This window comes from Enterococcus sp. DIV0806c (assembly GCF_051710905.1).
GTDB lineage: Bacteria > Bacillota > Bacilli > Lactobacillales > Enterococcaceae > Enterococcus_B > Enterococcus_B mundtii.
Map to the genome: position 1 here is coordinate 2,632,131 of NZ_JBIOLO010000001.1, position 230,686 is coordinate 2,862,816.

The following is a 230,686-nucleotide window of genomic DNA, read 5'->3' on the forward strand; positions in this document are numbered from 1 at the left end:
GCCACTACTCGTTCATTTACTAGAATCGAACTCTTAGTTGAGTTTAATTCTAGTGTCAATTCCGCATCCAATTCGGTCAAATATTTCCAGACCTTCGTCAATTCAAGCTCATTGATTTTGATCGTAGCAGACGAAACGAAGCCGATCATACTGAAAAAGAGAAAAAATACGAGAATGCTAACACCAACAAATAGGTAAAGGCTGACTTTACTACTGATCGAAGTTTTATTTCCAAGTAAAGAGAAATCAACTATTTTTTTCTGGTAGTCAAGCATGACTCTGCGAGGATCTTTGGTGTTTCTACGCAGAAAATGTCTGTTACTCCTTCGTTTATTTCGTGATTTCACGATCTCTTCAATGCCTACATCGTTTTTTTTCATGGCGATACATCCTGTCGTAATCTGTGGCGTTCGACAGGATCAGTGGTGATCAACTCATAAAGTTTTGTTGTTGGATCAACAGTGTTGGAAAAAGGAACGATGGCGTTGCCTGCGCGTATCAGCCCTGCCCCTTTGACAGGATTGAGCAATTGTTTTTGTTGCTGATACGAAAGATTGAACAAAGAAGACAGCTCATCTAGATCACTTTTCGCTTGTTTCAACATAATGATAAATTCCGTATTACTTAACATTCGGCGTGCTTTATCTGATAATAATAAGGTTTCGACATTTTGGGTAATACCAGTGGCAATCGCGCCCCATTTACGGATTCGGCTCCATAGTTCAAAAAAATAATTTTCACAGTAGGGATCATTTAACAGGAGCTGCATTTCATCAATATAGATCCAAGTAGTGATTCCTCTGTCTCGATTGCGAACGACCCGATTCCACACTTGTTCCAAAACAACCATCATCCCAAAAGTTTTCAATTGATTCCCTAGTTGTTTCGTATTGTAAATCACAAAACGTTTATTTAAAGAAACATTAGTTGGTTTAGAAAACATCGAAAGTGAACCATCGATGTATAACTCTAAATCTAACGCCAATGTCTGCGCCTCTTTTTCCGGTTGTTCTTTTAAAAGCGGAAACCAATCTTCCGCCAATGTCGGCGCTGATTTTTCTGAGCTTTTTTGAAAATTGAAATACGTCAATCGCGTGACACGATCAATGATCGATCGTTGTGCCGAATTTAAACCAGTTGGCCCACCGATCAAAGCTTCACAAGCAGTCAACAGAAAGTCAGATTTCAATTTTACTGGATCTGCCTCTCCTTTCAAATCTTCTGAAATATCGAGTAAGTTGATGAAGGTATTGGTATTAGGGGCGATATTGATGATTTGAGCATCAAAATCATTGCCGATGATCGTATCTTCATCTTCCGGATCAATCGAAATGACTTCATCTTCGGGATTTTTAAGTAACGTCGTGATTTCTTCATATTTTTTGGCTACACCTTTGCCTGAACCAGAGCTACCTAAAATCATGCCACTCGGCGTGTTTAGTTGCTTACGATCGATCCTTACACTATTTTTGGTCATTTCATTTTTCCCGTAATATTTGCCATCTATATGATCAAGATCTTGCGCTGAAAATGGAATAAAAATTGCTGTACTTTCTGTCGTCAACGTCCGTTGTTGTTCGATCCAATTTTTGCCTAAAGGTAAGACCGAGTTGAATCCTTCATCTTGTAGATAGTCTAATGCATTGAAATGACAACGATTTTTACGTCCAACATGTTGGACTTGTTCCGCAATATCAGCTAGTTTTTCTTTGGTCTGAGATCGGAAATAAACGAGGAAGGTAACAAAATATAATTTTTGGCCGGTTTTGACTAGATCGTCTAATAAAGCTTCGGCTTCCTTGATACTATTGGTCAATTCATACGGAATACTTGAATAAGGATCATAGCCTTTTTGTGTCGCTTTTCTTTCAGCAGTTGTTTTGTCTCCTTCCATATAAGCTTTTTTAATTTGAACCAACTGATTTGCTTTTTCAGAATCCACTGGTTCAATGTGGATCGATAAACACAACTCTTCGCCAATATCCATTAATTCTAAGATCAATTTATCTGAAAGTTTGGTGGGGTAATCTTTCAAATAAAGGACTTGGGCATAGTCTGAGCCAATTTCGATATAGTCTTTTGCTTTAAAGCTGAAACTTGCAGGGGTAACCACTGCTTTTGTCGACAAACGGCTATAAACTAAATCTGTATAATTGAACTGGAACCATTCATTAGGTTTGATCAACTCATGGAGCAGTTGCAACCGTTCTTTGCCAGAAAGTGTTTGACTACTTGATTCGATTTCCGAAAGACTATGACTAAGTTGTTGTTCGATACGTGTCAAGGAATGCTTGGCTTGGTCATAATCAGTAGCCTGCGTGCTGAAGGTCAATAGATTTTGTTTGCTAAAATTCGTTCCTCCTTCTGTCATGGTTCGCCGCAGCATTTCATTCAATTCTCGACGGTAGATGTCCTGTCTCTCACCTGTTTCTTTATAGAACAATTGCTTTTCAAGTTCCTTTTGTTCCATTCGCTTTTTTTTCAAGGTAATCGTTAGATGCGTTCGTTCATCACAACTATCTAGTAAGGTACAATACCCTTGAAAAATAGCTTGTTGATCTTCCACAGGTGCAATTTGATAATTGACATCTGAAAACTGGATACTTTTTGAATAATATCCGGAAGCAAGTTCACAAATTCCACTTTCATACATTTTTTCATAACGAATCTTCCTTTGTGCATGTTTGGCTGGTGCTGATTTTCGTTCTTTTTTTCCTCTTTTTTTCTTTTGCTTGTGTAATAGTTTGGTTAAGGAAGACTTTTTAATTCCCTTGTTCACTTCGATATTTCTCTGTTTTACTGATTTTCCTCGTTGAAATCCCTTCATGATCTTCCTCCAAACGAGCATTTTGATATGGATAGTGCTTCGTTGCGATAAGATGGCGCCAACGGATAAGGAGATATTTTTCTAAAGGTAACTGATTTTTTTTGATCCAACCCACCGATAAAATCGGACTAGTAAAAAACATCAATACAATTCCTAGATCATCAATTGAATATCCCCAAATAAAATGATTAACTAGACCGACCGGTAAAATCACGATTAAAGCTAATGCGATAACGATAACCTGTCTTAAAGAGAAGCCAAAAAAGATCTTCTCTTGATACTCTTTGATTTCTTTTCTGATCACGACTTCAATTGCCATTTTTCACACTCCTTTTCTCACTCAGGCCGCAACGATGATCGCTTTCGACCATTTCATGGTGTAAAACAAACACATGGATAGTGCCAAACAATTACCGACAATCGCACTGATCACTGCAATCATCCCCTGCGTCTCATCAAATGAAAAAACAGTACTCACTAATAATGGATAGATGTTCAAAACGATAAAAAGCAATACACCTTGTAAAGATGCCGCACCAAATAGTTTAAAAAAATTCTTTCCAACATGACCAAGTTCTGTATTCACTAAAGCGACAATCGGTAAAGGTGAGATACTCAAATAAAGATACATTTCTAAAAAACGTAAAAAGATCAGTACTTGAGCAAGGACGCTAACAATGATCGATAGAATCAAGGGAACGAGTAAAATCATCAACAACACCATTTTTTCAAAAAAACCTAGCTGATCGATCTGCTCCATCACGTTGAAGATATCCATTGTCTGATCCGTCACACCTCGAATCTCCAATTGATTGATTCCTTGACTAACAAAAATACCTACATCCATAATGGCATTGAGGAAAACCATCAAGTGGCGTAAAAGCAGTACGGTCAATCCGATTTTGATAAACAATGGTAAAAAAAGATCCAGTCCACCAAACTCTGACTGCTTGCCATATAGTCGATGTGCGAGTTGTTGAAATTCGATCAACAATAGAAAACCTAATAGGGAATAAGCAATAGGTTTGACGACACTTTCCATGATCGTCACACTGTAACGATAGATTTCCGGCAGATAATGTTCGAGGTTTTGTAAAAGACTATTTTTATGATTCGTCGATAAACTTAATTGTTCTGCAATCGTTTGTAGCAAAAATTCGATCGCACCGTCCATTCTTTTTCGCTCCTCACATTGAAATATTCGTGATCCACGCACCAGCAGCTAAAATCACTGCACCGCCAACGATTTGAAAAATGGCATGTTGCATCCCTGGCCCATTATGCTCTTTGATTGCAACGCCTAATTGGATAATGCCCCAAACGGTCAGTAAGCTTCCTGCAGTAATCACCCCGTTGGAAAATAAAGACATTGCTTGATTGAAATAATCCATTTTCATCTCCTTATTCGCTCAATTTCTCTGGCATTTCTGGATTGTTGTCTTGAATAATGACATGAAAAGATACTGTCGTTTCTGTAAATGTATCTTTGACCGTCAAATAAACAGGGTAGGTTCCAGGTGTATCCCAAGCGATTTCTTCTATGATCTCAACATCTTCTATTCCGATACTCTCTTCACGATCCGAAACGGAGATCCCTGCTAATAAATCTGGCTTTTCTTCGCCTACAATGATTCTCTTATCCTCTATCCCAGAAAATACAGGTGGTTCATTGATTACTTGGATGCTCCCAAAGGTTTTGGTGATCCCTCCATGTGTATCTTGGACTTGAAGAGGAAAACGATAGGTATTTAATCGGGAAGTGTCGATTTTCTCCCAAAAGGGCAGATCGATTGCCACTTGTAATTGATCAACCGGATCTTCACGATCTGCAAGAACTAGTTTTGCTAGATAGCTTTCTTTATTCAGTTCACTAAATACAGGAAGAGTCATATGCGTATTTGTAACAGTCGGCGCTTCATTTGTTAGGTGAACATAGATTGTACGCTCTGCCGCTCGTTTGCCATACCGATCAACGACATTCCCAATTCTTACGAAGTAGTTTCCTGGTACATAGGGGACAAGATCGGATGCTAAGATGTTTTCCGAAGTAAGATTGATGGCACCATCTTCTTGATCATTTACGGAGAAATAATCAAATAAAGAGAATGATTGATCAACAGGTAAAACGAGCTGGTTCGGCCCCGCGATTATTGGTGCTTCATTGGTGATCGTAATATTACTTATCAGGTTGGCACTTGCTCCAAATTGATCAGTCACAGAATAAATCACTTCATAACTGCCTTCTTTTTCTGTCTGGAGTGTGGTTTTCACTTGAATCTCTGCGGTCAATTCACCATCTTCTTCATCGTGAGCGGAAATGCCAGCCAATAAGTCAATACTTGAACCGATCGTGGCGTGATCACTTTGTCTTACTTGTTGAATGGTCGGGGAGTGATTAAACAGAAAGGTGACTGTCGCAACACTCACTTTCCCTTTTGAATCAGTTGCTGTGATCTGCATCACTTGATAGCCAGATTCGTTAGGATTGACGGGCGTATAGTGGATCACTGGAATGGGATCACTTCCTTGAACTATAGTAAAATAGGCAAAGGGATCAATCGCTGTTCCTCTTGGTAAGATCTGCAATGGGTCGTTTACATGCACGTAGGGACTTTGCCAGTGATTGTTGCTCTCTGGAATTGCTACAACCTCCGATAGCGTAACTTTTTGTTCGTCTTCTGCGAGGCGATGTGTGAGATTGCTTCTTGATACTGAATTTTCTAGACTTTGAGGTACTGTTGTTGCTTCAAGGTAAGCGATCCTCAGCTGATTGGTTTCATCCTTGATCGTTGCTTCAGCGGGGAGAGCCAATGGTTTTCGAAATTGAGAAGCAAACTCAAACAACTGAGAAGAGTTCTCTTCTTTTTTCAGATGGCTCTCCTCTGGTGTTTTCACTTTGATTGCCTGTTTCGTTTTGTTTGAAGCGGGCCCCACTGTTGGTGAGACTTCTGTTTGTTGTGGTTTACAACCAGTAACTAATAAAACAACTGAACAACTGAATATGAACAAGCCAAATCTCATGTATTTTTTCCTTTTAGTCATTCAACCCACCCCTTTTTTGTTGATAGATCAAAACACCACTCACTCCTAGAAATAAGCTACCTAGCCCTACTAGAGAGACAGAAGTACGACTATTCGTTTTAGGTAAATTCCGAGTATTATCCTGCTTTTTCGCTTCTTCTTTTTTCTCGTTTTTTGGTGTATTGAAATAAACAGTCTGCTCTTGATTAGTCAGATCATCTTCACGTGCAACCTCATTTTCTTGTTCAGATTCGTAGTACAAAATATGAGTGGCAATCAGCTGATCATTGGCTTTTAGCGTATTGGCTTTCATTTCCAGAAAAACTTCAAACTGATCTTCTTTACTCTTTGCTGTGTAGGTTGAGATTGCTTCGTTGATGACTTCTCCGGTGTCACCTTTTCGGTACTGCGTCACTACGGTATACGTATGACCGACTTCAATGGCTGCTCCTTTGATCCAGACTACGTCTTTCAATTGATTGTCTTTGGTTGGGTCAAGCTCCTTGCTTCCATCGAGAGATGTGAACAAACTCGTCAATGCTAATTTTTCTCGTTCGTTATAGGCTTCTAATACGATCAACTCACCATCTTTTTCAACAGTTACTGTAAAGTCTAAAGGTTCTTCTAATGGTAAATACCCTTCTAATGGTTTTCCTTCAATAAATTGATAGGTGCCATAGGGCAAATCGCCTACTTCGATTCTCCCCTCATCATCCGTGAGATATTCTTCAATAAATTGAAGATTTTCCTCGCCATTTTCTGATTTTTCTACTTGATATAGGCCAAATGGTACTTGCACCAAAGGTTGTTCATTCAAGCGATCTCGTTTGATCAACTCAATGGGTTGTCTTGCTAAACGGTTAGGGACTTCTAAGCGAATCAATGCACTATGATTTTCCACTGTTACACTGAAAATCAATGGTTCTTCTAACGGGAGATAGCCTTCTGGCGCTTTGACTTCATGAAGCTCATAGCGATCCACGCCCCAAGGTAAGCTCTCAGTTGTCACTAATTCCCCTTTTTGATTCGTTTCAAAAATCTCAGTTTTTTCTGTATCATTCGGACGCGTCATTGCTACAAATGCCCCTTGTCCATCATTCGCCCAAGTATCAAAAATCTTGAATTGTGCGCCAGCATAGGGAATTTGTTGTCCTGTTTCTTGATCGATCTTGATGAGATGTACGCGTGATTCGATGATTTCATCTTCTAATAAAAAGAAATGTGTATAACCTTCCTCACTGATCGTCACTTCAAATGGTTCAATGATCAAATAGCCATCCGTTCCTTTTGTTTCAGCGATCGTATACGTGTCATAGGGTAAATCTATAAATTTAAAGTAGCCGTTTTTTTCAGTGACTTGGACAAATTCTTTTCCTGTGGTATGAGCGGTGGCTGTTAGTTCGATTCCTTCGAGTGGTGGTTTATGATTCGTTTGATTGGTTGTTAATGCGTGTAAAATTTCGAAGATAGAAGTGGGGATAAGAGGTTTTGAACCAAATTTATACCCTTCGACATGACCCTTGATGACGCGATCAGTGACTGTTTTACTATGGATAGCCACTGTTTCATTTTGTCCTGCGTAGGTCAAATGTATAGGGTAGATCGTCGGATCTAAGTTATAGCCTTTCGGTGGAATGGTCTCTTGTAAATAATAGGTTCCTAGTCTTAACCCTTTTAGCTCAGCTGATGCACTTCCATTAACCTCTTCCATCGTCAATTCCGCAACTGTTTCTCCGTCTTTGTCCGTTAATTTATAGACAGCTCCGATCAATTGGGCACCTCCTTGAGGCTGATTGCCTGTTTCTGCATCTTCTTTGATGACCATCAAATTAGCTGTCTGTTCTTGATTAGCTAATGTGATACTCGTCAATTCATTCACTTTGACAGTGACAGTCTGGGGCGTTGGATTTAAAACGTAGCCTTCTGGCGCTTTGATTTCTTGAATCGTAACAACCGTATCAACGAGTAGATCATGCCAAATAGCAACACCATCAGAATCTGTCGTCAATTCTTTTATCTGTCCATCCGCAGTCGTGAAACGAAAAACGGCGCCTACTAATGGTTGTTTTGTTTGTTGATCGACTTTGCGGATACCTGCATGTCCATATTTTTGCACGCGTAACTGAAAGGAAGTTCTTGTCAGCTGCGGCACTCTACCGACTACCATATTTTGTGTATAAGGATGTTGGTACACGACGATTGCTCCTTGATAACTACTGGGGATATGATAATCAAATGCGATCTCACTTGTCGCCGGCGCCTCTTTCGATGCAGTGACAGTTACTTGATTCCCTTGCTTTTCAATGGTTACTCCATTGATTTGTTGAACAGGCGATGAGCTATAATTCGAAAATGCTCCTGTTGTGTCGGTCAATGTTTGGCTTTCGCCAGCTTTTATATCCAATATTTGTCCATCAAAACTTGGTTGGGTATAGAACCGTTCCACTTGTTCCATCACTGTTCGTTTGAATGTTTGGTAATCGTTCATTGTCAAAACACCAGAAATACTGGTGGGGGTGATTCCTTGTTGCTCCCAAGCAAGGAGTTGAGTCATCAATTCTTTTTCCATCGTGTAGTTTGTCGCAATTACCCCATAGTATTTGATCAAAGAAATTTTCTTCAATAATTCTGTATTTTGAATACTTGAATTATACCCGCTATTTTCTCCGATATTCAGCGCTACTCCTTGTTCCAGACAAAGCGCAATCTCTCCCTTCACTCGCTTGCCGTACCAACCAATTTCTCTGCCACCATTAGATAGATGGATATCGATATGAGGGATATGGATTGCTGGATCAACAACGACACTTTCATTTGCAAATGGATCAGCCAATCTTGGAGAATGTTCATGGATCGCCGCTTCAATATAATTCGTCGAGCCAATAGTAATCAATTTCCCATTGGCCCTTTGGACTAATTGATAGTTTTTTTTGAAACTTGTCCAGCTATTATCTGGTGGGATTGTTTGTTCAGCTGTAAGTAAAGTTTGATTGGGGTCTGATGCAGTGATTTGTTGATACGTGGGGAGGTCAGGCAATGTTTCTGCCGAGACTGGTCTTACTTTCATTTGAAAAAAAATCGTGATTAAAATAATGATCGGTAGCATCAAAAATAGTGATTCAGAGGATTTCTTCATTCTTTGACTCCTTTCCTTAGTGAGATAAATCAACTGAGAACGTGATGTCTTCTCCTCGCACCTCCTTCACTATATAATTACGATTTTGGCGAGATTCTCCCAAAAAAATAGAAAAAAAAACGACCAATCAATTGATTGGTCGTCGCGTATTTTACGTCAAAACTCCTCAGCTTGTTTTAAGATTTGTTGGATTTCCTCTACTGTTTGGGCATCGCTCAATGCCATCACTTGATCGACATCGGAACAAAAAAAGGCAAGTTCTTGTAAACTTGTTAATTGTTGGTTTTCTCGCATGATCACTGCAAATAAAATCGTTGCGACTTTCTTTTCTTCGTCGATACCAAAGTCAACGCCATCAGGTACTTGGAACAAAAAAATACCCTCTTCAACAATCTGTTCATCTTTTGCTTTTCCATGTGGAAGTGCCACAAAGTTGCCGATATAGACACTTGCTGCTTCTTGGCGAGCAACCATCGCATCGATATATTCCTTTTGGATGACTCCTTTTTCAAGTAGTTGTTCACCAATCTGCTGAATGGCTTCTTGCCAGCTACCAAACTGTTGGTTCAACCAAATATGTTCAGATGAAATCTCAAGCATCAATAGAGCCCCCTTTATTTTTTTATTTCATCGATCAAAATTTTAGATAACAACTGATAGATGATTGCCTCATTTCCTGATCGAAAAATCTCAGTATTCAAATCATTCATGATCAATGCACCACTTATTTTTCCAAGTAATTTTCCAGTAGCTTCGTCAATAGGGGAAGGTGCTAGCATCACTAACATTCTTGATAAATCAACTTTCGTTTTGTCCATTCCCTCGATCTCCAATACTTGCTTCAATTGAAAAATACAGAATAAAGGTTCCGTGATCTCAGAACTAGAGGTATGGAAAAGCCCCATGTTGGTATGAGGTAACCCGATCGGCGCTTGTTGATATCTTTTCATTAAACGCTGATAGACTTTTTCTTTATCTTGGACCACCCCTGTAGGTAAATAGTCGAAAATATCCTTCAACGTAGCTTCTACTGTCGTTGGATTGTCTAATTCTTGAATGAAGAAATACTGGAGTAGCTGATTGATTTTACTCATCATCAACACCGTTTCTTCATAAGTATCTTCGATAACAGAAGGTTGATCAGCTAACCGGATATGTGCCGTTCGATGTGCTGTCAAACGAGCAAATTCTGCTTTTAATTGTTTAATTTCTTCCTCAAGAAGTAATGGTGAAACTAATAGATATTTCCCCTCATAGCCACTTAAGATCGAGGTAGAAATGACGAGATCATACTCTTCTTCTAAATTGATTTTCTTTAAATCAGCAATTCGATAAAAATGGATATGTTGAACAAATGGGAAGTATCTCTTTAGTTTTAACTCAAGCATACTTGTCGAAGCTAAGCCACTAGGTGAAAAACCAGCGATTTTGATCGTGCTGTCCTTTGGTGTTTTTTCTAACGAGTTCGCAAAGTGAAGAACCATATAAGCAATTTCTTCTTCGGATAGTTTCTTTTCTTGAAAAATCTGCTCGATTCCTTGACGGATGGCTTGGGCGATCTCTTGATACTGGACCATGATTTTTTCCAAGATTGGATTAGTCAATTGTTCTTCTTGAAGTACCGCTCGAGAAAATACTCCTGATAAATGGGTCAACAACATTTTGTAGAGTGTTTCATCTTGGTAGAATGGATTATTTGTTGCTTCACTGACTACTTGGATCAATTGTTTCACAAGATAAGCGAGTTGCGTATCAAATGTTTCTTCAAAGAAATCCTGATCAAAGGAATTCGAGAAATCATTTAATAGACTAGCAAAAAAGACGATTTCATTGACTGGATAAAGTTGTTGCGTTTCCTTAGCGATTTTAGAAAATAAAGCTTTGGCGATACGTAATAACTCTTTATTCACTAGTCCAGTGTAGGTTTCATTCGTCAGCACTTGATTTTTTTTGACACGGTCGATCGTAATGCTGAGTATCAAAACTAAATGTTCCAGTTTCCGGTCACTTAATTCTTTCTTTTGTTGAACCAATTCTTCTCGTACCACTTGACGCGCCAGTAATAAACTATCTGTCGTGATAAATTGAAAAAAGAAATTCGTTGTCGTATCAAATTCCAGCAAGTGAAAGATTTCATACGCATTGATTTCCAACTCTAAGATATTTGCGATCAGCAATCTTCGGTATTTTTCCGGTCCAGTGATTTCATAACCACGGTTACGAGTGATAGATAGCGGTAGCTGTTTCATACTGGTTTCAAGTTGCTTGATATCAGCATAAAAAGTCGTGTTACTAATCAAATACTTTTCTAAAAAATAACTTAAAGACAATGGTTCTTTCGTGAGTAACAGTTCTAATAAAATCGCATGTTGCCTTTCGATTGTCGATAGTTCCATCTCTTTTTCGTTCAGTAGTTGGCGCAGTTGTGTCATTGTTTCAGGTGTTGCTTCAATCGTAAATGACCCACGGGCTATTTTTTTCAGCGAAGCATTTACTTCCTCGAGCGATCGTTCTAATTGCTCCAACTCGCGGTATACAGTCCGTTTGCTGACCCGTAAAACATTGACCATTTTTTGTATAGAAACAGGTGCTGGACTATTGATGAGTTCTGTCAATAATTCTTTTTCCCTTGGTGACAAATACATCTTAGTCCACTTCCTTTACTAAGGATAAATAAGTTTTGGTACTGACAAAATGATCAATGATCAACAAATGCTCCACTTGTTGTTGCAGTTGATACGCCTTTGCCATACTTTCATTCGCAAGATATACCACTTCTTTTTCAGGTACTAGGTCTTCGACGGCTGCTTTTTCTACAGATAGACCAACCTGATATTCCTTGGCTAGCTTCATTAAAATCGTCATCCCCATCGTTTGTGAACCTCGTCGATTTCCTTGGTATAAAAACACAACTCTGGTTCTAGGTTGTTCAACTTCTTGTTGTTTTTTGATCTGAGGTTCAATGTTTATTTCATGAAGTTGCTGCTTGATCAATGGTAGATACGACTCAACTTCTAAAAAATGATCGACAGCAATGATCTGACTTTCTTTGGCTTTTTCTTGCGCCAAAGATTGAAAGGCGCTTTGCACGATCACCAATTGTTTCTTGTGATTCGGCAGATCGTAAATAGATGTATAGCTTATAGGTATATCTATCCCTTGCGCATGCAGTTTTTTCTTCAAAATGGCTGCGCCCATTGCACTAGAACCCATCCCGGCATCGCAAGCAAAGATGATTTGGTTGACCGCTTCATGATTCATCAGTTGGCTCCTTTCTTGGAGGATCGATTCCACAGGTTTCGTTTTTTTCAATAACAGTATGGCACAAACAAATGTAGCAAGCGCACTGAGAATAATACCTAAAATGACACCTGCTAATTGTGAGGGTGGTGTATTCCCTAAAATAATCACCAATGAACCTGGTGAAACCGGAGCATTCAACCCACTAGCAAATAGTTGGAACACAAACGTTCCAGTCGCTCCCCCAACCATGACTGCAAAAAAAAGCGCAGGTTGCATCAAAACAAAAGGAAAATAGATCTCATGGATTCCTCCCACTGCTTGGATCATCAATGCTCCACCTGCTTTGACACTTTTTTCTCGATCGGCAGCAAACAAGAACGCACTTAAAATCCCTATTCCTGGCCCAGGATTGGCTTCCATCAAAAATAAGATCGAATGCCCCGCATGTTGTGCCATCTCCATTCCTAAAGGTGTCAAGATGCCGTGATTGATGACATTATTCAAAAATAAGACCTTTAACGGTTCCAGCACTAAACTGACTACTGGTAACAAATGTTGTTCAATGAGCCAATAAACAAAGCGTCCAACATAAGATAAACTACCTTCAACAAGTGGTTGGATGACCAGTATACCTAACAAACAGACAAAGCCACCGATTAGACCGATCATCAAATTATTCAGCAACATCTCATAGCCAGGCTTGATTTTCGGCGCCAACCAACGATCCGTCCAGTGAAAAAGACCACCTGTAATCAAACCGATAACCATCGCGCCAAATAGTTGTGGAAGATCAGAAACTACTATCATACCGATGACAGCAATCCCACCTGCTACAGCTGCTTTTTGATCAAAAATCTTTGCTCCAGAGTAACTGATCAAAATGGGCAATAACAGATAAATCAACCAGTCAGTAACATGGACAAGTGTTTGGTGCAAATCACCTGATACGATATTTGCTACAATCGATAACAAACCCCAAGCAATAAAAATACTTAGATTTGGCATGATCATTTGTTTGAAATAATGTAGTAATTGACGAAACCAGGTTAATTTCGCCACTGCATTAGCAGGAAGCGCATTCAAATTCTCCCCCACGTTGATCACCTGCCCTTTCTACTTCAGCAGACTGCGCTTATGCTTTTTTTCAGATAGCTCTATTCTAACAGTTTCCGTTATCTATTTTCCACAAAAAAAATTGGGCAAGTAACCGCAGTCACTTCCCAATTTTTTTTAAATAACACTTCTAACAAAATATCTTATATCAAAACAGTCATCGTTGCGGCTGCTAAGATAAGGACCAAGCCAATGATCGTGACAGTCATTTCTTTTTTCGTTTTCTTTTGTCCTAAGAACCAGATACCAGTCAAGGTTGCTAGAACAACAGAAGTTTGCGACAAGATGAAGCCCGTTGCCAAACCATTCATATTTGGTTGTGCAGAAATCAAATAGGTCAATGCAGCAAAGGCAAAAAAGAAGCCAGAAAAAATTTGTTTATAAGAAACAACTTCCGTAAATGCTGATTTTTCATGCCCTTTCATACTTAATACAGCGGTGTAGATGATCGCCACTAAGACCATCCCCATTGCTTGTGGCAAGAAAGCGTGCATTCCGTCGATGGTTGTTGCTTGAGGTGCTGCGGAATATGCCCAATACCCAATCTCTCCGACTGCTAATAATAAAACCGCTTTTTTCAGTAAACTGCTATTTTCTTTGGTTTTTTTCTCAGTCCAAACAGTCATCCATGCGCCTAAAATAATCAAGATCAATGCTAATCCACCAAGAATCTTCGCTGTCGTTCCTGGCCAGTTACCTAGCGCAAAAACGCCCCATAATGAAGCCCCAAGTAATTGAAAAGCTGTGGTGATAGGCATTGCACGTGACGAGCCAATCAGTGTGAAAGATTGAAAAGTAATGATTTGAGCAGTCGCCCAGCCCACACCGGAAAGAATAGAAAAGACAAGATCCATTCCAGATGGCAGTGCTATGCCATTGATCAGGGCAAAAATAAGTGCGAATATCAAAGTTCCTATTGTTGATCCTAAAATCTGGTTCACAGGACGTCCACCGATCTTCGAAGCAATCGTTGGATAAAGTCCCCAACCTAGTAATGGTCCTAATCCGATCAATAATGCTGTTGCATTCATTTATTACATCTCCTTTTTTAGAATACGACGCCACTTTCTAACAAGATATTCGCATAAGGAGTCATCTCACCTGTACGAATAAATGCGTGACAATTGTTTAACTCAGTTTTCATTTCACTATGCGGAATAAACGTGATCGGTGTCTCCGGCATTTCTTTTTGGATTTCTAAAAGAATGTCAGGATTCTCTTTTTTGATTTCCTCTGCTAGATAAATACGTTGCACCTCTAATTCTGACAACACATTGCGTAAAACTTCCATAAAGCTAGGAACCCCTTGCGTGACTGCTAAATCGATTTTTTCAGTGGTCATAGGTACAGGCATTCCTGCATCTCCAATACTCAATTTATCAAAATGTCCCATTTGTGCTATCACTCGTGAGATATCAGAATTGATTACTTTCGTTTTTTTCATTATTTGTTCATCCTTTCCTCAATCAGATTAATTCATGTTTATACGGAATAGAAGGCTGTGCACCAAAACGTTGAACAGTCACAGAAGAGGCTTTATTGCCATAACGGATCGCTTCTTTTAGGTTGCTGAAGTCTTTGGCTAATACACTGCTCATCGCACCAATAAAGGTATCGCCAGCAGCCGTTGTATCCACTGCATGCACTTTAAAAGCTGGTACGATCCCACTAGCGCCGTCAGCAATATCATAATAAGCGCCTTTACTTCCGATCGTGATGATCACGGCTTCAATACCTAATCCATGAAAGACTTGTGCCGCCTCTTTCAGACTTTTTTCGTCGGTAATAGTGATGCCTGTTAAGATCTCCGTTTCTGTTTCATTCGGAATGATCATGTCTGTCACTGCTAATAACTCATCCGGAACATTTTCTAGCGCAGGTGCCGGATTCAAGATCGTTTTCACGCCAGCTTCTCGAGCGATTTTGAATGCTTCGATCGTTGGTTCTATAGCGCTTTCAAACTGAGCAATAATAAAATCACTTTTTTGGATGATTGTTTTGTTTTCTTGCACTTGTGTTACGGTAAACGCATTGTTTGCACCAGCATGGATCATGATACTATTTTCACCTTGGTCATCAACAATGATATACGCTTGTCCAGTCGCTTGATTTTCTAATGTCGCTACACCAGATAAATCGATTTCTTCTTGTTCAAGTAATTCTGTCATCGTTTTTCCTGCTTCGTCTTTACCCACGCCACCAATAAAGTAAGTTTTTGCCTCCGAACGTCTAGCAGCAACCGCTTGGTTAGCTCCCTTCCCTCCACCAGCTGAAAAAGTTTCTTTCGTATGGATCGTTTCTCCAGGTTTTGGCATATAAGTCACACGGATGGTTCGATCTAAATTGATACTTCCGATAACTGTAACAGTATTCATCGTTTTCCCTCTCCTTTAACAAGAAAATCATTTTAACGTTCTATTAAAACGTTTTAACTCTACGAGAAGAATATAACATATTTTGTAAGTGATTTCAACAAGCAACTTTTCGACTATAAAACTAACTGTAATTTGTACCTTCTTTGTTCTTATATCACTAGATCAATGATAGCCAATCACTGATCTAAAAAAAAAGCACCAACCAAAAATAGCAAGTCCATTTTCGGTTGGTACGCTTTATTGTTGTCGCTGAACCTAGCAACGACAGTTTTATCTTATTATTTTTTTCCTGGCTCAGAAGCGATGATCGAAAGTTCTCCTTGAACTTTCCACTCCGTGATATCGCTTGGTAAGATCGCACTTGTTCCTTTTTCTAATGGGTATGTTTGGTTGTCTATCACCAATTCTCCCGCACCATCAATAACTGTCATCAATGTATACGGTGCTTGTTTTTTAAAGGATGTGATTCCTTTGATGTCCCATTCGTAAACGTTGAAAAATTCTGTTTCTACGTAAGTGACGATCGAAGAGTTCCCTTGACGGATCTCTTTGATCTGTAATTCAGGAGCTTTTGCTGGTACTGTTGTTACGTCGACCGATTGTTGGATGTGTAATTCCCGAGTGTTTCCTTGATCGTCTTTGCGATCATAATCATAAACACGATAAGTCGTGTCTGAACTTTGTTGTGTTTCTAAAATCATGATCCCTTTACCGATTGCATGGATCGTTCCACTTGGTACGTAGAAAAAATCACCTTTTTTGACAGGAACTTTTTTCAATAAGTCATCCCAGCGACTATCTTGGATCATTTCGGCTAATTCTTCACGTGTTTTTGCATGATGACCATAGATGATCTCTGCACCTGGTTCGGCATCAATGATGTACCAGCACTCTGTTTTTCCTAGCTCTCCTTCATGTGCCATGCCATAAGCATCATCTGGATGAACTTGGACAGATAGATCATCTTCTGCATCTAAGATTTTGATCAATAGCGGAAAAACTGGTTCTGTTGGATGGCCGAATAATTCCTTATGTTCTTTCCATAGATCATCTAGTTTCCAGCCTTTGAATGGGCCATTTTCAACGACACTAACGCCATGAGGATGCGCACTGATCGCCCAATCTTCCCCAATTTTATCATTTGGGATATCAAAGCCAAAAACACTACGTAAGCGACTGCCTCCCCAGATTTTTTCTTGAAAAACAGGTTTTAAAAATAATGGTTCTTGCATACGTCAAACTCCTCTCAATTTTCAATTGCTATTATAGCATTATTTTCAGTGTAACGCTTTCTCTTGTAAATAAATTTCAATGATTTCATCCCGACATTTTAGATATTCTTCACGATGATCGTTTGGATGCAGGCGATTGGATAGAAAGATGAACGCTTCTTGATCGATTGGGTCGATCAATAGAAATGTCCCTGTATAGCCTGTATGGAATAGTAATGGGTGCCCATCCTTTTTATCTTGTTTTAAATCCCATCCGAGTGAGCGACCACCTTTACCAGTTGGCGTATGATCAGCCAATAAGGAACGGATGGTTGCCTCTTCCAAAAAATGACCAGAATCTAACTTTCCGTATTGCAGATACATCCGGACAAACTTCTCACAATCCGCAAGATCAATAAATAGACCAGCATTACCTGCATGTTCTGCTAACACTCGTGCTTTTGGATCATGTGTCAAGCCATGGATCACCTCACCAGAAGGAAGTTGTTCAGTCGGAACGATCCGTTCTGAAGGACGTGGTAAGAATAAGCTATTCATCATTCCTAACGGTGCTAGTACTTGCTCTTCAAAAAGCTCGACCGCCTCTTCCTGGAAAATCTCCTCTAACATCAATCCTAAAAGAATCGTGCCTGCATCCGTATAGCGAACTTCGATTCCTAATTGATCGCCTGGTTGAAGTTTCAAATAAGCTTCAATCAATTCTGTTTGTGATAGATGATCTCGATCAGGAATAAATGTCTGGATGTCTGAGGTATGTGTCAATAAGTGGCGAATCGTGATCGTTTGATTCTCAAAAGTCGGCAAGTACGTATGCAAAGGTTCATCTAATTCAACTTTCCCGTCTTCGATCAATCGCAAGACAAGGCTTGTCGTTGCAATTACTTTTGTCAGGGAGGCTGCATCAAAGAGCAAATCTTCGGTCATTGGTCTGATTGTAGGAATGATCTGCGCATCACCTGCGATCACTTTTTCAATCTGATCCTCTTTCATAAAAGCAGCAACGACCCCTGGATAATATCCCTCATTCATTTTTTTTAGTATATATTCTTTCGTTTTAGCGTACATAGTTTCTCCTTATTCATCTATGGATATGCTTGTTTGCTCCCCAAGCATAATTCTTTCTTCCATAAGAATCAATTGTTTTTCTCATTTATCCCAGTATTTAGTGGCTGACATAAAAAAGCAGGAAACTTTCAGCATCAGCTGAACTTTTCCTGCTTTTTCCAACGGTCGAGCAATCGACTGATCCTAGCCACTGTTCATTGGATAACATTAGTTGCTTTTGTTTCGTCCACGAACCACCATTCGATGCCAATTGCATCATACAAAGTCAAAACTTTTTGTTTTTTGTCAATGTAAAAATCGATCGTTTCTGTGTTCAAATGTGCAATCAGACGTTGCATACTTTCTGGATCAACAACAAATTTCAAAAAGTCTAATCCTAAGATTTCATCAGTCGGTAAGGCAATCACTGGACTCTCAGCTTGAGTCAGTCCTACATGAAAATCACCTTTATTCAAGATAAATTCTTTCTCTTCCTCTTTATGCACAGTCAGACCTAAAAGCTCTGATAAAAATTCTCGTTCCTTTTCCATATCTAGTACATTTAGGTGGACTTTTTGGAAATAAGTACCAGCAGACAATTTCTTAAAGCGTTCATTTGATTGTCTTAATAGTGCTTCTTGGTCTAACTGTTCCGCCGCTTGTTGTTGTGAAGTGTGAGTCTCTTCATGATAGATCTCTAACATATTGCCTTCAGGATCTTTCATTAAAATACCGATTCTGCCATCACTTTCCAGTGCTTCTTCGATCGTTTGATTCGTTTGGCGAATGCGATACAGCATATCTGCCATTTCTTCTAATGTTGGAATGATCAAAGAAAAGCGATTGAGCTTTTTGATTTCCCCAAAGTGATCATTTGCTCGTGGACTTTCCTCTAATAATAACATCTCGCTGTCATTTTCTACTGTACCGAAAATCGCTAATTCATTTTCTTCTCTCTTTAAATCGAAACCGATCGTGTCTCTATAAAACTCGATCATTTTATCACGGTCTTTTACACGTATCGCAATACTTTTCAAATAAGTAGTAGACCCCAAATCAAAAACTTTCATAATTTCTTGCTCCCCTCTACGTTAAGCTTTATTTTAACGATGCTTCTCTTTTCTTTCAAGCAATATCTTATTTTTTGTTGAATTAATTCTTAGATTGTCTTATTTTTTAGCTAATTATCAGAATGGGAAGGGAAAATCATTCTATATGTAAGAAAAGCGGCGAATCTTTGATAAAACTTTTTTATTTTTTTAAACGCCGCTTTCCCATAATCCTATAAAGATTATTATAACTTATTTTATCTTATTATGAAGCTTCTTCTGTAAACTGACTATTATACAGATCAGCATAGAACCCATCTTTTTCCATGAGCGTATCATGGTTTCCTGTTTCAACGATCGATCCTTGGTTCATCACGATAATATTATCCGCATCACGAATCGTTGATAAGCGATGCGCAACTACAAAACTTGTACGATTTTTCAATAAACGGTTCATCGCTTTTTGAATCAAAATCTCCGTACGAGTATCGACACTTGAGGTTGCTTCATCCAAGATCAAGACATCTGGATTTGCTAAGAATGCTCGGGCAATTGTAATCAATTGACGTTGACCTTGTGAGATATTGCTTGCATCTTCATTTAAGATCGTATCATAACCGTCAGGTAATTTGCGGACAAATTCATCGACATGGGCAGCTTTCGCAGCTTCGATCACTTGTTCATCCGTTGCATCATCATTTCCATACTTGATATTGTCATAGATCGTTCCAGTAAATAACCATGTATCTTGGAGTACCATTGAAAATTGCGCACGTAATACATCACGAGAAACATCTCTCGTATCGACACCGTCATACCGAATGCTTCCGCCTGAAACATCATAAAAACGTTCCAATAGATTGATCAAAGTCGTTTTACCAGCCCCAGTCGGACCGACAATAGCGACCATTTCACCTGGCTTCACATCCAAATTGAAATCTTTCATCAATAAATGATTCGGCGTATAACCAAACTGCACATTTTCGAAACGAACTTTGTAAGGTGTATTTTCTTCGACTGGTAAACCAGATTTTTCATTGGTCATCTCTTCTTCGTCTAAGACTTCAAAGACACGTTCAGCCGAAGCGACTGTTGATTGGATCGTATTCATCAAGCTTGCCAATTGTGTGATCGGTTGAGAAAATTGCGTCGTATATTGTAAGAATGCTTGCACATCCCCTAATGCCATATTCCCATTGGCTACTTTGATCCCACCAAGTACAGCCACAAAGACGTACCCTAGATTTTTGACGAAGTTCATCAATGGCATGATGATTGCAGAAATAAACTGTGCTTTCCAACCAGAGGCATATAAATTTTGGTTTTCAATCTCAAAAACTGCTTGGTCTTTTGCTGTATGGTTGAACGTTTGGACGATCGTATGTCCAGCATAGGTTTCTTCGACTTGGTTGTTCAATAATCCTAAACTCTTTTGTTGATCCGCAAAGAAAACTTGTGATTTCGGTGCAATGATCATCACGATGATCAAGCTCAATGGAATCATCAACAACGCCACTAATGTCAGTTGCCAGCTGATGGATAGCATCATAACGATAACCCCAATCAGTGTGACCGCACTTGTGACAAATTGAGTCAAGTTTTGTTGTAACGTGCTGGCGATATTATCCATGTCGTTGATTGCTCGAGACATGATATCCCCATTCGTATGTGTATCATAATAAGAGATCGGCACACGATTCATTTTTGTCTCTAAATCATGTCTTAACTCATATACCGTACGTTGCGACACGCGAGTCATAATGAACTGTTGCAAGAAGTTGAACACGGCAGAAATCAAGTACATAACAATCACTGTCGCAATGATTTGACCAATTTTGTCAAAATCGATTGGGAATTTAGTGACTTGTTGCCCTTCTTGCATTTGTCTTGCGCCAAGCATCACACCGTTAAAAATTTCTGTGGTTGCTTTCCCTAATACTTTTGGTGTCTGGATTTGGAAGACGACAGCTGCAATCGCTAAGACAAATACAGCAATGATCGCTACTAAACGCTTAGACATATAGCCGAATAACCGACGAACAGTGCCCCAAAAGTTTTTTGGTTTTTCTCCTTTAGCACCAATGTTACGTCCTGGTCCCCCACCCATTGGTCCTTGAGGAGATCGATTGTTTCCTTTACTCATGCTAAATCCTCCTCTCTCAATTGTGAGTTGACGATTTCTTTGTATGTTTCATTTGTTGCTAGTAATTCTTTATGCGTTCCTTTTCCAACAAGTTTTCCTTCATCTAATACTAAGATCGTATCTGCATCCATGACGGTACTTACTCGTTGCGCCACTAAAACGGTGATACTTTCTGTCATATTTTCTTTTAGTGCTTGACGGAGTTTCGCATCTGTTTTAAAGTCTAGTGCTGAGAATGAATCATCAAAGACATAGATGTCGGCTTCTTTTACTAAGGCACGCGCAATGGCTAATCGTTGTCTTTGTCCACCAGAAAAATTTCCGCCGCCTTGTTCGACATGACTATCTAAACCATCTTCCATTTCAGAAACAAAGTCTTTTGCTTGGGCGATCTCTAATGCTTTCCAAATCATCTCATCTGTTGCGTCTTCTTTCCCATATTGCATATTCTCACGAATCGTTCCAGAAAAAAGGACAGCTTTTTGGGGAACAAATCCCATCAATTCACGCAAGTTATATTGCGTCATATCAATGATGCTCGTTCCATTGATCGCGATCTCACCTGATTCAATATCATACAAACGTGGGATCAGATTCACTAAAGTCGTTTTTCCTGAACCAGTACCACCAATGATAGCTACGATATCGCCGGATGAAGCTTCAAAGTTGATATCTTCCAACGCTAGTTTTTCTGCACCGTGGTAACGGTAATTCACCTGTTTGAATGACAAACTTGCGTCTTTTCCAGCTAAAGCAACCGTTTCTGGTTGTTCTGGGTCAACGATACCTGCGTCTTCTTCAAGTACTTCATTGATCCGATCAGCCGAAGCTTGGGCACGAGGAACCATGATAAAGATCGCTGATAACATCATGAAACTAATCAAAATTTGCATCGCATAAGTCATGAAAGCAATCAGATTTCCGACCTCTAAGGTCATATCCGCTATGTAGTGCCCACCAAACCATGTGATCGCTACGTTCGTCCCACTCATGATCAACGTCATCATTGGCATCATCAATGCAACGATCGTGTTGACTTTGATTGCCGTATTTGTATAATCCTTATTCGCTAAATCAAAACGATTTTCCTCAAAACGTGTTTTGTCAAATGCTCGAATGACACGTACACCGGTTAATCCTTCACGAAAAACAAGGTTTAAGCGGTCCGTTTTCTTTTGCATACTCTTGAATAGCGGAACAGCAAAATACATGATACCACCGATCAAAATGATCATGACAGGAATCACGACTAAGAAAATCCTTGTCAGTTGATGGTCCTTTTGATAAGCAAGGATACTTGCCCCAACAAGAGTGATCGGCGCATTGATCATCATCCGTAAAAACATTTGCATCACCAATTGGATCTGCGTCACATCATTCGTTGTACGAGTGATCAATGAAGCTGTTCCGTACTTGTCGAATTTGTCTTTCGTCAAATTTTCGGCTTTTTGATAGACTTCTGTTCGTAATTGTTTTCCTAACTTTTGAGATTCTCGTGTAGCAAAAAACGTATTGGCAATGGCGGCTAAAATACTGATCAAAGAAAATCCGATCATGACAAATCCCGTCTGCCAAATATAGTCGACGTCACCTTTTGCTACGCCTTTGTCAATAATATTAGATGTTAACGTTGGCAAATAAAGATCTGCTAACACTTGAATAATCATAAAAACCGTTGCAGCGATTGCTGAGGTCAATGAAATTCGTTTGACAATTTTTAGCATTCGTTCCCCTTCTTTCTATTTATAAGCGCCATTTTTTATCCATGACAGTTTTAGATTGAATTCTGCAATGGCTTGTTCAACAGAATACTCCTCAGAGGTTGAAAATGATTTATAGGCATGAGCAATCGTTGTAAATAGTGTACTCATGACTAACTGAAACAATAATTCCATTTCATGGTCATCTTTTACTCTAAGATTGGAACGATCAATCAAACCAATCAACTCTTTGGACGCTTTTTTATGATTTTTATGTGGTGATGGACGATGTCCTTGTGGATGCGGCACGACTTTTCGTGAGGCACGGTAATCCATGTGCATAAAAAGATGTTTGTAAAACGCAGCATTTTCACCTTCTAGAATATCTCGAATCATTTTCCCAAAATAAAGTTCAAAACCGATAAATAAGTCTCCGTTCGATTCTTTGATTAGTTGGATCATATTTTTTGTACTATCACTACGAACGGTTTCAAAATAATAAAAATAAAGATCTTCTTTATCTTCAAAATATTGATAAAAACTACCTCTAGAGATCCCCGCAAGTTTCACGATCTGAGCAATCGAAGCTTCATTCAATGGTACTCTTGAAAATTCGACCCTGGCAGCTTCTAATAGTCTTTGCTGTTTTTCTTCAGGTAGATGAAAAAAAGTCTGTGTCGGCATCGCTGATTCCTCCCCACATAAAAATGACACACTGTCATATGACACCTTGTCATTATAACACCATATGAATGTTTTGCAAGTCATTTACATTCTTTTTTCATAATTATTAAAAAAAGAATAAATCGAGTAAAAAGATTTGTTTCTACTATTCTATGCATCTAAAATAGGATCATTATATAAAAAGGAAGAATGCCATGAACAAATCAATCACCGTCCACGAACTCTATTTCGTCTATCAAAAAAAGGATATAGTGATTTTAGATGTCCGTAAAACGAACGAGTATATAAAAAAACATTTAAGTCATTCAATATCCATTCCTATTGCCAGTTTATCCGCTCAATTAAATAATCTGGATACAAAAAAACAGTATTATATTGTTGGGGCAGCGAATCATTTAGCACAAGAAGTTACTAGTTATCTAATAGAAAATGGTCTGCAAGCGACTTATGTCGTTGACAACATGAAACTATTTGAAAATCGTGAATTAACTAGTTCTCTTTGATCTTACTGGAAAATAACTTACTTTTTATCAGTAAAAATACTTGATAGCCTTTTCTGTTTCAAGTAAACTGGTATTGTTAGCAGTAAAGTTAACAATTACGACTAAAGGAGAGAGATTATGGCATCAGTATTAGTAATCAAAGGACATCCATTAACTGCACAAGAATCACGTTCAGTTAACGCATTAACTAGTTTTTTAACTAGCTACAAAGAAAATCATCCAAACGACGAGGTAACTGTTTTAGACCTTTATCGTGATGATATCCCAGAAATTGATGAAGAATTGCTTTCTGGATGGGAAGCGCTTCGTGCAGGTGCAGATTTCTCTAGTCTATCTGAAAACCAACAACAAAAAATTGCTCGTTTCAATGAATTGACAGAGCAATTCCTAGCAGCAGATAAAATCGTTATTGCCAATGCTTTATGGAATTTGAACATTCCTACAAAATTAAAAGCTTGGTTTGATACTGTCAATGTTGCTGGTAAAACTTTCAAGTATACTGAAAACGGTCCTGTTGGCTTAGTTACTGGTAAGAAAGCACTACACATCCAATCAAACGGCGGAATCTACAATGGTCAAGATTTTGCTTCTCAATATGTAAAAGCAATCTTGAATTTTGTCGGTATTGAACAAGTCGACCAATTATTTATCGAAGGGATCGACTATACACCTGATCGTGCAGAAGAATTGATGCAAGCTGCTTTAGATAAAGCAACTGCATTTGGTAAAGACTTCTAGTCACTATTAGATAAACATTTCTCTAAAAATATTGAGAAAAGAAAAAAGGATTTCACTAAACATTCATTGCGAATGTTCGTGAAATCCTTTTTTATTTGTTGTAAAGTGGCTGTTCGGCGACGCTTAAAGTAATTAATAACCATATCTAATACTAGAAATAGCCATCAGTTCATGTAGCTTTTCGGATTGATGCTCGTTGAGAGATACACCAGCTTTTTTCAATGCATCGGATATATCTAAATTCATACGGCTTAGAATGAACGGCACTGATGCTCCATCATTTTGTAATTTTTCTAGATAAGCTTGTAAAACCTCTCTAAGAGATTCATTTCCAAGGTCTAACGCTAAATCAGCTATCAATTCATTAATGATTGTTTCTGCTGTTTTGCGTCGATCGTTTCCACCAGAAAACCATCTTAGATGACTCATTTACTGTTGCTCCTTCTCTTAATTTCAAGGAATAATACTATAGTCTTACGCAAAATAAACTTTGGTTGAAATCAGATGTTAATAAAAGAAAGGAAGTAGGACATTAGTCCTCTTCCACCACCTAAAACCGAATAAACGGCGGGAGCAGAAGTAACCTCTTCGGAAATAAGGCGCCATCCACAAAAATTTGAAGAACAATTTTCGTGGATGACGCCTTATTTCTCGAGGCTAAACACTTCTGTCCCGACCTCTTTCTTGAACCAACTAAATAAGCAATGGAGAATCCTATGAACATACCTAAAGTAATCCACCATTTGAATGGACGATTTAATAGATAGGATAAGCCCCAGTTTAAAAGTAGCGACAAAAGAAACGCACTAAAAATCATTTTCAACTCTTTCATACGTCCCCCATTTTTATCCCACTAAACAGCTTTGGCATGCTAGCGTGTTGGTTCAAGATAAGATAGAAATCATTTTACTCTAGGCTATATTTCCTTCTTTAATTTTCAACATTACGAACATAGTCATCAAAATACTGGATCAAATCATTTTTGATCTTTTGGTATTCTTCTTCACTATACTCTTTGTCTTCGATTTTTCCTTGAAAAAACGGAATCTCTAATTCTTCACGTAAACGGTCTAACACTTCTTCTTTATTCATGTCACTACTCCTTAATCAAAGTAAACACAGACACACTCAGGTGCATAGATGTCTTTTTGGATCAATGTCAATTCTCCAGTTGTAGCATCACGTTTATACAAGGTAAGATTATCCGTATTCTGGTTGGCAGATACCACGTAATCATTTTCTGGATCTAAGGCGAAATCTCTTGGGAAATCTCCTTCAGTTGAAATTGTTTGTACGTGTTCTACATGTGAACCTTCTTCATTCACAGCAAATACAGCAATCGAATTATGTCCCCGATTTGATGCGTAGACAAAACGTCCATCGTTTGAAATACGGATGGCGGCACCACCATTTTCTTCGGTGAATCCTTCAGGCAATGTACTGATTTTTTGTACTTCTTTGAATTCGCCTGTTGTTTTATCATAGGAAAGAACACGAACTGTACTGTCTAACTCACCAAACAAATAGGCGAATTGATTATTAGGATGAAAAACTAAATGACGTGGGCCGGTTCCTGGCTCTACTTCTAATACAGCTTTTAAAGCTAACTTACCATTTTCATCTACATCATATGTGTACACACGATCAGTTCCTAAATCACAGACCGCTAATCGTTGGTCAGGTGTTAAGTCTGTGTAATGGACATGGGCATGATCTTGGTTTTTGTGTGGACCAGTCGGTTCTTGGTGAAAGACTGCGTCTGTCGCCTCTAAACTACCGTCTTCAGTGATACGGTAAACATTGACTTCCCCTTTATGATAATTTGCTCCATAAACCAGTTGGCGTTGCTCATCGACTGTCACGTAACACAAAGGTGCGCCTGCTTCTGTTACCGCATTCAAAAAATTGTAAGAATCATCATATGCAGCTACCCCACCTAAGCCATCAACACTGGTTACTGAATACAGATTGCCTGCCTGACTTTTTGCCACATACGTTGGGCTATTTTCTTTAGCAACTAATGTTAGATTCTCTAAAGTTCCTTTATCTGTATCTAATTCGATTTGATAAATCCCTTCACTTTTTCGTCTTGTATATGTTCCTAGAATGATTTTTTTTATCATTTTGATCCTCCTCAAATTAAGAATTCTAATTTATTCTATCATACATCCATTCATGACGTTAATCAAAGAGAATATGTTATACTGTTTTTGTAACCATAGAATCATTGATTTTTTAGGAGTAAAGGAGAGAAATGAGATGACTCAAGCAACGATATCAGAAATTGGCACCTCAGCAATCAATTCAGAGGAACCTATGCTGATTTTATTCGATCAGTCGGCAACATCCGCGTTGCGTGACTATACGATCATTCAAGAATTTAGTACAAAAGAGAATTTTTCACTTAATCAAGGTGATCAAATTTCTTTTGATCATCAAGAATATACTATCGAACATGTTGGTCCTTTGGCCAATGAAAACTTAACAACGGTTGGTCATGTGACTCTAGTTTTTGAAGAACCACCAGCAGGTGACAGAATCGTCAATGGAATCTATTTGTCCCCCTATCAACTACCAGAAATCACTGTTGGCACGACCATCGATTATAAGCAGGTGAACTAATGGAAGAGGATAAAAAGAGAAAAATCAAACCTGTTTCATGGTTTTGGCGTTGGTTTTTGAATAATCAAGTAGTCACGGCTTTATTAGTCGTTCTTTTGGTCTTACTGATCGTTTTCTTGTTTACGAAAGTTTCTTATCTTTTTGAACCAATTTGGCAGTTTCTAGCAATCGTTGGTTTACCGATCATTCTGTCGGGTATTCTATATTACCTGATGAATCCTGTCGTCGATTATTTTGAAAAGAAAAAGATTCCAAGGCTCTACAGCATCATCGGTTTATTTATACTTGTAGTCGCTTTGATCGTCTGGGGAAGTGTAGTGATCATTCCGAAAATCCAGGAACAAACCGTCAGCTTTGTCAGCAATTTTCCACAATACGTCGAGACCATCGATGACAAATTAACCGAGATTTTTCGTGATCCACTATTCAGCCAATTCAGAGAGCAACTGGAAAATACAGGCGACCAATTCATGAATTCTGCTGGTGATATTTTACAGAATCTATCAAAAAGCACGGTTCAAAGTTTAGGTAGTTTTGTTGGTGCTGTAGCTACGATCGTTGTTGCCGTATTGACGATGCCGTTTATTTTGTTTTATCTGTTGAAAGATGGGAAACAATTAGCGCCTTATTTGGTGAAATTCTTACCTACTCGGATGAGAGTCCCCACTTTGAAAGTCTTAGGTGAGATGAATGATCAGGTTTCTTCATATATTCGAGGACAGTTGACTGTCGCTTTTGCGGTTGCAATCATGTTTATGATCGGATTTGCGATCATTGGGTTAGATTATGCTGTCACTTTAGGTATCATTGCCGGTTTCTTGAACTTGATCCCTTACTTAGGCTCATTTTTAGCGATGATCCCTGCGGTATTTTTAGCCATCGTTGCAGGACCAATCATGTTGGTCAAAGTATTGATCGTTTTCGCCTTAGAGCAAACCATCGAAGGCCGTTTGATCTCGCCACTTGTACTTGGCAATCAGTTGTCGATCCATCCAGTGACGATTTTACTTGTCCTATTAACATCTGGAAAATTATTTGGTGTGGTCGGTGTGATTTTAGGGATACCTGTCTATGCCGCAGCGAAAGTATTGATTTCTCACATTTTTGAATGGTACACTACGATTTCTTCTCTTTATGAAGAAAAGCAACAAGAATAAATGAAAAGCCGAGATGATCGAGAATAGGAAACCTATTCTCAGTCGTCTCGGCTTTTTGATTATTTCATCAATAAGTTAGTCATTTTTTGGATCGCTGCGGAAATATCATCTGTCGCTTGGTCTTGTTTTGCTTCTGACGCATCAAATTGTTCAGCATCGATGCCTTTTTCTGGTTGGATGCTTTGAGTCATTTCTTCACAACCAGCTACATAATTTTTGTAGGCTTTTTCAAAGTTCTTATGGATACCCATTACTTTGGCTGGTGGACGCAACGTACTGATTTTCTTTAGCATATTACGATATTTTTCAGTACCTTGGTCAAATAACTCAACCGTCTCAGCTAGCTCAGCTTGCGTTAACTCAGCTGTTTTCTTTTGATCGATTGCTTCTCTGATTTTTTCATATTTTGGGTGCATCGTTTCGCCGATTGCTTCTGTTTCTTTCACGATTTTATCGACTGTCTGCACGTAATAACCGAGATTCGGTAACATAGGTTTTCCTACTTTCTTCTTTTTCTTTCTCTATTTTACCTGTTTATTCTAGTAGAAAACAAGTCATTACATCAATAAAATGTTATTTTTATCGTTTATTTTTCATAAAATCCTGCATCTAAACTATATTGTTCTCCTGAAACTAGATCATATTGGATCAAGCGATACGCTTCGTATACTTCCTCTTGCGCCTGATTCAACTGAGCTTCTTTTCCCCATTGGCCATTTTGAAAATACAGTTCTCGTTCAAACGCGGGAATAGCCGACTCCATTTCAAGCAGTAATTGATAAAAACCAGTGGTCTTTTGATTCGTTTGTTCTAAAAGATTCGCTGCAAAATAAAAAGGGCTAGTGACAGCATCATTGGTTTCACGTTTCTCTAACTCACCTGCTGTATCGAACATGAGAAACTCTGTCTGATGTAAGGCTTGTTTCTCATTTTTATTTTTGATCTCGTCCGAATAGATCCCCGGTAAATGATCTCCCCAAAAAACGACTAGCGTTCTTCTTGGAGTATCTTTCAGCGCTTCAGTGAATGCTTTCAATGCTTGACTACTATAAGCAATATCTTGCAAATAATTGTTGAGTGTGTCTGTTCCAGTATCATCTTCTGTTGTAGCCGAAAAATCTAATTGCGAATACTTGCCTGCATAAGGCATATGGGTCTGCATCGTGACCAGATGAACAAACTGAGGCGTTTCCTCATCTTTTAATAAGTCTAAAATTTCTTTATAGGCAGACTCATCTGAAATATATGGATTATTATCAATAGTATCGGTGTAAGTCATATTTCCCTCGCTGATAAACGTATCAAACCCTAGCGTCTGATAGACATCTTCACGTTTATACATCGATGTATTATAAGGATGGATCGCCGTTGTTCGATAGTTTTGTGCATTAAGCGTGGAAACAAGCGATGGTAATTGATCCAGCTTGGGAACGAGCATCGTATATGGTGTGGTCATTTGACCATTGAATAATGCCATGGATAGACCCGTTAAGGCTTCAAACTCAATATTTGCTGTTCCACCACCATAATTTTGCGAAAGCATTCGGCCACTATAGGTTTGATTTGCCACTTCACGATAGTCAGCTAAGGGATCACCGGTCACCGTGACACCATTTAGATGACTTGGATCAGAAAAGCTTTCACTCATCACATAAATGATATTTGGCTGCTCATCACTTGCCGTTTGATTTTTTTCGTCTGCGATTGCTTGATATTTTTCAGTGATTTCATTGATTTTTTCTTTTGAATAACCTTCTGGTCGTTCCATCGGTTCAACTTTTAGATTGTACAAAAAGCCACCAATGAATCCTGTATTATAATAATTCATTTTTTGACTATAAGGAATCCACAAAGCCGTTTGATTATAAGCTTTACGCAACAAATTATTGGGATTATTGAAGTTACTGAAATAACCCATCATTGCAACGGTCATGACTAAAGTCAAGATACGATAGATTTGGAATGTTCGATCTTTTTTGAAACTACGGACAATTGCCCAGACTACTCCCCCAAAGGCAAGTGCCGCTATTAGCATCAACCCAATAAAAATCGGTGTTCCGGTCATGTCTTTGAGTAAATTGAACTCTGTGATCATCTTTAAGTCATCTGGATAGATTGGTTCTTGTCGATAGCTCATTTTTAAGTAATTCGCAAAACCTAATATACCGATACTTACGAGATAAAAAAGCAGACCAAATAAGTAAGAACCCGCGAAAGCGACCATAAATAAGAAGACAGTAAGTAATACGAAACAAGCAAGTAAAAATTTTTCTGTGTGCCATGAAAAAGCAAATTTCAAGGCTAAATCAACTGAAAGATTATTCTGGCACCATTGTAAATACAAATTGCTTATAAGTATCACTAAGACTGTTACTACCCCCAGAGTAGTGATTCGTAAAATTTTTTGTTGTTTGGTTGAAAGCTTATCTAAATGTTTGTTCAAGAGAGCGCTCCTTCACTTTTTCTAAACTACTTTAACGCCTATTTTATTCTAGTCGCTTCACAAATGAAAGTAAAGTTCAAAAAACAAGTAGTCTGAACGACCAATTTTATAAAAAAATAAATAGAAAACAAAAGGAATGAAACTGTGTCTTAGTCTCTCCAACTCGCAAAGAATAAGCGGTAATAGCCACAATTTTGAACAACAAATTGTGGCTATTACCGCTTATTTCTTGAAGGGCTTTATGTCACTTTGATTGAAATGATGCTCAAATATCAGCCGAATACGCAACTGGTTCACCAAAAACTGGGAACCCCTCTGTGTCCCACGAAAATACTTGTGCGTTGGCATGACGATTGGGATTGTTCAGAGGATCGATTCCTTCATTTTTTTCTGGTCGTGCATGGTAAACTAATACATCTTCTTTGCCATCTTCTGAGCGAGTAAAGGAGTTATGTCCCGGTCCAAACTGCTTATTTTTCTCCGAAGAGACAAAGACAGGTTCAGGATTTTTATGCCAAGAATAACCGTCAAGTAGATCCGCTGACTCTTCTGCCCACAGCAAACCCATCGCATAATTTTCATCAGTGGCACTCCCTGAGTAAGTGATGAATATTTTCCCATTACGAACCAGTACGGCTGGTCCTTCATTGACTGCAAATCCTTGCTTTTCCCAAGGAAATTCTGGGATGGCTAATAATAGTTGTTTCCCGGTCAGTGTCCAAGGATTTGCCATTTCTGATAAATAGAGATTGGAGTTCCCCGGAATGCGTGGGTCTAATTGCGCCCAAACATAATACAACTTTCCTTGATGTGTAAAAGTCGTGCCGTCTAAACTAAACGTATCTGTAGCCGTGTTGATTTGCCCTTTTTCTTCCCACTCAGTATTCATTGGATCAATTGACGTGTTTTCAAGAACGAACATCCGATGGTGATGATCACGATCACGAATCTCTGCATGATCACTGGCTGCAAAATAGATATACCACTTTCCTTGGATATAATGGATTTCTGGTGCCCAGATCAACTGACTCATGGGTCCAGTTTTAGGTGCATGCCAAACCAGTAACGTTTCTGCATGCTTCAAGCCATCGATCGTTTTCGCACGTCTTAATTCGATGGACTGATAACCAGGTAGAGAACCCGTAAAATAATAGTAGCCGTCCGTATGTTTGTAGATCCAAGGATCGGCTCGTTCAAGGACGATTGGATTAGCATAAGTTGTTTTTTTCATAAAGGTTCCTCACATTTTTTTAGTCTGATGACATTCCAAGAATATGCTTCAAGCACCATATGGATCGTGTTCTTTTCATTTACATCGATTACTTGTTCTATCGGCTGGATCGTATTCGGTGCGTCTTTCGTATTTTTATCAAGTAAATGATCACTTTTTACTACTAGTTGGACTGCTTTAGTCTCCAGCTCAAAATCATGCGTTGTCGTAATGGACACTTTCTCTTCTGTGCGATTCACTAGAAACAGTACGATTTCTTGCTCATTTTCGACAACGACGCTATCAATGATCGGCACTTCTTTTCCAGTATCACAATCATAAGTGGGACAAAACGTTTGTTGATCTAATACAGTGCCTTTCGCATATTTTGCCAGATGTTGCATCACATAATAGGTCGGATTTACCCATGCGATCCCATTTTTCTCTGTTAAGATAAGCGGGATGGTATTGACTAAAAGCGATTGGCAAGCAATTTTGACACGATCTGCATGCCGTAAAATCGCAAGACCCAATGTGCCGAACAGTAATGTATCTTCCATAGTGAACTGGCACCAATCGATTGGTGGCCCCTCTTGGAATTTTTGATAGGTTTGTTCTGGTTGGCTATGAACATTCCATTCATCAAAAGCTAAGTACATCGTCTTGTCACTGCGTAGATAGCCTTTCACATAGTCACACGTCGCAATGATCTCTTCGATTTGTCGATCAAACCGTTCCGCTTTAGCTAAGTAAGTTTTGGTATCTGCTCGCTCATTTTTTGGAGGTTTAGTCAAATCTTCTTCGTCATATTTATCGATGTAATTATGCAAAGCAATATAATCTACGTTTTCATATGCTTCTTCTAAAGCGATTCGGTCCCATTCAGGATAAGACGCTAAGCGTGGCGTCGAACTACCGACTAAAATCGTTTCGATCGATTCATCGACTAATTTCATCGCTTTGGCAGATTCATTGGCTAAGCGACCATACTCATAGGCACTTTTTGCGCCAATTTGCCAGGGACCGTCTAACTCATTTCCTAAGCACCAAAGTTTCACGTTAAAAGGTTGCTCTTGTCCGTTTTGTTTGCGTAACTCACTCCAAGAGGTTCCTTGAGGAAAATTACAATACTCTACTAGATTACGCGCATCATCGATTCCTTTTGTGCCTAGATTTACCGTCATGATTGGCTCCGCTTCTACCATATCTAACCATTTGAAAAATTCATGTAGCCCGAATGTATTTGGTTCGATTCCTTGCCATGCAAGATCGATTTTTTTTGGACGCTCGGTGACTGGACCAATCGTATCTTGCCAGTCATATCCTGAGGTAAAATTCCCTCCAGGATAACGGATCACCCCTAAAGACAGTTCTTTTACATAAGAAAGTACGTCCTGTCGAAAGCCATTCTTATCCGCGGTCGGATGTCCTGGTTCAAATATTCCGTTATACACGACACTTCCCATATGTTCAACAAAAGAACCGAAGAGTCGTGGACTGATTGCTCCTTTAGAAAATCCTTGACGTACCTTTAGTTCAACTTTTTTCATTGCCACACTCCTTTCCTATTATTGTTTCCCACTAAATGATTGATCAACCACCAAACCCCACCTGCTAATACAAAAATAATCGGCGGAAACATAAACACAAGCACAAGAAAAACTAATAATATGCCACAACATACAAGATTCTTCAAAAAGTTGGTCAACACCCACCACGTACTTTCTTGAAAAAGTTCCTTTCCGGAAAGCACGTCATTTTGGGCAAGAGAGCTACACCAAGAAAGTAAAAACATCGTAAAAACCAACATTGTTACATACCCACAAATCACTAACCAAATAGCAGATTCTTGCAAAATAAGATTCATCGCAAAATAACTGATGATGGTCACGCAACTCATCACTAATTGAAGAAAAAACTTACGCTTAAAGCCTTGCAAAAAGGAATAGCAAACATGCCCTGATTCGCCATTCTTCCATTTATTCAATGCTGTAAAGACCCCTGTTGTGGCTGGTACTACTGTGACTAAAGGCAAAGAAACGACGACCCATAAAATACCTAATAAGATATGATCGGAAATTTGGATCAATTGACCATACCATTTTGTTTCGACTAATTTCATTTTCTCACTCTTTCATGCCAGACATTGCAGTTCCTTGTACAAAGTATTTTTGAGCAAAAATATAAATGATCAACAATGGCAACATCGAAATAACTGTTCCTGCCATCACCGGTCCATAAAATGAAATATTTTGTCCGGTGAATAAAGCTAATCCTGCAGGTAACGTCCGCATTTTCGAACTTGTTGTCAAAATCAGTGGATACAATAAATCATTCCAACTGTTCATCAACGTAAAGATTGCTAGTGATAGAAGTGTTGGCTTGCTCAAAGGCAACATGATCTTCAAGAAAATCTTGAACTCACCTAACCCGTCAATACGTGCAGCTTCTTCCAATGAATCTGGTAAAGTCACAAAAAACGACCGCATCATAAATATCCCAAAAGCAGTGGTCATCCGAGGAATGATCAATCCGGCATACGTATCTAACATACCTAAAAAGTTTGCTTGGATGAACAGTGGGATCATGAAGACTTGAAATGGGATCATCATCGTTAACAAAACAAAGTAAAACAACACAGATTTCCCTTTGAAGCGCATCCGAGCAAAAGCATATCCTGCAAGAGAATCAAAGAAAACAGAAGTGATCACTGTCCCACCTGCAAAGATTACTGTGTTTTTGATGTAATCTAACAACGGAATAGTCGTCCAAACCTTGATATAATTCTCAAAGGTATATTCATCTGCAAAAATTCTCGGGGGAAAAGAAATAATGTCTTTTTCATATTTGAACGAGGAAATGATCAACCATAGAAAAGGAAAAGCGATAATCAATAATACGAGTAACATTCCGACGACACGCAACCATTTCTTTCCATCAAACTTTTTCCGACGATTCGTTGAAACTGCTGTATAACTTTCCGAAAGCATATTATTACTCCCCCCTATTTCATTTGTTTTTCTTTTCTTGACATATATAAATTGGTCGAAATTGCCAGCACAGCTACAATGACAAACAGTACTGAAGATAATGCGGAAGCATAGCCTAACTCATATGGAGCGGTGAAGCCGCGACTATAAATGTATTGGACAGCTGTTTCCGTTTTGAATTGTGGTCCGCCGTTCGTTGCCACATATACTTGGTCAAACACTTGCATGGAACCAATCAAGTTGGTCAAGATACAAAAACCAAGAGATGGGACGATCTGCGGTAACGTGATATTAAAGAATTGTTGACGATTGGTTGCTCCATCCATTTGCGCTGATTCGTAAAGCGAAGGGGAGATTCCTTGAATAGCAGTGATCAGGATCGTCATTGTGACACCGAAATTTTTCCAAACCGTCATCAGCGCAACTGTTGGCATTGCTAATGTTGGATCACGGAAAAATTGTGGAATCGGCAAACCTACTTGTGAGAAAAGGTAAGGGATAGCCCCAACGTTTGGGTCAAGCAACATTGAAAAGATGATTGCAATGGATGTTAAGGAACAAATAACAGGTATATAAAAAGTTGAGCGACAAAAGCGATTGAAACGAGTATTCTTTGACAAGATCACCGCAGCTAATAAACCAACGATAATCTGTGTTGGTGTTTCAAGTAAGGTAAAATACAACGTATGGAAAAGTGAATTGACCGCACGTTCATCCCCAAAGATCCGCAAAAAGTTATCCATGCCTACGAACTCTCTTGAAGTAAAAAAGATGTTCAAATCAGTAAAACTGATCGCAAATGTACCAATCAGTGGCACCACTGTAAATAACAGTAGAATCAAAAAGGATGGCACTAAAAACAAATAAGCCGCTCGATCCGGTCGGTTCCAGTATCTGGTGAATGCTTTCATTTCGTCTATTCCCCCTCTTTCTTATTCGATGGATTCCTTGATGAAAAGTTCAAGCGATGAAAAATCAGACCAAGAAAGGAAAGAAGTTTTTCTCGAAAAAGGAAAGCGAAAGCGATAAATATGTTTTTGAAATTTATAGACTTTCGCCTTATCTTCTACGAGATTACTTCTGTTTCCTTTGTTGTTTTGATTTCATTGTGAACTGTTACTCGATTATTCCTTTAGTAGATCATTGATCTGATCATCTGCATCATTCATGAGTTGCTCTGGATCTTCACCAGCCAACAATTTTTCGATCAATGGATTGATGATGTCATTATTGATTGCTGCGATCTTCGTGAATCCTGGTAGATAAGGTTCAGCATATTCCATTTGTTTGGATAGTTCCGATACGATAGGATCATTCTTCACTTCTTCATCTTCTGCGACAGATGATAAATAGGCAGGGAAGCCATTTTCAATACTCCATTTTTTACCGATTTCACTTGTGTTCCAGTATTTTAGGAATTCATAGATTGCCTCTTTTTTGTCACTATCTGTACTTGCTGGGATGGCATAACCAACACCATCTAAAATCGCTGTTTTTTCACCGTCCGCACTTGCTTGCGGTAATGTCGTTACACCATAATCGATTTCGTTTGCTTTCAAGCCGTTATTCAACCACGGTCCGTTGATGATGATCGATAATTGTCCAGCGTTCATCAAGTTATCCATCTCTGCTCCCGAAATCGATTCTGGTCCTGCTTTATCGACATGGATCATTTTTTGGATGGCTGTTAATGTTTCAAGATTTTCTGGTGAAGCGAACTCAGATTTTGTATAGTCATCGCTGACAAGTTTTCCTCCATTTGCCTTCATCCAGTTATAAAGTGGTGCAGTACCGTCTTTATTGAAGACAAAACCTGAGACATTTTTACTACTATCGGTCAGTTGCGGAGCCATCTCTGTTAATTCTGTCCAAGTAGTTGGTGGTGTTGTTTCATCCAAGCCAGCTTGTTTGAATAATTCTTTGTTCCAATACATATACATTCCTTGTACTTGCATCGGAATAAAGTATTGCTGATCATCCACCATTCCTAGATCTACCGCAGTATCTTTGAAATCTCCTTTATCCACACCGTCATACTCCCAGAAATCATCTACAGGCTGCACAGCCCCATTCTCCACATATTGAGCAAAATCAGCGTAGTTCAGTGCAACAAAATCTGGCGCTTTTCTCGAAGAAATAGCCGTTGGTAATTTTTCATTCAAATTAGCCCATGTCATCACATCCATCTCAATCGTGATGTTTTTGTCATTATTCTTATTAAAATCATTGACGATCTCTTGTAAGATTTCCCCGTCAGAAGCTGTAAACCCATTCCAAAAAGAGAGTGTGACTTCTCCGTCATTTTTACTTTGAGAAGAAGCACCACCGCCACAAGCACCTAATATTCCAGTCGCAGCTAACAACAATGAACCAATAATCAATTTTTTTCCTCGCATCTCTATCTCCTCCTTATTTGTTCGGGGTCAAGCTTGTACGGATCACATTCCAAGATAACGGTTTCAATTTGCAATTCAACTGATTTTCTTTATGTTCGTAGGCTTTTGAAGACACAGGTTTGATTTGCTCATTTCCTGCTTGATTGACCGCTTTGATTTCATAGCCAGACATCTCTGAAAACTCGATGACTTCCTCAATCTTTAAGTCAGAAAATTGTAGATCTAAACTCATCTCTTCTTCTCCACGATTCACTGCAAAGATCACCAACTCATTTTTTTCTTCATTAAGCACTGCAATACTTTCTAAATATGGGACTGTATCAAACTCACTCGTTGCATACGTATCGACAGTGATTTCAGGTCGTAAAGCAATACCTTGTCCTAAAGTCGCGACTTGCATAAACGGATAATAGATTGTTTGACGCCCTGCTTCACCGTCTTCTTCTGTCATGATCGGAGCAATCACGTTGACTAGCTGCGCCAGACAAGCAATTTTTACTCGATCAGAATGTTTTAACAAAGTGATCAATAAACAGCCCAATACTAAAGCATCCTCAAAATTATAGTGATCTTCTAATAAAGGTGGGGCAACTTGCCATGGCTTGACTGTTTGATCATGTTCTGTCGAATGATACCAAATATTCCATTCATCAAAAGATAGATTGATTTGTTTCTTGCTGTGTTTTTTCGCCTTGATTGCATCACACATCGCAACAACACCAGAGATGAACTGATCCATATCGACTGAACGAGCTAAATAATTTTTCAAATCATTTGTTTGATTGCCATAATACTGATGCAATGAAAGATAATCGATTTGTTCATAGGCTTGATCCAATACAGTCAATTCCCACTCACCGAATGTCGGCATTTGACTATTCGAGCTACCACATAAAACGACTTCGATCGATTCATCGACAAGTTTCATTGCTTTCGCTGTTTCTTCTGCCAGCCGTCCATACTCCGCTGCTGTCTTATGACCGATTTGCCAAGGACCATCCATTTCATTGCCTAAACACCACGTCTTGATCGCAAAAGGTTCGGTTTGTCCATTTGCTATTCTTTGCTCACTCCAATAAGTACCACTAGGATAATTGCAATATTCTACTAGATTTCTTGCAGCATCTAAGCCACGTGTTCCAAGATTGACCGCCATATTGATCTCAGCGCCCACTTCTTGACACCACGCAGCAAATTCATGCACACCCACTTGATTTGTTTCTAAAGATCGCCAAGCAAGGTCTAATCTTTTCGGCCGCTCCGCTATAGGACCCACGCTATCTTCCCAATTGAACCCAGAAACAAAATTCCCACCCGGATACCGGATCAATGGTACCGATAGTTCTTTGACTAGCTCCATGACGTCTTGGCGAAATCCCATATCATTTGCAGTCGGATGATCCGGTTGATAGATCCCTCCATACACTGCACGTCCCATATGTTCAATAAACGAGCCATACAAACGACGATCGATTTCCCCTATCTTTTGCACACGACTAACTGACATTACAGCTTCCATGATTCCCCTCCTTTAATTTATACATGAATCATATCTTTCTTTGAAAGCGTTGTCAATAATAATATTATTAAATATAAAAATATTTTTACATTATAATTAACATAAATATTAATTATAAATATTAGTTTTATGATATTAACCTATAAATTAATATTTATGTTAATATATAGTTAAACAAAAACCTAAATAAGAGGTGAAAAATCATGCAACTCCAAATCAATGAAGAATCATTACCTGTTTATGAAGCTTTAGCTAGTAAAACAAGGATAAAAATCATCCAGTTACTTTCAAAAAACAAAATGAATATCAAAGAGCTTGCCCAAGCACTCGGTATCAGTAGTGCGATTACAACAATGCATGTAAAAAAACTTGAAGAAGCAAATATCATCAAATCTGAAAAAATAGGTCAAAAAAAAATTTCCAGCTTACGTGTCGATAAAATCAACATCACGTTTCCAGAAAAAATCTTTAATGCCTTTGATACGAAAGAAACATCGATCCCTATCGGTCATTATACCCGCTATTCGATCGAGCCGACATGCGGTCTGGCAACGATCCATGATTTTATCGGCAAAGTCGATGAACCACGTTACTTTGCCGATCCACGACGAATGGATGCACGGATTCTGTGGTTTACAAGCGGATTTGTTGAATATCAAACACCAAACTTCCTAAACGAAGAAGATACTTTGGAAATGTTGGAATTGTCCGTTGAGCTGTCTTCCGAGTTTCCCTTTTCGAACGACAATTGGCCATCGGATATCACTTTCAGCCTAAACGGCGTGGAATTAGGTAACTGGACAAGCCCAGGAGATTTCGCAGACATTCGTGGAAAACATACCCCAGACTGGTACCCAGATAATCTAAATCAATACGGACTATTGAAAACAATCCGTATCACTAAACATTTGACCAATATCAACGGCGAACCATTATCTGAAGTCACGATCAATGACATCCCAAGAAACGAAGACGTCTGGACCTTCCGCATCGAAGTCAAAGAAGACGCCAAAAACGTCGGTGGCTGCACCCTATTCGGCAAAGGCTTCGGCAACTACGATCAAGATATCAAGATGAAGGTGTATTATAGTTAAGGTTGTGAAAGAAGCGTTCAGCACTGAGTAATAAGACAGAACCATCGAAAATGGCTTTTTCATTTTTGATGGTTTTGGCTTATTATTGAAGTGTTGCTTCTTGAACACCGTTTATCTAGGTTGTGAAAGAAGCGGTTTGACCTGAGCAGTAAGCTGGAAAATCAGAAAATAGCTTTCCATATTTTTCAGCTTAATGTTGAAGGTCAGCTTTTTGAACACCGTTTAACTAGGTTGTGAGAAAGCCGTTTAGCTCCAAGTAGTAAGGCAGAACTTGAGAAAATAGCCCCTCATATTTTTTCAAGTTTTGACTTACTATTGAAGGAGCTGGCTTTCGAACACTGTTTATCTGGGTTGTGAAAGAAGCGTTCAGCACTGAGTAATAAGACAGAACCATCGAAAATGGCTTTTTCATTTTTGATGGTTTTGGCTTATTATTGATAGGACGACACTTATAAAACTGTATGGAGAAAATAAACCGGCAATGACAGTAGTAATAGTAGCCGGATTGATTGATCCAAGATTCAAAGTAGAAATAGATGCTATTGTCGCTATCAAATGATTTTTTTAAGGAACATTGATTTGTTTCAAACTGCCGAAGAGTGCCAATCAAGGATAGCCAATCCTATTTTGTTTCTTTCAATACTGACTCTTCTAATGTGGACAACTTGTTTTTTAAGCCTTCTTTTCTATGAGAATGAAGCAAAGCAATAAAAATTTCCATCTTGAAAATACACTGGAGAGCAAAAAACGAATACAAACAAAAACAAACCGTGAATCCCTTGATCAACAAAGGATTCACGGTTTATTTGATTATTTTTTCACTTCATTTATTTCCAAAAATCATCAAAGATCGAAATTGGCAAATGACGTTTATGCTGTGTTTTATTCCACCATTGCTCGATTTTTTGCTGTGCATCTGCAGGAATTTCTTTTCCTTCCAAATAGTCGTCGATTTCATCATATGTGACACCTAATGCGACTTCATCAGCAATCATCGGCTTGCCTTCTTCAAGGTCAGCTGTTGGCACTTTGGTATATAGATGTTCTGGCGCATCTAAAGCCTTCAACAATGCTTTTCCTTGGCGTTTATTCAAGCGGAACAATGGCAAAATATCTGCCCCACCGTCACCATATTTCGTAAAGAAGCCAGTAATATTTTCAGCTGCGTGGTCGGTACCGATCACAGCCCCTGCGCGTTGTCCTGCAACCGCATATTGCGTGATCATTCGTTGACGCGCTTTAATATTTCCTTTATTGAAATCACTGATTTCTACACCTGCTTCAATCAACGCTTGCGTTTGCGCATCTACTGCAGGTTTGATATTTACACGTAATTGGACGTCTGGTTGGATAAAATCTAACGCAGCTTTAGCATCTTCTTCATCTGCCTGTTCTCCATAAGGCAAACGTACACCGATGAACTGGTAACTGTCATCTTTCGTTTCTTCCCGCATTTCTTCCATTGCTAATTGAGCTAAGCGTCCAGCTAAAGTAGAATCTTGTCCTCCACTGATACCTAAAACCAAGGTTTTTAAGAAGGGATTCTTTTTCAAATATTCTTTCATGAAATCGATACTCACACGAATTTCATTTTGAGGATCGATGACTGATTTCACGCCTAATTCTTCGATGATTGCTTGTTGTAAATGATTCATCTTCCATTCCTCCTATAGTTCACTCGTTAATTGTGTGACGCTTTTTTTCATTCGTTCCATGATTGCCATCTTATGATTCCAGCAATCTGTTGATAGATCCACAGGATATTTTTGCGGATTCAAATCACGTTTGTATTCTTCCCAAAGAGAATCTAAGTTTCCTCTGGTATACTCTTTGATTTCTTCTAATGTCGGTAAGTCATAGACTCTCGTTCCTTCAACAAAAATATCTTGTAAAATTGGCCGAGCTGTAAAATCACGAACGGTTTTATTGATAAAGGTATGTGTCGGGTGGAACATGAAGATCTCTTCTTCTTGTCGAGGATCTTCATCCCATAGCGTCACATAATCGCCTTCTGATTTTCCATCAAAGTTACGAGTGATACGCCATACTTGTTTTTTACCTGGTGTAGTAACTTTTTCTGCATTGCTAGACAATTTGATCGTATCGATCATTTCACCTTGTTCATTTTCGATGGATACCAGTTTGAAGACTGCACCTAAAGCCGGTTGGTCATAGGCGGTAATCAACTTTGTTCCCACGCCCCAAACATCGATTTTTGCTTTTTGCATTTTTAAGTTTAAAATCGTCGCTTCATCTAAATCATTTGAGGCATAGATTTTCGCTTCTGTAAAACCAGCGGAATCTAATTGTTCTCTGACCCGTTTCGAAATATATGCCATATCGCCACTATCGATACGTACACCTTGGAAATTGATCTTGTTGCCAAGTTCTTTTGCCACACGGATCGCACTAGGAACACCCGATTTCAAGGTATCGTAAGTATCCACTAGAAAAACACAATCTTTATGTGTCTTTGCATACGCCATAAATGCTTCATAGTCATTCCCATAACTTTGAACAAGAGAATGAGCGTGGGTACCGCTTGCTGGAATCCCGAAAATTTTCCCTGCACGAACATTGCTCGTTGCATCTGCTCCACCAATGTAAGCAGCACGAGTACCCCAAACCGCAGCATCCAATTCTTGCGCACGACGTGTACCAAACTCCAATAATGGATCGTCACCGATCACTGATTTGATACGAGCCGCTTTCGTCGCGATCAACGTTTGAAAGTTCACCATATTCAATAAGGCTGTTTCTACTAATTGACAATGGGCTAATGGACCTTCCACTTGGATCAATGGCTCATTCGCAAAAACAAGTTCTCCTTCACGAGCGGAACGGACAGTCGCTTTGAATTTGAATTCACGTAAATACGTCAAAAAACCTTCCGGATAAACAGCCATCTCACGAAGATACGCAATATCTGTATCTGTAAATGTCAAATTTTCTAAATAATCTACTAATCGTTCTAACCCTGCAAAAACAGCATAACCATGATTGAATGGCATCTCGCGGAAGTAACATTCAAAAACTGCATGTTTATCTGCTCTATCTAGTTCCCAGTAAGTCTGCATCATGTTGATCTGGTAAAGATCCGTATGTAGCGTCAAACTGTCATCTGAGTAAGTTGTCGTCATCTTTTTTATTGCTCCTCTTAGCCAATTTTCATTTCTTATCCATTATAACAAAAAAATACCCTAGTAAAAGAAATCTTGTTTTATTTTGTACAAAGTAAAGAAATAAGAGACAGGTTGTGAGAAAGCCGGGCAGCTCCAAGTAGTAAGGCAGAACTTGAGAAAATAGCTTCTCATATTTTTTCAAGTTCTGCCTTACTATTGAAGGAGTTGGCTTTCGAACACCGTTTATCTAGGTTGTGAAAGAAGCGCTCAGCACTGAGTAATAAGACAGGAAAATCAAAAATGGCTTTTTCATTTTGGATTTTCTTGGCTTATTATTGAAGTGTTGCTTTTTGAACACCGTTTATCTAGGTTGTAAAAGAAGCGTTTTGACCTGAGCAGTAAGATGGAAAATCAGAAAATAGCTCCTCATATTTTTTGATTTTTCAGCTTCATGTTGAAGGTCAGCTTTTTGAACACCGTTTATCCAGGTTGTGAAAGAAGCGCTCAGCACTGAGTAATAAGACAGGAAAATCAAAAATGGCTTTTTCATTTTGGATTTTCTTGGCTTATTATTGAAGTGTTGCTTCTTGAACACCGTTTATCTAAGTTGTAAAAAAACGCCTAAATCCCAAAAATCAAACTATCTTGGAATTTAGGCGCTTTACTTCCTATCGCTTATTCAATTTAGGATCATCCATAACTTTCTTGCTGTATTGATCGAGCTATGCAATCGTTGCAATGGCTTGTTCTACAATGACGATGTCCTTATTCGGCCGTTTGAACTGAACACCCGCTTCTTCTAATTCTTGCTTGACACCTACATGGATATTGACCGCTGATCGTTCTGTTTTCAACACTTTTTTGATTGCATAATCAATTTCCTGTTTAGTGATTTTCTTTTTTGTATTGATCATCACTAATTGGACTTGATTATAGGTATCGATCAACAAAATCTGTGTACGATCTAAAGAAAATAGTTTATAAAATCGAATAGCAGAATTTCTAAAAAAGAAATCAACGATTTTTGGATAAAAAGTTTTGATATTCAAGTTGCTCGTAATCGGGGTTTCAATCAGTTTCATACTTTTCCTCTTTTCTTAATTTTTCTAATCAACAAAATAAATCGCTTTCATAAAGACGATAAAAAAACAATTTGATTTCCCTCTCTTCGTTTAATAGTATAACATATAATCAATTAGATAAAAAAGATGATTTTTCACTTGACCTTCTCGTTACGTCAAGGATTATGCTAGTTTTGTCAGGAGGGAAAACAATGGAATACACAATTAAGAAAATGGCACAGCTCTCAGGAGTAAGTAGTCGTACACTACGTTTTTACGATGAAATTGATTTACTCAAACCCAAACGGATCAATTCAGCTGGTTATCGTATCTATGGTTCTCAAGAAATCGATCGTCTACAACAAATTTTATTTTATCGATCCTTAGATTTTCCACTGAACCAAATTCGCGAATTATTAGATGATCCTACCTTTGATCATCAACATGCACTCATCGAACACCAGAGAAAACTACTAGAGAAACGAGCAGAAATTGATACTCTCCTGGCAACCGTCCAACAAACATTAGCACAATTCAAAGGAGGAAAAAAGATGACTGACCAAGAAAAATTTGAAGGATTTAAAAAACAAAAAATAACTGAAAATGAAGTAAACTACGGCACAGAGATCCGGGAAAAATACGGAGAAGAAACCATTGATAAAGCAAACGAACAATGGCAAAACCTTTCCCAAGAAAAATACCAAGAAATGCAAGAAGTTGAGCAACAATTACTAACGAACTTAACGTCTTATCTGTCTGACCAATCAAATCAGGCACTTGCAAAAGAAATTTTTGATGCACATAAAAAATGGCTATCATTTAGTTGGCCCACGTATCAAGCAGAAGCCCACAAAGGATTAGGTATGCTGTATATCTCAGATGAACGTTTTACTGAATACTATGATTCTCGCTGTGGTAAAGGCGCCGCTGTAGCATTGAATGAGATCATTCAAGCTCACGCATAAATAAAAAAAGACAAATCCTTTTTGTGGATTTGTCTTTTTTATTTCACGGACGTTGAATAAAAGTATACGGAATCTTTACTTGTTCGACTGTATCATTCAAAAACAAACGAAAAGCGGTTTCACCACATTGTTTCAGATGGTGATCAATTGTTGAAAAATTTAATAATTCACTAATCAGCATATTTTCCCTACCAACGATCGGTATTTTTTGGTTTTTATAACTTTGGAGAACTCCGGCTGCTACTGTGTCTGAATTCGTGAAAATGCCATCAATTCCTCGTTCCTTAAAAAATCCCCCTGCTTGTTTCCCATGTTCGGTATCAATACACTGCCAGTAGACATCAGCTTCGTTAAATTCAGGAAAAATCTCTTTACACAGTTTCAATGTGATTTTCGAATTGTAACTCATTCGACCGGTTCTTCCTAATGTGACACCTAAACGGTTGACACCTTGATCTTTTAAAAAGGATAAGCCATCAGTAATCGATTGTTTGCGATCAATATAGACGCTCGTTACTTCCAAGTCTTCGATCTTTTCGCAAAAGACGATAGGGCCATAGCGTTGATAATCAAGCAACAACTCTAAGGGATTTGCTCTTGATGTAATGATCAATCCGTCAAATGCTTTCGCCGCAAACTCTTCTAAATATTGTTGTTCCCGTTTTATTTGGTAGTTTGTTGGCAACAACGTCACTTTATAGCCCTCACTAAAAGCGACTTCAATGATTCCACTGAGCAACTGATCAAAATATGGGTGATTTGTGTAAGGTAAAATGACACCTATATTTTTAGTTTTTCCAGAACTTAGTTGTCTGGCATTGGCATTCGGTACATAATTTAATTCTTTGATCACTTTCAAGATCTCTGTTCGTTTCGCTTCATCGACATAAGGATGTTGATTGATGACACGGGATACCGTCGAAACAGAATATCCTGTTCGTTTGGCTATATCTCGGATGTTTGCCATGACTACTGTTCGCCACCTATACAAAAAGATTTTCTTGTAGATAGTCTACCACAGCAGGTCCACATTCGAAAAATTGATACAATGTTCCTTGGTCGTAGAAACTGATTCGTTGACCACCCCAATAATTATCCTTGGTCAAACCAGAAATATCTGCTAAATTGATTTTTTTGATCACCGATCGATTAAGGCCTTGAAAACTAGACAACACGAGCATAGAATCTTTAAACTCAACAAATGCGTAAAAACAATGATCCTTTGTGCCTTGCGTTGCTTTGATATAGGTATTCATAAGAAGCCCTCCTTTATTTATGCTTTGAGTATACGGTATGAAACGCGTCTCATAGCAAGGAGTTTGCTTCTTTTATTCTTCTGGTTCACCTAGATTAGGATCTAAACGGTTTGCAGCCAAGATAAATGGTGCCCAAATCAAAGCAGCGACTAAGAGATTGACGATCGTCAAGACGATGGCACGCCAGTCACCTGCGGTTGCTAAGAACCCACTGATAATCGTTGGCATGACCCAAATCACATTTACCACCACTGGGCGAACAAGGCCTGCCATTGTCGCGAAGTAAGCAATGGTTGCCGTTACAAGTGGTGCGACGATGAATGGAATCATCAACAATGGATTCAACACGACTGGTAGACCAAACATCACTGGTTCATTGATATTGAACAAACCAGGAGCAATCCCTAGCTTACCAACTGTTTTATAATCGGCACGTTTTGATAAAAATAAAATCATGACAATCAATACCAACGTTACGCCGGCACCACCAGGCCATACGAATGCTTCAAATGAACCTGCTACCCATTTGAAGGGGATTGGTTCATTATTTTGAAAAGCATTGGTATTTTCGACCATCGCTGTACCATAAAGTGTCTGTAACACTGGTGACATGATGTTTGTTCCATGTAATCCAAAGAACCAAAGCACATGAACAAGTAACACGATAATAAATACTGCACCATACCCTTGCGATAAATTCATCAAAGGTTTTTGAATCGCTTCAGAGATCCAGTCAATCAATGGTACTCCTGCTGTTTGTCGGAAGATATAATTGATCGTTCCCACAACATATAAAGAAACAACTGCAGGAATGATTGCAGCAAAAGCACGTGCAACTGCTGGTGGCACTGATTCTGGCATTCTGATAATAATTTTTTTACGCATCAATAGTGCAAAAATGATAACAGAAATAAAACCAAAGATCATAGCTGTAAAAAGACCAGAACCGCCCATGTATTTCCCGAAGTTGAAATAACCCCACGCGCCCATCGAAAGCGTCTGTCCACCATCAGTACCATCAGCAATTACGCCGCCTGCTGTAGTGATCATGTCCATCGCATCTTGTGACAATTTTTCTGGCAACGTCAAAACAGCTGTGGCAGCATCAGGTAATCCAATAATAAATGCAACTAAAGATACAATACTTCCTGATACAGGGTCCACTTCATATGCCTTTGCCAAATTTGCACCTAGTGACAATGCGAATACGACCGCCATAATCGCTAGCGTACCATTCCAAATCAGGCCATTGACACCAATTACTGGTGTAAAGAAAGTCGTAATGGCATTCCCTTCACCTAGATACGTGTTAGGAAAATCACGCATAAACGCATTCAATAGCACCGCAATTGCCCCAGCCATCGTTGCCGGCATGGTTCCAATAAACGCATCACGTAAAGCAACCAGATGCTTTTCCGAACCAATCTTCGTGGCAACTGGCAAAATATATCTCTCCATCCATTCCATCAATTTATTCATTTTCATCCTCCTACAATTCGATCTCCTATCACTATGAATGCGTATACATTATAATGATATCACAAATATAGCATAACTTTGTGAACTTCGCTAGCGAAAGAGTGAAAGAAATGTTAAGAGAAATGAAGTTTCCATCAAAGGTAATATTTACGAAATAAACATACAAAACGATGATGATTTGATTATCTATTCAGCGGTTTATATCGTTTCTATCTAAACAATATGAATGCACAATCTCATTACTATACACTCGTATTTTGCTCTATTTATGCTTTTTTTCTAAGAAGACAAAAAAAGAAGAACCTTGATTGAACAAGGTTCTTCTGGAGTTATTACATCATGCCGCCCATCATTGATGGATCCATAGCTGGTGCAGCAGGTGCTGCTGGTTCTGGTTTATCTGCAACAACTGCTTCAGTTGTTAATAGTAATGCAGATACAGATGCTGCATTTTGTAATGCTGAACGAGTTACTTTTGTTGGGTCAACGATTCCGGCTTCCACCATGTTTACCCATTCACCAGTTGCTGCATTGAATCCTGTTCCTAAATCAACATTTTTCAATTTATCAACAATAACTGATCCTTCATAACCAGCATTTTCAGCAATTTGGCGAATTGGTTCTTCTAATGCACGAGTAACGATCTTGATACCTGTTGCTACATCGCCCTCTGCTTCGATCATGGCTACTTTGTTGATCACGTTCACTAATGCTGTACCACCACCAGAGACCATACCTTCTTCAACAGCAGCACGAGTAGCGTTCAACGCATCTTCAATACGTAGTTTCAATTCTTTTAATTCTGTTTCAGTTGCTGCTCCGACTTTTACGACTGCTACTCCGCCGGCAAGTTTCGCTAAGCGTTCTTGTAATTTTTCACGGTCAAAGTCTGAAGTTGTTTCAGCGATTTGGTTTTTGATCAATTGAACACGTGCATCAATGGCTGTTTTATCGCCTGAACCTTCAACGATTGTTGTGTTGTCTTTATCCACAACTACTTTTGAAGCATTTCCTAAGTTTTCGATTGTTGCATCTTTCAATTCTAATCCTAGGTCATCTGTGATCACTGTACCACCAGTCAAGACAGCAATATCTTCTAACATTGCTTTACGACGGTCGCCGAAACCTGGTGCTTTTACAGCTACAACATTGAATGTACCACGGATTTTATTCAATACCAATGTTGGTAACGCTTCGCCATCCACGTCATCAGCAATGATCAATAAAGGACGTGATTGTTGTAAGATTTGTTCTAATAAAGGTAAGATATCTTGGATATTTGAAATTTTCTTGTCAGTGATCAACAAGTATGGATTTTCCAAAACAGCTTCCATTTTGTCGTTGTCTGTTACCATATATTGTGACAAGTAACCACGGTCAAATTGCATACCTTCTACGACATCTAATTCTGTTTCGATTCCTTTAGATTCTTCAATTGTGATAACACCATCATTGCCGACTTTTTCCATTGCATCTGCAATCAAACGGCCCACTTGTTCTGAACCAGAAGAAACAGCAGCAACTTGTGCAATAGCCTCTTTTGAGTCAACAACAGTTGAGATGTTGTGTAATTCTTCCACTGCTGTTTTAGTGGCTAATTCGATCCCACGACGAATACCTAATGGGTTAGCACCAGCTGTGACGTTTTTCAAACCTTCACGGACAATTGCTTGAGTCAATACAGTCGCAGTCGTTGTACCGTCTCCAGCGATATCATTTGTTTTAGATGCAACTTCTGAAACTAGTTTTGCACCCATGTTTTCGAAATGATCTTCTAATTCGATTTCTTTTGCAATCGTCACACCATCATTTGTGATCAATGGAGAACCATATGATTTTTCTAAAACAACATTACGGCCTTTTGGTCCTAATGTCACTTTTACTGTATCTGCTAATTTATCTACACCACGTAACATTGCTGCACGTGCATCTTCTGCAAATTTCAATTCTTTTGCCATTTTTTCGTCACCTCATCAATTATTTTTGTTTTGTACTTACTCAACAATCGCCATGATATCTTTTCCAGAGACGATCAAATATTCTGTTCCTTCAAATTTCACTTCTGTACCGGCATATTTTTCAAACATTACTTGGTCGCCTACTTTAATAGCTGCAGGAACTTTTTCGCCGTTTTCTAGCAAACGTCCCTCACCCACTGCTACAACTGTTCCAGTTTGAGGTTTCTCTTTCGCTGATGAAGCTAAAACGATTCCTCCAACAGTTTTTTCTTCTTCTTGCGCGACTTCAATGATGACGCGATCACCTAATGGTTTTAACACGATAAATCCCTCCGATAACTCTTTTTTTGAATCCATTAGCACTCTATCACATCGAGTGCTAACCTACATTTTTAATAATACTCATTCTCCTATTCTTTTGCAAGCTTTTTAAATCATAGAAAAAAAATTTTTAAAGAAGGTTGTGAAAGAAGCGCTCAGCACTGAGTAATAAGACAGAAAAATCAAAAATGGCTTTTACATTTTGGATTTTTTTGACTTATTGTTGAAGTGTTGCTTCTTGAACACCGTTTATCAGGTCGTGAAAAAGCCGATCAATACTAACTGATCAGAGAAACATCTTGATATGGTATAATGAATAATGGATAGTGTTTAGTAACACAGAAGTTGATTAAGCTACTAAGTTTCTTCACTTAAAGTTCAACGAAAGGTTGCTTTTCCTATATTATTAGAGCAAGAAAGAAAGTTATACTTGGCTTTTCACTTAGCTCAAGGAGGTTTCATATGTCATTAAAAAAATATAGCTTTTTTAGCATTTTTTGTTACGGACTAGTGTTTGTCTCGCCTTTACTTCTGACATCTGTCGGACTTGTAAATTCAACGTCAGGTTTGATCAATGCAACAACAGTTACGTATATCTTAGGTGCAATCATTCTGTGGTTCTTGTACCTCAAGCATAAAGAACCGATTGAAATCGAAGCAAACGTACCAGTTGCTTCTCGCTCAAAAATCATTTTATATGGAGTCATTGGTATCTTTATCGCTCTGATTTTACAAAGTATTGCGGTTATGATCGAGAGTTTCTTTTTTGGAGAAGTCTCTCCATCTGAAAATACGCAAAATATTATCCAACTGATTTTAGATACTCCTGCTTTTATTATTGCTACAACTATTGCCGGACCAATCATGGAAGAATTTGTATTTCGTCGGAGTATTCTTGGCATCGTTGGTCACTATACTAACTTTTGGGTAGGTGCAAGTGTTAGTTCCTTGCTCTTTGCATTAGCACACAATGATGGGCATTTACTCGTCTACTTCTTTTTAGGATTTTTCTTTAGTTTACTATATCGATCCACTGGGCGAATCTGGGCACCAATGATCACCCATATTGGTATGAATACTCTAGTTGTCATTGTACAATTGGCATTGCAACAAGGTTTACTGTAATATAATAAAAAAAGCCTGTGACTTTCATCATCAGGCACTCCCTATAATAAAATAAATAGCATTCAGGAGGTAACTCCTTATGAAATAAGCGGTAAAGCCCAAAAATCCCTTCAGATTTTCGGACTTTACCGCTTATTTCTATGAGCTGATCACTTCCGTCACAACTGATTGATCAAATTGAAAATAATTCTGTTGCAGCATCCGGGTCAGTGTCGTACACATTGAAATCATATCCCACACCTAGATCTTTTTCCTTAAGAATATTTTCCATAGTCAAATGGGCCAATTCTTTCATATTGTTTTCTTTACTTAAATGGCCTAAATAGATTCGTTTTGTACGATCGCCAATTACATCAGTCATCACTAACGCACCATCTTCATTCGATAAATGACCACGATCGCCTAAAATTCGTTGTTTCAAATTCCAAGGATAAGGTCCCATACGCAACATCTCTAGATCATGATTGCTTTCCATCAAGTACCCATCAGCATTTTCAATGATTCCTCGCATATGATCACTACAATAACCTGTATCCGTCAGCATGACAAACGAACGATTCTCTTTATGGAAACGATAAAATTGTGGTGAAGCTGCATCATGGGAAACACCAAAACTCTCGATATCTAAATCGCCAAATGTTTGGACTTTCCCCATCTGAAATAAATGTTTTTGTTCGATTGGGACATTTCCGATCATCGGAGCCATTGCTTCCCATGTTTTTTCATTTGCATAGATATCTAAATGGTACTTACGCGCCAAAACACCTACCCCATGAATGTGATCTCGATGTTCATGTGTCACAAGAATACCGTCTAATTGATCGGGCGTCCGACCGATTTGTGCCATTAAGAAAGTAATTTTTTTCCCACTCAGTCCTGCATCTACCAGAAGTCGCTTTTTGTCACTCTCGATATATAATGAGTTTCCTGAACTCCCACTTGCAAGGATACTGATTTTAAAAGCTGTATTTCCTTCAGCCATTTTACTACTACTTCCCTTCTTACTTTGTAAACTTTTTTCATTATACCTACTTTTTTAATGATCTTCCACCTTTGGGATCGAATTATTCGTAATAATCGTATTACTAAATGCATTGACCGTTTCGATCTGATAGGTCTTATCCGGCGTTTCAATTGCGACATACCACACCGGTACATACACATTTTTCTCTCGTACTTTCAAAATACGAGAGTAAGCCAGCTGACGCCAAAGGATATTCGATCCTCGAGAGATTTTATTATTTACATATAATGTATTAATGGCTTCTTCTTCCGTATGCAATTCTGTTTTTTCTCGCAACTGTTCAATATTCGTTAAATGGGTTTGAGTATACTTCAAAATGCGATACTCATCCCCCTTTTTTTCGAGGGAAAAAATAAGTTTAGCTGTATCATCATAGAATGGCAATCCTTCATACGTTTGGCTTGCTGTGATTTCAGGAGAATCACCTTCTAATACAGAGAAATTTTTCATATAGATATACTCATTACCAAATAAAACATCTTCCTCGTTATCTAAAAAGTCATTGAGTGAACTTGCTATGCGATTTGGATCAAGCACTTTGCTTTCAGATTCAGAGTCCGATAACGTTTTAGTCAATATATTATCATTGATCGAAACGCCACTCTCTAATAGACCACGTCGATTATTATCTTGGCGATACTTGAACAACGTTTGACTCAGTTCCGTTTCTTCCGCACTTAAATAGTATCCTTGCTTACTTTCTGAAGAAAAATCACCCGTATAAGTAATATCATCATTTGCTAACCGTTTTTTGATCGATTCTGTCTGATCTGAGCGTATTACCGTATGCTCTTGGTTGATCGATTCATGGTAACTACTAAACAAAAAAACATTCAATCCTAAAAAGGCGACGAAGAAAATCCATTCAATTTTTTTGAAATCCATAGTTACTCCGCCTCCTTCTCAGGTAGTTTGGTCAATAAGTCATTTGCAGAATACCATTCTCCTTGATATTTCACATACCACTCTGGGAATAGATCAACCACCCGATTCGTTTCTTCGATGTTTTGCCATGTATAGCCAACAATAATCAACTCGATTTTCGATTCTTCTGCCCCATTATCTACTAATTCCTGATATACATCGTCGGTGCTAGGCAACTCGACTTCTTCATCTGAAGGAATCGGGACTTGGATGGTATTTAAACTCGTTTGGATACTTACTTGATTATTCACTTGCTCATTACCGATTTCGATTCCAACTTTTCCTTTACTATCTGAACCAAATACGGGAAATCCTTCTACAAAAATACGATAATCGATTGTATTCTTATTACGATCAAAATATCGAACATTGCCTAACGCGCCACCTAGTTTGCTGACATAAGGAAAACTGTCCGTAAAAATATTATTTGGTTCATCAATCGTCGGTAAATCTCCTCTAAAATCGACGATCTGATTTTCTGAATGGATCGTCATTGTTTCATTGCCATCATAAAAAATCAATTCCGTACTTTCATCATTGTTTTTAACCGCGTCTGGCTGGGAAAAAAAAGCATTCCGAAAGACGGTGTATGGTTGCTGAGATAAGATATAACTGTATTTTTTTAGTTTCATTGGTTCTTTGATACTGTGCTGTGTCTCAATACTTTCTGGCGTTCTGAATACAGGTGTCCAGTTGACATCTGAAGAATTCAAATCATGTTCTATTTCTTTCCAATCCATCGATAGACTGGCTTCGTAAATCGTCCGCTGATCATAATCAATAAAACTAACTTTTTCGTCTTTTAGATCAAATTGGACACTCGTAAAATAGACATCTTCATTTTGGACTGAACCTAGATCAATATTCAAACCAAATGCTTTCACATAGCCACTGAGTAGATAAGGTGCGTTATAAGAGAATTCGATTCCTTCATTGAGAGACTTCTTTTGATTGAACTTCTCTTGGTCTGCTTCCACGACTTCTGTCAGCTTGCCAAAACGAGCACCTTCGATCAACCCATGTATTTGAGAAATCAGGTTCTCACTATTCGTTTCTTTCACTGTATCTGTTTGAAACCATGTGAGGTGTAAAGGCAAATAAATTTCTGATGCTTTACGATAGCTTTGTGATTCAATCACTTGTGAATTGCTCTCTTCTAAGTTGATTGAAGTTTTCCCTGCTGGACTCAACCAAATTGCATAAGAGAAGTACAGGCTTAATGCAACCATCAAGATCAAACCAATTCGTATAAATTTTTCAGAAATCTTCATTCCCACCATTCCTCCTCATACGGTTCATAAGGTAAAGAAATATAGAAGGTTGAACCTTGTCCCTCCTTACTTTCTGCCCAGATTGCGCCACGATGTGCTTTCACTACTTCGCGAGAGATTGCTAAGCCTAATCCTGTTCCACCTTGCGCTCTAGCTCTTGCTTTATCCACTCGATAGAAACGTTCAAATACACGATTCAAATCTTTTTTAGGGATACCTAGTCCTTGGTCTGTAATACTTAAAATCACATTGTTATGTGTTTCAAGCAACCGGCAAGTGATTGCTCCCCCATCGGGTGAATATTTGATCGCATTGTTCATGATATTGTCAATAACTTGGATGATTTTATCTGTGTCGATCTCGACCCACAGATCTCGTTGCGTAAATTCTCGACGGATCGTATAATTTTTTTCTTGATTACCAACCATCATATCAAAACGATCTAACACAAAATTAACGAGTTCATTAAAATTGACATATTCTAATTGTAATTGGGTATTCCCCGTATCCATGCGAGATAGATTCAGTAGATCATTGATCATGCGGATCATACGATCAGTCTCATCTAAGGTCACTTTTAAAAAGTTCGGTGCGACTTCTTCGTCCTTCCAAGCACCCTCACTCAGTGCTTCGATATAACTACGCATACTTGTTAAAGGCGTACGCAACTCATGGGAAACGTTCGATACGAACTCACGACGTTCCCGTTCTGTTTTCTCTTGTTCCGTTACATCATGTAAAACTGCAACCAACCCACTGATAAAGCCAGATTCTCGACGGATCATCGAAAAATCGACGCGTAAAATCATCTGGTCAGCTTCTCTCGCTCCAGTGGATCGATCTAAAATCATTTCATTCGGATCTTCTAACAGTTTTCGTAACGTGTATTCTTCTTCAATTGCTAAAAGGGTCAAGATTGACTGTCCGATTGCTTCTTCTTTTTTCAAGTCTAATAATGAGACAGCCATATCATTGATCGTAATGATCTTCCCTCGACGATCGGTTGCAATAACGCCATCTGTCATATGTGACAAGACGCTGTCTAACCGATTTCGTTCAGCTTCCATCGTATCTTGCGCTTCCTCGATCCGTTCTGCTAATTGGTTGAACGTTTCAGCCAACTGACCTAATTCATCTTGACCATGGACCTTTACTTTACGGCTATAATCACCACGAGCAATGCGGATCGCTTGCTCACGCATTTCACCGATTGGCTGCGTAATGGAACGTGCGACCAGAACAGACACAACCATTGAGATAAATGCAGCAATTAACGAAGCCGTAAAGAAAATCAGTGCTGTATTATTGATTTCTGAATATTTTTGTTCGATATCACTTTTGACGTAAAGAGCCCCGATGACGGCGTCGCCGGTCGGGGACAAAATCGGTTGAATATTGATATTTACTCGTTTTCCGTCATCATCTAATGCGACATAGCGTTTGGTTGTAAAATCATTCATATCGACGTAATCATTTTTTTTGCCGACTGAACCTTGTTCGCTTACCTCTGTCGTTGCTCGAATGATGCCTTTTTCATCCACGACACGGATCTCGATGATATCACTTGAAGCACTGGTCTCAATAAAACGCTTGATATTCCCATTGACATCATCGATAGTCGCACTTTCATTGCCTTTCCCATTCAGTTCTGGACTGATCGTTGTCGCTAATGTTTCGACTGTTTGGTTCATATCTTTGATAAAGGTATTGATCGTTGAACGTTCCAATCCTCTAATAAAGTAAGCACCTATAATTTCAATTGAGATCAGTAAAATCAAAATAAATGTAATAGCTATTTTGAAGTTTACTGATCGAAAAAAACGGACTTTTCCTTTCATCCAATTACTCCTGTTCTTGATTACGCAAGTAATACCCTACGCCTCGGCGTGTAACTAAATAGCTAGGATGACTTGGATTATCCTCGATTTTTTCACGCAAACGACGAACGGTCACGTCTACTGTACGAACATCACCAAAATAATCATAGCCCCAGACGGTTTGTAACAAATGTTCCCGTGTCATGACTTGACCAATGTGTTTTGCTAAATAAAAGAGCAGTTCAAACTCACGGTGAGTCAATTCAATCGTTTCGCCACGTTTCGTCACCATATACGCATCGGGATGGATCGTTAAGTCCCCAATGATCAGTTCAGAAGGTGTGACTTCTTCCACTTCTTTGGTAGCAGAAGCGCCACGTCGAAGATTTGCTTTCACACGTGCCACTAATTCACGATTAGAGAACGGTTTGGTCACATAATCATCTGCTCCCAGTTCCAAGCCTAACACTTTATCGATTTCAGAATCCTTAGCTGTCACCATGATGATCGGCATATCAAACGTTTTTCGTACTTCACGAGCCACTTCTAAGCCATCCATTTTTGGCAACATCAAATCTAGTAAAATCAAATCAGGTTCCACTTCGGCTACTTTTGCTAAAGCTTCTTCCCCATCATATGCTGTATAGACGTCATAACCTTCTTTTGCTAAGTTAAATTTGACGATATCCGAAATCGGTTTTTCGTCGTCGACAACTAGTATTTTTTTCATAAAGAGCCACCTCTTAGTTAGTATTGTCATTCTGTTCCATTATACCGCATTTCTTATCAGGTTTCATCTTTCTAAAAAAATAGGACGTTATTGATAAAATTTGCATGATTGAACAGGCGGATTCGGATTCCTACAAACCTCCACGAATCCCACTTGTAGCTTATTAAAGTATGCGATTAGATGATTATAAAAATAAACCGCTAACTCGGAAAAGTTACAGCGGTTTATTCTTGCTTCATCTATTAAAGATCCGTATAGTGTAGCTCAAATCAAATATTTCATATATAAAAAACTATTTCGATTATTGAGAGTCACCAGAAAACATACCAGTGATCGAATCCCATATGCCACTAAAGAATCCTTTGATATTTTCCCAAAGCCCTTTTGATTTTTCTTGAATTTGCTTGCTTGCCTCAGTCAAGTCTAATTCCTTCACGAAGTCTTCAAAAATATTTTTATCTTTCATTTCACTCATCAACGAAGTTATTTCTGTGACTTGATCGCTTGTCATTACATCTTCTAGTCCATTATCCTTCAGAGCTTTTTCTACTGTCGTTTGAATATCCGCTTGTGTCAGCTCTTTGCCATCAGCAGTCTTAGCTGCTAATTCTTCTTTCGCTTGCTCCTGTGCTTTATTTAATGCTTCATCGGAATAGCCATCTTTGTCTTTGTTTTCTTCTGTGATAGACGATAAAACATCCATCTCATTTTGAGCCACGCTGACACGGTCTTGATTAATAATGCCCCCTGACTCTTCTACGATTTTGTACACACCAGCTAAAGCACCTGAACCATCGATTGGTACTGCAGATGCGACCGTCAATTTTGCATCGGTGATCCCAGCTGTTAACGCTGCATTTTGATACTGAGCGGCTGTGATCCGTGTGATATTTTCTGGTGTCGCGATATCAACAGTGATCCCTTCGCCTTCAGCAAGCGTCTGCATACGTACAGAACTGTAAACCGCCCAGTCCTTGGTAAATCCACCGTCAGGAATATAGGACATCAAGTCTGTACCAGACGTTTTATAGATCGGAGTTTCTCCTTTGATCCCTAATTTATCTAATGTATAAGTTTCTTGTTCTTTCGTTAACGCATTACCGATTGCTACTGCATTGATCTGTAATCGTTCACTAGAGCTGGTTGTCGTTGTTGAATCGGAAGAATCCGTAGCAACTGTCGAGTCGACCGTTCCTGAAATTGGGACAATACTTTGCGTTGTTGCTGTCTCGTCTGCTAATACGATTGGTGTTGCTAGTAAAACTTGGCTTGAGACCAAGAGAGTGGCAATAAGTTTTGTTTTCTTCATACATAACCTCCATGTAGCTGTTTTCTGTTTTAAACATTGTACTATAAGGTCAATAAGATAACCTACGCCTCAAGGCTGATTTGAAAAGAATCTTATACTATCTTTTAAGATTACGGGTGTTTTCTTAGCTATTCCAAACTTTTTAGACTTTATCTTTCATCAAAAAGCCCAACCTCCGAATGTATCCGAGTGTTGAGCTTGGGCTATCTCCTTATTCTTCTAAGCTTCCTAGTTTCCCATTTGTATGAATCGATTTTTAATAGCGTAATTGCAACAGGATCGGCGATTGATTTTCTAATACTTCTGTTTCGGCAAAGATAACTTCTCCTCCGTAACGCATGACTTCATAAATGATTTCATTGACGATATCTTCGATGTAACCTTCGTCATTCGGTGAGATACCTACTAATTTGACTTGATGATCTCTAATCACTGCCTCTTGATAGTAAGCGTGATCCACAATCAATTTTTGCCCTTTTCCTTTAATTACTTGTCTGTAGATGTTGGCTACATCACGCTCTACACGCCCTTGGTTTTCCATCCCTACTATAGTGTGTAGTATCGTCTTTTTTTGATGACGAATGTATTCTTGAATCACCTGATTTGCTTGCTCTCCTATTGCCAACTCATCTTCGCCACTATCAACTGTAAAGTTCCCATAGATTTCTCCAACAATCAGTTCATCTTTATGTGAAATCTGTTTATATGTCGCAATATTTTCTGTTGTTCCAGCTAAAATGATTGGGCGTGGGTGACGATTCAAGTAAGGTTGTAACTCCGAATCAATCCATTTGAAGAACTCTTTTTTGTAATTCGTTTGAACACTTCCCATTGAATTCAATACGCGGTCTTTTGTCCAGTAGCCTTTATTCCTGATTGGGAAATGTGCGTCTTTCACTTCTTGTATCAGCGTATCATCTACATATTCTAGTAGACGTGAACAATCCATCCCAATCGTTAACACATAATAATGGTTCATTTTACTTTCACTTCGTAAGATTTCTTTTGTATGGAAATACGCATCAATAAAAAATTGACTCTCCAACACAAACGGTACTTCGATTTGTTCATTGACGCTTGGCGAAATAAAATAGACAATGCTTCCTCTTTTATGCGTAGGTTGAAAGCCTTTTAACACTTGATCGATTTTACGAATCATTGTTCTCGCCGCTGTTCCTTCCCTTTCTTCCAACTGTAAAATAATCTGTTTGACTAGATTTTTTAACACTAGTTTATATTTTTCAGCACTTTTCTCGTCATTTGGCATCCCTAACATGATCGTTACCGCTGGATTTTCTCTGTGGGCACTTAATTCTAAATAATTCATTTTTAAACTCCTTCTTTCTACCTAAAAATAAACTGGCATAGTGATCAATCGATATGATCCGCATTTCTATGCCTACTTTAATGATATTGGTTAGAGCGATTCTAAGGTCAACCTAATGTTTTATACAAAATCAAAAATGCCGGAATAGTGTTTTTTCTTCTCCAAAAACTCTTGAAGCATGTTTCATTAAATTCAAAAATTAAATTTCCCCATAAAAAATCCCGCCCTAGAGAAGTCAGATCAATATCTAACTTCTAAAGAGCGGGATTCTATTTACGATTCTTTTCCTGTCCACTATTTTTTTCTAATTATTTTAGATAAAAAATAAATCTGTTCTTTGATGATCACTTCGCTTTGATCATATTATGCTTCAAGTATTTGTACACCGATCCCTAATAAACCTGGGCCAGTATGGACAACCAATGCCGGTGAGATTTGTCCAAAATAAATCTCTTGGGCATTTGGGAATTCACGTTCAAAGCGAGCTTTCATTTCAATTGCTTCTTCTTCCGCTGCACCATGTGCGACTGCCAAGTTGAAGACTTTCGCATCCCCGACAGTTTCTTTCACATAGGACATTGTTTTGTCTAAACTTTTCTTTCTGCCTCGTGCTTTACCTACAGTATAATAGATGCCCTCTTCATTACAAGAGATAATGGGATTCAACTTTAAGGCATTTCCTAAAATTGAGGCAACTAGACCGATACGTCCGCCTTTTTGCAGGTATTCAAGTGTTGCTACATTGAAAAAGACTTTCGTCCGTTCTGCTAATGCAACTAATTCATCGATCAGCGTTTCCCATTCCATGCCTTCTTCGATCCATTTTGCGGCTTGGATTGCTGTAAAACCAGCACCGATCCCAATATTTTTAGTATCTAATACATGTGTTTGGATTCCTTCTTGTTCTTGCGCAACAAGACGAACCACATTATTCGTTCCGCTCAAACCACTTGAAATAGTGATTGCTAGAACTTTATCATAGCCATCATTTTTGATTTGATCAAAAATTTTAGTGATTGATTCTCCATCAGGTAACGAGGTACCCGGAATTTCCTCAGGTAAACGCTTATAAATCTCTTCAGGAGTGATATCGACCTTGTCTGTATATTCTCTATCTTTATAAATGATTTTCAAAGGAATCACATAAATATTGTACATATCGATGATTTCTTGTGGCACATCTGTTCCTGAGTCTACTAAAATCGCAATCTTATTCTTCATTTTCTTTCTCCTTTTTTGTCTCTTGTAAATATTCGCTTTCTAGGCTGATCGTTTTTTCCGCTAGTAGCTTCATTGCAAAAGAAATCGTCGCTGAACGTACAGCAACATATTCTAATGGAAGTTCTTGATTCAATAATTGTTCATGTTGTTTTCCTTGGGCTAATTGACTGACCATTCGTATCGCATTTTCTTGTTCATCACAAAAAAGATTGTATGCTTCACGGATGCCCACTGTTTTTCCTTGAAACAAAATTCCTTCTTTGATTTCAGGAATCGTCAACACTTGTTTAAGCGTTGTGATAGCAATCAGAAATGCCACATGTTGTTTGTTGTATCGCTTTTTGATTGGCGCCGGTACCAAACCTAGTTTCACATAATTATTAACCATTGAAGAAGTTAACAAAGGATGTTTTTCTCCTTGGATCACTGGTGATAAGTGACGATCCACCAGGGTCTTGACTTGATCCATGTATAGCTCCAAGTCTGGAAGTTCTTCCCAATGAGGTAAACGAAACGTTTCGATACTGACAGCCCAATCAATTAATTGCTGGCGCATTTTTTCCATTATGAAAGCTCCTTTAATGTTCTCATTAATATCTTATCAAAGTTTTCAAAAACATTCAATCTAGTTACTCAAACTAGATAAATTAATAACAAAATCAAACACCAATAACAAGTGTTTAAATGAGGTTTGTTCTAGATTCTTCTTGGAATAAAAAAAGACCCGCCATTTTCATGACGGGAAAGGAGTAAAAAAATGAAAAAGTGTTATGGGTTGTTCTTTTGCAAGAACTTTGTTGGTTGGGATACATTTATCATAATGGTCATTTATGAATAAACTATGAATGAATTTCTAGGAAGTAGTAAAGTTTTCGTAGATTTTTTATTGTACGTACCTTGCATTTTAAAATGCTTAGTGCTACTATAATAAAGTACTTTTTCATATGGGCCGTTAGCTCAGTTGGTAGAGCAGCTGACTCTTAATCAGCGGGTCGCGGGTTCGAGCCCCTCACGGCCCATTGGGTGCCAAACCCACGTCACCAGTACACTCTTGGCTACTTCGGTAGTTTGGAAAAGAGTGTACGTGGTGGCATTTTTTTGTTTTAAACATTTTTTTAACACCTTTAAAAAGGCGTACAAGGGTTTTATTCTCTCCTGTTGATTATTGGGATACTTACGTGATTATCATTATCTTCACCACTTATCTATTTACTCCCAAAACGCTTCGCCTCTAAGTAGATGATCTATGCTCTTTTCAAGAATCAAAATATTTCTGTCTAAATTCTTAGAAAGAATTTCCGCTTTTCGGGTATCTTTCAAAGATAGATTGCCACCATAGCTTTCAAAAAGATTAGGAACCTTTTTAATACAAAAAAACATCTTCCTTTCCCAGTTAACTTTAAACTAAATTAATTGCCTTCTTTCCCTCGCTAATCGTCTCATCCTCTTCATCGAGTACTTGTAATAGCGTTCCCAAACTAAACATTTTCTTCTTTTTGTACCCCAAAAACATACCAAAAAAGCGTTCCATTAACATTTGGTTAACGAAACGCTCTATACATTGTTCAATTATATCATTTAAAGATAGATCACTTTCTCTTATTCAGATTGATTCCCTATCTACTCCATAGAAAAATTATGTTTCAGACTCCCTCTGAGATCCATTAAAATTGTCTTTTTCTCTATCATCTTACCCTTTTTTTCTATCAGTACTCAAATTGGCGATAATAGCGTCGAATTTCCAGCGGGTGGCAATTCATTTGTTCGACATAGGCATCAATCCGCTGTGTCACGCAATGCATCAATAAGTGAGAGAGCACTCGGCCACGATATTTCTCACTTATTCCTGAAACAGGATAGTCCTTCGTATCGATCAATGTATAGTTTGCACAAATTCTTGGTAACAATTTAGCGACTCTTTCTGATAATGGGCGTTGTTCGTCTTCTCCTAAAAACACTGTGACAGGTGTAGTTTCATCAACGATTTCCAACGTTCCGTGAAGAAACTCAGCAGCATGGATCGATTTTGAACGTAACCAGCTTTGTTCCTCCCAGTAGCACATGGCGTAAGAATAGACTGCACCCCATTGATTTCCCGCACCGATGAAATAATGCATGGCATCATGACGATGTTTCTCCGCAAATCCTCGCCCAAATTCATCCGCCTGCTTCTCAGCTTCTACTAATCCTTTTGCTAAATATTGTTCCAATTCTTGATAGTAGGCTTCGTAATCAGGAAAATCTCCATGGTTTTTCATTAACCGATCTGCCACCATAAAGAATTTTATTTGTTCTGTTCCTGCTGCAGGATACGTAATGATATGGTCACATTGTTCCGCCAAAATACTGCCTTTTGTATCAATAAACCCTAATAAGGTTGCTCCTACTTTTTTGATTTCTTCAACTGATTTAACCACTTCTTGTGTCGTTCCAGTAACAGAGGACAAGATAACTAACGAGTCTTTAGTCAAACGACGGTTACCGGTTGTATAATATTCTGCCGCATGTTGGACGTAAACTGGTAGGTCGCTTTTTCCATTGATGTAGGTAACTGCTTGCATGGCAGAAGCATACGTACCACCAATTCCTAGATAATAAATCGCATCAAAGCCTTGTTCATCAAGGAAATCGACTATTTTTTCAATTTCAGGACGTAGCTCTAACATTCCTTGGATATCATCAATTTGTTGTTGTTCATTAAATTTAAGCATTTTTCCACCTCTAAATTTTACTTTTTAAAACTTGATCAAAGTCATCAAAAATACGGTTATTCAAATCGATCCCTTTAGCACCTGCCCCGAGATAGGAGAAAATTTGGAACGGAATAACTAAAAGCAAAGAAGAAAAAGTTTCTTCACATGCTACATCCAGCCCAAGTGTATCGGGATTCTTTGCTACTGCTGTGGTGATCGTATAAGCTTTTCCTACATGAGATTCTATATAATCATGCAATAGTTGGGCTCTTGATTGATTCGAGCTTGGTGCTTCTATAAAGAAGAGCACATGTTGATGATTGGCTTCAAGATAAGGTCCGTGCATATAAGCTTCCAATTCAAACCCTTGAGAAGGCACTCGAATGGTTTCGGTGAATTTCGTTTCAAATTCTTTAGCGGTTCCCCAGTTTGGTCCATAACCGACTGCCACAAACCGATTCGCTAGTTTAAAGATGCTTGCGTTTTTCTCAAAAAAATCAATCGTTTTAGCTATAACTTGCGGAATGGCCTCAATCATCTCCTCTAACTGGTTTTTGATCATCGACACTTGTTCATCGGATAGTATTCCTTTACTGTAACCAATAGATACCCCCATTAAATAGAGTTGCAATACCGTTGCTACATATCCTTTTGTCACGAATCCAACGGTTTCGATCCCAGTTCCTAGATCAATTCTTTCGTTTGCTTTTTGAGCCAGAAGACTTTGGGAATCACTACTTAAACTGATTGTGTAAAAACCTTGTTCGGACAAATGCGCCACTGCATCTATAGTAGAGGTACTTTTTCCGCTTTGAGAAACCGCCAAAACTGTCTCTATTTCTTTAGAAAGATGTCCGTAATGATTAAAGTGGTATGGCTCTTCAATAGTGACAGTGATCCCCGCTAATTTCTCCATCGCGTACTTTGCTGCTAAACAGGCATTTGAAGAAGAACCTGTTGCCAAAATCAATAGATGTTCGATCGCAGCTCTTTTTTCTTCTTTTTTAGGAACAAATTCCTGCAAGATCTTAACTAATGTTGCTTGCTCTTCCTGTATATAGTCCATCATTGTTGCCACAACAATTCCTCCTTAAAAGAGTCCAATCAAGGATCCCAAAATACCTAAGACTGCTAATCCAAGCAGGATAATCAACGGTTTGACTTCTTTTTTCAAAAGATAAAAGACAGCGCCAAATGCACCTAATGATAAAATTTTCGGTACGATATCATCAAAGATACTTTGTACCGTAACCGCATTCTCTCCTGAACCGATCTGCAACGGAATGTTGATATCAATCATCGTAGCGGTCATTCCTCCTACGACCATCAACCCAATAATCGCCGCGCCATAGGTTAAGCTTTCCATCAAACCGTTTTCCTGAATTTTCTTTAAAAATCCCGATCCAAGTTTATATCCCCAACCAGTCGCAAAATAACGAAATAGTAGATGTGGGACATTGAAAATCAATAGAAACAGAATCGGACCTAGTATATTCCCTTGTAATGCCAATGAAGTTCCTACCCCTGTGGCAATTAACCGTAACGTTCCCCAAAAGAAAGAATCGCCAATTCCTGCTAAAGGCCCCATCAAAGAAGTCTTGATGTTTTCGATTGCTGATGAATCAAAATTCGGATCATTGCTATTTTCTTCTTCCATCGCCGCGTTGATTCCTAAAATAAGCGTGACAATATGCGGGGTCGTGTTGAAAAATTCCAGATGTCGTTTCAACGCATCAGCCATAGATTCTTTTGTTTTGTAGAGTTTCTTCAAAACCGGAATCATAGCATAGACATAAGCTAAATTCATTTGTCGCTCATAGTTCCATGAGAACTCCATTTGAAATGAACGCCAAAAGACATGATTCAACTCTTTCTTGGTAATCTCGGGTTTCTGATTAGAAGTCTTCTTCATCATCAAGTACCTCCCCTGAAGTCATTTGAACAGATTGCCCTTGTTCACGAATGTTTCTTAAATTCACAACTACAACAGCAGTTATCGCTCCAAAGATCGCAATTCCCGTAACAGGAATCTCTAAATAAGCTGCTAATGCAAAACCTAAAAAGAAATAAGGAGCAACTTGTTTGTTGATCAGCAACCGAGCCAACATGGCAAACCCTAAGGCTGGAATCAAACCAGTTGCAACTGATAATCCATTCTGTACAAATACCGGAATCATCTCCAATAACTTACTAATCGTATTGCTGCCCACCATGAAGGAAATCGTAACTATAAGGGCTAACATCAAAGACAAGCCAAAACCGGCTAATAAGTGCATTCGTTCCACACCTTTGTAATTCCCATCAGTCGCGTATAAATCAGCTTTTTGGTTCATCATTGGAATAAGTAGGCCTAAGTATACATTTTTCAGGATTAGCGTTAATGTAGCGATTGGAAGTCCTAATAGTAAAGCTGTCTCAGTTCCCGCTCCTGCTGTAATTGCGAATGCTGTGCCAAGAATTCCTCCTGTTACAACATCTGGCGGGATAGAAGCACCTACAGAAAACGAACCAATAAAAGCTAATTCCAGTGTGGCACCCATAATAATTCCTGTGTTTACGTCCCCTAATACGATTCCTGTAAACAACCCAGTAACAATCGGACGCGACAGTAATGATGTTCCCAATGCGTATTCAGACTGCGCAATAAATGCAACAATTCCAAGTAATATTGCTTGCAGCATCTCTTTTGCCCCTTTCTTTATAAAACATCTTCGACAGCGACTTTTTTATCCGAAGGTACTTGACGGATATCGACAGCAATTCCTTTATCAATCATTTTTTTCAAAATTTCTTCCTCCGCAGGTAAAATATTAACTGCCTTTCCAATATTCTTAGTTCCTTCTTTGGCTTTGATCCCACCCAAATTGACTTTAGTGATTTCTGGATAGTGTTCTGCTAATCTATAGGCATCCTCGATGGAATCTACTACGATGAACAATTTGTATTTATCGGTCACGCCGCTTTGTAATGCTTGGATGGAATCCTCAATTGTTTTAATCACCAGTTTGACGCCTTGCGGTTTTGCTAGTTTGATCGCTGTCTTACGAATATCATTTGTCGGCACATCATCATTGGCAATCAAGATGCAATCTGCGCCTAAATTTTGCGTCCAGGAAAATGCGACTTGTCCGTGTAATAGTCGATGATCGACTCGTGTCAAAATAATCATGTTGACCCTCCTAAAATTCTTCTTCTTCGATTTCTTTTTCTACACTATCATTACAAAACTGGATCATCTCTTTCGAATTGGCTAGCGTTTGGTGGATCGTTTCTGAGATTGCACCTCCTCTTTGAAATTGTGTCGTCAATTCAATCAACAATGGCAAATTCAAGCCTGCAATCAAGTAAAAATTTGGTTGTTGGATATAACGCAAAAATTCATTGTTCACGCTACCGCCGAAAATATCTGTGATAACGATCACTTCATAATGTTTATATGTTTGCATCAGAGTATCCACCGTTGTCGTCAGATCAAATGTTTCTTCCACATAGCAGTCAATCGCAACGACTGATTGTTTTTTACCACAGATAAGTTCTAACGAATGTAAGATTCCTGATGCAAATCGTCCGTGTGATGCTAAAATAACGATTTGTTCCACTGCTTTCACCTCACTTTGCTCCAAGTTACACCTTACTAAACGCAAAAAGCGTGCCAAAAAAAGTGGCACGCTTTTCTTATTGATTAAAAATCCGCTTCACCCATTGAAGAATCAGTGTTTCCAAATAAAACATCATAAATGTAGCAAACTTCAGATTTCGGTATTGCGACACTGTAAACCTTCTCAATGACACTAAACGCTTTTTTGATTTCATTCAGCTGTTTTTCATGACACTGGAGTAATGTGTCGCTAGCATGATAATTATCAATGGCTTCGTTTCGAATAAGACGTTCAATCAAGCAACTCGTATGGACAAACAACGCAAGTTTGCGATCATTGGTGATCCGTTGCTGCCACATGCGTTCCAGATTTCCCGCAAAAAATTCCATTTGGGAAATTACTTTTTCTGTATCTAGAATCGTTACCGATTGAATCACTCGATCCAATGAAAAGTTTCTTACTAATTGATTGTTCACATAGGCGATCATCTCTTCATCCAATTCTTCCTTTATCCAACTTAATAACACTTCTGTCCCAGCGCCTGAAATCAGTTCTTCTAAAGAAATAAAAGGAGCCAGTTCTTGGCGAGGTTTAGTGGTTCCTATAATACCAACAACATCATAAGATGTTAATATCTGTTTCATATGTTCACTATTTTCCAACTGGTTGAATTCATAAGGAAGGATCAGAAGCTGTAAATGATCAGGAATACTTTTTTCTAATAAGGTGGAGATTTGAACAGCGGTTCCAATTCCAGTTGAACAAGTCGTAATGACAACTTTCTCTTTTTTCACTTTCGGAAGAATGATCTCCCATTCATTTTGGTGGTAAGCATTTACCCGCTCAGGAACCTCTCTCAACGAAACGTTCTGCTGAATACATTCTCCGACAGCGATGGCTACACTTGTCGTTACATTGTTCATCATGACAATCGGTACCGTCAATTCTGGAATATACTGATAGACTTCTTTCAAAGAACCCATGTCGAACAAGACAACGAGTCCATTAGATACATCGTTTTTCTGAATATATGCGGTGACCCTTTCCGCAATTTGCTTAGGAGTAACTTCTAATGGCATATCAAAAGATTGAAAAACCGATTCATTCAGTAAGCGGTTCGCAACATTTGCGATACTGCTGGCGGTTGCATAGCCATGGGCTACTATGATGCTTCGTGGAAGCAACGTTTCTTTGGAATATCCCATATCGTTGATATAAAGTGTAAAAATGATTCGGTCCATACTCGTTAGTTCAATATCCAATGCGTTTTGTACTAAACCTATCAGATTTTCGGTGTAGCGATCACTTGTAGAATAATGCTTCTTAACACTTTTCAACAGGTCTTCTGTCAATAAAAGTTTGTCTTGATCATCTGGCAGCCACTCCACATTTCTGCGTAGCCACAAATAATAACTGATCGTATAAACCATACTACCGTTAAAGCTGATTTGGAAAGAATGCTCGATTTGCTCCATCATTCGCTGAACATGCTCTGTCACAAAAATCATTGTCCGCTGTTTTTGTTCCTGCTTATGGTCAAATAATAAATTTTCAAACAGCCTTTCAATCACTTTAGAAATAGGCGGGACAGCTGTCGCAAAGTCCTGTCCCGCCTGGACATAATTGAACAAAATCTGTTCATACGTTTGAATGATTTTTTGCTGTTCTGGCTCACTTTCCGCAGTTAGCTGCTGAATTTGTGTTTGCCCATCAATAAGAATCGGTTGCATCATCACTAATTCATTGGGTTCCTTTGTCAACTGCAATAACTGTTCTGGTAAATGATACACAGTGACCGCTATTTTTTTCACCTCCCGTTTTAGACTGGCTGTATAGCTTTTAGCTGTAATAATCTTAATCATACTTTTCAATTCACCGACATTCCCAGAAAAATGACTAGTCGTTAATATTTCGATTACTTGGGGCGAGAGCTCCAAGGGCAGGCCAATACGCTTTTGCTCGTCAAAGAATGCTTGCAAGGTCAGCTGTTTCCGTTCGGAAATCGTCCGTTCTTCCAAAGCAGGCAGTGTTGCTTGAATTGGGATTCGTCGCAAAAAGGTTGTTAGAAATGTTTGTTTCAAATCTTCGGTCGTCGCAAACACCAGCCGACAATCCACCGGGATTGACCGGCTCGTATCCCCCATTCGATAGATAACTCCCTGATCCATAAAAGTGAATAATTTTTCCTGTCCTTCGGCATTCAGTCGATGAACTTCATCTAGGAATAGTACCCCGCCGGCTGCTGCTTCAAATGCACCTCTACGATCTTCTTCTGCTCCAGTGAAGGCTCCTTTCACATGTCCAAATAAATTACTCGTCAATAAATCTTGGTTGTTGGCATACTGCGCGCAATTGATCGTGATCAGCGGAGCATCGCTCTCTAATAATTCATTTTCCACACAATAATGATGGAACATTTTTACAAGAAAACTCTTCCCAGTACCACTTTCCCCCGTCAGCAAGAAGGGAAGCCCACCATTTGGATAGAAGGCTGCCATCTTGATCTGTTCAATCACTTCTGCCAGACTGCCTTTGCTGCCGATTACACTGGAAAAGAAATCTTCTTTTCGATCAAAAAAGGGCTTTTCTGCTGCAACAGCAGCTAGACTATCATATACGTTTTGGGTTAAGGGATAATTTTGGATTTCAAATGCCTGTTTATGAAAAAAATACACTGGCCGGGTAGTAATTTTTACTAGATGTCTTTCTTCCGTTAACTGATTTAAATAGTGACTGATCGTGTTTCTCTTGACTGAAAACTTCTCAGCAATATCCTTCGCGGTGAAAATATCGCTTACATTTTCGATAGAGAAAAAAGCTGTTTGATTTTGTAAGTAAGCAAGTAATTGTTCTTTCATCGTCGTTCTCCTTGTCCTCTTTATCTGATTATCATAACTTAAAAGGCTAAGACTTGCTATACAATGCATAATAGAGTAATTATTCTTTTAAACCACAAAAAGTAGCATACTGAATAACGATTGCTACTTTTTATTCTGTATATATAATACTTATGTGACAGTCAGTAAATAGTTCTATTACTATTTCCGATTCATTTATGTTCGCTTAACACTATTCACCACTTCTACTTCAACTCCATCTTTTACCATATTGGTGAGGATCAGTGGTCCCTTATTTTTTCTGATCCAAGCGCCAATTACCCTTATTTGAGTTCGATCCATTTTTTTCAGTTATTTTTGTGCTGAAGTCATGGGGACGTGACATAAGTTAACTAGTTACGCTTTCCAGGTTTGATTTTGCACAACTTATTAGTCCTTATTGAAAAAGAGCCAGCTTCTTGCTTGTTTCGCATTAGTAAACAAAAAGGGTCGTAAGTACTTTAATAAGACTTACGAACCTTTTTCGCTTTTCTGTCTCATAAGCGGACTCACTACTTCGTGTCACTTTTTCTCAGTAGCGATCATTCCACATACAATGTCACAAATTTTGCATGGTCAATCTTTTCAAGAGTGACGGCATTCTTTTCCACCAGAAGTGCTTCTTTCTTAGCTTCTTTTAGATTGACTGTTTCTACTACGTTCACTGGATGGTTGAATGTGATAGTCGCATGCCCCACTTCATCTAAAAGCCCGTTGTATAGACGCAAAATGTAACCTGAACGCTCTTCCGCCTTTTTCAATACACTCAAGGTTAAATTGCCATTGATCTCAAGAAGACTAAAGTTTGTCGGCAAAGTTGGTTCAACCGATCCTAAAGTAAAAATCAATCGGGAATTCAGGAATTCTGCGTATTGATAAAGAGTGATCGGTGTTACTGCTTGTTTGGCACGTTGTGCAACATTTGCTTGATCAAATCCCTGAGCAAAGTAAGCAATGGAGAAATCAAAATGCATCGTTTTGTGGCACTGTGCAGCTGGTGTCTCAATCACTGATTCTCCTGAAGCACGCCCTGGACGATACAGTAGATTCTCTTTTCCCATGAAGCCATAGGTCCGGAAAATCGTTAAGCGAATCGTATCAAACGCTTCTCCCACAATCTCATATTCACGTACCCCTTGGGGCATGACTGCTACGCCATGGGACGCATCGAATAAACCGACAAAGGATTGACAAGTTTCTATGGCAATCGGTTGCTCATTCCATTGCTCTTTATTGGCTTCCCAAAGGGCCATTTCTTTTTCAAATACAACTGGGCGCTCCAACGTACCAAACTGTTGGTCAGCAAGCGAAAATTTCGAGGCAATCCCAGTATTAAATAGCACACATACCCGATGGCTATCCACTTGTTGATTTTCAACCGTTAATTTGAAATCAATTTGTTGTGATTGTTTTTTCAACACCATCGTCAATTGGATCGGCAGTGAAGACGAGACTTTCTTTTCTGCACGTTCAGCTAAATTCTTCGGAACCTTCAACGTGAAAGCCACATGAATCTTTTGATAGATTTCTGATTGCTGAATGGTGATCGTTGGTTGCGCATCAATTGATGAAATCACAAAATCTTTCACAGGTGGTGAATAATTGAATGAATCACCATCGTCGCCATTTTCTTCAATGATCCCTTGGTTTTGGTAAAGCACTTGATTGGTTTTATCAAGAATATTCAAAGAACCATTGTTATTGACAGTGATCTGATAGTACTCATTTTCAACCGTATTGGTTTTAACCTCCTGCAATGGTGCGCTTGTATCACCTTTCAAATCAACCGTCAGCTGGGTATACCCCATACTCGGCACGTCCGTCGTTTCTAAGGCAATCTTCGCTTTATAGACTTTCTCCGGCAAATAGATTTCCTTGACTGGATTTAAAATATTTCCTTGATTCAAAACATACTCCGTTTGGTCGGTAAGCTCTAAAATCGTATAAGGCAACGCCTGACCAGCTTGATCAAGAATCGCAAACTCTTTTTGTGGCAAATAAACCTCTGCTTCAATAACCCCATTGCGCCTTGTATCATAGGTATTGAAGAGCGTGAAAGTAATTTCTTGTGCTTGTGGGTTATTGATTGCAGTAGAAATCTGTCGTAAAGTCAATTCGACAAGATTCATGGAAATATCTCGCGCCTGTTTATAGCGCATATAGATATCTTCATTGGTCGTATCAGAAACACAAGAACCAATCGAATCATGCGCCGCATTTTCAAACATTAACTTCCAAATCTCTATGACTGTTTCCACGGGGTACTCAAATCCTAATTGCATGGCCATCGTTAAGATAGGCTCCATGACATTGACTAAGTAATGTTGGATCTGAGTGTTCATCGCCTTCAAATCAGGACGTGAAGAAAAAATCGTTTTATGGATTCGCATCAATTTGCCATTGATCAGTTCACCGGCGATTTCTTCCAACTCAGGATGGCGTTCTTTGACTGCGGCAATGTATTTTTCAATCGTTGAAAATTGTAACTCATACTCATCCTCATAAAGTTGATTCATTCGATCAACCAATTCTGGAAGATTTTCTCTGACTGGTGCTTGGTCGAAACCATTTGGAAAATACACTTGATCCGTAGCACTGCGTCCCCAAGTCGTTTTAAACGGTTCTTGATGTAAGAACTCTGCTAATTCTGCTTCTCGTTCAGGAATGGCACCGCCAATGTAGTACCCACTTGGAATCTGATAGACATTGACCACCGAACCATCTTCTCCACGCCATTTGTACTCTGTATGTTTAACGTCGTCATCACTGACACCACGCCAAAACATCGTATCATTGATGCCAAACTCACGATAGATTTGTGGCATACTGGCTGCTTGGCCGAAAGAATCTGGGACGTACCCAACATTCATGTATGTCCCGAATTCTTCACAAATTTTCATGCCGTATAACATATTTCGAACAATGCTTTCTCCCGAGATCACTAATTGATCGGTTTGAGTGTACCATGGGCCAATGATCAACTTCCCTTGTTGAACAAGTTGTTGAATCCTTTCTTTGTCCTGCGGTCGCCACTTCAAGTAATCATCTAACAGCGAAGCCTGTCCATCTAAAATGAAACTCTCATAGGGATCATCCTTTTCTAGTTGTTCAATGACTTTTTTTAAATCGTGCATCAAATAGATTTTCGAGCGACTCGTAGTAAAATACCATTCGCGATCCCAATGACTGTGGGGTACGACATGTACTGTTTTTTTCATTCAATCATTCCTCTCCAGTAGTTAAAAAGGCACGTAACGATGGTTGTCGTTAGTGCCTATTAATTTTTCTCAATTTTTTTACCATCTGGTACGCATAACGTGATCCTTACATAAAATACTTCGAATTTTGAAAATCGTTTCTCTTTAAATACTCATGTTTTCTTACCCAAGTTTTGCCATTATCATACAAGCTAAAAGTGTTCTTAGAAAATCATCTGCTTGTGCCTTTTCTTTCGCTACTATTTAGTTAGCTAATCGGCTTTGTTACTCAATTTTCAAAGCTCAATTCAATATCATCGAGCGTAATGTCTTCTTTTTGTTCTTCTTGCTTATTGAAATTCACAAATAAAGGAGCGATAAAACCGATAAAAGCAGCTCCTGCAAATAGTCCAATCAAATACGCCCAACCGTTCCCAACAGTGAAGAAGCCATAAATCCCTCCAACTGGCGGCATTTTGTCATACATTCCTAACGCGATCCCCAAACCTGAAGCGATTGCTCCTCCCAACATGTTGATCGGTACAAGCCGTAATGGATTGACTAATGTAAAAGGAATTGCTCCTTCTGTGATTCCGATAAAGCCCATAATAAAGTTATTACGACCAGCATCCAATAGCTCTTTATTGAATCGATTTTTGTGGAATAAAGTTGCTAAGGCATATCCAAATGGCACCGCACAAATCGCAACATTCACGATAATTGCTGGTAAATACACTCCTTCAGCTAATAAAACATTTCCTGCCATCCAAGCAGCTTTGTTTACAGGTCCCCCTAAGTCAGAGCCAATCATTGCCCCCATGATGACTGCAAGCAAAATTTTGTTGACGTCATTTTCAATCATGGTTCGAATCCATTCAACCAAGCTAGTATTGATCCACGCCAATGGCTCAGAGAGTAATGCGCCCATGACGATCGCTACGGATAATGTTGCAATCAAGGGTAAAATGACTAACGGCATCACTCCAGCAAATGACTCCGGTAATTTGATATGTTCTTTAGCCCACTTCACTAAGTATCCTGCTAAGAACCCAGCAATAACTGCACCTAAAAAACCAGCATTTGTGCTAGAAGCGACCGCACCGCCGATAAAGCCGGCCCCTAAAGCAGCTTTATCTCCAACAGAATACGCTATAAACCCAGCTAAGACAGTATTGATCAAGCCGATTCCTGTCCACCCTACTTGTTCAATCAAATAAAGCGCATGTTTAAAGCCTTCAGTGCCAGCATAAGGATCTAAGCTTGTTATCCCCATACCAAGAGCAATCATTTTCGGAATGGCAACAACTAGTGAAGCGCCAATAATCAACGGCAGTACAAAACTAATTCCACTCATCAAGTGGCCTTTTACATCTGCTAGAACTCTTTTCATCATCCTTGCCTCTTTCCTTTAGTTTGCGTTTCTTTGTTCCACAGCTGCGACACATTTCTTTAGCACCGCTTCCGGTGCTTTGATACACGTATTAATATTTACCCGAATTTGCGGTTTTCCTTCAAACCGTTCCATCCCAACAACTTTTTGATCAGTCGCTAAAAGCAAGAAATCTGCTTCTTTTGCTTCTGCTGCAGTGATCTCGTTGACTTGCCCTAACGAACCTTGCTGTTCGATTTTGACCTCATAGCCCAGTTTCACACCAGCTTTTTCTAAAGCTTTAGCGGCCATCGGTGTATGTGCCAATCCTGCTGGACAGGCGGAAATCCCTACTATTTTCATATGATTTTCTCTCCCATCATTTCCTTTTTGATCAATTCTGCTAAATAAGCTTTATCTTTTGATTGTTGAATCTGCTGGATGAATGTATCTTCAAGCAACGCTGTTGCTAGGCGACTCAACATTTGCAAATGCACCGTTCCTTCATCTTTTTTAGGAACCATCAAAGCAAACACATTTTTGACTGCAGAATCATCGAAGGTTTCCCATTCGATGGCTTGTTCTAAGCGAATAAACAAAACGGTCGGTTTCAAAACCGGTTCAGCTTTTGCATGCGGAATAGCAAAGCCTTCTTGTAAGCCGGTTGAATATTGTGCTTCCCGTTCAATGAATGCCGCATATGTGTCTGTTGCATCGGTAACGATTCCGGATTCATAGGCATGATTTGCAATCAGGTGAAACAGTTCTTCTTTTGATCTAACAGCCACATTCAAGAGAATATTTTTTTCCTGAAAATCCATCTCATCTGCTCCTTTCCTTTATTCTAAAACCATCATAGTAATTCGTGTGGTTTATTTTCTGTACACGTTTAATTTACGGTTTCTGATACACGATGTAAACACACCAAATTTCCAATTCAAGTGGCAATCATTAGTAAAGCGTTTTCCAAAATGATTGCCAACTCTTCTGGAAATTTTCAGTACTAGTGAAGCATTTCATTCTTATTCTTTCTATTGTATGATGGGGAAGAGCACGGAGGTGAAACAATTGTCAAAACTTGCTTATCAACGATTAGATGATCTATTGGAAGTATTAACTAGACAAACGGTGCCGCTACCAATGAAGGAGTTAACGAAAAACTTCTCGATTTCTGAACGAACGGTTCGGACAGACATTGCGAATTTGAATGATTTATTAACAAACGTGGGGGCCTCCATCAAGTTGATTCGAGGGCAAGGCTATTTGTTGTCCATTGGTTCAAAAGAGCAATTTCATGACTGGTGGGCAGAAAGTATGTCGACCTCAGAGTCTTTTCTAACCACCAGTGAAGAACGACAAACCTACCTACTTTTCCTATTATTCAAGAATGAAAACCCTTTATCTTTGGATGATTTTCTCGATCGGTTATTTATTAGTAAAAACACATTTTACTCATACTTAAAAACGGCCCGAGACAATTTAGCCACCTATCACTTAAAAATAGTAAATCGTCCAAATATTGGCTTTGAAGTCTTGGGTAACGAATTCGCCAAGCGTCAGGCTATCAGTGATCTGTTGATTGAAAAAGATCTACAAGAGTACTTGATCGGTTTTACAGAAATGGAACTTGAGTTGTTTGATACGATCAATCTAGTCCACTTACAAGAATTGGCATTAAATCATCTGGCATCCTTAGACTTGTTAGACTCTGACTACTATCATAAAAACATTCTTTCTCATTTTGCTTTAGCAATCAGCCGCTTTATAGCTGGCCATGAGATCAACGAATTTCCCTTGCACGTGCCTGCGCTCAAAAAAGACGCCCAGAAAGTAGTTGGTCATTTCTTAGAAGAAATCGATCATGCATTTGATATCCAATTGACTGCAGGAGAAAAACAATACTTTATTTACTATCTTGCAATGAATGCACCACGTTTAGTTGAAACTGGCGATGCAAACGATTCTTCCACAGAAACTGCTAAAGCTATCGTTGAAGAATTACTAACTGCGATCAAACAGACGTCAAACTATGCATTAGAGACAGATAAGATGCTAATAGAAGATTTGACTTCTCATATAGAAGGTTTTATCAATATGAATCTAATGGATGCACGCCGCAGCAATCCATTACTGGCAACGATCAAAAAATCTTTTCCACAGGCTTATGATTTATGTTTGACCCATTTAGAAACGGTAAGCATGAAACATGGTTTTTATTTTTCTTCTGATGAGATCGGTTATATTGCTTTGCACATCGCAGGTGCTATGGAAAGGAGTTCCATCAGAAATCATCATAAACATCGCGTCATCCTTGTTTGTGGAACCGGTCGAGCCATGAGCCGTATTATTGAAGCGAAAATCATCAAGCACTATCAAGAAACGATCGAAGTCGTTGATCGCTTTTCTTATGTTGAACTACAACAATGTGATCTTTCTGCAATTGATTTTGTAATCACAACCGTTCCATTAGAGCAGTTTTCTGTTCCTTCAATTTATATCAACATGGCACAACTAGACAAGGAAATCAGCAAAATCGAATCGTTCATTGAAACACTAAGCGAAGCAAAAAACGGCATCTATTCATTGTTTCAAGAAGCATTTTTTCTTCATGAAAATCATGCAGATAAAGAGACCCTGTTAGAGAAAATGGCACAGCAATTGTACCAAAAAGATTTTGTGCCAAAAGATTTTTATGACAGTGTGAAGAAACGAGAAGCAATCAATCAGACGAATATCAACGAGTGGTTAGCTATCCCCCATCCCATGACATTGATGGCGAAACGCTCGGTTGTTTCAGTGGCAATCATTCCAGATGGCGTTGATTGGGGAAATGGTGACTTGGTTAGATTTGTCTTTCTCTTTGCGATTCAAAAAAACGAATATGAAGAGACAGAAGAAATCTATAGTCTTTTATTAGAGTTGATGGATCGTGAAGATGTTCAACAAGCAATCTTGCAAAAAAGTGATTATCACCACTTTTTGAGTTGTATGAAACAATTATAGAAAACTGGGATCACTGCTAGTAGCTTTACACGTCTAAATCAATCAGATGACTGGAACAGTGTAAAATTTGGCACAATGATTTTATTAGCTAAAGCGGTTAATGTAACACTGGATGAATTCGTTAAATATTTACAGACAAAAAAAGAGTCTTCTGCCAATTAAATGGTTGAAGGCTCTTTCTCTGAAATCAACTCACTGGGTTTTCATGCTTGTAAAGCAATCATTTTTTTGATGGTATGGAGCACCGCATCTTCATCGTTCGACTTTGTCACAAATTGTGCAACTTCTTTGATTTGCTCAAAGGCATTGCTCATCGCAAAGCTGTAAGCTGCACGTTCTAATAATTCGACATCATTTAGACCATCGCCAAATGCCATGGTTTCTTCTGGTGTGACGTGGAGGATTCTTTGCAATTCTGCCACTGTTGTTCCTTTATGGACATTATGATTTGAGATATCGATCCAAGCGGCTTCTGAAGCAACGATATAGGCTTGTTTTTTAAATTTTTCCAATTGTTTGACATGTTCAAAACAGTTTTTTGCGGATCAAACACGGTGATTTTAAAAAAAATGACTTTACCGAAACAGTTTTTGTTTCAGTAAAGTCGATTTTTTTTTATTTATTTAGTTTTTCCAACTAGCAACTTTTTCTTGGTTCTTATCGATCCATTCTCTTGCTGCTTGTTGTGGGTCTTTGCCGCTGTTGATTTCCAACATAACTTCTTCCATGTCTTTTTCTGTCCAATTGAATTTGTCCAACACAGCATATGCTTCTGGTTGATCTTCTTTTAAGCCTTGGCGAACGATGGTGTGGATTTCTTCCGCATCTCCCATCGCATTTTTTGGATCTTCTAGATATTTCAAGTCATACTTCGCAAACATCCAGTGTGGCGTCCAACCAGTAAAGACGATTGGTTCTTGGTTTTTGATTGCTTGTCCTAATGCAACCGTCATCGCACCAGAAGAAGAGGTTTCAACTGTCCAACCCTCCAGATTTGGATATTGGGCAATCGTATTTTCTGCAGCATTCACCACACCTGCACCAGGTTCGATACCGGTGATTTTTTTGCCTGCTTCATCGGTTAGATCCGCAATCGAGTTAACATCCATGTATGCTGGAACAGCTAATCCGACTTTGGCACCTTTCAAGTTTGCACCTAGATCATCGACTTGATCTTTGTATTGTTCATATTGAGAACCATGAGTCTTAGGTAACCAAGCAGCCACCATTCCATCTGATTCTCCTTTTGCAACAGATTCCCACATGATCGAATTATCAAGAGGCGTCACTTTCACATCATAGCCCATCTCTTTTAAGACTTCTGCTACGACATTCGTTGAAGCAACTTCTGTATCCCATTCCACATAAGAAAGATTGATCGTGTTTGTTTCTTTTGTTGAAGAACTAAAACTTCCAACACCGATCGCACCTAATAAAACGACGACTACTGCACCAATGATCACTCCTTGGCGCTTTTTATTTTTTTGTTTCGCAGTACCTGCTGCTTTTTGATCATTTGGTTGATTCAAGTGTTGCGTAAAACGGTCAATGATAATGGCTAAGATCACTAATGCTACCCCATTGACAAAACCGTTTCCGACTTGTGCACGTTGTAAAGCAGAAAGGACACCACGACCTAAACCAGGCGCTCCGATCATTGAGGCAATCACGACCATTGAAAGAGAAAGCATAGTTGTCTGATTGATCCCTGCCATGATCGTTCCTTTTGCTAGTGGTAATTCAAGTTTCACTAGTTTTTGCCAACTCGTACTACCAAATGAATCAGAAGCTTCTACTAACTCTTTCGGTACTTGGCGAATACCTAGGTTCGTAAATCGAACCGTTGGTGGTAAGGCAAAAATCACTGAGGCAAACACCCCTGGAACCATTCCGATTCCGAAAAAGGCAACCGCTGGAATCAAATAAACAAAACCAGGCATTGTTTGCATAAAGTCAAGGATCGGTTTAATGATTCCTTGCGCTTTATCATTTTTTGCCATGAGAATACCAAGAGGTACACCAATGATGATCGAGATCACACTAGATAGTAAAACCAATGTGACAGTATTCATCAAATCTGTCCATAACCCTTGATTATAAATGAACCATAAGCCAATCAACGTAAATAATGTCAATCCGGGACGTTTTTTTGAAATAAAGAACGCTGCAACTGCCATTAAAAGAATAAATAGTGGTGCTGGTATCACTAATAAAAGATTCGTGATAGCTGTCATCACTGCTTGACCAATCGTTTGAAGGAATGAGAACAGTCCTGCGAACGTTGTTGTCAACCAATCAGTGATCGTTTCGACCCAGTCAGCGACGGGTACTTGATAGTTCAATAGATTATTCATGTTCGCTCACCTCACTTGTTGCTGCTAATGCTTCGATTACGCTACCTCGGATAATAACACCTTTTAATTTCCCATTATCAACCACGGCTAATGGCGTCGGCGAATCATAAATAATATTGAAGATATCACTAACTAACATATCTTTACCGATCACTGTAACATTTTCATCAAGGAAATCGATCAATGGACGTTTTTGACGTCTTGCTTCTAATGCTTGATCTGCTGTGATGATCCCTTTTAAGTTACGTTTTCTATCAACAGCCATCAACATGCTGACTTCTTCATTACGCATACGTGTCAATGCAACGTTTGGACCATCTGATTCAATGTTTGTTGTTAGTGCAGGAACCATGATGTTTTGCGCCGTCAAGACTTTCGAGCGATCGACTTCTTCCACGAATTCTCTCACATAATCATTGGCTGGATTGGTCAATATTTCTTCCCCAGTACCGATTTGCATGATTTCTCCGTCTTTCATCAACGCAATGCGATCCCCGATACGCAAGGCCTCATTTAAATCATGTGTGATGAAGATGATCGTTTTTTGCACATTGGATTGTAGTTCCAATAATTCATCTTGCATTTCACGACGAATCAATGGATCAAGCGCTGAGAAAGCTTCATCCATCAATAGGATCTCTGGATCATTTGCCAATGCTCGGGCTAACCCTACACGTTGTTGCATCCCACCAGATAATTGACTAGGATATTGATCTTTAAAGGATAACAAGCTTGAGTTCTCTAACGCTTTTTCTGCTTTTGCTTGACGTTCTTCTTTAGGAACACCGCGAACTTCAAGTCCGTATTCTGTATTTTCTAAAATCGTACGATGTGGGAAGAGACCAAAGTTTTGGAACACCATGTTGATTTTGTGACGACGAACTTCACGAAGTTCTTCTTTGCTAAGTGTTGAGATGTCTTCTCCATCAATCAAGATATTGCCAGATGTTGGTTCAATCAAACGATTTAACAGACGGATCAAGGTTGATTTCCCACTCCCCGAAAGTCCCATGATCACGAAGATCTCACCTTCTTGTACATCAAAACTCGCTTCATATACACCGACAGTTGCGCCGGTTTTTTGTAAAATCTCTGTTTTCGATTGGTGCTTTTTCATCATTTCCAAAGCAGTTTGTGTTCGTTTACCAAATATTTTCGTTAAGTTTTTGACTTCTACTTTTACCAAACAAATTCTCCTTTGTATGTAAATTCATTTTTCTTTCTGAAAAAAGTGACCACACTACGATAACACCATGTAGTCACTTTGTCAAAATTCAAGTATCTGTATTCTTAGGGAAACTACACAAAAAATTGGCCAATCCCTTATCAGTATAGGGATTGACCAAAATTAGAATTAAATGAGATTTTTCTTATCCGCTCGTTCACTGCCCATCTGGATAAAAAAAGTTCGTCATTCGTTGCAGCGTATACTCGTTCCCAATGAAGTGGACGGTATCGCCCGCTGAGAATTTAGCATATGGGCCAGGAGAGACCAACAGCTCTTGATCGTGGGAAATAGCAATCACTGTTGCACCAGTTGCTTGCCAGATATTCAATTCGCTGATGGATTGGTTTAAGTGAGCCGCTTCCTCTGTCAAAGCAAGTTCAAAAGGCAGAAGTGGGTTCATCTTATGTATTCGTTTCGTTTGACTAACAAGTTGGTCCAATAGTTGCGAAAAATGATTCAACTCTTCTTGTTGTTTTTTCACGCTTTCCATGATTTCTGCTTTTGTTTCTTGGATCGATTGCACATCTTGGTATTGTAAAAGGAAATCCTTTGCTTTTTCTTTAGATGCTACAAACGCACCACTGCCATGACGGACTTCCATGATCCCCAGATCGACCAAAACATTGATTGCTTTACGAGTCGTCTCTGGAGAAGCGTTATATGTGCTTGCTAAAGTGGATCTTGCATGGATCTTCTCGCCGATTTGATAACGATTTTCTACGATTCGTTCAGCCAAGTCAACGGCGATCTGTTGATAGCGTGGGCGAACCAGTTTGGTTTTTTCACTCATTTTATTCTTCCTCTTTCATCTACTTGTCAGCTAACATCTTACTATGGACGCTTCAAAGAAGCAAAAGTAAACTGGTTTTATTTTTTTCTTCTATACAAGAAATCCGGTAGTTGTCAGTTGATTTTTCCAAACTAAACAGTTCGTATCACACACTTTGAGAATAAAGCGACAACCACGAAAATCAAAAAATTTTCGTGGTTGTCTTTTTGTTTCTTACGCTAAAAAACAAACTTCATTTAACTTGTAAATTTTTTCAAATAGTCAGTACTTACATCAAAATGACGGGCAGGAAATTCTGGGAAATACAGATCACTTGCCCACTGCCATGCTGCTGTATCTGTATGCAAAGGATTTTTATCAGAAGGATCATACGGCCACTGTGCAACCCAACAATTTTCTTTTCCTAGACGTGTCATATCTAGCTTGTTTTCGGTAAACCAAGAAGCACTCGAATAGTGGATGACGTTTTGATAGCCTCCCTGTTGGATCTCTTTTTGGAAAATCAACGCATTATCTGTCACTTTGTCCAAGTTCATCTTTGGATTTTCACTATCGTTGACAACCACAGTTGATGATGGCAGGTTCAACTCTTTCATATAATCCAATAAAAACTGGGCTTCCCCTTTTGTATCAGCTTCTTCATTGAACCACGCATAATGATAGACACTTACTTTTAGACCTGCTGCAACGGCTGAAGCAATCTGTTCAGGAGCAAGCGGATTTTTATACGAGTATCCTTCAGTCAATTTCACGACTACACCCTTAATGCCATAGTTTTTCATCGTTTGAAACTCTTCACTCAATATCTTGCCATTATTAGAAGATATGTCAATAAAATCTTTAGCTGGTCTTCCTGATTCGGCAGCGGAGATTCCTGAATCGTCTGTCAGACTTCGAGTGAGTGACTCTGAGAATTGGCTGCTGCTACCTAACTCATGTTGATTTTTTTCAGTAATCATAGGCTTGATTGGAATCGAAGTTGCCTGTGCTGTTCCTCCAACGTAAACTAGTAAAGTAAAACAAATAACACCTACCCATTTGATCATTGTACGCATCTTGGATCGCTTCCTTTTATTGAATTTTCAAAGCATCAACAAGACGTCCTGTTGGCTCCATTTAACCAAAAATCAAGAAATAAAAAAACAGATAACATGACAATTAACTAATTTTTAAACATAACATTGTTATTAAAAAATAAAAATATTGTTAGTTCAATTTTTACAATATTTATCATCTTACTACTATATATAGTAAGTACTCTTTTGACTTTTGCTATTTTGATTCGAGTTTCTCTTTTCGATGATCCCTAGACTCTTCATGATCATTTTTCATTTTGTGAAAAAATTTCTATCTCTAAAATGTATAAATACCTTTTTCTTCTGGTTTTGATCTACAATTATTTCTCTTCTTCTTTCCATCTTTTTGCATACCTTTTTCGTTTGTGATTTTTCGATCGAACATTCATTTATTGGCAAGCAAAGGTTAAAAAAATATTTTTTAACGGAGTTTTCCACAAGCATTTCTGTATTAATACAAGCGAATCTGCACGAGATACTTGTTTTCATTGTTTTTCAAAAACCACAAAACATAGTATTCCACAATTTCCACAACACAAGATGTAGTGTTTGTTGATTGACTTTTTTACTAATAGATTTATACTATTGATTATAGAGAAAACACATGGGCAAGGAGGCAAATAATAATGAACGTAAAAATCTTTTCAAAAAATAATTGTATGCAATGTAAAATGGTGAAACGCTTTTTAGCTGAAAATAAAATCGACTTTGAAGAAGTAAATATCGATGAACAACCTGAAGCAATCTCATGGTTAAAAGACCAAGGATTCCAAAGTGTTCCGGTCATCACTTCTGACGCAGCGACTGTCATTGGTTTTAGACCAGATCAACTACGTCACTTAGCTAGCTAAGAATCATTCAAACAGTTGTCAAATAGATCGAGGATTTACTTGATCCTCTGCCACCATGGATTTGATGGACTTACGGATATTCTCCGTAACCTCCCCAAATCCTTTTTTACAGCAATGAACACCACTATATCTTGTGGTCAAACATGTATCATCAAAATCAAAAAGAAGGTTGGGCGTATGTATGAGTCTTAAAAATCTAAAAGATGTCAGCTACTTTAAGCTGAATAATGAAATCAATCGACCAGTCAACGGGCAAATCCCTTTAAATAAAGATAAAGAAGCTTTAGCTGCTTTTTTTGAAGAAAATGTCAAACCAAATACGATGATGTTTCCAACAGTGATCGACAAAATCCAGTATTTGATCGATAACCAATATTTAGAAGCAGAGTTCATTCAATTATATAGTAGTGAATTTATTGAAAAACTTTATCAATTCCTATTCGAACAAAACTTTACATTTAAATCATTCATGGCAGCCTATAAGTTCTACTCTCAATATGCGTTAAAAACAAATGATGGTTCTGCCTACTTGGAATCTTATGAAGATCGTGTCGCATTCAATGCGTTGTACTTTGCGAATGGCGACGAAGAACTAGCCTTAGCTTTAGCTGATGAAATGATCCACCAACGTTATCAACCAGCAACCCCTTCATTTTTGAATGCTGGACGTAAACGTCGCGGTGAACTTGTTTCTTGTTTCTTGACTCAAGTAACGGATGATATGAATTCGATCGGTCGTTCGATCAACTCTGCCTTACAACTTTCACGAATCGGTGGCGGTGTTGGGATCACTCTTTCTAACCTACGTGAAGCCGGAGCGCCGATCAAAGGATACGAAGGTGCAGCTAGCGGTGTTGTTCCAGTCATGAAATTGTTTGAAGATAGCTTTAGTTATTCGAACCAATTAGGACAACGTCAAGGTGCGGGTGTCGTTTATTTAAACGTCTTCCACCCAGACATCATGATGTTCCTTTCAGCAAAAAAAGAAAATGCAGATGAAAAGATTCGCGTGAAGACTTTATCACTTGGTGTGATCGTCCCAGATAAATTCTATGAATTAGCACGTAAAAATCAAGAAATGTATCTATTCAGTCCTTATAGTGTGGAAAAAGAATATGGTGTGCCATTTTCTTACGTAGATATCACTGCGGAATATGACAACTTGGTAGCAAATCCAAATATCCGTAAACAAAAAATCAAAGCCCGTGATTTAGAAAACGAGATCTCTAAATTACAACAAGAGTCTGGTTATCCGTATATCATCAATATTGATACAGCAAATCGTGAAAATCCTGTAGACGGTAAAATCATCATGAGTAACTTATGTTCTGAGATTTTACAAGTACAGACACCTTCTGTCATCAATGGCAAGCAAGAATATGAAGAGTTAGGGACAGACATCTCATGTAACTTAGGTTCTACAAATATCGTCAATTTGATGGATAGCCCTGACTTTGGTCGCTCTGTCCGCACGATGACTCGTGCATTGACGTATATCACAGATGCTTCAGATATTGACGTGGTTCCACCGATCCAAAACGGGAACAAATTGAATCATACGATCGGACTTGGTGCTATGGGACTTCATACTTATTTTGCCAAAGAGCAAATGGAATATGGTTCCGAAGAATCAATTGATTTTACCAATGTTTATTTCATGTTGTTGAATTACTGGACACTTGTTGAAAGTAACAATATCGCACGTGAGAGAAAACAAGTCTTCCATAATTTTGAAAAATCAGCTTATGCAGATGGCACTTATTTTGATAAATATGTCACTGGCGAATTCCAACCAAAATCTGAACGAGTTGCTGCTTTGTTTGATGGTATCTTTATTCCGACTGCCCAAGACTGGGAAAACTTGAAGCAAGCAATCATGAAAGATGGTTTGTACCACCAAAATCGTTTAGCTGTAGCCCCTAATGGTTCTATTTCTTATATCAACGATACGAGTGCAAGTATCCATCCGATCACTCGTATGATCGAAGAACGCCAAGAAAAGAAAATTGGGAAAATCTATTACCCAGCGCCTTATTTATCAAATGAAACAATCCCGTATTACACTTCTGCTTATGATATGGATATGCGTAAAGTGATCGATATTTATGCCACAGCACAAAAACATGTGGATCAAGGAATGAGTATGACGTTGTTTATGCGTTCAGAAATCCCAGAAGGTTTGTACGAATGGAAAGAAACGACAAAACAATCCACACGTGATCTAAATATTCTAAGACACTATGCTTTCCACAAAGGAATCAAATCGATTTATTATGTACGTACGTTTACAGACGATGCAGAAGAAATCGGCAGCAACCAATGTGAAAGCTGTGTGATCTAATTTCACTTAGTGATAGAACCGTTACTGGATTTTAATAAAGGAGCATTCTCATGTCAGAAACTTATTATGCAGCGATAAACTGGAATGAAATTGAAGATATCATTGATAAATCGACTTGGGAGAAATTAACTGAGCAATTTTGGTTAGACACACGTATCCCTTTGTCAAATGATTTAGACGACTGGCGTACGCTTTCCCAATTAGAAAAAGATACAGTTGGTCACGTATTTGGTGGATTGACTTTACTTGATACCGTCCAATCAGAAAGCGGGATGGATCAATTACGTAAAGATGTCCGCACGCCCCATGAAGAAGCGGTATTGAACAATATCCAATTCATGGAGTCTGTCCATGCGAAAAGTTACTCTTCGATCTTCAGTACATTGAATACGAAAAAAGAAATCGAAGAAATCTTTGAATGGACGAATACCAATCCTTATTTACAGAAAAAAGCTGAGCGTATCAATGAGATCTACAAAAACGGTACGCCGTTAGAGAAAAAAATTGCGAGTGTCTTTTTAGAAACCTTCTTATTTTACTCAGGATTCTATACACCACTTTATTATTTAGGAAATAATAAATTAGCCAACGTGGCAGAGATCATCAAGTTGATCATTCGTGACGAATCTGTCCATGGCACGTATATTGGCTATAAATTCCAACTAGGTTACAACGAATTACCTGAAGAAGAACAAGAAACATTGAAAGACTGGATGTATAATTTGTTATATGAATTATACGAAAACGAAGAGCGCTACACAGAAGAATTATATGATCCAATCGGTTGGACGGAAGAAGTCAAAACATTCTTGCGCTACAATGCAAATAAAGCATTGATGAATCTAGGAATGGACCCACTATTCCCTGATACAGCAAACGATGTCAACCCAATCGTGATGAATGGGATCTCTACTGGTACAAGTAACCACGATTTCTTCTCTCAAGTCGGAAACGGCTACCTATTAGGTAACGTGGAAGCGATGAAAGATGAAGATTACTTGATTGGTTTAGACTAAACGAAAAAGAGCTTGGATATTGCATCCTCGCTCTTTTTTTGTTTCTCTTTAACCAACTGACAACCTTAGTTCTTCCTATTTTTTATCTAAATAAAGATGTGCTGGATACGTCATATATTCGACAGGTTGCAATTGATCGATCGTGACATAGCCTGCATTGGAATTGATCACTGTCGGTATCCGGTTGATCAACGTAGCGCACGTATGCTTTGGTGTATCTGGTTTGGTTACTTCAAATTGCATACTTGGCGTTCCTTCGATCGACCAAGTACATAGATCTCCTTCACCTGTCTGATAGACTTTTCCAGTACAACCGACTTCCACAACTGGTCCTTGTACCGTTTCGATCGTTGCAACGGCAGACATCCCAATTGCTTCGCCTGCCTTGATTGTCCGCCCCATGGTTTTTGACGGAATATCTTTATCTAAAATGATTGGAACGTTTTTTTGAGAAATGCGTTTGATCGACCAATCCATTTTGGCACAGATTGCTTCAGCGGTCATCCAAGAATAGGAAGGCAAATCGGTTGCATTGGCAATTTCTTTGTCAAATCTTTCTTGATCATAGCCCACACCATGCGCTTCCGCTAACGCTTTTCCATAGTGTTCGACATCATAACTAACTTCCCCACTGATTTTTTGTACATCATTCACGCCAGCAGCCAGCAGCGTTGGAAACAACACCCAGTAAATATCTTGCATTCCTGTTCCTGAAATCGTCACGTTGTTGGCTTTTGCGATTTTATCTAAACGATTGGTTTCTGCAACCGAAGTCGTCCAAGGATACAAAGCTTCTTCACCGATCGTTAAAACATTGACTCCATAGGTCAAGGGTATCTCTAAACTCGGCATGAAATCTTTGATATAACTAGCAATCGTGACTAAAGCGACATCTGCATCACAGTTTTGAAATACTTCATGAGGATCGCTGGAGATTTTAATACCTAAGGCTTGTTCATAGCCTAAATATAAGCCTAGATCTTGACCGATTGCCTCTGGACGATTGTCTACAGCTCCAACGATTTCAATATCTTTTGCCAAGGCATATTTGATAATCTCTTTCGACATTTTTCCACAGCCGACTTGGACCATACGAATTTTTTTAGTCATTTTATTCCCTCACTTTTTTTAAAGATTTTTAAACAAGCTCACGAACATCAACTACTGTTCGCTCAAACACCTCACCTACTTCAGGACAGGTCAGTCTTCCTTTATACGTACTGATACCTGGAATGATTTCTGGATAGGTTTGGATCACGTCAGTCAGTGATTGAGAGGCTAATCCTTTGATATATCTCATCGTGACATTCGTTAAAGCTAACGTAGACGTTTGAGGAACTAAACCTGGCATATTCGCAACCGAGTAGTGGATCACTCCATGTTTAACGAAAGTCGGTTCTTCATGGGTGGTTGGCTGGCTCGTTTCAAAACAGCCCCCTTGGTCAATCGCAATATCCACCAAGATCGTTCCTTCTTTCATCTGCTTCACTAATTCTTCTGTGATAAGATGTGGGGCTTTTTTACCTGGTAATAAGACTGAACCAATCACGATATCACTAGTCAATGCCATTTTCTCAATATTCGCTGGGCTTGAGTAGAGCGTTTTTACTTGTCCATTGAACATCTCTGACAATTCACGTAAGCGGTCGACATTGATATCTAAGATCGTCACATCTGCCCCTAATCCGTGCAAGTAATGCGCGGCACTCACTCCGGCGATCCCACCACCTAAAATAGTTGCCTGAACTGGTAAAACACCGGTTACACCTGAAATCAATTTTCCACTTTGCTTCGCTAAAATCTCCGCACCCAATAGACCGCCTAAACGGCCAGCGACTTCACTCATTGGCGCGAGTAATGGAAATGCTCCGTTTTTCGTAACCATTTCATAGGCAATTGCGGTTGTCCCAGACTTGATCAACGCTTCGGTCAATTCAAGATTTGCGGCTAGATGCAAGTACGTAAATAAAATCAAGTCTTTTCTAAAATATTGATATTCCGATGCTAGTGGTTCTTTGACTTTCACGACGATTTCTGCCGACCAGACTGTCTCTGGATCAGCTTTGATTTGAGCGCCAGCTTCACGGTATTGACTATCTGTAAAGCCTGACCCTTCCCCTGCACGTTCTTCCACATAAACGGTATGACCAGCTGTAACTAACTCTTTGACTCCTGCAGGTGTCACGCCTACACGTTTCTCTGAATTTTTGATTTCTTTTGGTACACCAATGATTGTCATATTATATCCTCCTTTGAATTATTGTTGCTTTTGCCACTCCTCAAAGCCCATATGAATCGCATCGAATAGTTGATCTGCGTTTTCCTTTGAAAAGGTCAACGATGGTGAAATGATAATCGTTTGTAATTCATCACGGAGCAAGACGCCTGCATTGATGGCATAATCAGCAACTGCTTGCACATTTTTTGCTGTTTGTTCCACATCATATTTCCCTGTATTCTCAAAATCGATAGCGATCATCAAGCCTTTTCCACGAACATCACTAATGCAGTCATATTTTCCTTCAATACCTTTTAGACGTTCCAATAAATATGCACCGACTTCACGAGCATTTTCAACTAAGTTTTCTTCTTCCACAATACGTAAAGCTTCTAATGCTGCCACACAGCCGAGCGGGTGTCCACCGTAAGTATGCCCATGGATAATGACATTAGCTCCATTGGTCGCTGATTCGATGCCTTCAACAATGCGTTTGTTAAAAACAGTTGCCCCTAGTGGAACATACCCAGAAGATAATCCTTTTGCTAGAACCATGGCATCTGGTTTGATGGCCCAGCCACGACTACCAAAAAGATATCCTGAACGGCCAAAACCTGTCACAACTTCATCTGCAATCAATAAAATATCATAAGTATCACAAACTTCCCTTAAAGCTGGCCAATAAGAAGTTGGTGGAACGATGATACCGCCAGCACCTTGGATCGGCTCAGCAATAAATGCAGCAATATGATCTGCGCCAATCTGTTCAATCGTTTCAACTAGTTCAGCGATACAGAGTTTTGTCAATTCTTCTGGATCTTGGCAATTCCATTTATTTTTCTTCAAATGTGGAGAAGAAACACGTACACAATCTTGTAAACCTGGACCAATAAATTCCCGATAGATGGGGTTACCACCTATCGACGTTCCACCATAATGCATCCCATGATAGGCTTTTTCCAATGACAGAAATACTTTCTTTGTCGGTTTACCTACTGCTTGCCAGTATTGTCTTGTTATTTTCAACGCAGTATCTACTGAATCACTTCCTCCAGAAGTAAAGAATACTTTCGCCATCTCTTCTTCTTGCGTCATTTGAATGATTTTTTCTGCCAAGTCATATGCCTTGGGATGGGCAATATTCGTAAACAATTGATAGTAAGATAATTTTTCCATTTGATCAGAAATTGCTCGGTTCATTTCAGGGCGATTATGACCAACGTTCATACACCATAATCCACCGACACCATCGAGTAATTTTCTCCCTGTATCATCATAGATAAAATTCCCATCTCCACGTTCGATAACGATTGTTTCTTCTTCACTTGCTCGGGTATCCGTCATCGGATGCCAAAAATACTTTTTCTTGCGATTATTCATATTATTCTCTCCTTTATCTGTTTTCCTGTTTACATGTTAAGACTAAAGGGTAGAACTACTCTAAGGTCAATCTTTTTTTATTATTTTAATAAAATCGCTTACATTGAAAAAAGTAAAAAATCACTTATATAGAAGAAAAAATACTTTTGTAATTTTATTTGTAAAGCATATTGACCTTAGAACGATTCTAACCTCTAGGATGTAATTGAGGAGGATTGGTAAACATGCACAGCTGATTCAAATAAACAAATTAAAACATTCACAAGAATTGAGGAGGAAAATTTAAATGTCACTATCAGAAACAATGAGCAATGTCATCAACATGGAAATTATCAGTGCGATCACTTCCACACTGTTTATTATATTATTAGGTTACTTTTTAAGAAAGCACGAGATTTTCTCATCAGATGTCGGAAAGACATTGTCTAAGGTCGTCTTAACTGTCGCAATTCCTGCATTAGCTTTTAATTCGTTTATGCAGGACTTGAATGATGAAGTATTGAATCAAGGAATCAACATTTTGATTCTTGGGATATTGGTCCACGTTTTCTTGATTTTTCTAAGTAAATTCTTCTTTTTTAGATATGCACCAAATAAAGAAGACACATTGCGTGTACTCTCTATTTTCGGGTCAACAACATTTTTCGGTATTCCTGTTGTCGGTGCAGTCTTTGGTGCAGAAGGGATTTTGTACGCATCGATATTTAATATCGGTTACCGTATCTTCTTATACTCTTATGCTTATTTAAAAATGAGTGGATTGAAAATGGCACGCAAGAATATTAGAGAAATGATCTTGAACCCAATCGTATTGGCAACTTTTATCGGATTATTTATTTGGCTCTTCCAAGATAGCTTACCTCAAATTGCTCAGTCTAGTTCTGAATCTGTTGCTTTTTTAAGAATCGATCAGACGTTGCCATGGCTATTTAAACCTTTGACGTTCCTCTCTAGTTTAGCCTCCCCACTCGCTTGGTTGGCAATCGGGATCACATTAGGCGATCTGCCATTCGGAAAAACCCTCAGCAGTCACACCTCTTGGTACTATTCATTCATCAAAGTCATTGTCTTCCCACTTGTGATTTTACTTTCAATTTTACTGTTGAACGCAATGAATATTTTACCAGTGAACGCAGTTGGTCTAAGTACGATAATCATTATGATGGCTACTCCGGCTGCAACAGTTGCGGTTGCTTATGCCATCAACTTTGAAAAAGAAGCAGTACTTGCCTCTAACGCCTCTTTGCTTTCTACACTCTTCTCGATCGTGTTGATCCCTATCTGGATCATCGTCTTAAACTTGCTTGGAAATTAACCCACATTATATAATTAATTAACGAAAGGAAACTATACTATGAAAAATTTAAATGTTGTATGTTATGGTGTTCGTCCTGCTGAAAGATCTCTCTTTCAGCAGTTGAATATCCACGGATTCAATTTGAATCTCGTAGAAGATTTATTGAATGAGACAAACTATACAGAAGCAAAAGGAATGGATGCCGTCATTCTTAGAGGTAACTGTTTAGCAAATCGCATAAATATCGAACGTTTTGCCCAATTTGGGATCAAGTTCCTACTCACACGTACAGTTGGGACAAATCATATTGATTTAATGGCAGCTCACGATCATGGAATGCAAGTCGCGTATGTACCATTTTATTCACCAAATGCAATCGCTGAATTATCTGTTACTTTAGCAATGATGCTTTTACGTAGAACAACTCATACAACGAATAAAACAGCTTCTTATAATTTTACGATTGATCGCTTTATGTTCAGTAAAGAAGTCCGAAACTGTACAGTTGGAATCGTTGGCGTGGGGAACATCGGACTAACAGAAGCAAAACTTTTCAAAGGATTAGGCGCAACGGTGATTGGGAATGATCTATATCCAAGTGAAGAAGCAAAAGCAGCCATCGAATTTAAGTCTCTTGATGACTTACTGGCAGAAAGTGATATCGTCAGTATCCATATTCCTTATATCCCCGGTAAAAATGAACGTTTCATTAATAAAGATTTTATCGAAAAAATGAAGGATGATGCGATTTTGATTAACACTGCTAGAGGAGAATTACAGGATAATCAAGCAATTCTTGATGCGTTGACGAGCAAAAAACTATCTGGATTTGGTACAGATGTCTTGCCTAATGAAGCGCTGATTTTCAACAAAAATTTTGATGAAGATCCGTTATTGATCGATGCAACAGCTAAGGCGCTGATCGATATGTATCCGCGAGTGATCGTTACACCACATATTGGTTCGAATACCGATGAAGCAGTATCAAATATGATCGAAACAAGTTTTGACAATCTCTATAAAATGTTCAATCAATTGGACTGTGCCAACATGCTTTCTAGTTAGGCTGGAGCATTGACAGCAAAGAACTAGCGATCCGATATTGGGACAGAAGTGTTTCCCCTCAACAAATAAGGCGACAACCATGAAAATTGCTCTTCCAATTTTTGTGGTAGTTGCCTTATTTTAAAAGAGACTACTTGATTCCCGCCGTTGACTCATTTCTATAATCACAGACAAAAGTGAATCTTACGTTTGTTTTAACTACTTTCCTTTCGATCATCACAAAAAATAGTAAGACAGAATCCCCAGAAAATCAAAGAATACTTTCTGGGGGTCCTGCCTTATTTTTCAAAGCTGAAAACTTCTGTCAAACCTCAATTATTTTTTTACTCGTGTATTTTTCCCTTTGCTGTTAATGCAATAGAGTCATACATATGAGTAGTTGGCTCGTTGATCAAAGTTGCTAGGTATTTCCCTACAGTTTGTCGGCTGATTTCACCAATGAGACTTTTTCCGTTTCTATTCTCGATACGAATATCCTCAATGATCTCTTTATCGGTTAACCAATTGGGGCGGATGATGGTAAAGTCTAGATGACTGTTCTCAATCAAATCTGCTGCAATACGCTGATCCCCTAAATAAGTATCAGGATCGCGATAGTCGCCCAACTCTGCAATTGCTTCTTCGTCATTGAAGTCAACTTCACCGTAGATCCCAAGTGTTGCCATCCAATATACGCGTTTGATCTTATTCTGGTTCATGGCCTCGATCACATGTTTAGCTAAAGGCACCATGTTGTAAGGACCTAAGCAAGAATAGACGATATCAATGCCTTTCATTGCATGAACCAAATCATCTAGATTCGTCGCATCACCAATGATACTTCGCTCCTTATCAAAGACTTTATCCGGATTTCTTAAAAATAAAGTTACATTCACCGTAGGATCATTTTTTAAAAATTCATAGCTATATCTAGCAATTGGTGCTGATGCACCAAGGATCAATACGTTCTTTTTCAATCTATTTCCACCTCTAATTTTGATTTTTTACTTGTACAACGCTCCTCCTTTGATAAGATGAGTAAAGTATAAGGCTTAGAACGACTCTAACCGCAAGTATTTATTCGCATCTTTTATTACAATTAGTATGATTCTCAAAAAAGCATCTATTCCAGAAAGGGTTTTAGTTATATGAAAAATACGCAAAAAATAAAAAAATTATTAACTGCCTCCATCATTGCAGGAACCGTTTATGGTCTTTTAGCGCTACTTACGGGATTGATGATCAATTACAATGTCCTCTTGCTTGATGGTGTCTATACGATGGTCGGTGCGCTGATGTCTCTGATCGCATTATATATTGCTAAGTTTATCCAGACACAAGATTTTGAACGTTTTCCATTTGGAAAGGAATCACTGATGCCCTTGGTTGTTTTTATCCAATACAGTGTCATCCTATTGATTTCTTCCTATGGCCTGATTGAGTCTTTTTTCAGTTTGCTTTATGCAGATACCTATGTTGATTTGGCGATTGGCTTGCCCTTTTCTTTGTTTGGGACACTCTTTTGTTTTGTCTTTTATCTTTATTTGAAAAAAAATCCGATCAATCATTCCTTTTATAAGGTGGAGCTGGAACAATGGCGCTTCGGTTTTCTATTCAGTTTAGGAGTCGTGGTCTCGATCATCGTCTCTGGTTTACTAGCAAGAACGCCATATCTTGCCATCGCACAACTGATTGACCCAGTGATTTCTATTGGAATTACCATTTTTTATATTTATCTATCGGTGACTGAAATCAAAAATGCCACATTAGAACTTACTTATGCACCCCCCAAATATGAATTACGTGAAAAAATATTGTTAGTAGTTGATAAGCTCTTGCAAAATGTCGCCATCGAAACCTATGTCTTACGAATCGCAAAAGTAGGGGATCAAGTCATTCTTGAACTAGATATCGTGATTTTACCCGATAGTGAACTAGATAGTATCCGCGCGCAAGATCATCTAAGAGATAAACTCAACCGCAAAGTAACTGAAGGTTTCTCTGACTATTCTTTATGGTTGAATATCAACTTTATTGGTGATCTCAAGTGGGCTTGAGGGCATAAATTATTTATAAAAACAGAAGCTCCTCCAATACGAAAACGATTGGGAAGCTTCTGTTTTTTTCAATTGATCTGTGTTTAATTATGACCTAGAAAGGTAGATCTATTTGACAACAATCTCTTTGCTTTCAAATTGACCGAAATCAATGGTAAACGTATTGGTTTGACTATCATAGACAATACCCTCACTCGTAGACGCCACGTCAGTAAAATCACTTGGTAAACTAAGTGTTACTGGTTCAGTTTGTTGCGTTGGATTGGCAATTGTATAAACTGTTTGTTCTGCCTTCGTTTGTTTTAGTAAAGAAATTGGTTTATTCGTTTTGATTCCTACCAGTTCTCCGCCTTGTTCTTGCCAAAAATTGATGCCTAAATAACCAGATATTTTCACTTCGACTGCTTGGATTTCTTTGGTATTTTGCAAAATCGCAACTGGCTGTTTTGCTGCATAATCTGCTAATTCCGATTGAGTCTTGCCGGGCAACATCACATAAGCATATTCTGCATCTTTTGGTTGCTGTCCATGATTGATTGAGAAGGTGCGGTAGTCACCTGTATATGGTGTATCACTAGGAAATGCTTCATTGATTTCTCGATAAGTCCCTGTGCGTGTCTCACTGATCACCTCGACTGTTTCCTTCTGTGGGAAATAATAACCGATTGACGCATGTTGATGATCTGATTCTAGCAATAACCAAGAGGTCTCCTTCGTTTGTTGTGACTGATCAATCATTCCTGTATCCGAAAGTACTTGATACGTATACGAATCATTTAATAAACGATTATCGACAATTGTTTCGATTGAGGCAGTTGTATCTCCTGTAATACCAGCACCTAAGGCAATGATTTGCCCATCCAATGTAAACCATGACTTCTTCCCTTGTACATTCATCGGTAAAGTCGTTCCATTATTCTTTGTTCCTTCTTTGTTAAGAGCCATCCCTACTACACCTTGATCTCCAGCAGCGGCACCGCCTACCCATGTTTCATTTGAAGTCACTGTAGTAAATGATGAAACTTCATCTGCTAAAGGAACTGTATCAATGGTCGTACCAGGTAAACGATAAGGATCGACTGTTGGCCAATAACTCGGACCAAATTGGACTTGGTCATCATTGTAAAGATAAATCATCCCATCAGACGTATGCCAGCCTCGTTGATTTTCCAGATTTCCTGCTTCAAATGAAGAGATTCGCTTCGAATACATGCTTAATCCTAAATGGTAATTCTCTGTTCGTTGGACAAATCGATCCATTGCATGATACATCTTTGTTCCGATGAATGGTAGTTGATCGCCCATGATCGTTGTATTAGCCAATAGCTCCGTTGTCATCATCAAATCATTGTAATCTCTCGTATTTGTCAAATAATAGTCAGGATTAGACAGCATCCAATATTTTACTGCTTCTTGCAAAGCTTTTTGCTGTGTTTCAGGTGCAAATTTCGCCACGATCATTAAATTGTACATCGTTGTTGATCCGTAACCCGTTTTTGTCGCAGCGGGCGTTCGAGAAATGGAGCGTCCATTGACTAAAGGCAACATTTCACCTTGATACACTAATGGGATAAATGCCGATTGTACGTTATCAACAAAGGACTTTATTTGATCAGCTGTCAACGTATAGCGAGACTCTTTGACGATCGATAAAATTTGGCCTACGCCTTTGACTAGTACATTCCCATAAGAGCCTGTATAAGGGATCGTTTCATGCTGGATAAATGAACCATCTTGATAAAATCCATCGCCATGGGTCACCAATTTAAAGACATCTGTGATACTCTCAACTGCTTGTGTCACTTTCGCTGGATCATTTTGTAAGAGCCCTAGTCCTAAGACAGTTTGCGCTAAATCTGTGCGATTCGCACCAGTCGTTGAAAAATTTGGTATAAAATCAAGCGCGACAAAAGTTCCTTGTGATTTTGTGTAGAGTTGTTTAAATGGATCGGGTACATATTTACTCAACACAGTCGTATACTCTTGAAGTTTCTCCTCTGGCACGTCTTCATCCAGTACCATCAAAATCGCCACAAATTTTTGAGCTACTCCGATTTGCCAATCCCACCAATTGCCATGATACTTTGTTCCATCATAGCCTTTTTTTGTGATCATAAAATCTAACCCACTTTGAATCGCTTGACTGATGACTTCATCTTGATAAAAACTTGTCCCATTCGTTCCGTATGCTAACGCTAGTTTTTGCAACTTTGTAAATTGCGTGGTTAAATCTGCCGAAGCGGTATTTCCAGATTCTAATGGCCATAGATAAGTGCGGTCAGGATCTTGATTCATTGTCTCGTAAAGTTTTTCTGCTTCGTTAGAAAGAGCGTTTACATAATTGGCAATCGCTGGATTAGCTAAATCGGTCGTTGTTGACACAAGTTGATCTTTCCAGTTTTCTTTCATTGTTTGAAATTCTTCTGTCGGTTCTTCCACTTGTAGACTATTGACCGCTCCACTACGCATGGAATAAATCGTTAATTTACTCTCATTCCCAAATAACCGAATCCCTGAATAACCTGACCAGTCCCCATTGATCGTTGTCCCATCAGAATAAAGAACTTCTTGATTTTCATACAACAAACGGTCGTTCAAATATGCTTGGAACGATGTTCCTTCATATCTTAGTAACAATTTATAGGTTTGTCCTGAAATCAGTGTAGGGCCTTTGATGGCTGTCAACCATTTCCCCCCAGGCTGCCCCAATTGCCATTCACCATCGCGCATATAGGCAAACGATTGCCAGTTCGATGTCATCTGATCGTTTCCTCGAAAAACTAGTCCAAAATTGGTCTGTCCCTCATATAGAAACGTGTATTCTAGATCACCTGAGCTGCGGACACCTGCATCTAATAATAACGACACAGACTCAAATTGTTGATTGACTTTCTGGTTTGCGATCTGTAACCCATTCTCGTTGGTATATTTATCTGCTTTTCCAACAATGTCTTGCCAAGTACCCAAATGCTGCGAAAAATCTGACTCATAGTTTCCTGATGTCGTATTTTTTTGCATGTCAGTCTGTGTTCCTTCTGCACCTACTTGTTGACTGTACCCTAACCCAATACCAACGAATAAACTACACCCTAATGTCACCACTAATTTTGTTGACCAACGCTTCATTTTGTTCTCCTTTTTGATTATAGATATTTTTTGAACTAAAAAAATCTGCAAGAAAGGCGCATTCTTATTTCGAACGATTCTTTCTTGCAGATCGGATCACGACCTTGCGATCACTTCATTCATTTTTTATGAATCATTTAAGCTAAGATCCCGGCAGCACTTAATGCAATCGAAAGAATCAAAATGATCCAGATCACGCGAGTTGAATTCAATTTCTTCTGACCTAACATCCAGTAAGTCAATAAGACTAATAAAACCGGTACTAATGAAGGTAAGATCGCATCTAATGTATCTTGAACAACTAACTCCACCCCATTTTGTTTGTAAACGAAAGGAACCGTTGCTTTGATAACTGACGGAATCAAGGCACCAATAACTGTGATCCCTAAAACAGTTGCTGCGTTGGTGAATGCTGTTAGTTTATTTTTCAGAGTCGTAACTAATTTAACTCCTTGCTTATAGCCAAGTGGTAATAATGCTGCTCGTCCAAAAAGTAAAGCGATATTGGCAATGATCCAGATCACACAGCCAACGACTGATCCGCTTTGTGCTAATGTACCCGCGATTGAACCAAAAATCGTTCCCCAGATGACATGGAATAATGAATCGCCTACCCCTGCCAATGAACCCATCAACGCTGTTTTCAACGCGACGATCGTATCTTTTGCTTTGTAACCATCTTCTTCTTCAATTGCCACATCGATCCCCATGATCAAGTTCCCAAAAATCGCATTCGTATTGAAAAATTGATTGTGGGTATTCATCATATCTTGTAATTGTGATTTGTCTTCCCCATAGAATTTTTTCAGTACAGGTAAAATACCATAGAGATAACCGGTACTCATCATACGCTCATAGTTCCAATTCAATTGGCTACCAAGGATATAGCGCCAACTGATGACATTCAATTCTTTTTTCGTTAACTTTTGATTACTCATCGCCATCAAAACCTCCTTCAAGTGTTCCAGTGGTTGTCACTGTTTGAGCAGTTGCTTCTTTTTCGTTATCTCGTTTGAATACTAACAATGCAGCAATAACACCAACGATTGAAATCCCAAGCATTGGTACTTGTAGATATGCTGATAAGAAGAAACCTAAAAGTAAGTAAGGAATATACTGTTTTGCTGGTAAATAATGTAAAAGGATGGCCACACCGACAACTGGTAGTACGCCACCTGCTGTACGTAATCCATTCATCAACCATTCAGGTGTATTTTCTGTGATTGTTGAGACTGCCGCATCTCCGACTAGTAACATCAATAAGATCGGGATTGCTCGAGAAAGCCCCCATAGGAATGAACCAGATAATACTAACCGTGGGATACTGTTGATACGCATATCTTCAATCGCACGATCTACACGGTGTAGCAAAAAGACATTACAGAAGCGAGCAACGACATCAAGCTGTAGCATCAGTAAGGATACTGGTACAGCTAGACCGATCCCATATTCCGCGCCTTTACCAGAAATGACAGCAAACGCCGTTCCTAATACAGCGCCAGTAAAGAAGTCGGGTACAGATGCGCCCCCAAAAGCCGCAATCCCTAAACGCATCAATTGAAGGGTTCCCCCTACCATCAAGCCAGTTTCTAAATCTCCCATGATCATCCCGGAGATCATTCCCGCAATGGCTGGTTGTGTCAACGTATTTGAAATAAGTGAATCATTGATTGCAATAAAAGCATAAACTGTAATAAGAATAATTTGATACATGGCTAAATGTTGCATGATTATTTCCTCCTAAATCACTTTCTTAGTTTTTCCATAAAATCGATGACTGGATCATTTGGTACCAGTTGAGCGGTCACTTTTATGTCTTTGGCTGCGATTGCTTCAAATACTGCTTCTTCTTCTTTCATGACCTTGATACTTTTCGTGATTTCTCTCGCACCTTCTTTGTGACTCATGTTTCCTACATTGATTGCAGCCAGCTCACCGCCCGCTTCTAAATACCGCAAGACATCTGTTGGATTTTTAAAAAGTAAAAAAATACGTTGCTTGCCATATTTGCCAGATTGAACATTTTTTGCCGCCGCAGCAACAGTTAAAACGGATAGCCGCATAGATGTAGGCGCTGCCATTCTTAATGAAGATTTTTGTAAAGAATCCATTGCCGCCTCATCATTGATCACGATGATCCGTTGTGTATTCAAACTTGTGGACCAAATTCCTGCCACTTGCCCATGAATCAAGCGTTCATCAATCCGTACATTGACAATATTCGCTTTGCCTTTAAATTCCTTATATTGTGCTAGATCTTCCTCTGCCACTTGCGTTTCTTCCGCTTCCGTTGCGATCATCTTGTTTTTGACATCTACGATACCCCCGCGTGCCAAATCGATCAATGCCTCGATTGTTGCTTGTGGATTAAGGGTCGCTTCCATGACTAAAGGTAAAGACATCCCCGCAATAATTGTAACTTCTTCATCTTCTAAGTAATTTTTTAGCGCTGTGTTGCATGGTGTCCCACCTAGCAGATCTGCAATAATCAAGGTCGAACCGTTAAGGGCTTTCATTTTCTCAGTTAATTCATGTTCAAATTGCAAATTATCGCCATCTGGTCTTAAAGAAAGTGTATGAACATGTTCTTGCACGCCAACAATCATCTCTAAACTGGCTTTGACTCCATCGGCCATGCTACCATGACTGACCAATAAGATATTTCTCATCTCTCTTCCCCCTTAAATAAACATCTAAGCTACTTAACATGTTAGCTATTGATTACGTACACTATATCACATATCAACTCAAACGTAAACCTAACATCTTAACATATTATATTTTTTTCTTGAAAAATTTAGATCCAAAATTAATCCATTGCCACAAACAAGTTAACATGTTATGGTAAGATTAATTGAATACCGCAAAAAAAGGAGGTCTCATGTGGTGATTCCCAAATATGAACAAATTAAGCAAGAATTATTAGCTGAAATCAAAAATCATTTATTTGTTCCTGGAGATAAGTTTTACTCAGAAGCAGATATCAAGAAAAAATATTCTGTCAGCTCGATCACAGCCGTTAAAGCATTGAATGAACTTACAACCGCTGGCTATCTCTATCGCGTCCAAGGAAAAGGGACCTTTGTTTCTAAATCAAAAGTCTCTCAATCAGTCAAATTCTCTGATATCGAATTACATTCATTAGATAAAGAAAAGGTCAAGGTCGTTTCGATAGAAGAAGCGCAAGAACCTGACATTTTAGAAGAACTTGGACTACCGAAAAATGGTTCTTATTATCGCATCAAACGAGTGCGGTATTTTGAGGATATCCCTTTCCTTGTGCATATCACTCATCTGCCAAAACGTTTGGTCAAGGAACCTATTAGTAAAGACTTATCTCAATACTCCAGTATCTACGAGAGAGTGAGAAAAGATTTTGGGATCGACCTCTTCTCTCTTTCATCTGTTGAGACGAATGAAATCGTCTTTCCCGATGATCCAGAATTATTGAACTTGTTAAAGTTAAGCTTTCGCGAACCAGTCGTCAAACAAGTCAAGCATTCTTTCCTAGCTGACCGTAGCGTAGCCGAATATATCATCAGTTACAAACACTGGAAATATTTCAAAACAAAAATCGAAGTAGAAGCAGAATAAGTATAACGGTAATAGCCGTAATTTCGCATCCATTGAATTAAATAAGCAAAACCAGAAGGAATCCATCAGACCGTTCTTTGAACGTTTTGTGGATTCCTTCTTAACTATATATATCTATCCATGATCAGAGTTACCTACTTAAAAAATAAATAAGGTTATTTATTTTCCGATTTTTCTGTTTTTTTATTTTGCCATTCGCTTTTTCTGATTATTTAGGTTATACTAGTTTAAAGTTAATATGTTAACAAATTAAGAGGAGTGGTATGATGGGATTACAACAAACAAAAGATTCCCTTATTTCCATAAGCAAGTCTGTCGATAGCGCCTGGCTAGCGAAACAAATTGATTGGTGTTGCCAAAAAATCGAACATAATATGACACGCTACGGTCTAGATTTTCCGTCGGCTTGCGCAACAAATGGGATCTATCGGATCAAACCTAATGATGACTGGACGAATGGCTTTTGGACTGGCATGTTATGGTTGGCTTATGAATGGACTGGCAAAGAGAAATTTCTCGTACGCGCCATGGAAAATATCCATAGTTTCAAAGAGCGTTTAACCACACATCACGTATTAGATCATCATGATATTGGTTTCTTATATAGTTTATCTGCTGGTGCAGGCTATCGTTTGACCGACAGCTTATTATGCAAAGAAGAATTGCTTCAAGCCGCAGATGTCTTACTTGCACGTTTTCAAGAAAAAGGACAATTTATCCAAGCCTGGGGCGCGTATGGCGATCCAAAAGAGTATCGCTTGATCATCGATTCATTGATCAACTTACCTTTATTGTTCCAAGCTTCTGAGATTTCAGGTAATGATCATTATCGAGAAGTAGCAAAGAAACATTACGAAACAGTGTTACGTACCGTTGTTAGAGAAAACGCAACAACTTTCCATACGTATTATTTTGATCCTTCAACCGGCACACCAACTCACGGTGCCACACATCAGGGAAATAGCGATGCGTCGATTTGGGCACGTGGACAAAGTTGGGCTGTTCTTGGGATTCCTTTAAATGAAAGTTATTTAAGATCTTCGTCTTTACCTAAAAATTATGAAGCAATCGTTGATGTCTTTTTGACACATTTACCAGAAGACCTTGTTCCTTATTGGGATTTTGATTTCACAGATGAATATCCTTCTGACAAAGATAGTTCCGCCTTAGCGATCACCGCCTGTGGATTATTAGAAGCCGCAAAAATGGAAGCGTATCCTCAGTCTGAAGAATTAGCGAAAGGAATGCTCTACCAATTAGGCGAACATTACACATCCTTGTCCGAACCTGATAATGAAGGTCTACTACTACATGGCGTATATGCCCATGCAGAAGGTAAAGGAATCGATGAACCTAATCTTTGGGGCGATTATTTCTACCTAGAAGCTCTGATGCGTTTAGCAAAACCCTCGTGGAAAAAATATTGGTAAGGAGAAACCAACATGCAAACTTTTGAAATAAAAGAAGACTTTCTTTTAGATGGGCAACCGATCAAATTGATCAGTGGCGCCATTCACTATTTTCGTCTTCCTCAATCACAATGGGAAGATAGCTTATATAACTTGAAAGCATTGGGCGCAAATACTGTCGAAACCTATATTCCTTGGAATATCCATGAACCCAAAGAAGGCGAATTCAACTTCGAAGGAATGAATGATTTCACTGCTTTTGTTGCACTTGCTCAACAACTCGGACTAATGGTGATCCTACGTCCTTCTGTATACATTTGTGCAGAATGGGAGTTTGGCGGTCTACCCGCTTGGTTATTAAAAGAACCAGGTATTCGTTTGCGTTCGACGGATGAACGATTTATGACAAAAGTCAAAAAATACTATGATGCCTTACTGCCTAAGATCCTACCTTTGCAGATTTCAAACGGTGGCCCTGTTATCATGATCCAAATCGAGAATGAATATGGTTCTTATGGAATGGAAAAAGCGTATCTACGTGAAACGAAGCAACTACTAGAGAATGCCGGAATCACTGTTCCTCTATTTACTTCTGATGGTGCTTGGAATGAAGTATTGGATGCTGGAACGCTGATTGAAGATGATGTATTCGTCACTGGTAATTTTGGTAGTCATTCTAAAGAGAATAGTGCGGTCTTGCAAGCCTTTTTTGAGAAGCATGGGAAAAAATGGCCCTTGATGTGTATGGAATATTGGGATGGTTGGTTCAATCGCTGGGGCGAGCCGATCATCAAACGAGATGCTCAAGACCTAGCGAATGAAGTCAAAGATATGTTAGAAGTTGGTTCTTTGAATCTGTACATGTTCCATGGAGGCACCAATTTTGGTTTTTATAATGGCTGTTCTGCTCGTGGAAATACCGACTTACCGCAATTGACAAGCTATGACTACGATGCGTTGCTCACTGAAGCTGGTGAACCTACAGAAAAATATTATGCTGTCCAACAAGCAATCAAAGAAGTTTGCCCCGACGTATGGCAAGCAGAACCACATACAAAACAATTAGACTCTCTTGGGAGTTACCCAATTGATACTAGCGTTTCTTTACTAAATACAAAAGAAACACTAGCAAAAGCGGTACCTACCGCATATCCTATGACGATGGAACAAGTCAGCAATGGATATGGCTATGTCTTATATTCCTTAGTGCTGAAAAACTATTACCATGAAAACAAAGTTCGGATCATCGAAGCAAGTGATCGAGTTTCCGTTTATGTGGACGAAACCTATCAATTGACGCAAGACCAAACAACGATCGGTGAAGAGTTCATGATCCAAGGAAAGACAGAAAGCGAAGAAATCCAATTAGATGTATTAGTAGAAAATCATGGAAGAGTCAATTATGGCTCAAAATTGAATAACCCGACCCAAACAAAAGGGATTCGTGGCGGAATCATGCAAGATATCCATTTCCATCAAGGCTATCTACATTATCCTTTGCCACTATCAGCCGAGCAACTTCAGCTGATCGACTATCAAGCTGGCAAAAATCCAGCTCACCCTTCGTTTTACCAGGTATCATTTGATGTAACAGAACCTGTAGATACGTATATTGATTGTTCCGCATATGGCAAAGGTGTTGTTTTTGTCAATGGGATCAACTTAGGGCGTTATTGGAATCGTGGCCCCATCTATTCACTTTATTGTCCAAAAGATTTCCTTAAAAAAGGGAAAAATGAAGTGGTGATCTTCGAAACAGAAGGCGTCGAGATCCACTCTTTAGATTTTCTCGCAGAACCGAAAGTTGAGCAAAGTGTTTGATAATGATAACTAAACAAAGACGAGGGTCATCATCTGATGACCCTCGTCTCTTTTCGTTGACAGTTATTCATGTTCTAATTCAATTTTCTTGGGTTGTTCTTCTGCTGGAACTTGTTCAAACTTCCGCAATAAATAAATCTTACGAATATTCAATACTAATGTTTTGATCACCGCATACACAGGGATACAGATTAACATTCCCATGATCCCAGCAACACTTCCTGCACCGATCAATACTAAAATGATCGTTAGTGGATGAATGTTCATTGTTTTTCCGAAGAGTAATGGCTTGATCACATTGCCATCCAATTGTTGGATAACAAGAATGGATAACGCCATGTAGAGTGCTTGAAATGGCGAAATAAACAGTCCGACAATAATCGCTGGTACTGCACCAATAAAAGGGCCAACGTACGGTATGATATTCGTCACTCCGCAAACGACTGCCAGCAACAAACTATATGGCTGCTTGAAAATCGTCATTGCAATAAAACTCATCACGCCAATGATCACTGCATCCACAATCGTGCTACTGATATAAGCAGATAACGTTTCATTCAACTCTCTGACCGTTTGGCGTAATTCTCCTCGGATTGCTTGAGGAAAGAAAGGCGATAACGCATCGATAAATTTATGTCCATCTTTGAACATAAATAATAAGATGAATGGGACAGTAAACAATAAAATAAAGAATTGCATCATAAAAGAAAGAATTCTTGAAACGCTCCCTGTCAGACTAACCAACAAGATATTGAACAAGTTGCTCAATGACAAATTGGCAGACGCAAACTGTTCTTCTAGATTCAATGAACGAAATTCTTCTCTTTGCATGATCTCAGTCAACCAACGACTTGTTTCGTCTGCATACGCAGGAATACTTCTAGTTAATTGCACTGCTTGATCAACCAATTGAGGCAAGATGTTCATGATGGTCAAAAAGACGATCACTAATAAGACAATCAATGTCAATAGATAGCCCAACACGCGTGGTACTCGATGTTTTTCTAAAAATAAGACAACTGGATTAAACATGTAATAGAAAAATCCAGCAATGATCAGTGGCATAATGATTGCAGATGCCATTCTCAAAATCGGGTGAAACACATTTGGCATACGTAAAATAAAGAAAACGCCAATAATCGTTAAGACTAATTCCACTGTCCAAAATAACAATTTTGACTCTTTGAACCTTGAATACATAGATATCCTCCAAATTTCATGCTTACAGATACTCTTATTTTATCATTTATTCATCGGTAAAGCGCTATTTTTTCTTTTATTTCTTGTTATTTAAAAAAAGTGTTTACTCAGGTAGACAAACTAACCAGATGTAAGTTAGTAATATTTTTATACGTGGATAATTCTTCGATCACTTCTGCATACGTCAATCCTTTTGGTAAATCGATCGTATACACGTTTTTATAAATACGGTAATCATCCACAAATTTTACATCAAAATTGACATCCTCGATCGTAATGTTTCTTTTTTCAAAATAATCATTCAAGAAATCCTTGGTTTCTTTTCGATGAATAAATTGGATCACTAATTTTTTTGTTGTTGGTACATGGATGATGCGCTTCACTACAGTCAATGCAAACACAATACCGACGAAACTAGTGAGTGCAATGGCATAAAAACCCATTCCGATTGCAATACCCAATCCTGCGATTGCCCAAAGTGATGCTGCGGTCGTTAACCCAGTCACTGATTGTTTCGTAACAATGATCGTACCTGCTCCTAAAAAGCCAACGCCACTGACAACTTGTGCAATCAAGCGAGCTTCATCTGAACGGAGGGTCCCAACTAATTCAGGATACTCTAATGCATTTCTCAACGCACCACTAGCAATTTCCACTTGGATCAAGGCAATAATACAAGCCCCCATACAAACCAAAATATGTGTACGCATCCCTGCTGGACGGTTTTTATATTGTCGCTCAAAACCAATTGCTCCGCCAAAAAGCAATGCGATACTCAATCGTATAATAATTTCTGGTATGGATAAAACCATATCCTCCATGAATATCCCCCCCTCTTATCAAATATAGCACGACTAAAAAAAACAAACAAAATATAACTATTTTTTATGACCTAAAAAAAAGCCACTGTGCCAGATCATCTGATAAAAACCAGATGATCTCCAGTGACTGAAATCTTTTCTATTATAATTTGCTTGCTGCTGCTTCATCAACAATGACTATCACATCATCATGATTTTGCAAAGCACTTGCTGGCATATCTGTGGTAACAGGTCCGTTGATCATTCCTTTGATTGCTTCTGCTTTACTTTCGCCATAAGCCATCAAGACGATTTTTTTGCCGTTTAGAATTGAGCCGATTCCCATAGAAACTGCTTTCGTTGGGACGTCTTCCACTTTATCAAAGAAACGTTTATTGGCATTGATTGTTGATTCAGTTAAATCGACAACACTTGTTTTTCCATCAAATGGAGCACCAGGCTCATTAAAACCGATGTGACCGTTTTGACCGATCCCTAAAATTTGGATATCGATTGGATGTTCTTCAATGATTTGGTCGTAGGATTGACAAGCTTGATCTAAATCAGCTGCTTTTCCATCAGGTACGAATGTTTCTTTAAATGGTTTCTTGTCGAATAATTCAACATTCATAAAATGGCGGTAGCTTTGATCATCTGAGCCACCTAGTCCAACATACTCATCCAAGTTAACAGAAGTCATGTTACTGAAATCCATGTCGCTTGAAGTCATTTCTTTATATAAAGTGATTGGCGTACTCCCTGTTGCTAAACCTAGAACTTTCGCACCATTTTCCATTCCATTTTTAATTATCTCAAAAGCTTTTTTTCCGCCTTCTTCAGCATTTTTCACACGAATGATTTCCATAACGATTACTCCTTTTGTTTTGGTATAGCCCAATTATAGCACCTTTATTTCAAAATGACAATATCTGTATAGACCAAATATAAAAAAATCATTTATTAAGGTTTAACTATCATTATTCCGTTTACCAAAACGATCACCTACAAATTTGAAAATAAATAATAGGTAAATAAAACATGTCACAAAATTTTGTTCTTATGAAAATGACTCTAGCCTCTCTTGAAATTCTGTTGAAAGGATATGGATTGAGGGTTTCTTTTTAATCTGTACAATGAGCTTTTTAGCGATCAAATATTGATTGATTTGTTTTAATTTAGGATAAGATATATTAAGGTGTTTTCTCAATTCAATGTCCGTAATATATTCATTTACCTCATTATATAAATGACCTTGAATCAATACAAATAATACTTCAACCATATCTTTGTCTTTCAGATCCAATTTTTTAAGATTATTAATTGCATTATCTAGTTTGGCTTTTGCTATCTGTAGCTCTTCAATCACCTTAGTTTGTCCATCAATAATCAATTGATACATATTTTGTACAAACAGAGTCAAATCCGCTTTATTTCTCGGATTTGAAACTTCTTCGAATAACTTTCCATAAGCTTTTTTGTCATGTGTGATTGCATTTGAAATTGTGATCCCAGTTAAAAAATCTAATTTTCTAGAAAGATAATTTGAAATTAAAAATCTCCCCATCCGACCATTTCCATCGTAAAAAGGATGGATATATTCAAAATAGTAATGGGTAATCACGCATTTTAATAAAAAAGGAATATCTTTTCTGTTCATAAATAAAACGAGATTATTTAAATCTCTTATGATTGTTTCCTCGTTAGGATTACCTTGCTGAACTCGTTTGTTCTCAGAACCTATATAGACTACTTCCTTTCTGAATAGCTGTCCATCTGGTTGATCCTCTTCTGGAATATCTTTACGAAATAATTCATCATATATATTTCGTATTTTCACAATATCGTGAATCTCCTCAAACTCAGACTCACCCAAGTTCATGTACATATTTACTATTCCTTTAAATCTAACTATTTCATCACTATTTCTTTTCTTTATTGCTGTTCCGATTTCTTTTCTTGTACTTTGTACACCTTCAATATCATTTGTTGATTTTATTTCATCAATGATTTGCGAATTAAAGATGTTTCTCTGGATAATCGGCGGAAGCATACTAATGTATCTTTCAATTTCTGATGAATTTTTTTGAATTCTTTCTTTTAAGTTTTCATGTTCTAATAATGGTATGTAAAATAGTTCATAACTTTCTGTTGTGATACGTTGCTCTCGATCAAAAGGATGAATTTTAAGTCCCGTCTTAAAAGTAGAAAAAAAGTTAAATCTAGAGTTATACTCTTCCTCAAATTCGTTTCTATTTTCATAAAAAGTAATTTTTAATGGTTTATAGCTCATTTTCACCACTTCTCCTTCACTCTATTTTAATAAAAATACCATTTATTAAAATATAATGCAATTTTTTCTTGATAACCAACATCTAAATCCATAATTATGCTATAACAAAATATACCAACTAAAAAGAACCTATCCTCTCCTTTAGTTGGTATACGAAATTTATATAGTTAATTAATTTATTCTATCTTATTTTCTTTTATCAGGATAAATAATTGCTTGAAAGAAAAACGCGCACAATTGGAAAATCAGTCCCGTAACAGTCACACCTACCCAACCATAATGCTGCCACATCATTGAGCCTAATAAAGATCCTGTTGCTCCACCGATAAAGTACATAAACATAAAAATCGTGTTGTTGCGATTACTTGTTGCTTCGCCAAGCCCTTGTACTCTGCTTTGATTCGCTACTTGCCCGAACTGGTTCCCAACATCTAATAAAATGATTGCAACTAATAGGACAGCAACATAGTCACCAGCAATGAATAAGGCTAGGAAACTGATTGTCTGCATCACTAAGCCCATGCCAACGATTCTTCTTTCTGAATAACTATCCGCCAAGCGACCCACGATTGGCGCAGCTACTGCTCCCGACAAACCAAAGATTGCCAAGATCCCTGCTTCAAAAGTTCCCCATCCATAAGCTGGACTACTGATATAAAAGATCAGCGTTGACCAAAAAAGCGAAAACGTTCCAAACATAAAAAAGCCATTGATTGCAGCTTCACGCAACAATCGTTGCTCTTTGACGAGTTTCGGTAAACTTTTTAGTGAGGCAAGATAAGAGACTGTTGACTCTTTTTCCAACGTTCCTTGTGTTCTCGGTAATTTTAAATAGAGTAGCACAGTGAGCGCTCCAACTAGGCAAAGGGCAAATAGGTAAACACTACGCCAAGAAAACCAACTAGCAAGAAGTCCTGAAACAGTTCGAGAGAGCAAGATTCCCATTAGTAAACCACTCAATAAGATCCCCATGGTTTTTCCTCGCGCTGCTGGTCCTGCAAGTACGGCGCCGTAAGGAATAATGATTTGCGGAACGATCGATAGTAGACCAATCAAGAAAGAAGCAACTGCAAATAAAGCAAAGTTTGGTGCGAAAAAGGCTACTAATAAGGATAGTGCAGATAATCCCGCCATGCGAATGATCAATTTAGGTCGATCGACAACATCCCCTAATGGAACTAAAAATAATAATCCTAATGCATAGCCTAACTGAGTCAGCATCGTCAACAAACCCACAGCACTCGTATTGACTGATAAATTTGCCGCTACTTTTGTGCCAATTGGTTGGATATAATACATATTTGCGACGACTACCCCACAGGTGATCGCTAATAATAAAATCAATGATTTCGAAAGCGGTGTTTGCTTATTCATTTCCATCGGATTCCCCCATTTCCTTTCTTAGTTTACAACTTCTTAGAATAATTGAAAACAGGGAGGCTCAAATAAAATAAATAAAGTTATTTAACTAAATGTTTTCTTCGATCTCGATAGATAATGACCACCAATACTGTTAAAACTAACACACTAGCGACCAAAACAAGTGCTTTTATATGTTCCCCATGAAACAATGCTTCTCCGCCACACGCATATAAAAGGGAAGATGGCACTACGCCGATAAGGATCGATAATAATAACTCACGAACCGAAAGATTTAAGGAGGTTGCGGCAAAGTTAACGACAGAAGACGGAATCACCGGTACCATATAGCCGATCATGACTCCTATTTTTGGATGCTTCATCCGACGTATTGCTTTGACCCAACGATTCTCTTTTTTACTATGATCCATAAAGGTTAAATGTTGCATCAAAACGATCGATAAGATATTTCCAAGTGCATTGCCTGTTACATTGATAACTGTTCCTAGAAATGGACCATAACTTAGGCCGACGACCACACCGATCACAGAAGTAGGAATACCTGGCACCGCACACATCAAACTGATCAACAATGTCAAAATAAACGCAGCAGATACTCCGTGTGAACGAATTTCTCGCATCCATTCTTTGCGACTTGCCTGTGGATCTAGTAATAAGTGGATATCTGGTCGATACTCTAAATAAAGTTGATAGCCAACAAACAAAATCAGCAGTAATCCTAAACCAATCAATGTATTACGTATATATTGCTTTTTCATAGCGACTTCTTCTCCTCCTCAGACTTACTCACTGTTAGTGTATCATTAGATGAGGAAACAGAACAAACGTGATACTTAAAATACCAGACTTTCTATCACCATTATTCTAAACATGCTGAAAGCAAAACAATTCGCTCAAAAAATACCGAAATCACTCATATCAAAGGCTTCGGTGCATAATAATGAATAGAAAAGATTTAATTACTTTTACTTTGCAATAATTCACTGCTTTTAGTTTACCTTGGTTGCTTTAATATCTGGCTTTCTAATTTTTCATTAATATTTCCTATTTGTTTCTACATCGTAAGAGGATTTTTTCGATTCACCAGACTTTACTATCAGAGGATTTATTGTATATAAAGTCTATAGCTACGTTTAAATTCAATATTTGCCATTTTCATCACTGCTTTTATTGCTTCATCTGAAGAGTCGAACTGATACTTACTCTTTTCGAATCCATCTTCAACTATTGTATATCGTTCTTGATCATAACTGATAAGTAAATAGCGATCTTTTTTAAACGTAAGAATTTTTAACTTAAAACAATCCTTCGATTTAAATTTTCTTTTCAAAAATTGCTTTAATTGCTTTTTACAAATCATGTTCATTTTACTATGCCTCTACTTTCTTCATAGACTTAGTAATTCTGTGTTTTTTATTGAATCGATGAACAAATCTGTTTACTTCTTTATCAAATAATTCTTTTTTTAACGTTCGACTAATATAAAAAACTTGTACCTCCTTATCCTCTATTATAAAAGCAATTCGAAAATTTTCTTTTCCTAAACGGATTTTCATTTCATAAATCGATGGTTTTACAGGTGTATCAACAAGTTTGATTCGATAAAAGTTGTGTGTCAAATACTCATTCACTTTATATAAGATTATTTCTTGATACCTTTTTGATTGATTCTCAGAAAATATATTCAGAATTTCTTTACTGACTTTAACTTCATATGTCATGCCTATCCCTTCTTACATATATTTTTAAAGTCTATCTATCCACACTTTCTCACTGATAAGCTTTATGAAATTAAGCACGTGTTGTCCTTCTATTGCTTTGCCTGGTTAAAGTTTCAATCATTTTCACTTTTCTATGATAGTGACATTTGCTTTTCCACAAGTTAGTTCTTGTTCTAATATTGACTTTATTTGCAATGCACATTCTTTTGAAAATGGTTCAGCCTCTTCCCATGATCCTAATAATGGATAATTATGGCGTACCGTTTTAACATACTGTTTATTTTTTACTCCTCGCGTTTGGACTTCTACATAATACATAACTATACCTTCTTTGTTAAATTATTTATGTAAAGGCTACTCTTTCAAGTAGCTGAGAAAAAAATGGCAGAAAACACAGAAGATCTGGCGAGATTAATTGAAGGTTGCAACGACAAGCCTTTTGTCCTAAAAGTTGGATAGAAGATCATGCACCACAACATAATTATAGTCTATAAAAACAAGGCTTTTTATTCGTTTTAATTATATCTGCTATAAAAAATACCACCCGAAGGTGGATGGGAATGGCATTTAGTTGGGAGTTGGTTTGCGCGGTGATTTTAGTATAAAAAATTATTCAGAACATTAATTGAAAAACGGAAAATATCTCACAAGTGTCATTGAGGGAGATTTTACTTTTATCTACTCTTCATAAAACCAACTTCTATTTCTTTCAGTAATCTTTTAAACGTCATCACCCCAGTTTCCTCAGAAGAGCTTAAAACAAACATGGTGGCTTTACCATTACCTATCTTTTGTAGCATCTCCTTTTCAACTAAGTTATTTACATTTTTTCTAACAGTGTGATCTTTATAGCTTGTAGAATTTACTATATCTTTAATTTTAAAAGCAGGTTTTTCCATGGCATATTTAATTATGCTAGTTTCTACTTCGTTCAGACCACTTAAACTTTCTAACATATTTATTTTCCATATCCTGACTTCAGTAGAATCAAAATTGGTATCAACTTCTGGAGTACGCAAGCTGTTCTTTGTAGCTACCTCAAAAATTCTAGGTCCTCCTGATCCTCCTTTTTCAGCAATTCCTACTCTTCTAAATAACGTTGAGATAATCGAATTTCTTGTTACAGAAAAACTTCCATTTATAAATTCCTCTTTAGAAACTTTCATTTCTCCCGGGTTGTAGAAACTTACGTAATCATCACAATTGATTATTTTAATTACTTTATCAGAGTCATAATAAGCATGCATTAATGTATTTACTAATGCTTCTTTTAATGCAAGTAATAAGTCTGTTCTATAGGACCCTCTCGTCATATTTTCTTCTTGTCTATAGGAATCAGGCACACTAAGTTCTAATTTTTGAATAACTAAATTGTAGAACGAAAACAAGTTCATCTCAGGATAATTCATATCTCCACTTGATACCCTATCTCGCCAGTCAGTATCTAAAAAGCTTTGTTTTTTAAAATAATCTAATTGAAATTTTTTAAATCTATCAGTTATAGAATTATATTTGCCAAAAAATAATAATCCGCCTATTGTTAGTCTATATGGCGACTTAGAAGCTTGTCTATCTTTTTTTAATACTCCAATATTCTTTAATAATTCTTCATGACTAAGCTCTAAATATTTATAATTATTCGTATTTTTATAAAGTAGATTTTTATATTCGTTCACTGTTTCAAGATTTAAATCGTCTATGTCATAGTTTTGCAACAGCTCACTATCAATATCATTCTGCGAGTCTACGATTAGATATTTAAATTGTGCATCATCTGCAATACGATCACCATCGTCTGTTCTAATATATGTTTTACTTTTGTTGTTGTTTATATAAACTGGTCTTCTTTCATACGGTGCTTTGGGTACATTTATTTCTATAATAGATTTACCTGATACTTTGAATGTTTGAACATCTTCATTAGTAAGTAAATTAACACTAACTTTTTGTTTATCATGGATACAATTCCAAAATTCCGTAATAACTTTTTCTGGGTTGTCGACTCCAACTACTTGGTATTCTTTTTTAGATACTAGCTCTTCTATACCTAAAATTATAATTCCGCCATTAGTATTTGCAAACGCACTATAAGTTGACCATACATCATTCGATAGTTTAGTTTGAGACTTTTTAAACTCAAGTTGGAAATTTTCTTTTGGTTCTGTGAAGATTTCATCTTTCAATTCAATAAACTTAATTTTTTACACCCCCTGATCTTAATTCAAAAGCATTTCAAAAGTATTTCAAAAGTATTCTTCTTTAAAAAATGTTGCTATTTCAACCTTTCCAATATAATTATGCTCAATAGTCTAGATAAATCAAAAGTATTTCAAAAGAATTGACAATATAAAAATTCGAGATATAATTTAGGTTTAATATATTTTAATCTGAATATTATGCCCATCATTAGATAGAGAATAACTCTAATGAGAGGTTTTTTTGTATACTCTAGAACTCGAACCTACACACCTTCTATTATGAGCTAAATACTCTATCTAACTGAGCTAAAGGTACAGGTTGTTACCACTAATTTATTTTTGAGTATGTAAATGAGAAATCGCGGCAACAAACTTGTTATCATAATAAAAGTACGTGTATGGACGGTTATGAAATTGATTATTTTGTATATGATGACAAAAATATTTTGTTGAATGATTTTTAACTTCGTCAATAAGCATTAGTTCATACAAGCTGTTCACATATAGTATGATATACTTTTATTATGTTCTTCTCTATTATGCAAATAAGCATATATAAGGGTTTTATTTGGAAGAATTTATGGCAACGTCCTATACTTAAATTATCAAATAAAAAGGACGTGAAGATAAATGTCAGATTTAGAACACAAAGAAGAAAAAGCTTTAGACAAAATTGTTGCTACAGTCAATAAACTGGATAAAGAATTAAATGAACTTGATACGTTATCTGAAAATCCAGAAAAAAAACACAACCTAAAAAAATGGTTAGTTGAACGTAAGGCGATTCATGAAATCAAAAAAATTCTTCATGAAGCTGATAAATACGAAAAATATGATGAAAAAGAACTTGATAAAGAATTTAAAGAAATTAATGATCTATTACAATAATCTGTTAAAACGACTCATTTTGAGTCGTTTTTTTATACAAAAACACTACCAGAACGCTTCTGGATAATAGTTGAGTTACAAGAAGATTATACACGTACCCAAATTCCTTTTAGCTACTATCATCTATCGCCAACTATATCTAATCACGAATAAGTTTTAGCAATAGACTTGATGAACATCTTTCTTTCCTGCTACTACTCATGATCAAATGGTTTTTACGTTTTTACTTATGTTGCCACGAGTTATACTAGAAACACAGCGCATTTCAAGAAACAAAAAAAGGCTAAAAACCTTAATCAATAAGGTTTTTAGCCGATCAAAAATCAATAAAATTATTTAACTGTTACAGAAGCGCCAACTTCTTCAAGTTTAGCTTTTAATTCTTCAGCTTCTTCTTTAGAAACGCCTTCTTTAACTGGTGCAGGAGCGCCATCAACTACAGCTTTAGCTTCTTTCAAGCCTAAGCCAGTTGCTTCACGAACTGCTTTGATAACTTTAACTTTTTGGTCTCCAGCTGCAGTTAATTCTACAGTGAATTCAGTTTGTTCTTCAGCAGCAGCACCGCCACCAGCAGCAACTGCAGCTACAGGAGCAGCAGCAGATACGCCAAATTCTTCTTCAATAGCTTTAACTAGGTCGTTAAGTTCTAGGATAGTTGCTTCTTTTAACTCAGCAACGATGTTTTCAATGTTCAATGCCATTTTTGTTTCCTCCATTTTAAATGTTCTTTTTTTATTTATTGTTTATGCTATGCGGCGATTAAGCTGCATCTCCATCTTCTTTGTCTGCGACTGCTTTGACAGCGTAAGCCACGTTGCGGACTGGCGCTTGTAGTACAGATAGCAACATAGATAGAAGTCCTTCGCGGTTTGGCAATTTTGCCAATGCTGTGATTTCTTCCAATGTAGATACTTTACCTTCGATGATACCGCCTTTGATTTCTAATGCTTTTGCATCTTTAGCAAATTCGTCCATGATTTTCGCTGGTGCTACTACGTCTTCGTTACTGAATGCAACGGCTGTAGGGCCAGTGAAAACTTCGTCCATGCCGTCTAGGCCGGCTTTTTTAGCTGCACGTGAAAGGATTGAGTTTTTGATAACTTTCATTTCAACGTTAGCTTCACGAAGTTGTTTACGTAAGCGTGTTACTTCATCAACAGTTAATCCACGGTAGTCAACTACGACTACAGAAGCTGCTTCTGTAAATTTTGCACTTACTTCGTCAACGATTGCTGCTTTTTTTGCGATAATTGCTTCACTCATTTTTGAGTTTCACCTCCTGAATTTTGATGGAAGAGTTTTTTACGACTGAATCGTTTGTGCCTCATCTAATCACTGCGTTCTTAGTGATTCTACTCGCTTGCGCTCGAAAGGAAACTCCTTTCGCTCAACTCAACGAGTATTGTTCATCATCTAATCACTTCGTTCTTAGTGATTCACAACAAAAAACTCTATGCCACCGTAGACATAGAGGGACTATTGAATATATTCAATAAACGTCCTCGGTAGGAAATTAAGGCTAAGCCACCTACTGTCTTCGGTACAAGTTAATTATTAACCTCAACTAGCTTAGCACGCTAAACTAGTTGAGTCAAGAATTATTTTTCAGTTGGATCAATCAACGTCCTAATCGTTGGATTAGAAAGAAGCTTGGTCTACATGGATACCAGGTCCAAATGTTGTTGTTACAGTAATGTTTTTCATGTATTGACCTTTAGCTGCAGATGGTTTAGCTTTCACTAATACATCATGGATCGCAGCAAAGTTTTCAACTAATTTTTCGTTGTCGAAAGAAACTTTACCGATTGGTACGTGGATGTTTCCAGCTTTGTCAACGCGGTAAGTTACTTTACCAGCTTTTACTTCGTTGATTGCTTTTGTTACGTCCATTGTTACAGTACCAGTTTTAGGGTTTGGCATTAAGCCTTTAGGTCCTAATACACGTCCTAGACGACCAACAGTAGCCATCATGTCAGGTGTTGCAACAACTACGTCAAAGTCAAACCATCCGTTTTGGATTTTTTGAACCATGTCGTCGTCACCAACGAAGTCTGCACCAGCTGCTTCAGCTTCTTTTGCTTTGTCTCCTTTAGCAAATACTAAAACAGTTTGTGTTTTACCAGTTCCGTTTGGTAATACAACAGCTCCACGAATTTGTTGGTCTGCTTTTTTAGGGTCTACGTTTAGACGGTATGCAACTTCAACTGTTGCATCAAATTTTGCAATGTTTGTTTCTTTCGCTAATGCTACTGCTTCAGCGACAGAATAAACTTTACTTGAATCCACTTTTTTCAATGCTTCTTGCATTTTTTTGCTCTTTTTAGCCATTTTGGTTCCTCCTTGATTGTGGTTATAACGGTTGTACCTCCCACGTGTCCTATACCTTTCAATACAGGGCCAACTGAGAAGCTACTTTCTTAGGGTGCAGATTATTCTACAGTGATCCCCATGCTTCGTGCAGTTCCTTCAACCATGCGCATTGCTGCTTCAACGTTAGCTGCGTTTAGGTCTTCCATTTTTAATTCAGCGATTTCTTTTACTTGATCGCTAGAAACTTTAGCAACTTTATTTTTGTTTGGTTCGCCTGAACCTTTTTCGATTTTAGCTGCTTTTTTCAATAATACTGCAGCTGGTGGTGTTTTTGTAACGAATGTGAATGAACGGTCTTCGTATACAGAAATCACAACTGGAATGATCAAACCTGCTTGATCAGCTGTACGAGCATTGAATTCTTTTGTGAATCCCATGATATTGATACCCGCTTGACCTAGTGCAGGACCTACTGGGGGAGCTGGAGTTGCTTTACCTGCAGGAATTTGCAATTTAACGATTTTTTCTACTTTCTTTGCCACGAGACATACCTCCTTAAGTCCGTGATGTGGTTAATTGGAGATGCATATTTCTCCTCCCACGTATTGTCAGTTGATCTTAAAATCAATTGACATATCATGTACATAACGAATGCACACTGATACAGTATAGCAAATTATTCTTTTTTTTCAACAATTTTTTCTGATTATTTTCACCTTTATCCAAAAAAAAGCTAAATATCTGGTTAAAACGTGAAGAAATCTCTTTATAAATCGCTTATTTATGCTAAACTTACGCCTGTATGAACCTAATACATAATATATATAATAAATAAGTTCTTCTATTCTAATGAGGTGAAATAATGAAAGATCTAAAATACAGAAGTGTATTTGATATTATTGGTCCTGTCATGATTGGACCGAGCAGTTCGCATACCGCTGGAGCAGCAAGAATCGGAAAGATCGTCCGTAGTATTTTTGGCGATCAACCAGATTCTGTTGACATCTACCTATATGAGTCTTTTGCCAAAACCTATCGTGGACATGGTACTGATATTGCCTTAGTTGGTGGATTATTAGGCATGGAACCTGATGATTCTCGTTTAGCAGATTCGTTAAGGTTGGCTCATGAAGCAGGTATGGAAGTATTATTCGTACCTAAAAGTGAAAAAGCCGATCATCCTAATTCCGTCAAAATGTTGTTGAAAAAAGGCAGTCGAAAGCTTTCGGTTACAGGTATCTCAATTGGTGGGGGCAACATCCAGATTTCTGAATTGAACGGCTTCAAGATTTCATTAAGCATGGGAACACCGACCTTGATCATCGTCCACCAAGACGTTCCTGGCATGATTGCTAAAGTCACCAATATTCTTTCAGAAACCAACACCAATATCGGTACAATGACAGTTACTCGTGAGTCAAAAGGCGAAAATGCCATTATGATCATGGAAGTGGACGATCCTCAAGTAGAAGATACCGTAAAAAAACTAAAACAGTTACCAAATATTGACAGTGTCAATTATTTCGAGTAAAGGAGCAGACGAGGTATGTTTTTATCAATTGAAGAATTAGTCCAACAAGCACAAGACTACCCTAGCGTTGCCGAATTGATGATCGCAGTTGAGATGGAGATGAGCGGTCGTTCTCGTGAGCAGATCATCAAGATCATGGAAAAGAATCTACTCGTGATGGAACAATCTATCGCAGAAGGAAATGCCGGCGTAACTTCTGTCACAGGAATTACTGGCGGCGATGCCAAAAAGATGGACAACTATCTTTCTCACGCTGATTTCCTTAGTGGCGAAACAATCTTGACCGCGGTTCGTAATGCGATTGCTGTGAACGAAGTCAATGCCAAAATGGGATTGATCTGCGCAACGCCTACTGCGGGCAGCGCAGGAGTTGTCCCTGGTGTCTTGATGGCCGTACGTGATCGTTTGCAATTAACCCATGAACAACAACTCGACTTCTTATTTACAGCTGGCGCTTTTGGCTTGGTCATTGCAAACAACGCATCGATCAGCGGGGCTGAAGGTGGTTGTCAAGCAGAAATCGGATCGGCGAGTGCGATGGCTTCCGCTGCCTTGGTTTGTGCGAAAAACGGCACACCTCACCAAGCCGCCCAAGCTGTGGCAATCACGCTTAAAAATATGATGGGTTTGATCTGCGATCCTGTAGCTGGTCTCGTCGAAGTTCCTTGCGTTAAAAGAAATGCTTTAGGTTCGTCACAAGCATTCATCTCAGCTGATATGGCTTTAGCTGGCATCGAAAGCGTGATCCCACCTGATGAAGTAGTCGCTGCCATGTACCAAGTGGGTAGACAAATGCCTTCGATTTTCAAAGAAACCGCAGAAGGCGGACTTGCAGTGACACCTACCGCGAAACGATTAACGAAAGAAATCTTAGAAAAACAAACATAGTTACTTCTTATATCAAAAGCTGAATCAGACAATGCACAAAAATTCGTTATCGCCAAAGATATGCCGAATAACCATGGCAGCAAATTTGCTGCCATGGTTATTCGGTTTGTTTCTTACATCCTTCGCTTTGCTTCAAACACAAATTGCCCCATTTGTTCATAGAGATCCGCTTTGATTTGTTTTAAGTCATGATGGACTAACTGATGATCACGTACGAGCTGTCTGCCATCCACCCACACATGAGCCACATTGGAAGCATTCGCTGAATAGACTAAGGCAGAATAAGGATCAAAAATCGGAAACATATTCACAGACTGCGTCTCAACGATAATAAAATCTGCCTTGTTCCCTACAACAAGCTGACCAGTTTCTTTAAAATCTAACAATTCCGCCCCACCTCTAGTGGCTAAACGGACAATTTCCTTCGCTGGGAAAAGCGCACGATCTTTTTCAAAGGTTTTATGAAAATTGGCAAATAGCTTCATTTGTGCAAAGAGGTCTAAAGTGTTGCCACTACTTGGACCGTCTGTACCTAAACCGACAGTTAAACCCGCAGAAAGCATCGCTTTAACTGGCGCTACACCTTTCGCTGATTTTGTGTTCGCACCGATACAGTGCGCAATTCCGACTTGCTCTCCTGCTGTAGCGACTAAAGCAATATCTGCTTCTGTCATATGGATACAATGGGCCATGATCAACGGTCTGTTCATAAAACCTAAGTCTTTCAACAACTCGAATGGGGTTTGTTGATACTGCTTCGCTAATTCCTGCATTTCATAGTCCATTTCTGCCACATGCAAGGTGATCGGCACATCGAATCGTTCACTCAATTCGACTGTCCGCTTCAACCCTTCATAGGTATTGGTATTCGGCGCATGAGGAGCCAACGCAGGCGTAATCAATGGATGATCTTTCCACTTTGGCAAGAATGTCTCACAATAAGTCAAACCACCAGAAGGCTCTACATTATCACACACAGGCATATCAATGATCGTTTCACCAAGAATCGCACGAATCTTAAACTGATCACATACTTGCGCGACTTGATCTTCAAAATAATACATGTCACAAAAACCTGTCACACCACTAAGCAACATCTCACTGATTGCATAGGCTGTACTAGCTGCCACTAGCTCTGGGGTCATGAACGCTTCTAATGGAAATAAGAACCGACGTAATCGATCTGGTACATCGTCTCCTAAAGATCGAAAAGGAATCATCCCAGCATGGGTATGTGTATTCACAAAACCCGGCAACAAGATACCCCCTGCTCCATCGATGACTTCCTCCGCAGACGCTATCCCTTTCCGCCATTCTCCTATCTCAATGATGCGATTTTCTTCAATCCGTACATACCCGTTTTTGTATTCAGTCAGTTGATCATCCATCGTTAGAACGTGGACATTTTTTATCAATGTACTCATAACAAAACACCATCACTTGGAAAAACCAACGGATAAAATTCCTGTGTTTTCGTATTCATCATTCCTTTATCTGTCATTTTGATTGCAGGTGAAACTGGTAATGACAACGTAGAAAATGACATGATCTCATTCATATTTTTGTAGCCAAGATTTTGCATTTCTCTACGCACAGTTTTTAAATCTTGGCCTAACTCTTCAATTGGCGCTTGTGAAACGATCCCGCCAATCGGTAGCGGGCAAGTTGCTGTTAATTTGCCCTCGTTAACTACCACATAGCCACCTTGTAATTCCAACAATTTTTGCTGAGCCAGCAGAATGTCTTGGCAGTTATTCCCCATCACCATCACGTTATGATGATCATGCGCCCAAGTCGTCGCAATACTTCCTGGTTTTGAAATGGGTTCTTCCATCAAAGCATACGCCACATTGCCATTCTTTCCATAACGTTCCATCACGAGCAATAAGGCGCAATCTGAATTTTCCCAATCGAGGTATCCATCTTTCACCGGAATTTCCTTCGTGATCCGTTCTGTAAACGTACCAACCTCATGTTTACGAATAACATTACAACGAACACTTGCCAAATCCGTTTTGACTGGCAACCTTAGATCATCTAAAGAAAGCTTTTTACAATGGACCGTTTGACTGTATGAAGCAGGAAATTGTTCGATTTTTTCTGGATAAGTGATCGCCTCACCTTGCCTGTAGACTTCTTTGCCCGATTTAAAGACCGCAGAAATAGCGAATGTAGATAAATCATCTAACAAAATAAAATCAGCCATTCGTCCAGGTCCAATCAATCCACGATCATTCAAACCCATTCTACGTGCAGGCGTATAAGTCGTCATATAGATTGCTTGTTCGACTGGTAACCCCGCCTCTACTGCCTTTTTCAAATTTTCATTTAAGTGACCAGTGAGTAAATCATCTGCCATCACATCATCAGTGATGAGACAAGCATAGTCATAATATTCATTTTCTGTGATCACCGCCATATTTTCCGGTGTGATCGACTTGTTTTGAAATTGGATAAACATGCCGTTCTCAATTTTTTCTGCTAAGGATTCCGGAAACTGATGCGTATGATCAGAAGAAATCCCGCTATACATAAATGCTGCCAATTCTTCTTCGTAAATTTTAGGACAATGTCCTTCTAACGGCATCGTCGGACGTTTTTCTTTACATAGGTCAATAATTTGGCGAATCAGCGAATTTGGTTCATGGGCAATGCCGTGAAAATTCATGGCTTCGCCTAAACAAATCACTTTTGGATTGTCTAACAACTTTTCTGTTTCAGCTAACCCAATGATGCCACCGGTAGTTTCTAGTTCAGGTGTAGTGGAAGGAACGGACGATGGGATAGCATGGAAAATATCTAATTCCGTTTCTGCAGCCATAAATTCAGTCAACCCTTCAAGCCCAAAAACATTTGCCATCTCATGCGCATCCGCAATCACTGTAGTCACACCAAATGGTAAAACGGCCTTTGAAAAAATACTTGGCGTAGTCATTGAACTCTCAATGTGCATGTGGCTGTCAATCAAGCCAGGAATCATGTATTTCCCTCGGCCATCAATTTCATGAAGGATCTCCAAGTGACTCAGATCCTTTGTTGTGATGTAATAAAATTTTTCACCGCTGACTGTGACATGTTTCTTCTCAAAACATTGTTTGGCTGTGTTATACACTTGAGCATCTCTAATCAATAAGTCAATCTTCACATTTTTCCCTCACTTTTATTGTCCTTAGACACGAATAGGGGGCTGTGCGTTTCCGACACAACCACCCCAATGTTTATTTTTTCAATGATTTCCGTTGATAGGAAAATGTTTATTGGTTGATCAAACGATTCCAACGATCGATCCAGTCAGTCATTTGACTATTCACGAAATCAAAGTCAATATTTTTTGCGCGATCAGCAACTGCCCCATACGTCATATTACCAGCTTCTTCTTCACTCAACTCCACTTTATCATTCGTCGGTGCTTCATTTAATGAAAGTGCCTTTGTTTTTTGTGATTCTTCGCTAATTCTATAGTTGATGAATGAGTAAGCCAATTCTTTATTCGCTGCTTCTTTTGGAATATTGATCGTATTGTAGTTCGCATATGTGCCACTCTCAGGGACCACGTATTCGATCGTGTCAGAATCCCCTTTGACGATATCATAAGCAAAATCCATCACGATCGCTGCTTCGATTTCTCCTGCTTGGAACATGTTTGCTAAGTCAGAAGATCTTGCATAGGTCTTAACGATATTTGGTTTCAATTCTTCTAAGGCTTCAAATGCTGCCTCGCCATTGTCATCTTCAATCGCTACACCCGCATGATCACTTGCAATATACATCATCAATGGTCCGGCAGTCGTTGTAATTTCCGGGATCGAGATTTTTCCTTCTAATGCTGAATCCCAAAGATCTGACCAGCTAGTAATTTCTTTTCCAACTTTTTCTCTGTCATAAACGATACCTACACTGTTTACGGCAATTGGAACACCTGCACCACTATCAAAGACTTCCTTCGCTCCTTCAGTTAAGTCCGCTAAATTCGGGATTTTTGATTCATCTAGTTTTTCAAATAATTCTTGAGAAGCGCCATCCGCTGAGTTCGCTTGCGCTAACTCAATCACGTCGATTCCTCTAGGATTACTGATTAATTTGTTGAAGCGGTCGCCACTGTTTCCTAGATCCATTGTGATCTTCGCATCGAATTCTTTTTCAAAAGGATCCATCACATCGCTTTTCACGATATCTTCGCTTAAACCAAATGTTGATACAACTAGATCTTTTGACTCTTTCGCTTCGGAAGAATTAGTTTCAGATCCTCCACCGCAAGCTGTCAATACAAACATACTTGCTAAAACTACTGAACTTACTAGAAAGCCTTTTTTCACTGATTTTTCCCCTTTTCTCTACTTATTTATCTTCCAAAAGAACGATTTTATCTTTTGGGAAATGCAGGTTGATTTGATCCCCTGCTTGGTAAATTTGTTTATCCGTACCGTTTACTAAGAACTTACCTAAAGCCGTTGTCACTTCATACTGGTAACTTTTCCCTAAAAATGTTCTGACTTTCACTTCACCTTTTACAAGATTATGTGTCGCCTCAGAGGCAATCTCAATATCTTCGGGACGGATCGTCGCTACTAATCGCTCTGCTATCGGTTGCTCATAAGGTGTCTCAATGACATTCCCTGCAGCTTGATAGCGGATGCCTTCGATTTGTTCAACTGGAAAGAAATTTTCAAAACCGATAAAATGTGCAACAAAACGAGTTTTTGGATGTCGATAGATTGTTTCCGGTGTATCATATTGCTCGATAACGCCATTATTCATGACCGCGACTTTATCCGAGATCGAAAAGCATTCTTCTTGATCGTGGGTCACAAAAACTGTTGTAATACCAAGTTGTTGTTGGATACGTTTGATCTCGATCCGCATTTGGACACGTAGTTTCGCATCTAAATTACTTAATGGTTCGTCTAGCAATAGTAACTTAGGTTCAATAACCAATGCTCGAGCCAAAGCCACTCGTTGACGTTGCCCACCTGACAGTTGTTTCGGGTAACGATCACCCAACTGTTCCAAGCCACAGATTGCTAACATATCAGCTACTTTCTTGGCGATATCCGCTTTATTTTCTTTACGCAATTTCAAACCGAAAGCGACATTCTCAGCAATCGTTAGATGAGGAAACAACGCATAGCTCTGGAATACCATACCAAAATTACGTTTATGCACAGGAACTTTCACTAATTCTTGATCTTCCAGAACAAAAGAGCCCTCATTCGGCGAAATCAATCCAGCAATCACACGTAGCGTCGTTGTTTTACCGCAACCACTAGGGCCTAATAAAGAAACTAGCTCTCCTTTTTCCATTGAAATAGACAAATCTTCTAATATATTTTGTTTTCCGTCATAACTCACACGGATATTGTTCAAATTTACAAAACTCACGGTTCTCCCCCTCATAGTTTCCAGTCATTCTCAAGTACGTTCGATTTCTTCACTCAACAGTTAAGCGATTGAAGCCAATCCTAACGTTTTCTCAATAATAAACATCAAGAAAACGGTTAATACCATGATCATTACTGAAATCGCCGACACAGTCGGATCATACGTATATTCAATGTAGCTCAACAATGAAGTGGGCAACATTGTTACTCCTGGTCCAGATAAAAACATAGAAACTGGTACATTATTGAATGAGTTGACAAAAGCCAGCATAAACGCCGCAAATATCCCAGAAGAAACATTTGGTAAGACGACTTGCATAAAAGCACGGGTTTTGGTACAACCCAATGTCCAAGCAACTTCTTCGATCGAAAAATCTAATTGCTCCATGCTTGAACCTACGACGCGAATGATATACGGTAGGCTGATCAAAAAATGACCAATCAATAAAGCTTGGATCACCGGCAAGTTAAACTTGATCACAATGTATTGGAACAAGGAATAGCCGACAACGATACCCGGAATCATCGTTGGTGACAAAAAGAAATTTTTAAAAAGCTGTTTACTCTTCATGTGGTAACGAGAAAGTGCGTAAGAAGTCGGCACGCCTACTAATAAAGCTAACAGAGTAGCCCCTACGCCAATACTTAAACTCAATTTAAAGCTATTCATAAATGTTTCAGAACTTAGTGCTTTCTTGTACCATTCTAATGAGAATCCATCAATCGGAAATTGTATCGTCGATGATTGTCCAAAAGACGTTACAACAATAATCACTAATGGTAAAAACAAAAACGCAAAAACTAATACTGCGATGATCGTCATCCCTTTTTGCTTACGCATGATTCATTTCCCTCCGATCTAAACGTGCAGCAATCATATTCAATCCTTTATTCACGATCAGAGTCGTGACGATCATGATCAATGCAATGACACTTGCTGAAGTCCAATCACCTAAAGTCGATGCTTTTTGGTATAAGAAAGTCGCCATCATCATATTTTGGTTCCCACCTAAAAGTTGTGGTGTCGTATAAGCCGTCAACGTGCCTGTAAAGACTAAAATACTGCCAACGATCACTCCAGGTATACAAAGTGGCATGACGATTTTATAGAACGTTTTAAACGGACTCGCACCTAACGTTTCGGCAGCTTCCAGTGTTTCTTTCTCAATATTTTCCATCACGCCGACAAGTGTCATGACCATGGTAGGTAAGAACAAATAGACAGACCCAATAATAATTGCAAACTCCGTATATAGTAAGGCGATGGGTTGTTCGATCAGTCCTATACGAATCAAGAAATTATTGATCACTCCTGTCCTTCCTAAAATGTTGATCCAGGCAAAACTACGGATGACTGAATTGGTCAATAATGGAAACATCGTCATTGCCATCAATAAACTTTTCCACTTTTTACCCACACCTGCAATAAAATAAGCTGTTGGAATACCTAAAACGGCAGAAATCAATGTCACAATGACAGAAACGCGAATTGTTCGAAGAAAAATCTTCAAATTGAAATCATCTGTCAAAAAACTGGTGTAAGCACTTAGACTAGCACCTGTTTCAGTAAAAATAGTTGGCCATATAATATTGACCAATGGCAAAATCATAAAAAATAGTAATAAGATCGTTCCCGGCGCAATGATCAAATACGGAACATTCTTCCTCATTGTTCTCCCCCTCATTCGTGTTCTGTCTCATTATAAGAAAAAATACGAACATTTTCAAGAAAACTTTGTAATATATTCAGAAAAAAACATGAGTTATATGAAAAACATTGTAAAAAACCTGCGTTTATCCGTTTTATACAAAAAAATTGTATTTATTTTAGTTATCTATGTTTATTTTCCAAACGATTATTCGTAATTAATGCGAGTTAATTATCAAAAGTGTTGAGTAATACATCTCAGTTGAAAGAGAAAATCAGTTTTCTGGAAAACAAAAAAGAGCAATTACCGAACATTCATCCAAAAACGTTCGTTAATTACTCTTTTTATTAGACTCAACTCTTCCATAAAAACTGACTAACTTCTCGATCCACTTCTGTCCCGACCTCGCGAGGCATCTACATGTCGTTAATCATTTGAGGTATTCATTATTCCAGAACGTTAAATCCATTTATAAAACAACAATTAGATTTACCAATAGCGTTTCTCTAAAACTAATATATCAATAACAAATACATGTTAAAAAGATTAAAAAAAACAAAAAAACACAATGGAAAGGTTTGCATTTTTATATTGATATGATATATTTTTTTTGGATATATCCTAAAATTAACTGGAGGTCAAGCACATAATTCTATCAAAGAAAAACTAACTATTACTAGTCACAATGACAAGTATTTTAGGAATTTTGCTTTTAAATTTTACAAAACGAGTTGAAGCTGAATCTTTTGGAGGAACAACTGCATATACGTATACAGCAGTATCTGCAAATGTAACCAAAACTTCATCAAGTGCTACTACATACGTTAATTGGAATAGTTCCAACCAAAAAAGTCACAAACAATGGTTTGCTCTTTATCAGAATGGGTCAAGAAAAGGACAAGGATTATTTAATTATCTTACAAATTCTGCATTTCCTGGGAATGGTTCAGCAGGTTCAACTGTCCATTTAGCTTCACAAAGAGAAAACATCATTGACCCTACAACTTACATTTCAGGAACATGGACCCCTTAAAGATGATGGTCAAGAATCCGTGCCAAAATAACTTCGCTATTTTTTCTCTTAAGATCAAATAAATAGCGAGAAAGGAGATGCCTTCTTTAAATAAGGCGTAATCTCAAACATTCAAAGAGAAATTTTTGGAGATTACGTCCTATTTATAGAGGCTGAACACTTTTACACCGTCTTCTTGTCACATACCGATTGAAAAAAGGAGATGTATGTTTGAATAATTTTTGGAGATTAAATAAATACCACATTTCACTTAGTTTAGTCATATTTTTCATAATGGTATTCTCTATTTTAAATGAATATATTTCAAATGCCTTTCTTTATGTAACAAACTTAGGATTTAGACAAGAAATGAATCAAGGTCAAACCTTTAATAATGTTTTTGATTTCTTTTGGAGAAGTTTAACAGAGTCTGTTTGGTCTTTTGATTATAGCCTGATTTTTGGAACGAATTTATTTCAAATGTTCATCCCTTTAGTAGCTTCTATTGGAACGGCAATATTTGCTCAAAAATGGCAAACCATTTATAAATTTGAAATTTATCATGTTTTAAATTTTAGAAATTTTGTTTATAAGAAAATATTATCAACGGCTACAAAAATAGCATTGGCAACATTTTTTGGCTTCTTTATCTATTACTTATTTTGCTTTATTCCATTACATGATTCTATTAACGATACTGTGATACGTCCAATGTTTGAAGATATTTTCGGATCCAATTTTTATGTCAATCATAGGTTTTTGCAGTCTTTTCTAGAAGGAGTTGTTCGTTTTTTCTGGATACCATTTATATATACTATCTTCGGTACTTCTATCTCATTGATCGTTTCCGAAGCGAAAATATATTTATTAGCCGCACCTTTATATTACTATAGCATGTCGGCTATCGGTACAGGGATGACAGCTTTTTCTGAAGATATTTCGTTGTATTTTAATCCTACAGTGATTATGGCGTCTGGTGATTATTATACATTTAACACATATCTTCTGTTACTTGCAAACTCTATCCCATTATTTATTGGTATAGTATTGATTTACGGAAGGAGTCAGAATGTTGAATTATAAGTTTTTGATTTATCCGACTATTTCTTCTTTAATAATAATTTTATTTGTCAGTTTTATGCCTAAAACCATTATCACTACAGGATGGATTTTTTCTAATTTCCTATCAATGTCAGTAATACTTACGATATCCTTTTTTTATTTATTTGAAAAACATAGTTTTATTCAAATGGAAGTAGTGAAATGCGAGAGTATTTTTCGTTTTTTCCGGTATAAATTGGCTATATTATTTAATCGGAATGTCATTTACACAGCGATACTTTCCATCACATTTACAACATTAAGTTACATTAAAATTGGCAATGCGGACTTCAAAATAATTTCAATCTATTCTCTTGCGTTGATCTTATTATTATCCTTATCAGGGTATCTCATGTTAGTAACGTCCTTTTCCTTCAAAAATATTTGGGCACCGTACATTACTATTATTATGATATATAGTTTTTATTTTTATGCGTTTGTAAATATAAATTTATCACCCTTCTTTAACCCTTTTATTTCGTACATAACAAGTTTCAGCGAATTTCAAGGATACGGAACTGAAACTACCTATTTTAGTCATTTTGGAATATTTGGTTTTCTATTCTCAAATTTACTTTTTTGGGGACTTGGACATCTTGTTTTTCATATCAAAGCTCGGAAGATCGATCTATGACAAAAAAAATAGTATGTTACACAATTGTCTATTCATTAGAAGTGATTTATGTTATCTATATTTTTTCTAACAATATCACTTTACAGGAAGTATTCAGCATTATTACTTTTAATTCGTCTGTCTATCAGAAGTTCTTGATCGAATTAGTAAATCCTAAACTCATTGTTTTTTATCTTTTAGTGAATATATTTACCTTGCTGTTCACTATAGATAATTTAACATCTTCAGCTTCGATGTATTCCATGATTTTATATAGAAATAAAAAATCAGAATTTTTTTTACTAAGGATAAAACACATTTTTTCTGTACTTTTATTAAATAGCGCAATTCAATTTATAAGCTTTTTTAGTACTTTATTTTTTGGGGGATATATATATGGCCTAGCTTCAGACGTCAATATTATAACTTTTACTATCCTATTTTTTAAATATTTCACCATACTATTTATATTCCTAATTTACTATGATTACTTTAAGCTAAAATCAAATAATATAGTTATTCTTCCAGTATCAACTTTTTTATTATTATCAGTTTTGATAGTAGATCTACTTTTAAATTTTGGATTGATTCGTATCTCAGATAGTACAATAGAAAATTTATTGTACTTGCTTTGTGATTTAACGATACTAGGTATTTCTATGACGATTTTGAATCTTAGATTTAAGAAAAGAGATGAATTTTATTGATTGAATTAATTAATCTGGGAAAACAATATAAGCAAAAAATTTTATTTCAAGATGTGAATGTTATCTTCAATGAAGGAAAAAAATCTTTTATTAAAGGAATAAATGGTTCAGGAAAAAGTGTACTTATGAAGCTCATTGTAGGATACTCTACCCCAACAAACGGGATGGTCAAAGTTGCTGGAAAAATAATAGGCCTAGATCAAGATTTTATACCTGATGCTGGAGTTTTCATTAACGCACCTGATTTTATTAAAAGTTGGACTGGTGCAGAAAATTTGTTGTATTTAGCAAATATCCGCAAAATAGCTAATGAAAAAAAAATTCGTTTTTTAGCAAGTCAATTGAATCTAGAAAAAGATCTGAATAAAAAGTATAAACATTATTCACTTGGTATGAAACAAAAATTAAGAATCATTCAAGCGCTTATGGATGAACCTACCTATTTAATTCTAGACGAACCTTTTGATGCTCTTGATAAAAACAGTCGAGAAAATGTTTTGAATTTGTTAGACAATTACCTTAGTGAAAATGCTCAAAGAATTCTAATTTTTTCTAGTCATAACGATAGGATGGAAGACTTTGCAGATCATATCTACGAACTTGAAAATCAAACGCTACTTCAAATAAAATGAAGAAATAAATTTATATAGCATACTCCCTATTGGATTTAAAAAAATCTGATATTATTAGTGGATCATCTGAATGCAGCTTTTTCTTCAATCAATATCCCAAAGAAATCGACTAACTTCTCGATCCACTTCTTCATTTTCATGAAGCATACTATGTGAAGCACCTTTACCTTCTTCGACCTTTTCCATTACAAGGTTACCATGTTGTTTCAATAAGGCATAAACTGCTAATGCACTATTCAGCGGAACAGTTCCATCACTTAGCTCTACTTCACTCAACTGCCCTGCAACTAATAAAAATTGTGTGTCGGTAGGGAGATTCCCTATCATTGTTTGATAATCTTGATACCTTGAAGACACCACTGTTGGCCCATTTTCGAGTAAATCAGCTAAATTCTGACCGCTATCATCCACAAAATCATTGAAAGGTGCGCCTAGCGCTACAAACTTTTCAACTTGCGGTAAAGTTGTTTCTTGGCCATACGTGACTAGATAACGGAGGCCGCTGACTCCACCCATTGAATGTCCGACAATGTTCACTTTGTTGATTTGGTCAGTTGTCTGCAAATAAACCAGACATGCACGAATCCATTCTGCTTGATTCCACTCATTATTTTCATTGTCTTCGAAAAGCACTTGGATCATTGGATTGGTTGCTTCTTTTGATAACTCCCCTTGCGCTTGAACGTTCCCATTAGTATCTACAGTCAACGTCAATTCTTGTTGCCCTTTGCTTTCTCCTTCTAAACGATCGATCATTCCTTTGAATGAATTCACTGTTCCTTTATATCCGTGAACAAATAAGGTAGGCACACTCCCCTTTTTTACGGATTCTACTTGGCTTGTCCTCGTTGTTTCTGTGGAGGCAGTTTCTTTTTGGCTCTTGTTTTCTTGCGTTTGACAACCAGAGAGGATTAGCAGTACCAGCAACACCATGCGACTTAGCACCCGATTAAAAGTTACTTTATTTTGTTTTATCACCTTTCTCACTCCTTTCATTCAAGACAAAAAAGAGCTGAAATGACTAAGCATCCCAACTCCTCCATTATTCTGATCACTGTTTAGTCGATCTTGTCTACTTGATCAAAATCAAGCTCTGTACTTGTTTCACGACCGAACATGTCAATGTTTACTTTTAGTTTTTCTTTTTCTTCATCGACTTCTGTCACTTGACCTTCTAATCCAGCAAAAGCTCCTTCGATGATCTTAACAACTTCGCCAACTTCTACTTTCAGTTCGTTTTGACGTAAACTCATACCGATTGAACGTAAGATATGATTTACTTCTTCTGGTAATAAAGGTGCAGGCTTACTTCCTGCTCCGTGAGAACCAACAAAACCAGTAACGCCCGGTGTATTACGGACAACATACCATGAAGCATCTGACATGATCATTTCTACTAAGACATATCCAGGGAATGTTTTATGAACGATTTCTTTTTCTTTCCCATTTTTCACTTCAGTTTCTGTTTCTTCAGGAACAACGACACGGAAAATAAAATCAGCCATTTTCATACTTTGCGCACGTGACTCGATATTTGCTTTTACTTTGTTTTCGTATCCAGAGTATGTATGTAATACATACCAATTTTTTTCAAAAGATTCCATTGAAGGCTCCTCATTTCATTTGTAAAATAAAAAAACCTCAGTTCCCCGAAGCTTTTCCTCTCTTTGATTATAGCACCGTTTGATGGTTTTTACTAGTGACTTATTTTTTGTTCCCTAGTAATTTAAAAAGCGTTATTTATTCTTATTTTGGTGCAGAAATTGTATTATCTACTGTTTTTTTTTTTTGAAAATAATTTCTTAAAAAGCTTATTTTATAAAGATGAATCAAAAATTTTTGTTATTAGACAAAAAGGCATAGGAAAATACATACCCAAGTCAATATTATTTATTCCTACAACGTACAATTATAGTCGTAAGGAATCTTATTGAGCTTTATAGAAATTTACGAGAGGAGGTATCCCGATGGAAACAATAAGACAACTCATTGCATCGATTTTTGGTTGGTTAGATTCTTTCGCATTGATTCTTTGCTGTATCACTGTTTTCTTTTTAAGTTTAAAAGTCTCGTCTTTGGAAAAAGAAGTAAAAATACTAAAGAATACTTTTAAAAACCATTCAAAATAAGAGTCATGTTGTATGATTCAAATCAGTACATATCTACATTTCCAGATAGTCCGATCCGTTCAAACACTTTCTAGATAAACCAAAAAAAACCGAAAAGATAGCAAACTTTTCGGTTTATGTTTACTTCTAAAAATTTTTATCTAATATATTAAAAATATGTTCGATCTCGTATTGTGTTTCAAATCTATGTAAATCAGCTAAAAGTTCATTCTTCAACTTGCTCGCTCCAATCAATTCTAATCCCATAATATAATCCTTTATTTTTTTACTGACAGCCTCTCCTTCGATGTGCGCAAGTAAAAGTTGATAAAACCGATGATATATTTCAGTTTCTCGCTGAAAAATAATTCTACGTCGAGTCTCAAATAGTTTTTCCAAATAATACTTAGCTAATTTTAGCTCTTCTCTTTCAATCATCAGTAAAAACACATTATTATAAATACCTGATAATATGGAATGGAAGATCTCAAATTCTCCATTTTTCATCACATTTTTTTCTACTTCTTTTAATCGCTGTTTGATGTAACTTGTTTCAAATAAATAGAGGAGAGTAGCAAAGGTCGTCATTTCAAATCTTCCCCACTCATCGATTTTCTCTAAATAATCAGATAATCTTTTCAGATAGTTAGTATCTTTTTTATTTAATTTTTTTACACCATCGATTTCCTCATACCACTTATAAGTTTTGACAGCAAGATAATTTCTTATGACGACTAAATCATCTGAGTATTCTACTTCTTGGGCTAGTTTTTTTAATTGATAATTGATTGCACCACTATTTTTTTCTAGATTCCGGAACATTTTCTTCAAACTCAAATTTTTTTGAGATACTTTATCTCCATCAAGATAAAACATGAATTCATCGATCGTCATATTCAATCGTTCTAATAATTCTAAAAAGACTAATAATGGTAAATGATTTTTCCCATTCTCATATTTAGCTAACGTTTCCCGCGAAACAATTCCATGGGCTAATTTTTTTTGAGAGAGGCCTCTATCCACACGCATTTTTTTTAATAATTCATGAACTTCCATCGTTCCCTCCTTACTTATCAATTAATGGATTAGTTCTTTGTTAAATTATTCACAATAAATTCTTTCTATTGCCACACCTTTTATTTTAATAACTAAGTGACATATAAAAAAATAGAGCTTCCAATTGATTGATAATCATGGATAGCTCGCCTTTTATTTAGATAAACTTATTGAATTATTTCAAGATCCATGCAAACAGACTTTGAATCGCTGTATCCATCACGAAAAACATTAGTCCGAAGATGATCGATGTTTCGATAACGACTAGTGTATCTTTACGTAATTGTTTTTTACTTGACCAAGTCACTTGTTTCATTTCATCTTTTACACTTTTAAGAAATTTCATCGTACGCCTCCTCCTTGTTATTTTGTCTCTTTATGTAATGTGTATTGATTACAATATTTACAAAATTTGTTGATTTCCAAACGCTCGCCGCTTTTTCCTTCACTAATCGACTTAGTATAGTTTCGAGAACCACAAACGGAACATGCTAATGCCGCTTTTTTCTTTGCCATCCGTTTCCCCTCCTCACTGAAAACCAAATTTATACCATACTACATTATCATGTAAATTATTTTATGTCAATTAGTGATCGTACGCTCTACTGTTTTTATTTTAGTTATGATATGATTACTTAAAGGATTTTAAAAATGAATAATCTGGAGGTATGACTATGCTATTAAAAACTCTTGTTTACAAGAAAAAAGATTTGACTACCGTCTCTGAGACAAGCAACTTGGAAGAAGCACTAGAAATTTTAGAAACATCCGGTTACCGTTGTGTACCGATTCTTGATACTTCCGGGAATATTTTCCGTGGGAATATTTATAAAATGCACATCTATCGTCACAAAGCAAATGGCGGCGATATGACTTTACCAGTCACTCATCTATTGAAAAACGCAACAAAATTCATTTATTTAGATACTTCTTTCTTTAAAGTATTCTTTACGATCAAAGAGCTTCCATACATTGCTGTACTTGATAGCCAAAACCATTTCTATGGGATTTTGACACACAGTACCTTACTTGGTATGTTGTCTCAGTCTTGGAGCGTAGAACAAGGAAGCTACGTCTTGACGATTGCTTCGACAGGTAAACAAGGTGACTTAGCGGCGATTTCAAAGATCATCGCAAAATATAGTAGCATTGCTAGTTGTATCACTTTGGACATTGAAAAAGATGAATACATCCGTCGTACCTTGATCACTCTACCAGCCCATACAGAAAAAAGTGTCTGTGATTCAATCGTTAATCACTTAGAAAAGAAAAATTACAAAGTGATCGAAATTGAAAATTTACAAGATGCTAATAAATAAAAACCTGTTTAGTGGTTGATATTTACTAATCATTTAGAGAAAATCATATTTAAAAAAGCCAGGAATCCCAAAATCATTTAAGACTTTTGGAATTCCTGGCTTTTTTACTCTATTAAAAACAATCATACACGATCGTTGAATTTCACTGCCTGGTCTAGATAATACATCAATGGCGCAGAAACAGCCATCACGATAAATTCACTTAACGCAAGTGTACCATAGGTTGTCCAAAAAGCTTGTCCGCCAGTTGGTACTAACATATAAGCAATCATAAACATACTAATTGTAAAGAACGCTGTATTTAATGCTAAGCGCACCTTGACATTTTTCACTTTATTTTGGATAAGTGCAGTTAGTCCTAATGCAAGTAGTGTTTGACCACCACCAAAGATCACATCCATGACACCAAAACCATAAATGGCATTATAAACGATCACGCCACCTAAGACACCCCATAATAATTTTCGATTGAATACAACTAAATGATTCAAACTTTCTGAAATACGAAATTGGATTGGTCCTGAAGATACAGGTGCTACCAAAATCGTTAACGCTAGATACAAGGCCATGATCAGCCCATTGACAACAACTACCATCAGTCGTTGCCTACTCTTTGTTCTCTCCATATTCTATTCCTCATTTCTCCTAGTTTTGTTAATGCGGGATGGTCGACGAACCGCAAGGCGTATTATAACATAACAATTATAGATTACAACCTTCCCTCCACCCCAGCATTTCAGCATTTTTACCTTCACCTGAAAAGATTGTTATAAAAAATAAAAGAAGTAAAAATAAGCAAGACACCTCGATTAGTTATCGCAAGACCTTATTGAACAGCATCGTTGAGAGATTGAGGCTTGATAGATAAAGGAATCGCACTCTTCTTATCAAAAAAATGAGTGTCAATGTTGACTAATACTTCCCTGACAATTCTTTGTTTCTATCTTTTACCTACGTTTTTTCGTTTGTTCTTTATTGTATTTTCTAACTTAACTTCTTTTTCATTTCCCCAAACCTCTGCTATAATAACCAAGATTGTAATTCTTTTGACAATAATGATAAGATGCTTTGTTGACCCTTCACTGGTTGATTCTATTAAACAATCACGGCTTACTTATGGTGAGACGATTTAGTGAAGCATCGTTAATCTATTTACATGACTAAAACCACAAGTATTCACAGCTGTTGATTAAATCTGACACTGCTTGCTCTCCTTTTGACTATGTCGCCTTGCTATCGTATGCCAATGAGAACTCATGAAGGAGCCCGACAAGACTTGTTTTCTCAACTCAAGTATTCGATACTTTGGTGCATTTCAGGAGGAAAAAATGAATTTTCATTATCACCTATTGATCAACCAAGCTGCTGGTAGCGGAAACGGAAAGAAAACAGCGGATAAGATTTTACCAATTTTGGATAAAAAGAAACTTTCCTATACGGTTCACTATAGTGAATACAAAGGGCACGATGCCCTTATAGCGGAACATTTAGCCGAAGATACCCTCATTGAATGGGAAGAGGATATCGATGCTGATACTATCGGATGGTACCCACTTCTCATCGTCATTGGAGGAGATGGTACACTTCATCAGGTTCTGAATACGTTTCATCATTTATGTGTATCTTTTCCTGTCGGCTTCATACCAGCCGGTTCAGGCAATGACTTTGCTCGTGGGATTGGGTTAAGTAGAGATCCAGAAAAAGCTTTAGAAACGATTTTAACAACCAAAGAACCACAAAAAATAAATGTGTTGCATTATGAAGAAAAAGTAAACGATCGCGAAGGTCTGGCACTCAATAATTTTGGGATTGGTTTAGATGCAGCAATCGTTCATGCTACGAATCATTCCAATGCAAAAAAACGATTGAATAAGTATAATTTAGGCTCGCTTTCTTACATTTTTTCTTTACTGTATGTTCTTTTCTCACAAAAAGGCTTTCCGATTCTTGTAGATATTGGTGGGAAACGTGTGAATTTTAAAAAGGCCTTTCTGTGTACGGCGACTAATCATCCCTATTTCGGTGGAGGCGTGTCGATTGTTCCTACTGCAGATGTAACCAAACCAACGATCGACTTCGTGGTTGTCGAACGAGTAAATTTATTTAAAATTGCTTGGTTGCTTCTTTTATTATTACAGAAGAAGCAAATGCACTCGAAGTATTTCCATCACTATACAGCAAGCAAACTTAGAATTGTTTCTACTATTCCCCAATATGGTCAAGAAGATGGGGAAGATTTAGAAAAACAATCGTTTGATTTACAACTAACAAATAAAACACAGTTATTGTGGTGTGAAAAAATAGTAATGAGGGATGAAGAGTCAACCTCTTGATCTGTGGAGGTTTTTCAGATGGAGCGTCTACCTTTCCAATGAAAAGCCACCCGAAACGATAGCGTTTCGGGTGGCTTTTTTTGGCTGATGCTTCATACTTCCAACTTACGTTTCCTATTTATGGTCGGATGTTTTCCATACCAATCATCGGATCAATCCATTGCTGTTCCACAGCTTCGGTTGTGAGAATGTAATTATCAGGTGATTTTGGCGTTTCAGCTTTTTTCACTTCATTTTTTTCTTCTTCGATGGCAAAAAGCGAAACTTCCTGCGCTTGGCCGGTTTCCTCTTTCCGGTGCTCTATTTGTTTTGTTGGCTCAGATACTTGTTCAATGGCTGCCGAATACGTTCCTTCTTCAAATGGATCATCACCTGTCAAGGAATCTTCATAGGCGGCCAATTTCGTACGCAGATTAAGAGTCATTTCATTGTCTTCGATCCGCTTTTTCAGTGTCGTCAATCGAACTGCGGATTCGTTTTTTGCACATGTCAAATATGCTTGTTCTTCCCCTAACAAAATCAATAATTCCTTACTACGAGTAACCGCTGTATACAACAGATTCCGTTGGAGCATTCGTTGGTATTGATGGACCATAGGCAAAATCACCATCTTAAACTCGCTACCTTGGGATTTATGGATCGAGCAACAATAAGACAGGGTGATCTTATTCCATTCATTTCGTTTGTAACTCACTTCATTGGCATCAAATTGGATGACGAGTTCGTCCACTTTATCTTCTGAATCTTTTGCTAAAACAATTCCCGTGATTACCCCCATGTCACCATTGAACACATTTAATTCTGGCGTATTGACCAAATGGAGTACTTTATCCCCAATTCGATAAACTGTATCATTCCAGTGAACTTCTTTCCGATTCCCACCACCTGGATTGAAAATATTTTGCATCATTTTATTCAAGGCATCGATACCAGCTGCACCGCGATACATCGGTGCCAACACCTGAATATCTTGTGCAGTAAATCCTTTGTTTTTCGCCTTTTCCACGATTTTAGAAATCAATGGTTCGATTTGATACGCATCACTTGCAAAGAAAGAGCGATCCTTTTGATTTTTCGTAAAATCTGCTGGCAATCTTCCTTCTTTGATCTCATGAGCCAAAGGAATGATACTTGAGCCATCGCCTTGACGATAGATCTGATTCAATTCGATTTTAGGGATTTGATCGATTTCTAATAGATCATGCAAGACTTGCCCAGGACCTACTGATGGTAGCTGATCCTTGTCCCCTACTAAGATCACTTGCATATTCGTAGGGATCGCCTTGAACAGTGTATTGGCCAACCATGTATCAACCATCGACATTTCATCGACGATCAATAAGCCACCGTCTAATTCCTTCGTGCTGATTGAAGGGGTTTTCTCACGACCATTCAAACCTAAAAGCCGGTGGATCGTACTAGCTGGCAAGCCAGTCGTTTCATTCATCCGTTTAGCAGCCCGTCCTGTGGGTGCAGCTAAGAGGATCGGAAAAATCTCTTGTGTATATTTCGTCGGATCAAGATCTAAGCCGTTTAACTCTGCAAACAGATGAACGATGCCATTGATCACTGTAGTTTTTCCAGTTCCTGGACCACCAGTCAAGATAAATAGTGGTGAGCGAATCGCTTCAGAAATCGCTTCTTCTTGTGAATCCCCATACTGGATACCAAACATTTTCTCAATTCGTCGAATATTCTTTTTAATTTCTTTTGGTTCGTACTTGATTTCCTTTTTTCGACTCAACAAGCGTTGGATCGAATTGCCAATCCCCCATTCAGAAAAATACAAACTATTTTCATATAGATTCGTTTCTTCCTGTTGGATCTTTCCCTCTTCCACTAACTGAATAATGACAGTCGCTACTTGATCCGGTTCGATTTCGATTGGACGACTTGATTCCAAGATTTTGATCGTCTGCTGCAATAAAGATTCCGCAGGCACATAGGTATCACCGGTTTGGATCGCCTGTTGGAAAATCTGGTGCAAGATCGCTGCTCTGATGCGTCGTGGCGAGTCAGCAGCAATGCCGATTTGTTCAGCTAAGTTATCTGCACGTTTAAAGCCGATTCCTTCAATCTCTTCGACTAATTGGTAAGGATTTTCTTGAATGATATCCAACGCTTCATTTTTGTAAGCTTGATAGATACTAAAGGCTAATTGACTCCCAAATCCGTAACGGTTCAACCCCATGATCACTTGATCCATTCCATGATTCAAACGGATCGTTTCAGCAATCATTTCTCTTTTTGGCTTCGTTAAACCTGAAATCTGTTGCAATTGCGCAGGATCTTCGATGATTTTTTCAATCGCATCTTCACCAAGCAGTTCCACGATTTTCTCTGCAGTTTTTTTTCCGATACCGGGAAACTTGTCACTTGATAGGTAGTTGACGATCCCGTTGGCTGTCGTCGGCTTTTCCTGTTCGTAACGCTCTACCTTCAACTGTCTGCCATATTTAGGATGATCAACTAGCTCACCATAAAAACGATACACTTCGTTCTCTTGGATATCGCCAAAACTACCAGTTGCGACAATTTCTTTTTCCCGATAATCAACACTTGTTTCACTGACTTGGATGAGCAATACTTTATAAAAATTACTAGGATTTTGAAAAAAGATAGCGGCAACTGTGCCGACAAAATAAGGCATTTCTTCTGGCTCCATCGAGGCCGCCTCCTTTATTTATAGTAAAGGCTCTGGCTGTCCATTACCTAAAAAATCCACCTGATTCCATACTTTAAGGTCATATGGTAACAGATTGTTTGGTTCTCCTGTTTCTAAAATCGTCAAGCTACTATTGAATAAACCGCCCATTTCTCGTAACTGACCTAATTCTTTACCAGTCATCCACTGGATCGCAGCAGTTAAAGAGGCACCATGCCCTACAAATAGAATAGGCCCTTGATGTTGACAGACTGCATCCGCAACAACGGCTTCGATCCGCGTGATTGCTTCGGTGATCGGCTCTCCTTCAAAAGGTGTTGGATCATATTTATCTAAATGATTTCGTAAATTAGGTAAGTTCTCTGGAAATTTTTTGTACATCTCTTCGATCGACTGTCCTTCCAGTTTTCCTAAACCTAATTCTCTTAATTTATCTGTATAAATGATTTCTGTCGGATGGTCCAATTCTTGATTGATCCCTTTTGCTGTATCTCTTGCACGTTTTGCCGTACTGCAATAAATAGCTTCAAAAGGAACAGACTTGACCATTTGGCCGAATGTCTTGATCTCCTCATAGCTTTGAGGTAACAACGGTGAGTCTCCTTGGCTTCCTTGAAAGCGTCTTTCAAGATTCCATTCCGTTTTACCATGTCTTGTAAAGTATAGTTCCATAGATGTTAGACTCCTCACTCCGTACTTGTATATATACTATCATATAGGATTTTCCCGTTGGACCGTGTAGAAAAGCTTGTTTCTAAAAAATAGAGGCTTTCGCCAATTGAATATCGCTAAAAATCGACTGTAAAAAACTGTGCGATCCTTTATGTAGTCTTGTTTTCGATCAGCAATATCCACGTATTTCATCCACACCCTTGATCAAGAGTGTGAAAAAGGAAGCTCCTACTCTATCAAAACGAAGGTTGAGCAACAAGAGAAACTATTTTCTCAACTTCGTCTTCTTAATAGGAGCGAAACCTCTCTTTACAACCTTTAGTCTAGCTTATCATTTTCGTAATGATGTGTTAACTCTAAATTTGGGAAACCTTGTTGACGCAATGCCTCATACACGATCATTGCCGCTGTATTCGATAGATTCAATGAACGGACGTGTGTATCATTCATAGGGATACGTAAGCATTTTTCTTCATGCTCGCGCATAAAGGGTTCCGGTAATCCAGTTGTTTCTTTCCCAAACAAAAAGAAATGCTCTTCGCCATCTGCAAAGTCTTCATCACTGTATACTTTATTCGCAAATTTGGAGATCAAATGTAACTTTCTATCGCCTAAGTAAGCCATAAATGCTGGTAGATCTGCATGATACGTGATATCCACATCATGCCAATAATCAAGCCCCGCTCGTTTCAGCTGTTTATCATCTGTTGAAAATCCTAGTGGTTCGATCAAGTGTAACGGTGTGTTGGTCGCTGCACATGTTCGTGCAATGTTTCCTGTGTTTGCTGGAATCAAAGGTTCAAATAAAACAATGTGGTTCATACTATCCATCCTCTCATGTATATGTGAAATCCATTTTAGTCTAAATCTTGATTTTTGCATAAAAAAAAACGTATCAACTCGGTGTCAGTCACTGCGAGTCGTTACGTTAGTGAAGCTCTTTTCACTATCTTTTATCAGAACAGGAACCTGATAAAAACCAATGAAAAAACAACTTGTTGCTACTATATCACCATTAAACGCTTTTTGCAACCTTAACTCTATAATATTCTTATTGGAATCGTTTTCTCTTATTTCCTTTTAACAATTCTACGTCAATTGTAATTTTTCTAAGGGGTTCTTCCATCAGAGCCTCTTTTATTTCTTTTGCTACTTGCCATTCCAGTGGCGACATTGCCAAGAGATCACGGCGATTTTCTTCAGGAATCGTAAATTCATACGTCACACGTTGACGTTCCACTGACGCCATTGATTCCATGAATTTGTCAACAACACGTTCGTTAGAATAATGATGTTTTTCTGGCTGACCTGGATAAAAAGCTTGGCGTAATTCTTTTAAATAGCCTGATTGTGGAACGACTTTTAATACCATGCCGTCATCTGCAAGTACTCGCTGAAACTCTTGATAGTGAGAAGGCGAGAAAATATTCAATATCGTCGAAAATTGTTGATCCGCAAAAGGCAAATTCGTTAAATCCGCGACACACCAAAATGCTTGCATCGGCTGCTCCGTGGCTGCATAGACACCTTCTTTCGCGATATCAAAGCCAATTGCTTTTTTTAGTGGTTGTAATTGATCAGTGGCCGCCAAAAAGCTCCCTTCTCCACAACCGACATCTAGGACGGTCGCATCATCTGGTAGATGCTTAGCTAACTGTTCGATCAATGGTTGATACATACCTGATTGGATCATTCGTCTTCTTGGAGCAAACATGCCTTGATCATATTCGGTTTTGATTGCGTGAGATAAAAAATACAACGTTCCCTTTTTAGATAAATCAAAACGATGATTCTTTTGGCAAATAAGCCCATTCGTGGTCGATAAAAAGGGTTCTTGACATAACGGGCAACGGAACATTTGGGCATTCTCTGATAAAAATAGTCGACTCTGGTCTATTTTCTTTAACATAGTGATTATTCATTCCTTTAAAATACGTAGTGAGATAGTCATATAAAGATAAAAAACTTTCTTTAAAAACATTCGTTATCCGATGTTGCCTATCATGCTATCCCCTTCATCTTACCGTTTGAAGAGCGCTTTAGCAACTGTAAAAACTATGGTATAATTTCAACAAAAGTAGACATAATAAAGGAGCAAGAATATGATCAAAGAATTTTGTGCGGAGAATTATACATCGATCCCGTTAGCCATCGCAAATGGAGCCAATCGGATCGAATTATGTGACAACCTAGCAGTAGGTGGCACGACACCAAGTACTGGTGTCATTGAAGAAGTATTAAGCTACGCTAATGAAAAAAGTGTACCTGTCATGACGATCATCCGACCACGTGGTGGCGATTTTGTTTATAATGATATCGAATTGAAAATCATGCACACTGACTTGATTGAAGCCAAAAAACTAGGCACTGACGGTGTAGTGATCGGTTGCTTGACTCCTTCTGGATGGTTAGATGAAGAAGCACTGGAAGTCTTGATCGACTCCGCAGAAGGCTTACAGATCACTTTCCACATGGCGTTTGATGCGATTCCTCAAGAACGTCAATACGAAGCCATCGATTGGTTGGTTGAACATGGCGTTCATCGTATCTTGACACATGGTGGTGTTGCCGGTACAAACATCGAAGATAATTTTGCACACTTAAAACAGTTGATCGCTCATGCAGACGGACGAGTCATCATTTTACCTGGTGGTGGTATCACTTCAGAAAATGCACAAGTAGTTGCTGATGCTTTAGGAGTCCACGAAGTCCACGGCACCAAAATCGTTCCTTTATCTGAATAAACAAAAAATAAGAGGTCGGGACAGAAGTGTTCAGCCTCGAGAAATAAGGCGCCATCCACGAAAATTGTTCTTCAAATTTTTGTGGATGGCGCCTTATTTTTCGAAGAGGTTACTTCTGTTCCCGCCGTTTATTCGGTTTTAGGTGATACAAGAGGACTAATGTCCCAGACACTATTTTAGCTCTATTTTCTTACATAAAATACCCCATAAACAACGAAGCGATATTGAAATAGATCAATACACTGGTCAAGTCACTCAAGGTGGTAATAAATGGCCCACTGGCAACGGCAGGGTCAAAGCCTAAACGATCCATCAGCATTGGGATCAAACTTCCCGCAAGATTTGCCACTGTGATCGCAAATAGCATCGCAATACCGATAACAAAGCCTAGAATAAAGTTCTGCTTCCAAAATCCTACGATCAAGAAGATGGTTAGGCCAGTCACAGCGCCGGTCACTAAACCCGTCAATACTTCCGCCACGATCAACCGAACAAAGCCCTGATCTTTTTCATCTGAAATCGCTAGGCGACGTACAGCGACCGCTAACGATTGTGTACCGGCGTTTCCAGCCGTTCCTGTGATCAAAGAAATAAAGACAGCTAAAATACTTGCTTCACTGACTAATTCTTCATAATGACTGATCAAAGAGGCAGTTGACATACCTAAAAATAATAAAGTGATCAACCAAGGTAAGCGGCGAGAAGCTGATTTTACAGGATTCTCATTGATTTCTTCGACGTTGACCCCCGCCAATCCAGAATAGTCACTCGCTGCTTCATCATCGATAACGTCGATGATATCATCGACAGTCACGATCCCTAATAAATGATCATCATAATCCGTGACAGGCAACGCAAGAAAGTCATAGTCACGGAAAGTTTGTGCCACATCTTCTTGGTCATCGCCTACGTGAACAGATAATACCCGTTCACTCATCAAATCAGAGATCATCGCATCATCATCATTGACGATCAAATCACGCAACGAGATAACCCCAACAAGTTGATTGTCTTGATTGACTACATAAATGTAATAGATGGTTTCTGCCACATCTGCTTCATTTTTCAAGACATACATCGCCGAACGAACGGTTTGGTTCGCAACGATCGAGATAAATTCGGTCGTCATGATCGCCCCAGCCGTTTCATCTTCATAATGCAGGAGGTCTTTGATCTCACTCGCATCTTCTGCTGTCATCAAGCTAAGATATTTCGCCACTTGTTTCTTATCTAATGTATTCAACAAATCGACCGCGTTATCGGTATACATCTCTGAGAGCATTTCCGCGGCATAACTAGGACGCATTTCTGCTAAATATTCCTTCATATATTCGTTGTCTTCTTCAATGACATCGAACATGTCCGCCAATTCCTTTGGCGAAAGATAGGTATAAATCTGTTGACGATCTGCTTCCTTAAGGGATTGATAGAATTGCCCCTGTTCATAGATATGCATCTCCAAGAAGTTATTTCTAAAATCCTGAATATTGTTTTCTCTTAGATCTTGAGCTAACTGGGCAAATCTTTCCTCTAATTCTTGATTTTCGTCCAAACCAATCTCACCTCACCTTAATCTTCAAATCGTTTCACTATTGTTGCCATATCTTTTGCTAAAGGCTGTTTGAATTCTAATAATTTTTCTGTAAACGGATGATAGAACCGTAAGTCATAACAATGCAAAGCCTGTCTAACTATGTCTTGATCCATCCTTCCCCCATACATGTCATCGCCTAAAAGAGGACACCCGATCGCAGAAAAATGCACTCTGATCTGATGCGTGCGCCCCGTATGCAATTGGATATCAACGAGTGCAATCTCTGCTGATCTGTTTTCTAACCAGTATTCCGTTTGCGCACTTTTCCCCGTAGAAGAAACTTTACGTTTTAATAATGATGTCATATCACGAGCAATTGGTAAATCGATCTGCCCATGCGCTTTTAACGTAGCCACATCGCCACTGACCAAGGCTTGATACTTTTTGACGAACTTCTTTTCGCGAAGCTGTACGTCTAATTTTGCATGAGCAAAACCATGCTTTGCAAAAAGCATCAATCCTGAAGTATCTCGATCTAGTCTAGTCACTACGTGGATCACCTGATTTTCATAGCCTTGTTGTTTATAATAAGCTTTCACTCGATTCGCCATCGTACCGTTAGGATGGTATTGTGCCGGTATCGAGGATACTCCAGCTGGTTTATTGACGACTAAGAGATGTTCATCTTCATAAACGATCTCGATCGGTGTTTCGTCTAAAAGAACCGTTTCATGCTCGCCTTCTGCTGGAATCACAATGGTTACCTTATCATTTTGAGCCAAAGAAAACAAGACGTTCTCAACCTGATCATTGACCATGATCGTGCCGCCTTGAAACTTGATTTTCGCTAGTAGCCCTTTGGAGATCCCTTTTTCTTTTAAAAAATATTTTACTTGTTGCGCTTGCTCTTTTTCATAGATCCATGTAAACTCCATTGCTAAACCTCACCAATAAAGGCATCTTTCACACGGTGCCAAAAATGCATATGTCGATAAGAAGCAAAGTGGATTCTTTCTTCTGCAATCCGATAATAAATGGCTCGTATATTATTTTTTGAAACGTCCAATTGATCGATCGTCACCAAATAATCTGCGGTATTCTCTAAACGAATTTCTACCCATTCATCTTGAGCAATGACCATTGGCGCACCTAGCGTACGAAAAACGCGGTTATTCAATGAAGCAATCTCTGCTAATTGAAACGCATTGATACTTGGATGGATCACAGCCCCACCAACACTCTTATTATACGCAGTCGATCCTGTAGGCGTAGACAACGCCAAACCATCACCACGGAAGCTTTCAAATAGTTCGTTCTTGATATATACATCTGCTACCATCGTTCGGTTAGAACGCTTGATTGTTGACTCATTCAAAGCAAAAAAATGTTGATCAGGTTTATCATCTAAATAGCTGATTCGAACGTCCAGCAACGGGTAGCTGACACTTTGTTCACGATTGGTTTTCAGGCTATCGACTAGTTCTTCTAATTCATAGTCTCGCCAGTCCGTATAAAAGCCTAAATGACCTGTATGGACGCCTAAAAAGCGCACATCGTTCAAAGCATGGCTAAATTGATGGAACGCGGCTAAAAGCGTCCCATCCCCGCCAACTGAAATCACTAACTCTGGTTGTTGATCGTCGATTTTGATATTTGCTTGAGCCAAAAGATTTTTCAATCGTTCGATGACTGCTAATGTTTTTGGTTCCTTGTTATGAACGATCGCTACCTTCATCTTTTGCCTCCTCATGTTTATTCTCTAGATTGATCAATGAGCGATAATAGGCATCTTCAGATTTGCCTCTGCCATGTGAGAATAACCGTTGTGCTTCTTGGATCTCTTCACGGATATTCGACATTTCTTCGTCGAGTTGATACGCGGCTTCCGCTGCACGTTGTAATCGTTCACTCATTTCTTCCGGAAATACACCTTGATATTTATAATTCAACGAATGTTCGATCGTTGCCCAAAAGTTCATCGCTAACGTTCGAATTTGAATTTCTGCTAAGATCTTCTTTTCACCACTGATCAATTGGACTGGATATTCGATCACTAAATGATACGAGCGATACCCACTCGCTTTTTTATTGGTGATATAATCTCGCTCTTGTAAAACTTTCATGTCTTTTCGGTTACGGATGATCTCAACCACCTGATGGATATCTTCTACAAATTGACACATGATTCTTAGCCCAGCAATGTCTGACATTTCTTCCTCTAAACGCGCCATTGGGATATGACGCAATTGAGACTTGGTAACGATGCTTTCTACCGGTTTGACCCGCCCCGTCACAAACTCGATTGGGACATGGCGATTTTGTTCTCTAAATTGTTTACGTATTCCTCTTAGTTTTACTTTTAATTCTGATACTGTTTGTTCGTAAGGTGCTAAAAACTCTTCCCAGTCTCGTTCCATAATCTATACCTCTACTTTGTTAACATTCATAGATATTCTAACATATAAACATAGTTTTTTTGCACCTTCTGTCTTTGAAGTTGACCAAAAACAAAAAATTAGGCAAAATAAAAGAAAAGGGGCGAAGCCAATGACTGAAATGTTAGAGATCGAATTTAAAACATTGCTAGCTAAGGAAGATTACACGCGTTTGCTTTCGCACTATCAACTTACAACGGAATCCTTCCATATCCAAACCAATATTTATTATGACACGCCTGATTTCCAATTAAAACAGCGTGGTTGTGGGTTACGTATCCGCTTATTAGATACCTATGCGGAGTACACATTAAAAACACCAGCTACAGAAGGAAAATTGGAAACAACAGACACCTATACGCTCCAAGAAGTCACTAAAATGATCGAGGAACAGACACTGCCACGAACGGGCGCTGTTTTAAAAAAACTTCATGAGCTATCGATCGATTCCAATCAATTGTTCAAAATCGGAGAACTGACGACTAAGCGTGTTGAATTTCCTATTGATGAAGGCTTGTTAGCCATTGACGAAAGTTGGGGGGAACAACTTCACGACTATGAATTAGAATTAGAAGTCACTGATGCTGCCAGTGGAAAAGTAGCATTTGAGCACTTCCTTCAACGTCAAGGAATTCCTTATCATCCTTCAAAAAATAAAATCCAACGAATGTTTGAGGCCAAAAATTAGAACTCTATCATTTTCATAAGGCTCATGAGTTCATTTTTTCGGGATTTTCTGGTAAGTTATACGTTGTGAATATTATTCATGATTTGCATAGAATCTAATTTGGGGGAGATTCGTATGATCGAAATCTATTTTTTTGTTAATCCATTGGGGAAAAACTGCTTTCATTTAGAGCAACAGCTCGTTCAATTTATTGATGAGGAATATGGAAAGAAGCCGAAAGACAAAGTACAATTTCGTTTTCTACCACTAGTTAACTTGCAGACAATCGGGGATGTCATGCAGACTAACGGGATTTCTCAAACTAATCTTGAAGAGCGCAACAAACTATTTTCCATTACTTATTCAGCCGCATTAGATTGCAAAGCTGCGCATTTTCAAGGAAAGAAAAAAGGAAGACAATTTCTTAGCCGATTACAAGAAGCAGTCAGTTGTAAAAAAATTCCATATTCTCAACAGCTTTCTGAATCGATTTTTTCAGAAATTGGAGATCTAAACATGTTCAAAGAAGATCGCCAATCTGAATTTGTCAAAGAAGCATTTTTCTCAGACCAAAAAATGGCCCGTGAAATGGGAATAAAGAAACATCCATCTGCTGTTGTTTATAATTATAATCGTGAACAAAATTTTGGAGTATTAGTTGAAGGCATGAACAGTGTTCGCCAAATCATGGCGATCTGTCAAGGAAAAGAAGACAGCTATCAGCTGTTTGAAAGCCATCCATTGCAAGCAACGAATCCACAACTTCATTCCGGAAATAGCCATTTATCTTTGCTTTCAAATTAAATCATAGATGTGTGTATCACACAAAATAAAAAGACACAAAACAAGGTAAACTGTTTTATGTCTTTTTTACTATTTTTTCAAATCAAATATATTGTATATGGTTAAACATTTCCTACAACATGAATACGGAACCTTTGACTTGACGTACCACGACCCTCTCCTTCGGTAGCAACTAATTTCTGACCTTGTGAAGGAGTCCCATTTTCAATATCCAGTACTTTACCTGTTTCAGTATTTTGTAATACAAAAAGTCCATCACCTAAAAGATCATCTACACCTACTTTATACAATCGCCAATTTGAATTTAGACCTGTCGTTGCAATTCTTGGATTTCCTTTGCTATCAAAAGATTTTTCAGATACAGATAAGGATGCTGATTTGATAAACCCGCTGAACTGATGAGGATCAGTTGAGAGAGTGTACGTCTCAGTAGCAAAATTATAAAACATATTCCATTTTTGATTCCATGAGTTAGCACTATTATACATAATCACTTGGTCTAAATTACTTTGATCCCAATCCAATACCCTCCCTCTATTCATTTCACTTTGAATCTTTACAACTTTGTTGTTAAAGTAGTTAGCAACATTAGATCCTGGTATATTTTCTTCTATGCCTGCCGAGACAGTCTGACTTCTTCCTACTACTCCTAATGTCGTTACTACAAACGCTCCTACCATTAATTTTGTGAACACTTTCATTTTTTATTCCCCTTTTTGTTTTATGTCTTTTTTCGTTTTTCTTCGATTTAAATGAAATACAGCTAGCTAAGGATCAAAGATTGCCCACTACTCTAAGAACAAATCGTTGACTAGCAGTTCCAGTACCTTGTCCTTCACGTGCGACTAGGCCTTTCGTGTCGTACGGGCTACCATTTTCCAGATCTAATACTTTACCTGATTCAGCATTTTTTAAAACATAAACACCCGCACCCACAGCATCGCCTACTCTGTAAAGTTTCCAATTTACTTTTAATCCAGTCGTAGCAATCTTTGGATTTCCTTTACTGTCAAAAACTTTGTCAGATACAGCCAATTCTGCTGATCTGATATGGCCATTGATCTGGTGAGGATCAGTTGAGATAGTATATGTATCTGCACTAGCATCATAAAACATATTCCATTTTTGATTCCATGAGCCAGTATTATTGTACATGATCACTTGGTCAAGATTGGATTGATCCCAATCTAACGTCCTTCCCAAATCCATTGCACTTTCAATTCTCACCACTTTATTTTTAAAGGCGTCCGCAACATTAGAACCTGGTATGTTTTGATCCAAATCTGCCGAGACTGTTTGACTTCCTCCGACTACTCCTAACGTTGTTGCTACAAATGCTCCTACCAATAATTTTGTGAACACTTTCATTTTTTGTTCCCCTTTTTGTTTTTTTATTTGATACAAATCGATTTGTTGAACACAGTATGCCATGTTTTTATTTAGTAAATTTATTTTGAGTGGTAATACAACACTATTTATTTTTTATTTAATAAGTGCGTTAATTATAATAAAAAGCGCTTGTTTTATAGGCTTTATTGCTCTTTCATGCACAATAAAAAGTAAATTTACTATGAATTTTTTCATGTTTTTTTATTTTTATTATTAAACATAAAAATATATTGTTTGCCAACTGTATAAAAAAGAGAATCGTCGGCTACTTGAAACACCTACAATTCTCTAATTACTTCTATTAAGTTATAAATGATACACACTGCTGGACTAACTTCCTTAAACAGCAGAATGATCCTTCTTTCTTTTTTTATTGACAACAACTAGTAAAAGCAAGCAGATAAGAAGACTAATGATTCTCAGTGCAGGAGTAAATAATAGGAAGATCATCAAATTGGCAAAGCTTTGAATAATGGTAGAATCGGATTGATACATTTGATCCAAAGGCTCTGCAAACATGTTCACATGGCGATAAACCTACGCAGTAAATAAATACATAACCACACCTACTCCTACTATAAGGATATTTTTTATTGATTTCGACAATTTCTGTTCCTCCATCTAATATTTATTGATCGAGTTTCTCTTTTGTTTCCATAATCGGTCAATAAAATTTTTTATGCTCCAGCCAGAAATTCATTTTACCTCTAAATAACAAATCCTAAAGAATATATGTACATGTTTCGTTCTAATTAGAAAAGCTGTAGCTGTTCATAGATCATCTCCTTATTCGTTAATCAACACGCTTCATTTCCTCACATTTATAACATAAGACAACATATTTATCCTATCCAAATCCATTGTACTACTAATAGATCATCAACTCAAAAAAGGAGTAAAAAAGGGTTGCCCTTCATTACTCCTTTTCGCTATCAAATAATTGTATTCAACACGCTGACTTATTCCATTATTTGCTTTTTAATACTCTCAATATCCAATCCAAATTCTTGTTGCAAGAAATCTGGTGTGCCAACTTGACCAAAACGTTCATTGACACCGATTCGTTTCAGCGGAACGCCAATCCCTTCTTCTGCAAGAACTTCAGCGACTGAACTACCTAAACCGCCAGTAATCGAGTGATTCTCAATGGTTACGATTTTTTTCTTACCAATTACTTCACTGAGGATCAACTCTCGATCAATCGGTTTGATGGTAAACATATCGATCACTTCACAGCTGATTCCTTCTTCCATCAATTGTTCAGCGACTTGTAATGTTTCAGAAACGAGTTGCCCTGCTGCAATCAGCAGATAATCCGTCCCTTTACGCAAAACATTTCCTTTGCCTAATACAAATGTTGAACCTTTCTCATAAACAGGCGTGACGCCTTTACGATTTCCTCGTACATAATGGATTCCTGACAGTTGATGAAATTCTTTGATGATCCATGCCATTTGTACGTCATCTGCCGCATCACATACTACGGAATGAGGGATGGCTTTCATTAAGGCTACATCCTCCCAAGTCGTATGAGTCCCCCCATTATGCCCTGCGGCAAATCCCGGATCTGAACCATAAATATTGATGGTATTCCCGCCGTAGCCTCCTGAAATAAACAGTTGATCAAATACCCGGCGTGTCGCAAATGGACCAAAAGTATGGATAAATGGCGTGTACCCCGTCAAACTTAATCCTGCTGCGACGCCCACCATATTTGCTTCGGCAATCCCCATATTGATAAAGCGGTCAGGGTGTTCCTTTCCAATCGCTGTCCAACCACTTGCAGAACCTAGATCAGCATCTAACGCAATGACTTTCTCGTCTTTTTCCATCAATTCATTGATGGTTTCCACGACACAAGTTCGTAATTCTTTTTCGATCGCTGTCGATTTAGTTAAATGGAACATCCCTTATCACATCCTCTCGATTTTTTCTTCTAATGTTCGGATTGCTTGATCTGCTGCTTGGTTGACTTGTTCCGTATTGAATTTCACGGAATGATTGGCAGCTAAAGTTTCAAAATACGGAACCCCTTGCCCCTTCACGCTATCAAGTACAATACAAACTGCTTGATCAGTTACTTCTTTACATTTGTTGATTGCAGCATCAATGGCTTGTATATCGGAACCTTTTACTTTTAAGGTATAGAAACCGAATGCTTCCATTTTTTTCTGTAAATCGAACGGGTCAAGGATGTCCTTTGTGGCTCCATCTAATTGCTTTTTATTATCATCGATGATCACGATACAATGATTTAATTTAAAATGAGCGATATATTGGAATGCTTCCCAACACTGGCCCTCATTCAACTCTCCATCTCCCACGATCAAGTACACATAGTTGTCTTTGTTAGCCTGCTTAAAACCTGTAGCGATCCCCGCAGCCATTGAAGTCCCTTGACCTAAAGAACCCGTAGTTGCATCAACACCAGGTGTTTTTTGGCGATCCGGATGAGAAGGCAATCTTGTTCCACCTTCATTGATCGTCAGTAACCATTCTTTGTCAAAATAACCAACATTTGCTAAAGCACTGTATAATCCAGCTCCTGCGTGTCCTTTAGATAAGACCAACCGATCGCGTTCTTCCCATTGTGGATTTTTAGGATCGATCTTCATCTGCTTACCGTATAAGACGGCTAACAACTCAACGATCGAAAATGAACCACCTAAATGCCCTTGCCCCATATGTTTGATACTAATCAATGTATCTAATCGTATTTTAGTTGCTAATAATTCCAGTTCTTTTAGCTGCTCTTCCTTGATGGCCAAAATGATACCCCCTTACTCTGCGACTGTATCTGATTTTTTACTTTTCTTTAAAAGTGTCAAACCGATCAAAACAGCAAGTACAGCGACCACACCAGAAATAACTGCAATTTGTCCGCCCATATTTGCTAAGTTTCCTAAAAAGATCCCTGAAACACCATAATCTGTATCTGAGAAAGTCGAACCTTGGAACCCAAGATCGCCCATTACTGGCATCAACAAGATCGGCATGAAGCTAATGATGATCCCGTGGACAAAGGAACCGATGACCGCGCCACGTACGCCCCCAGTGGCATTTCCATAAACACCGGCTGTCGCGCCACAGAAGAAATGAGGAACTACGCCAGGAATGATCACTGTTGTCCCGGTAAAGACCATGATCACTAAACTAACTAATCCACCAACAAAACTTGTTAAAAAGCCAATCAATACGGCATTTGGTGCATAAGGGAACACGATTGGACAATCCAACGCTGGAATCGAATTCGGTACTAATTTTTCAGAGATTCCTTTAAATGCAGGAACGATTTCAGCTAAAATCAAACGTACACCGGCTAAGATCACAAAAACACCTGCGGCAAATGAACCCGCTTGTTGTAAAGCATAAATAATATAATTCGTGCCATCGCTCAATGTGGTAGTAATATAGTCACTTCCGGCAAACAACGCAACGATCACATAGACGATTGCCATCGTAATCGTGATACTCACTGTTGAGTCACGTAAAAAAGCTAACCCTTTAGGAAAATTGATGTCTTCTGTTGATTTTTCTTTATTTCCAACATACTTACCGATCAAACCACTCAATGCGTAGCCAAAGTTCCCTGTATGACCTAAAGCTACAGAGTCATTTTTTGTGATTTGACGTGTAAACGGTTGTGCGATTGCTGGAAAAATCGTATTACAGATGCCTAGCGCTAACCCACCGAATAAAACCAGACTAAACGTACTCATGCCTGTTACACTTAAAATGACTGCAATCATACATGCCATGTATAACGTTGCATGCCCTGTCAAATAAATGTATTTGTACCGAGTGATTCTCGCAATCAAAATATTGAATGCCATTCCCGCTAACATAATAAGTGCTGTATATGTTCCATAGGTAGTTAGAGCTAACGCTACGATAGCTTCGTTATTAGGAACAACTCCTTGCATATTGAATGCGACTTGGAACATTTCTCCAAATGGCGCCAACGAACTTTCTATGACTCCTGCACCAGCTGTCACAACCAGAAATCCTACAAAAGTCTTGATTCCGCCTTTAACAGTCGTTGCCACATCTTTTTTCTGCAACATATTCCCCAATACAGCAATCAATGCCACTAAGATTGCTGGTGTACTCGCAATATCGATCAATAGATCTAAAATACTATTCATTTATTTTTCCTCCCCCAAAAAATTTTTTATAGTAATCCTTTTTGTCTACATGTCTCCGCTACTTTTTCTTTCAATTCATCTAGATCGATGATACTCTCCAATACGACGATTTCACCTAAATGTTGTGCGCTATCTGCTAAATCTCTACCAATAAAAAAGACATCTGCTAATTCTGGTGCTGCACTTCCTAGATCGTAATGAGCAACTTCCACTCCACTTACCCCTAGATCACTTAATACTGAATTGATATTCATCTCCACCATAAAACTTGATCCTAATCCTGAACCACATACTGCTGCAAATTTCATTTTTCATCTTCTCCTTCTTTGATCACATGGATGATTTCTTCTACATCTTTCGCTTCGAGTAATGACGTTAAACGTTCTTTATTCGACAAAATTTTCGTCAAGCTAGCTAAAGCTTTCAAGTGCATCTCGTTGTCCACCGCGGCTAGGCAGATAAATAACTGGATAGGATGCTTTTCATCATCGCTCAACAAGACTGGATCAGTTACCTTCAGTAAAGACATCCCAATTTCTTTTACGCCATCTTCTGGTCGTGCATGAGGTAAAGCAATTCCTTTTCCAATATGGATAAAGGGCCCATGTTCAATGACCTTTTCGATCATCGCCCCCACATACTTTTCTTCGATTTTATTGGTCGTTAACAAAGGCTGAGCTGCCTCGGTGATGGCTTCTTGCCATGTCAGTTGTTTGTCCGTAAATTGTATGGTTTCTTTTGTTAATAATTCTGATAACATTGGCCGTTGATCTTCCCTTCTGTTCAATTCTTTGTTTATTTTTCTCTCGACAATCTGTCGCAGTTTCCTCTTCGTCATGCCTTCTTTCAAATCAATATATGGAAAAATCACTTCCAAAATTTCTTCGATCGAATGCACACCTCTTCCTGAAACATAAAATGCTTGTTGGACCTTTTTGACTAATTCATTTTTTTCTAAAGGAGTCATGATGGGTTTCACAACATAACTGGTCACCGGTGTTTTTAGTGGGACACTGGAAAACACCATATCAATGTCTTCCGAAAAACGAAGCATCTGATATTCTTCTGTTGATCGTGCCGGCAAAAATTCGATTTGTGGAAATAGCTCTTGTAATTCCGATTCCATGATCAAGCCAGAGCTGATGCCACTAGGACAGACGATCATCGCCTTTAATCTTTGGTAATCATGTCGCTCCTTTTGTTTTCTGATCTCTCCACCAAATAAAATCGTAAAATAACCAATTTCTGTATCAGGAATCTCGCCAACTAATTGTTTGAGCGGATAAAGCGCTAAACGAGTCAATTCAAATAATTCTCGATATTGGGTTTTGATTTCATCGATCAACACATTATTCAATGTGAATCGATAGCGGATACGAAAATAAGCGGGAACAAGATGATAAAAGAAATTCATCAATAATTTCCGATAGTCCACAAAACGGACAGCGGATAAACGTTCCATCTCATGGATAACCTCTCTTGCACATTCCAATAAAAATTCTACAGAATGATCCTCGATATCGCCTTGTAAGACAGTCTTTAACAGCACAGTCAAATAACATTCTTCTTCTACTTGATTTTTGATTTGACCAAAATCTATTAAAAATTTTTTGCTTGCTTGATAGACATTCAAAGAGGTCAGCATCTCTTTGTCTTTTTCAGTTAGAAAAACTGCTTTTTTTGTGATCCGTGACAATAAAAAACTAATAAAATACAGCATTTCCTCAAAACGACTAGGAACGATGATTAAATCAAATTCCTCTAAAATACGAAGCAGGCGGTCTCTCACCACAACATAATTCGTTCTAGAAATGCCATAGATCCCCTCAAAAAGTAACCAGTGGCCGTTCTTGGTGTCTGTTAGTACTCCTACAGTCGAATAAGCTACGCGGCGAACATCAAGTTCAGCGCCATCTATGTAGAAGCCTTTCTTTCTAGAATAAATCAGGCGAATGTCTTCTTCTTGAAGTTTCATTCTTAAATTTCTGACATCTTTTAAAACTGTATTCTTACTTACATTGAATAATTCTTGAAAATAATAAACAGATAAGTCATCAACCATCGAAAAGGCAAGAAGATAGATCATGGCTTGTCTTTCCTCTTCCGAAAAATACAGTTCCTGTTTTGACACTTCAAAGAGGACTTCAGACCATCGTCGTCGAATCACCTCTGGAACCAGCACCTCCTCTCCAGAGATATTTATTTTTTGCCCTAGCTTTTTTTCACAAAAATGATTGATTTTTGTTAATTCTATTTTTAGAGACTCTTCCTCCAAGTTCGTCAGTTTTATCAATTTTTGTCTGTTCGTTTCCTCAAACAGATAACTCAAGCGGTAATTGATCATTCCTGTCCCCCCATTTCAACTATAATGACTTTTCACTGGAAACGCTATCACACTTCAGCCCAATTTGACTCGTGCTTTTTCCCTTTTGATGGACCAAACAGATTCAACGATGCACGCATGTATTAAAATGAAAATAAAAAAGGGATGTCACCAGAAACAAATCTTGCAAAAATAAGCAGTGACATCCCAAAATAGGAAAAACGATTTCCGGATTTCACTGCTTATTTCAGTTACCTATTTTTGGCACTCCCTTTGACGCTCGCTTAGCAACAACAGTAAACTCGTTTTATGCTGATTCAATCTCGTCGAATCAGTTTTCGATCCTTTATTTCATAGACTTGATCTGCCACTTGTTGAACAAAATAAGGATCATGCGACGTAAACAAAACTGTTCCGTGATATTGTTTCAAAAAATACTCTAGCGCATTCATTGTCCGCAGATCAATAAAATTAGTCGGTTCATCTAGAATCAATACATTTGAAGTCTTAGCAAACAGGGTTGCTAGTGACAGCCGTGTAGCTTCTCCTCCACTTAACGAACAAACTGATTGTTGGATAGCCTCCGGTGAAAAGCTTAAATGGTGAAGCATACTTCGGATCAAACTTTCTGGATATTCGGTCTGACGCATCAGGTACTGTAGGACAGTCATATCTTCAACATAGTGATAATCCATTTGCTCATAGACAGCAAAAGTAATTTTTGGACTAAGCTTTATTCCATTGTTTTGCTGCAAGATATGACTGAGTAAACTAGACTTCCCACTCCCATTAGGACCAATAATCGCGATGTTTTTTCCTAGAGCAAAGGCAAAGTTAACTTCATCAAGCAGGATTTTTTCACCGTAATGGATCGTCACTGATTCACCTGCGATTGGGAACTTATTGTGTAAAACAGTTGTTTTTGTCTGCGGGAAATCAATCGGATGCTTTTTCTGTACTCTTGCGACTGCCGTTAATTTTTCTAAACGTTTCTCCATTGACTTCGCCGCTTTCATTATGCCTTTTTGACCACTTTCTTTTTGTTTTGTTCCTGCCAAACGGTCAGGTTTCCGACTATTTTTATTGCTTCTGCTTTTTTGATTGGAAGATTGTGCCATTTTTTTTGCTTGCTGCTCTTTTTTGATCATGCTGTTTTCTAATTTTTTACGTTCTCTCAAATAGTCATCATGCGCTCTTTCTTGAGCAATTACTTCTTGCTCTTTTTGCTTTAGATAGTCATCATAGTTCCCTTGATACTCATTTATCGTATGTCCCGATACTTCCCATATTTTGTCAGCTAATTCATTGAGAAATAAGCGATCATGGCTAACAAAAATTAAGGTTCCATAATAATACCGAAGTTCTTTAATCAACAATTGCACGCTTCGTTGATCTAAATGAGTCGTTGGTTCATCTAACAACAAACCTGGTGTGTACGTAGATAATACTTGCGCCAAACGATATTTCGCTTCTTCACCACCACTAAAGTGAGCCAGTTGATTGGGTACTCGGAAACGGCTGAGTAACTCAAAATCGATTTCTTCGACTGGATGCTGATCAAGGGTATCGATCTGTGCAAAATATTTAAAATCAACCCTTCGATCTATTCTTCCTTTTTCTGGTAGGATTTCTCCAGCTAATAATTTAAGTAACGTCGATTTCCCGCTACCATTATCTCCGACGATACCGATCCGCGCATTCTCATAAATCGCTTGCTCATTAATTGTTAACACTTCTTTTCCGTTATACGTAATCTCAATCTCTTTTAATTGCATTGCTAATGCTTCCATTGTTTGCACTCCTTTTGTGCAAATGAACATCCTTCTAACGGAAACACAAAAAAGAAGCAGCCTGTGAAAGACTGCTTCTTCAAGAATTTTGTCCATACTAAAAAAGCATAGAAAAACAGCAAAGTTCCCGTGAATTGTCATTTACAAGTTGTTTTTAAACGATTCAATTAATTGTTTAAAAATACTTGATCCAAATAAAACAACCACATGGCACATCGCTCCTTTTCTCTAATTACATTTATTTTATCATGATTGAAACCGTTTGACAAACGATTTTAAAAGCGTGACAGACATCAAATTTCTGAAAAACCATCCTTCAATTCTTGAAGGATGGAGAAAAGAATGATTTCCTCTCACTTGACGAACGGAGGAACCATCACATAACTAATAATGATTTGATTGCTTTTCGTTCATCCATTGCCTCATAAGCAGCTTGAACTTGATCTAATTCGAATTGTTGCGTAAAGACTTTACCTGGCTCGATTTTATTTGATAAGACTGCTTCTAATAGTGAAGCTCGGTCGTGAGTCGTCACAGCCGCAATCCCTCCGCGTAAGCCGATATTACGATAGAACAAAGCGTTCGTATCCAACTCATCTACATGCGGAACCCCCACACGTCCAACAACTGCACCTGGTCGCCCAACTTTTACTGCCGTTTCAACCGCTTGTTGCGTTCCTACACACTCTAACACTGCATCTGCGCCAGCACCTGTTAATTTCATGACCTCAGCGATTGCTTCTTCTCCACGAGCCGCAATGATATCCGTTGCTCCAAATGTCAAAGCTAGCTGTTGACGGTCTTCATGTCGACTCATCGCAATGATTTTTGATGCGCCTAACAATTTTGCTCCAATTACTCCGCATAACCCTACAGCACCATCTCCAATCACAACGACTGTATCTCCTTCTTTCACCTCAGCACTCACTGCTGCATGATAGCCAGTCGCCATCACATCCGCCAACGTAACAAAGGAATTTAACATATCATCGGAATAATCTTCTGGTTTACCAGGGATTTTTACTAATCCCCAATTTGCGTTGCGATAACGAATATACTCTGCCTGATAGCCTGTTGAACCTGAAGTATCTGATAAACAATCGCCATCAAACCCAGCTAAACAAGCCTCACATTCCCCGCAACCATGGGTAAAAGGCACAATCACAAAATCACCCGGTTGAACATTTGTAACACCTTCTGCTACCTCTTCTACGATACCAATCGCTTCATGTCCCGCAGCAGACCCTGGTTCTTTTTTAGAGATGCCACGATACCACCATAAATCAGAACCACATACACTTGCGCGTACCACACGAATGATTGCTTCATTCTCTTGGTTCAATTCTGGCTTAGGCATTTCTTTGATAGCCATCTTTCCTAGTTCTAAAAATACTGTTGCTTTCATCGCTTCCACTCCTTAGATTGATTGCTTCTAGTATATCCCCTTGAGCCAACTCCAAGTCAAATAAAAACAATTATAACCAATCTTTTACCAATAAGACGGAAGAAAATGAACTCGCTTTTATGTACTCACTATGGTATCATGACTTTGAAAAGAGAGCGTTGCATCAACAACTCTCTCTCCAGATAGCACCGTTTGACTGGTGGCTAGCTTGGTTAGTTACAGAAAATAACCGTTAAACTCGCCAAAGTTTAAGGAGCGGTTATTTTTTGTTGTCCTTGTCGCTGACGATCAAGACCAATGTTGCAAATGACAATGCAAACATCAATGACTCAAACACAGACATGCTTATTCCTTTCTAGGAGAAAGCCACAGATCAACATAGGCATTACCTCTTTTCTTAAGTCTAGCCACCGCATCAACTTTACTATCCTTGTCAGTATACTATAAACCCAAAATACAAACCTTAATTTTTAGATTTTTTTGTTATTTATTGTATTGCTATTTTCACCTTTTTTGTTTTTCTATCAGAACAAAAGAAATTGAACTCGCTTTTATATACTCGCTATGGTATCATAGTTTTGAAAAGAGGAGCTGTATCACAGCTCCCCTTCAGATAGTATCGTTCAAAACAATGGCTAGCTTAATATCGATTCAAAAAATAACCGTTAAACTGGTCAGAGTTTAAGGAGCGGTTATTTTTTGTTGTCTTTGTCGCTGACGATCAAGACCAATGTTGCAAATGACAATGCAAACATTAATGCCTCAAACACAGACATGCTTATTCCTTTCTAGGAGAAAGCCACAGATCAACATAGGCATCACCTCTTTTCTTAAGGCTAGCCACCGCATCAACTTTACTATCTCTGTCAGTATACTATAAACCGAAAATCCAAACCTTAATTTTTAGATTTTTTTGTTATTTTTTGTATTGCTATTTCCACCTTTTTTGTTTTTCTATCAGAACAAAAGAAATTGAACTCGCTTTTATATACTCGCTATGGTATCATAACTTTGAAAAGAGAGCGTTGCATCAACAACTCTCTCTCCAGATAGCACCGTTTGACTGGTGGCTAGTTTATTTCAGTTACAAAAAATAACCGTTAAACCTTCCAAAGTTTAAGTGGCGGTTATTTTTTGTTGTCTTTGTCGTTGACGATCAAGACCAATGTTGCAAATGACAATGCAAACATCAATGCCTCAAACACAGACATGCTTATTCCTTTCTAGGAGAAAGCCACAGATCAACATAGGCATCACCTCTTTTCTTAAGGCTAGCCACCGCATCAACTTTACTATCTCTGTCAGTATACTATAAACCGAAAATCCAAACCTTAATTTTCAGATTTTTTTGTTATTTATTGTATTGCTATTTTAACCTCTTTTGTTTCTCTATCAGAACAAAAGAAATTGAACTCGCTTTTATGTACTCGCTATGGTATCATAGTTTTGAAAAGAGGAGCTTTATCACAGCTCCCCTTCAGATAGTATCGTTCAAAACAATGGCTAGCTTAATATTGATTCAAAAAATAACCGTTAAACCATCCAAAGTTTAAGTGGCGGTTATTTTTTGTTGTCTTTGTCGCTGACGATCAAGACCAATGTTGCAAATCACAATGCAAACATCAATGCCTCAAACACAGACATGCTTATTCCTTTCTAGGAGAAAGCCACAGATCAACATAGGCATCACCTCTTTTCTTAAGGCTAGCCACCGCACAAACTATACTATCCCTGTCAGTATACTATAAACCGAAAATCTAAACCTTAATTTTTGAATTTTCATGTTATTTTTAACAGTAAAAACCGGAAAAGCGTTGAGTGAGAAACTCACACACTTTTCCGGTTTTTGGTAGTATCAGAACGAATCTAAAAAGATTCGATCAATAGATCACTCAACACACGATTTCTATAATTCTTCCACTAATGCTTCTAATTCATTTAATCGTTGTTCAAACACGGCCATTGCATCTTCAATATAAGCTGCTTGAGTCATGTCCACACCAGCTTTCTTCATTACTTCTACTGGATAATCGCTGTTTCCTGCTTTTAGATACGTTAGGTAAGCATCTAATGCGCCTGGTTCTTTCTCCCAGATTTTCTTCGCTAAAGCAGATGCAGCAGAAAATCCTGTTGAGTATTGATAGACATAATAATTATAGTAGAAATGTGGGATACGTGCCCATTCATCTTTGATTTCTGGATCTTTTTCAACAGCCGGACCATAATACTTAGCATTTAATTCGCCATAACTTTCACTTAGGTACTCACTCGTCAAAGGTGTTCCTTTTGCATCTTCTTGGTGCATGAAGTGTTCAAACTCTGCAAATTGTGTTTGACGGAAGATTGTTCCTTTAAAACCATCTAAATAATGATTCAAGACATAGGCACGAACCCGAGGATCTTCTTCGGTCGCTAATAAATGTTCGGTCAAAATATTTTCATTTGTTGTTGACGCAATCTCGGCTAAGAAGATTGAGTAATCGCCGTAGACGAAAGGTTGATTCGAACGTGTGAAATAGCTGTGGACACTATGTCCCATTTCATGGACCAAAGTGAATAGTTGATCCAACGTATCATGCCAGTTCATCAGAATGTAAGGGTTGGTATCATAACTACCAGAAGAATAAGCGCCACTTCGTTTTCCTTTATTCTCGACTACATCGATCCAACGGTTTGAAAATGCTTCTTTTACGACAGCAAGATATTCTTCTCCCATTGGCGCAAGTGATTCGATCGCTTTTTCTACTGCTTCTTCATACGTAAATTTGATTGGTGCTTCACCTAATACTGGCGTATATAGATCATACATGTGTAATGTATCTACGTTTAATAGTCGTTTACGTAGTTCCATATATCGATGCAATAACGGCAAATGTTTGTTCACGACAGTAACTAAAGTATCATACACACTTTCAGGAATATGGTTATTGCTCAATGCGGCTTCTCTGGCAGAAGCGTATTGACGTGCTTTTGCTTTGAAGTTGTGCCCTTTGATATGTGTTCCAAGTGTGGAAGCAAAGGTGTTTCTAAATTGTGCATATACGCTGTATAGCCCTTTGAAGGCCGCTTCACGTACTTCGCGATTGGTGCTTTCTAATAATTGACCATATACACCATGCGATAATTGGATCTTTTCACCATTCTCACCAGTGATTGTTGGGAACTCTAAATCAGCATTATTCAAAACTGCAAAAGTACCACTTGAAGCACCAAAGATTTCTCCGGCTCCAGCAAGTAATGCCTCTTGATCTGCTGATAAAATGTGCGAGCGGTTATCAACCATTTGTTTGACATAATGACGATAAACTTCTAATTTTGGTTCTTCTTCAAAATATTGCCAAATTTGCTCATCAGAAAGTTGCAATACTTCTGGCTCATACCAAGCAATTGCTTCACTCACTTTTGAAAGTAAACTTCCAGCGCGAGCATACAATGCTTGATACGTCGTATTTGTCGTATCTTGGTCATTTTTTAAATGGGAATAGACATAAATAAGCTCAACTTTACGATACATTGTTAAGACAAATTCAAGCGCCTCCAAAAATGCTGTTGCTCCATTACCTAATGTTCCTTTATAATGCTCAGAATTTTTTAATTCTTCAGTCAATTCTTCGTACTTTTTATCAAATTCTTGATCGCTTGAAAAGATTGGTGTTAGATCCCATGTCAATTTCTCAGGCAAATCTTCTCTATTTGGTAACTTCGTTGTTTCGCTCATCTGTTCCACTCCTTTTGTTCATCTTTGCAACTATGCTTTTCTGAATAAAAAATAATAGTTACTTTTTTACTTACTCTTTTGAGTTTATCATAACTCTTTCATGTTTTGTATATGGAATTCTTCACTGATTATTATTTTTGTACTAAACGTTTACACTCTTCATAAAATAAGCGATATATTTTTTCCTCATCAATCAAAGGAAATAACCACTCATTTTTATATTCCTTGATTTCCTGATACCACTTATCGAAAGAACTTGTTTTCTTATCACTCTCTTGGCATTTCATCTGTGAAAACAGCAAGCGATAAAAGAATACTTGTTCAGAAAAAAAGCAAAAGAAATCACTGTTTTCATAGATCCATGACTCAAGATAAAGCACATGCTTCTTTCTTAGGTAGCACTGTTCTTGTACTCCTAATACCTTTTTATTTTTTCGAATGATTTGTTTTGCTAACCAGTCTTTTGTTTTCACGGAAGGAGAGCTTGGCATTTTTCGTAATGTGCCACTTTCGACTTCTAATATCGTCAATAGTTCCTTTTCAAAAAAAGACCAAGAAAATCGTTCAAAGCTGATTTTCCCCGATAAATCTGTGAGGATCTGACTATATAAGTAAACCTTTTGCGTGGACCAGTCGATTTGCCAAAAGTGGAGCTGTCGTAAATCGTCGTAGTAGCAAAACTTTTTTTCTAAACTTAACCGATCGTTCTTTTTGAAAAATTTCATTCCTAATAGCCACCAAACAATGTACTCATTTGCTTTGTAATTGATCGTTCTTTCAATCATTCGCTCATAAGACAATGGAGAGCATTGGATCTCAAACGCATGATGACCAACCAAAATATCCGGACGTTGCATCAGTTGCGATAAATAACCTTCCATTTCTACTCTTGGATAACTCTTTTTCAGCCATTGAAAACATTGTGTTTTTAAATAAAGATGTTCTTTAGATTCCGCCTCACTAAACACTTGGCAGTCTGGAGTATCGCGATGGGAAAAATGGGCGACCCTCTTCATTCCTCTTTTTAAAAATACTTGATTCCCACATTTTGGACAATAGTAATCGCACTCTTTTGTTGCATCAGTTGCTAAAAAAACAGACCCTTCTTTGTCTTTGGCGAGCAGCATCGACTCACTCCCTTTCACTGGGTAAATACGCCAACAAAAAAAGTCTCAACGAATGTTGAGACCCTCGACAAAACATACCTAGCGATTTCGACTATCGCTAGGTATTTTTATCCTACGCTTTATTCAAAATAAAATTTTACTCGTTCCAGAGCATTACGTTCCATCAATTGCTGTCCGTATTCGTTCAATGCTTCAGGGGTTCGTGTACTTTTTTCAGCAAATTCTAAAATACGTGCATATTGATTTTCAACATCTGTTTGATTTAGATTTTCCATCCAAAAGTGAACAACTAAATAATAACGTTCTTCTAATTGGTATAGATCTGTCCAAGCAGATTCTAATTGAACATCATTCGCAAGCTGGATCACTTGCTCAAAATCACTGAATACAAAGATTGCTCGTTGTTCACTTGCAGTAGTTGATTCTGTTAAGTCGCTTTCCTCTTCATTCGCAAGCATTTGGCCTTGAAGAAACTCACTAACATCTGCGCTATTCAACGTCGATTCATTGTTTTGACCTATCTCTTCGTCTGGCATATTCTTACTGATAAACAGTTCTAGGCCATCCCCTTTTGGCAAAACTTGGAAAGTGACAGCTTCGCTACTTTGGAACTCCTCTTCAATATCCACTTCTTCTAAAATACTATAAAAAAAGTTTTCTATTTCTTTGTGGTTACCTAATAAATCTAAAAATGAGACCCCACGTTCTTCTAGATCCTCATGACCGATCATTACACGAATCGTATTCTCATTGATATGTTCCATTTCCATTTGCTACACCTCACTTTATCCCAACTATCCATATAGGTTAATTGTAGCGAAATAAGAATAAATGTAAAGAAAAAATCATTAAGTCCTCAAAAAACACAATCTATTTTAATAAAAAAAACTCAGGAAGACATCACATCCTCCTAAGTTTCATTCTGCGTTTTCTATAAACCAGCCATTAGCTGGGCTTGACGTAATTCTAATTGACGAACATCTCGTGGTAAGAAACGACGGATTTCATCTTCATTAAAGCCGACTTGTAGACGTTTGTTATCGATCATAATTGGTCTACGTAACAAACCAGGATTGTTTTGTACAAGCTCTAAAAGTTCTTGTAATGGTAACTCATCAAGATCCATATTTAATTTTTGGAAAACTTTTGAACGGGTAGAAATAATTTCTTCTGTTCCGTCTTCCGTCATTTGTAAAATTGCTTTTAATTCAGAACTATTAAGAGGTTCTGAAAAAATATTTCGCTCTACAAATGGAATCTGATGCTCTTGCAACCACGCACGAGCCTTTCTGCAGGAAGTACAACTTGGGGAAGTATATAGTGTTAACAACGTGCATCACTCCTTTTTGTGATTATAGCCACATTTTTGTAACAGAAGATCCTGAATATCTTCCATCTGTTTCTATTATACCTAATCAACATTTAAATAGCTAGCTTTTTTTTAAATTATTTTTTAAAAAAATGAAAGTTATCTAAGATAGATATACAGTTAAACCAAGGTTTCTACTTTATTATCAGTTAAAAAATTAGAGTTTTCAAATACTTTTACAATATTACAAACACATAACACAGCATCTAAAACTGTACTAATCTTTTCCGAAAGTAAAAAAATGAGAACGCTTTTTTCGCATTTAATGTTTTTTATTTATTTTAATAACAGACAATTTAAAAAACTCAGAAAATATGTAAAACTAATAAAATGTTGATTTTAGAGCCACAATAAAATTGATCTTACCCACAACCTCTTTGAAGAAGTGAAAAATCACTCGTTATCTTACACACTGACGTTATTTTATATTTTACTAATTTTATTTTTTCTGTATTAAAAAAACAAATTATCTTTTGTTCTATTTATTTTTACTATTATAATTCATTTGACAAAGTCGAAATAGATTTGTAGATTTCTTTATAATAAAATTAATTATTTTTAGTTAAAAAAACTAAAATACACAAACCTTATTCTGTCAAGTAATTAGAAATATAGTAATAAAAACCTTTAAATTCCAACGTTTTTCTTGGCTTTTTTTTGATACAATAAGCGAGGATTTGTGAAAAGATAGAATTTTGAAAGGCGTGTAATAATTTGATTAAATCAGTTGTATTTGATGTTGACGATACAATGTATGATCAGCAACAACCATTTAAGAATTCAGTTAAAAGTGTGGTACCTCAAGTAACAGAAGAAGATATGCATGGATTATATATCCGTTTCCGCCATCACAGCGATGAGAATTTTCCAAAAGTCATGGCTGGAGAATGGACACTTGATTATATGCGTGCACACCGCATTAGTCAGTCCTTGATCGATCTAGGTTATTCACCTATCTCTGATGAAAAATGCTTAGTTTTCCAAGAAGTCTACGAAGAGGAACTAGCAAATATCTCTCTTCATCCTGAAGTAAAAAAAACACTTGATTTTCTTAAAGAAAAAAATATTCCATTAGGGATCATCACCAATGGACCAACTGATCATCAAACAAAAAAATTAAATCAACTTCAATTAACAAATTGGATTCCTGCTGATTGTATGCTAGTTTCTCAAGCAACTGGCTTTCAAAAACCAGAAAAGGAAATCTTCCAATTAGCCGAGAAAACTTTCAATATGTCACCTAATGAAACACTATACGTTGGCGATAATTACGAAAACGATGTGTTAGGTGCTAAGAGTGCCAATTGGCAGACGTTATGGTTCAATCACCGCAAGCGTTCCATCAACGAGCGTCCGGTGTGTGATGTAGAGATCAACGAATTCGATCAACTACTATCCGCTATAAAAACTGCTGTAGGAGAGGCTCAGCTTGTCTGATCAAATAAGCATCTGCGAATAAATAAACAAGAAAAAAACAAGGAAGATAACTGCGCAGATTTGCGAGGCTATCTTCCTTGGCTTATTTACTGTTTCCTGTATAGGAGAGTAATTACTCAATAAATGATCTTTACACTTTATTCGTCATTTTCACCAATACTTAGAATCAAACGAATATCGTCTTCTGTTAATTTCGTCAATTGTTCTTCGTTTCCTTGAATCACTTTTTGGAATAATTCCCGTTTTTCTTGCTGTAAAGAATCCATTCGTTCTTCGATTGTTCCTTCAGCAATCATTCGCCATACTTCAACAACATTTTTTTGTCCAATACGATGGGCTCTTCCAGCAGCTTGTTCTTCGATCGCTGGATTCCACCATAAATCATAAAGGATGACTGTATCTGCGCCAGTTAGATTTAATCCAGTCCCTCCTGCTTTAAGTGAAATAAGAAAGACATCTTTTTCACCCGCGTTGAAAGCATCGACCATGGTTAAACGATCTTGTGCCTTTGTACTTCCTCGTAAATAAAAGGTACTTAGCCCTAATTCAGCTAATTCCTCTTGAAGGATCGTCAACATACCCGTAAATTGGGAGAACAACAGGACACGACGGTTATTTTCTTTTGCAGCTAGTAATAAATCTTTTACTTGTTCTAACTTACCTGATCCACCTTGGTAGTCTTCTACAAACAAACGAGGATCACAACAAATTTGACGTAAACGTGTCAGTCCTGCCAAGATGCCGATCCGATTCTTTTTGAATGACTCTGAATCCATAGCTGATACTTCTTCACGCATTTGTCTCAAATAAGCAAGGTACACTGTTTTTTGTTCTTCCGTCAACGCAGAATAAAGATTCATTTCAGTTTTTTCTGGTAAATCTTTGAGAACTGTTTGCTTATCTCGTCTTAAGACAAAAGGTCGGATCATTTGCGCGATTTCATCTGTCGTCAATTCTCTAAAACGTGTCCGATTCGGAAAGAACCCTGGCATGATCGTAGCAAATAGTGACCATAGTTCTTCAAGGCTATTTTCGATTGGTGTCCCACTCAAAGCAAACCGCTGTGGAATATGCAACTCTCGTAAAGCTTGAGCAGTCTTTGTGCTGCTATTTTTCACCATTTGCGCTTCATCTAAGACTAAATAATTAATCGTCGATGATTGATATTCTGAAAGATCCTGACGTAAGCTCGCATAAGAAGTAACACGAATATCTACTTTTTCAGCTAACAAAGTTTCTCGCTCTTTCTTATTGCCATTGATCACTTGGACACTCAATGAGGGAGCAAATTTTTTCACTTCGGCTTGCCAGTTATAGATCAAACTCGCCGGTGCTACGATCAAGGCGTCCAATGAACCTTTTTCTTCTTTCTCCGAAAGCAGAAAAGCAATGGTCTGCAGCGTTTTCCCTAGACCCATTTCATCAGCTAAAATCCCACCAAACTGATAATGACCTAACATTTTCAACCATTGGAAGCCTTGCTTCTGATAGTCTCTAAGCTCAGCTTGCAAATTCTTTGGTAAAGTAGCTTCGTAATTCGTAGGATTGATCAAGTCTTGAGTCATTTGTTGGAAAGAATCGCCAAAACTAGCATTACTTCCCGTAAATTGTTCTTTGATCATCAATCCTTGATTTTTTGGCACTTGGATAACGCCATCGTCTGAACGGATCGTATCTCTGAACTGTTGTAGGATTTTGCTTGTTTGTTGGAATTCTTCTGAATCAAACGATAATACCTGTCCACTTTCTAAGGTATAAAATGAATCATTTCTTAACAAACTCTGCAAAACATTGTCGATTTCATGCTCGTTGATTCCTGTGACATCAAAGCGGATATCTAGCCATGATCCTGTTTCTTCTACTTCGATCTGTGGTTGGTGTTTTTGTGCGTCTAGATATAATTCCCGTAATTTTTTTCCTATACGGACTTCTCCAAATTGACGAAAAACAGCTAATTCTGTCCGGAAAAACTGATACAATGCTTCACCTTCTGGTAATGGACGTTCGTAGCCCGTTTTATTTTTCCGGTAACGGTACATACGAAACAAATCAAGGACCCGCTGTTCTTGCGCCGTATCTCTCAATATTTCGGTAGTTTGCTCAGCAAGCGTTTCATGTCGTTCATCTGTGGAGAATACAACATCTCCATATACAAAATCGATTCTTGCTTGGATTTGCCCTTTCATTTTTTTAAAAACAAAGACAAACTCTACTGGAATATCTGCGACTTCTGCCGTCACTTCATCGTCAATAGCAACGGTTCCTATCTGATCTAAAAGTGGTAAAATTTCTTTAAATAAAGAAGACAATTCTTTTTTGTGAAAGGCAACTTCTGGCTCTTCAAAACGTTTCATCAGTTGTTTCCAAGTCAAATAAATCGTCTGTTGCTGCTTAGTCAAATGATAGATAGTACCTTGTCTGATCCCCCACTGGTAGTGAGACAAAAACAAATCAAAGTCACTTACGGCAGTCAGTTGATACTGTGTTTCTTTCTTCTTGACTTGAAAACTTAGCGGTTTCGCATCGTCTGAAAATTGGATGCCATGATAAGTTTGATCATTGATCTGTAGTTTCAAACGTGTCGATTGATTCATACGCTCTAACAAAGATTTCGACTGATCGATTGGCAAAAGTAAGTAACGCTTGTCTAATTTCCCTTTTACCAAGACACCGTTTGCGCCTAACAATGTTTGCGTCTGTGCAATACCTGCGAATAGATCCAGTAGTTGTTGATCTTCTTGTTGGAAAACTCGATGCTCTAAACGGAATTGATACTGTTTATTGACCGTATAGTTTTCCTCTTCTGTGTACGCCTGTAGAAATTCATAAATATTTTTTACGATGTATGTTTTCTTAGGTGTTTCTAAAAAGCCCACACGTAGATACACCGCCAAAATAGAAAGTTCTGGATGGTATTGATTGGTTTCGATCTGTTCGACATGATAATCGATCACTAAGGGTTGTACGGACTTAGTAGAAGTCTTCCCTTTTAATCGGGCAAAGCCTTTTGTCAATAGTTCTCCTTCACTGGTCTTTTTCGTTGGTTCGATCATTTTTTGATCTTTCTGCATGATACGAGAAAGTTGTTTCGATCGTAAATAAAGTTCTACTGCAACAGTGTGCTTGCAATAATGATGTTCTTCCCAGTATGGGCATTGACAGTAATCGATTTCTTTTGCTGTACCATCTAAATCAACTAAATACAGCTCACTACCTAAAACTTCTGCATGCCACACATTCTCTTCTGGATCTGGGACAACCGATAACACACGGTCTTCTTGCAAATATTGACGCCCTCTTGCAATGACTTTTTCCGGAATACTCCATTTCATTGTTATCAATCTCCCTTCTTAACCAAAATGGTAGCGTATCTCACTTTGTCCACTACCTTTTGTATCAATTCGTATTTGTTGCAAGACACGTTCTTTCAACTCACGTACATGGCTGATGATCCCGATCATCCTGCCTTCGCTTTCAACTGTTTCTAATGCTTCCATCGCCATTTCCAAGGCTTCTTCATCCAGTGAACCAAACCCTTCATCAATAAACAATGCTTCGATCGTGATCCCACCAGCTTGCGCTTGAATCACTTCTGCCAAAGCTAAAGCTAATGATAATGCAGCAATAAAGCTTTCGCCTCCAGATAAAGTATGCGATCCTCTGGTCGTTCCTGCTTCATCATCGTACACGTTGATTTCCAGACCAGTCTTTCCGCGGTAGCTACCGACTTCTTCATCTAATTCAAACTGATAGCGGCTTTTTGTCAATCGTATCAGATGTTCATTAGCGACTTGTAAGACTTCTTGTAAATAAACTTGCAAGACATAACGTTCAATGCTTGTCTTTTTAGGATTTTCACCATTCATCGTCTGTGATAATTGTTGCAACTGGATCAACTCATCTAGTTGTTCCTGACTATTTTGATAACATGTGGTAAATTCCATGATCACTTTTTGATTGTTTTGGTGTTCTTGCTGCAAGTGATAGATCAATTGTTGCTGCTCTTCAATGTGTTGTTTGATTTTTTCGATTCGTTCACTCAACACTGTCAAATCTTGGTATTTTTCATCATAGGTGACATGTTCCAGTTGTTCCAAGCGAGTGGAAAGAACCAGCTGTTTCGTTTGATACTCCTTGACCGTTGTTTTTCTATTTTCATACGTGGCTGTTTCTTTTAACAACGTTGCTATTTCTTCTTGTGAGGAAAAATCAGGGTGTTGCTCCAAGAAACTAGAGATTTTACGTTGTTCTTTTTCAACTTGAGTAGTTGTCTTTTCGATTTGTTCAGTCAATGTATCGACTTTAGTTGTCAAAATAGCTGATTCTTGTTGGAGTTTTTCACCTTGCGCCATTTGCTCTTCTAACTCTTGTTTCATCTTGATCAACTGTTCAACTAATTGATCAGCTTCTTTTGCTAAAGTATCAATGTCTTCTGTTCCTAATTGTTGACTTAATCCTGCTATCTCACCTTGGAGTCGTTGGATTTTTTCATTATGGAGCGTTTGTTGAGCTTTTAACTGTTCACTTTGTTCTTGGTTGCTTGCTAGTTCTTCCATGATCCTTACTTGGGCTTCTTCAGCTTTTTGGATTTCCTTTAAATGAGCATTGAGGGTCTTCTCTATTTCCGCAAGCCCACGAACAATATCTTCTTGCGCGTCTATTTGGAAGATGGCTTTTAACTCTGTGTTCAAATAAATCGCTTGTTGATCCAACTGTTGACTCGTTTCCACTTGTTGTTGACCTAAACGAGCAAGCTGTTGGTTGATTTCTTCGATTTCTGCTTTTTTTCGACCAATCTCCTGATGCGTTTTTTCGATCGATTGTTCTGCTTGGACCATTTTTTCTTCAAGTACAGCTAAGTTTTCCTGCACTGATTCACGATTATCCGGTGTCAATGGATGCTCCGTTGCACCACACACTGGACAAGGTTCACCAGGTATCAATAGGGTTTGTAAATAAGTAATTTGTTGCTTTGCCCAGTCGCTTTTCCATTGATTGAAATCGTGTGTTTGTTGTTCAAGTAATTGTTGTTTTTCTACCAATTGCTCTGTTGTTTGTTCAAAGTACTGATGATTTTTCACTAGTTCTTTGTAAAGGTGAGCAAGGTGTTGCTGTTGTTCACAGTAACGTTCCCCTTCTAAACGTAACCGTTCATAAACCAACTGTTTTTCTTGTAGTTCCCCTTGTGTTGCTAAAACGGTTTGACTCGTTTGTTGTCTTTCTTGAAGGATCAATTGCTGATCTGCCAGTTGTTGGATTTCTTGCTGTAATTCACTGACTTTTTTTTCCATTACGGAAAGTTCCGATTGTTTTTCTCTAAAAGTATCGGCCACTGGGATCAATCGTTGCTTTTCTTGGAGCGTTTGACTCATTTTTGCTATTTTTTGTTCGAGATCTTCTCGTACGTCCGCCTGTTCTTGCCATTTCTGTAAATCACTTGCCACCTTATTGAACGCAATAATTAGTTGCTGTTTTTCACTTTCCTGTGTGGTAAGTGATTCTTGGTATTCTTGGCTACGTTCAAGTGGGGTGCGCAATTGCTGAGCGACTTCATAATGAGAAACCCATCTTTGGTGCTCCTCGATCACTTGCTGTTGCTCATTGAGCGCTTGTTGTTCTGCCAATAATTGTTGCTTTTCTTCATAAGCAGATTTTTGATTTTTCCCTTGATAGTAATCTGTCTCGCTGATTTTTTGTTCTTCTTTCAGTTGCTCTAATACTTCTTGCTCTGATACGAGCCTTGTTGAAATTTGATTTTGATACTCTTGCCACTCATTGATCACTGTCTCAAAAGATTGTAGACCAGCCGGTTGCTTCTCCTCATAGGAACTAAATTGTCTTTGCAACAAGACTAATTCTTGCTCCAAATGATCCAGTTCTTTTTGCTTGTTCTTGGCTTTTTCTTTCAATTGTTCGGTGAATCGTTGAAAGAATTGTGTGCCGAATAAGTTACGTAAAACTGTTTCTTTTTCACTACTAGAGGAAATCAAGAAATTCCGAAATTCTCCTTGCGGCAGTAAGACGATCTGTGAAAATTGCTTCGCATCTAAATTCAATAGTTCTTTGATTTCTTGATCGACTTCACTCCGTTTTGTTAATTGTCGAATTTCTTTTCCTTTTTCATCAAAGATCGTTAAACTTACTTTTGCCGCCTGTTTTCTCATGCCCTCACCCTTGCGTTTAGCTAACAATTGTTCAGGCTTACGTTCGACTTCATACCGCAACTGTTGATGTTCAAACGAAAAAAGGACACTCGTTTCGTCTTCAGGTGTCGCAAATAATGACCGCATCTCTTTGCCAGACCGCAACCTTCCAGATGTTTCTCCAAAAAGCGCATAGGTCATCCCATCAAAAATCGTTGTTTTGCCAGCCCCTGTTTTTCCTGTAATCAGAAACAAGGCGGCTTGGGTCAATTTTGAGAAATCAATCGTTTCATCGATAAATGGGCCAAAATTTTTCAATCGTAATGTCTGTGGTTTCATACTTGATCATTCCGTTTCTGTGAGTTCTTGCAACGTTTCTTCTAACCAGCTCATTTGTTGTTCTGTCATTGGCTCATCCACCATTTCAGTAAAGAACGTTTCCGCGAGTTTTTTTGGTTGCTTGATTTCAAGTGTCTGTCGTTTGCTTGTGGAACGATGCCGTCCATTGACACGTTCGACACCAAGTATTCGAGGATAGATTGCTCGTAATTGGTTCATCATGTTAGGAATAACTGCGCGATCTTTTAAATAAATCTGCAAATAATTTTCTCGGTTGATCGTATGGTAAAAACTTGGGTCTAATAATTCTTTAAAACTAGCAGTTACTTCAGCAATATCATACAAAGGTGTGATTTCTTGAAAATCCAACACCAAGGTGTCAGTTAGATCAACGATCCAGACACCTTTTTTCTGATTGATCTCTGAAAGTGAGAATTTAAGTGGCGAACCACTGTATCTAGCATTTTCTTGCTGCAAGGCTGCTTGATTATGAAGATGTCCTAAAGCGACATAATCAAATGGCTCCAATAGACCGCCTGGAATCGCATCTAGTCCACCCACTTCGATTTTTGTTTCTGAATCTGATTTCTTACTACCTGTCACAAAAAAGTGACTGACTAGCACCTGTTTTTTTGCAGGATCAAAAGCGAGTTGCATCTGGTCAACCACTTTTTCCATTGCTTGTTGGACCGTACGGATCGTATCATCTTCAAAATAACTTCTAGCGGAGATTGGTTCAAAATAAGGCAATAAGAAAAATTGAGTATTTTGATAGTCGATAGGTTGGAAAGATTCAGCAAATCGTGTGTGTAAAAAGAATTTTGTTTGGCTGAACCATTCCGTGCCAGCAGATAATCGAACACTACTATCATGGTTTCCTGAGATAGCGAAAATCGGGAATTTTTCGTTCAGGTTCCAGTCGATCATCAACCGATTGAACATCTCTACGGCTTCTACGGCTGGGATACTTCGATCATAGAGATCACCTGCAATAACGATTGCATCCACTTTTTCCTTTTTCGCAATCGTTAGAATCTCAGATAGTACATGTTCTTGCTCTTTAAGTAAATCATAGCCCTGCAATTTTTTTCCTATATGCCAATCTGCTGTATGTAAAAAACGCATCTCATCACCTCAAAAAAATATCCTTCTTACTATTATAACACTTCCATCAAGGACATGACAGCTAGAATCACTTGCAAAAAGGCGGTTTTATAACAAAAAAAGCGATAAAGAAGCGGTGTCTTAGACAATCCGTTTCTTTTATCGCTCATCGAATAAAGAACCATTATTCTGTTTCATTCTTTTTTATGATCTCATATTTAAAATCAGGATTTACTTCCTTGTCTAGTTTATCAAATGCAGCTTGTGTGCGTCGCTCGATTTCTGCCATTCCTTCCTTGTCAGTTTTTTTGATATCTGACAAGTCGATCGGTTCACCAAAGCGAACAATCACTCGTTTGCGTTTGAATAGATCACCTAGCGTGAGAGGACCTTGATACACAGCTGGAACGATTTTTACTTTGGCCATTTTGGCTATTAACGCCATTCCACCTTTCAACTCGGTCGCATGTCTTGTCCCACTTGGAAACATGATCAATCCTAGATCGGTTGATTTTAGAATCTTGACAGGTGTCTTGATCACACTTGGTCCCGGATTGTCTCTTTTGACTGGGAAAGCATTCGAACGTGTTAAGATGAATCGTAAAACAGGGTTTTTGAACAATTCTTCTTTCGCCATAAAACTAAACGATTTAGGTGATGCAGCAACAGCGAGATACAACGGGTCCCACCAAGTGCGGTGTGGTGCAACAAGTATGTAATTCTCGTCTTTTGGTAAGACTTCTTTATTTTCATAACGGGCATTGCCATTGATAACAGCTAAAATCACTTTAACGAGCCCGCGCATAAATCGATAGAACATATCCTCTTCCTTTCTTTGCTTCTCGTTCCTATAGTATGCCTAAAAAAGACCGATTTGACAAGTTCTCTTGGTTCTTTTGAACAAAAATAGTATACTACATACGATTAGTTTTTTCATTTGGAGGGAATTAGATGCTTCACGAACATGAACGTATTGACCAATTATATGCAAAAGATATTAAGATTATCCAAAGTTCCCAAGTTTTTTCCTTTTCTTTAGACGCCGTATTGCTCGCTCATTTTGCTCGTGCGCCAAAAACCGGCCAAATCGTTGACCTTTGTTCGGGGAATGGTGCTGTCGGACTATTTTTAAGTAAACAAACACAGGCAAAGATCGATGCGATCGAACTACAGCCACGCTTAGCTGACATGGCCCGTCGGAGCATTTCATTGAATCATTTAGAACAACAAATGACCGTGCATACGATTGACTTAAAAGAAAGTTTAACGGTTGTCAGACACAACTCTTGTGACTTAGTCGTCTGTAACCCCCCTTACTTCAAAGGCTTACCTACAAATAAAAAAAATCCAAATGAGCATCTAGCAATTGCCCGACATGAAATCCATACAACGTTGGAAGAAGTGATCCAAATCTCCGGCAAGTTATTAAAAACAAATGGTCGCTTGGCTCTGGTACATCGTCCAGAACGCTTCTTAGAGATTTTGACTCTTATGCAAACCTATCAGATTGCACCGAAACGTGTTCAGTTTGTTTATCCTAAAGTAGGCAAGGAAGCAAATATTTTATTGATTGAAGGAATCAAGCAGGGAAAAGCCGATGGTTTCAAAGTTTCTCCACCTTTATTCACCTATGATACGCAAGGTGAGTATACCCCCGAACTTCGTGAGATGCTTTATGGAGAATAACCATTACTTTTATGTGTTGCACTGCCGAGATAATACGTTCTATGGAGGATATACCACCGATTTGGCTCGTCGTTTACAAGAACATAATAATGGTACAGGCGCTAAATACACACGTTTGCAAAAGAGACGTCCTGTAAAAATGATCCATGCAGAAGGATACGCTACAAGAAGTGAAGCCACAAAAGCCGAAGCCGCGTTCAAAAAACAAACACGCCGGCAAAAAGAAACCTATTTGAAGACACATCCTTCTCTTTCTTTACCTGATCAAACGGAGTAAAAAGAATTTTAGAGAAAAAGAATGCCTCAACGAAAGATCGGAGAACGATTTTCGTTGAGACATTTTTTTGTAAGAGTTATCCTACTGCTCAGGTCAAAACATTGCTGTCTCAACCTCAGTTTTTATTCACTTGCTTGAGTACTGTCAGATAAAGTGTCGCTCGTACTAGTCGAAGAAGTCTCACTTGTTTGACTTGTCTCAGATTCTTTTGTTCCACCTAATAGTGCTTCACTGACTAGATGGATATAATTCAACATACCATCTGGATTTGGATGGACTTGATCGTCATAGAACCATTCACTGTGACCATTACTATAACCGTACCAATCAATCACTGTCATGTTGTCATATTTCTTTTCCATTTCTGTGAGCATGGCATTGACTTCATTTTGCCAGCGCTTCGTTGGTACGCGAACATTGACCCAGTAAACTTTACGATCCCCGATCGCGTTCATCAAGCTATCAAATTGCGCCTCAGAAAAAGAGCCATTTGTTCCTAACCCAATTAATACCGTATCTTTCAATAGATCCCTATTTTTCAATTCTTCGATATAAGGAAGGCTTGTGTAGAGTTGACGGCCGACATCGCCATCTACGACTACTTGCGGATATAGTTCTTTTAAATCTGCCGCAGCATCTAACATGACTGAATCACCAAATGCAGTCAGCTCTAGCTGTTGGGCTTTTTCCCCTTGCGCTTTGGTCAAATCATATTTATCCAAAATCGCTTGGTCAATAGGTGCTACATTATTGCCTTGATTATTCTGACTTTTTTCAGCTAGTTTTTTACTTTCAGCAATATTCTTTTGTAATTGCTCTTGGTCCGCTGTCACAGCATTTTTAGGTGCAGTGACGAACCCGACTAAGGCAATCGCTACGACTAAGGTTCCAGGGACCACCCATGGCTTTTTCCTACTGAAAATAGGTTTGGTGAACCAGCCTTTGACGACGCGAAACGTTTGGCTATAATCAAAGCGTGCCAATGGACGTTCGATAAAGCGGTACGACAGTTCACTGATCAATAAAATCAATGTGATTTCAATGACCGTGTGTAACAACACATGATCAGCGATACCTGATACTTTCGCTTCGTAAAAAATCATTACCGGAAATTGGTACAAATAGATCCCATAACTTCGTTTACCGATCCAACTAAAGACCGGATTCGTCAACCAGCGATTCAAGCTCGCACCGGGATGCGCTGTGACTGCCACAAGAACCATACATAAAAGACTGACTAAAAAGAACCCACCATAATAGATAAAGCTCAAATGGTCATCTAAGAAAAAGAAAAAGAGGATCAAAATGATCAACGAACTAAAACCCGCTAAATTCAATACTTTCTTTGCTTGTTTAGGGATATTTTTCTTCAATCGCGTACTTGGCCAAACAAAAGCCAATGCACTCCCCATCCAAATCGAGAACAAGCGAGTATCTGTCCCATAATACACACGAGTAGGATCGCCATTTGGCGAGTACAACACCATCATCAAAATCGCTGAAGCAATGGCTGTGCCCATAATGACATAAAAAATATTTTTTTTCTTACGGACAAATACCATGAGTAATACAAAAATGATCGGCCAGATCAGATAGTTCTGCGCCTCTACTGCTAAGGACCAAATATGGGTAAATGGCGACTCATTTGCAAAACGATCAAAATAGGATAATCCATTATTGATCTGCCACCAGTTATTGACATAGAATAAACTGCTGAGTACAACGCCCCGAAGATTATTCAACAATCCTCGCTGGAATAGCGTAATATATGCTGATGCAGTAATAAGCAAGAAAACGAGCCCAGGATACAGTCGTTTCATTCGCCGAACGTAAAATTGCCAAATATTGATTTTTCCATTTTGTTCCCACTCTTGTCGTAAGAGATCGGTGATAAGATAACCTGAAACGACAAAAAATATCGGAACTCCGAGGTAACCACCCTTCATACTTGTTGGCAACAAGTGGTATAAAATAACCCCGATGACCGCTAATGAACGAATCCCATCGAAGCCCGTGATATACCGGCTATTTTTTAATCTTTTTTGTTTTTCCATTCAATATTCCAACTTTTCATAAACTTTTTTCATTCGTAATATACGTGCATTACCAAAAAATAGCAAGCAAAAACTTCATAAAAGTTGCCACTTTATACTATAATCCCATAGTTCATCAAAAAAGAACACATTTTTAAGTAACTTTAACAAAATTTCAAATATAACAAGTTGACTAATCGTTACTTGAATAGGGTTTCATTATTTTTTTATTTATTTTCGTTGATGAACGAGAAATACTTGAATGATTTCTACTCTTATCATGGATAGACATCTGGAATAGCCATTTAAAAATTTGGACTCCCCAAAAAAAAGGAATCAATAAAAGCTATTCTGCTTTACTTGATTCTTATCGGAACATTGTAAATAATCGAAACATCTATGCTCCCTAGTTATAATCACTCTAACACTCCTTTTCTATGATCACTTTAATAACTCATTCATACTTATTATGAAAAACATCACCTGTCCTTTAGCAGACAGATGATCGTTCTCTTTTGTGTCATATGTAATATAAATCATATAGTATGCTGAAGAGCTAGTGGTGCCAGATCCCAGTTCGGAGTTTTTTAATGGAGTTGAAATCTCATTTAATACAATTTCATATAAATCTTTTGGAAGTTTTAAATGATAACTAGTCTGCTCACCTAATATAGTAGAAATCCATAAAAAATTTCCTTATTGCCCCCTCATCTCCACTAATATTGATAGGATTTAATTCTAAAGTTAAATTATATTCAATAAGTACAGGTTCAATCTTCGATAATATTATACGAAATGTACTTTTAGAATAATTATAAAAAAGCTGCTTCATCTACTTTTCTCAAATTACCATAAAATATATCATTGATTACTTTAAAAAGAACCTCATTTCCAAGTAATTTCGCTTTCTTTTTTCGATAAATAATTCGATCTACTTCTTCAAATCTATAACCTGTACGTTTTACCAAAAAGTTTAAAGAGGATCCAAAATAATCCTTTAAATCCAGAACATCTTTTAATAATCTGATTATTAATAAATCTCATTTGAATGTTCCGCATAACCCCCTCTTATTTATCCTTATTCTTAAATCGTAATTACTATATACTGGAAGAGGCTAATTTATCAAGTTTTTTACCTTTTATTACCAGAAAGGAAAATTAGAGTGTACCCTAAATAGACACTGGCAGTTTATTGTTATTCTCCTTTTTAAATGATAAATTTTTCCAGTTTTATTTGACATACTTTCCTTGGTAGATTAGGTCTCGCTGAAACATTTATGTAAAAAATAGTGGTAGTAGACCGAGTGGTAATCTGATAATCAAATTATCGTTCGGTCTACTACCACTATTTTCTGTACGGATGTTCCAGTAAAGCCACTCTCTTTAAGATTGTTTAATAATATTTAAAGAGGACACGCCGAAAATTTTACTAAAGGTGATTTAATTGAAATAAAACTATTTGACAATGAGTCATATTTTATACTTATTCTATAAATACCTCATTGGTTCATTCATACTTTTAGAGAAGAACTTAGTTAATTATTTGTTTAAAAACAAGCATAGTATGTTATCTCATTTTCCTAAATTTCCAGTCACTTTTTGGATAGGATCTATTTTATTTCCATTTTTATCCATAATTATTGTACGATTTACTTCATTCTTATCATGTTTTATTTTTGAAGTAAATATCCAAATAAAAATCATTGATATTAGAAGAATCAATAAAATTACAAATAGAGGTTTTCTTTTCATATAAACTCCTAATTTTTGAACGTTATATCACATATCATGTTCAAAAAAGATATAAATAATGTTTTTTTCTTTTCTATAATGGAATTATGCTATAAGTTTGTCCATTAACAGGATTATCTACAGCAAAATAAAAATAGCCAGCTGTTTCTAAGGTATAAGGAGAGCCGCTTAAAGGCATATTGTAAACATTTACTACAGAAGCTGGATCAGGGCGATCAGTCACAAAGCAAGCAAATCCTCCTAATGAAAAAGTCAACCTAGCTCTATTTGTACTATTAAGTCCGAAAATATAGCCACTATATCGTGTGCCTGCTCCTGAAAATGGGTTAGAGTGATAGTTAGATCCAAAACTCAGCCACTTTAAAGTAGTCGGGGGTGTTGTGCCTTTTGGTTGTACAAACAGTATTTCAGGTTTGACTTCTTGTCCAAACTTATTATAAATAACAGTTTATTCTGAGGAAGTTAAGGTCACCTGTTCAGCTTGCACCTCAGTATTCATGATTCCAAATATTGAAAAAACAAAAAAACTTATGCCTAACAAAATATACTTTTTCATTTTTTATACCTCCTAAGTATTTCATCATAATAAAAATTTGTTTCTCCTCTTATTCTCAAATATTCTCCTTTCCATTTTATAATTTAAATCACCCCTTTGTTATAAAAACGCTTTCTTTAGAAAGGATGACAATTCCCTTCTTAATTATATAATACTAAAAACAAATAGACAACTAATGTTAATATCGTGCGTCATTTAATATTCAATGTTATTTAATGGTATATTTACGTTGAATAACTTTATATAGATGAAGACAGCAACAAATAACTAATTTAAACTAGAACAGAGTAAAAAGAAGTTAATCTGTTTTCTTTGATTAACTTCTATCCACATTTCAATAAATAATAGAAAAAACTACTATTTCTGTTCACAATAAATAACATTTTTTTATTAAATTTTTAAAGCTACTTCAAGTTTTGTCTGCTATAATTAAAAAAAGTCTTTAAGGAGAACTAAATAATGCTTTTAATTAAATTTATGTGTACTTTAATATATTACGCTAGTTTTATTTATACAGTCTACAAAGTCAGGCAGATCCAACAGGAGTATTCAGATATCATGGCTGTATATAAACAAGAAGGAGAGCGTGCTTTTCCAAACCTGACTGAACAAGAACAAAAGAGACGAAAAAAAGCAATCTCACAATATTATGAAAAAAAGGACCCTTCTTTTGCTCTAAAAAGAAAATTTTCATTTATCGTTTACGTTATTGTCTTTTTTATTTTGGCACGTGTCATTCGCTACTTTTTCCCTATTGAAGACGTCCCTAAAAATTTGAATCATATAATTCCCTATTTGGGAGTAGCCCTTACCATCAGTGCTGTTACAGGCTTTTACTTAATTAAATCCAAAAAAAATGAACGCGAAATATTTAAACAGTATTTAATAGATCATCCTAAAAATGAATTACAATTTGTTTGGGTTTCAGAAAAACTTCAGGCAAGTTTTATGCAAAATACAAATAAAAGATTTATAGTCCATCTTACACTAGGTATATTAATGATATTGTATCCTCTTTTTTCTTAGATGGGGTTATACATTAAAATCATAACTCCCCTTCAAAAGGGTGGTTTGCTCCAAGGCTATAAGCCCTTAACACCGGCCAGCGCCTAAAGAAGCTGGCCTTGCCACTTTTGCCTACCTTTAAAAAGGTGTTTGTTCTACTCTCTAATCCTTAAAAGGGTCCTCATATTCTCGAACACTTAATTTATCTAGCGCTATATCATGTTTCTCTTGTTCTTGAATGTATTTCCTTATGGTCGCTTCATTCAATCCCACAGTGCTTACATACCCTTCTGCCAAAAAGTGTCGATTGCCAAACCTATATTTTAAAGTTGCATGCTTATCAAAAATAATTAATGCACTATTTCCTTTTAGATAACCCATAAAACTAGACACGCTCATTTTTGGTGGGATACTCAATAATAGGTGGACGTGATCTGGCATCATATGCCCTCTAAAATCACCACTCCTTTATACTTACATAATCGTTTGATAATCTCTTGTGTACTTGCTCGATATTGATTATAGCTGATTTTTCTTCTATACTTTAGTGTGAATACAATGTGGTATTTGCACAGCCACTTTGTATGAGATAAACTATTTGTTTTATTACCCATTTCTTTTCCCTTCCTTGCGTTATCAATATAACCTGAACATCATATTTTAACGATGTGTAGGGCTTTTTGATAGAATCATTTGTTCCCACTTCACCCCACCCGAATTGCGGGTGTTTTTCTGTTTCGCTCACTTTGCGAGCTCAACTTGGTCTAAAGACAATAATAAGAACCGCAAAAACAGTTCCCATGTTTTTGCGGTTCAAATCTTTTAGTTAGCTTTCTTTGATGAAATCTAAAATGGAGCTAATAACTAAAGCAATTACTCCCGCTGCTGTTACTGTTGTCGCCCCTGCACCAAGCCACGCAACAATAGGTGGTATTACTAAGATTAATAAGAAAATACCTACACCTGTTGCAATTGTATAGAGCGTTCTTTCAAAAACCTCTTTAAAAAATCCTCCGATTTTATTTAAATCAATTTCAATTTCATATTTAACAGAAGCAGTAATTTCTGATCCTTCTACTGTAAATTTTTGCATATTAATGGCAAGCGATACACTAATTTTCCCATCTTCATAGCCACCACTTAATTCTACATCACCATTTTCGATAGCTGCAGTTAAACCTTCCATGTTAGCTTCCAATTTCCCAGCAATACCACTACCTAACATATCAGAGACTTCACTAACAAATGCTGGATCAATTTTTCCATTTATGATACTAAATGTAATAAGATTATCATTGGCATCTGCGGATTGAACTGTTCCGGCTAATGTTTGTGTGAGTGTGACAGGTCCAATAGAGAAAATGGGCATTTCTACTCCTAATTCAAATTGTGCATTATCAATTGCTTCATCAATCAATTTAAGTCCCAGATTTTTTAGGACGCCAATAGCTGGATCAACCGCACTAACAGTCGTTACACCTGGATCGATTCCAGAGACATTCAGTTTATCAATCATCACTAAACCATCTCCTGAGCCAATTCCATCGCTTGGTTCACTAAATTGGTCAAAAGCCCAATCTGTTGGTTGAGAAAAACCAAGATTACCAGACCAACCAGTAGACATATTCGATACATAACTGGCCACGGTATAGCCTGCTTCAGAAACACGCATACACACATTGCGAGTACCATAAATCCCTACATTAAAACGAATCCCATTTCTCGTCGCAACATCATGTAGTCCACTGAAATAAGGCAGGATGTTTGTCGTAATATCTGAGTCTAGCGCATCCACATCCACTGCAAAATAAATGATTGTTCCTTTGTCAAATCCTAGAGAGTCCGCAGCCGCAAATGCTGTATTTGCATCTGATACACCTTGGTTGTACGTATAGTAGCTTACCACTGGATTATTGTCCTGATAAATCGGAATGATAGCCATTCCAGCATTAATAATATTATTTGCTTCAGTTACCGTTAAATATTTTGGAATAAAGTTATTGCCGACGGTTCCCGTTAAGTAACGACCTACGTATTGTATTCCAGCTTCTTGCAAGGTTGTGATTTGCGCAGGAGTTAGCTGTTCTGAAGTATCTACCGCATTGAAACTACGGTTAGGATCGCCAGAAGAAAGCATCAAGGACATCGCAGTAGTTAAGTCAGGATAACCGTCTGTTACTTCGGATAAATTCAAGAATAATTGGAATAATGATAATGAGTCTGTTGTCTCGGTATCTAATGCTCCGCTGAATGGGACACCACTTGGACGTACATTGATCAGATTTTGATAAAGTGCATATTGGAGAAGTAACACTAATCCGCTATTACTTGCTACTTGGCCACTATCTGCTAACTGTCTATAAACTTCTTGTGTAGTTGGACCGAATACACCATTTGCAATATCGCCTAGACCTTCTTCTACTTGGACCCCATAAATCAAGGCAGTATTTGTGGCACGTTGATAGATCCCGTCACAAGGTAAGATTCCTGTCCATTCCGAATACTTTCTATTTAAAGTTTGTTGCATTTCACGTGTTCGTGCATCGCCTCCTTGAACTAATACAAATGCACTCATATCAAACAAAGCTTTGGCCCATATTGAATCTAACGTACTAGTTGGATTCTCAAATCCAGCAGCCATTTTCAATCCTTTGATTGCATCATCATTATTGAGCGTATAAACTGTGTCAAATTTCCCATTTCCCATCCCTTTGCAGCGAAAAGCACCATCGACCAATTTTACAATTGGGCTTTCATACTTATTAATTAAGTTGGGCGTCACTTGCTGATCCCATAGTGCTGAAGTGGTCTCACCAAAATTATTGACCAATTCTGTAATACCTAACTCATGTTGCACTGCACGAATCAAACCATATACCGTATCCCATCCAGTACGGCCATCTTCCGGAACTGAACCAAAACTAGGTACATCTCCATAAGTTTTATTCAACCATTGTTGTACTTCTAATACCCATGGATCTTCTCTTAATTGTTTATCATTTACGTTCATTTTTTTCACTCCTAAAAATTTATTTTTTGATTCGAATCACTTAGATATGTCGAAGATTTTCGTCATTTGTGACTGGAAATAGAAAAAAATTTTCTTTTTCCAAGTATTTCTTGAATCTCCGCTTCATTCGCTCAATCTTTTTCCGCATACGTGCGTTATATTCTTCAAAAAACATATATCTCACCGCTTCAGCACACGAATAGCCTTCCACTAACAAAGAAAAGAACTGGGCATCATCAGGAGCAATTACTTGATACTTCATTAAAATCTCTTTGATCATCAATGTACTCTCGTCTAAAAAACAGGGTGGAAAGCAGGCACTGGACTCATCAATCATTTGCCAGTGCCCACTTGCATAAGTAATGCCATGTTTATCGGTGGATTTCCCTGATTTTTTCTTATATAAACGCCAAACATTTTTTTCTGCAATAAATAATCGATGGAGAAATACATTTTTAAAGTTAAAATCATTTTTTTGTTCTTCTCGAAAAACTTCGATTGCTTCCCAAGTTGCGAAGAGGTAGGCACTATAAAAATCTTCAAACGAAATGTATACGCCTACATTACTTGCTGAAAAATGTGAATATTTTGCACTTTTTTTTAAATACGGAACAAAATTCAACAAAATTATTTCTAAACGTCTTTCATCTTGTTCTTTTACATAATCCTCTACTTCTATGATTCGTTCTGTCCAAAAATCCATGTTTCCCACTCCAATCGTCCTTTTGGATGGGTATGTCGTAAAATAAGTGTAACTTGTGACAGGATAATAACAATTTTTTTTATTTCTTTTTGTCATTTAATCCACTACAGTGTTTTTCTCATTTTCTTTTCAATGGATTTTAAGATTTCCCGAAAGTAAGTCGTCACTTCTGTTTTTGCCGTATTTTCAATAATACTTCCAATTTCATTAAAAATCAGACAGGTCGTAAAAACTTTGACCAATGTGAACTCTAAATGAACCTCATTTTGTAGCAAAACAAAGTCAACGATTCCTGTCAAAATAAGTAACACAAAATGGCTAAGTTTTTTCCAAAGGCCTTGCCAACTTAATGTAGAATACCAGGTGTGATTGACTTTTGCTTTGAGCCACCCCGTCATTAGATCTAAAAGAACCACAAGGAAAAAGATATGAATCAATGCCTGATCGGTAGCAAAGATCTTTGTCAAAGCAGTCATCATAACACCTCCTTTGTAAACTGAGTATTTAGCAGAAAATCTCACAACATTTCTGATAGTATTGTTTTCTAGATGTCAAGCCATTGCATCCACCATTTACACGTAAGGTCACTTGTTCAACGGTTGGATTTCCTCCACAGTATTCATTCATCCCGTTTGAAAACCACCAGAAACCTGCACTGGTCCATGGATAAGTAGCAGCTACATACTTTGCTCCTTGATTTAAAATTTCTGGATCCAATACTGAAGCGGCAAATCGGGTATAATTACTGCGTCCAGTTAGCTGGATATAACCCGCTCCTTTGTATTTTTTCCCGTCTTCCGGATAATAATTACCTAAATCACTCCGCCCTTCATATGACTCTCCAGAAGCCAACTCTTCCCGCCAAACTCCACAACCTGATTCGTGGCTGCATTGACTAATGAAGTGACGCAAACTGTTCAAAGAGACAATTTTATAAGTCTGCAGGCAACGATTCAATTCTGTGACATCTTCTGCCGAGATCGAATACCAGCCGATTGCTTGTAATTGTCCTAATGATACGGCTCGACTTTGGGAATTTCCGTTCCTTTTTTCTATAAACAACCATTGACCGACTTGAATTAAATCAGGATTCGGAAGGTTATTCCATGTTTGAAGTTGCTGGACCGTTACACCAAAGCGCAATGCAATCTCACTCAATGTGTCTCCTACTTGTACCACGTAATTCTCCCCCTTTTCTTGGGTTTCTTGGATCAATAGTACTTGTCCAACTTGAATATAATCAGGATCAGCTAACTGATTCCACTGTTGGAGTTGAGGTACTGTGATCCCAAACTGTTGAGCGATTCCACTTAACGTATCGCCTGTCTTTACGCTGTAGTTCATCTCTTTTCCTTCCTTCTGTTGTATTGTCGCGACTTTTCGTATACGTTAAGATATGTCGTGAAAAAGCAAATTTTGTGACAAAAAAATGAATGACCTGAGGAAATTAGCCCCATCATTCGTTTAAATAGCTATATTTTTAGTTTAAGTTGATCCTTTCTGCCACACTACTAGTATAATGAACGACATTTTAATACTAACTATTGATGTGTTTTCTATTGCTCAACTTAGTTGTGATTCCATAAATTCAAGCTTATTACAAATACACAAATATCCAACAGAGTATACCCTGTTGGCCCAACAATGTTGTTTATATAGCTATATTGATAACGAAAATTTTGATATACAAATACTCTGCCATGCTTGAAATTCTTTAAATGTTGAAAAAAATAAACACAAGTTTTCTACATCCCGTTTCCCATCTTATTCTTCCTAGATCAATTAAATAATAGTTGAAAAAATAATAAATAAAAACAAAAGTAAAATCCCAATAAGTGGTTCAATCCAAATTTTTTCTGAATTAATAAATACATTCTTTTTATTTTTAACTAGTCCTCCACCATATTCTTTTGGAAGGGTTAGTTCAAAGAGAAAACCAAATAATAATGGTATCAAAACTGCATACTTAGGTCCTCTTATTAGTAAGTAGACAGCTGAGCAACTAAGGAAGAACTATATTACTTTGACTATTCTGATAGAACGAATCGTTTTAATTTCAAGATACTGTCACCTTTCTTTTATACAAGATCCATAAATTTATCTTTCTTACTTCTCATTTCAATATATCACGTTATTTTTAAATAATCACAACTCTATAATAAAGTGTCGTTTTAAACGCAAAACCGCTAAAAATTTAGAATCTGGACTATAGGATTATGTAAAAACTAATAACTTTTAAGTTCTTTAGATTTAACAAAATAACAAAAAAACACAGCGATAACCGATCAGTTATCCACTGTGTTTTATCTAACTATTTTACTAAACTCTATATTCCATCTTCATAAAAACGTCCGAGAATTTGGACATTTTCCGCAATACTGACAAATGCTTGCGGGTCAGAAGATTTCATTGCTTCACGTAACAAAGGAAGCTCGTAGCGAGTAACGATCGTCATTAAGACTGTTTGTTTATCGTGCTTGTACGCACCTTCTGCTTCATTGATGATCGTGATCCCACGACGCATACATTTTTGGATCGCTTCAATCACTGCTTCAGGATGCTTAGTCACGATCATGACTTGCATCTTTTTTTGTTTCGTATAGACGACATCCGTCACTTTGCCACTCACAAAAATCGACAAGGCACTATAAAACATATACTGCCAACCGAAGAGCAAGCCCGCTACGAAAACAATCAGTGCATTGAAATAAATGGAAATCGAACCAATGGATCGTCCTGTTTTTTTACGGATCGTAATACTCACGATATCTAATCCGCCAGAAGATAAGCCATTTTTTAATGCTAAACCAATACCAACCCCATTGACGGCACCACCGAATATCGCACAAATGATCGGATCGGTCGAAAGAATCGTTTGTGGCAAGAGATGGATACTAAGCGAGGTTAATGTCACAGTGATAAATGTAAAAATCGTAAATTTCTTTCCAAGTTTAAACCATGCTAAAAAGAATAATGGGATATTCAGCAAATACAACGTGGTTGAGACTGGAATCTCAAAACCAATCACTGATTTTGAAAGCGTCGTTAAGATTTGCGCAAGACCGGTTATCCCACTTGAATAGATGTTTCCTGGTTGATAAAAAAAGTTCAATGCAACTGAAGCAATCAGTGCATAGACGATCGACACCGAAAGTTTGGTCGTATAATCATGATACGCCCAATTTTCGAAAGTTTTTTTCATGAAAAAAGCCTCGCTTTATCTGGTATGCCCTTATTATATGATCTTTTAGAATATAATCAAGAGACTTCTTTGAAAAAAAGATTGGAAATTCCAATATCATACAAAAAAGGTTGTGTCAGCGTCACAAGTCCGAATCAATCGCGACTTATCTGTGACCCTTTCACAACCTTGGTGTTTCTATGAAAATAATTTATCTCTAGTCGTTGTTATTCAACATCTGTTACATCGATGTTCAACTCAAATAATTGAAGATCAGAAACAGTGCTTGGCGCATCACTCATAACATCAGCTGCTTTACCATTTTTAGGGAAAGCAATGACTTCACGAATGTTTTCTTCACCTGCAAGCAACATCACAAAGCGGTCAAGCCCTAAAGCAATCCCTCCATGTGGTGGGAAGCCATAATCTAATGCACTTAACAAGAAACCGAATTGTTCTTCCATTTCTTCTTCAGAAAAGCCTAGTGTTTTTAATACTTTTTCTTGTAATTCTCTTGTATGGATACGTAATGATCCCCCACCTAATTCATAGCCGTTCAAGACGATGTCATACGCTTCTGCATAGACTTTTGCCGGATCAGTTGCCAATAACTCGACGTCGGATGCTTTAGGCATCGTAAACGGATGGTGAGCAGAAACATAGCGGCCTTCTTCTGCTGAATATTCAAATTGTGGCCATTCTGTCACCCATAAGAAATTGAATTTTGATTCGTCGATCAAATCTAATTCTTTTCCTAAGCGAGAACGAATCGCTCCAAGAGTGGCTGCAACGATTTCTTCTTTATCTGCACCAAATAATAAAATATCCCCAACTTCAGCGTTTGTTGCTTGGATCAATGCTTCAGATGCCTCGCCCATAAATTTCGCAATAGGACCTTTCAAGCCATCTTCTTCTACTTTTAACCAAGCTAGTCCTTTTGCGCCAAACTGAGTGGCATATTGTCCAAGATTATCTAAATCTTTACGTGAATACTTGCTTGCTGCATTTTTCGCATTCAGCGCTTTGACCACTCCACCATTTTCAAGCGCCATTTGGAAGACTTTAAATTCAACGTCTTTCACAACCGTGCTCAAATCGATCAATTCCATGTCAAAACGTGTATCTGGCTTGTCACTTCCATAACGGCTCATCGCTTCATCATATGTCATACGTGGGAATGGCAAAGTGACTTCGATACCACGTACCTCTTTCATCACTTTAGCAATCAAACCTTCTGTATAGGTTTGGATTTCTTCAGCGGTCAAGAACGTCGTTTCGATATCGACTTGTGTAAATTCTGGTTGACGGTCGCCACGTAGATCCTCATCACGGAAGCAACGAACGATTTGATAGTAACGATCAAAGCCAGCATTCATCAGCAATTGTTTGAACAACTGTGGTGATTGTGGTAAAGCATAGAAATGCCCTGCATGGATACGAGAAGGTACTAAGTAATCTCGCGCGCCTTCTGGTGTTGATTTTCCTAAATAAGGTGTTTCTATATCCAAGAAATCATGGTCATCCAAGTAATGACGGATTGCTTTCGTTGTATCGTTGCGCAATTTGATATTTTTTGTCATTTTTGGACGACGTAAATCAAGATAACGATACTTCAAACGAATCTCATCACTGATCGTTTGTTCATCCTCAATCAAGAAAGGTGGTGTTTTGGCTTGATTCAAGATAATGATTTCATCCGCGATGATCTCAAATTCACCCGTTGCCATTTTAGGATTGATTGCCAATTCATCCCGTTTTTTTACTGTACCTGTCACTTCAATGACATATTCACTACGGCATTTATCAGCGATTTCCCACGCTTCTTTATTGATTTCTGGATTAAAAACAAGTTGGACGATTCCTTCACGATCACGTAAATCAATAAAGATCACGCCACCTAAGTCACGTCTTTTTTGTACCCAACCTTTTAATGTAACTGTTTGTCCTAACTGCTTTTCTGAAACCAGTCCACAGTATACTGTTCGTTGTGCCATCATTTTTCCTCCTGTTCAGTAGATAATGTCATTTCATCATAGACTTTATCAAAGTGGTCATAAATATCTTCTAATGCAAAGCTTTTCTCTGTACGATTAGCCATTGATTTGACGTTGATCGTTTGATTGGCTAATTCATCCGCACCAATCACTAAGACCAACTTCGCATCGGCTTTGTCTGCTGTCTTAAATTGTGCTTTCGCTTTACGTCCCATAAAATCACGATCGGCGGAAAAACCAAAATCACGAATCGCTTGAACGATTTTTAACGCTTCGATATTTGTTTCTTCGCCTAGTGCTACCACATAGGCATCTAATGTATTCATTACAGGAACAGCTACTTCTTCTGCTTCCATCGTTAATAAAATACGTTCGATCCCCATCGCAAAACCAAATCCTGGTGTTGCTGGCCCACCTAGTTCTTCGACCAAGTTGTCATAACGACCACCTGCACAAATCGTTGCTTGTGCGCCCATTTTAGGCGCGTCACTCATCACTTCAAAAATCGTATGCGTATAATAATCTAACCCACGAACCATATTACTGTCGATTTCATAAGGCACATCTAACGCATCCAACATGGCAATCACTGTTTCAAAATGTGCTTTTGCTGTTTCACTTAAATAATCTAAGATCGAAGGTGCTTCTGCTACGAATTTTTGATCACGTTTGTCTTTACTATCCAATACACGTAATGGATTTTCATGTAAACGACGTTGTGAATCTTCGCTTAATTCTGCTTCAAACGGTACAAGGTAATCGATCAACGCTTGACGATACGCTTGTCGCGTTTCTTGATCGCCTAAAGAGTTGATCACTAAACGGATTTGACTGATTCCTAATTGCTTGAAGAAGTCTAATGCCATCACCATACTTTCAACATCCGTCGCGGGATTGTCTGAGCCAAATGCTTCGACACCGATTTGATGGAATTGACGTAAACGACCTTTTTGAGGACGCTCATAACGAAACATTGGTCCCATATAAAATGTTTTGTAAGGTTTTGTATATTCTGGTCCAAATAATTTATTCTCAACAAATGAACGAACGATTGGTGCAGTTCCTTCTGGACGAAGCGTAACATGACGCTCGCCTTTATCATAAAAATCATACATTTCTTTTGAAACGATATCAGTCGTATCCCCTACACTACGAGCAATCACTTCATAATGCTCAAAAATCGGTGTGCGGATCTCATTATATTGGTAATCTTTAAATAATAAACGGGCAGTTTCTTCAACAAATTGCCATTTTTCAGATTCTCCAGGTAAAATATCATTTGTTCCTTTTGGTCTTTGGAAGCTCATATTTTTCTCTCCTTTTCTTCACGCTATGTAATCAATGCAAACAAAAAACACCCTTGTTCGCCATGAACAAGGGTGAATGATTAATTCATACACGGTACCACCTATATTTGAAAGATTGCTCTTTCCTCTCACGATTAACGCTCGTTTACGGGACGGCTTTGCACGCGTCCATCTCCAGAGTGTCTTTCAGAAACTACTTGTTTTAGATCGCTCTCAGCCACGACGATCCTCTCTTATAAAGCATTTAGTTACTTACTCGCTCTTTCATCGATATTTAGATATTAATTATAACCTACTAAAAACACAGCGCAAAGTCAAGTAGATTCTTATTGATTTCTTTTTCAAAGTCATTTTGATTTAGCTTTTTTTCTTTTTGATTTAGACTAAATAAAAAAGGAGGTAAAAAAATGTCAGAAGTAAAAATTGGTCATTCTCAAGTATATGCCGAAGCAATCGGCTTAGGTGCAAATGCCGTCGGCGGGCACAATCTTTTTTCAGGATTAGCTGATGAAACTGGAAAAGAAGTCGTCAGAGCAGCCTTAGATAATGGCTTGAACCTTATTGATACTGCTTATATTTATGGCGAAGGTCGTTCAGAACAATTGATTGGAGAAGTTCTGCAAGAGCCGGCTTATGATCGTTCCCGTATTATTATTGCCACCAAAGCAGCACATCGTCCAGATCAACCGAAAAAATTTGATAACTCTCCTGAATTTTTAAAAAAATCAGTTGATGAAGCGTTAGAACGTTTGCAGACAGATTATATCGATATTTTTTATATCCATTTTCCAGATGAAGCAACACCTAAAAATAAAGCAGTTGCCGCTTTACACGAACTAAAAGAAGCAGGGAAAATCCGTGCCATTGGTGTATCGAATTTCACTTTAGAACAATTGAAAGAAGCCAACCAAGACGGCTATGTCGATATCGTACAAGATCAATTCAGTTTGATCCATCGCACAGCGGAAAAAGAATTATTCCCTTACCTCGAAGGGAACGAGATTGGTTTCGTTCCTTATTTCCCACTTGCTTCAGGTTTATTGACTGGCAAGTATGATCTAGAAAGTCCAAAACATTTTTCTGAAGATGATCCTAGAAAGAACAAACCAAACTTTCAAGGTGAACGTTATGAACGAATCATCACAGCGGTCGATCAACTCAAACCGCTTGCTGAAAAGTACCAAGCAACTACTGCTCAATTAGTCTTAGCTTGGTATATCGCGCACCCGCGGATTTCATTTGTCATTCCCGGTGCAAAGAAACCTGAACAAGTCGCAGACAATGCCAAAGCTTTGGATATTCATTTGTCTTTAGAAGATGCCCAAACAATCGATCAGTTATTCCGAGAGTTTAAATAGTACTCAAAAACAACCATCGCGAGAAAATGCGGTGGTTGTTTTTTTATTATGTACAAGATGTTTCAGCATAACCTTAGCTTTTTTTTCATTTCGTCATGCGAGAGACTTTCATCAAGTTTCTGATGATCCTTCATCGCTTCATTATAGATAGCCAAGTCAATTTGCATTTCCAACGTACCTAATATCATCGTTCTAGCTAATTCCGATATTGTCAGTCCTTAAATCAGCCATTGCCAAAATAAATGATTTTTCTTCCTCTGATACACGAATTATAATTTCGCTCATTCCTTCATACCTCCTGTATATTTTTATAGAAGGATGTCGGGAGAGAAGGACTCTAATTACCTAAGAGACTACTTCTCTGCCCACTACCTAATCAATTCTAACGTAAGAGATAAAAGCGAATGTTACTTTTGTCTCTCCCTCACTGAGCAACCCAAGCTCAAAAGCCACGTTACTCTTTGTATAACAATCCTCGGCTATTCGGGTAGGTCGGAAATTGATTGAATGGAATCGTCCAATCTTGTTCTGGCACAGCAAAGGCAAAACGATTCACTAATTGATCGGAAAAAACTCGTAAACTATGCAACGTGATCCATTCACCTGCGCATCGGTGCATTCTTCGGAAATCACCGCCACCTTGTGCAATCATCTCATATTCTTCTTCATAAGAGATTTTTTTCGCTTTATCAATATATCGTTTGATCAAAAATGCCTCTGGTGAATCCACTGTCCGTTCATCATGGTTTGTTCCATACAAATCTAAAATCACCCAACTGTCTTTAGGGATGCGATAGCCATCTACTTCAACATCTTGTAAAGCAAATGCCGGTAACATTGGGAAAAATGGGTAATACCGACGCATCTCCTGAATAAAAGGATCTTGTAGTTCCTTAAAATCGTTTTTTAATTGTTGATAGATATCTGGTCGGCTGAAAAGAGCATGCCCCATCAATGCCGCCCATACGGTCAATGCCACGGTCGGCCGAATGATATTCAATAATTCTACCGCCGCAATATCCAAAGGCAAAAGATTACCTTTAAGGTCAGTCGCATTCGCAAAAGCATAGAGCGCTACATTTTCTTTTCCGGCTACTGGATTTTCTCGTGCTTCTTCCAACAACTCTTGTGCCCATTTTTCTGATTTTTTCCGATTGTCTACACCTTTAAAATGATCGATCGGTGAGGTCACTGTTCCACTGATCATGGAGATTTGATAATCTGCCAGTTGGTTGATCTCTTCTTCTGAATAATCCGCTAAGTTGATTCCAGACCATTCACAAATAGCAGTAAAAAGTACTTTTTTACTCAGGTCAAATAACTCAAAGGTACCATGCTGTTGTTCCAATTCATGTGCCAATACTCGATCCAATATTTGATGATAGTCTTCCATTCGCTCTGGTGTCATCAAATCCATAAAAATTGCTTTACGGTGATGATGTTCCGCGCCATCTAAAGACTGCACACCGTCCTTTCCAAATAATGTTTTTTGGACCATTTTAGGCATCGCGCCTTCTCGTTTGAAATTTCTCGGATCATAAAAACGTTTCGCTGCCTCTTCTCCATAGATAATCACAGCTTCCTTATTGAATATCTTTGCTTTCACAACAGGTGATTGGGCTTCTTCTCTTAGCTTTCCAAGCATTTTGTAGCCCTCATTATAGTATTTTTTGATTTCGGTCATTTTGATATCGACCACTGGAATTTCTTGCATATTTTTTACTCCTCCTAATAAATAACTTTAGATATTATTAGGATACTCCTTGTACAATAAAACTGACAAAGGAAGTGTTTGAGACCAAGCTATATCAATTATTTTTCTTGTGCTGCTTATACCCGAATAAACAACTTCTTTATAAATCATTTAAATTAAATAAGATTTCATTATAACGTTCTGTGGCTCTTTCACTCACTCGTCCTTTTTCACAAAAAGATAATTTTCTTAACTTAGGTACCACTCTTTCCACTCGAATCATTCCTTCGTCTAGCTTTGAAGTCAGCGCATGAAATGCCTCTTTGAAGCGCACGTCTTTTCTAGCGTATTTGTAAAAAGACAAAACATAGACATAATAAAATAAATTATAGCTTCTAAAGGGATATTCTACTTGCATGAATAATGTTCCGATCCCGTGATGGCAAGGTCCAATCGGTTGTTTGATCGTCCAATGGGACAATAAAAATTCCACCGCTCGATCCAACCGCTCATCGTTGTTGATCCATTCGGAGAAACGAAAGGCATCCAAAACTGTTAAGGTCGTCATCGGTGTAGAAAATTCGGTTTCAGGGCCTTTGCCAAAACTATACTTATTGCACTTCCATCCGCCATCTTCTTCTTGGGTAGCGAGAAAATAATCAAATGTTTTTTTGAGTCTCTTGTCTGTTGCATAATCTAAATAACACAATGTTCGAAGTGCAGCAGCCGTATGGCATGGGTAGATCGCACCTTTTGGCGAAACTTTGAATCGTCCGTCTTCCCGCCATGCTTCAAGTATCAAATTGGCCGTTTCTTGTAGGTAAGCTTCTTTAGCTAACACACCTGCATCTAAAAGATACAATGGGCATTCTAAAGTACTGAATGGGGCTCCTTTGATCAATTTTTTATCTGACGTTGCCCAGTAATCAAAGCCATTATCATAGCGATGGGAAAGTATTTCATCTATAGTTGCTTGATTTCCATTAGCCATTGGCAAGCACCTCCTATGTTCAATTTTATCGCATCTCAGTACTTATGACGAACAAAAACCGAAAGCGCATTCTAAAATTAGGAATAAAGTAAACAAAAAAAGTCTGATTTTGAGAAACTCCATCAAAATCAGACTGATCTTTTTTATTCATTTATCATTTATTTTGAGAATCAATAATGATCGTCACTGGGCCATCATTCACAAGAGAAACCGCCATATCTGCACCAAATTCTCCTGTTTCAACGGTGATTCCTCGTTGTCTTAGCCCTTCGTTAAAGGCTTCGTATAAAGGAATCGCTGTTTCCGGACGTGCTGCTGCGATAAAACTTGGTCGATTGCCTTTTTTTGTGTCTGCAAAAAGAGTGAACTGAGAAATACTCAACAGCGCTCCTTTGACATCTTCAATACTTAAATTCATTTTTCCTTGTTCATCTTCAAAGATACGCATCTGGGCAATTTTTTTGATCAAATAATCGACGTCTGTTTGCGTATCTGTCTCATGAACACCTAGCAAAATCAACAAGCCATGATCGATACGACCCACTTCTCGTTCGTTGATCGACACAGCTGCTTGACTCACTCGTTGGATCACTGCGCGCAAGGTACTACCTCCTAGCCATTCATCCGGCGTACGCTATATACATCCGGTACGGTCTTGATTTTATCGACAATACTTTTCAAGTGTGACAAGTTGCGTATCCCTACTGTCAAATGGATCGTCGCCATTTTGTCTTTATTCGTTCGTGCTTCGACACTGTTCAGATTTTTAGTCATCGCATTCACTGTCTGCAAGACGTCATTTAACATGCCAGAACGATTATAGCCATAGATCTCTAAATCAGCATCATACTCTTTGTTCGTATTTGAAGTGTCTTCCCATTCAACGTCGATCAACCGTTCTTCCACATTTGGTTTATCCGGTTGGACATTCGGACAGTCTTTGCGATGGATCGAGATACCACGTCCTTTGGTGATATAGCCCACGATGTCATCCCCTGGTACAGGATTACAACAACGGCTGATCCGGATCAACAAGTTTTCAACACCTTGGATGACGACGCCACCTTCATGACGAACCTTCATTTTTTCAGGCTCTTTTTTAGGTTGATTCATCAACTCTTCTGCTTCTTGTTTTTGTTGCTCGATTTTTTGTTCTTTCCGCTCTTTTTCAGTCAAGCGATTAGCCATCGTCAATGGACTTACTTCGCCATAACCAATCGCGGCATACATGTCTTCTTCTGTTTGGAAATTCAAACGTTCTAATGCGTCATGTAATTTATTTTTTGAAAGGATCTCCTTTGGTACAAAGCCAAGATCTGTAATACACTTCACTAAAGCTTCATGACCCTTCGTCACATTCTCGTCTCGATCTTGTCCTTTGAAGAAACGCTTGATTTTATTTCTCGCTTTACTAGTAGCTACTAATTTCAGCCAATCACGACTTGGTCCAAATGAATTTGGCGAAGTCAGAATCTCGATAATATCACCATTCTTCAATTTGTAATCTAATTGGACCATTTTCCCATTGATTTTAGCACCAGTCGTTTTGTTCCCAATATCTGTATGGATGCTATAAGCAAAGTCTAACGGTCCTGATCCTTTAGGAAGCTCAGTCACATCGCCTTTTGGAGTGAACACATAGACTTTATCACTAAAGATATCGCCCTTCACTCCCTCCATGAATTCAGAAGCATCGTAACTTTCATCTTGCAGTTCGATGATCTCATGGAACCAACTTAACTGTTTTGTCATCCCATCAGGTTCAACTTTGTCGCCTTTTCCTTCTTTATACGCCCAGTGAGCAGCTACCCCAAACTCAGCGATTTCGTGCATTTCTTGGGTTCGGATCTGGATCTCGACAGGGTTGCCTGCTGGTCCGATAACAGTTGTATGCAACGATTGATACATATTCGCTTTAGGCATCGCAATATAATCTTTGAATCTACCTGGCATGGGTTTCCATTTCGTATGGATCGCGCCTAGTACTGCATAACAATCCTTGATCGAATCTACGATCACTCGAATCGCTAGTAGATCATAGATTTCATTGAACTGCTTCTTTTGATCTTTCATCTTACGGTAAATCGAATAGATGTGCTTCGGACGGCCATAGATCTCTGCAAAAATCCCCAATTCTTCCGTTGCTAAACGGATATCCTCCACTGTACCACTGACATAATTTTCACGTTCTTCTCGTTTTGTTTGCATCAAGTGGACGATTCGATAATATTGCTTTGGATTGAGATAACGCAGCGCCGTATCCTCTAATTCCCATTTGATTCGACTGATCCCTAAACGATGAGCAAGCGGTGCGTATATTTCCAATGTTTCTTGCGCAATGCGTCGTTGTTTATCTTCCCGCAAATGCTTTAACGTACGCATGTTATGTAAACGATCGGCTAACTTCACCATGATTACACGTAAATCTTGAGCCATAGCTAATAACATTTTGCGGTGATTTTCCGCTAGTTGTTCTTCGTGGGATTTATATTTGATTTTTCCTAACTTCGTCACTCCGTCCACCAACATTGCCACGTCGTTCCCGAAGGCTTCTCTTAAATCTTCTAAGGTTACTTCTGTATCTTCTACCACATCATGTAAAAAACCAGTGGCAACCGTGTGGGGGTCCATTCGGAGATCTGCAAGAATCCCTGCAACTTGGATCGGATGGATGATATAAGGTTCTCCTGATTTACGAAACTGTCCTTCGTGGGCAGTGGTCGCGTAGTCACATGCTTTTTGCACAAAAGCGACATGTTCAGGTCCCATGTATTGGCTAACCATCTTAATGACGTCAGGCCCTGTTAATATTTCTTCTTTTGGCATGGGAAACATCCCCCTTTCTATTCATAATCAAAACAGATATTTTTTATCGTGAGAAAGCATTTTTTTATAGCTTAGGATTAAATAATTGTTCTTATTATACCGATTGTGTCAATGATTTTCAATTCCGTACAAAAGGAAAAATGCCCCCTTCACTTTGAGGGATCAAGAAAACAGAAAAAGTCATTCATTTGTTTTGGAGAGAATCGTTATCCCTAACGATTCACTCACCTATTACTTGCTAGGTGCTTGTAATTCAAGCTGAAAACTGGCGGCACTTAGCAAATACAATGGTGCAGTTTCTGTTCGTAGGATTCTTGGACCAAGACCACAAAGAATGCCACCTTGTGATTCAAAATGAGCGACTTCTTGTGGAGATAATCCGCCTTCTGGGCCAAACACTGCAAGGATCCGAGTACCTGGTAAAACAGATTGAAGTATTTTGGCTAAATTAGCGGCTTCCCCTTGTTTTGCTGATTCTTCATATGCAATCAGAAGGACATCATACGAACTGAGCGTCTCATAAAATTCCTTTTCTGTCTCCATTAAAGATACTTGCGGGACGACTTGGCGATGCGACTGTTCCGCCGCTTCCTGTGCAATCTTGACCAATCGTTCTTGTCGCTTTTTGCGTTTTTTGGCATCCCATTTGACGACAGAAGCCGCAGCAGGAAATCCCACAAACCCGTGAGCGCCTAGCTCTGTCCCTTTTTGTACGATCCAATCCAACTTATCCCCTTTAGGATATCCGCTAGCAATCGTGATCTTGCAGGGTAATTCTTTTTGAACACTTTCTTTCGCCACTTCGACTAAGAAAACTTCATTCTCGTTCATTTCATTGATTTCTGCAATGATCGCGATTTGGTCGTTAAATGCTAAATAGACCTGATCTTTCACTGCCATTCGCATGACTCTTACCATATGGTGATAGGCTTCACCTTCTATTACAAAACGTTCTTGTGGTCGATAAGGTTCATCTAGAAAATATCGTTGCATTTAATCCACCTCAGGTTTTTTTAGCATAATGGCATACCAATCTTTTTGTTGGAACACTTGATCGACAACAAAACCTTGTTCTTCCATCGCTGCGAGAACCATTTCTTTCTTCTCTTCAATGATTCCAGAAACGATCAACGTCCCAGTTTGTTTTAGTAAACGCCACGCATCAGGGATCATCAACAAAATGATATCAGCCAAAATATTAGCTACGATCACATCACTCTCGATCTCAATACCTTTTAATAGGTCATTGGCCGACACATGCACATCTTTGGCTACTTCATTTAGATCCATATTTTCTTTTGCTGAACGCACAGCCACTTCATCGAGATCATACGCATAGACTTCTTTTGCCCCTAAATGCTTCGCCGCAATACTCAACACTCCGGAACCAGTACCGACATCTAAAACCGTTTCTCCACCTCGCAAGGTCGACTCCAGTGCTTGTAATGTCAAAGAAGTCGTTGGATGCGTACCTGTTCCAAACGCCATCCCTGGATCTAATGTAATGATTTTTTCTAATGGATCATTCGTTTGGTAACTTTCCCAACTTGGTACGACAGTTAGTAGACGTGTGATCCGAACTGGATGATAATATTTTTTCCAAGCCGTTGCCCAATTGCTCTCTTCGACCTCACTCACCGTCACAATGTTCTTACCGATCGCTAATCCAAATTCGGGTAATTTTGTCACACGTTCTTTGATAAAAGGTAAAATTTCTGGTAAAAAGACCGTTTCAGGGAAATAAGCCATCACGATGGCCCCCTCTTCAATCGTTGTAAAATCTTCTTTTGTCAGGATTTCTCCATAAGGATCAGATTTAAAATTTTCGACGTCCAATGAATCTTCGATCGCGACACCACTCGCTCCTGCTTCCATTAAAATATTTGCGACTGCTTCAACCGCTTCACTCGCCGTTTCGATTTTGACTTCATTCCATTTCATATACGTTGCTCCTTAATAGCTGGGATAGGGTAGATATACATCTTTTTCATTTTGTTGTTTTTCTTCGACTAAACGTGTGAACACATGGTTGTCCCATTTCAATTCAAAGACAGCTGTTTCGTCTTCTGCATCTAAAAAATCTAAAAGATCACTTTGACCTTGTGCTAATACATCATTCAAGTAGTCAATCAGTGCATCGGCTACAGAACTCGCTAACCCTTTCTTTCCTTCATAAGGGATCACTGCCAGATAATCTTGCTCATCAAATGTAGATTTTTCTGGGTTGAATAATAAGACACCATCTTCAAATTCAATGATTTCTTCTTCCGAGACAACACCTTGGGCATCATCTAATTCAAAATGTGCCTGATTTTCTGCAAATAAACGTACCACGATCTCAATCGTATGGTTTTTTGTGTCCCAATCTAACGCCACATCATAGTCTGTGATCTTCTTTTCAATGGCTGTATCAAGGTAATCCAATATTGTTGTTTTCTTCATTTTGTTTCCTCCAACCCCAGTCTTCATCGACTTGGTTCTTTTTTTGTAATGAAAGATACGGATTTCCAGCAACGACAAAACGCAATGGTTTTTCCGTCCATTCTCCTTTATTCGGTATACCGATTCTAGGCAACGCCAATATTTTTTTTGGTAGCCGTTTTTTCTCAAAAACCAAACGCAACGAGCTATCCCGAATCGATTGTCCATATAAATCTGGTGATAGATCTAAGGCTGCCACTAATTTCCCCGGACCATTACTAATATCAGGACCCGCCTTGCCTTTGCGATTCAGGCTCATTTTCTCAATCCCTTCAACCGGCTCAATGGCACGGATCATCACCCCTTGTGGTACTCCTTCAGGTTGTGTGATGATATTTAAAATCAAGTGGGTGTGCATCGTGTAGAGATAGATTGTTCCTGGTTCTTCATACATTGCACGCACTCGAGGCGTACGCCGCATACCATAACTGTGAGCAGCCAGATCTTCCGGACCTAGGTAAGCTTCTGCATCTACGATATAGCCACCTAAGCGCCCATTTGGTGTTTCATATTCCAGATACATTCCTAGTAAATCTTTTGCAACTTTTGCCGTTGTTTTATTTAATAAAAGTTCATCTAATTGTTTTTGATTTGTCATTTGCTTCACCACCTTTATCATACACAATATTAGGCAAAGAAGCTATGAAAAAAGCGGGTCAGAAAGTTAGCGATTGCCATTGCTGAGCTAGAGAAACCTATTTCTAGCTTCTCGCCCTATTCTGACGATTCCTCCGCCTTTTGCGCCCCTTTATCCTATGAGATATGTTATAATAAACGAACGAATAATCCAAAGGAGGCAGACTGATGCAACAACCATTAGCCTATCGGATGCGTCCGAAAAATATCGATGAAGTCGTTGGCCAACGCCATTTAGTTGGTGAAGGTAAGATCATTCGCCGTATGGTTGATGCAGAAATGTTATCTTCCATGATTTTATATGGACCACCCGGCACAGGAAAGACAAGTATCGCTAGTGCCATTGCTGGCTCAACTAATTTTGCCTTTCGGATGTTGAATGCCGCGACTGATTCTAAAAAAGATCTACAAGTTGTCGCCGAAGAAGCTAGAATGAGCGGTACTGTGATTCTTTTACTTGATGAAGTCCATCGATTAGATAAAACAAAGCAAGATTTTTTACTTCCGCATTTAGAAAACGGTCGTATCATCTTGATTGGGGCAACCACTGAAAATCCTTATATCACTATTAATCCAGCAATCCGTAGTCGGACACAGATCTTTGAGGTAAAACCTTTAGACGAAGAAGATATCCAATTAGCCATTTATCGTGCATTGTCCGATAAAGAAAATGGCTTAGGAGAATCATCCATCAAAATAGATGAAAATGCCTTGCTTCATTTATCTCGCGCCACTAACGGCGATTTGAGAAGCGCACTTAATGGCTTGGAACTTGCTGTACGTTCCACTAAAAAGCAAGAAGACGGCACAATTCATCTCACCCTTGCTATTGTTGAAGAGTGTATCCAGCGAAAAGCATTGACGCATGATAAAAATGGGGATGCTCACTATGATGTGATCTCCGCCTTTCAAAAATCCATTCGTGGGAGCGACGTGGATGCTGCATTACACTACTTGGCACGTTTAGTCGAAGCTGGGGATTTAGCAAGTATTTGTCGTCGCTTGATGGTGATCGGTTACGAAGATATTGGGTTAGGCAACCCTGCTGCTGCGGCTCGAACAGTCAACGCTGTGCTAGCTGCCGAACGTTTAGGTTTACCAGAAGGACGTATCCCTTTAGCTGATGCAGTCGTCGATCTTTGCCTTTCACCCAAATCCAATTCTGCCTATACCGCATTAGATACAGCCATTGCAGACATAAGAGCAGGAAAAGCGGGCGAAGTTCCTGATCACTTAAAAGATAGCCATTATCAAGGTGCCAAGTCATTGAATCGAGGTGTAGACTATCAATATCCTCATAGCTACGAAAATGCTTGGGTCGATCAACAATATCTACCTGATAAACTGAAACATACACAGTATTATCAACCTAAAAATACTGGGAAGTACGAACAAGCCTTAGGACAGCAATATCAGCGTATTAAAGAATGGCAGAAAAAAACACAATAACTACCGTCATTGAAAGCGTTCAAAATTATTAAGCGCCCACATTGCTCTTTTTAAATCCATGTGCTACTATAGAAGTGGGAAATCTGTGATGTTCGAATTGTCCTCTTTGTGTGTTGACCGAACATTTTTATTGATATCTTGGGACCTGTCTTGTGTCACAGCTGGTAACATGCCTTATCATTTGGTAGTTCGATGCGACGACCATGGGACCCACCTGCTTGAATTCGCGGGATCAATACTACAGGACAAACAACGGCATTAACGGAGATTACCATTTTTTTACCTATTAAGAGGCAGTACCGATTTATCGGTGCTGCCTCTTTTATGGTATGATTGGTTTTAGAAAAAGTAGGAGTGGATACAATGATTCGTTTATTGATGGCGATTGCCGCCTTATTGCTATTATTTGTCAGTTATTACTTATTTAAAAAACAAACGATTTTTTTCGTTCTTATCGAACAGAATAAAAAGAATCAAGATTTTCTAAGTATTTTCGGTTCGATCTACGCGTTTTTAGGACTTCTAGGACTCGTTGTCGTAGCAATCAATCATCGGTTTTTTGCATTACTTTATTTAGTCATCGTAATCGTTGTTGCCTCTGTCTTCAGCATCGGTTTTGCCAAAAAAATGACGAAACCTGACAGTAAATAATTCTCATTTCTTTGAATTTGCTTTACAATAGAATTGTAAACCAAGTATCTTTTTTGAAGGAGTGAATGCTGATGTTACAACAATATAGAAAAATCATGGTTGCGGTCGACGGTTCTGAAGAAGCCGAATTAGCGTTTAAAAAAGCAGTAAACGTTGCTTTAAGAAATAACAGCGAGCTTTTATTAGCTCATGTCATTGACACACGATCTTTCCAAACTGTTTCATCCTTTGATGGCATGTTGGCAGAACAAGCAACAGAAATGGCCAAGCAAACACTAGCCGATTATGAGATGAAAGCTAAAAAAGCTGGATTACATCAAGTGACAACTGTGGTAGAATACGGTTCTCCAAAGCATATCATTGCTAAAGAAATCCCTGAAGACCATGAAGTGGACTTGATCCTTTTAGGTGCAACTGGACTCAACGCAGTCGAACGTCTATTTATCGGTTCTGTTTCAGAATACGTTATTCGCAATGCAGCATGTGATGTTCTAGTCGTACGTACAAACTTAGAAAATCAATTACCAAAAAAAGAAGATAAGTGATTATTTCATAAAAAGCATTGAGAAATTTTTATTTCTCAATGCTTTTTATTAGTTAGATTCTGTCTTTGAACGTAGCATGAGCAATCTTTCTTTGCTATCTACTGTGCCTTCTGTAACAGGAGTAATTGATTCATACGACAAAGAATTGGTAATAATCACCATTACCGTATCATCATAACCGGCCTGCTTGAGCTTTTGCTGATCAAATCTTCCCAACAGCTGGCCTTTCTTTACCTTATCTCCTACCTGAAATTCTGTCGAAAACCCTTGACCATTTAATTCAACTGTATCAATACCTATATGGATCAAAATTTCTCCACCAGCATCTGTTTTCAACCCATAGGCATGTTTCGATTCATAAACAACAGTCAGTTCACCATCGGCTGGAGCAAATAAAAGTCCTTCCGTTGGTCTGATTGCTATTCCTTTCCCCATCATCTCTTTAGAAAATACAGGATCTTCCACTGTCTGCAGTGATATCAGTTTACCAGAAACAGGAGCGACGATCACTTCTTCTATCACACGTTCCTCCTCTTTTGCAACACTCGGTACATCTGCTGTTTCCGGTTCTTCACTAGCAAGTAGGTATGCGTGTTTTTTTCCATAAAGATATGTTGTAGTGAAACCAACGAGTAAACTGATCAGGATACCTATCATGAAAAAAGGAATCTGATTAGGCGTAATTGAAATAAAGCCGATGACGCTGGCGGGACCTAAAGCAATAGCAAGTACATGGAAAAAACCGATGAACATGGAGGAGATCCCGGCAGCAATCATTCCACAAATAAATGGAAACTTTAATTTTAGATTGACACCAAAAATTGCTGGCTCTGTAATTCCTAGTAAAGCAGAGATGCTAGCAGAAGTTGCTAAACTTTTTTGCTTTGTATTTTTAGTCAATAACATGATGGCAAGTGTTGCTGCACCCTGTCCAACGTTTGCCATTGAAGCAACTGGGAAAATAAATGTTCCTCCCGTTCGAGCCACATCAGCCAATAAAGATGTTTCAATTGCTGGAAAACTTTGATGAAGACCAGTGATCACGATTGGTGAATAGAACAAACCAAAAATCCCTAATCCGATTGCTCCAGTTGTTTGATACAACCAACTCAACCCTGCTGTTAAGCTGTCTCCGACTGCTTGCATCACTGGACCAACCACAACGAATGTCAAAAAACTTGTAATGATAATGGCTAACATCGGTGTAAATGTATAATCAAATGCATTAAGTAAACGTTTATGGAAGAATTTCTCTAAATTCGCCAAAATCCATGAAACAGCTAAAACTGGTAAGACCGATCCTTGGTAACCTGCTTGAGCAATGTTTAACCCAAAAATATTCCAATAAGGCATTGTTCCTTCTGCCACAGCATTTGCTACGCTGTACCCATTGACCAGCTCCGGCATCACCATCGCCATTGCCATTGCTGCTCCTAGATAAGGATTGCCACCAAATCTTCGCGTTGCTGAAAAACCTACTAGGATCGGGAGAAATGCAAATGGAGCAGAAGCCAGTAAATTAATAATGCTAGTCACATCTTTTAAATTAGGATACATCTCAATCACTGATTGTGGTCCGAATAGATCTTGTGCGGTCAAAACATTATTGATTGCCATCAATAACCCACCTGCGACTAAAGCAGGAACAATTGGTACGAATATATCAGACAGTACTTTGATCAAGGACATAAAAGGATTCTGTTTCTTCCCTGATTGTGCTACCGCTTTCAAATCGTCAGTCGATGCTTCTTTTGTACCGGTCAGCTGTATAAGTTCGTCGTAAACGTTATTCACATCACCTGCGCCTATAATGATTTGGAATTGATGGTTTGCTTCAAAGGTTCCTTTTACTTCATCAATGGCATCTAGTGCCTTTTGATTCACTTTCGCTTGATCTTTTAATACTAAACGCAAACGAGTTGCACAATGTGCGGCAGCTTGGATATTATTTTCCCCTAGTGCGTCATTGATTTCTTTTGCCACTTTTTTATAATCCACTTTTTGTCCCCCCTATATAATCTAAACATCAATTTTTTGTAACCGTTATCCTAGCTTGAGTATGCCACGACACTTCACAATTGTCAAACGTTTATCAAAAATAAAGCTTATCTTTTAAATTAAATAACCAGTAATAAAATAATACAAATAACAATAATGATATACGTTTGACATTAATGTTGGTTCGAGCTATTCTATAATAGAATACGTTTACAAGGAGTCGTACTTATGAATAATAATTTTAAATGGACACGTCAACTACGTTATCAAGCTTATCAGGCGTGGCCTCAAGAGTATCAAACACTGTTAAAGGAACAAGTAGCTCATTCTCCTTGGCGTTTGGATTACCACATTCAACCACCTTCTGGTTTGTTGAACGACCCAAATGGTTTTTCTTTTTTCAACGGCAAATGGCACTTATTTTACCAAGCTTATCCGATGGGCACTGTTCATGGGTTAAAATCTTGGTACCACTTGACTTCTAAGAATTTAGTCGATTGGCAAGAGGAAGGATTGAAACTTCTGCCCAGCACATCATATGATAGTCATGGCGTCTATTCCGGTTCAGCACTTCCGGTTAATGACAAATTATTTTTGGCCTATACAGGCAATGTCCGTGATGAAAATTGGACACGCACTTCGTATCAGTTGGGTGCATGGATGCAACCTAATGGCGAACTATCAAAATTAACCACCCCACTGATTTCTAAGCCACCTTACGGCTATACACAAGAATTTCGAGATCCTCAAGTGATTTTTTATAAAGACGAATATTTGTTATTGTTGGGTGCACAAAATCAAAATAAACAAGGAGAAATTTTAGTTTACCGTAGTTCCGATCTAGACACTTGGTCTTACGCAGGTCCTTTACAATTTACGCAACAATCGATGGGATTTATGATCGAGTGTCCTAACTTAGTATTCATCGACGGAAAAGCGCTATTGCTTTTTTGTCCACAAGGCTTAGAACAGTCTAATCTGGAGTATCAAAATATATACCCGAATGCTTACATCATCGGAGAAGCCTATAACATCGAAACGAATCAACTTACCCAACCTTCAACCCTTAGAAATCTTGACGAAGGCTTTGATCTTTATGCTACTCAAGCATTCAACGCTCCTGATGGTCGTGCCTTAGCAGTTAGTTGGATCGGGTTGCCTGAAATCAGTTATCCGACTGATCCATTTGGCTGGGCTCATTGTCTAAGTATCGTCAAAGAGTTGACGATCGAAAATGGGACACTCCATCAACGTCCTGTAAAAGAAATGAGTCAATTACGGATTGATCCGCCATGTTCTTTGAATCAATCAGTCTCACAGATAAATACCGAGCAAAATCGCTACGAAATCAACTTAGAGTTTAAAGAAAATCAAAGTGGAAAAATTCATTTATGTAGTGATCCCATGGGAAATAACGGATTGATCCTCTCTTTCGATCGCAGGCATGGTAAAATGAAAATAGATCGTAGCTTATCAGGAGAAGTATTTGCAGAAGATTATGGTGTCACAAGAGAATTTACAATTTCACAAGAACCTTTGTCTTTACAAATCTTTGTTGATATTTCTGTAGTCGAAATCTTTATCAATGACGGTAAACAAACGGCTACTGCCCGAATTTTCCCTTCAAGCGAACAGACCACACTCTTGATCGAATGTGACCATGCCTTCTCAGGAACGCTTTGGAAGTTACGTAAAATGAATGAATAGAGGGTAAGTTAAATGGTTGTTAAATTAACCGATGTAGCCAAAAAGGCTGGAGTCTCACCAACCACTGTATCACGTGTCATCAATAACTACGGCTCATTGAGCCAAAAAACAATCGATAAAGTAAATCAAGCAATGAAAGAATTAAATTATCAACCCAATTCATTGGCTCGTTCTCTTCAAGGAAAAAACACCCAATTGATTGGCTTGATTTTTCCTACAGTTGCCAACCCTTTCTTTGGTGAATTAGTCGAACAATTAGAAAGTAAACTATTTGATTTAGGATACCGTTCAATATTATGCGATAGTGCAAACAATAAAGAAAAAGAACGAAACTACCTCAACATGCTAGCTGCAAACAAAGTAGATGGTATCCTTGCTGGAGCACATAATCTGGGTATCCAAGAATACGAAAATATTGAACTACCCATTGTCTCCTTCGACCGCTATTTAGCCGAAGGCATTCCAATTATCAGTAGTGACAATTTACGTGGTGGATACTTAGCTACCGAAAACCTTTATTTAAAAGGTGCCAGAAACATTGCCATCTTAACTGGCTCCCAAGAATCAAATTCACCGACCAATCAACGATTGAATGGATATTTGGCATTTATGGAAGAATTCCAGTTAGAGCCGCACGTGTTTCATTTTCATTCTACTGCCCGCTCAACTGCTTTAAAAAATTTAGAGATCAAACGGATTTTAGAAATGGAAACAATTGATGCTTTATTTTGTACAGACGATTTAACTGCTATTTTAGCCTATAATCTCTGTCAAGAGTTGCATATTAAAATTCCTGAAGAAATAAAAATCATCGGGTATGATGGAACAAAAATGATTCAAAATTATTTCCCACAGCTCTCGACCATCGCACAACCAATTACAGATATTGCTGACATCTTAGTCGACCTAATGCTCCAACGGATCCAGGATCCAGAGAAACCACTTGAATCCAACTATGTGTTACCAGTGAAATTGATTCAAGGAAGCACGACATGAAACAATCAGCGATTTGAATGAAAGTATATCTTCTATTTTCCTATTACTAGAAGATATACTTTTCTTAGGCGTTGCTTCTAGCTTCGTTCAGCTGATTTAAGTCAGGCAAAAAACCAAAAAGAGCTGGACAATGTCCAACTCTCTTTTTATAGAAACTTTATATTAATCCGGCTAATTTCTTAGCGTCATCCAAATCACGCGGACAAACATCCATTACTTCTTTATTTGAAGCAACTTAACGCAAGCGTTCTACATCACGTGCAATCATTAATTCTTCATCTGTTGGGATGACTAATACTTTGACTTTTGAGTCTTTTGTTGAGATGTCTAACTCTTCACCACGTAATTTGTTCAATTCTGGATCGATCTCACAACCAAACCATGTCATACCTTTGATCACTTCGTTACGCACATGACCATCGTTTTCTCCGATACCCGCAGTAAATACGATTGCGTCAACGCCGTTCATTGTTGTTACATAGCCACCGATATATTTACGGATACGGTCAACAAATACATCATAAGCCAAACGGATCTCTTCTTTATCGTAATTGTTTTCAAGGTCACGCATATCACTAGATAGATTTGTTAACCCTAAAAGACCAGATTTTTTGTTTAAGATATCAACCATTTCATTGATATCGATCGATAATTTTTCCATTAGATAAGGTAAGATCGCTGGATCGATATCACCAGAACGAGTACCCATCGTTACACCAGCTAATGGCGTGAAGCCCATTGATGTATCAACAGATTTACCACCGTCAACAGCAGTAATCGAAGCACCATTTCCTAAATGACAAGTAATGATTTTTAAGTCTTCGATCGGCTTACCTAACATGTCTGCCGCACGTTCAGAAACATAACGGTGACTTGTTCCGTGGAACCCATATTTTCTCACTTTAAAATCTTCGTAGTAAGCGATTGGTAAGCTGTACAAGTAATTGTGTTTCGGCATAGTCGCATGGAAAGACGTATCAAAGACAGCTACACTTTGGATATCTGGCAAAATTTTCTTAAATGCTTTGATTCCCATTAAGTTGGCAGGATTATGCAATGGTGCAAATTCTGCTAATTCTTGGATGCGTGCCATTACTTCTTCATCGATGACTACAGAGTCACCATAAGTTTCTCCACCGTGAACGACACGATGTCCGACACCTGTGATTTCATCATATGCGCCTAAAATATTTAATTCGATCAATTGATCCAATAACATTTTTACAGCAACTTCATGATCATCAATATCTAAGATTTGTTCAAATTTTTGGCCTTCACCATACTTGATTGTAAAAATTGAATCATTTAATCCAATTCTTTCAACGATTCCTTTAGCAACTACAGTTTCTTCTGGCATTTGGTATAACTGCCATTTTAAACTTGAACTTCCAGCATTGATTGCAATTGTTTTTGACATGTTACTCTCCTTTTTGGTAAATAGTTATAAGGAAGCTGATTTCCAGTTTTTAAATTCGTTAAAAAACTTCGTCACCTTCTCTGGTTCTTTTAGTGAATCAAGTTTAACAAGCAGTACTTCTTTGGTTTGTTTTGCTTGTTCGCCTTTTTTCTGTAAAATCAAAATACTTTTTTGTGATTGCTTATTTCGGAACAACTCATCCGGCAATTGGATCATACCTTGAAGATAGCCTTCTTCTTTAAACCATTTTTTAATGTACTCGCTTTGCTCTGTCTCCAAGAAATTGCTTGGCATCAAGAACAAACCGAAACCATCTGGCTTGACGAATTTCATTGCCTGTTCCAATAAAAGATGATGAGCATAACTGTGACCTTCTGTCGCGCTTGTCAAAAAGTCTTGCGCTTTTTGATCATTCGGATAAAATCCGATTGGCAAGTCACTGATCGCGACATCAACTGGTTCGATCAATAAGTCTTGTAATCCATCTTGGTGAAAGTATTGAACACTCGCTTGCGTCAACTCACTTGTAGAAGCCGCAACAGACAGTAGTGTATCATCGATATCCACACCAAAACCTTCTGTATGGTATCCAGCAATGTTTAGGTTTAAAAGAACTGTTAATAACAAATTGCCCATTCCTGCTGAAATATCCAAGACACCGATTTTTTCTTTATGATCAGGAAATAGTTGTTCAATCAAGAAAACAAACAAGAAACCAATACTATCTGGTGTCAATTGATGGTTTGCTTGTAAGTGCTCGGTTTGACTTCCCTTTAACAAAAGTAACTGCGATAAACGACGCCACTCTTCCGGTTCAAATGATAATTCACTCAGTTTTTGATAAAGCTCTGAGATCTGTTGGGTTGTCTTTTCATTTGGTACACCATCTACTACACGTACTTGATAGTTGTCTCTTAAATTTTCGGCATTTTCAACATAAGCTTCTAAAAAAGAAGTTCCCAATGCGTTTTGTAAAAGCTGAATAGCTTCCAGGTTTTGCTCAAACCCTTGTTCCATTTTTTCTGGTAACATCGTGCGCCTCATTTCTAGATATATTATAACAATTATTTTACCTGTTTAATTCTAACGAACAATCGCTAAAATTTCAATCGTTTTCATCCTTTTTCTTTGTGAAATAGCGAACATTCAACACCTTCAAAACAGCTGTATTACAGAAAAGAACGGTTATTGCTTTGGAACCTCTTAATCTGTAGTATTATCTGTATCAATGACTCGCTCTGTAAATTCAAATCGGAAAGGTGAAACAGTTATTACTAACTCCACTAGGTCCTGTTTGACTGTATACTGGACCGTGCCTACATTGTAATCATACTCCCCTTTGCCTTGCTCTTCCAACTGATTGGATTCCATCATAAACATTTGCTTGATGATCTTTGCTTGGTAATATTTTTTGATGCGTAAATAACTGTCTATTTTCAGACGATAACTTTCAAGTAAGCCTTGCATGAAGAATATACACAATAGAAAAAGTGCCAAGGTCGAAAACAACACATTCCCTTTTAAACGCTTATGTTTTTTGCTTTGTCCAAATACCATACTTGTTATCTCCATTCATAAATTCGACATGCAGTAAAATCACTTGATCTTCTTCTTTGAATTGGACACGCGTAACACCTGTCAGCATAGGCTGATGACCACCAGTAGTTCCACGTTTTCTGATCATTTGCTGATAGCCTTCTATGACGAACGTTTTCTCGTTTTGATAATATAAGCGATTCTCAATGATCGAAATACGTTGACTTGAAGCAAGTTCGTTTTCGAATTGAGCTAAGAAAATCAACCATTCTGTTTGTTCGTCTTTTTGAAAAAATGTATTCATCTTTTCGCTTTGTCGAATGAAGAGACCAAATGATAAAAGAATCGTATTTAGAATAAGTAACGCAATCAAACATTCAATCATTGTAAAAGCAGATACTTTATTTTTTCCGTTCAATGACGATCACTTCATTTCCATCACTGATTGAAACTTTCTTTATTTGCTGACTTTGCGTATCGATTACTGTAGTTCCCTGCTCCCACTCCGCTGGTCTTGTCGGCAACTCTCCATACCTACGATAGTTTCTCACATCTTCGTACAATGTCCTCAACAGAAGAATTTCTCGGTCTTTGGTTTGTTCTTGTTGGACCAAGAATAAATTACCAGAACTCATAATATAAATACTCATGGCTGTGATCATTAGCGCGGTTAGCGATTCAAGCAATACAAAGCTAGCTATATTGGATTCTTTTGATATAACGACCACCTCCTAGTTGGAATTGGTAAATGATTCTTTGTTTCTTTTCTGGCCAATAAAATTCATATGCCTTCAACGAGCTTTCGTTCCCTGTCTTCGCTGCATAAGTAATCGGTGCATGACGTTGGATGGTCAAAGCTTCAGGGATCGGCAACTCTTGCCACTCCATTGATGAGTAAGGAGGCACCTCAAATAAAAGACTATGGCGCTTTGGTTCATAATAAAAACGAGTAGCTTGTTGATGGATAATCGCACTTTGTTGTACGAGATCGATCCTTTTTTCCAACTGATCAAAAAAACGATGGATCGATTGTTCTTTTTCTAAAGAATGGAATGAGAGAACAGGAAAGATAAAAAAAGCAAGGGAGACAATCAAGACCATGATTGTTTCTGCTAAAGTGTAAGCTTCGGTGAGGTATTTGTTAGTTCTTGCGATACGCATCGGCATGTTCCTGTTTGATATATCCTTCTCGTAACAGCTCATCAATACTTGGAATTTTCCCGTCGTTTTGTAATGCGTAAAGTTCACTTTGAGCATCAATCAGTTGCATGACTGCTTCACGACCTTCCTTATTGACATGATCACGATAACGAGAAATATTTGGGATAAATAGTAAAACCAACGCACTAATGACGAGTAAGACAATCAACATTTCAATCAGTGTAAAACCTTTTAGACGAGCCATTCTTTTTCTATTCTTCATATTAGGACCTCCTCAATATTTCCATATACTGGCAACAAGATAGCCGCATAAATCAGTAAAATCAATACAGCAATCCCTAAGAAAAGGACTGGTTGGACCCAGTGCAACCAACGATGGATCTTTTGAAAAAATTCTTTACGTGTCAGATCACTGTAAAACAACAATTCTTTGCCTAAATTCCCTTTAGCTTCTCCTTGTAGTACGATTTGACTAAACTCGGTCGTCAAAAAACGGTATTGCTCAAATTGTTGCGCTAAAGGAATACCTAGTTCGAGCCCTTCCATTAATTGATACGCTAAAGACTGGACCAAACTTCCTTCTTTAGTTTCTTTCAAACAGCGAATAATTTGTTTCAAGTCGAGGCCTTCATAAAATAGTTTGCCTATTTCTAACGCTAGATAAGCTGATTGATAGGAACGATAGATCTTTCCAATCATCCATTGCTTACTGATCCACTCACTTCTTTTGACAACTTCCCACTTTTTCAAGCGGAAAAAAATCACTGAACCACAAAAAATACTACTACCAAAGGCACCTAAGAATAGCCAATGACTTGATTGAAGCAGTCGAATCCCCCAATGTGTCGTGGTGACCATATCGGACTGAATCAATTGAGGCAAGACGAACTCACGTAGACTAACTAAAATGCCGACTAAAAAGACCAGCAATACCAGTGGATAGCTGATGACCTTTTTTAATTCTTTCCGAAATTGTTCAATCAATCGAAATTGTTCAGCGATGCCCTTTAAAGTTTCGACTAAATTTCCATGGACTTCTGCCAGTTCCACCTGTACGAGTTGCTCTTGCTTAAACCCCAATTGCTGAAGAACAAAATGAAAAGATTCGCCAGCTTGAAGATTTCTTTTGGCGAAATGGACATAAACTTGTGGTATCAGTCGAAGCAATTCCAATAAATCAATCGCTTGCTGTAAACTAAAGCCATTCAAGAGTAATTCACCGATCGTTTGGATAAAACGAGCTTGTTGCGTATGATCCATAGGTTTAAAATGGATAGGATTGCCAAACATTTTTTTGTGCCTCTTCATAACTAGCTCTCCATTCTTTTCTTTCGATTTCATTGTCAGAAAAACAATAAGACCACAATGCCGTTGGTTGTTCATTGAAATCAGGCAGCAACTCTTGATAGACAATGCCGGACAAACATTCGTCAAATCCATCGTTGTTCGTTAGTTCCTTCATCCTTGCCAAGGTTCCCTTGAGATCTCGTGCATGGACCGTAGCAAATACACGATGGCCCGTCAATGCTGCTCGAATTGCTGCATCTGCTGTCTTTTTATCTCTGATTTCACCGACAATCAATAAATCAGGACGATGACGTAAGGCTAGTTTTAATAGCTGATCATAAGTCTGGTCAATTTTTTCATTGACTTGTAACTGTAAAAACAATGGCTCCTCAATTTCTACTGGGTCTTCGATCGTGATTACTTGTTCTTCATTCCTACGAGCAAGGTGATACATCAATGACGTTTTACCAGAGCCGACCGGCCCACTAAACAAAAATAATCCACGGTTGTTCGTACTCCGCTCAATAACTTGCAAGTCTTTGGGGACAAAACAGCGAAAACTTTTCTCCCTCAACGCATAGAGTATCCGGATAACCAAGCTCTCTCTTTGTAAATAATCACCTACTGATGAGAGTCTTAGCCTTATCTTTCGTTGATCCACTAAATAAGTCAGTGAGCCTAGTTGTGCTTTTCTTCTTTCACCGATATCCATTTGTCCTAGGTACTTAAAACTAGCGATCAATTGTTGGCCAATCTCAAGGGAGAGCGATTTTTGGAATGTTCGTTTTTTACCTTTACGAAAATAAACCTTAAAATCTTCTACATATGGCAAAATATAGATATCTTGCACTTTATTTTTAGCTCCTCCACAAATGATCTCATTAGCTAAATCTTTTATCTTCATTTCTCTGCCCTCCAAGAAAATATACGTCTTTTTAAGATGAATCGTTTATTTTTACAAAATTTAATGAAAATCATGGGTTAAATCCGAATTTATGTTATACTAGTAAAAATTTATTTGGGGAGGTTTCAGAGTGGATTCGCACTTAAACAAACACATTGCAGTTGCAGGAAAAAAACAACCCGCTGATTTAGTTATCAAACATGCAAAAATTGTCAACGTCTTTACGAAAACAATCATGGAGGGTGATGTCGCTGTCTGCGACGGAAGAATCGTAGGTATTGGGGAATACGAAGGTACGACGATCTATGATGCAAAAGGACAGTATTTAGTTCCTGGTCTGATCGATGGTCATGTGCATATCGAAAGTTCTCTGTTAGCACCTAAAGAGTTTGCGAAAATCTCTCTATTACATGGTGTGACGACAGTAGTAACTGATCCTCACGAAATCGGAAATGTCGCCGGAAATTTGGGCCTTGAATTTATGCTGGCAGATGCAAAAGAGACGCCGATGAATATATTCATCATGCTACCTTCTTGTGTGCCTGTCACACCATTTGAAACAAGTGGCGCTGTCTTAGATGCAAAAGCACTTGCTCCTTTTCTTGAGTATCCTGAAGTACTTGGTCTAGCTGAAGTAATGAACTATCAGGCAGTCGCTTCAAATGAGCAAACGATTATCGATAAATTACAGCTGATGCATCAAAAGAACAAAAAAATCGATGGCCACGCCGCAGGAATCAACGGGGACGACTTAAACGTTTATTTAACTGCTGGCATTCGTACAGACCACGAAGCAACGACCGCCCAAGAAGCGGAGGAGCGTTTAGCGCTAGGAATGTATTTGATGGTTCGAGAAGGAACCGTCGCAAAAGATCTACAGGCACTCTTACCTGCTATCACACCTGACAATTCACGTCGCTGTTTATTCGTGACCGATGATAAATTGATCGATGATCTTGTAGCAGAGGGTTCAATTGATCATATCGTTCGTCAAGCAATCTTGGCGGGAATGGATCCACTACAAGCCATCCAGATGGCTTCATTGAATGCGGCAGAATGTTTTGGTTTACAACATTTAGGGGCAGTTGCGCCAGGCTATCAGGCAGACTTTTTCTTAACAGATGACTTGAACAAGTTGCCGATCAATACCGTGTTCCATCAAGGAGAAACGGTTGTGGCAGATGGACAGTTGGCTCCTGATCTTACAGAAATAAAAAATCAGCCAGCGATTGACGCGTTACCCAAAATGGCAGTTGCACCATTTGATCCAAACTCATTGACATTGGCTTTAGATTCAACAACCGCTCATGTCATCGAGATCATTCCAAATAGTTTGTTGACAAACGATTTATTGGAGCAAGTTCAAGTCGATAATGGTTCTTTCACTCCTTCAGTGGCAGATGATCAACTAAAGATTGCTGTCATCGAACGACATCATGCTACAGGAAATATTGGTCTAGGAATTGTCAAAGGGTTCCAACTAAAAAGGGGAGCCTTAGCTACTACTGTGGCTCACGATTCACATAATATCGTCGTTGTAGGAACAAATGATGAAGATATGTGCTACGCTGCTGAACAATTAATCAAAAAAGGTGGTGGGATGATTGTTGTAGATCAACAAACTGAATTAGCTTGTTTACCATTACCTATTGGCGGTTTGATGTCACTCGAACCTTATGAAACAGTTAATCAGCAATTACTGAACTTGACTGACCAAGCGCATCAGTTAGGCGCAAGTGAAGCATTCGATCCTTTCTTGACACTTTCATTTTTAACATTATCAGTTATTCCTGAATTGAAAATCACCGATATGGGACTCTTCTCTTTTTCAAAATTTGCCTTGATTCCCGTCTGTGACCAAAAAGACTAAAAAACAAAAAAGAAGAGACAAGAACTTACAGTTCCTACTCTCTTCTTTTTTCTATTCGGTTTTGTCCACAAACTGCGCTTCTACACGATAGATCCGTTGTCCTCGAGAAGAAAACTTCTCTTCATATTCTGTCATGATATTGTCCTCAAAGTCACTTTGATGTAGATCAAGCCAGACTTTTTTTAACCGCATTCCGTATTGTGAAAAACTAGCCAACGAATATTCAAATAATCCTTGATTATCTGTTTTGAAATGAATTTCACCATTTGGTTTTAAGATCTCTTCATCGACAGCTAAAAATGTACGATACGTCAATCGTCGTTTCTCATGTCTCTTTTTAGGCCATGGATCTGAAAAATTCAAATAAATCTGATCGATCTCATTCTCTGAAAAGTACTCAGTCAAAGCGGAACCGTCCACGTGCAATAATCTTAAATTAGGTAATGGTTCCTCCAATACTTTGTCTAAAGCAATGGACACGACACTTACTTGCATTTCAATCCCGATATAATTGATTTCTGGATGAGCTTTGGCCATCCCAGTAATAAACTGTCCTTTTCCCATGCCGATCTCAATATGGATTGGTTGATCATTACCAAATAATTCTTTCCATTTTCCGCGCCATTTTGTTGGCTCGTTGATGACGATTTCTGGATGAGCAGCTAACATCTCTGCTGCATTTGGTCGGTTGCGAACACGCATCTTTTTCTTCCTCTCTATTCCTACAAAAGATTGTTCCTTGTATTTCACTGAATTTATTATAAATTGCTATTGGTATTACCCTAAAAATAAAAAAATCAACTGAATAGCCGAGCTTAACCACTAAAAATTCGTTTAAGTTGTAAAATCTCTTCATTCATTCGTCGATAATCTTCACGTTTGCAGTAGCGTGTGATTTCTTGTAATAGGTTCATCACCGCATACCAATGTAATTTTTCTAAAATTTCATCTGTTGGTCGGATACCGTAGCTGATCAACCACTTATTCCAACTAGACAATGGCACGTAATTCCCTAAAATAGTCGCAATATCTACCGCTGGATCAGCGAACATGATTGAATCCCAATCAACTAAATATAAATAATTTTTACAGACTAACCAATTCCGATGATTGACATCTCCATGCACGACCGCTAGTTTTTCCTTGTCCACTGAAGGAATTTGTTGGCACAAATAGCGATAAACGAGTTGTAAAAATTGATTGTTTTTTAGGCTATCAGGCAAATCTTGTTCATAATATTGCAGCATTTTCTGGGGTGTCAATACCCTCCCACCAATTCGAGAAAGCATTGTTTTTAAAGACGTCGAATGATGTAGATGGTACAGTACATCAATGACATCATTTCTTTGGCCAATCTCACTAGGCGTCAACAAGCGACCTTCCAGCCATTCTTGTGCGGTCAAGGTATCGCCATCTCCTGTTCGCTTAGTCCACACTAATTTCGGCGTAATGCCTTCACGAGAGAGTGCAGCGAGCATTGGCGTTGTGTTCCTCTTGATAAAAACTTTGTCTTTATCACGCATGCCTATGTATGTTTTTCCTGTGTCACCTTTGATGGGGCGTAACCGCCACTCTTGGTCTAACTGAAACTCCATCGCGCATTCTCCCGTCCTCTACTATATGTTTGCAGTATCTATTATTCTAGTCGCCCAAGTCTTGAACGTCAAGCACATATACGTTCTTTTTCTATGTTTTACCCTCTAAAAAACCAACTTTTATCAAAATAAAAAAAGTCCCTAGTGATTTCTTCTTATTCATGAGGTTTAGCACACTCTTTTTTGTCCATGGAAAAAAAGAGGAAAGTTCGAAAAAACATAAAGTGATTTCGAACTTTCCTACAAGAATTCCTATTTATTTCTCATAAAAAAGTGAGGGTTCTCAGCTCACTTCAAACGTTACTTCTGAATTCCGAGCCAAGAAGATTCCTTTTTCTAGTCAAGCCACTTACTTTTCAAATGCTACTCCGCAATCTTCTTGATCCGAGATGGCACGTACCATTTGATTAAGAGTCCGTTGACAACAAGATAGACCAAGATAGGTAGCCATCTTTCATTCCCATCAAGAACAACAGCAGCGATCACTCCAAATAAAACAGCAACAAAAGTCAATAACCACGTCAAAAGACGTTGGAGTGCTCCACTTTTTTGACTCTCTTGGATAGGATACAATTGGACCAAGATCATATAGCGAAACTGACTATATAAAGGTAATAATTGAAAGCCAATCAAATATAGAAATAATGATCCAATGCCTAAAGTAAAGTATAGATCGTTGATTCCGGCGATAATGATCGAGCCAATCACTGTTAAACGTACGTACAAGCCAATAAAGTCTGATCCTCTAGCAAAGCGACGAGCAAATAAATAAAGATACGTGTTTTTCGTTTCTTTCTTGATTCCTTGTAACACCGGATCAAGATAACGGCGCCTTTTGACTTTTGCGGTGATCTCTGGCACATCTGTAAACAAATTAATGAACTGATAGATTTGGTGCAAACGTTGTTTTTCTAATTGGATCATTTTTTCCCAGTCTAAATGAGCGAACATTTTTTTCCATAAGAACACATAATAGATCCCAGCTTGAATAGATGAAAGAATCAAGCCCAACCAAATATTCCCATAAAAAGAGAGAAGTAAGATACCAAATGACGAGACCCACCAACCATACTTAAACAAGTTTTTACGCGTTTCTTCCATACGATAAAAATCTGCTCGCTTCACTTGTAAATGACTAGACTTCAAACTCCATAGTATAAGTAGATAAACAAAAAACAGCGAAAATGGTTGTTGCGTTGAAACCACAACTAACGGCATCGCAAATCCACACACTAATCCTAGAAAAACCATAGGAAAAATACAAGAATAACGAAAAGCTCGTTGCAAATAGCCTTTCATTTCTTTTTCTTTCGGTAAAAGAAAAACTAAATCTGCTGGCTCCGCAAAAGTCGCGATTTTTCCAACGATCAAGCAAATCATCCAAATCAATGAGACGATGATACCTCCAATCGAAAAAGGAGCCTCGAGTGTTTTTAGCCAGTTAGAATAATAAAGGCCTAGACCCCCAATCAAAAATAAACAGACTAGTACAAAATGGTCGTTGAATACATAGCGTAAATATTTCATCATTTTTTTATGATGTTTTGCTAGTCTTTTTTGAAAAAAATCATTCATAACCTTGCTCCTTCGTCAATGCGATGTAGATTTCATCTAGGGATGCTTCCGGCATTCTAAAAGCAGTTTGCAACTCTGCTAACGTGCCATCTGCTCTGATTTCTCCTTCATGAAGAACAACAAAACGGTCACAATATTTTTCAGCAGTGGCTAAAATATGCGTAGACATCAAAATACCAGACCCCTCATTTTTCATCTCAACCATTAATTCCAACAAAGCATTGATGGCTAATGGATCAAGTCCCAAAAAAGGCTCGTCAATGATATACAAAGATGGCTCAATCAAAAAAGCACACAAAATCATGACTTTTTGTTTCATCCCTTTTGAAAAATTCGCTGGAAACCACTCTAAACGATTAGACAAACGAAACGTGTGTAACAATTTTTCTGCCCGTTTCATCGCGATATCCATTGGAATGTTATAAGCCATCGCCGTTACCTCAATGTGTTCTTTTAAAGTAAGTTCTTCATATAATGAAGGAGTTTCTGGAATATAACCAATTTGTTTACGATAATTTTCTACATCCTTTTTAAGAGATAACTGATTGATTTCGATTTTTCCTTTCGTTGGTTCAAGCAAACCGATAATATGCTTGATCGTTGTACTTTTTCCTGCTCCATTCAAACCAATCAACCCAACCATTTCTCCAGGTTGTACGTTAAAACTGATATCTTTCAAAACAGGTAAATGACCATAGCCACCTGTAACATGTTCGATTTTTAAACTCATATTTCTTCCTCCGTTAATATATTGTCTTCATTATACCACGAAGCAAATCACGTCCAATTATTTTTTACGTGCATTCTCATGAACTTATGTTAAAGTTGAGGTAACGAAACTTGAATAAAAGAAAGGTGTTTTTATATGGACAATTGTATTTTTTGTAAAATCATCAATCAAGAAATCCCTAGCTATAAAATCTATGAAGACGAGAAAATCTATGCGTTCTTAGATATCTCTCAATCAACTAAAGGACACACATTGATCATTCCTAAAGAACACGTAACTGATATCTTTGATTACAACGAGGAATTAGCCAGTGATGTCTTTGCCCGTATCCCAAAAATTGCTCGTTCCATCGAAAAAGCATTCCCGGAAATGGAAGGTTTAAATATTATCAATAATAATCGAGAACTAGCCTATCAAACCGTTTTTCATTCCCATATCCATTTAATTCCGCGTTATAGTAAACAAGATGACTTCTCCATTCACTTTGGAAACCATCAAGCAGATTATACAACGGAAGAAATGACTGCTATCCAAGAAAAAATCAAAGAGCAGGTGACGTTTCATGGTTAAAAATTTTCTAAAAGGATTAGTATTCGGTGCTGTTACCGGTGCAGCAGCAGGATTATTATTTGCACCACGTAGTGGAAATGAGACCAGAGAGAAATTGATTGCAGAATTAGATGAAGCAACTGAATTAACCAACGAATTAAATAACAGTTTAAATCATTTTAAACACGCGTTATCTGAAACAAAAAAAACAGCTGAAACTGTTATTCCACCTTTTCAAGAATCAATCGAAAAAGACCTTGAAAATTTCAAATTCCAAGCAGAACCACGAGTTACACAAATCCAAGAACAAGTAGAAAAACTTTCGGCACATTTACCTGAAAGCTTGACAGACGTGCAATAATGATCAAAAATCAAGCACTTTTGATAACTATATGTCTTTTTCATGTACCTAGATGTATGGAATGTGACAAAAATTTGAATTTTGTTTGAAACTATCAGTCAGAACGTTTTTATTCGCTAATAGATATGGTATAGTAATATTTGTGAAAACCAATAATAAATTACAGGAGTGCAAAACTTAAATGAAAAAGAAAAAAATAATTTTAGCTGCGACAAGTGCGTTAGCTATTCTAACACTAGCAGCTTGTTCTGGTGGCGGGGATACAAACAAGGATATCGTAACCATGAAAGGCGGCACAATCACCGTCGCTGATTTTTATGAAAAAGCAAAATCTGAATCCGCTAACCAACAATTACTTCAACAAATGGTGATCTATGATGTATTCAATAGCAAATACAATGACAAAGTTTCAGATAAAGAAGTAGATGCTGAATATAATAAAACAAAAGAAACTTATGGTGACAGCTTCGAGACACAATTAGAATCTGCAGGATTTACAGAAGAAAGCTATAAAGAATTCCTTCGTAATAATCTTGTCTTTAAAGCTGGGATCGAATCTCATGTGAAATTGACAGATGAAGACTTGAAGAAAACGTGGGAAACATTCCATCCAGAAGTAGAAGCACAAATCATCAAAGTTGCTAGTGAAGACGAAGCAAAAGAAGTTAAGAAATCAGCTGATGACGGCAAAGATTTCGAAGAACTAGCGAAAGAAAAATCAACAGATACAACTAAAGACGATGGTGGTAATATCAAGTTTGACTCAGAAACACAAACTGTTCCATCTGAAGTAAAAGAAGCTGCCTTCAAACTTAAAGATGGTGAGATCTCAGATGTGATCACTGCAACAAATCCTTCTACTTACGCAACAGAATACTATGTCGTTAAAATGGTGAAAAACCAAGATAAAGGAAACGACATGGATAAATTCAAAGATCAATTAGAAGAAATTGCGACTCAAGCAAAAGTAAATGACAGCGAATTTACAACAAAAGTAATCGGTGAAGAACTAAAAGAAGCGAATGTAAAAATCAAAGATGACGCATTCCAAAACATCTTGACACCATTTACTTCAGCTACGACAAGTACATCTTCAACTGAAGACTCAGCAACAGAAAGCTCAGAAACAAAGAGTTCTGAAACAAAATCAACTGATTCTACTGAAGCATCTGAAACAGAGCAAAGCACGACTGAATCAACAAACGAATAAGCACTATACGCTTCTAGACATTAAAAATACACGCTAGAGAAAATATTTAAAAAGTGGTTTAGGAAGAGAGAAGTCTTCCTAAACCACTTTTTTGAATACGATCAGTTCTCATTATCCATCTCTGCTAACGGAAAGTAAAAAATTCTTTGGGTTCATAAAAAAATGTTTGGGGAAAAAGTCCTTTAGAACCACCTAAAAGCGAATAAACGGCGGGAACAAAAATCCTCTCTTCGGAAATAAAGCGACATCCACAAAAGGTGAAAAACAACTTTCGTGGATGTCGTCTTATTTATCGAGGCTAAATACTTCTGTCTCGACCTCTTTAAAACTAATGAGATGATATCAATAAATTGTTACGTATCTTTCATTATCTATCGAACAATTACCATCATTTCTGTTTTGGTACATAAAAACTACGATTATCAAGACCAAATATTCGATCTGTATATTTCCCTGGCTCTGTTTGACGAATTGCAGTAGACATCATTTGCATCGAAGCATCGATCGTGTCGATCTGGTGTAAGACTTCAGCTTCCATGATTCGAGGTCGAACAGGCGAACCATATTCTAACAATCCATGATGTGATAGAACCATATGACGTAAGATCAGCACATCTTCTTCTTCCTCACTGATTTTCAACGCTAAACAAGCTTTTGTGATTTCTTCGTCAATTAAAACTAAATGCCCTACTAAATTACCCGCTAATGTGTATTCTGTTGCCATTGAGCCGGACAACTCGATCACTTTTCCTAAATCATGTAAGATAATCCCTGCATAAAGTAGTGGGCGATTCAATTCAGGGTATTCATCAGCAATCGCTTTACCTAAGTGTAACATCGATACTGTATGATAAGCCAATCCACTAGCAAATGCGTGATGATTTCGTTTTGCTGCTGGATATTCAAAAAATTGTTTTTGGTATTTATTGAGTAAATAACGCACGATTCGATTCCAATGTGCATTTGTGATCTCAAATAGCAATTGGTTGATTTCTTCTTCCATTTCTTCTTTTCTCAATGGTGCTCTTTCCATGTACAAACTGGGATCACTCGGTTCATCAACTTTTGTTAAACGCATATGCAAGATTTTAACTTGAGGATTTCCTTGATAGACCTCGCGTTTACCATTTAAAAAAACAACTGTTCCCGGTGTAAATTTTTTGATCTCGTCCTCTGATGCATCCCAATATTTGCCATCAATTGTTCCTGATGTATCTTGAAATGTAAAAGCGATAAATTTCTTACCGTTCTTAGCGATTCTTACATCTGCATTTTTGATCAAAACGAATTGTTCGAATTGTTCATCAACGACTAATTCACGTATTTTTTTCACTATTTGCACCTTCTAACTTTCTCACAGATTGTTCTAGCTCATGATAATAGCTTACCATTTCTTGGTCAGAAGACAAGCAGATTACTTGATAGGTTTTGCTAAATTCAGCTAGTAGTTTAGCTAAACGGTATTTTCTCTTATGGTCGTAGTGTAGCCAGCCATCATCAATGATCACTGGACAGATCGAACGTTTCGCTTCCAAAGCAAGATATGCAAAACGCATCGCCATGATCATCTGATCCTTTGTCCCTGTCGATAGTTCATAAATTGGAAACTCATCTGTACCATTTGTTAATGTCAATGTATCGTTTTTCAATTGTATTTCTTGGTACTGTCGATCAGTTAGGATACTTAGATAGTCTCCAGCTAATTTGAGTAACTGTGGTAATTGCCGTTCACTTAATTCTGTCGAAAGATCACCTAAAAATGTCCCAGCAATCACTAAGCCGCCCCACTCTTCAAATAAAGTTTGTAGTTGAGCTTTTTGTAGACTTTCCTGTTGATATAATTCATCTAATGTCCCATCTTGTTGTAATCCCTCAATTTGCAACTGTAAGCGTTGACGTTGCTCACTTTTCCTACTTTCTTCCCTCTTTAGTTCTTGCAATCGTTCGGATTCACGAGCAATCTGAGTCTGCAACTGACTATAAGTAATGACAGTTTTAAAAATAGGGGAAAGAATATGCTCCAATTCTTCAAAACGTGCTTGTTGTTGCTTCGTTTGCTCCGCCTTTTGTAAAAAAATCGGTACTTCTGATGGGTAAGAAAGTTTTGCTTCAGTAAATTGTTCCTTGTATTCTTCTAACCACATTTTTTGTTTCTTTTTCAATGCGTTGATTTCTTGCTTCAACAAAGTATTTTGTTGATAACTTCTAGCATATTTCATTTGTTCCATTTCTTGGATGAACGTGGTTAATAGAGCCATTTTTTCCGAGAGAGATTTATGCTGGAGCGGTAACCATTCTTTTGCTAGGTCAAGTTCCCCTTCTATCTGTAAGAGTTGTTCCTGTATCTCTCGTTCCCGTTGTTGTTTCTTTTGAAAAACAGCATAAAGCTTTTGGTAATCTGTTACTTCTTGGCCCTCATTTTTCATCGTTTCAATCGTGTTCATTATTCCTAATGAGTGATGATAGGCAAAATCAGCCACTGATTGTTCCATTTTTTGTTGCTTTCGTTTATTCTCATTGATTGTTTGAGTAATCTCTTCTAATTGTGCCAATACAATATCCAGTTGCCCTAGTTTCTCTTGCCACTTCCCTTTGATTTCTGGCAAATTTTGGTCTGTAGTGTTCTTAGATGTTCTACGAGTAAACGTATAGCCAACCACTCCCAAAGCAAGCAATGGTCCCAATATTTTTCCAGGCATAGGTAAGAACAAACCAATTACAGCTAACACTAACGCACCAATGTAAAATTTGAAAAAAGATTGTTTTTCTGGAACATCTTGGATCGGCCTTGTTTGGATCAGCGTTGGGTGGGCTAGTTCTAATTCATTGATCTCTGCTTCTAGTGTTTGTTGCTGTTCCTTCACAATATCAAAACGAATCGCTAACTGACTGTGTTCATCATTTAATTGTTGCACCAGCGTATACAAAGAACGCCACTCTGGATCATCAATAAATTCCTGTGGCCGTTGCAATCGATCCCAGCGCCAACGTTGCTCCAATATTTTCAATTCTGACGCTGTTTCCCTTGTCTCTACTTGCAGTCTCTGCCACTCATCCATTAATTGTTCAGTTGAAAATTGCTTTTGCTGTAGTGCTTTCAATTCTTGTTCTTGTTCTAAATAAAAATAATAACGTGCAGACTGCTGATCCATCCCACTATGTCGCTCTAACGAAGCCTCAAGTTCTTCCAGGCGTTCGTTCATTTGTTGATAACGTTTGGTAAATACTTCTAAATCTTGTATTAATGATTCATCCGGTACTTCAGCTAGCATATTTTTTTTCAGTGATTGCCACTCTTCATATAAAGAGAAATTCAATTCTTGTTGATGATACAACGTAAGTTTTTGATTGATTTGTTCGATATCATGCACTAAGAGCTGTTGTTGTTCCGCTAGTCGTTGTTCCTCCATGATCCATTCACTATAGATCGCCTCTTGCTCTTGCTTTTGATGAATCTTTTCTTGTAGTTGTTTCCATTCATTTAGTCGCTGATTAATCACTAATTTTTGACCTTTTCTTTTAAATAACTTATCAGCTGATTGATAATATTCTTGTCTTTTTTGAAAGACATGAGAACTTCCAGTGATCCCTAATGAGATCAACGCATCATGCAATTCTTTTTCTGTTAAATGAGCAAGTTCACTCAGTTGTTCTTGTTGAAATGTAAAAACCTGCTGGAATAACTCTTTCGTCAAAGGTGAAAGTAGTTTTTCTAAGAGTTCGTCACTTCCACTTTGACCATTGAATGTGACCTTCGACTTGCCTCGATTCTGTTGTTTATATCTTTCCACATAAATTTCTCCATGTATGGGATGATTCAGCCATAATTTCCCACCATATGCAGAACCGTCTCGCGGTGTGTAGTCTTTCTTTTTCTTTCCTTTAGAAGGAAAACCAAAAAGGATGGCTTGGATGAATTGATAGATCGTTGACTTTCCCGCTTCATTTTCACCGTAAATCAACTGATTGCCAGAGGTAAAATCAAAGGTTTGTTGACGCCACTTTCCAAAAGCTGCTATTTCGATTTTTAAAATATTCATTCAGTACCCCCCTCAAACAAAAAGTCTTGCCGAATGATTTCTTGGGCCTTTTCTATCGTAGATTCTTGAAAATCCGGTAGCAGATCCAACACTTTGATTGCCTCTTGATTTGTGTAGGCTTCTTGTAATATATGCTGAAAATCTTCTTTTGTTTGGTAATTTTCGAATAGTTGTTCAAACATCAATGTTGAAGCAGACAAAGAAATTTTCACCTTGTTATCTCTTTCTAAAGTAGATATACGCCAAATAACTAAATTCGAAAATTCCCTGTTTGTTTCTTCCTTCAAATAATCTAATAATTCTCCAGAATGAATACGATCCAACACTTCCTGATCTAAGTGTTCATAATCAATGATCTCAAATTCAACGAGTGTCATCTTATTGGGTTCCACTAATTCTTGTTGGATTTTCTTCAATACATCCGTCGTTTGTTTCACTTCTCTGAGAGAAATTTGCTGGCGTTTCCAATAAACCTCTGCTACTTTTATAGGTGTTGTTCGACAAGACGCTCCTTGAAGTTCAACTAGAACTATTGAAGTCGCTGACTCTTCTTTTTTTGTATGTCCTTGTGGTGCACCAGGATAAAGAATTGTTCCTTTTTCATTTAATTTAGTTGGCACATGGATATGGCCTAACGCCCAGTAGTCATAGCCTTTTGCTTCCATTTGCTTTGCTTGAAATGGTGCATAATTCCCATGAGTTGACCCAATTTCACCATGATAGAGTCCAATATGATAGTCGACAGCAAAACGTTGGGGAAATTCAGGTACCTTTTCCTCAGTGATCCATTGTTTTGTGTAACTAAAACCACTGAGTGCGATCGTTTCACCAACATCCGTCGTCATTTGCAGTGTCTCTACAGTTTCCGAAGTAAACAAAGAAAGATTCTCGGGGAATTCAAACCAATATCTCTCTTTTTGATAAAAATCATGATTACCAAATGTTAAAAAAACTGAGATATTGTGTTCTCCTAAGCGCTTGATTTGTTCCGAAAAATGCTTTTGGATCTTTAGCGAAGGACGATTCTGGTGGAAGCTATCCCCTACCAGTAAAACAAAATCAACCTGATGTTTGATTGCTTGTTCCACAAGATTTTCAAGTACGGTCAAATTAGCCCGTAATAATTTCTTTTGAACTTTTCCATCAATTTCCACTAATCCTTCAAATGAACGATCCATATGCAAATCTGCCGCATGAATAAATT

At 38.0% G+C, this 230,686-nt stretch carries 201 protein-coding genes, 1 tRNA gene, 1 other RNA gene, 2 pseudogenes and 2 other annotated features (2 of these 207 only partly in view); of the genes and pseudogenes, 45 read left to right on the plus strand and 160 right to left on the minus strand.

The window, feature by feature from the left end; translation table 11 throughout:
- From IGK77_RS12275 to IGK77_RS12365, 19 genes are all read right to left on the minus strand, one after another.
- Positions 1-380, minus strand: partial view of a peptidoglycan amidohydrolase family protein gene (locus IGK77_RS12275; RefSeq protein ID WP_074799409.1) — the 5' end (the start) only. It extends 1,546 nt beyond the left edge of the window; the window shows 380 of its 1,926 coding nt (coding positions 1-380); its start codon is at positions 378-380; its stop codon lies beyond the left edge, outside the window.
- The gene (locus tag IGK77_RS12280) at positions 377-2,779 is read right to left on the minus strand and encodes a VirB4-like conjugal transfer ATPase, CD1110 family (RefSeq protein ID WP_420911711.1); all 2,403 of its coding nucleotides are present in this window, start codon (positions 2,777-2,779) and stop codon (positions 377-379) included. Before IGK77_RS12280 ends, IGK77_RS12275 begins: the two co-directional genes overlap by 4 nt.
- Complete coding sequence (locus IGK77_RS12285) at positions 2,763-3,146, minus strand: PrgI family protein (RefSeq protein WP_074799407.1); 384 nt, start codon at positions 3,144-3,146, stop codon at positions 2,763-2,765. Before IGK77_RS12285 ends, IGK77_RS12280 begins: the two co-directional genes overlap by 17 nt.
- 21 nt (positions 3,147-3,167) lie before the next feature.
- A complete protein-coding gene (locus IGK77_RS12290; protein ID WP_074799406.1) occupies positions 3,168-4,001 on the minus strand; it encodes a hypothetical protein in 834 nt (277 codons plus the stop codon).
- Positions 4,002-4,014: 13 nt separating this feature from the next.
- Positions 4,015-4,218, minus strand: coding sequence for a hypothetical protein (locus tag IGK77_RS12295; protein WP_010736645.1), 204 nt, complete (start codon positions 4,216-4,218; stop codon positions 4,015-4,017).
- 10 nt (positions 4,219-4,228) lie between these two features.
- Positions 4,229-5,869, minus strand: coding sequence for an immunoglobulin-like domain-containing protein (locus IGK77_RS12300; RefSeq protein WP_256209238.1), 1,641 nt, complete (start codon positions 5,867-5,869; stop codon positions 4,229-4,231).
- Entirely contained in the window at positions 5,862-8,984 is a 3,123-nt protein-coding gene (locus tag IGK77_RS12305; RefSeq protein WP_195514194.1) for an MSCRAMM family protein, read from the minus strand. The genes IGK77_RS12300 and IGK77_RS12305 overlap by 8 nt, the downstream gene beginning before the upstream one ends.
- A 156-nt stretch (positions 8,985-9,140) precedes the next feature.
- Positions 9,141-9,584: a PTS sugar transporter subunit IIA gene (locus IGK77_RS12310; protein WP_071867859.1), complete on the minus strand. Its 444-nt coding sequence runs from the start codon at positions 9,582-9,584 to the stop codon at positions 9,141-9,143.
- 14 nt (positions 9,585-9,598) lie between these two features.
- Positions 9,599-11,629, minus strand: coding sequence for a BglG family transcription antiterminator (locus tag IGK77_RS12315; RefSeq protein ID WP_074799404.1), 2,031 nt, complete (start codon positions 11,627-11,629; stop codon positions 9,599-9,601).
- 1 nt (position 11,630) lies between these two features.
- On the minus strand, positions 11,631-13,238 hold the full coding sequence (locus IGK77_RS12320; RefSeq protein WP_256209245.1) for a PTS transporter subunit EIIC: 1,608 nt from the start codon (positions 13,236-13,238) through the stop codon (positions 11,631-11,633).
- A 245-nt stretch (positions 13,239-13,483) separates the two neighbouring features.
- Positions 13,484-14,371: a ribose/proton symporter RbsU gene (gene rbsU, locus IGK77_RS12325; RefSeq protein ID WP_010736651.1), complete on the minus strand. Its 888-nt coding sequence runs from the start codon at positions 14,369-14,371 to the stop codon at positions 13,484-13,486.
- Positions 14,372-14,388: 17 nt separating this feature from the next.
- The gene (gene rbsD, locus IGK77_RS12330; RefSeq protein WP_010736652.1) at positions 14,389-14,784 is read right to left on the minus strand and encodes a D-ribose pyranase; all 396 of its coding nucleotides are present in this window, start codon (positions 14,782-14,784) and stop codon (positions 14,389-14,391) included.
- Between the two features lie 22 nt (positions 14,785-14,806).
- On the minus strand, positions 14,807-15,715 hold the full coding sequence (gene rbsK / locus IGK77_RS12335; RefSeq protein WP_074799402.1) for a ribokinase: 909 nt from the start codon (positions 15,713-15,715) through the stop codon (positions 14,807-14,809).
- 278 nt (positions 15,716-15,993) lie between these two features.
- Complete coding sequence (gene manA, locus IGK77_RS12340) at positions 15,994-16,947, minus strand: mannose-6-phosphate isomerase, class I (protein ID WP_074799401.1); 954 nt, start codon at positions 16,945-16,947, stop codon at positions 15,994-15,996.
- Positions 16,948-16,992: 45 nt separating this feature from the next.
- Positions 16,993-18,012, minus strand: coding sequence for a serine hydrolase domain-containing protein (locus tag IGK77_RS12345; protein ID WP_074799400.1), 1,020 nt, complete (start codon positions 18,010-18,012; stop codon positions 16,993-16,995).
- Between the two features lie 194 nt (positions 18,013-18,206).
- Complete coding sequence (locus tag IGK77_RS12350) at positions 18,207-19,061, minus strand: VOC family protein (protein ID WP_074799399.1); 855 nt, start codon at positions 19,059-19,061, stop codon at positions 18,207-18,209.
- Between the two features lie 244 nt (positions 19,062-19,305).
- Complete coding sequence (locus IGK77_RS12355) at positions 19,306-21,183, minus strand: ABC transporter ATP-binding protein (protein WP_074799398.1); 1,878 nt, start codon at positions 21,181-21,183, stop codon at positions 19,306-19,308.
- Complete coding sequence (locus IGK77_RS12360) at positions 21,180-22,907, minus strand: ABC transporter ATP-binding protein (protein ID WP_074799397.1); 1,728 nt, start codon at positions 22,905-22,907, stop codon at positions 21,180-21,182. Before IGK77_RS12360 ends, IGK77_RS12355 begins: the two co-directional genes overlap by 4 nt.
- Before the next feature lie 15 nt (positions 22,908-22,922).
- A complete protein-coding gene (locus IGK77_RS12365) occupies positions 22,923-23,567 on the minus strand; it encodes a TetR/AcrR family transcriptional regulator (protein ID WP_071867849.1) in 645 nt (214 codons plus the stop codon).
- A 194-nt stretch (positions 23,568-23,761) separates the two neighbouring features.
- Here IGK77_RS12365 and IGK77_RS12370 point away from each other — a divergent pair, with 194 nt between their 5' ends.
- Together IGK77_RS12370 and IGK77_RS12375 are read left to right on the plus strand one after the other, a co-directional pair.
- Positions 23,762-24,070, plus strand: coding sequence for a rhodanese-like domain-containing protein (locus IGK77_RS12370; RefSeq protein ID WP_074799396.1), 309 nt, complete (start codon positions 23,762-23,764; stop codon positions 24,068-24,070).
- Between the two features lie 117 nt (positions 24,071-24,187).
- Complete coding sequence (locus IGK77_RS12375) at positions 24,188-24,808, plus strand: NAD(P)H-dependent oxidoreductase (RefSeq protein WP_034686954.1); 621 nt, start codon at positions 24,188-24,190, stop codon at positions 24,806-24,808.
- 132 nt (positions 24,809-24,940) lie between these two features.
- On the opposite strand, the gene IGK77_RS12380 is transcribed toward IGK77_RS12375, so the two are convergent.
- The 3 genes from IGK77_RS12380 to IGK77_RS12390 all read right to left on the minus strand — a co-directional run bounded on the left by IGK77_RS12380 (position 24,941) and on the right by IGK77_RS12390 (position 26,931).
- On the minus strand, positions 24,941-25,237 hold the full coding sequence (locus tag IGK77_RS12380; RefSeq protein WP_074799395.1) for a bacteriocin immunity protein: 297 nt from the start codon (positions 25,235-25,237) through the stop codon (positions 24,941-24,943).
- Positions 25,238-25,738: 501 nt separating this feature from the next.
- Entirely contained in the window at positions 25,739-25,900 is a 162-nt protein-coding gene (locus tag IGK77_RS12385) for a hypothetical protein (RefSeq protein WP_019724465.1), read from the minus strand.
- An 11-nt stretch (positions 25,901-25,911) separates the two neighbouring features.
- On the minus strand, positions 25,912-26,931 hold the full coding sequence (locus IGK77_RS12390; protein WP_071867846.1) for a lactonase family protein: 1,020 nt from the start codon (positions 26,929-26,931) through the stop codon (positions 25,912-25,914).
- A gap of 136 nt (positions 26,932-27,067) precedes the next feature.
- On the opposite strand from IGK77_RS12390, the gene IGK77_RS12395 reads away from it, so the two are divergent.
- Both IGK77_RS12395 and IGK77_RS12400 read left to right on the plus strand, forming a co-directional pair.
- The gene (locus IGK77_RS12395; RefSeq protein ID WP_074799393.1) at positions 27,068-27,430 is read left to right on the plus strand and encodes a PTS glucitol/sorbitol transporter subunit IIA; all 363 of its coding nucleotides are present in this window, start codon (positions 27,068-27,070) and stop codon (positions 27,428-27,430) included.
- The gene (locus IGK77_RS12400) at positions 27,430-28,587 is read left to right on the plus strand and encodes an AI-2E family transporter (protein ID WP_071867844.1); all 1,158 of its coding nucleotides are present in this window, start codon (positions 27,430-27,432) and stop codon (positions 28,585-28,587) included. Before IGK77_RS12395 ends, IGK77_RS12400 begins: the two co-directional genes overlap by 1 nt.
- A 59-nt stretch (positions 28,588-28,646) precedes the next feature.
- Here IGK77_RS12400 and IGK77_RS12405 read toward each other — a convergent pair whose 3' ends face one another.
- The 9 genes from IGK77_RS12405 to arfA all read right to left on the minus strand — a co-directional run bounded on the left by IGK77_RS12405 (position 28,647) and on the right by arfA (position 39,145).
- The gene (locus IGK77_RS12405) at positions 28,647-29,078 is read right to left on the minus strand and encodes a hypothetical protein (RefSeq protein WP_074799392.1); all 432 of its coding nucleotides are present in this window, start codon (positions 29,076-29,078) and stop codon (positions 28,647-28,649) included.
- A gap of 95 nt (positions 29,079-29,173) precedes the next feature.
- Entirely contained in the window at positions 29,174-31,030 is a 1,857-nt protein-coding gene (locus tag IGK77_RS12410) for an LTA synthase family protein (RefSeq protein WP_071867843.1), read from the minus strand.
- A 265-nt stretch (positions 31,031-31,295) separates the two neighbouring features.
- Positions 31,296-32,261: a glycoside hydrolase family 43 protein gene (locus IGK77_RS12415; protein ID WP_071867842.1), complete on the minus strand. Its 966-nt coding sequence runs from the start codon at positions 32,259-32,261 to the stop codon at positions 31,296-31,298.
- Positions 32,258-33,790, minus strand: a complete 1,533-nt coding sequence (locus IGK77_RS12420; RefSeq protein ID WP_074799391.1) for an alpha-N-arabinofuranosidase — start codon at positions 33,788-33,790, stop codon at positions 32,258-32,260. The genes IGK77_RS12415 and IGK77_RS12420 overlap by 4 nt, the downstream gene beginning before the upstream one ends.
- Positions 33,787-34,362: a DUF624 domain-containing protein gene (locus IGK77_RS12425; protein ID WP_074799390.1), complete on the minus strand. Its 576-nt coding sequence runs from the start codon at positions 34,360-34,362 to the stop codon at positions 33,787-33,789. The genes IGK77_RS12420 and IGK77_RS12425 overlap by 4 nt, the downstream gene beginning before the upstream one ends.
- A 4-nt stretch (positions 34,363-34,366) precedes the next feature.
- Entirely contained in the window at positions 34,367-35,230 is an 864-nt protein-coding gene (locus IGK77_RS12430; protein WP_010736672.1) for a carbohydrate ABC transporter permease, read from the minus strand.
- A 14-nt stretch (positions 35,231-35,244) separates the two neighbouring features.
- The gene (locus tag IGK77_RS12435) at positions 35,245-36,141 is read right to left on the minus strand and encodes a carbohydrate ABC transporter permease (RefSeq protein ID WP_010736673.1); all 897 of its coding nucleotides are present in this window, start codon (positions 36,139-36,141) and stop codon (positions 35,245-35,247) included.
- A gap of 213 nt (positions 36,142-36,354) precedes the next feature.
- On the minus strand, positions 36,355-37,626 hold the full coding sequence (locus IGK77_RS12440; RefSeq protein ID WP_062806183.1) for an ABC transporter substrate-binding protein: 1,272 nt from the start codon (positions 37,624-37,626) through the stop codon (positions 36,355-36,357).
- A gap of 13 nt (positions 37,627-37,639) precedes the next feature.
- Positions 37,640-39,145 (minus strand): arabinosylfuranosidase ArfA, encoded by a 1,506-nt coding sequence (gene arfA / locus IGK77_RS12445; RefSeq protein ID WP_074799389.1) that lies wholly within the window; start codon positions 39,143-39,145, stop codon positions 37,640-37,642.
- 203 nt (positions 39,146-39,348) lie between these two features.
- Between arfA and IGK77_RS12450 the strand changes: the two genes are divergently transcribed.
- Entirely contained in the window at positions 39,349-40,239 is an 891-nt protein-coding gene (locus tag IGK77_RS12450; RefSeq protein ID WP_065095924.1) for an ArsR/SmtB family transcription factor, read from the plus strand.
- A gap of 827 nt (positions 40,240-41,066) precedes the next feature.
- Here IGK77_RS12450 and nadE read toward each other — a convergent pair.
- The 3 genes from nadE to IGK77_RS12465 form a co-directional block, all read right to left on the minus strand.
- Entirely contained in the window at positions 41,067-41,894 is an 828-nt protein-coding gene (gene nadE / locus IGK77_RS12455; RefSeq protein WP_071867837.1) for an ammonia-dependent NAD(+) synthetase, read from the minus strand.
- A 12-nt stretch (positions 41,895-41,906) separates the two neighbouring features.
- Positions 41,907-43,379, minus strand: coding sequence for a nicotinate phosphoribosyltransferase (locus IGK77_RS12460; protein ID WP_010736679.1), 1,473 nt, complete (start codon positions 43,377-43,379; stop codon positions 41,907-41,909).
- A 704-nt stretch (positions 43,380-44,083) separates the two neighbouring features.
- Positions 44,084-44,443 (minus strand): DUF1827 family protein, encoded by a 360-nt coding sequence (locus tag IGK77_RS12465; RefSeq protein WP_023520312.1) that lies wholly within the window; start codon positions 44,441-44,443, stop codon positions 44,084-44,086.
- 191 nt (positions 44,444-44,634) lie between these two features.
- Here IGK77_RS12465 and IGK77_RS12470 point away from each other — a divergent pair, with 191 nt between their 5' ends.
- Positions 44,635-45,387, plus strand: coding sequence for a MerR family transcriptional regulator (locus IGK77_RS12470; RefSeq protein ID WP_074799387.1), 753 nt, complete (start codon positions 44,635-44,637; stop codon positions 45,385-45,387).
- 43 nt (positions 45,388-45,430) lie between these two features.
- Here IGK77_RS12470 and IGK77_RS12475 read toward each other — a convergent pair whose 3' ends face one another.
- From IGK77_RS12475 to groES, 5 genes are all read right to left on the minus strand, one after another.
- Positions 45,431-46,354: a LacI family DNA-binding transcriptional regulator gene (locus IGK77_RS12475; protein ID WP_074799386.1), complete on the minus strand. Its 924-nt coding sequence runs from the start codon at positions 46,352-46,354 to the stop codon at positions 45,431-45,433.
- 16 nt (positions 46,355-46,370) lie between these two features.
- Positions 46,371-46,643 (minus strand): hypothetical protein, encoded by a 273-nt coding sequence (locus IGK77_RS12480; RefSeq protein ID WP_074799385.1) that lies wholly within the window; start codon positions 46,641-46,643, stop codon positions 46,371-46,373.
- Between the two features lie 72 nt (positions 46,644-46,715).
- A complete protein-coding gene (locus IGK77_RS12485; RefSeq protein ID WP_019723199.1) occupies positions 46,716-48,122 on the minus strand; it encodes a PTS sugar transporter subunit IIC in 1,407 nt (468 codons plus the stop codon).
- Between the two features lie 332 nt (positions 48,123-48,454).
- Entirely contained in the window at positions 48,455-50,080 is a 1,626-nt protein-coding gene (groL, locus tag IGK77_RS12490; protein WP_010736685.1) for a chaperonin GroEL, read from the minus strand.
- 36 nt (positions 50,081-50,116) lie between these two features.
- Positions 50,117-50,401 (minus strand): co-chaperone GroES, encoded by a 285-nt coding sequence (gene groES, locus IGK77_RS12495; RefSeq protein ID WP_019723198.1) that lies wholly within the window; start codon positions 50,399-50,401, stop codon positions 50,117-50,119.
- A 462-nt stretch (positions 50,402-50,863) separates the two neighbouring features.
- Between groES and IGK77_RS12500 the strand changes: the two genes are divergently transcribed.
- Entirely contained in the window at positions 50,864-51,526 is a 663-nt protein-coding gene (locus IGK77_RS12500) for a CPBP family intramembrane glutamic endopeptidase (protein WP_071866415.1), read from the plus strand.
- Positions 51,527-51,698: 172 nt separating this feature from the next.
- Here the strand turns inward: IGK77_RS12500 and IGK77_RS12505 are convergent, their stop codons facing one another.
- From IGK77_RS12505 to IGK77_RS12545, 9 genes are all read right to left on the minus strand, one after another.
- Positions 51,699-52,508 (minus strand): MBL fold metallo-hydrolase, encoded by an 810-nt coding sequence (locus IGK77_RS12505; RefSeq protein ID WP_074799384.1) that lies wholly within the window; start codon positions 52,506-52,508, stop codon positions 51,699-51,701.
- A 54-nt stretch (positions 52,509-52,562) separates the two neighbouring features.
- The gene (locus IGK77_RS12510; RefSeq protein WP_010736689.1) at positions 52,563-53,435 is read right to left on the minus strand and encodes a two-component system regulatory protein YycI; all 873 of its coding nucleotides are present in this window, start codon (positions 53,433-53,435) and stop codon (positions 52,563-52,565) included.
- Between the two features lie 2 nt (positions 53,436-53,437).
- Entirely contained in the window at positions 53,438-54,745 is a 1,308-nt protein-coding gene (locus IGK77_RS12515) for a YycH family regulatory protein (RefSeq protein WP_071866417.1), read from the minus strand.
- Positions 54,742-56,583, minus strand: a complete 1,842-nt coding sequence (walK, locus tag IGK77_RS12520; protein WP_010736691.1) for a cell wall metabolism sensor histidine kinase WalK — start codon at positions 56,581-56,583, stop codon at positions 54,742-54,744. The genes IGK77_RS12515 and walK overlap by 4 nt, the downstream gene beginning before the upstream one ends.
- 4 nt (positions 56,584-56,587) lie before the next feature.
- Complete coding sequence (gene yycF, locus IGK77_RS12525; RefSeq protein WP_019723593.1) at positions 56,588-57,292, minus strand: response regulator YycF; 705 nt, start codon at positions 57,290-57,292, stop codon at positions 56,588-56,590.
- A 301-nt stretch (positions 57,293-57,593) separates the two neighbouring features.
- Positions 57,594-58,601 carry a DUF1002 domain-containing protein gene (locus IGK77_RS12530; RefSeq protein ID WP_074799383.1) on the minus strand — a complete coding sequence of 336 codons (1,008 nt, stop codon included), beginning with the start codon at positions 58,599-58,601 and terminating at the stop codon, positions 57,594-57,596.
- A 256-nt stretch (positions 58,602-58,857) separates the two neighbouring features.
- On the minus strand, positions 58,858-59,928 hold the full coding sequence (locus IGK77_RS12535) for a baeRF3 domain-containing protein (protein WP_074799382.1): 1,071 nt from the start codon (positions 59,926-59,928) through the stop codon (positions 58,858-58,860).
- 363 nt (positions 59,929-60,291) lie between these two features.
- Entirely contained in the window at positions 60,292-61,149 is an 858-nt protein-coding gene (locus tag IGK77_RS12540) for a DegV family protein (RefSeq protein ID WP_066025551.1), read from the minus strand.
- Positions 61,139-61,714, minus strand: a complete 576-nt coding sequence (locus IGK77_RS12545) for a DUF1836 domain-containing protein (RefSeq protein ID WP_071866422.1) — start codon at positions 61,712-61,714, stop codon at positions 61,139-61,141. Before IGK77_RS12545 ends, IGK77_RS12540 begins: the two co-directional genes overlap by 11 nt.
- A 381-nt stretch (positions 61,715-62,095) precedes the next feature.
- Between IGK77_RS12545 and IGK77_RS12550 the strand changes: the two genes are divergently transcribed.
- Positions 62,096-62,168: transfer RNA gene (locus IGK77_RS12550), tRNA-Lys, on the plus strand.
- 687 nt (positions 62,169-62,855) lie between these two features.
- Here the strand turns inward: IGK77_RS12550 and IGK77_RS12555 are convergent.
- The 11 genes from IGK77_RS12555 to IGK77_RS12605 form a co-directional block, all read right to left on the minus strand.
- Positions 62,856-63,860 carry an SIS domain-containing protein gene (locus tag IGK77_RS12555; protein WP_074799381.1) on the minus strand — a complete coding sequence of 335 codons (1,005 nt, stop codon included), beginning with the start codon at positions 63,858-63,860 and terminating at the stop codon, positions 62,856-62,858.
- Between the two features lie 10 nt (positions 63,861-63,870).
- A complete protein-coding gene (locus IGK77_RS12560) occupies positions 63,871-64,920 on the minus strand; it encodes an SIS domain-containing protein (protein WP_074799380.1) in 1,050 nt (349 codons plus the stop codon).
- 12 nt (positions 64,921-64,932) lie between these two features.
- Positions 64,933-65,754: a PTS system mannose/fructose/sorbose family transporter subunit IID gene (locus IGK77_RS12565; protein ID WP_074799483.1), complete on the minus strand. Its 822-nt coding sequence runs from the start codon at positions 65,752-65,754 to the stop codon at positions 64,933-64,935.
- Positions 65,738-66,523 (minus strand): PTS mannose/fructose/sorbose/N-acetylgalactosamine transporter subunit IIC, encoded by a 786-nt coding sequence (locus tag IGK77_RS12570; protein ID WP_066025554.1) that lies wholly within the window; start codon positions 66,521-66,523, stop codon positions 65,738-65,740. Before IGK77_RS12570 ends, IGK77_RS12565 begins: the two co-directional genes overlap by 17 nt.
- Positions 66,524-66,540: 17 nt before the next feature.
- Positions 66,541-67,011 (minus strand): PTS sugar transporter subunit IIB, encoded by a 471-nt coding sequence (locus IGK77_RS12575; protein ID WP_074799379.1) that lies wholly within the window; start codon positions 67,009-67,011, stop codon positions 66,541-66,543.
- 10 nt (positions 67,012-67,021) lie between these two features.
- On the minus strand, positions 67,022-67,441 hold the full coding sequence (locus tag IGK77_RS12580) for a PTS sugar transporter subunit IIA (protein WP_074799482.1): 420 nt from the start codon (positions 67,439-67,441) through the stop codon (positions 67,022-67,024).
- A gap of 83 nt (positions 67,442-67,524) precedes the next feature.
- Positions 67,525-70,299: a sigma 54-interacting transcriptional regulator gene (locus IGK77_RS12585; protein ID WP_438713211.1), complete on the minus strand. Its 2,775-nt coding sequence runs from the start codon at positions 70,297-70,299 to the stop codon at positions 67,525-67,527.
- Between the two features lie 560 nt (positions 70,300-70,859).
- On the minus strand, positions 70,860-73,535 hold the full coding sequence (gene mngB / locus IGK77_RS12590) for a mannosylglycerate hydrolase (protein ID WP_074799378.1): 2,676 nt from the start codon (positions 73,533-73,535) through the stop codon (positions 70,860-70,862).
- A 268-nt stretch (positions 73,536-73,803) separates the two neighbouring features.
- Positions 73,804-74,904, minus strand: a complete 1,101-nt coding sequence (locus tag IGK77_RS12595) for a PTS fructose transporter subunit IIC (protein ID WP_074799377.1) — start codon at positions 74,902-74,904, stop codon at positions 73,804-73,806.
- A gap of 18 nt (positions 74,905-74,922) precedes the next feature.
- Complete coding sequence (locus tag IGK77_RS12600) at positions 74,923-75,246, minus strand: PTS fructose transporter subunit IIB (RefSeq protein WP_005225262.1); 324 nt, start codon at positions 75,244-75,246, stop codon at positions 74,923-74,925.
- Entirely contained in the window at positions 75,243-75,704 is a 462-nt protein-coding gene (locus tag IGK77_RS12605) for a PTS sugar transporter subunit IIA (RefSeq protein WP_074799376.1), read from the minus strand. The genes IGK77_RS12600 and IGK77_RS12605 overlap by 4 nt, the downstream gene beginning before the upstream one ends.
- Positions 75,705-75,951: 247 nt before the next feature.
- Here IGK77_RS12605 and IGK77_RS12610 point away from each other — a divergent pair, with 247 nt between their 5' ends.
- The gene (locus IGK77_RS12610) at positions 75,952-77,886 is read left to right on the plus strand and encodes a BglG family transcription antiterminator (RefSeq protein ID WP_074799375.1); all 1,935 of its coding nucleotides are present in this window, start codon (positions 75,952-75,954) and stop codon (positions 77,884-77,886) included.
- 203 nt (positions 77,887-78,089) lie between these two features.
- Here the strand turns inward: IGK77_RS12610 and IGK77_RS12615 are convergent.
- The 5 genes and pseudogenes from IGK77_RS12615 to IGK77_RS12635 form a co-directional block, all read right to left on the minus strand.
- A pseudogene (locus tag IGK77_RS12615) lies at positions 78,090-78,454 on the minus strand (HAD hydrolase family protein); the annotation flags it as partial.
- Positions 78,455-78,509: 55 nt separating this feature from the next.
- Positions 78,510-80,240: an ABC transporter permease/substrate binding protein gene (locus IGK77_RS12620; RefSeq protein WP_071866430.1), complete on the minus strand. Its 1,731-nt coding sequence runs from the start codon at positions 80,238-80,240 to the stop codon at positions 78,510-78,512.
- Complete coding sequence (locus tag IGK77_RS12625; protein ID WP_019723090.1) at positions 80,233-81,426, minus strand: quaternary amine ABC transporter ATP-binding protein; 1,194 nt, start codon at positions 81,424-81,426, stop codon at positions 80,233-80,235. Before IGK77_RS12625 ends, IGK77_RS12620 begins: the two co-directional genes overlap by 8 nt.
- Before the next feature lie 196 nt (positions 81,427-81,622).
- Positions 81,623-82,258, minus strand: coding sequence for a GntR family transcriptional regulator (locus IGK77_RS12630; protein WP_010734320.1), 636 nt, complete (start codon positions 82,256-82,258; stop codon positions 81,623-81,625).
- A gap of 236 nt (positions 82,259-82,494) precedes the next feature.
- Positions 82,495-83,313, minus strand: coding sequence for a GH25 family lysozyme (locus tag IGK77_RS12635; protein WP_074799373.1), 819 nt, complete (start codon positions 83,311-83,313; stop codon positions 82,495-82,497).
- A 647-nt stretch (positions 83,314-83,960) separates the two neighbouring features.
- Between IGK77_RS12635 and nrdH the strand changes: the two genes are divergently transcribed.
- The 3 genes from nrdH (at position 83,961) to nrdF (ending at position 87,542) form a co-directional block, all read left to right on the plus strand.
- Positions 83,961-84,185, plus strand: a complete 225-nt coding sequence (gene nrdH, locus IGK77_RS12640) for a glutaredoxin-like protein NrdH (RefSeq protein ID WP_010734318.1) — start codon at positions 83,961-83,963, stop codon at positions 84,183-84,185.
- 181 nt (positions 84,186-84,366) lie between these two features.
- Positions 84,367-86,526: a class 1b ribonucleoside-diphosphate reductase subunit alpha gene (gene nrdE / locus IGK77_RS12645; RefSeq protein WP_071866432.1), complete on the plus strand. Its 2,160-nt coding sequence runs from the start codon at positions 84,367-84,369 to the stop codon at positions 86,524-86,526.
- A gap of 50 nt (positions 86,527-86,576) precedes the next feature.
- Entirely contained in the window at positions 86,577-87,542 is a 966-nt protein-coding gene (nrdF, locus tag IGK77_RS12650) for a class 1b ribonucleoside-diphosphate reductase subunit beta (RefSeq protein WP_010734316.1), read from the plus strand.
- Between the two features lie 75 nt (positions 87,543-87,617).
- On the opposite strand, the gene IGK77_RS12655 is transcribed toward nrdF, so the two are convergent.
- From IGK77_RS12655 to IGK77_RS12665, 3 genes are read right to left on the minus strand one after another with little or no spacing between them, the layout of a single operon-like run.
- On the minus strand, positions 87,618-88,652 hold the full coding sequence (locus IGK77_RS12655; RefSeq protein ID WP_074799372.1) for an NAD(P)H-dependent amine dehydrogenase family protein: 1,035 nt from the start codon (positions 88,650-88,652) through the stop codon (positions 87,618-87,620).
- A gap of 28 nt (positions 88,653-88,680) precedes the next feature.
- On the minus strand, positions 88,681-89,781 hold the full coding sequence (gene ald, locus IGK77_RS12660; protein ID WP_074799371.1) for an alanine dehydrogenase: 1,101 nt from the start codon (positions 89,779-89,781) through the stop codon (positions 88,681-88,683).
- Positions 89,782-89,799: 18 nt separating this feature from the next.
- Positions 89,800-91,140, minus strand: coding sequence for an aminotransferase class III-fold pyridoxal phosphate-dependent enzyme (locus tag IGK77_RS12665; RefSeq protein WP_074799370.1), 1,341 nt, complete (start codon positions 91,138-91,140; stop codon positions 89,800-89,802).
- A gap of 286 nt (positions 91,141-91,426) precedes the next feature.
- On the opposite strand from IGK77_RS12665, the gene IGK77_RS12670 reads away from it, so the two are divergent.
- Positions 91,427-92,455: an AEC family transporter gene (locus IGK77_RS12670; RefSeq protein WP_074799369.1), complete on the plus strand. Its 1,029-nt coding sequence runs from the start codon at positions 91,427-91,429 to the stop codon at positions 92,453-92,455.
- 39 nt (positions 92,456-92,494) lie between these two features.
- A complete protein-coding gene (locus tag IGK77_RS12675) occupies positions 92,495-93,502 on the plus strand; it encodes an NAD(P)-dependent oxidoreductase (protein ID WP_071866437.1) in 1,008 nt (335 codons plus the stop codon).
- Positions 93,503-93,825: 323 nt separating this feature from the next.
- On the opposite strand, the gene IGK77_RS12680 is transcribed toward IGK77_RS12675, so the two are convergent.
- Positions 93,826-94,458, minus strand: a complete 633-nt coding sequence (locus IGK77_RS12680; protein WP_074799368.1) for an NAD(P)H-binding protein — start codon at positions 94,456-94,458, stop codon at positions 93,826-93,828.
- 171 nt (positions 94,459-94,629) lie between these two features.
- On the opposite strand from IGK77_RS12680, the gene IGK77_RS12685 reads away from it, so the two are divergent.
- Entirely contained in the window at positions 94,630-95,538 is a 909-nt protein-coding gene (locus tag IGK77_RS12685; protein ID WP_074799367.1) for a cation transporter, read from the plus strand.
- A 108-nt stretch (positions 95,539-95,646) separates the two neighbouring features.
- On the opposite strand, the gene IGK77_RS12690 is transcribed toward IGK77_RS12685, so the two are convergent.
- The 4 genes from IGK77_RS12690 to IGK77_RS12705 form a co-directional block, all read right to left on the minus strand.
- On the minus strand, positions 95,647-98,664 hold the full coding sequence (locus tag IGK77_RS12690) for a polysaccharide lyase 8 family protein (RefSeq protein ID WP_074799366.1): 3,018 nt from the start codon (positions 98,662-98,664) through the stop codon (positions 95,647-95,649).
- A 137-nt stretch (positions 98,665-98,801) separates the two neighbouring features.
- Positions 98,802-99,602, minus strand: coding sequence for a PTS system mannose/fructose/sorbose family transporter subunit IID (locus IGK77_RS12695; protein ID WP_029593929.1), 801 nt, complete (start codon positions 99,600-99,602; stop codon positions 98,802-98,804).
- Positions 99,595-100,392: a PTS mannose/fructose/sorbose/N-acetylgalactosamine transporter subunit IIC gene (locus tag IGK77_RS12700; RefSeq protein WP_010734299.1), complete on the minus strand. Its 798-nt coding sequence runs from the start codon at positions 100,390-100,392 to the stop codon at positions 99,595-99,597. Before IGK77_RS12700 ends, IGK77_RS12695 begins: the two co-directional genes overlap by 8 nt.
- 17 nt (positions 100,393-100,409) lie before the next feature.
- Entirely contained in the window at positions 100,410-101,333 is a 924-nt protein-coding gene (locus tag IGK77_RS12705) for a PTS mannose/fructose/sorbose transporter subunit IIAB (protein ID WP_074799365.1), read from the minus strand.
- A 217-nt stretch (positions 101,334-101,550) separates the two neighbouring features.
- Here IGK77_RS12705 and IGK77_RS12710 point away from each other — a divergent pair, with 217 nt between their 5' ends.
- The 3 genes from IGK77_RS12710 (at position 101,551) to IGK77_RS12720 (ending at position 105,488) form a co-directional block, all read left to right on the plus strand.
- Entirely contained in the window at positions 101,551-102,258 is a 708-nt protein-coding gene (locus tag IGK77_RS12710) for a GntR family transcriptional regulator (RefSeq protein WP_029593931.1), read from the plus strand.
- Positions 102,259-102,524: 266 nt separating this feature from the next.
- A complete protein-coding gene (locus tag IGK77_RS12715; RefSeq protein ID WP_019722288.1) occupies positions 102,525-103,688 on the plus strand; it encodes a glycoside hydrolase family 88 protein in 1,164 nt (387 codons plus the stop codon).
- 12 nt (positions 103,689-103,700) lie between these two features.
- Positions 103,701-105,488: a glycoside hydrolase family 35 protein gene (locus IGK77_RS12720; protein ID WP_074799364.1), complete on the plus strand. Its 1,788-nt coding sequence runs from the start codon at positions 103,701-103,703 to the stop codon at positions 105,486-105,488.
- A gap of 63 nt (positions 105,489-105,551) precedes the next feature.
- Here the strand turns inward: IGK77_RS12720 and IGK77_RS12725 are convergent, their stop codons facing one another.
- The 9 genes from IGK77_RS12725 to IGK77_RS12765 form a co-directional block, all read right to left on the minus strand.
- Positions 105,552-106,688, minus strand: a complete 1,137-nt coding sequence (locus IGK77_RS12725) for an AI-2E family transporter (RefSeq protein ID WP_010734294.1) — start codon at positions 106,686-106,688, stop codon at positions 105,552-105,554.
- 107 nt (positions 106,689-106,795) lie between these two features.
- Positions 106,796-107,509, minus strand: coding sequence for an MgtC/SapB family protein (locus tag IGK77_RS12730; protein WP_010734293.1), 714 nt, complete (start codon positions 107,507-107,509; stop codon positions 106,796-106,798).
- Between the two features lie 142 nt (positions 107,510-107,651).
- Entirely contained in the window at positions 107,652-108,353 is a 702-nt protein-coding gene (gene nagB, locus IGK77_RS12735; protein ID WP_023520342.1) for a glucosamine-6-phosphate deaminase, read from the minus strand.
- A gap of 192 nt (positions 108,354-108,545) precedes the next feature.
- Positions 108,546-109,778: a Fic family protein gene (locus tag IGK77_RS12740; protein ID WP_074799363.1), complete on the minus strand. Its 1,233-nt coding sequence runs from the start codon at positions 109,776-109,778 to the stop codon at positions 108,546-108,548.
- A gap of 186 nt (positions 109,779-109,964) precedes the next feature.
- Positions 109,965-111,158: an MFS transporter gene (locus IGK77_RS12745; protein WP_074799362.1), complete on the minus strand. Its 1,194-nt coding sequence runs from the start codon at positions 111,156-111,158 to the stop codon at positions 109,965-109,967.
- Between the two features lie 80 nt (positions 111,159-111,238).
- Positions 111,239-111,916, minus strand: coding sequence for a TVP38/TMEM64 family protein (locus IGK77_RS12750; RefSeq protein WP_074799361.1), 678 nt, complete (start codon positions 111,914-111,916; stop codon positions 111,239-111,241).
- 612 nt (positions 111,917-112,528) lie between these two features.
- Positions 112,529-112,879 (minus strand): hypothetical protein, encoded by a 351-nt coding sequence (locus IGK77_RS12755; protein WP_071866449.1) that lies wholly within the window; start codon positions 112,877-112,879, stop codon positions 112,529-112,531.
- A 123-nt stretch (positions 112,880-113,002) separates the two neighbouring features.
- On the minus strand, positions 113,003-113,197 hold the full coding sequence (locus IGK77_RS12760) for a hypothetical protein (RefSeq protein ID WP_019722298.1): 195 nt from the start codon (positions 113,195-113,197) through the stop codon (positions 113,003-113,005).
- Positions 113,198-113,553: 356 nt separating this feature from the next.
- On the minus strand, positions 113,554-115,062 hold the full coding sequence (locus IGK77_RS12765; protein WP_256209237.1) for an RNA-binding domain-containing protein: 1,509 nt from the start codon (positions 115,060-115,062) through the stop codon (positions 113,554-113,556).
- A gap of 645 nt (positions 115,063-115,707) precedes the next feature.
- Between IGK77_RS12765 and IGK77_RS12770 the strand changes: the two genes are divergently transcribed.
- On the plus strand, positions 115,708-115,965 hold the full coding sequence (locus IGK77_RS12770; protein ID WP_010734286.1) for a hypothetical protein: 258 nt from the start codon (positions 115,708-115,710) through the stop codon (positions 115,963-115,965).
- Between the two features lie 332 nt (positions 115,966-116,297).
- On the opposite strand, the gene rplL is transcribed toward IGK77_RS12770, so the two are convergent.
- The 4 genes from rplL to rplK all read right to left on the minus strand — a co-directional run bounded on the left by rplL (position 116,298) and on the right by rplK (position 118,817).
- Positions 116,298-116,666, minus strand: a complete 369-nt coding sequence (gene rplL, locus IGK77_RS12775) for a 50S ribosomal protein L7/L12 (RefSeq protein WP_010734285.1) — start codon at positions 116,664-116,666, stop codon at positions 116,298-116,300.
- A gap of 58 nt (positions 116,667-116,724) precedes the next feature.
- Positions 116,725-117,228, minus strand: coding sequence for a 50S ribosomal protein L10 (gene rplJ / locus IGK77_RS12780; RefSeq protein ID WP_071866450.1), 504 nt, complete (start codon positions 117,226-117,228; stop codon positions 116,725-116,727).
- Between the two features lie 170 nt (positions 117,229-117,398).
- Positions 117,399-117,524, minus strand: a sequence feature (ribosomal protein L10 leader region).
- Between the two features lie 79 nt (positions 117,525-117,603).
- Complete coding sequence (gene rplA, locus IGK77_RS12785) at positions 117,604-118,293, minus strand: 50S ribosomal protein L1 (RefSeq protein WP_010734283.1); 690 nt, start codon at positions 118,291-118,293, stop codon at positions 117,604-117,606.
- Positions 118,294-118,394: 101 nt separating this feature from the next.
- A complete protein-coding gene (gene rplK / locus IGK77_RS12790) occupies positions 118,395-118,817 on the minus strand; it encodes a 50S ribosomal protein L11 (RefSeq protein ID WP_010734282.1) in 423 nt (140 codons plus the stop codon).
- Between the two features lie 320 nt (positions 118,818-119,137).
- On the opposite strand from rplK, the gene sdaAB reads away from it, so the two are divergent.
- Both sdaAB and sdaAA read left to right on the plus strand, forming a co-directional pair.
- Complete coding sequence (gene sdaAB / locus IGK77_RS12795; protein ID WP_010734281.1) at positions 119,138-119,806, plus strand: L-serine ammonia-lyase, iron-sulfur-dependent subunit beta; 669 nt, start codon at positions 119,138-119,140, stop codon at positions 119,804-119,806.
- 15 nt (positions 119,807-119,821) lie between these two features.
- A complete protein-coding gene (gene sdaAA, locus IGK77_RS12800) occupies positions 119,822-120,694 on the plus strand; it encodes an L-serine ammonia-lyase, iron-sulfur-dependent, subunit alpha (RefSeq protein WP_074799359.1) in 873 nt (290 codons plus the stop codon).
- Positions 120,695-120,807: 113 nt separating this feature from the next.
- On the opposite strand, the gene IGK77_RS12805 is transcribed toward sdaAA, so the two are convergent.
- The 6 genes from IGK77_RS12805 to IGK77_RS12830 all read right to left on the minus strand — a co-directional run bounded on the left by IGK77_RS12805 (position 120,808) and on the right by IGK77_RS12830 (position 127,742).
- Complete coding sequence (locus IGK77_RS12805) at positions 120,808-122,118, minus strand: amidohydrolase (RefSeq protein WP_074799358.1); 1,311 nt, start codon at positions 122,116-122,118, stop codon at positions 120,808-120,810.
- Entirely contained in the window at positions 122,115-123,839 is a 1,725-nt protein-coding gene (locus tag IGK77_RS12810; RefSeq protein ID WP_074799357.1) for an adenine deaminase C-terminal domain-containing protein, read from the minus strand. Before IGK77_RS12810 ends, IGK77_RS12805 begins: the two co-directional genes overlap by 4 nt.
- A gap of 109 nt (positions 123,840-123,948) precedes the next feature.
- On the minus strand, positions 123,949-125,010 hold the full coding sequence (locus IGK77_RS12815) for an ABC transporter substrate-binding protein (protein ID WP_023520403.1): 1,062 nt from the start codon (positions 125,008-125,010) through the stop codon (positions 123,949-123,951).
- Between the two features lie 22 nt (positions 125,011-125,032).
- Positions 125,033-126,073 (minus strand): ABC transporter ATP-binding protein, encoded by a 1,041-nt coding sequence (locus tag IGK77_RS12820; RefSeq protein ID WP_074799355.1) that lies wholly within the window; start codon positions 126,071-126,073, stop codon positions 125,033-125,035.
- A gap of 60 nt (positions 126,074-126,133) precedes the next feature.
- A complete protein-coding gene (locus IGK77_RS12825) occupies positions 126,134-126,913 on the minus strand; it encodes an ABC transporter permease (RefSeq protein WP_010734275.1) in 780 nt (259 codons plus the stop codon).
- On the minus strand, positions 126,906-127,742 hold the full coding sequence (locus IGK77_RS12830) for an ABC transporter permease (RefSeq protein WP_065096675.1): 837 nt from the start codon (positions 127,740-127,742) through the stop codon (positions 126,906-126,908). The genes IGK77_RS12825 and IGK77_RS12830 overlap by 8 nt, the downstream gene beginning before the upstream one ends.
- Positions 127,743-128,427: 685 nt before the next feature.
- Between IGK77_RS12830 and IGK77_RS12835 the strand changes: the two genes are divergently transcribed.
- The 3 genes from IGK77_RS12835 to IGK77_RS12845 all read left to right on the plus strand — a co-directional run bounded on the left by IGK77_RS12835 (position 128,428) and on the right by IGK77_RS12845 (position 131,786).
- A complete protein-coding gene (locus IGK77_RS12835; RefSeq protein WP_130029207.1) occupies positions 128,428-128,754 on the plus strand; it encodes a hypothetical protein in 327 nt (108 codons plus the stop codon).
- Between the two features lie 210 nt (positions 128,755-128,964).
- Positions 128,965-129,816: a hypothetical protein gene (locus IGK77_RS12840; RefSeq protein ID WP_071866455.1), complete on the plus strand. Its 852-nt coding sequence runs from the start codon at positions 128,965-128,967 to the stop codon at positions 129,814-129,816.
- 1,334 nt (positions 129,817-131,150) lie between these two features.
- Positions 131,151-131,786: an ATP-binding cassette domain-containing protein gene (locus IGK77_RS12845; RefSeq protein ID WP_071866458.1), complete on the plus strand. Its 636-nt coding sequence runs from the start codon at positions 131,151-131,153 to the stop codon at positions 131,784-131,786.
- An 84-nt stretch (positions 131,787-131,870) separates the two neighbouring features.
- On the opposite strand, the gene IGK77_RS12850 is transcribed toward IGK77_RS12845, so the two are convergent.
- Together IGK77_RS12850 and nusG are read right to left on the minus strand one after the other, a co-directional pair.
- The gene (locus IGK77_RS12850; RefSeq protein ID WP_420911710.1) at positions 131,871-132,719 is read right to left on the minus strand and encodes an alpha/beta fold hydrolase; all 849 of its coding nucleotides are present in this window, start codon (positions 132,717-132,719) and stop codon (positions 131,871-131,873) included.
- Positions 132,720-132,844: 125 nt separating this feature from the next.
- Positions 132,845-133,390: a transcription termination/antitermination protein NusG gene (gene nusG / locus IGK77_RS12855; RefSeq protein ID WP_010734272.1), complete on the minus strand. Its 546-nt coding sequence runs from the start codon at positions 133,388-133,390 to the stop codon at positions 132,845-132,847.
- A 363-nt stretch (positions 133,391-133,753) separates the two neighbouring features.
- On the opposite strand from nusG, the gene IGK77_RS12860 reads away from it, so the two are divergent.
- Entirely contained in the window at positions 133,754-133,915 is a 162-nt protein-coding gene (locus IGK77_RS12860) for a hypothetical protein (protein WP_177187654.1), read from the plus strand.
- 126 nt (positions 133,916-134,041) lie between these two features.
- Here the strand turns inward: IGK77_RS12860 and IGK77_RS12865 are convergent, their stop codons facing one another.
- From IGK77_RS12865 to rpmG, 3 genes are all read right to left on the minus strand, one after another.
- A complete protein-coding gene (locus IGK77_RS12865; RefSeq protein WP_071866460.1) occupies positions 134,042-134,950 on the minus strand; it encodes a helix-turn-helix domain-containing protein in 909 nt (302 codons plus the stop codon).
- A gap of 175 nt (positions 134,951-135,125) precedes the next feature.
- Positions 135,126-135,296 (minus strand): preprotein translocase subunit SecE, encoded by a 171-nt coding sequence (gene secE / locus IGK77_RS12870; protein WP_065096667.1) that lies wholly within the window; start codon positions 135,294-135,296, stop codon positions 135,126-135,128.
- A 17-nt stretch (positions 135,297-135,313) separates the two neighbouring features.
- Positions 135,314-135,466, minus strand: coding sequence for a 50S ribosomal protein L33 (gene rpmG, locus IGK77_RS12875; RefSeq protein WP_005878997.1), 153 nt, complete (start codon positions 135,464-135,466; stop codon positions 135,314-135,316).
- Between the two features lie 158 nt (positions 135,467-135,624).
- Here rpmG and cbpA point away from each other — a divergent pair, with 158 nt between their 5' ends.
- Positions 135,625-136,269 carry a cyclic di-AMP binding protein CbpA gene (gene cbpA, locus IGK77_RS12880; protein ID WP_065096666.1) on the plus strand — a complete coding sequence of 215 codons (645 nt, stop codon included), beginning with the start codon at positions 135,625-135,627 and terminating at the stop codon, positions 136,267-136,269.
- A gap of 122 nt (positions 136,270-136,391) precedes the next feature.
- Here the strand turns inward: cbpA and IGK77_RS12885 are convergent, their stop codons facing one another.
- Positions 136,392-136,895 carry a QueT transporter family protein gene (locus IGK77_RS12885; protein ID WP_065096665.1) on the minus strand — a complete coding sequence of 168 codons (504 nt, stop codon included), beginning with the start codon at positions 136,893-136,895 and terminating at the stop codon, positions 136,392-136,394.
- Positions 136,896-137,597: 702 nt separating this feature from the next.
- Here IGK77_RS12885 and IGK77_RS12890 point away from each other — a divergent pair.
- Complete coding sequence (locus IGK77_RS12890; protein WP_074799351.1) at positions 137,598-138,602, plus strand: diacylglycerol/lipid kinase family protein; 1,005 nt, start codon at positions 137,598-137,600, stop codon at positions 138,600-138,602.
- 118 nt (positions 138,603-138,720) lie between these two features.
- Here IGK77_RS12890 and recD2 read toward each other — a convergent pair whose 3' ends face one another.
- The 4 genes from recD2 to IGK77_RS12910 form a co-directional block, all read right to left on the minus strand.
- Positions 138,721-141,267 (minus strand): SF1B family DNA helicase RecD2, encoded by a 2,547-nt coding sequence (gene recD2 / locus IGK77_RS12895; RefSeq protein WP_074799350.1) that lies wholly within the window; start codon positions 141,265-141,267, stop codon positions 138,721-138,723.
- A gap of 18 nt (positions 141,268-141,285) precedes the next feature.
- Positions 141,286-141,939: a histidine phosphatase family protein gene (locus IGK77_RS12900; protein WP_010734264.1), complete on the minus strand. Its 654-nt coding sequence runs from the start codon at positions 141,937-141,939 to the stop codon at positions 141,286-141,288.
- Between the two features lie 318 nt (positions 141,940-142,257).
- Complete coding sequence (locus tag IGK77_RS12905) at positions 142,258-142,761, minus strand: tRNA (cytidine(34)-2'-O)-methyltransferase (RefSeq protein ID WP_019722320.1); 504 nt, start codon at positions 142,759-142,761, stop codon at positions 142,258-142,260.
- Positions 142,762-142,990: 229 nt separating this feature from the next.
- Positions 142,991-143,848 (minus strand): putative RNA methyltransferase, encoded by an 858-nt coding sequence (locus IGK77_RS12910; protein WP_074799349.1) that lies wholly within the window; start codon positions 143,846-143,848, stop codon positions 142,991-142,993.
- 193 nt (positions 143,849-144,041) lie between these two features.
- On the opposite strand from IGK77_RS12910, the gene IGK77_RS12915 reads away from it, so the two are divergent.
- Positions 144,042-144,683 carry a copper homeostasis protein CutC gene (locus IGK77_RS12915; RefSeq protein WP_074799348.1) on the plus strand — a complete coding sequence of 214 codons (642 nt, stop codon included), beginning with the start codon at positions 144,042-144,044 and terminating at the stop codon, positions 144,681-144,683.
- 190 nt (positions 144,684-144,873) lie between these two features.
- Here the strand turns inward: IGK77_RS12915 and mgtE are convergent, their stop codons facing one another.
- The 4 genes from mgtE to IGK77_RS12935 are packed head-to-tail and all read right to left on the minus strand — an operon-like array spanning position 144,874 to position 148,634.
- Complete coding sequence (gene mgtE / locus IGK77_RS12920) at positions 144,874-146,235, minus strand: magnesium transporter (protein ID WP_071866467.1); 1,362 nt, start codon at positions 146,233-146,235, stop codon at positions 144,874-144,876.
- 17 nt (positions 146,236-146,252) lie between these two features.
- Positions 146,253-147,152: an RluA family pseudouridine synthase gene (locus IGK77_RS12925; protein WP_074799347.1), complete on the minus strand. Its 900-nt coding sequence runs from the start codon at positions 147,150-147,152 to the stop codon at positions 146,253-146,255.
- A gap of 2 nt (positions 147,153-147,154) precedes the next feature.
- The gene (locus tag IGK77_RS12930) at positions 147,155-147,952 is read right to left on the minus strand and encodes an NAD kinase (protein WP_074799346.1); all 798 of its coding nucleotides are present in this window, start codon (positions 147,950-147,952) and stop codon (positions 147,155-147,157) included.
- A complete protein-coding gene (locus tag IGK77_RS12935) occupies positions 147,930-148,634 on the minus strand; it encodes a GTP pyrophosphokinase (RefSeq protein WP_074799345.1) in 705 nt (234 codons plus the stop codon). The genes IGK77_RS12930 and IGK77_RS12935 overlap by 23 nt, the downstream gene beginning before the upstream one ends.
- A 130-nt stretch (positions 148,635-148,764) precedes the next feature.
- Between IGK77_RS12935 and IGK77_RS12940 the strand changes: the two genes are divergently transcribed.
- Together IGK77_RS12940 and IGK77_RS12945 are read left to right on the plus strand one after the other, a co-directional pair.
- On the plus strand, positions 148,765-149,340 hold the full coding sequence (locus IGK77_RS12940; RefSeq protein WP_074799344.1) for a CYTH domain-containing protein: 576 nt from the start codon (positions 148,765-148,767) through the stop codon (positions 149,338-149,340).
- A 114-nt stretch (positions 149,341-149,454) separates the two neighbouring features.
- Positions 149,455-150,123 carry a DsbA family protein gene (locus IGK77_RS12945; RefSeq protein WP_023520411.1) on the plus strand — a complete coding sequence of 223 codons (669 nt, stop codon included), beginning with the start codon at positions 149,455-149,457 and terminating at the stop codon, positions 150,121-150,123.
- A 101-nt stretch (positions 150,124-150,224) separates the two neighbouring features.
- Here IGK77_RS12945 and IGK77_RS12950 read toward each other — a convergent pair whose 3' ends face one another.
- The 13 genes from IGK77_RS12950 to spxA all read right to left on the minus strand — a co-directional run bounded on the left by IGK77_RS12950 (position 150,225) and on the right by spxA (position 167,350).
- Positions 150,225-150,824, minus strand: a complete 600-nt coding sequence (locus IGK77_RS12950) for an RICIN domain-containing protein (protein ID WP_074799343.1) — start codon at positions 150,822-150,824, stop codon at positions 150,225-150,227.
- Between the two features lie 73 nt (positions 150,825-150,897).
- Positions 150,898-151,491 (minus strand): RICIN domain-containing protein, encoded by a 594-nt coding sequence (locus IGK77_RS12955; RefSeq protein ID WP_074799342.1) that lies wholly within the window; start codon positions 151,489-151,491, stop codon positions 150,898-150,900.
- Between the two features lie 980 nt (positions 151,492-152,471).
- The gene (locus IGK77_RS12960) at positions 152,472-153,419 is read right to left on the minus strand and encodes a transketolase family protein (RefSeq protein WP_074799341.1); all 948 of its coding nucleotides are present in this window, start codon (positions 153,417-153,419) and stop codon (positions 152,472-152,474) included.
- 6 nt (positions 153,420-153,425) lie between these two features.
- Entirely contained in the window at positions 153,426-154,280 is an 855-nt protein-coding gene (locus IGK77_RS12965; RefSeq protein WP_074799340.1) for a transketolase, read from the minus strand.
- Between the two features lie 12 nt (positions 154,281-154,292).
- On the minus strand, positions 154,293-155,657 hold the full coding sequence (locus IGK77_RS12970) for a PTS ascorbate transporter subunit IIC (RefSeq protein WP_071866474.1): 1,365 nt from the start codon (positions 155,655-155,657) through the stop codon (positions 154,293-154,295).
- A 26-nt stretch (positions 155,658-155,683) separates the two neighbouring features.
- Positions 155,684-155,965: a PTS sugar transporter subunit IIB gene (locus IGK77_RS12975; RefSeq protein ID WP_071866475.1), complete on the minus strand. Its 282-nt coding sequence runs from the start codon at positions 155,963-155,965 to the stop codon at positions 155,684-155,686.
- The gene (locus IGK77_RS12980) at positions 155,962-158,001 is read right to left on the minus strand and encodes a BglG family transcription antiterminator (RefSeq protein ID WP_074799339.1); all 2,040 of its coding nucleotides are present in this window, start codon (positions 157,999-158,001) and stop codon (positions 155,962-155,964) included. Before IGK77_RS12980 ends, IGK77_RS12975 begins: the two co-directional genes overlap by 4 nt.
- Before the next feature lie 296 nt (positions 158,002-158,297).
- Positions 158,298-159,770: a ribosomal protection-like ABC-F family protein gene (abc-f, locus tag IGK77_RS12985; RefSeq protein ID WP_074799338.1), complete on the minus strand. Its 1,473-nt coding sequence runs from the start codon at positions 159,768-159,770 to the stop codon at positions 158,298-158,300.
- Positions 159,771-160,146: 376 nt separating this feature from the next.
- Positions 160,147-161,175: a zinc-binding dehydrogenase gene (locus IGK77_RS12990; protein ID WP_438713213.1), complete on the minus strand. Its 1,029-nt coding sequence runs from the start codon at positions 161,173-161,175 to the stop codon at positions 160,147-160,149.
- Positions 161,176-163,081: 1,906 nt separating this feature from the next.
- Positions 163,082-164,893, minus strand: a complete 1,812-nt coding sequence (gene pepF / locus IGK77_RS12995) for an oligoendopeptidase F (protein ID WP_071866479.1) — start codon at positions 164,891-164,893, stop codon at positions 163,082-163,084.
- Between the two features lie 131 nt (positions 164,894-165,024).
- Positions 165,025-166,020: a competence protein CoiA gene (locus tag IGK77_RS13000; protein WP_071866480.1), complete on the minus strand. Its 996-nt coding sequence runs from the start codon at positions 166,018-166,020 to the stop codon at positions 165,025-165,027.
- A 119-nt stretch (positions 166,021-166,139) separates the two neighbouring features.
- Positions 166,140-166,790, minus strand: a complete 651-nt coding sequence (locus IGK77_RS13005) for an adaptor protein MecA (RefSeq protein ID WP_438713214.1) — start codon at positions 166,788-166,790, stop codon at positions 166,140-166,142.
- Positions 166,791-166,951: 161 nt separating this feature from the next.
- Positions 166,952-167,350 carry a transcriptional regulator SpxA gene (gene spxA / locus IGK77_RS13010; protein WP_019723016.1) on the minus strand — a complete coding sequence of 133 codons (399 nt, stop codon included), beginning with the start codon at positions 167,348-167,350 and terminating at the stop codon, positions 166,952-166,954.
- 753 nt (positions 167,351-168,103) lie between these two features.
- Between spxA and IGK77_RS13015 the strand changes: the two genes are divergently transcribed.
- Entirely contained in the window at positions 168,104-168,826 is a 723-nt protein-coding gene (locus IGK77_RS13015) for an HAD family hydrolase (RefSeq protein ID WP_074801310.1), read from the plus strand.
- A gap of 137 nt (positions 168,827-168,963) precedes the next feature.
- On the opposite strand, the gene IGK77_RS13020 is transcribed toward IGK77_RS13015, so the two are convergent.
- The 4 genes from IGK77_RS13020 to IGK77_RS13035 form a co-directional block, all read right to left on the minus strand.
- Positions 168,964-172,158 (minus strand): DEAD/DEAH box helicase, encoded by a 3,195-nt coding sequence (locus IGK77_RS13020; RefSeq protein ID WP_074801307.1) that lies wholly within the window; start codon positions 172,156-172,158, stop codon positions 168,964-168,966.
- 18 nt (positions 172,159-172,176) lie between these two features.
- Entirely contained in the window at positions 172,177-175,308 is a 3,132-nt protein-coding gene (locus IGK77_RS13025; protein WP_074801304.1) for an AAA family ATPase, read from the minus strand.
- Positions 175,309-175,314: 6 nt separating this feature from the next.
- Entirely contained in the window at positions 175,315-176,433 is a 1,119-nt protein-coding gene (locus tag IGK77_RS13030; RefSeq protein WP_074801302.1) for an exonuclease SbcCD subunit D, read from the minus strand.
- 163 nt (positions 176,434-176,596) lie between these two features.
- Positions 176,597-177,232: a lysophospholipid acyltransferase family protein gene (locus IGK77_RS13035; protein ID WP_010734236.1), complete on the minus strand. Its 636-nt coding sequence runs from the start codon at positions 177,230-177,232 to the stop codon at positions 176,597-176,599.
- A 131-nt stretch (positions 177,233-177,363) separates the two neighbouring features.
- Here IGK77_RS13035 and IGK77_RS13040 point away from each other — a divergent pair, with 131 nt between their 5' ends.
- The gene (locus tag IGK77_RS13040) at positions 177,364-178,098 is read left to right on the plus strand and encodes a tRNA1(Val) (adenine(37)-N6)-methyltransferase (protein WP_071866487.1); all 735 of its coding nucleotides are present in this window, start codon (positions 177,364-177,366) and stop codon (positions 178,096-178,098) included.
- Positions 178,088-178,375, plus strand: coding sequence for a GIY-YIG nuclease family protein (locus IGK77_RS13045; protein ID WP_065096641.1), 288 nt, complete (start codon positions 178,088-178,090; stop codon positions 178,373-178,375). Before IGK77_RS13040 ends, IGK77_RS13045 begins: the two co-directional genes overlap by 11 nt.
- 122 nt (positions 178,376-178,497) lie before the next feature.
- On the opposite strand, the gene IGK77_RS13050 is transcribed toward IGK77_RS13045, so the two are convergent.
- The 4 genes from IGK77_RS13050 to IGK77_RS13065 form a co-directional block, all read right to left on the minus strand.
- Positions 178,498-180,429, minus strand: a complete 1,932-nt coding sequence (locus IGK77_RS13050; RefSeq protein WP_074801299.1) for an acyltransferase family protein — start codon at positions 180,427-180,429, stop codon at positions 178,498-178,500.
- A gap of 640 nt (positions 180,430-181,069) precedes the next feature.
- Positions 181,070-181,240 (minus strand): helix-turn-helix domain-containing protein, encoded by a 171-nt coding sequence (locus IGK77_RS13055; RefSeq protein WP_081355946.1) that lies wholly within the window; start codon positions 181,238-181,240, stop codon positions 181,070-181,072.
- A 740-nt stretch (positions 181,241-181,980) separates the two neighbouring features.
- Positions 181,981-182,160 (minus strand): hypothetical protein, encoded by a 180-nt coding sequence (locus IGK77_RS13060; RefSeq protein ID WP_071866489.1) that lies wholly within the window; start codon positions 182,158-182,160, stop codon positions 181,981-181,983.
- Positions 182,161-182,233: 73 nt separating this feature from the next.
- A complete protein-coding gene (locus IGK77_RS13065; RefSeq protein WP_176285300.1) occupies positions 182,234-182,383 on the minus strand; it encodes a hypothetical protein in 150 nt (49 codons plus the stop codon).
- Between the two features lie 891 nt (positions 182,384-183,274).
- On the opposite strand from IGK77_RS13065, the gene IGK77_RS13070 reads away from it, so the two are divergent.
- The gene (locus IGK77_RS13070) at positions 183,275-183,742 is read left to right on the plus strand and encodes a hypothetical protein (RefSeq protein WP_229078109.1); all 468 of its coding nucleotides are present in this window, start codon (positions 183,275-183,277) and stop codon (positions 183,740-183,742) included.
- A gap of 141 nt (positions 183,743-183,883) precedes the next feature.
- Here the strand turns inward: IGK77_RS13070 and tnpA are convergent.
- The 8 genes and pseudogenes from tnpA to hisS all read right to left on the minus strand — a co-directional run bounded on the left by tnpA (position 183,884) and on the right by hisS (position 193,916).
- Positions 183,884-184,335 (minus strand): annotated as a pseudogene (gene tnpA, locus IGK77_RS13075) (IS200/IS605 family transposase).
- Positions 184,336-184,547: 212 nt separating this feature from the next.
- On the minus strand, positions 184,548-186,731 hold the full coding sequence (locus IGK77_RS13080; RefSeq protein ID WP_071867733.1) for a glycoside hydrolase domain-containing protein: 2,184 nt from the start codon (positions 186,729-186,731) through the stop codon (positions 184,548-184,550).
- Positions 186,732-186,771: 40 nt separating this feature from the next.
- Complete coding sequence (gene bacL2, locus IGK77_RS13085) at positions 186,772-187,434, minus strand: BacL2 family protein (protein ID WP_074801292.1); 663 nt, start codon at positions 187,432-187,434, stop codon at positions 186,772-186,774.
- Positions 187,435-187,538: 104 nt separating this feature from the next.
- Entirely contained in the window at positions 187,539-187,910 is a 372-nt protein-coding gene (locus IGK77_RS13090; RefSeq protein ID WP_071867732.1) for a phage holin family protein, read from the minus strand.
- Between the two features lie 28 nt (positions 187,911-187,938).
- Positions 187,939-188,778 (minus strand): LysM peptidoglycan-binding domain-containing protein, encoded by an 840-nt coding sequence (locus tag IGK77_RS13095; RefSeq protein ID WP_074801288.1) that lies wholly within the window; start codon positions 188,776-188,778, stop codon positions 187,939-187,941.
- A 982-nt stretch (positions 188,779-189,760) separates the two neighbouring features.
- Positions 189,761-190,636 carry a YitT family protein gene (locus tag IGK77_RS13100; protein WP_010734230.1) on the minus strand — a complete coding sequence of 292 codons (876 nt, stop codon included), beginning with the start codon at positions 190,634-190,636 and terminating at the stop codon, positions 189,761-189,763.
- A 206-nt stretch (positions 190,637-190,842) separates the two neighbouring features.
- The gene (gene aspS / locus IGK77_RS13105) at positions 190,843-192,609 is read right to left on the minus strand and encodes an aspartate--tRNA ligase (protein WP_074801284.1); all 1,767 of its coding nucleotides are present in this window, start codon (positions 192,607-192,609) and stop codon (positions 190,843-190,845) included.
- Positions 192,609-193,916, minus strand: coding sequence for a histidine--tRNA ligase (gene hisS, locus IGK77_RS13110; protein ID WP_034687180.1), 1,308 nt, complete (start codon positions 193,914-193,916; stop codon positions 192,609-192,611). Before hisS ends, aspS begins: the two co-directional genes overlap by 1 nt.
- A 65-nt stretch (positions 193,917-193,981) precedes the next feature.
- Positions 193,982-194,193: a binding site (T-box leader), on the minus strand.
- Between the two features lie 130 nt (positions 194,194-194,323).
- On the opposite strand from hisS, the gene IGK77_RS13115 reads away from it, so the two are divergent.
- The gene (locus IGK77_RS13115) at positions 194,324-195,274 is read left to right on the plus strand and encodes an aldo/keto reductase (RefSeq protein WP_074801281.1); all 951 of its coding nucleotides are present in this window, start codon (positions 194,324-194,326) and stop codon (positions 195,272-195,274) included.
- A gap of 62 nt (positions 195,275-195,336) precedes the next feature.
- On the opposite strand, the gene IGK77_RS13120 is transcribed toward IGK77_RS13115, so the two are convergent.
- From IGK77_RS13120 to IGK77_RS13160, 9 genes are all read right to left on the minus strand, one after another.
- Positions 195,337-195,462, minus strand: coding sequence for a hypothetical protein (locus IGK77_RS13120; RefSeq protein WP_334270439.1), 126 nt, complete (start codon positions 195,460-195,462; stop codon positions 195,337-195,339).
- 266 nt (positions 195,463-195,728) lie between these two features.
- Positions 195,729-196,988 (minus strand): cytochrome P450, encoded by a 1,260-nt coding sequence (locus tag IGK77_RS13125; RefSeq protein WP_074801278.1) that lies wholly within the window; start codon positions 196,986-196,988, stop codon positions 195,729-195,731.
- Between the two features lie 139 nt (positions 196,989-197,127).
- The gene (locus tag IGK77_RS13130) at positions 197,128-197,958 is read right to left on the minus strand and encodes a prenyltransferase (protein ID WP_074801273.1); all 831 of its coding nucleotides are present in this window, start codon (positions 197,956-197,958) and stop codon (positions 197,128-197,130) included.
- Positions 197,959-198,112: 154 nt separating this feature from the next.
- Positions 198,113-198,559, minus strand: a complete 447-nt coding sequence (gene dtd / locus IGK77_RS13135) for a D-aminoacyl-tRNA deacylase (protein WP_071867725.1) — start codon at positions 198,557-198,559, stop codon at positions 198,113-198,115.
- 11 nt (positions 198,560-198,570) lie between these two features.
- A complete protein-coding gene (locus IGK77_RS13140; RefSeq protein ID WP_071867724.1) occupies positions 198,571-200,784 on the minus strand; it encodes a RelA/SpoT family protein in 2,214 nt (737 codons plus the stop codon).
- A gap of 231 nt (positions 200,785-201,015) precedes the next feature.
- Positions 201,016-201,777, minus strand: coding sequence for a 16S rRNA (uracil(1498)-N(3))-methyltransferase (locus tag IGK77_RS13145; RefSeq protein ID WP_071867723.1), 762 nt, complete (start codon positions 201,775-201,777; stop codon positions 201,016-201,018).
- Positions 201,778-202,725, minus strand: coding sequence for a 50S ribosomal protein L11 methyltransferase (gene prmA / locus IGK77_RS13150; protein WP_074801270.1), 948 nt, complete (start codon positions 202,723-202,725; stop codon positions 201,778-201,780).
- A 12-nt stretch (positions 202,726-202,737) separates the two neighbouring features.
- Positions 202,738-203,226 carry a DUF3013 family protein gene (locus IGK77_RS13155; RefSeq protein ID WP_019723447.1) on the minus strand — a complete coding sequence of 163 codons (489 nt, stop codon included), beginning with the start codon at positions 203,224-203,226 and terminating at the stop codon, positions 202,738-202,740.
- On the minus strand, positions 203,195-203,863 hold the full coding sequence (locus tag IGK77_RS13160; protein ID WP_438713217.1) for a DNA-3-methyladenine glycosylase: 669 nt from the start codon (positions 203,861-203,863) through the stop codon (positions 203,195-203,197). Before IGK77_RS13160 ends, IGK77_RS13155 begins: the two co-directional genes overlap by 32 nt.
- 206 nt (positions 203,864-204,069) lie before the next feature.
- Between IGK77_RS13160 and IGK77_RS13165 the strand changes: the two genes are divergently transcribed.
- The 4 genes from IGK77_RS13165 (at position 204,070) to IGK77_RS13180 (ending at position 206,546) form a co-directional block, all read left to right on the plus strand.
- Positions 204,070-205,350 (plus strand): replication-associated recombination protein A, encoded by a 1,281-nt coding sequence (locus IGK77_RS13165; protein WP_074801263.1) that lies wholly within the window; start codon positions 204,070-204,072, stop codon positions 205,348-205,350.
- A 77-nt stretch (positions 205,351-205,427) separates the two neighbouring features.
- Positions 205,428-205,622, plus strand: a non-coding RNA gene (ssrS, locus tag IGK77_RS13170) — 6S RNA.
- Between the two features lie 91 nt (positions 205,623-205,713).
- Positions 205,714-206,001: a hypothetical protein gene (locus IGK77_RS13175; protein ID WP_071867720.1), complete on the plus strand. Its 288-nt coding sequence runs from the start codon at positions 205,714-205,716 to the stop codon at positions 205,999-206,001.
- 71 nt (positions 206,002-206,072) lie between these two features.
- Positions 206,073-206,546 carry a universal stress protein gene (locus IGK77_RS13180; RefSeq protein WP_010734215.1) on the plus strand — a complete coding sequence of 158 codons (474 nt, stop codon included), beginning with the start codon at positions 206,073-206,075 and terminating at the stop codon, positions 206,544-206,546.
- A 48-nt stretch (positions 206,547-206,594) separates the two neighbouring features.
- On the opposite strand, the gene IGK77_RS13185 is transcribed toward IGK77_RS13180, so the two are convergent.
- Positions 206,595-208,544, minus strand: coding sequence for a sucrose-specific PTS transporter subunit IIBC (locus IGK77_RS13185; protein ID WP_074801260.1), 1,950 nt, complete (start codon positions 208,542-208,544; stop codon positions 206,595-206,597).
- A gap of 228 nt (positions 208,545-208,772) precedes the next feature.
- Here IGK77_RS13185 and IGK77_RS13190 point away from each other — a divergent pair, with 228 nt between their 5' ends.
- Positions 208,773-210,251, plus strand: coding sequence for a sucrose-6-phosphate hydrolase (locus IGK77_RS13190; RefSeq protein ID WP_074801258.1), 1,479 nt, complete (start codon positions 208,773-208,775; stop codon positions 210,249-210,251).
- Positions 210,252-210,263: 12 nt separating this feature from the next.
- Complete coding sequence (locus IGK77_RS13195) at positions 210,264-211,247, plus strand: LacI family DNA-binding transcriptional regulator (RefSeq protein ID WP_071867717.1); 984 nt, start codon at positions 210,264-210,266, stop codon at positions 211,245-211,247.
- Positions 211,248-211,482: 235 nt separating this feature from the next.
- On the opposite strand, the gene IGK77_RS13200 is transcribed toward IGK77_RS13195, so the two are convergent.
- The 9 genes from IGK77_RS13200 to comGA form a co-directional block, all read right to left on the minus strand.
- Complete coding sequence (locus tag IGK77_RS13200) at positions 211,483-212,664, minus strand: acetate/propionate family kinase (protein ID WP_062806107.1); 1,182 nt, start codon at positions 212,662-212,664, stop codon at positions 211,483-211,485.
- A gap of 24 nt (positions 212,665-212,688) precedes the next feature.
- Positions 212,689-213,696, minus strand: coding sequence for a class I SAM-dependent methyltransferase (locus IGK77_RS13205; RefSeq protein ID WP_074801255.1), 1,008 nt, complete (start codon positions 213,694-213,696; stop codon positions 212,689-212,691).
- Between the two features lie 171 nt (positions 213,697-213,867).
- Complete coding sequence (comGG, locus tag IGK77_RS13210) at positions 213,868-214,221, minus strand: competence type IV pilus minor pilin ComGG (RefSeq protein WP_019722632.1); 354 nt, start codon at positions 214,219-214,221, stop codon at positions 213,868-213,870.
- Positions 214,193-214,618 carry a competence type IV pilus minor pilin ComGF gene (gene comGF, locus IGK77_RS13215; RefSeq protein ID WP_254905439.1) on the minus strand — a complete coding sequence of 142 codons (426 nt, stop codon included), beginning with the start codon at positions 214,616-214,618 and terminating at the stop codon, positions 214,193-214,195. Before comGF ends, comGG begins: the two co-directional genes overlap by 29 nt.
- Positions 214,602-214,835 (minus strand): hypothetical protein, encoded by a 234-nt coding sequence (locus IGK77_RS13220; RefSeq protein ID WP_071867715.1) that lies wholly within the window; start codon positions 214,833-214,835, stop codon positions 214,602-214,604. The genes comGF and IGK77_RS13220 overlap by 17 nt, the downstream gene beginning before the upstream one ends.
- Positions 214,836-214,893: 58 nt before the next feature.
- Positions 214,894-215,361, minus strand: coding sequence for a competence type IV pilus minor pilin ComGD (gene comGD / locus IGK77_RS13225; protein ID WP_074801253.1), 468 nt, complete (start codon positions 215,359-215,361; stop codon positions 214,894-214,896).
- Positions 215,342-215,623: a competence type IV pilus major pilin ComGC gene (gene comGC, locus IGK77_RS13230; protein ID WP_010734198.1), complete on the minus strand. Its 282-nt coding sequence runs from the start codon at positions 215,621-215,623 to the stop codon at positions 215,342-215,344. The genes comGD and comGC overlap by 20 nt, the downstream gene beginning before the upstream one ends.
- Positions 215,620-216,669: a competence type IV pilus assembly protein ComGB gene (gene comGB, locus IGK77_RS13235; protein ID WP_071867713.1), complete on the minus strand. Its 1,050-nt coding sequence runs from the start codon at positions 216,667-216,669 to the stop codon at positions 215,620-215,622. Before comGB ends, comGC begins: the two co-directional genes overlap by 4 nt.
- Positions 216,626-217,552 (minus strand): competence type IV pilus ATPase ComGA, encoded by a 927-nt coding sequence (comGA, locus tag IGK77_RS13240; RefSeq protein WP_071867712.1) that lies wholly within the window; start codon positions 217,550-217,552, stop codon positions 216,626-216,628. Before comGA ends, comGB begins: the two co-directional genes overlap by 44 nt.
- Before the next feature lie 130 nt (positions 217,553-217,682).
- On the opposite strand from comGA, the gene ade reads away from it, so the two are divergent.
- Positions 217,683-219,422 carry an adenine deaminase gene (ade, locus tag IGK77_RS13245; protein WP_074801245.1) on the plus strand — a complete coding sequence of 580 codons (1,740 nt, stop codon included), beginning with the start codon at positions 217,683-217,685 and terminating at the stop codon, positions 219,420-219,422.
- A 51-nt stretch (positions 219,423-219,473) separates the two neighbouring features.
- Here ade and trmB read toward each other — a convergent pair whose 3' ends face one another.
- The 4 genes from trmB to IGK77_RS13265 form a co-directional block, all read right to left on the minus strand.
- Positions 219,474-220,124: a tRNA (guanosine(46)-N7)-methyltransferase TrmB gene (gene trmB / locus IGK77_RS13250; RefSeq protein ID WP_071867710.1), complete on the minus strand. Its 651-nt coding sequence runs from the start codon at positions 220,122-220,124 to the stop codon at positions 219,474-219,476.
- 113 nt (positions 220,125-220,237) lie between these two features.
- The gene (locus IGK77_RS13255; RefSeq protein WP_071867709.1) at positions 220,238-221,017 is read right to left on the minus strand and encodes a phosphotransferase family protein; all 780 of its coding nucleotides are present in this window, start codon (positions 221,015-221,017) and stop codon (positions 220,238-220,240) included.
- 363 nt (positions 221,018-221,380) lie between these two features.
- Positions 221,381-222,592, minus strand: coding sequence for an ABC transporter permease (locus IGK77_RS13260; protein WP_074801242.1), 1,212 nt, complete (start codon positions 222,590-222,592; stop codon positions 221,381-221,383).
- Positions 222,585-223,322 carry an ABC transporter ATP-binding protein gene (locus IGK77_RS13265; protein WP_010734191.1) on the minus strand — a complete coding sequence of 246 codons (738 nt, stop codon included), beginning with the start codon at positions 223,320-223,322 and terminating at the stop codon, positions 222,585-222,587. Before IGK77_RS13265 ends, IGK77_RS13260 begins: the two co-directional genes overlap by 8 nt.
- A gap of 135 nt (positions 223,323-223,457) precedes the next feature.
- Between IGK77_RS13265 and IGK77_RS13270 the strand changes: the two genes are divergently transcribed.
- The 3 genes from IGK77_RS13270 (at position 223,458) to IGK77_RS13280 (ending at position 225,442) form a co-directional block, all read left to right on the plus strand.
- Entirely contained in the window at positions 223,458-223,892 is a 435-nt protein-coding gene (locus IGK77_RS13270; RefSeq protein ID WP_071867707.1) for an HIT family protein, read from the plus strand.
- The gene (locus tag IGK77_RS13275; RefSeq protein WP_010734189.1) at positions 223,885-224,232 is read left to right on the plus strand and encodes a YtxH domain-containing protein; all 348 of its coding nucleotides are present in this window, start codon (positions 223,885-223,887) and stop codon (positions 224,230-224,232) included. The genes IGK77_RS13270 and IGK77_RS13275 overlap by 8 nt, the downstream gene beginning before the upstream one ends.
- A 181-nt stretch (positions 224,233-224,413) precedes the next feature.
- Entirely contained in the window at positions 224,414-225,442 is a 1,029-nt protein-coding gene (locus IGK77_RS13280; RefSeq protein ID WP_010734188.1) for a peptidylprolyl isomerase, read from the plus strand.
- A gap of 388 nt (positions 225,443-225,830) precedes the next feature.
- Here the strand turns inward: IGK77_RS13280 and IGK77_RS13285 are convergent, their stop codons facing one another.
- The 3 genes in view from IGK77_RS13285 to IGK77_RS13295 are tightly spaced (each overlapping or abutting the next) and all read right to left on the minus strand, a layout consistent with a single transcriptional unit that may run on beyond the window.
- A complete protein-coding gene (locus tag IGK77_RS13285; RefSeq protein ID WP_071867704.1) occupies positions 225,831-226,775 on the minus strand; it encodes a 3'-5' exoribonuclease YhaM family protein in 945 nt (314 codons plus the stop codon).
- A complete protein-coding gene (locus IGK77_RS13290; protein ID WP_071867703.1) occupies positions 226,759-229,482 on the minus strand; it encodes an ATP-binding protein in 2,724 nt (907 codons plus the stop codon). The genes IGK77_RS13285 and IGK77_RS13290 overlap by 17 nt, the downstream gene beginning before the upstream one ends.
- On the minus strand, positions 229,479-230,686 hold the 3' portion of the coding sequence (locus IGK77_RS13295) for a metallophosphoesterase family protein (protein WP_074801236.1). 7 nt of this gene lie beyond the right edge of the window; the window shows 1,208 of its 1,215 coding nt (coding positions 8-1,215); its start codon lies beyond the right edge, outside the window — the gene reads right to left on this strand; its stop codon occupies positions 229,479-229,481. The genes IGK77_RS13290 and IGK77_RS13295 overlap by 4 nt, the downstream gene beginning before the upstream one ends.

Bases quoted from the DNA above. Each gene is read 5' to 3' on its own strand.
- IGK77_RS12395 (WP_074799393.1), top strand. From the start codon at position 27,068: ATGACTCAAGCAACGATATCAGAAATTGGCACCTCAGCAATCAATTCA.
- IGK77_RS12910 (WP_074799349.1), bottom strand. From the start codon at position 143,848: ATGTTAAAGAAAATAGACCAGAGTCGACTATTTTTATCAGAGAATGCC.
- IGK77_RS12990 (WP_438713213.1), bottom strand. From the start codon at position 161,175: ATGAAAGCAACAGTATTTTTAGAACTAGGAAAGATGGCTATCAAAGAA.
- recD2 (WP_074799350.1), bottom strand. From the start codon at position 141,267: ATGGAGCCAGAAGAAATGCCTTATTTTGTCGGCACAGTTGCCGCTATC.
- IGK77_RS13125 (WP_074801278.1), bottom strand. From the start codon at position 196,988: ATGCAAGAAATTCCAGTGGTCGATATCAAAATGACCGAAATCAAAAAA.
- IGK77_RS13200 (WP_062806107.1), bottom strand. From the start codon at position 212,664: ATGTCAAAAACAATTGCAATCAATGCTGGAAGTTCAAGTTTAAAATGG.
- IGK77_RS12930 (WP_074799346.1), bottom strand. From the start codon at position 147,952: ATGAAGGTAGCGATCGTTCATAACAAGGAACCAAAAACATTAGCAGTC.
- cbpA (WP_065096666.1), top strand. From the start codon at position 135,625: ATGCTATTAAAAACTCTTGTTTACAAGAAAAAAGATTTGACTACCGTC.
- IGK77_RS13265 (WP_010734191.1), bottom strand. From the start codon at position 223,322: ATGAGTTTAAAAATCGAACATGTTACAGGTGGCTATGGTCATTTACCT.
- IGK77_RS12890 (WP_074799351.1), top strand. From the start codon at position 137,598: ATGAATTTTCATTATCACCTATTGATCAACCAAGCTGCTGGTAGCGGA.
- IGK77_RS12515 (WP_071866417.1), bottom strand. From the start codon at position 54,745: ATGAAGATTTCTGAAAAATTTATACGAATTGGTTTGATCTTGATGGTT.
- IGK77_RS12555 (WP_074799381.1), bottom strand. From the start codon at position 63,860: ATGCTTAAATTTAATGAACAACAACAAATTGATGATATCCAAGGAATG.
- IGK77_RS12300 (WP_256209238.1), bottom strand. From the start codon at position 5,869: ATGACTAAAAGGAAAAAATACATGAGATTTGGCTTGTTCATATTCAGT.
- IGK77_RS12375 (WP_034686954.1), top strand. From the start codon at position 24,188: ATGGCATCAGTATTAGTAATCAAAGGACATCCATTAACTGCACAAGAA.
- IGK77_RS12390 (WP_071867846.1), bottom strand. From the start codon at position 26,931: ATGATAAAAAAAATCATTCTAGGAACATATACAAGACGAAAAAGTGAA.
- IGK77_RS12950 (WP_074799343.1), bottom strand. From the start codon at position 150,824: ATGAAAGTGTTCACAAAATTAATGGTAGGAGCGTTTGTAGTAACGACA.
- IGK77_RS12485 (WP_019723199.1), bottom strand. From the start codon at position 48,122: ATGAATAAATTGATGGAATGGATGGAGAGATATATTTTGCCAGTTGCC.
- IGK77_RS12405 (WP_074799392.1), bottom strand. From the start codon at position 29,078: ATGTTACCGAATCTCGGTTATTACGTGCAGACAGTCGATAAAATCGTG.
- IGK77_RS13045 (WP_065096641.1), top strand. From the start codon at position 178,088: ATGGAGAATAACCATTACTTTTATGTGTTGCACTGCCGAGATAATACG.
- IGK77_RS12575 (WP_074799379.1), bottom strand. From the start codon at position 67,011: ATGATTATTTTGACACGAGTCGATCATCGACTATTACACGGACAAGTC.
- IGK77_RS12805 (WP_074799358.1), bottom strand. From the start codon at position 122,118: ATGAGTACATTGATAAAAAATGTCCACGTTCTAACGATGGATGATCAA.
- IGK77_RS13060 (WP_071866489.1), bottom strand. From the start codon at position 182,160: ATGAAAAGAAAACCTCTATTTGTAATTTTATTGATTCTTCTAATATCA.
- IGK77_RS13255 (WP_071867709.1), bottom strand. From the start codon at position 221,017: ATGGAGTTTCAGTTAGACCAAGAGTGGCGGTTACGCCCCATCAAAGGT.
- IGK77_RS12320 (WP_256209245.1), bottom strand. From the start codon at position 13,238: ATGATCATGCCAAATCTAAGTATTTTTATTGCTTGGGGTTTGTTATCG.
- IGK77_RS12460 (WP_010736679.1), bottom strand. From the start codon at position 43,379: ATGACGACAACTTACTCAGATGACAGTTTGACGCTACATACGGATCTT.
- IGK77_RS12975 (WP_071866475.1), bottom strand. From the start codon at position 155,965: ATGAAATTTGCAGCAGTATGTGGTTCAGGATTAGGATCAAGTTTTATG.
- IGK77_RS12925 (WP_074799347.1), bottom strand. From the start codon at position 147,152: ATGGAGTTTACATGGATCTATGAAAAAGAGCAAGCGCAACAAGTAAAA.
- IGK77_RS12740 (WP_074799363.1), bottom strand. From the start codon at position 109,778: ATGAGCTATAAACCATTAAAAATTACTTTTTATGAAAATAGAAACGAA.
- IGK77_RS13220 (WP_071867715.1), bottom strand. From the start codon at position 214,835: ATGAGTTCTGGTAATTTATTCTTGGTCCAACAAGAACAAACCAAAGAC.
- sdaAB (WP_010734281.1), top strand. From the start codon at position 119,138: ATGAAAGATCTAAAATACAGAAGTGTATTTGATATTATTGGTCCTGTC.
- nagB (WP_023520342.1), bottom strand. From the start codon at position 108,353: ATGGAAATCATTCGTGTGAAAAATGCTGAAGAAGGCGGAAAAAAAGCT.
- IGK77_RS12415 (WP_071867842.1), bottom strand. From the start codon at position 32,261: ATGAAAAAAACAACTTATGCTAATCCAATCGTCCTTGAACGAGCCGAT.
- mngB (WP_074799378.1), bottom strand. From the start codon at position 73,535: ATGAAAAAAACAGTACATGTCGTACCCCACAGTCATTGGGATCGCGAA.
- IGK77_RS12425 (WP_074799390.1), bottom strand. From the start codon at position 34,362: ATGAAATTAGTCGAAACAAAATGGTATGGTCAATTGATCCAAATTTCC.
- IGK77_RS12695 (WP_029593929.1), bottom strand. From the start codon at position 99,602: ATGAGTAATCAAAAGTTAACGAAAAAAGAATTGAATGTCATCAGTTGG.
- IGK77_RS12530 (WP_074799383.1), bottom strand. From the start codon at position 58,601: ATGAAGAAAACAAAACTTATTGCCACTCTCTTGGTCTCAAGCCAAGTT.
- bacL2 (WP_074801292.1), bottom strand. From the start codon at position 187,434: ATGGATTTTTGGACAGAACGAATCATAGAAGTAGAGGATTATGTAAAA.
- IGK77_RS12720 (WP_074799364.1), top strand. From the start codon at position 103,701: ATGCAAACTTTTGAAATAAAAGAAGACTTTCTTTTAGATGGGCAACCG.
- IGK77_RS12360 (WP_074799397.1), bottom strand. From the start codon at position 22,907: ATGCTAAAAATTGTCAAACGAATTTCATTGACCTCAGCAATCGCTGCA.
- IGK77_RS13115 (WP_074801281.1), top strand. From the start codon at position 194,324: ATGTCAGAAGTAAAAATTGGTCATTCTCAAGTATATGCCGAAGCAATC.
- IGK77_RS12500 (WP_071866415.1), top strand. From the start codon at position 50,864: ATGTCATTAAAAAAATATAGCTTTTTTAGCATTTTTTGTTACGGACTA.
- manA (WP_074799401.1), bottom strand. From the start codon at position 16,947: ATGCAAGAACCATTATTTTTAAAACCTGTTTTTCAAGAAAAAATCTGG.
- IGK77_RS12450 (WP_065095924.1), top strand. From the start codon at position 39,349: ATGCAACTCCAAATCAATGAAGAATCATTACCTGTTTATGAAGCTTTA.
- IGK77_RS12370 (WP_074799396.1), top strand. From the start codon at position 23,762: ATGAACAAATCAATCACCGTCCACGAACTCTATTTCGTCTATCAAAAA.
- IGK77_RS13260 (WP_074801242.1), bottom strand. From the start codon at position 222,592: ATGAATGATTTTTTTCAAAAAAGACTAGCAAAACATCATAAAAAAATG.
- IGK77_RS12310 (WP_071867859.1), bottom strand. From the start codon at position 9,584: ATGCTTGAGATTTCATCTGAACATATTTGGTTGAACCAACAGTTTGGT.
- IGK77_RS13275 (WP_010734189.1), top strand. From the start codon at position 223,885: ATGGTTAAAAATTTTCTAAAAGGATTAGTATTCGGTGCTGTTACCGGT.
- IGK77_RS12365 (WP_071867849.1), bottom strand. From the start codon at position 23,567: ATGCCGACACAGACTTTTTTTCATCTACCTGAAGAAAAACAGCAAAGA.
- IGK77_RS13190 (WP_074801258.1), top strand. From the start codon at position 208,773: ATGAATAATAATTTTAAATGGACACGTCAACTACGTTATCAAGCTTAT.
- IGK77_RS12915 (WP_074799348.1), top strand. From the start codon at position 144,042: ATGATCAAAGAATTTTGTGCGGAGAATTATACATCGATCCCGTTAGCC.
- IGK77_RS13270 (WP_071867707.1), top strand. From the start codon at position 223,458: ATGGACAATTGTATTTTTTGTAAAATCATCAATCAAGAAATCCCTAGC.
- IGK77_RS12700 (WP_010734299.1), bottom strand. From the start codon at position 100,392: ATGCAACATTTAGCCATGTATCAAATTATTCTTATTACAGTTTATGCT.
- IGK77_RS12315 (WP_074799404.1), bottom strand. From the start codon at position 11,629: ATGTATTTGTCACCAAGGGAAAAAGAATTATTGACAGAACTCATCAAT.
- IGK77_RS12570 (WP_066025554.1), bottom strand. From the start codon at position 66,523: ATGCTGCAAGCAATATTACTTGGAATTGTTGCATTTATTGCGCAGTCT.
- IGK77_RS12595 (WP_074799377.1), bottom strand. From the start codon at position 74,904: ATGAAAAGAGTTCTAGCAGATGTAAAAGGCCACTTGATGAGTGGAATT.
- IGK77_RS12745 (WP_074799362.1), bottom strand. From the start codon at position 111,158: ATGGAAATGAATAAGCAAACACCGCTTTCGAAATCATTGATTTTATTA.
- IGK77_RS13140 (WP_071867724.1), bottom strand. From the start codon at position 200,784: ATGCCAAAAGAAGAAATATTAACAGGGCCTGACGTCATTAAGATGGTT.
- IGK77_RS12960 (WP_074799341.1), bottom strand. From the start codon at position 153,419: ATGTTCCATTTAACTAAATCGACAGCGATCGAAAAAGAATTACGAACT.
- IGK77_RS13025 (WP_074801304.1), bottom strand. From the start codon at position 175,308: ATGAAACCACAGACATTACGATTGAAAAATTTTGGCCCATTTATCGAT.
- rbsK (WP_074799402.1), bottom strand. From the start codon at position 15,715: ATGAATACTGTTACAGTTATCGGAAGTATCAATTTAGATCGAACCATC.
- secE (WP_065096667.1), bottom strand. From the start codon at position 135,296: ATGAAATTTCTTAAAAGTGTAAAAGATGAAATGAAACAAGTGACTTGG.
- IGK77_RS12465 (WP_023520312.1), bottom strand. From the start codon at position 44,443: ATGAAACTGATTGAAACCCCGATTACGAGCAACTTGAATATCAAAACT.
- IGK77_RS13145 (WP_071867723.1), bottom strand. From the start codon at position 201,777: ATGCAACGATATTTTCTAGATGAACCTTATCGACCACAAGAACGTTTT.
- abc-f (WP_074799338.1), bottom strand. From the start codon at position 159,770: ATGGAAGCATTAGCAATGCAATTAAAAGAGATTGAGATTACGTATAAC.
- IGK77_RS12670 (WP_074799369.1), top strand. From the start codon at position 91,427: ATGTCACTATCAGAAACAATGAGCAATGTCATCAACATGGAAATTATC.
- hisS (WP_034687180.1), bottom strand. From the start codon at position 193,916: ATGAGCTTCCAAAGACCAAAAGGAACAAATGATATTTTACCTGGAGAA.
- IGK77_RS13120 (WP_334270439.1), bottom strand. From the start codon at position 195,462: ATGATATTAGGTACGTTGGAAATGCAAATTGACTTGGCTATCTATAAT.
- IGK77_RS13130 (WP_074801273.1), bottom strand. From the start codon at position 197,958: ATGGCTAATGGAAATCAAGCAACTATAGATGAAATACTTTCCCATCGC.
- IGK77_RS12620 (WP_071866430.1), bottom strand. From the start codon at position 80,240: ATGAATAATCTATTGAACTATCAAGTACCCGTCGCTGACTGGGTCGAA.
- IGK77_RS12900 (WP_010734264.1), bottom strand. From the start codon at position 141,939: ATGGAACTATACTTTACAAGACATGGTAAAACGGAATGGAATCTTGAA.
- rplL (WP_010734285.1), bottom strand. From the start codon at position 116,666: ATGGCATTGAACATTGAAAACATCGTTGCTGAGTTAAAAGAAGCAACT.
- nrdF (WP_010734316.1), top strand. From the start codon at position 86,577: ATGTCAGAAACTTATTATGCAGCGATAAACTGGAATGAAATTGAAGAT.
- IGK77_RS12675 (WP_071866437.1), top strand. From the start codon at position 92,495: ATGAAAAATTTAAATGTTGTATGTTATGGTGTTCGTCCTGCTGAAAGA.
- IGK77_RS13040 (WP_071866487.1), top strand. From the start codon at position 177,364: ATGCTTCACGAACATGAACGTATTGACCAATTATATGCAAAAGATATT.
- IGK77_RS12635 (WP_074799373.1), bottom strand. From the start codon at position 83,313: ATGCGTACAATGATCAAATGGGTAGGTGTTATTTGTTTTACTTTACTA.
- IGK77_RS13165 (WP_074801263.1), top strand. From the start codon at position 204,070: ATGCAACAACCATTAGCCTATCGGATGCGTCCGAAAAATATCGATGAA.
- IGK77_RS13055 (WP_081355946.1), bottom strand. From the start codon at position 181,240: ATGAAGCAGCTTTTTTATAATTATTCTAAAAGTACATTTCGTATAATA.
- rbsD (WP_010736652.1), bottom strand. From the start codon at position 14,784: ATGAAAAAAACGAAAGTAATCAATTCTGATATCTCACGAGTGATAGCA.
- IGK77_RS13175 (WP_071867720.1), top strand. From the start codon at position 205,714: ATGATTCGTTTATTGATGGCGATTGCCGCCTTATTGCTATTATTTGTC.
- IGK77_RS12545 (WP_071866422.1), bottom strand. From the start codon at position 61,714: ATGGAAAAAATGCGCCAGCAATTAATTGATTGGGCTGTCAGTATCGAA.
- IGK77_RS13035 (WP_010734236.1), bottom strand. From the start codon at position 177,232: ATGTTCTATCGATTTATGCGCGGGCTCGTTAAAGTGATTTTAGCTGTT.
- rplJ (WP_071866450.1), bottom strand. From the start codon at position 117,228: ATGAGTGAAGCAATTATCGCAAAAAAAGCAGCAATCGTTGACGAAGTA.
- IGK77_RS13070 (WP_229078109.1), top strand. From the start codon at position 183,275: ATGGCTGTATATAAACAAGAAGGAGAGCGTGCTTTTCCAAACCTGACT.
- IGK77_RS12630 (WP_010734320.1), bottom strand. From the start codon at position 82,258: ATGAGTGAAAAAACCAAACTGGTTCGCCCACGCTATCAACAGATCGCC.
- IGK77_RS12385 (WP_019724465.1), bottom strand. From the start codon at position 25,900: ATGAATAAAGAAGAAGTGTTAGACCGTTTACGTGAAGAATTAGAGATT.
- IGK77_RS13290 (WP_071867703.1), bottom strand. From the start codon at position 229,482: ATGAATATTTTAAAAATCGAAATAGCAGCTTTTGGAAAGTGGCGTCAA.
- IGK77_RS12705 (WP_074799365.1), bottom strand. From the start codon at position 101,333: ATGAGAAATATCTTATTGGTCAGTCATGGTAGCATGGCCGATGGAGTC.
- IGK77_RS12715 (WP_019722288.1), top strand. From the start codon at position 102,525: ATGGGATTACAACAAACAAAAGATTCCCTTATTTCCATAAGCAAGTCT.
- comGA (WP_071867712.1), bottom strand. From the start codon at position 217,552: ATGAAGATAAAAGATTTAGCTAATGAGATCATTTGTGGAGGAGCTAAA.
- IGK77_RS13155 (WP_019723447.1), bottom strand. From the start codon at position 203,226: ATGAAGAAAACAACAATATTGGATTACCTTGATACAGCCATTGAAAAG.
- yycF (WP_019723593.1), bottom strand. From the start codon at position 57,292: ATGAAAAAAATACTAGTTGTCGACGACGAAAAACCGATTTCGGATATC.
- groL (WP_010736685.1), bottom strand. From the start codon at position 50,080: ATGGCAAAAGAATTGAAATTTGCAGAAGATGCACGTGCAGCAATGTTA.
- IGK77_RS12830 (WP_065096675.1), bottom strand. From the start codon at position 127,742: ATGAGGAAGAATGTTCCGTATTTGATCATTGCGCCGGGAACGATCTTA.
- prmA (WP_074801270.1), bottom strand. From the start codon at position 202,725: ATGAAATGGAATGAAGTCAAAATCGAAACGGCGAGTGAAGCGGTTGAA.
- nrdE (WP_071866432.1), top strand. From the start codon at position 84,367: ATGAGTCTTAAAAATCTAAAAGATGTCAGCTACTTTAAGCTGAATAAT.
- IGK77_RS13160 (WP_438713217.1), bottom strand. From the start codon at position 203,863: ATGACAAATCAAAAACAATTAGATGAACTTTTATTAAATAAAACAACG.
- IGK77_RS12860 (WP_177187654.1), top strand. From the start codon at position 133,754: ATGGAAACAATAAGACAACTCATTGCATCGATTTTTGGTTGGTTAGAT.
- IGK77_RS12345 (WP_074799400.1), bottom strand. From the start codon at position 18,012: ATGTACGCTAAAACGAAAGAATATATACTAAAAAAAATGAATGAGGGA.
- rpmG (WP_005878997.1), bottom strand. From the start codon at position 135,466: ATGGCAAAGAAAAAAGCGGCATTAGCATGTTCCGTTTGTGGTTCTCGA.
- IGK77_RS13095 (WP_074801288.1), bottom strand. From the start codon at position 188,778: ATGAACTACAGCGTAAAGACAGGCGATACGTTAAGTGGAATCGCTCAA.
- pepF (WP_071866479.1), bottom strand. From the start codon at position 164,893: ATGAGCGAAACAACGAAGTTACCAAATAGAGAAGATTTGCCTGAGAAA.
- nadE (WP_071867837.1), bottom strand. From the start codon at position 41,894: ATGAATCATTTACAACAAGCAATCATCGAAGAATTAGGCGTGAAATCA.
- ald (WP_074799371.1), bottom strand. From the start codon at position 89,781: ATGACAATCATTGGTGTACCAAAAGAAATCAAAAATTCAGAGAAACGT.
- IGK77_RS12655 (WP_074799372.1), bottom strand. From the start codon at position 88,652: ATGACTAAAAAAATTCGTATGGTCCAAGTCGGCTGTGGAAAAATGTCG.
- IGK77_RS12935 (WP_074799345.1), bottom strand. From the start codon at position 148,634: ATGGAACGAGACTGGGAAGAGTTTTTAGCACCTTACGAACAAACAGTA.
- IGK77_RS12760 (WP_019722298.1), bottom strand. From the start codon at position 113,197: ATGTATTATGTAGAAGTCCAAACGCGAGGAGTAAAAAATAAACAGTAT.
- arfA (WP_074799389.1), bottom strand. From the start codon at position 39,145: ATGGAAGCTGTAATGTCAGTTAGTCGTGTGCAAAAGATAGGGGAAATC.
- IGK77_RS13280 (WP_010734188.1), top strand. From the start codon at position 224,414: ATGAAAAAGAAAAAAATAATTTTAGCTGCGACAAGTGCGTTAGCTATT.
- walK (WP_010736691.1), bottom strand. From the start codon at position 56,583: ATGAAAGGAAAAGTCCGTTTTTTTCGATCAGTAAACTTCAAAATAGCT.
- sdaAA (WP_074799359.1), top strand. From the start codon at position 119,822: ATGTTTTTATCAATTGAAGAATTAGTCCAACAAGCACAAGACTACCCT.
- IGK77_RS12540 (WP_066025551.1), bottom strand. From the start codon at position 61,149: ATGAAGAATAAGATTGCGATTTTAGTAGACTCAGGAACAGATGTGCCA.
- IGK77_RS12420 (WP_074799391.1), bottom strand. From the start codon at position 33,790: ATGAAAAAAGTTGAACTAAAGGTACGTCAAGGATTTTCTAAAGGAGCA.
- IGK77_RS12565 (WP_074799483.1), bottom strand. From the start codon at position 65,754: ATGAAGAAGACTTCTAATCAGAAACCCGAGATTACCAAGAAAGAGTTG.
- IGK77_RS12750 (WP_074799361.1), bottom strand. From the start codon at position 111,916: ATGAAAAAGCAATATATACGTAATACATTGATTGGTTTAGGATTACTG.
- IGK77_RS12350 (WP_074799399.1), bottom strand. From the start codon at position 19,061: ATGAAAGTTTTTGATTTGGGGTCTACTACTTATTTGAAAAGTATTGCG.
- IGK77_RS12470 (WP_074799387.1), top strand. From the start codon at position 44,635: ATGGAATACACAATTAAGAAAATGGCACAGCTCTCAGGAGTAAGTAGT.
- IGK77_RS13205 (WP_074801255.1), bottom strand. From the start codon at position 213,696: ATGTTACCAGAAAAAATGGAACAAGGGTTTGAGCAAAACCTGGAAGCT.
- IGK77_RS12440 (WP_062806183.1), bottom strand. From the start codon at position 37,626: ATGCGAGGAAAAAAATTGATTATTGGTTCATTGTTGTTAGCTGCGACT.
- IGK77_RS13030 (WP_074801302.1), bottom strand. From the start codon at position 176,433: ATGCGTTTTTTACATACAGCAGATTGGCATATAGGAAAAAAATTGCAG.
- IGK77_RS13050 (WP_074801299.1), bottom strand. From the start codon at position 180,429: ATGGAAAAACAAAAAAGATTAAAAAATAGCCGGTATATCACGGGCTTC.
- trmB (WP_071867710.1), bottom strand. From the start codon at position 220,124: ATGCGTGTTCGCAACCGACCAAATGCAGCAGAGATGTTAGCTGCTCAT.
- comGB (WP_071867713.1), bottom strand. From the start codon at position 216,669: ATGAAGAGGCACAAAAAAATGTTTGGCAATCCTATCCATTTTAAACCT.
- IGK77_RS13000 (WP_071866480.1), bottom strand. From the start codon at position 166,020: ATGCTGCTCGCCAAAGACAAAGAAGGGTCTGTTTTTTTAGCAACTGAT.
- rbsU (WP_010736651.1), bottom strand. From the start codon at position 14,371: ATGAATGCAACAGCATTATTGATCGGATTAGGACCATTACTAGGTTGG.
- IGK77_RS12980 (WP_074799339.1), bottom strand. From the start codon at position 158,001: ATGATCAATTACCGCTTGAGTTATCTGTTTGAGGAAACGAACAGACAA.
- IGK77_RS13090 (WP_071867732.1), bottom strand. From the start codon at position 187,910: ATGACTGCTTTGACAAAGATCTTTGCTACCGATCAGGCATTGATTCAT.
- IGK77_RS12725 (WP_010734294.1), bottom strand. From the start codon at position 106,688: ATGTATTCAAGGTTCAAAGAGTCAAAATTGTTATTTTGGACAGTGGAA.
- aspS (WP_074801284.1), bottom strand. From the start codon at position 192,609: ATGGCACAACGAACAGTATACTGTGGACTGGTTTCAGAAAAGCAGTTA.
- IGK77_RS12685 (WP_074799367.1), top strand. From the start codon at position 94,630: ATGAAAAATACGCAAAAAATAAAAAAATTATTAACTGCCTCCATCATT.
- nusG (WP_010734272.1), bottom strand. From the start codon at position 133,390: ATGGAATCTTTTGAAAAAAATTGGTATGTATTACATACATACTCTGGA.
- comGC (WP_010734198.1), bottom strand. From the start codon at position 215,623: ATGAAGAATAGAAAAAGAATGGCTCGTCTAAAAGGTTTTACACTGATT.
- IGK77_RS12480 (WP_074799385.1), bottom strand. From the start codon at position 46,643: ATGAATACCTATATCAAAGCAACGCAAGGCACAAAGGATCATTGTTTT.
- IGK77_RS13005 (WP_438713214.1), bottom strand. From the start codon at position 166,790: ATGGAAATGGAACATATCAATGAGAATACGATTCGTGTAATGATCGGT.
- IGK77_RS12825 (WP_010734275.1), bottom strand. From the start codon at position 126,913: ATGCGTAAGCAAAAAGGGATGACGATCATCGCAGTATTAGTTTTTGCG.
- IGK77_RS12690 (WP_074799366.1), bottom strand. From the start codon at position 98,664: ATGAAGCGTTGGTCAACAAAATTAGTGGTGACATTAGGGTGTAGTTTA.
- IGK77_RS12290 (WP_074799406.1), bottom strand. From the start codon at position 4,001: ATGGACGGTGCGATCGAATTTTTGCTACAAACGATTGCAGAACAATTA.
- IGK77_RS12770 (WP_010734286.1), top strand. From the start codon at position 115,708: ATGTCAGATTTAGAACACAAAGAAGAAAAAGCTTTAGACAAAATTGTT.
- IGK77_RS12940 (WP_074799344.1), top strand. From the start codon at position 148,765: ATGACTGAAATGTTAGAGATCGAATTTAAAACATTGCTAGCTAAGGAA.
- IGK77_RS12945 (WP_023520411.1), top strand. From the start codon at position 149,455: ATGATCGAAATCTATTTTTTTGTTAATCCATTGGGGAAAAACTGCTTT.
- IGK77_RS12585 (WP_438713211.1), bottom strand. From the start codon at position 70,299: ATGAAAGAACAATTACTTGCTTACTTACAAAATCAAACAGCTTTTTTC.
- IGK77_RS13100 (WP_010734230.1), bottom strand. From the start codon at position 190,636: ATGAAAAAAACTTTCGAAAATTGGGCGTATCATGATTATACGACCAAA.
- IGK77_RS13195 (WP_071867717.1), top strand. From the start codon at position 210,264: ATGGTTGTTAAATTAACCGATGTAGCCAAAAAGGCTGGAGTCTCACCA.
- IGK77_RS12355 (WP_074799398.1), bottom strand. From the start codon at position 21,183: ATGAGTAAAGGAAACAATCGATCTCCTCAAGGACCAATGGGTGGGGGA.
- IGK77_RS12730 (WP_010734293.1), bottom strand. From the start codon at position 107,509: ATGGAGGATATGGTTTTATCCATACCAGAAATTATTATACGATTGAGT.
- IGK77_RS12850 (WP_420911710.1), bottom strand. From the start codon at position 132,719: ATGGTGTTGCTGGTACTGCTAATCCTCTCTGGTTGTCAAACGCAAGAA.
- IGK77_RS12605 (WP_074799376.1), bottom strand. From the start codon at position 75,704: ATGGATTTTCAGGAAAAAAATATTCTCTTGAATGTGGCTGTTAGATCA.
- IGK77_RS12400 (WP_071867844.1), top strand. From the start codon at position 27,430: ATGGAAGAGGATAAAAAGAGAAAAATCAAACCTGTTTCATGGTTTTGG.
- IGK77_RS12430 (WP_010736672.1), bottom strand. From the start codon at position 35,230: ATGCTTTCGGAAAGTTATACAGCAGTTTCAACGAATCGTCGGAAAAAG.
- comGD (WP_074801253.1), bottom strand. From the start codon at position 215,361: ATGCGTATCGCAAGAACTAACAAATACCTCACCGAAGCTTACACTTTA.
- IGK77_RS13020 (WP_074801307.1), bottom strand. From the start codon at position 172,158: ATGAAATGGAGTATTCCGGAAAAAGTCATTGCAAGAGGGCGTCAATAT.
- IGK77_RS13080 (WP_071867733.1), bottom strand. From the start codon at position 186,731: ATGAACGTAAATGATAAACAATTAAGAGAAGATCCATGGGTATTAGAA.
- rplA (WP_010734283.1), bottom strand. From the start codon at position 118,293: ATGGCTAAAAAGAGCAAAAAAATGCAAGAAGCATTGAAAAAAGTGGAT.
- comGG (WP_019722632.1), bottom strand. From the start codon at position 214,221: ATGGTATTTGGACAAAGCAAAAAACATAAGCGTTTAAAAGGGAATGTG.
- IGK77_RS12295 (WP_010736645.1), bottom strand. From the start codon at position 4,218: ATGGATTATTTCAATCAAGCAATGTCTTTATTTTCCAACGGGGTGATT.
- IGK77_RS12380 (WP_074799395.1), bottom strand. From the start codon at position 25,237: ATGAGTCATCTAAGATGGTTTTCTGGTGGAAACGATCGACGCAAAACA.
- IGK77_RS12305 (WP_195514194.1), bottom strand. From the start codon at position 8,984: ATGAAGAAATCCTCTGAATCACTATTTTTGATGCTACCGATCATTATT.
- IGK77_RS12865 (WP_071866460.1), bottom strand. From the start codon at position 134,950: ATGGAAGTTCATGAATTATTAAAAAAAATGCGTGTGGATAGAGGCCTC.
- IGK77_RS12755 (WP_071866449.1), bottom strand. From the start codon at position 112,879: ATGACATATGAAGTTAAAGTCAGTAAAGAAATTCTGAATATATTTTCT.
- IGK77_RS12475 (WP_074799386.1), bottom strand. From the start codon at position 46,354: ATGGCAAACATCCGAGATATAGCCAAACGAACAGGATATTCTGTTTCG.
- IGK77_RS12535 (WP_074799382.1), bottom strand. From the start codon at position 59,928: ATGAATTATTTAGAATTAAGTGCCCACAGAGAAAATCCAGCGGTAACG.
- nrdH (WP_010734318.1), top strand. From the start codon at position 83,961: ATGAACGTAAAAATCTTTTCAAAAAATAATTGTATGCAATGTAAAATG.
- IGK77_RS12435 (WP_010736673.1), bottom strand. From the start codon at position 36,141: ATGAAAGCATTCACCAGATACTGGAACCGACCGGATCGAGCGGCTTAT.
- IGK77_RS12505 (WP_074799384.1), bottom strand. From the start codon at position 52,508: ATGGCTGAAGGAAATACAGCTTTTAAAATCAGTATCCTTGCAAGTGGG.
- IGK77_RS13180 (WP_010734215.1), top strand. From the start codon at position 206,073: ATGTTACAACAATATAGAAAAATCATGGTTGCGGTCGACGGTTCTGAA.
- IGK77_RS12600 (WP_005225262.1), bottom strand. From the start codon at position 75,246: ATGAAAATAGTAGGGATTTCCGCCTGTCCAGCAGGATTGGCACATACA.
- IGK77_RS12885 (WP_065096665.1), bottom strand. From the start codon at position 136,895: ATGGAGAGAACAAAGAGTAGGCAACGACTGATGGTAGTTGTTGTCAAT.
- IGK77_RS12510 (WP_010736689.1), bottom strand. From the start codon at position 53,435: ATGGATTTCAAAAAAATTGAATGGATTTTCTTCGTCGCCTTTTTAGGA.
- IGK77_RS12905 (WP_019722320.1), bottom strand. From the start codon at position 142,761: ATGAACCACATTGTTTTATTTGAACCTTTGATTCCAGCAAACACAGGA.
- IGK77_RS12665 (WP_074799370.1), bottom strand. From the start codon at position 91,140: ATGAATAATCGCAAGAAAAAGTATTTTTGGCATCCGATGACGGATACC.
- IGK77_RS12970 (WP_071866474.1), bottom strand. From the start codon at position 155,657: ATGAATAGTATTTTAGATCTATTGATCGATATTGCGAGTACACCAGCA.
- IGK77_RS12285 (WP_074799407.1), bottom strand. From the start codon at position 3,146: ATGGCAATTGAAGTCGTGATCAGAAAAGAAATCAAAGAGTATCAAGAG.
- IGK77_RS12955 (WP_074799342.1), bottom strand. From the start codon at position 151,491: ATGAAAGTGTTCACAAAATTATTGGTAGGAGCATTTGTAGCAACAACG.